The organism is Pseudomonas danubii (genome assembly GCF_042980055.1).
GTDB lineage: Bacteria > Pseudomonadota > Gammaproteobacteria > Pseudomonadales > Pseudomonadaceae > Aquipseudomonas > Aquipseudomonas danubii.
The window spans coordinates 152501-377081 of the sequence record NZ_CP116502.1 but is presented as its reverse complement, the minus strand read 5'-3'; the positions used below and the strand labels follow the sequence as shown (position 1 = coordinate 377081).

The 224581-nt window shown below is 61.5% G+C and carries 206 protein-coding genes, 4 tRNA genes and 3 pseudogenes (2 of these 213 cut by a window edge); 119 read left to right on the top strand and 94 right to left on the bottom strand.

The window, feature by feature from the left end; all coding sequences use genetic code 11:
• Together PFZ56_RS01825 and PFZ56_RS01820 are read right to left on the bottom strand one after the other, a co-directional pair.
• Window positions 1–1377, bottom strand: the 5' portion of a protein-coding gene (locus PFZ56_RS01825; protein WP_170002122.1) for a C13 family peptidase. The gene continues 342 nt to the left of window position 1, outside the view; only the first 1377 of its 1719 coding nucleotides appear in the window; its start codon is at window positions 1375–1377; the stop codon falls past the left edge of the window.
• A gap of 103 nt (window positions 1378–1480) precedes the next feature.
• The gene (locus PFZ56_RS01820) at window positions 1481–1936 is read right to left on the bottom strand and encodes a MaoC family dehydratase (protein WP_102865338.1); all 456 of its coding nucleotides are present in this window, start codon (window positions 1934–1936) and stop codon (window positions 1481–1483) included.
• Window positions 1937–2114: 178 nt separating this feature from the next.
• Here PFZ56_RS01820 and PFZ56_RS01815 point away from each other — a divergent pair, with 178 nt between their 5' ends.
• The 3 genes from PFZ56_RS01815 to PFZ56_RS01805 are packed head-to-tail and all read left to right on the top strand — an operon-like array spanning window position 2115 to window position 3791.
• Complete coding sequence (locus tag PFZ56_RS01815; RefSeq protein WP_110596251.1) at window positions 2115–2477, top strand: CidA/LrgA family protein; 363 nt, start codon at window positions 2115–2117, stop codon at window positions 2475–2477.
• Window positions 2474–3190 (top strand): LrgB family protein, encoded by a 717-nt coding sequence (locus PFZ56_RS01810; RefSeq protein ID WP_170002120.1) that lies wholly within the window; start codon window positions 2474–2476, stop codon window positions 3188–3190. The genes PFZ56_RS01815 and PFZ56_RS01810 overlap by 4 nt, the downstream gene beginning before the upstream one ends.
• A 10-nt stretch (window positions 3191–3200) precedes the next feature.
• Window positions 3201–3791, top strand: coding sequence for an LON peptidase substrate-binding domain-containing protein (locus PFZ56_RS01805; RefSeq protein WP_102865341.1), 591 nt, complete (start codon window positions 3201–3203; stop codon window positions 3789–3791).
• Between the two features lie 43 nt (window positions 3792–3834).
• On the opposite strand, the gene PFZ56_RS01800 is transcribed toward PFZ56_RS01805, so the two are convergent.
• Window positions 3835–5151: a bifunctional DedA family/phosphatase PAP2 family protein gene (locus tag PFZ56_RS01800; RefSeq protein ID WP_170002118.1), complete on the bottom strand. Its 1317-nt coding sequence runs from the start codon at window positions 5149–5151 to the stop codon at window positions 3835–3837.
• A gap of 47 nt (window positions 5152–5198) precedes the next feature.
• Window positions 5199–5885, bottom strand: a complete 687-nt coding sequence (locus tag PFZ56_RS01795) for a DNA-3-methyladenine glycosylase (protein ID WP_110652038.1) — start codon at window positions 5883–5885, stop codon at window positions 5199–5201.
• A gap of 175 nt (window positions 5886–6060) precedes the next feature.
• Between PFZ56_RS01795 and PFZ56_RS01790 the strand changes: the two genes are divergently transcribed.
• From PFZ56_RS01790 to PFZ56_RS01730, 13 genes are all read left to right on the top strand, one after another.
• The gene (locus PFZ56_RS01790) at window positions 6061–7326 is read left to right on the top strand and encodes a glutamate-5-semialdehyde dehydrogenase (RefSeq protein WP_102865344.1); all 1266 of its coding nucleotides are present in this window, start codon (window positions 6061–6063) and stop codon (window positions 7324–7326) included.
• A complete protein-coding gene (gene nadD / locus PFZ56_RS01785; protein WP_102865345.1) occupies window positions 7326–7970 on the top strand; it encodes a nicotinate-nucleotide adenylyltransferase in 645 nt (214 codons plus the stop codon). The genes PFZ56_RS01790 and nadD overlap by 1 nt, the downstream gene beginning before the upstream one ends.
• Before the next feature lie 60 nt (window positions 7971–8030).
• Window positions 8031–8453 (top strand): ribosome silencing factor, encoded by a 423-nt coding sequence (gene rsfS / locus PFZ56_RS01780; protein WP_015637171.1) that lies wholly within the window; start codon window positions 8031–8033, stop codon window positions 8451–8453.
• Between the two features lie 9 nt (window positions 8454–8462).
• A complete protein-coding gene (gene rlmH, locus PFZ56_RS01775; RefSeq protein ID WP_011063671.1) occupies window positions 8463–8930 on the top strand; it encodes a 23S rRNA (pseudouridine(1915)-N(3))-methyltransferase RlmH in 468 nt (155 codons plus the stop codon).
• 12 nt (window positions 8931–8942) lie between these two features.
• Window positions 8943–10838, top strand: a complete 1896-nt coding sequence (gene mrdA, locus PFZ56_RS01770) for a penicillin-binding protein 2 (protein WP_102865346.1) — start codon at window positions 8943–8945, stop codon at window positions 10836–10838.
• Window positions 10839–10869: 31 nt separating this feature from the next.
• A complete protein-coding gene (gene rodA / locus PFZ56_RS01765; RefSeq protein WP_102865347.1) occupies window positions 10870–11973 on the top strand; it encodes a rod shape-determining protein RodA in 1104 nt (367 codons plus the stop codon).
• Between the two features lie 5 nt (window positions 11974–11978).
• Window positions 11979–13001 (top strand): lytic murein transglycosylase B, encoded by a 1023-nt coding sequence (gene mltB, locus PFZ56_RS01760; protein ID WP_371826211.1) that lies wholly within the window; start codon window positions 11979–11981, stop codon window positions 12999–13001.
• Window positions 13001–14002 (top strand): septal ring lytic transglycosylase RlpA family protein, encoded by a 1002-nt coding sequence (locus PFZ56_RS01755; RefSeq protein WP_110596248.1) that lies wholly within the window; start codon window positions 13001–13003, stop codon window positions 14000–14002. The genes mltB and PFZ56_RS01755 overlap by 1 nt, the downstream gene beginning before the upstream one ends.
• 177 nt (window positions 14003–14179) lie before the next feature.
• Window positions 14180–15337 carry a D-alanyl-D-alanine carboxypeptidase family protein gene (locus PFZ56_RS01750; protein WP_110596247.1) on the top strand — a complete coding sequence of 386 codons (1158 nt, stop codon included), beginning with the start codon at window positions 14180–14182 and terminating at the stop codon, window positions 15335–15337.
• 80 nt (window positions 15338–15417) lie between these two features.
• On the top strand, window positions 15418–15693 hold the full coding sequence (locus PFZ56_RS01745; protein ID WP_011063665.1) for a DUF493 domain-containing protein: 276 nt from the start codon (window positions 15418–15420) through the stop codon (window positions 15691–15693).
• A complete protein-coding gene (gene lipB / locus PFZ56_RS01740; protein WP_102865351.1) occupies window positions 15693–16340 on the top strand; it encodes a lipoyl(octanoyl) transferase LipB in 648 nt (215 codons plus the stop codon). The genes PFZ56_RS01745 and lipB overlap by 1 nt, the downstream gene beginning before the upstream one ends.
• 1 nt (window position 16341) lies before the next feature.
• Window positions 16342–17364 (top strand): lipoyl synthase, encoded by a 1023-nt coding sequence (gene lipA / locus PFZ56_RS01735; protein WP_102865352.1) that lies wholly within the window; start codon window positions 16342–16344, stop codon window positions 17362–17364.
• A 162-nt stretch (window positions 17365–17526) separates the two neighbouring features.
• Complete coding sequence (locus PFZ56_RS01730; protein ID WP_102882331.1) at window positions 17527–18474, top strand: LD-carboxypeptidase; 948 nt, start codon at window positions 17527–17529, stop codon at window positions 18472–18474.
• A 42-nt stretch (window positions 18475–18516) separates the two neighbouring features.
• Here the strand turns inward: PFZ56_RS01730 and PFZ56_RS01725 are convergent, their stop codons facing one another.
• The 5 genes from PFZ56_RS01725 to leuS all read right to left on the bottom strand — a co-directional run bounded on the left by PFZ56_RS01725 (window position 18517) and on the right by leuS (window position 24599).
• Window positions 18517–19839, bottom strand: coding sequence for a lytic murein transglycosylase (locus PFZ56_RS01725; RefSeq protein ID WP_170002116.1), 1323 nt, complete (start codon window positions 19837–19839; stop codon window positions 18517–18519).
• 63 nt (window positions 19840–19902) lie between these two features.
• Window positions 19903–20064 carry an alternative ribosome rescue factor ArfA gene (arfA, locus tag PFZ56_RS01720; protein WP_007927093.1) on the bottom strand — a complete coding sequence of 54 codons (162 nt, stop codon included), beginning with the start codon at window positions 20062–20064 and terminating at the stop codon, window positions 19903–19905.
• 156 nt (window positions 20065–20220) lie between these two features.
• Entirely contained in the window at window positions 20221–21258 is a 1038-nt protein-coding gene (gene holA / locus PFZ56_RS01715; RefSeq protein ID WP_102882329.1) for a DNA polymerase III subunit delta, read from the bottom strand.
• A 39-nt stretch (window positions 21259–21297) separates the two neighbouring features.
• Window positions 21298–21903 carry an LPS assembly lipoprotein LptE gene (gene lptE / locus PFZ56_RS01710; RefSeq protein WP_102882328.1) on the bottom strand — a complete coding sequence of 202 codons (606 nt, stop codon included), beginning with the start codon at window positions 21901–21903 and terminating at the stop codon, window positions 21298–21300.
• Between the two features lie 89 nt (window positions 21904–21992).
• Window positions 21993–24599, bottom strand: a complete 2607-nt coding sequence (leuS, locus tag PFZ56_RS01705) for a leucine--tRNA ligase (protein ID WP_170002114.1) — start codon at window positions 24597–24599, stop codon at window positions 21993–21995.
• Between the two features lie 260 nt (window positions 24600–24859).
• Here leuS and PFZ56_RS01700 point away from each other — a divergent pair, with 260 nt between their 5' ends.
• Entirely contained in the window at window positions 24860–25180 is a 321-nt protein-coding gene (locus PFZ56_RS01700; RefSeq protein WP_102865358.1) for a hypothetical protein, read from the top strand.
• A 123-nt stretch (window positions 25181–25303) separates the two neighbouring features.
• Window positions 25304–26065, top strand: coding sequence for a YdcF family protein (locus PFZ56_RS01695; protein ID WP_102865359.1), 762 nt, complete (start codon window positions 25304–25306; stop codon window positions 26063–26065).
• Between the two features lie 45 nt (window positions 26066–26110).
• On the opposite strand, the gene lnt is transcribed toward PFZ56_RS01695, so the two are convergent.
• From lnt to miaB, 5 genes are all read right to left on the bottom strand, one after another.
• Entirely contained in the window at window positions 26111–27634 is a 1524-nt protein-coding gene (gene lnt / locus PFZ56_RS01690) for an apolipoprotein N-acyltransferase (protein ID WP_102882407.1), read from the bottom strand.
• 190 nt (window positions 27635–27824) lie between these two features.
• Window positions 27825–28664: an HlyC/CorC family transporter gene (locus PFZ56_RS01685; RefSeq protein WP_011063653.1), complete on the bottom strand. Its 840-nt coding sequence runs from the start codon at window positions 28662–28664 to the stop codon at window positions 27825–27827.
• A 42-nt stretch (window positions 28665–28706) separates the two neighbouring features.
• Window positions 28707–29165 (bottom strand): rRNA maturation RNase YbeY, encoded by a 459-nt coding sequence (gene ybeY, locus PFZ56_RS01680; protein ID WP_102865360.1) that lies wholly within the window; start codon window positions 29163–29165, stop codon window positions 28707–28709.
• Window positions 29158–30177 (bottom strand): PhoH family protein, encoded by a 1020-nt coding sequence (locus tag PFZ56_RS01675; protein ID WP_102865361.1) that lies wholly within the window; start codon window positions 30175–30177, stop codon window positions 29158–29160. Before PFZ56_RS01675 ends, ybeY begins: the two co-directional genes overlap by 8 nt.
• Before the next feature lie 199 nt (window positions 30178–30376).
• Complete coding sequence (gene miaB, locus PFZ56_RS01670) at window positions 30377–31705, bottom strand: tRNA (N6-isopentenyl adenosine(37)-C2)-methylthiotransferase MiaB (RefSeq protein ID WP_162884095.1); 1329 nt, start codon at window positions 31703–31705, stop codon at window positions 30377–30379.
• Between the two features lie 134 nt (window positions 31706–31839).
• Between miaB and PFZ56_RS01665 the strand changes: the two genes are divergently transcribed.
• Entirely contained in the window at window positions 31840–32166 is a 327-nt protein-coding gene (locus tag PFZ56_RS01665) for a DUF1820 family protein (protein ID WP_007927079.1), read from the top strand.
• 47 nt (window positions 32167–32213) lie between these two features.
• Here the strand turns inward: PFZ56_RS01665 and PFZ56_RS01660 are convergent, their stop codons facing one another.
• From PFZ56_RS01660 to PFZ56_RS01645, 4 genes are all read right to left on the bottom strand, one after another.
• Entirely contained in the window at window positions 32214–32768 is a 555-nt protein-coding gene (locus PFZ56_RS01660) for a tetratricopeptide repeat protein (RefSeq protein WP_102865363.1), read from the bottom strand.
• Between the two features lie 221 nt (window positions 32769–32989).
• Window positions 32990–34273, bottom strand: coding sequence for a glutamate-1-semialdehyde 2,1-aminomutase (gene hemL / locus PFZ56_RS01655; protein ID WP_102865364.1), 1284 nt, complete (start codon window positions 34271–34273; stop codon window positions 32990–32992).
• Between the two features lie 18 nt (window positions 34274–34291).
• Window positions 34292–34915 carry a thiamine phosphate synthase gene (thiE, locus tag PFZ56_RS01650; protein ID WP_102882323.1) on the bottom strand — a complete coding sequence of 208 codons (624 nt, stop codon included), beginning with the start codon at window positions 34913–34915 and terminating at the stop codon, window positions 34292–34294.
• 18 nt (window positions 34916–34933) lie between these two features.
• Window positions 34934–35731 carry a hydroxymethylpyrimidine/phosphomethylpyrimidine kinase gene (locus PFZ56_RS01645; protein WP_170002112.1) on the bottom strand — a complete coding sequence of 266 codons (798 nt, stop codon included), beginning with the start codon at window positions 35729–35731 and terminating at the stop codon, window positions 34934–34936.
• Between the two features lie 291 nt (window positions 35732–36022).
• On the opposite strand from PFZ56_RS01645, the gene PFZ56_RS01640 reads away from it, so the two are divergent.
• From PFZ56_RS01640 to PFZ56_RS01625, 4 genes are all read left to right on the top strand, one after another.
• Entirely contained in the window at window positions 36023–38389 is a 2367-nt protein-coding gene (locus PFZ56_RS01640) for a hybrid sensor histidine kinase/response regulator (protein WP_170002110.1), read from the top strand.
• Window positions 38390–38463: 74 nt separating this feature from the next.
• Window positions 38464–40116 (top strand): acyl-CoA dehydrogenase family protein, encoded by a 1653-nt coding sequence (locus PFZ56_RS01635; protein ID WP_110596243.1) that lies wholly within the window; start codon window positions 38464–38466, stop codon window positions 40114–40116.
• A gap of 137 nt (window positions 40117–40253) precedes the next feature.
• Window positions 40254–41726, top strand: coding sequence for an AMP nucleosidase (gene amn / locus PFZ56_RS01630; protein ID WP_162884094.1), 1473 nt, complete (start codon window positions 40254–40256; stop codon window positions 41724–41726).
• A 146-nt stretch (window positions 41727–41872) separates the two neighbouring features.
• Window positions 41873–42439 carry a pseudouridine synthase gene (locus tag PFZ56_RS01625; protein WP_162884158.1) on the top strand — a complete coding sequence of 189 codons (567 nt, stop codon included), beginning with the start codon at window positions 41873–41875 and terminating at the stop codon, window positions 42437–42439.
• Here the strand turns inward: PFZ56_RS01625 and PFZ56_RS01620 are convergent.
• Window positions 42434–42643: a DUF2788 domain-containing protein gene (locus PFZ56_RS01620; RefSeq protein WP_003228500.1), complete on the bottom strand. Its 210-nt coding sequence runs from the start codon at window positions 42641–42643 to the stop codon at window positions 42434–42436. The two genes, PFZ56_RS01625 and PFZ56_RS01620, sit on opposite strands and share 6 nt — an antisense overlap.
• A gap of 104 nt (window positions 42644–42747) precedes the next feature.
• Window positions 42748–43227 carry an Lrp/AsnC family transcriptional regulator gene (locus PFZ56_RS01615; RefSeq protein WP_102865370.1) on the bottom strand — a complete coding sequence of 160 codons (480 nt, stop codon included), beginning with the start codon at window positions 43225–43227 and terminating at the stop codon, window positions 42748–42750.
• A gap of 413 nt (window positions 43228–43640) precedes the next feature.
• On the opposite strand from PFZ56_RS01615, the gene PFZ56_RS01610 reads away from it, so the two are divergent.
• Complete coding sequence (locus PFZ56_RS01610) at window positions 43641–44720, top strand: DUF6515 family protein (RefSeq protein WP_170002108.1); 1080 nt, start codon at window positions 43641–43643, stop codon at window positions 44718–44720.
• Here PFZ56_RS01610 and PFZ56_RS01605 read toward each other — a convergent pair.
• Entirely contained in the window at window positions 44714–45610 is an 897-nt protein-coding gene (locus tag PFZ56_RS01605) for a cation diffusion facilitator family transporter (protein WP_102882318.1), read from the bottom strand. The two genes, PFZ56_RS01610 and PFZ56_RS01605, sit on opposite strands and share 7 nt — an antisense overlap.
• 26 nt (window positions 45611–45636) lie before the next feature.
• Window positions 45637–46056: a polyribonucleotide nucleotidyltransferase gene (locus PFZ56_RS01600; protein WP_102865373.1), complete on the bottom strand. Its 420-nt coding sequence runs from the start codon at window positions 46054–46056 to the stop codon at window positions 45637–45639.
• A gap of 130 nt (window positions 46057–46186) precedes the next feature.
• On the opposite strand from PFZ56_RS01600, the gene hrpB reads away from it, so the two are divergent.
• Entirely contained in the window at window positions 46187–48706 is a 2520-nt protein-coding gene (hrpB, locus tag PFZ56_RS01595; protein WP_110596238.1) for an ATP-dependent helicase HrpB, read from the top strand.
• A 7-nt stretch (window positions 48707–48713) separates the two neighbouring features.
• On the opposite strand, the gene PFZ56_RS01590 is transcribed toward hrpB, so the two are convergent.
• Together PFZ56_RS01590 and PFZ56_RS01585 are read right to left on the bottom strand one after the other, a co-directional pair.
• Window positions 48714–49790 (bottom strand): endonuclease/exonuclease/phosphatase family protein, encoded by a 1077-nt coding sequence (locus PFZ56_RS01590; RefSeq protein WP_102882316.1) that lies wholly within the window; start codon window positions 49788–49790, stop codon window positions 48714–48716.
• A gap of 87 nt (window positions 49791–49877) precedes the next feature.
• The gene (locus PFZ56_RS01585) at window positions 49878–50540 is read right to left on the bottom strand and encodes a YciC family protein (protein WP_170004923.1); all 663 of its coding nucleotides are present in this window, start codon (window positions 50538–50540) and stop codon (window positions 49878–49880) included.
• Between the two features lie 180 nt (window positions 50541–50720).
• Between PFZ56_RS01585 and PFZ56_RS01580 the strand changes: the two genes are divergently transcribed.
• From PFZ56_RS01580 to PFZ56_RS01570, 3 genes are all read left to right on the top strand, one after another.
• On the top strand, window positions 50721–51485 hold the full coding sequence (locus tag PFZ56_RS01580; protein WP_102882314.1) for a DUF2076 domain-containing protein: 765 nt from the start codon (window positions 50721–50723) through the stop codon (window positions 51483–51485).
• Between the two features lie 137 nt (window positions 51486–51622).
• Window positions 51623–52102 (top strand): NYN domain-containing protein, encoded by a 480-nt coding sequence (locus PFZ56_RS01575; protein WP_102882313.1) that lies wholly within the window; start codon window positions 51623–51625, stop codon window positions 52100–52102.
• A gap of 27 nt (window positions 52103–52129) precedes the next feature.
• A complete protein-coding gene (locus tag PFZ56_RS01570; protein ID WP_110596235.1) occupies window positions 52130–52741 on the top strand; it encodes a PolC-type DNA polymerase III in 612 nt (203 codons plus the stop codon).
• A 14-nt stretch (window positions 52742–52755) separates the two neighbouring features.
• Here PFZ56_RS01570 and PFZ56_RS01565 read toward each other — a convergent pair whose 3' ends face one another.
• Window positions 52756–53208 carry an Lrp/AsnC family transcriptional regulator gene (locus tag PFZ56_RS01565; protein ID WP_016963834.1) on the bottom strand — a complete coding sequence of 151 codons (453 nt, stop codon included), beginning with the start codon at window positions 53206–53208 and terminating at the stop codon, window positions 52756–52758.
• A 160-nt stretch (window positions 53209–53368) separates the two neighbouring features.
• Between PFZ56_RS01565 and yedA the strand changes: the two genes are divergently transcribed.
• Complete coding sequence (gene yedA / locus PFZ56_RS01560; RefSeq protein ID WP_102865379.1) at window positions 53369–54277, top strand: drug/metabolite exporter YedA; 909 nt, start codon at window positions 53369–53371, stop codon at window positions 54275–54277.
• Here the strand turns inward: yedA and PFZ56_RS01555 are convergent, their stop codons facing one another.
• The 3 genes from PFZ56_RS01555 to PFZ56_RS01545 form a co-directional block, all read right to left on the bottom strand.
• Window positions 54278–55333: an alpha/beta fold hydrolase gene (locus PFZ56_RS01555; RefSeq protein ID WP_170004925.1), complete on the bottom strand. Its 1056-nt coding sequence runs from the start codon at window positions 55331–55333 to the stop codon at window positions 54278–54280.
• Between the two features lie 178 nt (window positions 55334–55511).
• Complete coding sequence (locus tag PFZ56_RS01550; RefSeq protein ID WP_170004927.1) at window positions 55512–58721, bottom strand: discoidin domain-containing protein; 3210 nt, start codon at window positions 58719–58721, stop codon at window positions 55512–55514.
• A 337-nt stretch (window positions 58722–59058) separates the two neighbouring features.
• On the bottom strand, window positions 59059–61491 hold the full coding sequence (locus PFZ56_RS01545) for a discoidin domain-containing protein (RefSeq protein WP_170002308.1): 2433 nt from the start codon (window positions 61489–61491) through the stop codon (window positions 59059–59061).
• 274 nt (window positions 61492–61765) lie between these two features.
• Between PFZ56_RS01545 and PFZ56_RS01540 the strand changes: the two genes are divergently transcribed.
• Complete coding sequence (locus PFZ56_RS01540) at window positions 61766–63100, top strand: DEAD/DEAH box helicase (protein ID WP_102882307.1); 1335 nt, start codon at window positions 61766–61768, stop codon at window positions 63098–63100.
• 78 nt (window positions 63101–63178) lie between these two features.
• Here PFZ56_RS01540 and PFZ56_RS01535 read toward each other — a convergent pair whose 3' ends face one another.
• The 4 genes and pseudogenes from PFZ56_RS01535 to PFZ56_RS01520 form a co-directional block, all read right to left on the bottom strand.
• Window positions 63179–64411 carry a TIGR03862 family flavoprotein gene (locus PFZ56_RS01535; RefSeq protein WP_110596230.1) on the bottom strand — a complete coding sequence of 411 codons (1233 nt, stop codon included), beginning with the start codon at window positions 64409–64411 and terminating at the stop codon, window positions 63179–63181.
• Between the two features lie 179 nt (window positions 64412–64590).
• Window positions 64591–65610 (bottom strand): UDP-glucose 4-epimerase GalE, encoded by a 1020-nt coding sequence (galE, locus tag PFZ56_RS01530; protein WP_170002310.1) that lies wholly within the window; start codon window positions 65608–65610, stop codon window positions 64591–64593.
• 206 nt (window positions 65611–65816) lie between these two features.
• A pseudogene (locus PFZ56_RS01525) lies at window positions 65817–66271 on the bottom strand (transposase); the annotation flags it as partial.
• Window positions 66272–66571: 300 nt separating this feature from the next.
• Window positions 66572–67492, bottom strand: coding sequence for a histone deacetylase (locus tag PFZ56_RS01520; protein WP_102882304.1), 921 nt, complete (start codon window positions 67490–67492; stop codon window positions 66572–66574).
• Window positions 67493–67567: 75 nt separating this feature from the next.
• Here PFZ56_RS01520 and PFZ56_RS01515 point away from each other — a divergent pair, with 75 nt between their 5' ends.
• The 3 genes from PFZ56_RS01515 (at window position 67568) to PFZ56_RS01505 (ending at window position 69700) form a co-directional block, all read left to right on the top strand.
• A complete protein-coding gene (locus PFZ56_RS01515; protein WP_102882303.1) occupies window positions 67568–68137 on the top strand; it encodes a GNAT family N-acetyltransferase in 570 nt (189 codons plus the stop codon).
• A 103-nt stretch (window positions 68138–68240) separates the two neighbouring features.
• Window positions 68241–69110, top strand: coding sequence for an acyl-CoA thioesterase II (tesB, locus tag PFZ56_RS01510; protein ID WP_123390371.1), 870 nt, complete (start codon window positions 68241–68243; stop codon window positions 69108–69110).
• Entirely contained in the window at window positions 69107–69700 is a 594-nt protein-coding gene (locus PFZ56_RS01505) for an HAD family hydrolase (RefSeq protein ID WP_170002312.1), read from the top strand. The genes tesB and PFZ56_RS01505 overlap by 4 nt, the downstream gene beginning before the upstream one ends.
• A gap of 86 nt (window positions 69701–69786) precedes the next feature.
• On the opposite strand, the gene PFZ56_RS01500 is transcribed toward PFZ56_RS01505, so the two are convergent.
• Both PFZ56_RS01500 and PFZ56_RS01495 read right to left on the bottom strand, forming a co-directional pair.
• Entirely contained in the window at window positions 69787–70758 is a 972-nt protein-coding gene (locus PFZ56_RS01500) for an alpha/beta hydrolase (protein WP_170002314.1), read from the bottom strand.
• Complete coding sequence (locus tag PFZ56_RS01495) at window positions 70759–71652, bottom strand: neutral zinc metallopeptidase (RefSeq protein ID WP_110596228.1); 894 nt, start codon at window positions 71650–71652, stop codon at window positions 70759–70761. It lies immediately after the preceding gene.
• 140 nt (window positions 71653–71792) lie between these two features.
• Between PFZ56_RS01495 and pcaQ the strand changes: the two genes are divergently transcribed.
• From pcaQ to PFZ56_RS01460, 7 genes are all read left to right on the top strand, one after another.
• Window positions 71793–72722 (top strand): pca operon transcription factor PcaQ, encoded by a 930-nt coding sequence (pcaQ, locus tag PFZ56_RS01490; protein ID WP_102882301.1) that lies wholly within the window; start codon window positions 71793–71795, stop codon window positions 72720–72722.
• Window positions 72723–72825: 103 nt separating this feature from the next.
• Window positions 72826–73545 (top strand): protocatechuate 3,4-dioxygenase subunit beta, encoded by a 720-nt coding sequence (gene pcaH, locus PFZ56_RS01485; RefSeq protein WP_123390378.1) that lies wholly within the window; start codon window positions 72826–72828, stop codon window positions 73543–73545.
• 10 nt (window positions 73546–73555) lie between these two features.
• Complete coding sequence (gene pcaG / locus PFZ56_RS01480) at window positions 73556–74161, top strand: protocatechuate 3,4-dioxygenase subunit alpha (RefSeq protein WP_102865394.1); 606 nt, start codon at window positions 73556–73558, stop codon at window positions 74159–74161.
• Window positions 74162–74377: 216 nt separating this feature from the next.
• Complete coding sequence (locus tag PFZ56_RS01475) at window positions 74378–75157, top strand: IclR family transcriptional regulator (protein ID WP_123390380.1); 780 nt, start codon at window positions 74378–74380, stop codon at window positions 75155–75157.
• A 261-nt stretch (window positions 75158–75418) separates the two neighbouring features.
• The gene (locus PFZ56_RS01470; RefSeq protein WP_170002316.1) at window positions 75419–76471 is read left to right on the top strand and encodes a Gfo/Idh/MocA family protein; all 1053 of its coding nucleotides are present in this window, start codon (window positions 75419–75421) and stop codon (window positions 76469–76471) included.
• Window positions 76472–76478: 7 nt separating this feature from the next.
• Window positions 76479–77294 (top strand): sugar phosphate isomerase/epimerase, encoded by an 816-nt coding sequence (locus PFZ56_RS01465; protein ID WP_170002318.1) that lies wholly within the window; start codon window positions 76479–76481, stop codon window positions 77292–77294.
• 102 nt (window positions 77295–77396) lie between these two features.
• Window positions 77397–78275, top strand: a complete 879-nt coding sequence (locus PFZ56_RS01460; RefSeq protein ID WP_170002320.1) for a DMT family transporter — start codon at window positions 77397–77399, stop codon at window positions 78273–78275.
• 6 nt (window positions 78276–78281) lie between these two features.
• Here the strand turns inward: PFZ56_RS01460 and PFZ56_RS01455 are convergent, their stop codons facing one another.
• A complete protein-coding gene (locus PFZ56_RS01455) occupies window positions 78282–79904 on the bottom strand; it encodes a methyl-accepting chemotaxis protein (RefSeq protein ID WP_170002322.1) in 1623 nt (540 codons plus the stop codon).
• A 90-nt stretch (window positions 79905–79994) separates the two neighbouring features.
• Window positions 79995–81329 (bottom strand): MFS transporter, encoded by a 1335-nt coding sequence (locus tag PFZ56_RS01450; protein WP_102882294.1) that lies wholly within the window; start codon window positions 81327–81329, stop codon window positions 79995–79997.
• Between the two features lie 527 nt (window positions 81330–81856).
• Between PFZ56_RS01450 and quiC the strand changes: the two genes are divergently transcribed.
• From quiC to PFZ56_RS01435, 3 genes are all read left to right on the top strand, one after another.
• A complete protein-coding gene (gene quiC / locus PFZ56_RS01445; protein WP_170002324.1) occupies window positions 81857–83767 on the top strand; it encodes a 3-dehydroshikimate dehydratase QuiC in 1911 nt (636 codons plus the stop codon).
• 104 nt (window positions 83768–83871) lie between these two features.
• Window positions 83872–84549, top strand: coding sequence for a TetR family transcriptional regulator (locus PFZ56_RS01440; RefSeq protein WP_102882292.1), 678 nt, complete (start codon window positions 83872–83874; stop codon window positions 84547–84549).
• A gap of 115 nt (window positions 84550–84664) precedes the next feature.
• A complete protein-coding gene (locus PFZ56_RS01435; protein ID WP_016967259.1) occupies window positions 84665–84889 on the top strand; it encodes a hypothetical protein in 225 nt (74 codons plus the stop codon).
• 121 nt (window positions 84890–85010) lie between these two features.
• On the opposite strand, the gene PFZ56_RS01430 is transcribed toward PFZ56_RS01435, so the two are convergent.
• Together PFZ56_RS01430 and aroQ are read right to left on the bottom strand one after the other, a co-directional pair.
• Entirely contained in the window at window positions 85011–85865 is an 855-nt protein-coding gene (locus PFZ56_RS01430; protein WP_102882291.1) for a shikimate dehydrogenase, read from the bottom strand.
• On the bottom strand, window positions 85862–86311 hold the full coding sequence (aroQ, locus tag PFZ56_RS01425; protein ID WP_102865405.1) for a type II 3-dehydroquinate dehydratase: 450 nt from the start codon (window positions 86309–86311) through the stop codon (window positions 85862–85864). Before aroQ ends, PFZ56_RS01430 begins: the two co-directional genes overlap by 4 nt.
• A gap of 341 nt (window positions 86312–86652) precedes the next feature.
• Here aroQ and PFZ56_RS01420 point away from each other — a divergent pair, with 341 nt between their 5' ends.
• From PFZ56_RS01420 to PFZ56_RS01380, 9 genes are all read left to right on the top strand, one after another.
• Window positions 86653–87075, top strand: a complete 423-nt coding sequence (locus PFZ56_RS01420; RefSeq protein ID WP_102882290.1) for a DUF4160 domain-containing protein — start codon at window positions 86653–86655, stop codon at window positions 87073–87075.
• Window positions 87072–87518: a DUF2442 domain-containing protein gene (locus PFZ56_RS01415; RefSeq protein WP_170002326.1), complete on the top strand. Its 447-nt coding sequence runs from the start codon at window positions 87072–87074 to the stop codon at window positions 87516–87518. Before PFZ56_RS01420 ends, PFZ56_RS01415 begins: the two co-directional genes overlap by 4 nt.
• A gap of 121 nt (window positions 87519–87639) precedes the next feature.
• Window positions 87640–88161 carry an RNA polymerase sigma factor gene (locus tag PFZ56_RS01410; RefSeq protein WP_102882406.1) on the top strand — a complete coding sequence of 174 codons (522 nt, stop codon included), beginning with the start codon at window positions 87640–87642 and terminating at the stop codon, window positions 88159–88161.
• A 63-nt stretch (window positions 88162–88224) separates the two neighbouring features.
• Window positions 88225–89238: a FecR family protein gene (locus PFZ56_RS01405; RefSeq protein ID WP_170002328.1), complete on the top strand. Its 1014-nt coding sequence runs from the start codon at window positions 88225–88227 to the stop codon at window positions 89236–89238.
• A gap of 132 nt (window positions 89239–89370) precedes the next feature.
• On the top strand, window positions 89371–92076 hold the full coding sequence (locus PFZ56_RS01400; RefSeq protein WP_170002330.1) for a TonB-dependent receptor: 2706 nt from the start codon (window positions 89371–89373) through the stop codon (window positions 92074–92076).
• An 83-nt stretch (window positions 92077–92159) separates the two neighbouring features.
• Window positions 92160–92777: a heme acquisition protein HasA gene (locus tag PFZ56_RS01395; protein ID WP_102865410.1), complete on the top strand. Its 618-nt coding sequence runs from the start codon at window positions 92160–92162 to the stop codon at window positions 92775–92777.
• 218 nt (window positions 92778–92995) lie between these two features.
• On the top strand, window positions 92996–94780 hold the full coding sequence (locus PFZ56_RS01390) for a type I secretion system permease/ATPase (protein WP_170002332.1): 1785 nt from the start codon (window positions 92996–92998) through the stop codon (window positions 94778–94780).
• Complete coding sequence (locus tag PFZ56_RS01385; RefSeq protein WP_170002334.1) at window positions 94777–96126, top strand: HlyD family type I secretion periplasmic adaptor subunit; 1350 nt, start codon at window positions 94777–94779, stop codon at window positions 96124–96126. The genes PFZ56_RS01390 and PFZ56_RS01385 overlap by 4 nt, the downstream gene beginning before the upstream one ends.
• Window positions 96123–97460, top strand: a complete 1338-nt coding sequence (locus PFZ56_RS01380) for a TolC family outer membrane protein (RefSeq protein ID WP_102882284.1) — start codon at window positions 96123–96125, stop codon at window positions 97458–97460. Before PFZ56_RS01385 ends, PFZ56_RS01380 begins: the two co-directional genes overlap by 4 nt.
• A gap of 207 nt (window positions 97461–97667) precedes the next feature.
• On the opposite strand, the gene trmA is transcribed toward PFZ56_RS01380, so the two are convergent.
• Together trmA and PFZ56_RS01370 are read right to left on the bottom strand one after the other, a co-directional pair.
• A complete protein-coding gene (gene trmA / locus PFZ56_RS01375) occupies window positions 97668–98747 on the bottom strand; it encodes a tRNA (uridine(54)-C5)-methyltransferase TrmA (RefSeq protein ID WP_102865414.1) in 1080 nt (359 codons plus the stop codon).
• Window positions 98744–100039: an NCS2 family permease gene (locus PFZ56_RS01370; RefSeq protein ID WP_102882282.1), complete on the bottom strand. Its 1296-nt coding sequence runs from the start codon at window positions 100037–100039 to the stop codon at window positions 98744–98746. The genes trmA and PFZ56_RS01370 overlap by 4 nt, the downstream gene beginning before the upstream one ends.
• Window positions 100040–100246: 207 nt before the next feature.
• On the opposite strand from PFZ56_RS01370, the gene PFZ56_RS01365 reads away from it, so the two are divergent.
• Both PFZ56_RS01365 and PFZ56_RS01360 read left to right on the top strand, forming a co-directional pair.
• On the top strand, window positions 100247–100696 hold the full coding sequence (locus PFZ56_RS01365; RefSeq protein WP_102882281.1) for a DUF4879 domain-containing protein: 450 nt from the start codon (window positions 100247–100249) through the stop codon (window positions 100694–100696).
• A 62-nt stretch (window positions 100697–100758) separates the two neighbouring features.
• Entirely contained in the window at window positions 100759–101310 is a 552-nt protein-coding gene (locus tag PFZ56_RS01360; protein ID WP_170002336.1) for a DJ-1 family glyoxalase III, read from the top strand.
• 3 nt (window positions 101311–101313) lie between these two features.
• Here the strand turns inward: PFZ56_RS01360 and PFZ56_RS01355 are convergent, their stop codons facing one another.
• Window positions 101314–101604: a HigA family addiction module antitoxin gene (locus tag PFZ56_RS01355; RefSeq protein ID WP_016966170.1), complete on the bottom strand. Its 291-nt coding sequence runs from the start codon at window positions 101602–101604 to the stop codon at window positions 101314–101316.
• Between the two features lie 15 nt (window positions 101605–101619).
• Entirely contained in the window at window positions 101620–101898 is a 279-nt protein-coding gene (locus PFZ56_RS01350) for a type II toxin-antitoxin system RelE/ParE family toxin (RefSeq protein ID WP_016966171.1), read from the bottom strand.
• Between the two features lie 334 nt (window positions 101899–102232).
• Here PFZ56_RS01350 and PFZ56_RS01345 point away from each other — a divergent pair, with 334 nt between their 5' ends.
• Entirely contained in the window at window positions 102233–102529 is a 297-nt protein-coding gene (locus PFZ56_RS01345) for a hypothetical protein (RefSeq protein ID WP_110596213.1), read from the top strand.
• A gap of 34 nt (window positions 102530–102563) precedes the next feature.
• Here the strand turns inward: PFZ56_RS01345 and PFZ56_RS01340 are convergent, their stop codons facing one another.
• The gene (locus PFZ56_RS01340; RefSeq protein ID WP_110596212.1) at window positions 102564–103802 is read right to left on the bottom strand and encodes an MFS transporter; all 1239 of its coding nucleotides are present in this window, start codon (window positions 103800–103802) and stop codon (window positions 102564–102566) included.
• Window positions 103803–104388: 586 nt separating this feature from the next.
• Between PFZ56_RS01340 and PFZ56_RS01335 the strand changes: the two genes are divergently transcribed.
• The 3 genes from PFZ56_RS01335 (at window position 104389) to PFZ56_RS01325 (ending at window position 107119) form a co-directional block, all read left to right on the top strand.
• Window positions 104389–105828 (top strand): cytochrome ubiquinol oxidase subunit I, encoded by a 1440-nt coding sequence (locus PFZ56_RS01335; RefSeq protein WP_102865419.1) that lies wholly within the window; start codon window positions 104389–104391, stop codon window positions 105826–105828.
• Window positions 105829–105831: 3 nt separating this feature from the next.
• Entirely contained in the window at window positions 105832–106839 is a 1008-nt protein-coding gene (gene cydB, locus PFZ56_RS01330; RefSeq protein ID WP_102882278.1) for a cytochrome d ubiquinol oxidase subunit II, read from the top strand.
• A 112-nt stretch (window positions 106840–106951) separates the two neighbouring features.
• Window positions 106952–107119 (top strand): DUF2474 domain-containing protein, encoded by a 168-nt coding sequence (locus PFZ56_RS01325; RefSeq protein ID WP_102865421.1) that lies wholly within the window; start codon window positions 106952–106954, stop codon window positions 107117–107119.
• 66 nt (window positions 107120–107185) lie between these two features.
• On the opposite strand, the gene PFZ56_RS01320 is transcribed toward PFZ56_RS01325, so the two are convergent.
• Window positions 107186–108310, bottom strand: a complete 1125-nt coding sequence (locus PFZ56_RS01320) for a methyltransferase (RefSeq protein ID WP_170002338.1) — start codon at window positions 108308–108310, stop codon at window positions 107186–107188.
• Between the two features lie 214 nt (window positions 108311–108524).
• Between PFZ56_RS01320 and PFZ56_RS01315 the strand changes: the two genes are divergently transcribed.
• Complete coding sequence (locus tag PFZ56_RS01315; RefSeq protein WP_102865423.1) at window positions 108525–109301, top strand: ferredoxin--NADP reductase; 777 nt, start codon at window positions 108525–108527, stop codon at window positions 109299–109301.
• 47 nt (window positions 109302–109348) lie between these two features.
• On the opposite strand, the gene mscL is transcribed toward PFZ56_RS01315, so the two are convergent.
• On the bottom strand, window positions 109349–109762 hold the full coding sequence (gene mscL, locus PFZ56_RS01310) for a large-conductance mechanosensitive channel protein MscL (protein ID WP_102882276.1): 414 nt from the start codon (window positions 109760–109762) through the stop codon (window positions 109349–109351).
• 287 nt (window positions 109763–110049) lie between these two features.
• Between mscL and katB the strand changes: the two genes are divergently transcribed.
• The 4 genes from katB to PFZ56_RS01290 all read left to right on the top strand — a co-directional run bounded on the left by katB (window position 110050) and on the right by PFZ56_RS01290 (window position 114394).
• A complete protein-coding gene (katB, locus tag PFZ56_RS01305) occupies window positions 110050–111591 on the top strand; it encodes a catalase KatB (RefSeq protein ID WP_170002340.1) in 1542 nt (513 codons plus the stop codon).
• Window positions 111592–111658: 67 nt separating this feature from the next.
• Window positions 111659–112219, top strand: coding sequence for an ankyrin repeat domain-containing protein (locus tag PFZ56_RS01300; RefSeq protein ID WP_102882274.1), 561 nt, complete (start codon window positions 111659–111661; stop codon window positions 112217–112219).
• A 45-nt stretch (window positions 112220–112264) separates the two neighbouring features.
• Window positions 112265–113632, top strand: a complete 1368-nt coding sequence (gene radA, locus PFZ56_RS01295) for a DNA repair protein RadA (RefSeq protein ID WP_170002342.1) — start codon at window positions 112265–112267, stop codon at window positions 113630–113632.
• A gap of 33 nt (window positions 113633–113665) precedes the next feature.
• Window positions 113666–114394, top strand: a complete 729-nt coding sequence (locus PFZ56_RS01290; RefSeq protein ID WP_375538621.1) for a hypothetical protein — start codon at window positions 113666–113668, stop codon at window positions 114392–114394.
• Between the two features lie 16 nt (window positions 114395–114410).
• Here the strand turns inward: PFZ56_RS01290 and PFZ56_RS01285 are convergent, their stop codons facing one another.
• A complete protein-coding gene (locus tag PFZ56_RS01285; protein WP_102882273.1) occupies window positions 114411–114779 on the bottom strand; it encodes a PilZ domain-containing protein in 369 nt (122 codons plus the stop codon).
• A gap of 286 nt (window positions 114780–115065) precedes the next feature.
• On the opposite strand from PFZ56_RS01285, the gene PFZ56_RS01280 reads away from it, so the two are divergent.
• The 3 genes from PFZ56_RS01280 to yjiA all read left to right on the top strand — a co-directional run bounded on the left by PFZ56_RS01280 (window position 115066) and on the right by yjiA (window position 118432).
• The gene (locus tag PFZ56_RS01280; RefSeq protein ID WP_102882272.1) at window positions 115066–117132 is read left to right on the top strand and encodes a carbon starvation CstA family protein; all 2067 of its coding nucleotides are present in this window, start codon (window positions 115066–115068) and stop codon (window positions 117130–117132) included.
• Between the two features lie 16 nt (window positions 117133–117148).
• Window positions 117149–117346 (top strand): YbdD/YjiX family protein, encoded by a 198-nt coding sequence (locus PFZ56_RS01275; RefSeq protein ID WP_007937254.1) that lies wholly within the window; start codon window positions 117149–117151, stop codon window positions 117344–117346.
• A 114-nt stretch (window positions 117347–117460) separates the two neighbouring features.
• Window positions 117461–118432: a GTPase gene (gene yjiA / locus PFZ56_RS01270; RefSeq protein WP_102865429.1), complete on the top strand. Its 972-nt coding sequence runs from the start codon at window positions 117461–117463 to the stop codon at window positions 118430–118432.
• A 23-nt stretch (window positions 118433–118455) separates the two neighbouring features.
• On the opposite strand, the gene PFZ56_RS01265 is transcribed toward yjiA, so the two are convergent.
• The 5 genes from PFZ56_RS01265 to PFZ56_RS01245 all read right to left on the bottom strand — a co-directional run bounded on the left by PFZ56_RS01265 (window position 118456) and on the right by PFZ56_RS01245 (window position 126926).
• Window positions 118456–119163: a GntR family transcriptional regulator gene (locus PFZ56_RS01265; RefSeq protein WP_170002344.1), complete on the bottom strand. Its 708-nt coding sequence runs from the start codon at window positions 119161–119163 to the stop codon at window positions 118456–118458.
• Window positions 119164–119200: 37 nt separating this feature from the next.
• Window positions 119201–119914: a FadR/GntR family transcriptional regulator gene (locus tag PFZ56_RS01260; RefSeq protein WP_102882271.1), complete on the bottom strand. Its 714-nt coding sequence runs from the start codon at window positions 119912–119914 to the stop codon at window positions 119201–119203.
• A gap of 79 nt (window positions 119915–119993) precedes the next feature.
• Window positions 119994–121307, bottom strand: coding sequence for a C4-dicarboxylate transporter DctA (locus PFZ56_RS01255; RefSeq protein ID WP_102882270.1), 1314 nt, complete (start codon window positions 121305–121307; stop codon window positions 119994–119996).
• Window positions 121308–121645: 338 nt separating this feature from the next.
• A complete protein-coding gene (glyA, locus tag PFZ56_RS01250) occupies window positions 121646–122899 on the bottom strand; it encodes a serine hydroxymethyltransferase (RefSeq protein ID WP_102882269.1) in 1254 nt (417 codons plus the stop codon).
• A 178-nt stretch (window positions 122900–123077) separates the two neighbouring features.
• Window positions 123078–126926, bottom strand: a complete 3849-nt coding sequence (locus PFZ56_RS01245) for a bifunctional diguanylate cyclase/phosphodiesterase (protein ID WP_102882268.1) — start codon at window positions 126924–126926, stop codon at window positions 123078–123080.
• Window positions 126927–127208: 282 nt separating this feature from the next.
• Between PFZ56_RS01245 and ettA the strand changes: the two genes are divergently transcribed.
• Window positions 127209–128873, top strand: coding sequence for an energy-dependent translational throttle protein EttA (gene ettA / locus PFZ56_RS01240; protein ID WP_092309880.1), 1665 nt, complete (start codon window positions 127209–127211; stop codon window positions 128871–128873).
• A gap of 322 nt (window positions 128874–129195) precedes the next feature.
• Window positions 129196–130533 (top strand): NADP-specific glutamate dehydrogenase, encoded by a 1338-nt coding sequence (gene gdhA, locus PFZ56_RS01235; RefSeq protein WP_102882267.1) that lies wholly within the window; start codon window positions 129196–129198, stop codon window positions 130531–130533.
• 6 nt (window positions 130534–130539) lie between these two features.
• Here gdhA and PFZ56_RS01230 read toward each other — a convergent pair whose 3' ends face one another.
• From PFZ56_RS01230 to PFZ56_RS01215, 4 genes are all read right to left on the bottom strand, one after another.
• On the bottom strand, window positions 130540–131031 hold the full coding sequence (locus PFZ56_RS01230) for a GreA/GreB family elongation factor (protein ID WP_170002346.1): 492 nt from the start codon (window positions 131029–131031) through the stop codon (window positions 130540–130542).
• Window positions 131032–131103: 72 nt separating this feature from the next.
• Window positions 131104–131454, bottom strand: a complete 351-nt coding sequence (locus PFZ56_RS01225) for a hypothetical protein (RefSeq protein ID WP_170002348.1) — start codon at window positions 131452–131454, stop codon at window positions 131104–131106.
• Window positions 131455–131553: 99 nt separating this feature from the next.
• Complete coding sequence (locus PFZ56_RS01220; protein ID WP_102882264.1) at window positions 131554–133407, bottom strand: DUF4105 domain-containing protein; 1854 nt, start codon at window positions 133405–133407, stop codon at window positions 131554–131556.
• A 92-nt stretch (window positions 133408–133499) separates the two neighbouring features.
• Entirely contained in the window at window positions 133500–133988 is a 489-nt protein-coding gene (locus tag PFZ56_RS01215) for a DUF3015 domain-containing protein (RefSeq protein ID WP_011063564.1), read from the bottom strand.
• A 276-nt stretch (window positions 133989–134264) separates the two neighbouring features.
• On the opposite strand from PFZ56_RS01215, the gene PFZ56_RS01210 reads away from it, so the two are divergent.
• Both PFZ56_RS01210 and PFZ56_RS01205 read left to right on the top strand, forming a co-directional pair.
• Entirely contained in the window at window positions 134265–136703 is a 2439-nt protein-coding gene (locus PFZ56_RS01210) for a Lon protease family protein (protein ID WP_102865439.1), read from the top strand.
• 213 nt (window positions 136704–136916) lie between these two features.
• Window positions 136917–137258: a hypothetical protein gene (locus PFZ56_RS01205; protein WP_102865440.1), complete on the top strand. Its 342-nt coding sequence runs from the start codon at window positions 136917–136919 to the stop codon at window positions 137256–137258.
• Between the two features lie 3 nt (window positions 137259–137261).
• Here PFZ56_RS01205 and PFZ56_RS01200 read toward each other — a convergent pair whose 3' ends face one another.
• Entirely contained in the window at window positions 137262–139091 is a 1830-nt protein-coding gene (locus PFZ56_RS01200; RefSeq protein ID WP_170002350.1) for a hypothetical protein, read from the bottom strand.
• A 161-nt stretch (window positions 139092–139252) separates the two neighbouring features.
• On the opposite strand from PFZ56_RS01200, the gene PFZ56_RS01195 reads away from it, so the two are divergent.
• From PFZ56_RS01195 to PFZ56_RS01185, 3 genes are all read left to right on the top strand, one after another.
• Complete coding sequence (locus PFZ56_RS01195; RefSeq protein ID WP_102882262.1) at window positions 139253–139741, top strand: TIGR00645 family protein; 489 nt, start codon at window positions 139253–139255, stop codon at window positions 139739–139741.
• A 133-nt stretch (window positions 139742–139874) separates the two neighbouring features.
• On the top strand, window positions 139875–140180 hold the full coding sequence (locus tag PFZ56_RS01190) for a DUF6482 family protein (protein ID WP_102882261.1): 306 nt from the start codon (window positions 139875–139877) through the stop codon (window positions 140178–140180).
• 126 nt (window positions 140181–140306) lie between these two features.
• On the top strand, window positions 140307–140924 hold the full coding sequence (locus tag PFZ56_RS01185; RefSeq protein ID WP_044465159.1) for an FKBP-type peptidyl-prolyl cis-trans isomerase: 618 nt from the start codon (window positions 140307–140309) through the stop codon (window positions 140922–140924).
• Between the two features lie 89 nt (window positions 140925–141013).
• Here the strand turns inward: PFZ56_RS01185 and PFZ56_RS01180 are convergent, their stop codons facing one another.
• The 3 genes from PFZ56_RS01180 to PFZ56_RS01170 all read right to left on the bottom strand — a co-directional run bounded on the left by PFZ56_RS01180 (window position 141014) and on the right by PFZ56_RS01170 (window position 142912).
• Window positions 141014–141283: a hypothetical protein gene (locus PFZ56_RS01180; RefSeq protein WP_102865444.1), complete on the bottom strand. Its 270-nt coding sequence runs from the start codon at window positions 141281–141283 to the stop codon at window positions 141014–141016.
• Between the two features lie 204 nt (window positions 141284–141487).
• Window positions 141488–141829, bottom strand: a complete 342-nt coding sequence (locus tag PFZ56_RS01175) for a zinc ribbon domain-containing protein YjdM (protein ID WP_016967028.1) — start codon at window positions 141827–141829, stop codon at window positions 141488–141490.
• 114 nt (window positions 141830–141943) lie between these two features.
• Window positions 141944–142912: a polyprenyl synthetase family protein gene (locus PFZ56_RS01170; protein WP_016967027.1), complete on the bottom strand. Its 969-nt coding sequence runs from the start codon at window positions 142910–142912 to the stop codon at window positions 141944–141946.
• 263 nt (window positions 142913–143175) lie between these two features.
• Here PFZ56_RS01170 and rplU point away from each other — a divergent pair, with 263 nt between their 5' ends.
• The 5 genes from rplU (at window position 143176) to PFZ56_RS01145 (ending at window position 146981) form a co-directional block, all read left to right on the top strand.
• Window positions 143176–143487, top strand: coding sequence for a 50S ribosomal protein L21 (rplU, locus tag PFZ56_RS01165; protein ID WP_007924746.1), 312 nt, complete (start codon window positions 143176–143178; stop codon window positions 143485–143487).
• A gap of 35 nt (window positions 143488–143522) precedes the next feature.
• Window positions 143523–143780, top strand: a complete 258-nt coding sequence (gene rpmA, locus PFZ56_RS01160) for a 50S ribosomal protein L27 (protein WP_003228360.1) — start codon at window positions 143523–143525, stop codon at window positions 143778–143780.
• A gap of 194 nt (window positions 143781–143974) precedes the next feature.
• Entirely contained in the window at window positions 143975–145198 is a 1224-nt protein-coding gene (gene cgtA, locus PFZ56_RS01155) for an Obg family GTPase CgtA (RefSeq protein ID WP_110596205.1), read from the top strand.
• A gap of 183 nt (window positions 145199–145381) precedes the next feature.
• Complete coding sequence (gene proB, locus PFZ56_RS01150; RefSeq protein WP_047289314.1) at window positions 145382–146500, top strand: glutamate 5-kinase; 1119 nt, start codon at window positions 145382–145384, stop codon at window positions 146498–146500.
• 19 nt (window positions 146501–146519) lie between these two features.
• On the top strand, window positions 146520–146981 hold the full coding sequence (locus tag PFZ56_RS01145) for a CreA family protein (RefSeq protein WP_102882259.1): 462 nt from the start codon (window positions 146520–146522) through the stop codon (window positions 146979–146981).
• Between the two features lie 111 nt (window positions 146982–147092).
• Here PFZ56_RS01145 and rpsT read toward each other — a convergent pair whose 3' ends face one another.
• Window positions 147093–147371: a 30S ribosomal protein S20 gene (gene rpsT, locus PFZ56_RS01140; RefSeq protein ID WP_016967023.1), complete on the bottom strand. Its 279-nt coding sequence runs from the start codon at window positions 147369–147371 to the stop codon at window positions 147093–147095.
• 251 nt (window positions 147372–147622) lie between these two features.
• Between rpsT and murJ the strand changes: the two genes are divergently transcribed.
• The 6 genes from murJ to ispH all read left to right on the top strand — a co-directional run bounded on the left by murJ (window position 147623) and on the right by ispH (window position 155081).
• On the top strand, window positions 147623–149161 hold the full coding sequence (murJ, locus tag PFZ56_RS01135; RefSeq protein WP_102882258.1) for a murein biosynthesis integral membrane protein MurJ: 1539 nt from the start codon (window positions 147623–147625) through the stop codon (window positions 149159–149161).
• A gap of 129 nt (window positions 149162–149290) precedes the next feature.
• Complete coding sequence (gene ribF, locus PFZ56_RS01130) at window positions 149291–150235, top strand: bifunctional riboflavin kinase/FAD synthetase (protein ID WP_162884093.1); 945 nt, start codon at window positions 149291–149293, stop codon at window positions 150233–150235.
• A 13-nt stretch (window positions 150236–150248) separates the two neighbouring features.
• Complete coding sequence (ileS, locus tag PFZ56_RS01125; protein ID WP_170002352.1) at window positions 150249–153080, top strand: isoleucine--tRNA ligase; 2832 nt, start codon at window positions 150249–150251, stop codon at window positions 153078–153080.
• Window positions 153073–153585, top strand: coding sequence for a signal peptidase II (gene lspA / locus PFZ56_RS01120; protein WP_110652081.1), 513 nt, complete (start codon window positions 153073–153075; stop codon window positions 153583–153585). The genes ileS and lspA overlap by 8 nt, the downstream gene beginning before the upstream one ends.
• Window positions 153578–154030, top strand: coding sequence for an FKBP-type peptidyl-prolyl cis-trans isomerase (fkpB, locus tag PFZ56_RS01115; RefSeq protein WP_102865451.1), 453 nt, complete (start codon window positions 153578–153580; stop codon window positions 154028–154030). The genes lspA and fkpB overlap by 8 nt, the downstream gene beginning before the upstream one ends.
• 103 nt (window positions 154031–154133) lie before the next feature.
• Window positions 154134–155081, top strand: coding sequence for a 4-hydroxy-3-methylbut-2-enyl diphosphate reductase (ispH, locus tag PFZ56_RS01110; protein ID WP_102865452.1), 948 nt, complete (start codon window positions 154134–154136; stop codon window positions 155079–155081).
• Here the strand turns inward: ispH and PFZ56_RS01105 are convergent, their stop codons facing one another.
• Window positions 155082–155606, bottom strand: a complete 525-nt coding sequence (locus PFZ56_RS01105) for a GspH/FimT family protein (protein ID WP_102882256.1) — start codon at window positions 155604–155606, stop codon at window positions 155082–155084. It lies immediately after the preceding gene.
• A 390-nt stretch (window positions 155607–155996) separates the two neighbouring features.
• Between PFZ56_RS01105 and pilV the strand changes: the two genes are divergently transcribed.
• The 6 genes and pseudogenes from pilV to thiO all read left to right on the top strand — a co-directional run bounded on the left by pilV (window position 155997) and on the right by thiO (window position 159696).
• Window positions 155997–156440, top strand: a complete 444-nt coding sequence (pilV, locus tag PFZ56_RS01100) for a type IV pilus modification protein PilV (RefSeq protein WP_170002354.1) — start codon at window positions 155997–155999, stop codon at window positions 156438–156440.
• Complete coding sequence (locus PFZ56_RS01095; RefSeq protein WP_170002356.1) at window positions 156437–157147, top strand: PilW family protein; 711 nt, start codon at window positions 156437–156439, stop codon at window positions 157145–157147. The genes pilV and PFZ56_RS01095 overlap by 4 nt, the downstream gene beginning before the upstream one ends.
• 41 nt (window positions 157148–157188) lie before the next feature.
• The gene (locus PFZ56_RS01090) at window positions 157189–157629 is read left to right on the top strand and encodes a PilX N-terminal domain-containing pilus assembly protein (protein WP_170002358.1); all 441 of its coding nucleotides are present in this window, start codon (window positions 157189–157191) and stop codon (window positions 157627–157629) included.
• 295 nt (window positions 157630–157924) lie between these two features.
• A pseudogene (locus tag PFZ56_RS01085) lies at window positions 157925–158122 on the top strand (pilus assembly protein PilY); the annotation flags it as partial.
• Window positions 158123–158137: 15 nt separating this feature from the next.
• Window positions 158138–158539: a type IV pilin protein gene (locus PFZ56_RS01080; protein WP_102882252.1), complete on the top strand. Its 402-nt coding sequence runs from the start codon at window positions 158138–158140 to the stop codon at window positions 158537–158539.
• A 56-nt stretch (window positions 158540–158595) separates the two neighbouring features.
• On the top strand, window positions 158596–159696 hold the full coding sequence (thiO, locus tag PFZ56_RS01075) for a glycine oxidase ThiO (protein WP_170002360.1): 1101 nt from the start codon (window positions 158596–158598) through the stop codon (window positions 159694–159696).
• Here the strand turns inward: thiO and PFZ56_RS01070 are convergent.
• The 3 genes from PFZ56_RS01070 to PFZ56_RS01060 all read right to left on the bottom strand — a co-directional run bounded on the left by PFZ56_RS01070 (window position 159693) and on the right by PFZ56_RS01060 (window position 162552).
• Complete coding sequence (locus tag PFZ56_RS01070; RefSeq protein WP_170002394.1) at window positions 159693–161021, bottom strand: sigma-54 dependent transcriptional regulator; 1329 nt, start codon at window positions 161019–161021, stop codon at window positions 159693–159695. The genes thiO and PFZ56_RS01070 overlap by 4 nt on opposite strands.
• A gap of 150 nt (window positions 161022–161171) precedes the next feature.
• On the bottom strand, window positions 161172–161405 hold the full coding sequence (locus PFZ56_RS01065) for a PP0621 family protein (protein WP_102882404.1): 234 nt from the start codon (window positions 161403–161405) through the stop codon (window positions 161172–161174).
• 124 nt (window positions 161406–161529) lie between these two features.
• A complete protein-coding gene (locus tag PFZ56_RS01060; RefSeq protein ID WP_102882249.1) occupies window positions 161530–162552 on the bottom strand; it encodes an outer membrane protein assembly factor BamD in 1023 nt (340 codons plus the stop codon).
• Window positions 162553–162702: 150 nt separating this feature from the next.
• Between PFZ56_RS01060 and rluD the strand changes: the two genes are divergently transcribed.
• From rluD to PFZ56_RS01025, 7 genes are all read left to right on the top strand, one after another.
• Complete coding sequence (rluD, locus tag PFZ56_RS01055) at window positions 162703–163665, top strand: 23S rRNA pseudouridine(1911/1915/1917) synthase RluD (RefSeq protein ID WP_102865461.1); 963 nt, start codon at window positions 162703–162705, stop codon at window positions 163663–163665.
• Window positions 163662–164387 carry a peptidoglycan editing factor PgeF gene (pgeF, locus tag PFZ56_RS01050; RefSeq protein WP_102882248.1) on the top strand — a complete coding sequence of 242 codons (726 nt, stop codon included), beginning with the start codon at window positions 163662–163664 and terminating at the stop codon, window positions 164385–164387. Before rluD ends, pgeF begins: the two co-directional genes overlap by 4 nt.
• A gap of 130 nt (window positions 164388–164517) precedes the next feature.
• The gene (gene clpB, locus PFZ56_RS01045; RefSeq protein ID WP_102865463.1) at window positions 164518–167082 is read left to right on the top strand and encodes an ATP-dependent chaperone ClpB; all 2565 of its coding nucleotides are present in this window, start codon (window positions 164518–164520) and stop codon (window positions 167080–167082) included.
• A 296-nt stretch (window positions 167083–167378) separates the two neighbouring features.
• Window positions 167379–167454: transfer RNA gene (locus tag PFZ56_RS01040), tRNA-Asn, on the top strand.
• 9 nt (window positions 167455–167463) lie between these two features.
• A tRNA-Pro gene (locus tag PFZ56_RS01035) sits at window positions 167464–167540 on the top strand.
• Between the two features lie 5 nt (window positions 167541–167545).
• Window positions 167546–167621: transfer RNA gene (locus tag PFZ56_RS01030), tRNA-Lys, on the top strand.
• Window positions 167622–167714: 93 nt separating this feature from the next.
• Window positions 167715–167791 (top strand) — tRNA-Pro (locus PFZ56_RS01025).
• A gap of 98 nt (window positions 167792–167889) precedes the next feature.
• Here PFZ56_RS01025 and PFZ56_RS01020 read toward each other — a convergent pair.
• Entirely contained in the window at window positions 167890–171537 is a 3648-nt protein-coding gene (locus tag PFZ56_RS01020) for a transporter substrate-binding domain-containing protein (RefSeq protein WP_170002362.1), read from the bottom strand.
• A 121-nt stretch (window positions 171538–171658) separates the two neighbouring features.
• Window positions 171659–172834, bottom strand: a complete 1176-nt coding sequence (locus PFZ56_RS01015; RefSeq protein ID WP_170002364.1) for an EAL domain-containing protein — start codon at window positions 172832–172834, stop codon at window positions 171659–171661.
• Between the two features lie 329 nt (window positions 172835–173163).
• Between PFZ56_RS01015 and PFZ56_RS01010 the strand changes: the two genes are divergently transcribed.
• Window positions 173164–173793, top strand: coding sequence for a response regulator transcription factor (locus PFZ56_RS01010; protein ID WP_170002366.1), 630 nt, complete (start codon window positions 173164–173166; stop codon window positions 173791–173793).
• Between the two features lie 323 nt (window positions 173794–174116).
• On the opposite strand, the gene PFZ56_RS01005 is transcribed toward PFZ56_RS01010, so the two are convergent.
• The gene (locus tag PFZ56_RS01005; protein WP_170002368.1) at window positions 174117–175328 is read right to left on the bottom strand and encodes a M24 family metallopeptidase; all 1212 of its coding nucleotides are present in this window, start codon (window positions 175326–175328) and stop codon (window positions 174117–174119) included.
• A 297-nt stretch (window positions 175329–175625) separates the two neighbouring features.
• Here PFZ56_RS01005 and PFZ56_RS01000 point away from each other — a divergent pair, with 297 nt between their 5' ends.
• Complete coding sequence (locus tag PFZ56_RS01000) at window positions 175626–176384, top strand: LuxR family transcriptional regulator (RefSeq protein WP_102882242.1); 759 nt, start codon at window positions 175626–175628, stop codon at window positions 176382–176384.
• Window positions 176385–176473: 89 nt separating this feature from the next.
• Window positions 176474–177376 (top strand): proline iminopeptidase-family hydrolase, encoded by a 903-nt coding sequence (locus PFZ56_RS00995; protein ID WP_170002370.1) that lies wholly within the window; start codon window positions 176474–176476, stop codon window positions 177374–177376.
• A gap of 61 nt (window positions 177377–177437) precedes the next feature.
• Here PFZ56_RS00995 and PFZ56_RS00990 read toward each other — a convergent pair whose 3' ends face one another.
• The 3 genes from PFZ56_RS00990 to PFZ56_RS00980 all read right to left on the bottom strand — a co-directional run bounded on the left by PFZ56_RS00990 (window position 177438) and on the right by PFZ56_RS00980 (window position 179788).
• Window positions 177438–178736, bottom strand: coding sequence for an NAD(P)/FAD-dependent oxidoreductase (locus tag PFZ56_RS00990; RefSeq protein WP_102865469.1), 1299 nt, complete (start codon window positions 178734–178736; stop codon window positions 177438–177440).
• Between the two features lie 60 nt (window positions 178737–178796).
• A complete protein-coding gene (locus PFZ56_RS00985) occupies window positions 178797–178970 on the bottom strand; it encodes a DUF3094 family protein (protein ID WP_043274580.1) in 174 nt (57 codons plus the stop codon).
• A 188-nt stretch (window positions 178971–179158) separates the two neighbouring features.
• Window positions 179159–179788, bottom strand: a complete 630-nt coding sequence (locus PFZ56_RS00980) for a DUF1780 domain-containing protein (RefSeq protein WP_102882240.1) — start codon at window positions 179786–179788, stop codon at window positions 179159–179161.
• Window positions 179789–179933: 145 nt separating this feature from the next.
• Between PFZ56_RS00980 and PFZ56_RS00975 the strand changes: the two genes are divergently transcribed.
• The 3 genes from PFZ56_RS00975 (at window position 179934) to PFZ56_RS00965 (ending at window position 181366) form a co-directional block, all read left to right on the top strand.
• On the top strand, window positions 179934–180401 hold the full coding sequence (locus PFZ56_RS00975) for an FAD/FMN-containing dehydrogenase (protein ID WP_170002372.1): 468 nt from the start codon (window positions 179934–179936) through the stop codon (window positions 180399–180401).
• Entirely contained in the window at window positions 180398–181087 is a 690-nt protein-coding gene (locus tag PFZ56_RS00970; protein WP_170002374.1) for an energy-coupling factor ABC transporter permease, read from the top strand. Before PFZ56_RS00975 ends, PFZ56_RS00970 begins: the two co-directional genes overlap by 4 nt.
• Before the next feature lie 63 nt (window positions 181088–181150).
• Entirely contained in the window at window positions 181151–181366 is a 216-nt protein-coding gene (locus PFZ56_RS00965) for a hypothetical protein (protein WP_102865473.1), read from the top strand.
• Between the two features lie 19 nt (window positions 181367–181385).
• On the opposite strand, the gene yacG is transcribed toward PFZ56_RS00965, so the two are convergent.
• Genes yacG through PFZ56_RS00945 form a run of 4 tightly spaced genes read right to left on the bottom strand, consistent with a single transcriptional unit; the run spans window position 181386 to window position 184298 of the window.
• The gene (gene yacG, locus PFZ56_RS00960) at window positions 181386–181589 is read right to left on the bottom strand and encodes a DNA gyrase inhibitor YacG (protein ID WP_102865474.1); all 204 of its coding nucleotides are present in this window, start codon (window positions 181587–181589) and stop codon (window positions 181386–181388) included.
• Window positions 181586–182209 carry a dephospho-CoA kinase gene (gene coaE / locus PFZ56_RS00955; RefSeq protein WP_123390443.1) on the bottom strand — a complete coding sequence of 208 codons (624 nt, stop codon included), beginning with the start codon at window positions 182207–182209 and terminating at the stop codon, window positions 181586–181588. Before coaE ends, yacG begins: the two co-directional genes overlap by 4 nt.
• Entirely contained in the window at window positions 182206–183078 is an 873-nt protein-coding gene (locus PFZ56_RS00950) for an A24 family peptidase (RefSeq protein ID WP_123390445.1), read from the bottom strand. The genes coaE and PFZ56_RS00950 overlap by 4 nt, the downstream gene beginning before the upstream one ends.
• A gap of 2 nt (window positions 183079–183080) precedes the next feature.
• Complete coding sequence (locus tag PFZ56_RS00945; RefSeq protein WP_170002376.1) at window positions 183081–184298, bottom strand: type II secretion system F family protein; 1218 nt, start codon at window positions 184296–184298, stop codon at window positions 183081–183083.
• A 225-nt stretch (window positions 184299–184523) separates the two neighbouring features.
• Here PFZ56_RS00945 and PFZ56_RS00940 point away from each other — a divergent pair, with 225 nt between their 5' ends.
• Together PFZ56_RS00940 and PFZ56_RS00935 are read left to right on the top strand one after the other, a co-directional pair.
• Window positions 184524–184940, top strand: a complete 417-nt coding sequence (locus tag PFZ56_RS00940; RefSeq protein WP_102882235.1) for a pilin — start codon at window positions 184524–184526, stop codon at window positions 184938–184940.
• A gap of 239 nt (window positions 184941–185179) precedes the next feature.
• On the top strand, window positions 185180–185536 hold the full coding sequence (locus PFZ56_RS00935) for a BON domain-containing protein (protein ID WP_102865479.1): 357 nt from the start codon (window positions 185180–185182) through the stop codon (window positions 185534–185536).
• Window positions 185537–185721: 185 nt separating this feature from the next.
• Here the strand turns inward: PFZ56_RS00935 and PFZ56_RS00930 are convergent, their stop codons facing one another.
• The 15 genes and pseudogenes from PFZ56_RS00930 to dksA form a co-directional block, all read right to left on the bottom strand.
• Entirely contained in the window at window positions 185722–188640 is a 2919-nt protein-coding gene (locus PFZ56_RS00930; RefSeq protein WP_170002378.1) for a DUF748 domain-containing protein, read from the bottom strand.
• A 105-nt stretch (window positions 188641–188745) separates the two neighbouring features.
• Window positions 188746–189762 (bottom strand): class I SAM-dependent rRNA methyltransferase, encoded by a 1017-nt coding sequence (locus PFZ56_RS00925; RefSeq protein ID WP_170002380.1) that lies wholly within the window; start codon window positions 189760–189762, stop codon window positions 188746–188748.
• A gap of 181 nt (window positions 189763–189943) precedes the next feature.
• Window positions 189944–189988: pseudogene (locus PFZ56_RS00920) on the bottom strand (hypothetical protein); the annotation flags it as partial.
• 62 nt (window positions 189989–190050) lie between these two features.
• Window positions 190051–190917 (bottom strand): oxygenase MpaB family protein, encoded by an 867-nt coding sequence (locus PFZ56_RS00915; RefSeq protein WP_102882231.1) that lies wholly within the window; start codon window positions 190915–190917, stop codon window positions 190051–190053.
• 51 nt (window positions 190918–190968) lie between these two features.
• The gene (acs, locus tag PFZ56_RS00910) at window positions 190969–192906 is read right to left on the bottom strand and encodes an acetate--CoA ligase (RefSeq protein WP_110652093.1); all 1938 of its coding nucleotides are present in this window, start codon (window positions 192904–192906) and stop codon (window positions 190969–190971) included.
• A 127-nt stretch (window positions 192907–193033) separates the two neighbouring features.
• Window positions 193034–194698, bottom strand: a complete 1665-nt coding sequence (gene pgi / locus PFZ56_RS00905; RefSeq protein ID WP_102882229.1) for a glucose-6-phosphate isomerase — start codon at window positions 194696–194698, stop codon at window positions 193034–193036.
• 471 nt (window positions 194699–195169) lie between these two features.
• A complete protein-coding gene (gene panC / locus PFZ56_RS00900) occupies window positions 195170–196030 on the bottom strand; it encodes a pantoate--beta-alanine ligase (RefSeq protein WP_102865485.1) in 861 nt (286 codons plus the stop codon).
• Window positions 196027–196827: a 3-methyl-2-oxobutanoate hydroxymethyltransferase gene (gene panB / locus PFZ56_RS00895; RefSeq protein ID WP_102882227.1), complete on the bottom strand. Its 801-nt coding sequence runs from the start codon at window positions 196825–196827 to the stop codon at window positions 196027–196029. Before panB ends, panC begins: the two co-directional genes overlap by 4 nt.
• Before the next feature lie 395 nt (window positions 196828–197222).
• Window positions 197223–197702: a 2-amino-4-hydroxy-6-hydroxymethyldihydropteridine diphosphokinase gene (gene folK, locus PFZ56_RS00890; RefSeq protein ID WP_102882226.1), complete on the bottom strand. Its 480-nt coding sequence runs from the start codon at window positions 197700–197702 to the stop codon at window positions 197223–197225.
• Between the two features lie 3 nt (window positions 197703–197705).
• Window positions 197706–199103: a polynucleotide adenylyltransferase PcnB gene (locus PFZ56_RS00885; RefSeq protein WP_110597066.1), complete on the bottom strand. Its 1398-nt coding sequence runs from the start codon at window positions 199101–199103 to the stop codon at window positions 197706–197708.
• A gap of 746 nt (window positions 199104–199849) precedes the next feature.
• Window positions 199850–201277, bottom strand: a complete 1428-nt coding sequence (locus tag PFZ56_RS00880) for a sigma-54 dependent transcriptional regulator (protein ID WP_102882225.1) — start codon at window positions 201275–201277, stop codon at window positions 199850–199852.
• Between the two features lie 22 nt (window positions 201278–201299).
• The gene (locus PFZ56_RS00875) at window positions 201300–204254 is read right to left on the bottom strand and encodes a sensor histidine kinase (protein ID WP_162884092.1); all 2955 of its coding nucleotides are present in this window, start codon (window positions 204252–204254) and stop codon (window positions 201300–201302) included.
• Entirely contained in the window at window positions 204238–204414 is a 177-nt protein-coding gene (locus tag PFZ56_RS00870; RefSeq protein ID WP_003176118.1) for a hypothetical protein, read from the bottom strand. The genes PFZ56_RS00875 and PFZ56_RS00870 overlap by 17 nt, the downstream gene beginning before the upstream one ends.
• Before the next feature lie 77 nt (window positions 204415–204491).
• Window positions 204492–205388 carry a tRNA glutamyl-Q(34) synthetase GluQRS gene (gene gluQRS / locus PFZ56_RS00865; protein ID WP_170002382.1) on the bottom strand — a complete coding sequence of 299 codons (897 nt, stop codon included), beginning with the start codon at window positions 205386–205388 and terminating at the stop codon, window positions 204492–204494.
• 140 nt (window positions 205389–205528) lie between these two features.
• Window positions 205529–205969: an RNA polymerase-binding protein DksA gene (gene dksA / locus PFZ56_RS00860; RefSeq protein ID WP_011063504.1), complete on the bottom strand. Its 441-nt coding sequence runs from the start codon at window positions 205967–205969 to the stop codon at window positions 205529–205531.
• Window positions 205970–206308: 339 nt separating this feature from the next.
• On the opposite strand from dksA, the gene PFZ56_RS00855 reads away from it, so the two are divergent.
• Both PFZ56_RS00855 and sfsA read left to right on the top strand, forming a co-directional pair.
• Window positions 206309–207481: a pyridoxal phosphate-dependent aminotransferase gene (locus tag PFZ56_RS00855; RefSeq protein ID WP_102865492.1), complete on the top strand. Its 1173-nt coding sequence runs from the start codon at window positions 206309–206311 to the stop codon at window positions 207479–207481.
• On the top strand, window positions 207481–208188 hold the full coding sequence (gene sfsA / locus PFZ56_RS00850) for a DNA/RNA nuclease SfsA (protein ID WP_110652097.1): 708 nt from the start codon (window positions 207481–207483) through the stop codon (window positions 208186–208188). The genes PFZ56_RS00855 and sfsA overlap by 1 nt, the downstream gene beginning before the upstream one ends.
• A gap of 2 nt (window positions 208189–208190) precedes the next feature.
• Here the strand turns inward: sfsA and PFZ56_RS00845 are convergent, their stop codons facing one another.
• Entirely contained in the window at window positions 208191–208508 is a 318-nt protein-coding gene (locus PFZ56_RS00845; protein ID WP_123390457.1) for a Rieske (2Fe-2S) protein, read from the bottom strand.
• 218 nt (window positions 208509–208726) lie between these two features.
• On the opposite strand from PFZ56_RS00845, the gene PFZ56_RS00840 reads away from it, so the two are divergent.
• From PFZ56_RS00840 to PFZ56_RS00825, 4 genes are read left to right on the top strand one after another with little or no spacing between them, the layout of a single operon-like run.
• Entirely contained in the window at window positions 208727–209602 is an 876-nt protein-coding gene (locus PFZ56_RS00840; protein WP_170002384.1) for a hemin ABC transporter substrate-binding protein, read from the top strand.
• Entirely contained in the window at window positions 209599–210636 is a 1038-nt protein-coding gene (locus PFZ56_RS00835; protein WP_102865496.1) for an iron ABC transporter permease, read from the top strand. The genes PFZ56_RS00840 and PFZ56_RS00835 overlap by 4 nt, the downstream gene beginning before the upstream one ends.
• On the top strand, window positions 210636–211403 hold the full coding sequence (locus tag PFZ56_RS00830; protein WP_102865497.1) for a heme ABC transporter ATP-binding protein: 768 nt from the start codon (window positions 210636–210638) through the stop codon (window positions 211401–211403). Before PFZ56_RS00835 ends, PFZ56_RS00830 begins: the two co-directional genes overlap by 1 nt.
• A 21-nt stretch (window positions 211404–211424) precedes the next feature.
• On the top strand, window positions 211425–212288 hold the full coding sequence (locus PFZ56_RS00825; RefSeq protein ID WP_170002386.1) for a ChaN family lipoprotein: 864 nt from the start codon (window positions 211425–211427) through the stop codon (window positions 212286–212288).
• A 227-nt stretch (window positions 212289–212515) separates the two neighbouring features.
• Here the strand turns inward: PFZ56_RS00825 and PFZ56_RS00820 are convergent, their stop codons facing one another.
• The 4 genes from PFZ56_RS00820 to PFZ56_RS00805 form a co-directional block, all read right to left on the bottom strand.
• Complete coding sequence (locus PFZ56_RS00820; protein ID WP_102882220.1) at window positions 212516–213322, bottom strand: Crp/Fnr family transcriptional regulator; 807 nt, start codon at window positions 213320–213322, stop codon at window positions 212516–212518.
• Between the two features lie 13 nt (window positions 213323–213335).
• A complete protein-coding gene (locus PFZ56_RS00815; protein ID WP_011063495.1) occupies window positions 213336–213608 on the bottom strand; it encodes a TfoX/Sxy family protein in 273 nt (90 codons plus the stop codon).
• A 223-nt stretch (window positions 213609–213831) separates the two neighbouring features.
• Complete coding sequence (locus PFZ56_RS00810) at window positions 213832–214176, bottom strand: pentapeptide repeat-containing protein (RefSeq protein WP_102882219.1); 345 nt, start codon at window positions 214174–214176, stop codon at window positions 213832–213834.
• Between the two features lie 92 nt (window positions 214177–214268).
• On the bottom strand, window positions 214269–215825 hold the full coding sequence (locus PFZ56_RS00805; protein WP_123390465.1) for a bifunctional aminoglycoside phosphotransferase/ATP-binding protein: 1557 nt from the start codon (window positions 215823–215825) through the stop codon (window positions 214269–214271).
• Between the two features lie 115 nt (window positions 215826–215940).
• Between PFZ56_RS00805 and mrcB the strand changes: the two genes are divergently transcribed.
• From mrcB to msrP, 8 genes are all read left to right on the top strand, one after another.
• Complete coding sequence (gene mrcB / locus PFZ56_RS00800; protein ID WP_170002388.1) at window positions 215941–218262, top strand: penicillin-binding protein 1B; 2322 nt, start codon at window positions 215941–215943, stop codon at window positions 218260–218262.
• Between the two features lie 16 nt (window positions 218263–218278).
• Window positions 218279–219010, top strand: coding sequence for a tetratricopeptide repeat protein (locus tag PFZ56_RS00795; protein ID WP_170002390.1), 732 nt, complete (start codon window positions 218279–218281; stop codon window positions 219008–219010).
• Window positions 219010–219345 (top strand): YqcC family protein, encoded by a 336-nt coding sequence (locus PFZ56_RS00790; protein ID WP_102882215.1) that lies wholly within the window; start codon window positions 219010–219012, stop codon window positions 219343–219345. The genes PFZ56_RS00795 and PFZ56_RS00790 overlap by 1 nt, the downstream gene beginning before the upstream one ends.
• A gap of 549 nt (window positions 219346–219894) precedes the next feature.
• A complete protein-coding gene (locus PFZ56_RS00785; protein ID WP_042940970.1) occupies window positions 219895–221619 on the top strand; it encodes an acetolactate synthase 3 large subunit in 1725 nt (574 codons plus the stop codon).
• Between the two features lie 2 nt (window positions 221620–221621).
• A complete protein-coding gene (ilvN, locus tag PFZ56_RS00780; protein ID WP_016964842.1) occupies window positions 221622–222113 on the top strand; it encodes an acetolactate synthase small subunit in 492 nt (163 codons plus the stop codon).
• A gap of 45 nt (window positions 222114–222158) precedes the next feature.
• Complete coding sequence (gene ilvC / locus PFZ56_RS00775) at window positions 222159–223175, top strand: ketol-acid reductoisomerase (protein WP_007959661.1); 1017 nt, start codon at window positions 222159–222161, stop codon at window positions 223173–223175.
• Window positions 223176–223323: 148 nt separating this feature from the next.
• Complete coding sequence (gene pssA / locus PFZ56_RS00770) at window positions 223324–224181, top strand: CDP-diacylglycerol--serine O-phosphatidyltransferase (RefSeq protein WP_102865505.1); 858 nt, start codon at window positions 223324–223326, stop codon at window positions 224179–224181.
• A 63-nt stretch (window positions 224182–224244) separates the two neighbouring features.
• On the top strand, window positions 224245–224581 hold the beginning of the coding sequence (gene msrP, locus PFZ56_RS00765; protein ID WP_102882214.1) for a protein-methionine-sulfoxide reductase catalytic subunit MsrP. It continues 677 nt past the right edge of the window; 337 of the gene's 1014 nt are visible here — the first part of the coding sequence; its start codon is at window positions 224245–224247; its stop codon lies beyond the right edge, outside the window.

The window sequence follows — 224581 nt, the reverse complement described above, 5'->3', positions numbered from 1 at the left end:
CGAGTAGCAGGACGAGATGACAATGATCTTGTCGCGGTTTTTCAGGGGGGCCAAGGCGATGGCCAGTTCATCGGCTGGTAGGTCGGTCAACTCCATGCGCGGCTGATCCAGCACCAGTTCGTGCTCGCTGGTGCCATGGCTGGTGAGGTAGATGAACACCAGGTCTTCGGGGCTGCTGCGTTCGGCCAGGGTCTGTGCGGCGCGGCGCAGGTTCTCACGGGTGGCCATGGGCCGGTTCATCAGGTGGTCCCGGTGGTTGACCAGGCGGATCTGACCGTGGGCGCCGAAGCGGCTCGCGAGCATGTTGCTGACGTAGTCGGCTTCGCGCAGGAAGACACTCTGCTTGCCGTCGCCGGCCAGGGTCAGGCTATAGAGTTCGATGGTTGGGCTGGAGGCAGGCACCGCATCGAGGGCCTCCTTGAGCAGGCGACCCTGGACCAGCAGAGCAGTTTCCAATGGGTCCGGCAGTAGTTTGCCGTCGGCGTCGCGAACCCGCATGCCATTGCTCCAGACACCGCTTTGCACACTGCCATCGCGCAGCACCAGCACACCGTGGCCCTGGTAGTTGTCGCTGTCGAAGCCGCCGATGTAGAAGCTGCCGTCACTGAGGTTCAGTCGTCCTTCGCCGCTGAAGCGCCAGTCGCTGAAGGTGCCGACATAATGGCTGCCATCGGCGCCGATCAGCTCGCCCTTGCCACCCAGGGCACCTTCCTTGAACTGGCCGATCCAGACGTCGCCGTCGGAGTTTTCGTAGCGGCCCTTGCCATTGAGCTGGTTGTGTTTGAAACCACCGACATAAATGTCGCCTTCGGCGCTGTTGAAGGTGCCGTTGCCTTCCAGTTGGCCGTTGACGAAGTTGCCGCTGAACTGGTTGCCGCTGGCATCGCTGCGCTGGCCTTCGCCATTGGGCTTGCCCTTGGCGAATTGCCCCTGGTACTGGCTGCCGTCCTCCAGTTCCAGGCGGCCCAGGCCCGAGTACAGGTCGGCCTTGAACTCGCCGCGATAGGTCATGCCGTCTTCTTTTAGGGTGCCTTCGCCGTCCCGGCGGCCTAGTTTGAAGCCGCCGCTGTAGCTGCTGTCCTTGGTGGTCAAGGTGCCTTGCCCGTGGAACAGCCCTTGCTGGAACTGGCCGCGATAGACCTCGCCATTGCTGCCATGCCATTCGCCCTGGCCATGCCATTGGCCCTTGTCGAACTGGCCGGCGTACCAGCTGCCGTTGGGGTAGTCGATGCGTCCCTGTCCCTGGAGCAGGCCATTGACCAGGTCGCCGCGATAGCGCCCGCCGTCGGGCAGTCGGGCATCGGGCGGCAACAGCGATTCGCCGTCTCCGCAAGCGCTGAGCAAGAGAGTCAAGACCAGGGGTACAAGTGGGCGCATAACGGGTTCCGGATAATTAGGGGACCGAGTATGCCGCAGCGGTGTGACTTATATATAGAGAGGTTGAGCGAAACAGCTTGAGCTGTTTCGCATCAGGGACATTTCAGACGAAGCAGAGCGAAAGAGGCTCAGCGATATAGGCAGGTTTTTCCTCGCCGTCGATTTCCAGGGTGGCCGTGGCCTTGAGCAGCCATTGGCCGGGCTTCTTCTCGGTGACGTCGGTCAGTTCGACCTTGAGACGCACCTTGGAGTCGACTTTCACCGGCTGGATGAAGCGCACGCTGTCCAGGCCATAGTTGACCACCATCTTCAGGCCCTCGGGCAGCACGAGGATGTCTTCCATCAGTTTGGGGATCAGCGACAGGGTCAGGAACCCATGTGCGATGGTGGTGCCGAACGGCGTTTTCGCTGCCTTGACCGGGTCCACGTGAATGAACTGGAAGTCGCCAGTGGCCTCGGCGAACAGGTTGATACGCTCCTGGTCAATGGTGAGCCACGCGGAACGTCCGAGTTCCTTCCCGACATAATCTTTGAGCTCTGCAACAGGAACATAGGGCATTGAGACTCTCCTTGGTTCAACGATTTTTTAGTATTCGACCCAGTGCTTTGTGGTCTGAAGTATCCACTTTAGATCATCATGGCGATCCTTCCCGGTAAACATCCATGCTTTTGGCGAATGCCGGTTCATAGCGCCTGCGTGCTTATAATGCGCCACGGGATCTGGCTGGAGAGGCGGTATGTTGTTACGCGGTTTGACATGGCTGGTGCTGTTCCAATTGCTCGGCACGGCGCTCAATCATCTGCTGTTGCCCGTACTTCCCGGGCCGATCATCGGCCTGTTGTTGCTGCTGGTTTTTCTAGTGGTGCGCGGCGAAGTGGGCGAGCCGTTGAACCTGGCAGCCAGCAGTTTGCTGCGATACCTGCCGCTGTTACTGGTGCCGCCTGCGGTCGGAGTGATGGTCTATGCCCGGGATATCGCCGCGGACTTCTGGGCGATCAGTGGCGCGCTGGTGCTGTCTCTGGTGATCTCCATGGCCTTTGTCGGTGTGCTGATGCAGCGCCTGGTCAAGCGCCAGTCCCGCCGGGAGGACAGTCAATGAATGTTGATTGGCAAGGCGCCTGGGCGGCGGTGATTCACCATCCGCTGTTCGGCATCGGCATCACCCTGGGCGCCTACCAGTTGGTGCTGGCGGCCTTTGAGAAAACTCGCTGGATGTTCCTGCAGCCGGTACTGGTGTCCATGCTGCTGGTGATCGGTGTGCTGCTCGGCTGTGGTTTGAGTTATGCGGAGTACCGCAAGAGCACCGAGATTCTGAGCATTCTGCTGGGCCCTGCCACGGTGGCCCTGGCGGTTCCCCTGTACCTCAACTTGCGGCGCATCCGCCAATTGTTCTGGCCGATATTGACTACGCTGGTGGTGGGCGGGGTGCTGGCCACCAGCCTGGGGGTACTGCTGGGGTGGTGGTTCGGTGCTGAGCACATGATCCTCATGACCATGGCACCCAAGTCGGTGACTTCGCCGATCGCTATGCTGGTGGCCGAGCAGATTGGTGGCGTCGCGGCTCTGGCGGCGGTGTTCGTGCTGATTACCGGGGTGATCGGGGCGATCTTCGGCCCGAGTATCCTCGACCGCCTGGGCGTTCATGGGCCTGAGGCGCGAGGCATGGCCCTGGGCATGACCGCCCATGCGGTGGGCACTTCGGTGGCCTTGCAGGAGAGTGAGGAGTGCGGCGCCTTTGCGGCGCTGGCCATGAGTCTGATGGGCGTGGCCACGGCGGTACTGCTGCCGTTGGCGGTGTCTTTGCTGGTTTAAGGATGGGTGTATGAGCCTGGCGCTGTTTCCTTTGAATACCGTGCTGTTCCCTGACTGCATCCTCGATCTGCAGATTTTCGAGGCGCGCTACCTGGACATGATCGGCCGCTGCATGAAGCAGGGTTGCGGCTTCGGAGTGGTGTGCATCCTGGAGGGCGAGGAGGTCGGTACGGCCGCGCCAGGTTATGCCCTGGTGGGTTGCGAAGCACTGATTACCGACTTTCACCAGCAGGACAATGGACTGCTGGGAATCAGGGTCAAGGGTGGTCGACGCTTCCGCGTGCTGGAGAGCGAAGTGCAGAAAGACCAACTGACGGTGGCCCAGGTCCAGTGGCTGGCGGAGGCTGCGGAGCAACCATTGCAGGATGAGGACGCAGACCTGATCGCGCTGCTCAAGGCTCTGGCCGAGCATCCGATGGTGGAGGCCCTGGACATGGGCAGCGAGGCCCAGGGGCAATTGTCCCTGGCCAATCAACTGGCCTACCTGTTGCCCTTTTCCGAGCAGGACAAGATCGACCTGCTGCAACTGGATGATCCGCAGCAGCGTCTCGATGCCATCCAGCAACTGCTGGATGAACTGCAGGGCGAGCTCTTCGCCTGAGTCCTGAACCTCTAGCGGCGGCTACAGGTTGCCGCTTGCACGTTTAATAGGCGTATCGCAGCAGGGCGTGAGGCAGATGCCGTGTCGCCATGAACCCGCACATCAACAGCATGACTGGCAGTAGCAGCCACCAGACCTTGGCCGACATCGGTTTGAGCGATTCTTGCCATTGAATCAGGGTCAGGCTGGCGGCGCAGACACAGGTCGCGAGCATGGCGCCGGCGAGAATGTCGGTTGGCCAATGGGCCCCCAAGTAGACCCGGGACAAGGCAATGGATGCCGCCGGCAGGCAGCCCAGCAGCAGCCAGGTCAGGCGCATTCGTGGTGGTTGGCCACGGCCAGCCAATACCGCCAGGGTCAGGAACAGCGCGAAGGAGCCAGAAGAGTGCCCGCTGGGCATGCTGAAACTGGTGAGGGGCTCGGTCAGGACCTCGGGACGTACCCGCGCAAAGAACCATTTGCTGCCAGTGTTGGCCAGTGCGGTGCACATCAGGGTGGCGCCGGCGAATACGGCGTGACGCCATTGGCGCAGGGCCAGAAGTAGCAGGGTCAGTACCGCGCTGATGATGAACATGGCGCGAAACTCGCCGATCTGGGTGATCATCACCATGATCTTGTCCAGGGTCGGGTTCCGGTGTTCCTGCACCAGGGCGATCAGCCCCTGGTCGAACTGCGTGAGATAGGGGTAACCGATGAACAGCCCTGCCAGGATCAACAGGCTCAGGCCGGACATCAGCAGAGTAGCCCGACGATGGCGGCGCAGGCTGCTGGCAACGCTCAAGCCGATCAGTATCGCGAGGCTGCCGGCTACGACACCGGCTTGTGGCCAGAAGCCTTCGGGCAGCGGCAGGCGAATCGCCGCACCCGTGGCCCAGCCTGGCAGCAGGTAAGCCACCGACCAGCCCGCGGCTGCCAGCAGGCTGACGGCGAAAAATCGTACAAATGGCATGTCGAACATGCCGGCAACCATTGGCAACATTGGCCGCAGCGGGCCGATGAAGCGTCCTACCAGCAGACTGGCGATGCCGTAACGCTGAAAATAGGCTTCGGCGCTGTTGATCCATTCCGGATGATGGCGCAGTCCCGGCAGGCGCCGGATGCTCTGGTGAAAGTGACGCCCCAGCAGGTAGGACACCACGTCCCCGAGCAAACCGCCGAACAACCCCAGAAGCAGGGTTTCTCCCAGTGACAGCGCGCCGTTGCCCGCCAGCACGGCAATCGCGAACAGCAGCACCGTTCCCGGAACGATCAGGCCGGCAATGGCCAGGCACTCCACGCAGGCCACAATAAATACAGCGGCGGCCAGCCACTGCGGGTTGGTGGTCAGCCAGGCGGTCACGCTGTCGAGCCATGGGCCCATAATTTCAACTCCATTGTCAGTGTCTGGCGGGTACGGGGTTGCGCTAATCAGTCGAGGATCAGGTAGTCGCGACCTTCGACTTGGCCACGGCGCAGCGGGTTCCGTGTGCAGTAGGGCGCATAGGCGGCATCGACGAAGCGGTACATCAGGTGTTCGTCACGACCGCGGGGGATACCCAGGCGGGTGGTCTGGATGATGTGCGGCACTGCGCTGCCGACGTCCTCGACGAAAAGGGTTTCGTGATCGAAGCGCTTTGCATCCCAGACTGGGACTTTCAAGCCCATGGCCTTGCACAGCAGGGTCTGGCCGGCGCAGAGCTTTTGCGAGGGGCGCGGGCGGCCACTGGCGTCCGGGTTGTTCAGCAGCATCTGCGCCAGGCTGGCCGGGCCGGAGACGGCGTCGACCCAGGGATAGGCGGACTTGATCAGTACCGCATTGCCGGGGCCCTGGGCGCTGAAGTTCAGCGAGTCGCCACCGCGTGCGTAATACATATAGATGTGGCCGCCATCGAGAAACAAAGCCTTACGTTTTTCTGTGTAGCCGAGGGAGGCGTGGCTGCCTTTTTCCTCGCAGTAATAGGCTTCGGTTTCGATAATGCGCGCGGATAACCACAGCTCGCCGACTTTATGGCGAATGACTTTGCCCAGTAGTTCACGGGCCAAAAGCTCGGCGTCACGGTCGAAAAAGCCGTCAGGCAAGGCTTTGGGCGGGTTCGCAGAGGTCAGGATGGACATGGTGGCGAGGGTTATGGCGGAAAAAGTGACGTAATGGTAACAACTCCAGGCTTAATTCAGGCTGAACTGCGGGTATTTACACTCCATTTCGACCATCCGCCTGTGACCGCTGTCCGTGAACGGGCGCGACAGCTATAATCAGCCGCTTTCCTCTTTGCCAAGACCACACCAGACCATGACTGAGTCCGTTCTTGACTACATGACCCGTTTGGGTCGCGCTGCCCGCCAAGCTTCCCGGGTGATCGCCCGTGCCACCACTGCGCAGAAGAACCGTGCGCTGTTGGCGGCTGCCGATGCCTTGGACGCTGCGCGACCGGAGCTGACCGCAGCCAACGAGCAGGACCTGGCCAACGGCCGGGCCAATGGTCTGGAACCGGCTCTGCTGGATCGTCTGGCGCTGACTCCGGCGCGTATCGATGAAATGATCGAAGGCCTGCGTCAGGTGGCCAAGCTGCCTGACCCCATCGGTGAAATCCGCGACATGCGCTACCTGCCTTCGGGCATCCAGGTGGGCAAGATGCGTGTGCCCCTGGGCGTGATCGGCATCATCTACGAGTCCCGTCCGAACGTGACCATCGATGCTGCCAGCCTGTGTCTGAAGTCTGGCAACGCCACCATCCTGCGGGGTGGTTCCGAGGCCATTCATTCCAACCGTGCCATTGCCACCTGCATTCAGCAGGGATTGGCGGCTGCCGATTTGCCGCCTCACGTGGTGCAGGTGGTGGAAACCACTGATCGCGCCGCGGTGGGCGCGCTGATCACCATGCCCGAGTTTGTCGACGTAATTGTGCCTCGTGGCGGCAAGAGCCTGATCGAGCGGGTCAGCCGCGATGCCAAAGTGCCGGTGATCAAGCACCTGGATGGCGTCTGCCACGTGTATATCGATGTGGCGGCGGACCTGGATAAGGCGATTCGTATTGCCGATAACGCCAAGACCCAGCGCTACGCGCCGTGCAACACCATGGAAACCCTGCTGGTTCACGCCGCCATTGCCGAGCGCGTATTGCCGCCATTGGCTGCGATCTATCGCGACAAGGGCGTCGAGTTGCGTGGCTGCGAGCAAACCCGAGGAATTCTTGGCGCCGATGTGCTGCAAGCGACCGAAGAAGACTGGCGCACCGAGTACACCGCGCCGATCCTCTCGATCCGGGTGCTGGACAACCTGGAGCAGGCCATCGAGCACATCAACACTTACGGCTCGCACCATACTGACTCCATCGTCACCGAGAACTTCAGTGACGCTCGGCGCTTCCTCAATGAAGTGGACTCCAGTTCGGTCATGGTCAATGCCTCTACGCGCTTTGCCGACGGTTTCGAATATGGCCTGGGCGCTGAGATCGGCATTTCCACCGACAAGCTGCACGCCCGTGGCCCGGTGGGCCTGGAAGGCTTGACCAGCGAGAAGTATGTGGTTTTCGGCGACGGTCACGTGCGCACTTGATGGGCAAACGTATCGGTCTGCTGGGCGGCACCTTCGATCCAGTGCATATCGGCCACTTGCGTGGTGCGCTGGAGGTGGCTGAATCCATGCAACTCGATGAGCTGCGCCTGACACCCAGTGCCAGGCCGCCGCATCGGGATACACCGCAGGTGTCGGCGCTCGATCGTCTGGCGATGGTCGAATATGCGGTGGCGGGCGTTTCACCCCTGGTGGTGGACGACCGTGAGCTGAAACGGGACAAGCCGTCCTACACCATCGACACCCTGGAGCAGATGCGGGCCGAGTTGGCCGCGGATGACCAGTTGTTTCTGTTACTGGGCTGGGACGCGTTTTGCGGCCTGCCCACCTGGCATCGTTGGGAGGAATTACTCCAGCATTGCCACATCCTGGTGCTGCAACGCCCGGATGCCGACAGCGAGCCACCGGATGCCTTGCGCAACCTGTTGGCGGCGCGCTCGGTGAGCGACCCACTGGCCCTGCAAGGGCCGGGGGGACACATTGCATTCGTCTGGCAGACGCCGCTTGCGGTGTCCGCCACCCAGATCCGTCAACTGCTGGCCAGCGGTAAGTCGGTACGTTTCCTGGTGCCTGACGCGGTCCTGGCCTATATCGATGCTCACGGACTTTACCGTGCGCCGAACTGAAGGAACGCTGCCGGCCTGTGCTGAGCGGCGCTCCAAACATACGAGCTGAACGAGTTTTATATGACTAACCAAGTAATGAAAGGCGAAGATCTGGTCAAGGTGGCTGTTGCCGCGCTGGAAGACGTCAAGGCCCAGGATGTCCTGGTGATCGATGTTCGCGACAAGCAAAGCATCACTGACTACATGATCATCGCCACTGGTACCTCCAATCGCCAGATCGGCGCGATGCTGGAAAAGGTCCGCGAAATGGTCAAGGCCCAGGGCGTGCGTCCGCTGGGTGAAGAAGGCAAGGGCGACAGCGACTGGGTGCTGCTGGACCTGGACGATGTGATCGTGCACATGATGACTGCCTCGGCTCGTCAGTTCTATGACCTGGAGCGTCTGTGGCAGGGCGCCGAGCAGAGCCGCGCGGCCGATGGCAAGCACCACAGCCCGGAGCATGGCCACGAGCACTTCACCAAGCTCAACAAAGACCAGCAATAAGGGACAGCTGTGCGCCTGCGTCTGATCGCTGTTGGTTCACGCATGCCCAAGTGGGTGGAAGAGGGTTGGCACGAGTATGCCAAGCGTCTGCCCTCCGAGCTGGCGCTGGAACTGGTGGAAATTCCGCTCAATACCCGGGGCAAGAACGCCGACGTGGCTCGCTTTATCCGTCAGGAAGGCGAAGCCATGCTGGCCAAGGTCGGGCATAACGAGCGCATCGTCACCCTCGAGGTGCACGGCAAACCCTGGAGCACCGAGCAGTTGGCGGTGGAACTGGATCGTTGGCGTCTCGATTCGCGCACCGTGAATTTCATGGTCGGCGGCCCGGAAGGGCTGGCGCCGGAAGTCTGTGCGCGAGCGGATCAGCGTTGGTCGCTGTCGCCGCTGACCTTGCCGCACCCGCTGGTGCGGATTCTCATCGGTGAACAGCTGTATCGCGCCTGGACCGTGTTGTCCGGGCACCCTTACCACAAGTAGCCCGCGCCCCTAATGTCCCAGCCGATCCGCATCAAGGACCACGAAAAAGACGCCCGTCTGGTGCGTAGCCGGGTCGTGTTCGGCGCCATTATGGTGGTCTGCCTGATTGGCGTGCTGATTGCCCGGCTGTATTACCTGCAGGTGATTCAGTACGACTATCACTCCACGCTGTCGGAGAACAATCGGGTGCATGTGCAGCCGATTCCTCCGACTCGCGGACTGATTTTTGACCGCAATGGCGTGGTAGTTGCTGATAACCGGCCCAGTTTCAGCCTGAGCATGACCCGCGAACGTTCCGGCAACTGGCAGCAGGTCCTCGATGTGATTGTCGAGGTGCTGGAACTGACCCCGGAAGACCGGGTGCTGTTCGAAAAGCGCATGAAACAGGGGCGGCGCCCTTTCGAACCGGTGCCTATCCTGTTCGAGTTGACGGAAGAGCAGATAGCCCGCATTGCGGTGAACCAGTTCCGTCTGCCCGGGGTGGAAGTGGTTGCGCAACTGGTCCGGCACTACCCGCAGGGCGCGCACTTTGCGCACTCCGTGGGCTATATGGGACGGATCAACGAGAAAGAGCTGAAGTCCCTGGACCCGGTGAACTACAGCGGCACCCACCATATCGGCAAGACTGGCATCGAACGCTTCTACGAGCCGGAATTGCATGGACAGGTGGGTTACGAGGAAGTTGAAACCAACGCCCGTGGCCGAGTGCTGCGGGTGCTCAAGCGCACCGATCCGATTCCCGGCAAGGACATTGTCCTGAGCCTGGATATCAAGTTGCAGGAGGCCGCGGAGCTGGCTCTGGGCGGCCGCCGCGGTGCGGTGGTGGCGCTGGACCCGAGCACCGGTGAAGTTCTGGCGATGGTCAGCCAGCCAAGTTTCGATCCGAACCTGTTCGTCACCGGTATCAGCTTCAAGGCTTATGCCGAATTGCGTGATTCCATTGATCGGCCGCTGTTCAACCGGGTGCTGCGCGGTCTGTATCCACCGGGTTCGACCATCAAGCCGGCGGTGGCGATTGCCGGGCTGGATGCCGGGGTGGTGACGGCCTCGTCCCGCGTCTACGACCCGGGCTACTACCAACTGCCCAACTACGATCACAAGTACCGCAACTGGAACCGAAGCGGTGACGGCTATGTCGACCTGGACACCGCGATCATGCGGTCCAACGACACCTATTTCTATGACCTGGCCCACAAGCTGGGGATCGATCGGCTCTCGGCCTACATGACCAAGTTCGGCATCGGCCAGAAGGTCTCCCTGGACATGTTCGAGGAATCCCCCGGGCTGATGCCGACCCGCGAGTGGAAGCGCGCCACCCGGCGTCAGGCCTGGTTCCCGGGAGAAACCCTGATTCTCGGGATCGGTCAGGGCTACATGCAGTCGACGCCGTTGCAACTGGCCCAGGCGACCGCTCTGGTTGCCAGCAAGGGCAAGTGGAACCGACCACACCTGGCCAAGAGCATCGAAGGCGAGAAGCCGGTGGATCACAACCCGATGCCGGACATCGTCCTGCGCGACCCGTCGGACTGGATGAGGGTCAATCACGGCATGCAGCAGGTGATGCACGGCGCCCGCGGCACTGCGCGCAAGGCTGCGGTTGGTTCGCAGTACCGGATTGCCGGCAAGAGTGGTACCGCCCAGGTGGTGGCGATCAAGCAGGGCGAGAAATACGACCGCTCCAAGGTTCAGGAGCGCCATCGCGACCACGCCCTGTTTGTCGGCTTCGCCCCGGCGGAAAACCCCAAGATCGTGGTTTCGGTCATGGTCGAGAACGGCGAGTCGGGCTCCGGCGTCGCGGCTCCCGTGGTGCGCCAGGTGATGGATGCCTGGCTTCTCGGCCAGGACGGCCAGCTCAAGCCTGAGTTCGCCAGCCCTATCAGCGCGGAGGCTACGGCCCGTGAAGAGTAATTTTGACCGCATCCTCTCCAGTGAGGATGTGATGCGCCGTCGTGCGACGCTGTTGCAGCGCCTGCATATCGATGGTCCCTTGCTGGTGTTGCTGTTGACGCTGGCCGCCGGCAGCCTGTTCGTGCTGTATTCCGCCAGTGGCAAGAGTTGGGATCTGCTGGCCAAGCAGGCCACGTCCTTCGGTATCGGCTTGGTGTCGATGATTGTCATCGCCCAGTTCGAGCCACGCTTCATGGCGCGCTGGGTGCCTCTGGGCTATGTGTTCGGCGTGGTGTTGCTGGTGGTGGTGGACGTCATGGGTCACAACGCCATGGGCGCGACCCGCTGGATCAACATTCCCGGGGTGATCCGCTTCCAGCCGTCGGAGTTCATGAAGATCATCATGCCGGCGACCATCGCCTGGTACCTGTCCAAGCGCACCTTGCCGCCCCATCTCAAGCATGTGGGGATCAGCCTGATACTGATCGGCATTCCGTTCATCCTGATCGTGCGTCAGCCGGACCTGGGCACCGCCCTGCTGATCCTGGCCGGTGGCGCCTTCGTGCTGTTCATGGGTGGGCTGCGCTGGCGCTGGATTCTGAGTGTGCTGGCGGCCGCGGTGCCGGTGGCCATCGCCATGTGGTTCTTCATCATGCATGACTACCAGAAACAGCGAATCCTGACTTTTCTCGACCCCGAGAGCGACCCCCTGGGCACGGGCTGGAACATTATCCAGTCCAAGGCGGCCATCGGTTCCGGCGGGGTTTTCGGCAAGGGTTGGCTGCTGGGTACGCAGTCGCACCTGGACTTTTTGCCGGAGAGCCACACCGACTTCATTATTGCGGTCATGGGCGAGGAGTTCGGCCTGGTGGGCATTTGTGCGCTGCTGCTGATCTACCTGCTGTTGATCGGGCGCGGGTTGGTGATCACCGCTCAGGCGCAGACGCTGTTCGGCAAGTTGCTCGCAGGCAGCCTGACCATGACGTTTTTTGTTTACGTTTTCGTCAACATCGGTATGGTCAGTGGCTTGTTGCCGGTAGTGGGGGTTCCGTTGCCGTTCATTAGCTACGGAGGAACTTCGCTGGTGACGCTACTGTCAGCGTTTGGGGTTTTGATGTCGATCCATACCCATCGCAAGTGGATCGCGCAGGTTTGATTAAGGTGAAGAATTCAATGCAAGTAATGCGTGGCTGGGCTGCTCGGCATGCGCCGTGGGTCGGCCTGGTAAGCATCCTTGGTGCAGCGCAACCCGCGTTCGCCGGTGATTACGAAGGTTCGCCGCAAGTGGCTGAATTCGTTGGCGAAATGACCCGGGACTATGGTTTTGCCGGGGAACAGCTGATGGGGGTGTTCCGCGAGGCCGAGCGCAAGCAATCGATTCTTGACGCCATTTCCCGGCCGGCCGAGCGGGTCAAGCAGTGGAAAGAATACCGGCCGATGTTCATCACCGACGCGCGCATTGCCCGCGGTGTGGATTTCTGGCGTCAGCATGAGGCGGTTCTGGCTCGCGCCGAGCAGGAATATGGCGTACCGGCCCAGGTCATAGTGTCGATTATCGGTGTTGAGACCTTTTTTGGGCGTAATACTGGCAATTACCGGGTGATCGATGCGTTATCTACCCTGGGCTTCGATTATCCGCCCCGTGCCGAATTCTTCCGTAAGGAACTGCGCGAGTTCCTGCTGCTGGTCCGTGAAGAGCAACTTGATCCCTTGAGCCTCAAGGGCTCCTACGCGGGAGCCATGGGGCTGCCGCAGTTCATGCCGAGCAGTTTTCGCGCCTATGCGGTGGACTTCGACGGTGATGGCCACATCAATATCTGGACCAACCCGGACGATGCCATCGGCAGCGTTGCCAGCTACTTCAAGCGTCATGGCTGGGTGGCCGGCGAGCCGGTGGTGAGTCGCGCCGACGTGCGTGGCGATCGCGTGGACGAAGGCTTGACCACAGGGATAGAGCCGACCAAGACGGTCGGGGAGTTGCGGGCCCTGGGCTGGTCGAGTCATGATGCGCTGCGCGATGATCTGCCGGTCACCGCTTTCCGTCTGGAAGGTGACAGTGGCCCGGAATACTGGATGGGCCTGAAGAACTTTTACGCGATCACTCGCTATAACCGCAGCGTGATGTATGCCATGGCCGTACATCAGTTGTCTGAACAACTGGTCCAAGCACGGGGCGTCAAGTAATGCTGGCAATGCCAATCCGCAAACCCCTGAAGCTGGTGGCTTTTGCCGCGTTGTCCTTGTTGTTGGTCAGTTGCTCGACGAGCCGCTCGCCGCAGCAGAAGTCCACGAGTGGCGTGCGCGCCATGCCGGGCCTGGACGTCAACCGTGCGCACAAGGATGGCGCGCCCTGGTGGGACGTCGACGTCTCGCGCATTCCCGATGCGACCCCGACCCTGCACACCGGCCCGTACAAGGCCAACCCCTATACGGTACTGGGCAAAACCTATTTCCCCATCCAGGAGTCCAAGAACTACGTGGCCTCCGGTACGGCGTCCTGGTACGGCACCAAGTTCCATGGTCAAAACACCGCCAATGGCGAGGTCTATGACCTGTACGGTATGAGTGCCGCACACAAGACCCTGCCCTTGCCCAGTTACGTGAAGGTCACCAACCTGGACAACAATCGCAGCGTGATCCTGCGGGTCAACGATCGTGGTCCGTTCTACTCTGACCGCATCATCGACCTGTCCTACGCGGCTGCAAAGAAGCTCGGTTATGCCGAGACCGGCACCGCTCGGGTCAAGGTCGAAGGCATCGATCCGCAGCAGTGGTGGGCCCAGCGTGGCCGTCCGGCGCCGTTGATGCTCAATGAGCCGCAAGTGGCGCAAAATAGCGCGCCGGTGATCACGGCTTCGGCCGGTACTGTCGAGCAATGGACGCCGCCGCCCCAGCAACACGCTGCCGCAGTGGTTCCCGTACAAGTTAAAAACACTCCTGCAGCCGCCTCAGGCCAGTATCTGCAGGTGGGGGCCTTCGCCAACCCGGACGCTGCGGAGCTGTTGAGGTCTAAATTGAGCAGCATGGTGAGCGCCCCGGTGTTCATCAGTTCGATCGTACGTAATCAGCAGACGCTGCATCGGGTACGCCTGGGGCCATTCGGCACGCCGGGTGAGGCTCAGCAAGCGCAGAACAGTGTGCGCTTGGCTAACCTTGGCCAGCCCAGCGTGGTCACTGCCGAGTAAGAAGATTGAAGGTCCGCTTGCGGTATTGGGGGGCGGACCCTGGTTGTTGGCTCGTCGAACAACAAAAGCCCGGCAAGGGTCAGTGAGTGAACAACTGAACACGCGACAGCCCTTTAGAAGGCTGTCTGAAATAGTTTTGCCCTCGGGCAAGTTTCCATTAGCAACTTCGAGAGACGGATGAACATCACCACCTTTGCCAAACGCCTGTGCCTGCTTGTCCCGCTGATCATCACGCCCGCCGCCTGGGCGGTCGAAGCGATGCCGTCGCCACCGCAACTGGCCGCCAAATCCTATGTGCTCATGGACGCCAGCAGCGGTAACGTGCTGGTGGAGAACAATGGTGACCAGCGCCTGCCACCAGCCAGTCTGACCAAGCTGATGACCGCCTACATCGCGACCCTGGAAATCCGTCGCGGCCAGATCGGCGAGAACGATCCGGTAACCGTCAGCGAGAATGCCTGGCGTACCGGCGGGTCGCGGATGTTCATCAAGGTGGGTTCGCAAGTCACCGTCAGCGACTTGCTGCACGGCATCATCATTCAGTCGGGCAACGACGCCAGCGTTGCGGTTTCCGAGCACATTGCCGGCAGCGAAGACGCTTTTGCCGACATGATGAACAAGACGGCTGCCGATCTGGGCATGAGCAACAGCCACTTCATGAACCCGACCGGTCTGCCGAACCCTGAGCACTACTCGTCGGCCCACGATATGGCGGTGCTGGCTCGCGCGATCATCCATGAAGACCCTGCCCACTATGCGATCTACTCGCAGAAGGAGTTCTTCTGGAACGGCATCAAGCAACCTAACCGTAACCTGCTGCTGTGGCGCGACAAGACCGTCGATGGTCTGAAAACCGGCCACACCGATGAAGCCGGCTACTGCATGGTGTCTTCGGCAGTACGCGATGGCATGCGTCTGATCGCCGTGGTGTTCGGCACCAACAGCGAGCAGGCCCGCGCCGCCGAAACCCAGAAGCTGCTGACCTACGGTTTCCGCTTCTTCGAAACCCAGACCTTCTACCAGAAAGGCACCGAGCTGGCTCAGGCGCCGGTGTGGAAGGGCACCACTCATCAGGTCAAGGCCGGTCTGGCTGAAGATCTGACCATGACCATGCCTAAAGGCCAGTTGAAAAAGCTCGCCGCCAGCATGACCATGAACCCGCAACTGGTTGCGCCGATCGCCAAGGGCGACGTGATTGGTAAAGTCGAAGTGAAACTGGACGACAAGGTGGTGCACAGCGCTGACCTGATCGCCCTGGAAGCGGTCGACGAAGGTGGTATCTTCCGCCGCATGTGGGATAGCATCCGTCTATTCTTCTACGGCTTGTTCAACTGATATTGTCGACCTGCATGGCCCTCGCTCCGAAGTGGAGCGGGGGCCATGTCCGTCGTCCGGCTTACGAGGCCGTTACTGCCATGACAGACACTGACGTTAAGTCGCACAAGATTGAATTCCCCGTCGATGACTACCCGATCAAGGTGATCGGTGACACGGTTGTCGGCTTCAAGGACACCGTGATCGAGATCCTCGCCAAGTACGCCAAGCTGGACATCAAGTCCCTGGCCGAGCGTCAGAGCAGCAACGGCAAGTACACCACGGTACAACTGCACATCACCGCCACCGGTGAAGACCAACTGCGTGATATCAATAGTGCCCTGCGTGCTACCGGTGTCGTCCACATGGTGCTGTGATGCCACAGACGCTGGGCTTTCGTGAGCTTGGCCTGATGGCTTACGAGCCGGTCTGGCAGGCCATGCAGCGCTTTACCAATGAACGTGGCACCAGCGCCCCAGACGAAATCTGGCTGGTGCAGCATCCGCCGGTGTTTACCCAGGGCCAGGCGGGCAAGGCCGAGCATCTGCTGCTGCCGGGAGATATACCGGTGGTGCAGGCCGATCGCGGCGGACAGGTGACTTATCACGGTCCCGGCCAGCTGGTGGCTTACTTGCTGCTGGATGTACGCAGGCTGGGGTTCGGCGTGCGTGACCTGGTCAGTCGCATGGAGCAATGCCTGGTGGAGTTGTTGGCCAGCTACGGCGTGCCGGCGGCGGCCAAGCCCGATGCACCGGGTGTCTACGTCGAAGGGGCGAAAATCGCCTCCCTGGGCCTGCGTATCCGCCATGGATGTTCCTTTCATGGCCTGGCCTTGAACGTGGACATGGATTTGCAGCCGTTTCGACGGATTAACCCCTGTGGTTATGCCGGGTTGGCGATGACCCAGCTGAGCGACCATGCAGGGCCGATTGAATTTGCCGAGGTAAGTGCCCGGCTGCGTGCGCAGCTCGTCAAACACCTCGACTATGCTGAGCAGACGACCCTAACGGGCGGAATCGACTGATATGACTACTGCGCAAGACGCTGTTCAAACCCTGATCCCGACGGTGGATGTCTCCGAGCGGGCGCCACGTCCGAAAGTTGAAGCCGGCGTCAAATTGCGCGGTGCGGAAAAGGTTGCGCGCATTCCGGTGAAGATCATTCCGACCACCGAACTGCCGAAGAAACCGGACTGGATCCGGGTACGTATTCCGGTATCCCCGGAAGTCGACCGGATCAAGCAACTGCTGCGCAAGCACAAGTTGCACAGCGTCTGCGAAGAAGCATCCTGCCCGAACCTGGGCGAATGCTTCTCCGGCGGTACCGCAACCTTCATGATCATGGGCGACATCTGCACCCGTCGCTGCCCATTCTGTGACGTTGGCCATGGCCGTCCAAAACCTCTGGATGTCGACGAGCCGATGAACCTGGCGGTGGCCATTGCCGACCTGCGCCTGAAGTATGTGGTGATCACTTCGGTGGACCGCGACGACCTGCGTGACGGCGGTGCCCAGCACTTTGCCGACTGCATTCGCGAGATCCGCAAGCTGTCGCCGAACGTACAGTTGGAAACCCTGGTGCCCGACTACCGCGGTCGCATGGATGTAGCCCTGGAAATCACCGCTGCCACGCCACCGGATGTGTTCAACCACAACCTGGAAACCGTGCCGCGCCTGTACAAGGCTGCGCGTCCGGGTTCGGATTACCAGTGGTCGCTGACCTTGCTGCAGAAGTTCAAGCAACTGGTGCCCCATGTACCGACCAAGTCCGGCTTGATGCTGGGCCTGGGCGAAACCGACGACGAAGTCATCGAAGTCATGAAGCGCATGCGTGAGCACGACATCGATATGCTGACCCTTGGTCAGTACCTGCAGCCGTCCCGCAACCACTTGCCGGTTCAGCGTTTCGTGCATCCGGATACCTTCGCCTGGTTCGCCGAGGAAGGTTACAAGATGGGCTTCAAGAATGTCGCTTCGGGCCCGCTGGTACGTTCCTCGTATCACGCCGACGAACAAGCGAAACTGGCCAGAGAAGGCCTGGTTTCCTGATTTGCCTGCCCGCAAGGCTTGGGTCTTGCGGGCAGTTTCCCGGCTCTTTCGAGCACCTCTGCAGTCTCGGTTGTTTTTCGCCCCTCCGGTCGCGTCCTCCTCTTCTGTTTAACGAGATTCATGGCTACTGTGCTTGAGTGAATTCACACAGGGAGAATCTGCATGCCCATCCAACCGACTGCTGCCCTTCATGCTCACCTGCCGGTGCCGGCACTGGCTGCGGAAGGCGTCATCGGCCTTATTGCCCCCGCCGGTCCCGCAGTGCTGGATACCGAAAAAGCTTTTCAATGGATGCGTTCCCGTGGCTATACGCTGCGGATCTTTCCCGGCGTCGGGCAGCAGGAGGGATATCTGGCTGGCAGCGACGAGGTGCGCCTCGATGACTTGCACAGCGCCTTTGCCGATAGCCAAGTCGACGCCATTGTGTGCCTGCGCGGGGGCTATGGCAGTCCGCGTTTGCTGGACAAGATCGACTTTGAGTTACTGCGGCGCAACCCCAAGCCCTTTGTCGGCTACAGCGATATCACCGCCCTGCACCTGGCGATCAACCGCTATGCCGGGTTTGTGAGTTTTCACGGACCGATGCTCAATGCCGACCTGCTGGGTGACAAGCAACCGCCAACCGAGGCGTCCTTTTTCAACCTGCTCCGGGGCCAGGTAAAGGCGGGTAGTCTGCTGTCTCATCCCGTGGCTTTCCCATTGACCACTGTGGAGCCGGGCATTGCGTTGGGTGCGCTGTTGGGGGGGAATCTGTCGATGATTGCCTGCACGCTGGGCACGCCTTACGAAATCAATACCGACGGCGTCATCCTGTTTATCGAGGACGTCAACGAGCCGTTGTACCGTATTGACCGCTTGCTCAATCACCTGCGGCTGGCCGGCAAACTGGACAACCTGCGGGGCGTCTTGGTGGGGGATGTGGCCGGTGTGGACTTCAGCGCATTGTGCCGCCTGCTCAAGCAGACCTTCGAGCCGCTGCGGATTCCAGTGCTGGCAGGATGGCGCAGTGGCCATTGTGACCCGAACCTGACTTTGCCCATGGGCGCTCTGGTCAGGCTGGACGCAGGGGCGAGGGAGTTGACCCTGGCACAGGACGTGGTGTTCAAGTAGGACTGGCCCTGGCGAAGGGGGAACCCTTCGCCAGCTCCGGGCTTAGCGGTTGCGCAGGCTGTCCAGCAACTTGTGAGTAGGGTAGCCGTCTGCGGGCCAACCCAATGCTTGCTGGGCGCTACGAATGGCTTTGCGGGTGTTGGCTCCGATGATGCCGTCGGGGTTGCCGGCGTCATACTGGTTGGCGTTGAGCAGGGTCTGCAATTCGATGCGCTCGGAGCGGCTCAGAGGCAGGTCGTCCTTGGGCCAGTCGCCACTGATCAGGCCGGCGCCGCCGAAGCGTTCGGACAGCAGGTTGACTGCCAGCGCGTAGGACGATGAGTTGTTGTACCTGAGCACCGCTCGGAAGTTATCCAGGATCAGGAACGCCGGCCCCCGATAACCCGCAGGCAGCAGCAACGAGGCGGACAATTGCTCTGATCCGTAAGGCAACGCCTTGCCATTGGCGGTTGTCATCCCCAGGCGCATCCACTCGGCCACGGTCTTGCGGGTGGAAGCATCGGCCAGGGCATAGTCGAAGCCGCTGTTGAGCTGGACTTCAACACCCCAGGGCTGGCCCTTTTGCCATCCTGAACTTTGCAGATAGTGAGCGGTGGAGGCCAGGGCGTCGGCCGGGCTGTTCCAGATATCGCGACGACCATCGCCGTCGAAGTCCACAGCGTGGGTGTTGTAGGTGGTTGGAATGAATTGGGTCTGGCCCATGGCCCCGGCCCAGGAACCCAGCATCTTCTCTGGCTGGATGTCGCCGTGTTGAATGATCTGCAAGGCGGCAATCAGCTGGCTGTTGGCAAAGGCCGGGCGCCGTCCCTCATATGCCAGGGTTGCCAGGGAGCGAATCACCGACTTGTTGCCCTGGAAGTCACCGAAATTGCTCTCCATGCCCCAAACGGCCACCAAGGTCTGGCGATCAACGCCATAGCGCTGTTCGATCCGTTGCAGGATGTCGCTGTACTGGACCAGCAGTGCCTTGCCCTTGCGTACCCGTACCGGGGACAGCGCGCCATCCAGGTATTCCCAGACGGGGCGGGTGAATTCCGGTTGGCTGCGGTCGGCCTTGATCACGCTCATATCCGGGGTGACCCCGGCGAAGGCGCGGTCGAATACATCGGCGCGAATCCCGGCGCCCAAGGCTTCGGTGCGGAACGCGTTCATCCATTCATCGAAGGTCTGAGTGGGCTGGATGTCCAGATTGTCGACGGCCAGTGGTGCGACGGTGGCAGGTGCGGCAAGGGGGGCTGTCTGGAGGTCGGGTAGCGGCTGGGCGTCGGCGGCAGTGGGTTTCTCCGCGCAGGCGACGAGTAGAACAAGGCTGGAGGCAGCGATCAGTTGGCGCATGTGCCAACGACGAGAAAGACAAAAGGGCATGCACGGGTCCAGAGAGAATAACAATCAGGTGCAGACCTTATCATGCCAACGGGGTTCAGGGCTTTAGGCGGCCAGAAAGTAAGAAGCCTCCCAGCTTTTAGACTGGAAGGCTTCGCGGCGGTAGCTGCCTTTGCCCTTGGCCGGGCGTTCCTGACGGCTGCGGAACAGTGGCTGGGCGATGATGGATTTGGCCTTGTTGGGGCCATGCTTGGATGGCTTGCTCATGGTGAGTGCTCGCTGTTTCAGGATGAGAAGTGTTGCGGTGCGAATCATCGGCCAGAGTGGCGTTGCTGTCTAGGGTCTGTTCCCGTTTGGTGACGAGCCGCGTTGCTGGGCCAAACGAGAACAGACCCTAGTGCAAGCAAAAGATAAGTAGCGCGATTATTCGGCAGGCAGGGCTAGGCGTTGGCCGGCCATCAGCAGCGACAGGCGGCTCAGGCTGCTCCAGGGCGAACCACTGGCTTGGCCCTTGATCTGGGCATCGATGCGCTGGGCATCCAGTAGCAATTGGCCCCAACGTTGCGCCGAATAGCGCTGCAAGGCTTTGCTCATCAGGGGTTTGCGCTTGTCCCAGACGGGAGGGCGAGCCTGACTGAACACCTTGTCCAGAGGCACACCCTGGCTGAATTGCAGTGCCAGGTTGGCCAGCAGTCGCAGTTCCCGGGACAGGGCCCAGAGAATGACCGGCGGTTCGACGCCTTCGCCTCTCAGTCCTTCAAGCATGCGCAAGGCATGGGCGGCCTCGCCGTTGAGAATCGCATCCACCAGCCCAAACACGTCGAAGCGAGCACTATCGGCCACGGCGGCCTGTACCGTTTCGACGGTGATCTGCCCACCTTCGGCCATCAGCTTGAGCTTTTCGATTTCCTGTGCGGCCGCCAGCAGGTTGCCTTCTACCCGGGCGGCGATCAGCTCGACGGCGTCCTGGCTGGCGGACAGGCCGGCCTGTGACAGGCGCTGGCGAATCCACTGTGGAAGCTGGTTGGCGTCCACCGGCCAGATCTGCACGAACTGAGTCTGGGCACCTTCGACCAGGGCCTTGCCCCACTTGGTCTTCTGTGCGCTGCCGTCGAGCTTGGGCAGGCTGATCAACAGCACCGTGTCTTCGGCCGGACGCGAACAGTATTCGATCAGTGCTGCTGCACCCTTGTCCCCAGGCTTGCCCGAAGGCAGGCGCAACTCCAGCAGGCGCTTTTCTGCGAACAGCGACATGCTGGCCCCTGCTTGCAGCAGGGTGCCCCAGTCGAAGTTGGCATCGGCGCTGAAGACCTGGCGCTCGTCGAATCCCTGCTGGCGCACGGCAGAGCGAATGGCGTCGGCGGCTTCCTGGCACAGCAGGGGATCGTCGCCGCTGATCACGTAGACCGGCGCTAGTGTGCCTTGCAGGTGTTTGCCGAGTTGGGCGGGGGCGAGTTTCATAGGCGGGGGCCAGAGGGGCGCCTGAGCGCCCCGCAAGGCTTACTGGTTCGGCAGTTCCAAGGGAGACTGTTGCGGAGTTTCCGCCTCAGCCTTGCGCGCGGCTTCCAGGGCGTCGGCTTCTGCCTTGGCTTTGGCCTCGGCGGTAGCCTGCAACTGAGCAAGCTGTTCCGGGGTCAGCAGTTGCAGACGGATCAGCATGCGCTGGATCAGGTCGCGACGCATTTCCTTGCGGGTTTCCGACGATTCCTGATCCGAACCGGTGATGTTGTTGCCGTCGTGCAGGAAGACTTTCTGCACTTCCAGCTTGTCGTTGAGCAGGTGCAGGTTGTCGTGAGTCAGGATCTCGTACCTGAGGGTTGTGCTGATCTCGTATTCGGCCGAGCTGCCACCGCCGGTGTAGCTGAGCGTGCGCTGGGAGTTTTCCTCATTCAGCAGCACCAGCTTGTAGGGCGCGCCGGCATGGACCCGTACGCCACTGTTTTCCAGTTGCTGCTGGAGCATTTTCACGGTGGTGCCGTAGGCGTCCCGAGCACTCAGGTCGAGCTCCTTGATGGTCAGCTCCTGGGTTCCCGTGCCGCGCAACTGGAAGCCACAGGCGCTCAGCAGAACAGCCAGGCCCATCACCAGCAGGTTACGTTTGATCATGTATTGCTCCCCTTGAAACCATATGGGCCAACCTTGTGGCCCTGAAGGTTTTGTTCGGCACCCGGTCCCGGACCGGGCGCCTGATCCAATTAGCTGGCGACGATGTTGACCAGTTTGCCAGGCACCACGATGACCTTGCGGATGGTCAGGCCTTCGGTGAAGCGCAGCACGTTCTCGTTGCTGCGCGCCGCGGCTTCGACTTCTTCACGGCTGGCGCTGGCCGGCATTTCGATCTGGCCGCGCAGCTTGCCGTTGACCTGGATGACCAGTTGCAGGTTGTCCTGAACCAGGGCGCTTTCGTCCAATACCGGCCAGCCTGCGTCGATCACCGGGTCGGCGTGACCCAGGCGATTCCACAGTTCGTGGCTGATGTGCGGGGTGATCGGCGCCAGCAGCAAGGTTACGGTTTCCAGACCTTCCTGAACCAGTGCGCGATCCTGCTCGGTACCTTGCGGGGCTTTTTCCAACACGTTCATCAGCGTCATCACCTGGGCGATTGCGGTGTTGAATTTGTGGTTCTGGCCCACGTCGTGGCTGGCCTGCTTGATGGCTTGGTGGATCGAGCGGCGAATGGCTTTCTGCTCGTCGTTCAGGCTGGCGATATCCAGTGTGCCCGGCAGGCCCTGGGTGACATGGGCTTGAGCCAGACGCCAGACGCGCTTGAGGAAACGGTGCGAGCCTTCAACGCCGGAGTCCGACCATTCGGCACTCATGTCAGGTGGCGAGGCGAACATCATGAACAGGCGGCAGGTGTCTGCGCCGAACTGGTCAATCATCGACTGTGGGTCGACGCCGTTGTTCTTCGACTTGGCCATCTTCTCGGTGCCGCCGATTTCCACCGGCAGGCCGTCCGCGATCAGCTTGGCGCTGATGACCTTGGCCTTGCTGTCGCGTTCGAGCTCGACGTCCGCCGGGTTGAACCAGGTGTAGGCACCGTTGGCTTCACGACGGTAGTAGGTCTCGGCGATCACCATGCCTTGGGTCAGCAGGTTCTTGAATGGCTCGTTGGAGCTCACCAGGCCTTCGTCACGCATCAGCTTGTGGAAGAAGCGCGCGTAGAGCAGGTGCAGGATGGCGTGTTCGATACCGCCGATGTACTGGTCCACCGGCAGCCAATGGTCGGCTGCCGATTTTTCCACCAGGCCGCCTTCATAGTGCGGCGAGGCGTAGCGGGCGTAGTACCACGACGATTCGACGAAGGTGTCCATGGTGTCGGTTTCACGCTTGGCCGGTGCGCCGCATTTCGGGCAACTGCACTCGTAGAACTCAGGCATGCGTGCCAGGGGCGAACCGGCGCCGTCCGGCACCACATCTTCCGGCAACACGACCGGCAATTGGTCTTCCGGCACCGGCACATCGCCGCAGCTGTCGCAGTGGATGATCGGGATCGGGCAGCCCCAGTAACGCTGGCGGCTGATGCCCCAGTCCCGCAGGCGGAACTGGGTACGCGATTGGCCGAGGTTCTTCTTCAGCAGGGCCACTTCGATGGCGTCGAACGCGCCGGGGAAGTCCAGGCCGTTGAATTCGCCGGAGTTGATCAGTTCGCCGTGCTCGCCGTAAGCGTCCTGCCAAGGGGCAGGCGTCTCATCGCCGGCGCTGGTGCGCACCACGGCCTTGATCGGCAGGCCGTACTTGCTGGCGAATTCGAAGTCGCGCTCATCGTGGGCCGGCACTGCCATTACTGCGCCATCGCCATAGTGCATCAGCACGTAGTTGGCGACCCAGACCGGAAGCTTCTCGCCAGTCAGTGGGTGCTCGACGAACAGCGAGGTTGGCAGGCCCTTTTTCTCCTGGGTCGCCATGTCGGCTTCGGCAACGCTGCCGCCTTTGCATTCGGCAATGAACGCCTGCAGCTCGGGGTTGTTCTGTGCGGCCAGGGTGGCCAGCGGGTGTTCGGCCGCGACGGCGACGTAAGTCGCGCCCATCAGGGTGTCGGGACGGGTGGTAAAGACTTTCAGGGTGCCGGTTTCGCCGATCGACGCCTGATCGTAAGGGAACTGCACTTCCATGCCACGGGACTTGCCGATCCAGTTGCGTTGCATGGTCTTGACCTGCTCGGGCCAGCCCGGCAGCTCGTCGAGACTCTCCAGCAGCTCATCCGCGTAGGCGGTGATCTTGAAGTAGTACATCGGGATTTCGCGCTTTTCGATCAGCGCGCCGGAGCGCCAGCCGCGGCCATCGATCACCTGTTCGTTGGCCAGGACGGTCTGGTCGACCGGGTCCCAGTTCACGGTGCCATTCTTACGGTAGATCACGCCTTTTTCGAACAGGCGGGTGAACAGCCACTGTTCCCAGCGGTAGTAGTCCGGCTTGCAGGTGGTGACCTCACGAGACCAGTCCACCGCCAGGCCCAGGCTGCGCAGTTGGGTCTTCATGTAGGCGATGTTTTCGTAGGTCCACTTGGCCGGTGCGACGTTATTCTTCATCGCGGCGTTTTCCGCCGGCATGCCGAAGGCGTCCCAACCCATGGGTTGCAGGACGTTCTTGCCTTGCATGCGCTGGTAGCGGGAAATCACGTCGCCGATGGTGTAGTTGCGCACGTGCCCCATGTGTAGCTTGCCGCTGGGGTAAGGGAACATCGATAGGCAGTAGTAAGTTTCCTTGCCTGGCTGTTCTCTGACTTCAAAGGACTTTTGCTCATCCCAGAACGACTGGGCGGCGGCTTCGATTTCACGGGGCTGATAGTGTTCGTGCATGGCTACTTTTGTACTGAATAGGGGTGGCCTAATCCTCTTCAACGCAACCTCGGGTAGTGATGGCGCCAAATACGGCGTTTTTCAGGGCCCGGTGGAGCTGGAAGTGGAGTTACAGGAAGCGCCGTAGCATACATGACCGCACTCTGCCGAGGGAAACCCTGATTGCTCGCGCGGGCCGTTGGTCGCGGCGGCGCGTCGCTTCCAGCTGTCCGACTAAGCTCAAAAAGGGGAGTGATTCTTATCTTCGATGAGGTGAACGGATGCTTGAGTCGCAGCGAAAAGTAACAGAACCGGAGGTGTATGAAAGGCTGCTGAATCGACTGGCTCTGGCCCTGGATGCGGCAAGAACTGCGGATCGACTGCGCAATGAACGGCCGGTCGAGTTGGAGCTGCGGGGGTTGAGCCCTGCTGAGTTCGAGTTGATCAGGGCCTACCTGGCCCGCAGTCAGCATGAAATGCAGGTCAATGTATCGGGCAGTCCGCAACACCAGGAAAGGCCCCGTTCGGCCAAGGTCATTTGGTTGAAGGATCAGGCGCCCCTCAGGGATTCGGTAAGCGTCCGGTCCCAGCAGTTCAAGTAGGTCCCGAGCCCTTCATTGGGTTGAGAGGTCGTTGCCAAGGACCTCGAAAGCGAAAGTGCCTGGCAGCGGTTGTTGCCGCATGGGTATCCCCTTTAGGCTTCGAGCATCTTTTGGAGATGCTCGATGCCTTTTCGTTATTTCATCAAACAATTACTGCTGCCGCCCGGCATTCTCTTGCTGTTGCTTCTACTGGCCTGGAGTCTGCGTCGGTCCAGGCCTCGGCTGGCGCGATGGTGCTTTGTCCTGGGGTTGGGCGGCTTCTGGTTGATGAGCCTGCCGGTAATGGTGGAGTGGGGTGCCCGTGGGCTTGAACGGTTGCCGCCCTTGCCACAGAGCCAATGGGCCAGCCTGGCAGAGCAGGCGGACGCGATCGTGGTCCTGGGTTCCGGCCGTGAGCGGGGTGATCCGGCTTGGGGTTCTGATCAGCCCACGGGCGTGGGGTTGGAGCGCGAGCGTTATGCCGCGCGGCTGGCCAAGGCTTCCGGGCTGCCCCTATTGACCAGCGGCGGCCTGCATTACGGTACGCCGCCCACCGAAGCTGCGCTGATGGCCGAATCGCTGCTCAATGACTTTGGCGTGAGCGTGCGCTGGCAGGAAGGTCGTAGCCGCACCACCTGGGAAAACGCCCAGTTCAGCGCCGAAGTCTTGCAGCCACTGGGTATCAAGCGCGTGGTGGTCGTGACCCAGGCCTGGCACATGCCACGTTCGGTCTGGAGTTTTGAGCGCGCAGGGTTTGTTGTGGTGCCAGCACCGGTAGGTTTTCTGGGCGTGGACAACGCCCGGCCGTTGGGAGGCTGGATGCCGGAGTTCAAGTCAATCTGGCAGAGCGGCCAGTTGCTGAACGAGGCGGTGGGCCAGTTAGGTTATCGCCTCTTTTATCGCTGATCACAGGGCCGACTCCAGTCGGAGCCGGCTTGCGGGCGAAGGTTTCTAAACGGTCTTGGCGATGCGGCTGGCCAACAAGGCCCAGCCAAACAGCAGGGCGCAGAGCACTGCCAGTGGCCATGAGCGCCACTGCAAGTACGGTGTCAGGTTATGCATGGGCACCACTTCGCCATAGAGAATGCCCCGTTCGAACTGTGGAATCTGCACGGTGATCTTGCCGAACGGATCAATCAGCCCGGTGACTCCGTTGTTGGTGGCGCGGATCATCCAGCGTCCGGCTTCCAGAGCGCGCATCTGCGCCATCTGCAAATGCTGAAGAGGGCCGATGGAGGTGCCGAACCAGGTGTCGTTGCTGATGGTCAGCAGCAGGTCGCTGCGGGCCGAAAGACCGGCGGCGAACTCAGGGTAGACCACTTCGTAACAGATGAACGGCGCAATCTGATACCCCTTGGCTTGCAGTAACGGCTGGTCGGCCGGGCCGCGGGCAAAATCCGACATTGGCAGGTTGAAGAAGTCGATCAGGCCACGCAGCAGCTCCTGCAGGGGCACATACTCGCCAAAGGGCACCAGTTTTTGTTTCAGGTAGGTGCCATCGCCTTCGCCGGTCACGGTGATGCCGTTGAAGTAGCGTTTTTCATGGTGCACCAGTTGGCGCACCGGAACGCCGGTAATCAGTGCGGAATGACGGTCGGCGGCAAAGTTGCCCATCATCGTCAGGTAGCCCTCGGCGGACTCCTTGAGCACCGGAACCGCGGTTTCCGGCCAGACCAGCAGGTCTACCCGCTTGCTGCTGAAACTCATGTCGCGGTACAGAGCCAGTTGGGCATTGAGCTCGGCCGGGTCCCATTTCATGCTTTGTTCGATATTGCCCTGAATGGCGGCGACCGAAAGCGGATCACCCGAAGGGCTGGTCCAGGCGTGACCTTTGAGTGCCAGGCCAACTGCCCAGGGCGCAGCCAGCAGCAACAGGCCGGCGGCAATAAACCCCTTGCGTCCGGCCTTGATCAGGCGCGGCAGGTTGTAGAGCAATGCAGCGGTCAACGCCAGGGAGAAGGAAATCAGCCAGATGCCGCCCACAGGCGCGAGTCCGGCCAGGGGGCCGTCAAGCTGGCTGTAGCCAGAGTAGAGCCAGGGGAAACCGGTAAGGAACCAGCCGCGAAACGCTTCCTGCCCCAGCCACAAGGCAGCGAAAGCCAGAGCATCAGCCAGCGGTGCTTCGTTGCGCCGCAGCCAGCGGGCCCAGAGCCAGGCGGGCAGGGCAAAGAACCAGGCAATGGCGGCGATGAAGGCCAGCATCAGCACGCCGGCGAGCAAAGCCGACGCGCCGCCGTAGGTGTGGATGCTGACGTAGATCCAGCTGGTACCGGCGCCGAACAGGCCGAAGCCGAAGCACCAGCCACGGCCCAGGGCCTGGCGGGGCGTGAGCTCCCGCAGACCGGCATAGAACAGTCCTACCGCCAGCAGCGCCAGCGGCCAGATGTCATAGGGCGCCAAGGCCAGGGTGGTAATGGCGCCGGCTGCAACGGCCAGCAGGTTGCCGGGCCAGCCGGGTCGGGTTGAGCGCTGCAAGAGGCGTTTCATCAGCTCTTTCCTGTTTCGCGCCGGGCGGGGCACGAGGAGATGGGGTGGGTGGATTCAGATGAGCGGCGAATCCTGCAGCGCTGTTTGACAGTCCGCCCCCGAGATCTGTCGTCCCCAGGCCAGGTCGTTGGCCTGGGGACGATGATTCTGTGCGGGGGAGGGCTGATGCCCCTTGTCCCTAGCGGGAGATGGGGGTCAGGCGCAGCAGATGAATCCGCCGGCTGTCGGCGTTGAGCACGCGGAAGCGATAGGCGCCGATTTCAGTGATTTCGTTGCGTTTTGGCAAGTGGCCGAAAGCACTCATCACCAGGCCGCCCACGGTATCGAACTCGTCATCGGAGAAGTCGCTGTCGAAAAACTCGTTGAAGTTCTCGATCGGCGTCAGCGCCTTGATCAGGAAGTCGCCGCTGGGAAGCGGTTTGATGTAGCTGTCTTCCTCGACGTCATGCTCGTCCTCAATGTCGCCGACGATCTGTTCCAGCACGTCTTCGATGGTCACCAGGCCCGCCACACCGCCGTATTCGTCGATGACGATAGCCATGTGGTTGTGGTTGGCGCGGAACTCGCGCAGCAGCACATTCAGGCGCTTGGACTCGGGGACGAAGGTCGCCGGGCGCAGCAGGTCCTTGATGTTGAAGCTGTCGCCGTTCTCCTTGAGGATCAGCGGCAGCAGGTCCTTGGCCAGCAGGACGCCCATCACGTCGTCATGGCTTTCGCCGATCACCGGGTAGCGCGAGTGCGCCGAATCGATGACTGCAGGCAGGAACTCCCGGGGTGTCTGGGTCGCCTTGATGCTGATCATCTGCGAGCGCGGAACCATGATGTCCCGGACTTGCAGGTCAGCTACCTGGATGGCGCCTTCGACGATGGCCAGCGCTTCGCTGTCCAGCAATTTGTTCTGATGGGCTTCGCGCAGCAGCTCCAGCAGCTCCTGGCGGTTTTTCGGCTCATGGGCAAAAGCCTGGGTCAGTTTGCCCAGCCATGACTTTTGCCCGTTGCTCGATCGATCTTCGCTCATAGCGATTGCTCTGAATCCTTGGTTGTTACAGGTGGTTGTTGATCAGCTTTCGTCGTCTGCATACGGGTCGGGGTGACCCAGCTCAGCAAGCAACGTTCGTTCCAGTGCTTCCATTTCTTCGGCTTCGTCATCATCTATATGGTCGTAACCCAACAGATGCAAGCAGCCGTGAATGACCAGATGGGCCCAGTGGGCCTTAAGTTCCTTGCCTTGTTCGGCGGCCTCGCGTTCGACCACCGCAATGCAGATCACCAGGTCCCCCAGCAAGGGGATATCCAGCAGTTCATCCGGCACGTCGGCAGGAAATGACAGCACATTGGTTGCGTAATCTTTGTGACGCCAGGTGTGATTCAGCTCACGGCCTTCGTCTTCGTCCACCAGGCGGATGGTCAGTTCCGAATCGGCGGTGCGCTGGCGCAGAGCCAGCTCGCACCACTGGCGGAACTCTTCATCGCTGGGGGCCGGCTGCTGGCTGGCGCGTTGCAGGTCAAGCTCAAGCATCGCGGCGGTTGCCTCTGTCGGCTGAAGCCTTGGCGGCCTCGTCCTCGGCTCGCAGCTCGAAGCGTTCATAGGCTTCGACAATGCGTTGCACCAGTGGATGGCGCACCACGTCCTTGGGCATGAAGTGAGTGAAGCTGATGCCGGGTACATCCTTGAGCACGTTGATCACTTGGGCCAGGCCCGACTTGGTGCCTTTGGGCAGGTCGACCTGGGTGATGTCGCCGGTGATCACTGCGGTGGAGCCGAAACCGATTCGGGTGAGGAACATTTTCATCTGTTCCACGGTGGTGTTCTGGCTTTCGTCGAGGATGATGAAGCTGTTGTTCAGGGTCCGGCCGCGCATGTAGGCCAGGGGCGCGATCTCGATGACCTGGCGCTCGATCAGCTTGGCTACTTGTTCGAAACCGAGCATTTCATACAGCGCGTCATACAGCGGGCGCAGGTACGGGTCGATTTTTTGTGCCAGATCGCCGGGCAGGAAACCGAGCTTCTCGCCCGCTTCCACGGCTGGCCGCACCAACAGGATGCGCCGCACTTGCTCGCGCTCCAGGGCATCTACGGCGCAAGCCACCGCGAGGTAGGTCTTGCCGGTACCGGCCGGGCCAATACCGAAGTTGATGTCATTGCCGAGGATTTCTTTGACATAGCGCTGCTGATTCAGGCCGCGAGGGCGAATCATGCCTTTCTTGGTGCGCAGGGCTATGGCGGCATCGGCCACCGATGGGTTGTCCAACTCTTCCACGGCGGATTCCTGGAGGAACAGGTGTACCAGGTCCGGCGATAGCTCGGTGCCCTTGGTTTCCCGGTAGAGACGGCGCAGAAGATTTTCCGCGGAGGTGGTGTGCTTGGGTTCGCCAATCAGCTCGAACTGATTGCCGCGGTTGCGGATCTCGATCATCAGGCGCTGTTCGATCAAGCGCAAATGCTCGTCGAATTGCCCGCACAGATTGGCGAAGCGGCGAGCCTCGAAGGGCTCGAGGATGAAACGATGAGGTTCTATGGGTGCGTTCAAGGTCGTTTTTTAGCCGCCCAACGGCAATTAAGATGAATTCAAGGATAACGCCAGCGGCCTGGGTGCGAAAGCTCTTATGCGGTGCAATGGCCGGTGATGCTTTCTTTGTAGGAGCCGGCTTGCCGGCGAAGGTGCTCTTGAAGGTTTCTTCGCCGGCAAGCCCGCTCCTGCACAAGCCCGCTCCTACACAAGTCAGTGCTTACGATAACAGCGAGCCGCGCAGCGAATGGGGCTGAGCCGAATCGATGTGCACGTCGGCGAACTGGCCGATCAGTGTGGGATTGTCGCAACGGAAGTTGACGATTCGGTTGTTCTCGGTACGGCCCTGCAATTCGCCAGGGTCTTTCTTGGAGTAATCGGTGACCAGAATGCGTTGGGTCGAGCCGACCATTTGTCGGCTGATCTCGAATCCTTGCTGGTTCAGGCGATGCTGCAGTGCGTTCAGGCGCTCCTTCTTCAGCGCTTCGGGTGTGTCGTCGGCGAGGTCTGCAGCCGGGGTACCTGGGCGCTGGCTGTAGATAAAGGAGTAGGAGAAGTCGAAGCCTACGTCCTCGATCAGCTTCATGGTCTGCTGGAAGTCTTTCTCCGTCTCGCCGGGGAAACCGACGATAAAGTCCGAGCTGATGCAGATTCCCGGGACTGCCGCCCGTAGCTTGCGCAGCTTGGACTTGTATTCCAAAGCTGTGTGGTTGCGTTTCATCGCCGCCAGAATGCGGTCCGAGCCCGATTGCACCGGCAGGTGCAGGTGTTTCACCAGCTCTGGTACTTCGGCATGAGCCTGGATCAGGCTGTCGGAGAACTCCAGAGGGTGCGAGGTGGTGTAGCGAATTCGTTCGATACCATCGACAGCGGCCACTACGCGGATCAACTCGGCCAGGTCCGCCATGCGTCCGTCGTGGGTCTGACCCCGGTAGCCGTTGACGTTCTGGCCCAGCAAGGTGACTTCACGCACACCGTTTTCCGCCAAGTGGATGATCTCGGCGATCACGTCGTCAAATGGCCGGCTGACTTCTTCGCCGCGGGTGTAAGGCACTACGCAGAACGTGCAGTACTTGCTGCAGCCTTCCATCACCGACACATAGGCGCTGGGGCCGTCGATGCGCGGCTCGGGCAGGTGGTCGAACTTTTCGATTTCCGGGAACGAGACATCCACTTGCGGCAGTTTGGTGGCGCGAGCGACGTCGATCATTTCCGGCAGGCGGTGCAGCGTCTGCGGGCCGAAGACCACGTCCACGTAGGGCGCTCGATCACGGATGGCCGCGCCTTCCTGACTGGCCACGCAGCCACCGACGGCGATCACCATGTCCGGGTTGGCCAGCTTCAGCTCGCGCCAGCGACCCAGTTGCGAGTACACCCGGTCCTGGGCGCGCTCGCGAATGGAGCAGGTGTTGAGCAGGATGACGTCAGCGTCTTCGGCGCGGGCGGTGACTTCCAGGGCCTGATGTTCACCCAGTAGGTCCACCATGCGCGAGCTGTCGTACTCGTTCATCTGGCAACCGTGGGTTTCGATGTAAAGCTTCTTGGCCATGGACCTCGGTCTCACGTGATTCAAAGAACCGCGCATTATAGGGGCCATACCTACAGGTTCCTAGCGTTGTGCATCGGGTAGCTATGCTATAGTTCGCGCCCTATTTTTATCCCCCGATGTGTTGCCCGCCCACCATGACCAAACGTGAAGCCCCAATCTATAAGGTGATTTTTCTCAACCAGGGCCAGGTGTTCGAAATGTACGCCAAGCAGATCTACCAAAGTGATCTGTGGGGTTTTCTGGAAGTGGAAGAGTTCGTCTTTGGCGAGCGCACGCAAGTGGTCGTCGATCCGAGCGAAGAAAAACTCAAGGCTCAGTTCGAAGGCGTTGTGCGCAGTTTTGTGCCGATGCATTCGATTGTGCGCATCGACGAAGTGGAGCGCCTGGGCACACCTAAGATCAGCGAGGCCCGTGGCGTAAGCAACGTCATGCCGTTTCCCATGCCAATGCCCGAAAAGTAAGCCTGGTTTGCGTAGGCGCCAGTTTGCCGGTGAGTGGCGCGAAGGTGTTACGGCAGGGGCGAGAAAGGCGAACGCCCATCGGCGCTTTGCAGTTCCATCAGGTATTTACGGAAGATCTGCCCCAGCACTTGGGTCGCAACTTCCAGTTCGTCACGCTGCATGTGCTCGGCGACTTCGTCGGCGGTGTCCAGGGCGTCTTCGGCACCGTTGACCGCAGCCATCTTCAGCACGATGTAGGCTTGAACGTTGTTGGCCGGCACGCCTTCGCCGTGGAAGAACATGGTGCCGAGCTTGAACTGCGCCTGGGCATGGCCTTGCAACGAGGCCTTTTCGAAATAGCTCAGGGCTTGATTGAGGTCCTGCGGCGCGCCTTTACCCTCGTAGTAGAACTCACCCAACTCGTATTGCGCCTGTGCGTCCCCTTCATCGGCGGCTTTCTGGCACGCGGCTAGCGCCTCGGCCTGTTCCTGTGCCTGGGGATCGAGGGTGCAGCGACCCATCGCTGGGATCAACAACGAGTTGCCGCCTGCTTGTGCGTGCGCGAGCAGGGGCTGAAGGAGCAACAGGCAGCCCAATGTCAGGGCGCGGCCGGTGCGGTTCATGGGAATCGACTTACCTCTGAGGGGCGCGCGGACCCGGCGAGGGGGTCCAATAAGCGCGCATTATGAAATAAGCAGGGCCAACCTTACAAAGTCTTTACTCGTTTTTCTGCTGCGTGGCCGCGATATCCGCTGGTTTGCCGCGTATTTCCCCCTTTGCCAAGGGAAAGTTCGAGTAAAGCACGAAGCTGGCATGGTTGATCACCATGCCAGCCATGTAGCGCTTATTTCAGGGCGGCAAATGCGCGCTCTGCGGCATCCAGGGTCAGTTGCAGCTCAGTCTCTCCGTGGGCGATCGAGGTGAAACCGGCCTCAAAGGCACTTGGCGCCAGGTACACGCCGCCTTCCAGCATCAGGTGGAAGAAGCGCTTGAACAGGTTGGCATCGCTGGCCATCACATCGTCAAAGGTGACGATATCGTCGGCGCCACTGAAGTACAGGCCGAACATGCCGCCCGCCTGAGTGGTGACGAACGGAATGCCCGCGGCATCGGCGCGTTGCTGCAAGCCTTCGAGCAGGCGGCTGGTGTAGTCGCTCAGTTCGGCGTGGAAGCCCGGGCGGCTGATCAGGCGCAGGGTGGTCAGGCCGGCAGCCATGGCCAGCGGGTTACCGGACAGGGTGCCGGCCTGGTAGACCGGGCCCAGGGGCGCAATGTGTTCCATGATCTTGCGTTTGCCGCCGAAGCAGCCCACTGGCATGCCGCCGCCGATGATCTTGCCGAAGGTGGACAGGTCTGGAGTCACGCCGTAATGGGCCTGTGCGCCGCCTAAAGCGACACGAAAGCCGGTCATCACTTCGTCGAAGATCAGCACTACGCCGTGTTGGTCGCAAAGAGTGCGCAGCCCCTCGAGGAAGCCCGGTGCCGGCGGCACACAGTTCATGTTACCGGCCACAGGCTCGACGATGATGCAGGCCACTTCCTGGCCCACTTCCGCCAGCATTTTTTCCACTGCAGCGATGTCGTTGAAGGGCAGGGTCAGCGTGTGTTTGGCGAAAGCTGCAGGTACACCGGCAGAGCTGGGTACGCCTTGAGTCAGGGCGCCGGAACCGGCCTTGACCAGCAGACTGTCGGAATGCCCGTGGTAGCAGCCTTCGAACTTGATGATGCTGTCGCGGCCGGTAAAGCCACGGGCCAGGCGAATCGCGCTCATGGTGGCTTCAGTGCCGGAGCTGACCATGCGCACCATTTCCATGGAGGGAACGATGGAGCACACCAGATCGGCCATTTCGGTTTCCATGGCAGTCGGGGCGCCGTAGGACAGGCCATGCTCCAGCTGCTTGCGTACCGCGTCCAGCACGTCCGGGTGACTGTGGCCGAGAATCATCGGGCCCCAGGACCCGACATAGTCGACATAGCGCTTGTCGTCTTCGTCAGTGACGTAGGCACCTTCGGCGTGCTTGAAGAACAGCGGGGTGCCGCCCACGCTCTTGAAGGCGCGGACCGGCGAGTTGACGCCACCAGGGATGTGTTTCTGGGCGTCGGCAAACAGGGTTTCGGAACGGGACATGATCGGGCTCTCAAAAAATCAGCTGTTGAATAGGGCGTTGAAGGCGCGGGCGCGACGGGTCACTTCGTCGGCGCTATCGGCGCCGAACAAGCCGTGAACCACCGCCAGCAGGTCGGCGCCGTGGTTCACCAGGGGGGCGGCGTTTTCCAGGGTGATGCCGCCAATCACGCAGATCGGCAGATGCAGGCTGGCCCGGGCCTGATCCAGCAACTCCAGGCTGGCCGTGGGCGCGCCGGGTTTGGTGGTGGAATTGAAAAAGCGGCCGAAGGCGACATAGCTGGCGCCCTCCTTGGCCGCTTGCTCGGCCAGTGGCAATTGGTCGTGGCAGGTCGAACCGATAATGGCCTGGCGCCCCAGCAGGGCGCGGGCCGGCGTCAGGGGACCGTCGCTCTGGCCCAGATGCACGCCGGCACCGATGCGTGCCGCCAGCTCGGCGTCATCGTTGATGATCAGGCGGGTCTTGTAGCGCTCGCACAGGGTCAGTAGGGTTTCGGCTTCCCGCAGGCGGCGGGCCTGGTCATCGCTTTTATCGCGGTACTGCAACAGGGTGACGCCGCCTTCCAGCGCCGCCTCCACGTACTTCAGGAACTTGCCGGCCAACAGCTGGCTGTCGGTGATGGCGTACAGACCACGTAGTTTCATTGAGCGGGCCTCATGACATTACGAGCAGAAATCCAACGGCAAGCGGCGCGGGACAAACTGGCCGTGGCCCAGTTGCTCGGCGTCGCGCAGGGTGCGCCAGGTGTAGTCCAGGGCCGACTTTACAGCGCTGGCCAGATGTTCGCCTTGGGCCAGACGTCCGGCCAGGGCACTGGCCAGGGTGCAGCCGGAGCCGTGGTAGCTGCCCGGCAGGCGCTGGCAGGTGTAGGTCTCGCGCAGGCCGTCACGGCTGTACAGGCGATTGTGCACTTCGTGTTCATCGCCATGGCCGCCAGTGATCAGCAGGTGCTTGACGAACGGCAGGAGTTTTTCGGCGCATTGGTCGGCGCTGCCTTCGGGCAGTTCCGCAAGAATTCGGGCTTCGGGAAGGTTGGGAGTGGCAATGGTGGCCAGGGGCAGCAGGCGTTCGCGCATGGCGTGGCCCACTTCATCCTTGCCCAGACGGCCACCGCCGCCGGCGCGCAGCACCGGGTCGCACACCAGGGGCAGGTGTGGGTGCGCCTGCAGCAGTTCGACCACGGTGTCGACCATCTCCAGGGAGCCCAGCATGCCCAGCTTGACCGCGGCGACAGTGGAGTCGTTGAGCACGGCATTGGCCTGGGCCAATACCCACTCGCGATCCAGAACGCGGAAATCGCTGACGTTGACCGTGTCTTGCACGGTCAGGGCGGTGACAGCCGGAGCTGCGTGACAACCCTGAGCCAGCAGGGCTTCGATATCTGCCTGCAAGCCGGCGCCACCACTGGGGTCGTGGCCGGAGAGACAGAGGACAACGGGGCGAGAGCTGTAGATATTCATGGGCGGCGAGCTTACCACCAAACGCTTTTTTTCGCGGCGCCTGGTGCGCAATGGAAGTTGTCGCTTTGCCGTGTTCGATCTTCTTGACCGATGCAACAGCTCTAGCTCGCTGGATTGCGCTGAAAGGCCCGTTCTAGAGCCTTTAGACTAAAATTTTCAATGGTGTTCATTGGCCATCAACGGCTATGCTAGAGTGCATTCAAACCAATAACAGGTCATGCCGGTCTTGCGTCTGCTCAAGGGAAATGGGGGACTTCCTGACACCACCGGACAAGCCACGCTGGGGCTTTAATGCGCTATTTGCTGATGTTGCTGTTGAGCTTGCCGATGCTGGCTGGCGCCGTCGAGTTCGACGAGTTCACTCAACGCTTGCCTTTGGGCCGAGTGATGCAAGTATTCGAAGACGCGGGTAGCGAAGCAACAATTGCCGATGTCAGTTCGGGGCCCTTGGCTGAGCACTTCAAACCCCACGATAAAGATACCCTCAATGCCGGTTACTCACGTTCGGCCTTCTGGCTGAAGATCGACCTTCAATACCGCCCCGGCAATCCCACGGCGCAGCGCAACTGGTTGCTGGAACTGGCCTATCCGCCCCTGGATCACCTGGATCTGTACGTCCCCGATGAAGCCGGTGGCTTTCGTCTGGCGGAGCGCACCGGCGATGCCTTGCCATTCGACAGCCGACAGATTCGCCAGAACAATTACCTGTTCAACCTGAATTTCTCCCCCCATGAGCACAAGACTGTCTATTTGCGCCTGGCCAGTGAAGGTTCGATCCAGGCGCCGCTGAGCCTCTGGTCCAACACGGCCTACCTCGAGGCGCAGCCAGTGCGGCTCTACGTGCTGGGGCTGATCTACGGGGTGTTGCTGGGCATGCTGGTGTACAACCTGTTCATCTATCTCAGCGTGCGTGACACCAGCTACCTCTACTACATCGTCTACATCGCTTCGTTCGGTCTTTATCAACTGTCGGTCAACGGTGCCGCAGTGGAGTACTTCTGGCCCAACAGTCCTTGGTGGGCCAATGCGGCGACGCCATTCTTCATCGGCGCCGCGGGGCTGTTCGGCAGTCAGTTCGCCCGCAGTTTCCTGCAGACCTCCCGGCACAGTCCCTGGGTTGACCGGGTATTACTGGCGCTGATGGCGTTCGGCGCAGTGGTCATGGCCTTGTCACTGATGACCAGCTACGCTCTGGCCTTGCGCCTGGCAACCACCTTGGCGCTGCTGTTTACCGTGGTGATTTATGTGGCGGGGATCGTCGCCTGGTGTCGCGGATTGCGGGTGGCGCGTTATTTCATCATTGCCTGGTCGGCCTTTCTGTTCGGTGGGGTGATCAACACCTTGATGGTGCTGGGTTACCTGCCGAACGTATTCCTGACCATGTACGCCAGCCAGATCGGCTCGGCGATCGAGGTGGCGCTGCTATCCCTGGCCCTGGCCGACCGGATCAACTCGATGCGTGAGCAACAAGCCCAGACGCTGCTTGAGGCCGGGCAGAAGCTTGAAGTGCTGAACCAGCAACTGGCTCACAGTAACCGTCTCAAGGATGAGTTCCTGGCGACCCTGACCCACGAGTTGCGTACGCCGATGAACGGTGTCATCGGCTCGCTTGAGCTGATGCAGACCCTGGAACTGGACCCGGAGATGGAGCAGTACCAGCAGACCGCCGCCGGCTCGGCACGGGACATGATGCGCATGGTCAACGGCATCCTCACGTTGACCGAACTGCAAGCCGGCAAGCTCAGCGCCCAGCGCCAGCCGTTCAGCCTGCGTTCGATGCTCAGCGCACTGCAAACCCAGTTCGGCGCCAGCGCGGCGGCCAAGTCCCTGTCCTTTCAGGTCGACCTCAGTGCCGGGCTGCCCGACCGCTTGCAGGGAGATCGCTGCAAGCTCAGCCATTGCCTGGAGTGCCTGCTGGAGAATGCCGTCAAGTTCACCCATTCCGGTGGCGTGGTGTTGCGGGTGGTCACCCGGTCTGTTTCGGCCGAGCGGGTGAGCCTGAGCTTTGAGGTGATCGACAGCGGGATAGGTTTTGTCAATCTGGACGAGGCGACGCTGTACCAGCGTTTCTTCCAGCTCGACGGTTCCATGACGCGTGAATACGGCGGATTGGGCATCGGCCTGGCGATCTGCCGGCAATTGGTGGACTTGCTGGGCGGGCAGTTGACCCATGAGTCCACGCCTGGACAGGGCAGTTGTTTCCGCTTGCTGGTGGAGTTCGATGTCCAGGAACCCACTCCTCGGGCGCCGACAGCCCTTCATCGGCGTGCGCCCCAGGACTGTACCGTGCTGCTGATGGATGATAACGACGTCGATCAACTGGTGGTGCGGGGCATGTTGCTCAAGCTGGGGTACCGAGTTCGCACCGTCGGCAGTCCCACCGATGCGCTGCAACTGCTGGGGCGTGAACTTGTCAGCGCGGTGCTGATCGATGGCCAGATCACTGCAGCGCAACTGGGGGCATTTCGTCTTCAGGCCCAGGCAATGCCCGGATACGCCCACCTGCCCATCTTGCTGGCCTGCGCTCCTGGTACTGAAGGTTGTGCAGCGACAGCAGGGGCCGACTGCCTGGGCAAACCGGTGAAATTCGAGGCACTGCAAGCGGTGCTGTTGAAGCGGGTACTTTGTGTTGAGCAAGGCGAAAGTGCCGATATTTAGGCTGATATGCCACTTTGTTCGGGGTAGAGCGGGTGCTTAACTGGGGTCTTGGCACACCCTGAAGGAGTCCCGCAATGAACCTCCACCAGTTCGCTGAAACTCACGAAGTCACCAACCAGCCGCCCGCCCTGGACGGCGCCAACCTCTATCGGATCGACCTGCCGTTGCAGCAGTGGATGCGGCGCTTCGATGCCGGCTGGGCCGAATCCCGGGTCGATGCCTATGGCGCCCTGGCGGGTGGTCCGCTGATGGAGGCGGGGTTCCTGGCCAATCAGAACAAACCGGTTTTTTCCAGTCACGACCGCTTTGGTCACCGGATCGACCTGGTGGAGTTTCATCCGGCGTATCACCAGTTGATGCAGGCGGCCATCGAGGGCGGGCTGACCTCACTGCCCTGGACCGACCCACAAGCGGGGGCTCATGTAGCCCGCGCCGCCATGACCTATCTGCACAGTCAGGCCGAGGCGGGCAGCGGTTGCCCGTTGACCATGACGTTTGCCTGCGTGCCGGCGCTGAAACTGCAGCCGGACATCGCCGAGCAGTGGCTGCCGAAGATCCTCGCCACTCAATACGACCCGCGTAATGTTGGCATGCAGCACAAGACCGGGCTGACGATTGGCATGGCCATGACCGAGAAGCAGGGCGGGACCGATGTTCGTGCCAATACCACCCGAGCCTATCCGGTGGGAGCCCCGGGACCGGGGCAGGCTTATGAACTGGTGGGGCACAAGTGGTTCTGCTCGGCGCCGATGTGCGATGCCTTCCTGACCCTGGCCCAGACCGACAAGGGCCTGACTTGTTTCCTCCTGCCCCGTCATCGTCCGGATGACAGCCGCAACCAGTTCTATATCCAGCGCTTGAAGAACAAGCTGGGCAACCTCTCCAATGCTTCCAGCGAAGTGGAGTTCCGCGGCGCTCTGGCCTGGATGATCGGTGACGAGGGGCGCGGCGTACCCACCATTATCGAAATGGTCGCCATGACTCGCTTTGACTGCATGGTCGGCTCCAGCTCGCTGATGCGCCAGGCCTTGACCCAGGCCAGCCATCATTGTGCTCATCGCCGCGTCGGCGGGCGGGTGCTCAGTGAGCAGCCGCTGATGCAGAACGTGCTGGCCGACCTGGCCTTGGAAAGCGAAGCGGCCCTGGCCTTGAGCATGCGCATGGGACGAGCCCTGGATCATCAGGACGATGCCCAGGAAGCGAAGTTCTCTCGGCTAGTGACGGCAGTGGGCAAGTATTGGATCTGCAAGCGCGCCCCGGCCATGATCAACGAGGCCGCCGAATGCATGGGAGGCGCCGGATATGTCGAAGACAGCATCCTGCCGCGGCTGTACCGCGAGGCGCCGGTGAACTCCACCTGGGAAGGCTCAGGCAACGTGCAATGCCTGGACGTGCTGCGGGCCTTGTCGAAAGAGCCCGGGGTACTCGATGTATTGTTTGCCGAGCTGGGGGACGGGCATGGCGAGCAGCGTCTGGCGGCGCATATTGCGGCGCTCAAGGACAGCTTCAGGGACACCGGCGACATCCAGTACCGCGCCCGCCAACTGACCGAGGACATTGCCTTGGGCCTGCAGGCCAAGCTGCTGCTGGAGGCCGGTAACGAGGTGGTCAGCGATGCCTTTATCGCCAGTCGTCTTGGAGGGCAGAGCGGTCGGGTCTACGGTACCTTGCCACGCGGGCTGGACGTAGCCGCCATTGTTGCCCGCTCCACGCCTCAAGGCTTCTGACCTTTCGTAGCAGCCGGCTTGTCGGCGAAGAGGCGTTGTCGCCATGGTCAGCGCCGACACGCCGGCTCCTATAACTCCGCTGTTCCCGTGGGGCGGTGTTGCAGGCAAGATGAACGCCTGCAAGATCAGAACACAGGATGCTTACCGTGACCGAAGCTTTTATTGTCGTTCAAACCGCCGAGCAAGCCGTGGATCGGCTTGCTGCTTTGCATGAGCGGGCCACTACGGCGCTGAGCCAGGCGCTCAAGCGTTACCTCAAGGACCGGGTCGAGCCGGATGCTGAGCAAAGAGCGCTGTTTCGCTATCCCGAATTGCGCCTGACCTACCACTGCCATGGCGAAGTTCCGCAGACCACCCGGGCTTATGCCAAGGTGCAACTGCCGGGCACCTACAGCGTCACCGTCACTCATCCCGCGGCCTTCCGCAATTACCTGCTCGAGCAACTGGTGCCTTTGATGCATGACTTCACCGTCACGGTGGAAGTGGGTGTCAGCGAGCAGAACATTCCTTATCCCTATGTGGTGGAACAGGGCGACGAACTGGCCGGTTCCGGCGTAACCGCGGCGGCCCTGGCCCGGGTATTCCCCAGCACCGACCTGTCGGCTGCCACCGACGGTATCGCCGACGGTCTCTACGACTGGGAAAACACTCACCCGCTGCCTTTGGCGCTGTTTGATGCGGCGCGGGTCGATTTCTCTTTGCGGCGCCTGGTGCATTACACCGGTAGCGACTGGCGTCATGTGCAGCCGTGGATCCTGCTGACCAACTATCACCGTTACGTCGACCAGTTCATCGTCCATGGTCTGGAGCAACTGCGCAGTGATCCGCGTTTTGTGCGCATGGTCCTGCCGGGCAATGTGATCATTGAAAAAAGCATGGATCACGGCGAGGCTTCGGCAATCGCCGCCGGTGTTGTCTGGCATCGCTACCAGATGCCGGCCTATCACCTGCAGGCCAGCGATGGCCACGGTGTGACCCTGGTGAATATCGGCGTCGGCCCCTCCAATGCCAAGAACATCACCGACCACTTGGCGGTGCTGCGCCCTCATTGCTGGTTGATGATTGGCCACTGCGGTGGACTGCGGCAGTCCCAGACCATCGGCGATTACGTCCTGGCTCACGCCTACATGCGGCGTGACGGCATTCTTGATCGCGTGGTGCCGCCGAACATTCCGATTCCGGCCTTGGCCGAGGTCCAGCTGGCGTTGCAGCAAGCGGCGGCCAATGTCACCGGGGAGAAGGGCGAGCAACTGAAGAAGCGTCTGCGCACCGGCACCGTCCTGACTTACGACGACCGCAACTGGGAACTGCGCTGGGCCGAGGAACGTCCGTTCATCAACCTGTCCCGGGCCGTGGCGGTGGACATGGAAAGCGGCACTATCGCGGCCCAGGGCTATCGCCTGCGGGTGCCTTACGGCACCTTGCTGTGTGTCTCGGACAAACCCCTGCACAGTGAGATCAAGTTGCCGGGGGCGGCCAATGCCTTCTACGAGCGGGCGGTCAGCCAGCATTTGAAGATCGGTATCGAAGCCGTGGACCTGATGCGCAGTGAGCTCAACTCCCTGCACTCGCGCAAACTGCGCAGCTTCGACGAGCCGCCTTTCCGCTAAGCGTTTAATCCATGGTCATTTGGCGATCAGGCCACTAGCATTGTCGGTCCTGATCGCTGAATGTTCCTGATCCCATGTCCCGTCCGTCCCGTCCTGCTTCCCGTCGCCCTGGCGCGAAGCCGTTTTCCGTTTCTCCCTCCAAGCGCGTGGCCAAGGCGCCACCGGCCGAGCCGAAGCTGATCCTGTTCAACAAGCCTTTCGACGTGCTGACCCAGTTCAGCGATGGCGAGGGACGGGCGACGCTCAAGGATTTCATCGCCATTCCCGGGGTCTACCCGGCCGGGCGCCTGGACCGCGACAGCGAAGGGTTGCTGCTGTTGACCAATGACGGGCAGTTGCAGGCGCGGATCGCCGATCCCAAGCACAAGTTGGCCAAGACCTATTGGGTACAGGTCGAAGGCGAACCCAGCGCTGAGCAGTTACAGCGCTTGCGTGACGGCGTGGAGTTGAACGACGGCATGACCTTGCCGGCCGAGGCGCGACGGCTGGAAGAGCCAGAGCTGTGGCCGCGCAATCCGCCAGTGCGCTTTCGCAAGAGCGTGCCTACCCATTGGCTGGAATTGGTGATTCGTGAGGGGCGCAATCGCCAGGTACGGCGCATGACCGCCGCCGTCGGCTTGCCGACCTTGCGGCTGGTGCGGGTCAGGATTGGCGACTGGACCCTGGATGGCCTGGATCAGGGCCAGTGGAAGGAAGTGCCGGCGCGCTTATAGAGCGCCGGATTCGATCAGGCCGATCACCACGCTCTTGATGATGAAGGCGGCCACGCCCAGGCCCAGCACGAAGAACAAGATAAAGGAGCCGAAGCGTCCGGCCTTGGACTTCTTGGCCAGGTCCCAGACGATGAAACCCATGAATATGATCAGGATGCTGACCAGACCGGTCATCATCCACTCTTCGAATACTGCTGGGTCCATCGATCATCTCCATTGCAGGCAGGGCAAAAAATGCCGGGCGAGTATACGCCAAGGGACACTTGCCGAGCATTGATCTGCCTGCGTTACGTCGCCACAGCCGCTATTCAACTGCGCAGGTGGGTCAGGGGCAGTTCGGTGCTGTTGAGTACCTGATTGAGCACGAAACTGGAGCGCACACTGGTCACGCCGTCGATACGGGTCAGGTGGCCGAGCAGCAACTTCTGATAGTGATCCATGTCCGGCACCACCACCTTGAGCTGGTAGTCGGCGTCCACACCGGTCACCAGGCTGCATTCCAGTACCTGGGGCAGGCTGCGGATGGCCGCTTCGAAGTTCTCGAAGCGTTCCGGCGTGTGCCGGTCCATGCCGATCAATACGTAGGCGGTCAGGCTCAGGCCGAGCATCTTGCGGTCCAGCAGGGCGACCTGGCGGGAAATATAACCGTCGTCTTCCAGTTGCTTGACCCGGCGCGAGCAGGGCGAGGGCGACAGACCGATGCGCTCGGCCAGTTCCTGGTTGGAGATGCGGGCATCGCGTTGCAATTCCGCCAAAATACTCAGGTCATAGCGGTCGAGTTTGCTCATCAATCAGGCCTTTGTCATAAGTATTGCGTTGAATTATCTATCTTGAGTTAAAAATTGCGCAAGAGGTGTTTTTGCAAGCAATCTTCGCAATCCGCTGTCGCCGGCCCAGGCCTATTCTTATCACCAGAATCACTGCCCGGACATAGAGTCCACTGCGGCCCGCCGAATCAGGCCTGCCGCGGCCGCCAACCCCATAGGGTTGATCCGGCCCCCGGGCTACACCCTGTCCAGAAGACGGAGTGAGGTGAGCCGGCGCCACAAGCGTCGAGCACGGACAAAATCTCAAAGGGTGGCCGACGGGCCGCCCTTTTTTATTGCCTGCGAAATAAGTCTCGTGACTGATAATCTGCTGCAGAACCGCCCCAGGCTTTTTCAGTCTTAGGTACAGGCCCCAATCCGCAGTGAGGAATAGCATGAAGTCGCGCATCTGGCGTTTGGCAGGTGTTGGTGTGTTGTGCGTGAGCGTCAGCGCGCAAGTGCTCGCCGATGAGCGGGACGAGAGACTGCAGGGAACGCCTTCCGGCGGGCAGCGTGAGCATGCCCCCGAAGGGCGTGGCGAGGGCCATCAGGGCCGTCCGGCGAACTCGCCTGAACGTGCGCAACCTGCCCCGCAGCAGCCGCGTCCGCAGAATGAGATCATTCGTGGCGATAACAGCCGGCAGTTCGAACACAACGGCCAGAATCCGGGTGGGCAGTGGCAGAACCGTCCCCAGCATGATCCCAATCAGCAGGGGCGACCGGCTCCTCAGCAGCCGCAGCCGGCGCCAGGGCTGCCCATCCAGAGCCGGCCCGATACCGTGCGCCAGACCCAGGAGCCCCAGCGCGGCTATTACCAGGACATTCCCCGGCGCAACGATTACAACCCGCATTGGCAGGCCGGTGGTCCAGGCTCGCGTCCCGACCATGGCCGCCCCAACGACTATCGCTGGCCGGGCCGTCCCGACGGGCATGGCAACGGCTGGGGGCCAGGTCCGCAGTATCGCCCGGGCTACGTGATTGACCGTTTCCCCGAGCGCAATTACCGGGTGCCTTACCGTGGTCAGGATTACTTTTTCTCGGGGGGCTACTGGTATCGTCCACAAGGTCCGCGGTATGTGGTGGTGCGCCCGCCTTATGGGATTCGAGTGGCCTACCTGCCTGACTACGCACGGGAAGTGTGGATCGGCAGCGCGCTGTTTTTCCTCGCCGCCGGAGCCTATTACACCTATGAAGCCAACACCCAGCAGTATGTCGTGGTCGAACCACCCGTGGGTGTGCCGCCGCCGGACCAGCAGCCGGCTGGCAATGGCTATGACGTGCTGGCGTACCCGGTCAACGGCCAGTCGCCACAGCAGATCGATCAGGATCGCTACGACTGCTATCGCTGGGCGGTGCAACAGAGTGGCTTCGATCCGGCCAGCGCGACCTATCAGCCGGCCCCGCAAGTGGTGCAGGCCTACCGTCAGGCCCAGGGCAACTGCCTGAGCTCGCGGGGTTACCAAGTCACTTACTGAGCCCTGGCGGCCTCGACCACTTCCTGCGGATCGGCGTGTACCAGCACCTCGGCCCGTGGATAGGCCTGGTGGATCGCGTCGGCGGCCTGATCGCTGATGGCGTGGGCCACCGACAGGCTCAGGTCGCCGGGCAGTTCCAGATGCAGTTGGACGAACCAATGGCTGCCGGAAATCCGCGTGCGCAAGTCATGGGCGCCCAGCACGCCGGGCACACTGCAGGCCAGTTCCAGCATGTGTTGGCTGACATCGGCGGGCAATTCCTCGTCCATCAGCACCGAGAAGCTTTCCCGGGCGATCTGGATCGCGCTCCAGAGAATGTAGACGGCGATCCCCAGGCCGAACCAGGCATCCACCTGATGCCAGCCGAAGGCCGCTAGTACCAGGGCCAGGAGGATGCTGCCATTGAGCAGCAGGTCGGAGCGGTAGTGCAGGGAGTCGGCCCGTACCGCGTTGGAGCCGGTTTCGCGGATCACCCGATGTTGCAGGATCAATAGCGCCACGGTCAGCACCAACGACAGCCCGATCACCCCGATGCTCAGCCAGGGCGCACCTACCGGTTCCGGGTGCTGCAGGCGTTCGAACGCCTGAAAGGCAATCAGCACCGCACTGCCGGCGATGAACAGCGCCTGGGCCATGCCCGCCAGGGACTCCGCCTTGCCGTGGCCGTAGCGGTGATCATCATCGGCCGGGCGCAGGGCGTAATGCACCGCCAACAGATTGAGCAGCGAGGTGAAGCCGTCGAGCACCGAGTCGGTCAGCCCCGCCAGCATGCTCACCGAGCCACTGAGCCACCAGGCGATGGCCTTGGTCACAATCAGGATGCCTGCCACCGTAACCGAGGCGCGGGTGGCCAGGCGCAGGAGGCGAGCGTGTTCCGGGTTGCCAATCATCGGCGGCGGGTTCCTTGAAGGTGGAGTCAGGCTGCAGGCTGCAGACCGTACAAGGCCAATTGCTGCACGCTGCCCTTGTGCTGGATCAGGCGCGGGTCATCCAGAGGGAAGCTGCCCCCCAGTTCGCTTTCCAGAATGGCCTGCAGTTTGCGGTTGTCGACTTTACCGTCGGCGCCAATGGCCTGCTGGAGTTTTTCCGGAGCGATTTGCGCGGTCTTGCCCGGCTCCAGGTAGATCGCCCCGGTGGCGAAGTCGACGCCAAAGGCGATCAGCCCCGGAATGACATAGAACAGCAGGCCCACGGCATCGAGCACCACCACCACTGGATCGATCTTGCCGTCGATCTGGCCGCGGCGGTCGGGAAAGAAGATCGAGCCACAGGCTGTGAGTTGGGTCAGCAGAGTGGTCACCAGAACGCCGCCAATGACACGGTGGGGAATACGCATGGATATCTCCTGGTAAATATGCAGACAAAGCGAAATGGAGCGGGGCATTGAGTCTTGTCGATCAGCACTCAGACCATGATTAACCCCAGGCAGTTCGCCGTTATACTCGCGCCTCTGTTTTGGAGCCAGCATGAATTCTTTGCCAATTGATGAAGTTTTGCCTGCATTGCGCGAGGCCCTGGCGGCGCGCCATGAAGCGGTGCTCGAAGCCCCGCCCGGTGCCGGCAAGACCACCCGTGTGCCCCTGGCGCTTCTGGATCAGGACTGGCTGGCCGGACAGACCATCCTCATGCTCGAACCCCGGCGCCTGGCGGCCCGGGCTGCGGCGGAGCGCCTGGCCAGCGAACTGGGGGAGAAAGTCGGTGAAACCGTGGGCTACCGCATCCGCCTGGAGAGCAAGGTCGGCCCGCGGACCCGTATCGAAGTGGTCACCGAAGGCATCCTCACCCGACGCCTGCAGGACGACCCTGCCCTGGAAGGGGTTGGCCTGCTGATCTTCGATGAGTTTCACGAGCGCAGCCTGGATGCCGACCTGGCCCTGGCCTTGAGCCTCAATGGCCGGGAGCTGTTTCGTGACGAGCAGCCCCTGAAGATTCTGTTGATGTCGGCGACCCTGGAGGGCGAACGTCTTTCCACGCTGCTGGGCGATGCGCCGATCCTGCGCAGTGAGGGGCGCATGTTCCCGGTGACCCAGCGCTGGGGGCGGCCGTTCCAGCCCGGCGAGTTCATCGAACCGCGGGTGGTGCAGACCGTGCTTGAAGCCATCAACGATGAAAGCGGCAGCCTGCTGGTGTTTCTCCCAGGCCAGGCCGAGATTCGTCGAGTGCATCAGCAGTTGGCCGAGTCCTTGGGACAACGCAGTGAGATTCTGCTCTGTCCACTGCATGGCGAGCTGGACCTGGCCGCCCAGCGCGCGGCCATCGATCCGGCCCCGGCGGGGCGGCGCAAAGTGGTATTGGCCACCAACATCGCCGAAACCAGCCTGACCATCAACGGCGTGCGGGTAGTGGTGGACGCCGGGCTGGCCCGAGTGCCGCGCTTCGATCCCGGCAGCGGCATGACCCGCCTCGACACCCAGCGCATCTCCCGGGCCAGCGCCACCCAGCGCGCCGGCCGGGCCGGGCGCCTGGAGCCTGGCGTGTGCTATCGCTTGTGGTCGGCGGATCAGCAGGAACAACTGGCGGCCTATGCCGGCGCGGAGATCCTTCAGGCCGACCTGGCCGGTCTGGCCCTGCAACTGGCGCGCTGGGGCGTGACCCCGAATCAGCTGGCCTGGCTGGACCCGCCTCCCAGCGCCGCTTATGCACAGGCTCAAGACCTGTTGCAGCGCCTGGGAGCGCTCAACGATGACGGCACATTGACCCGCCACGGTCAGGCCATGGCCGAGTTGCCGGCCCATCCGCGCATTGCCCACTTGCTGTTGCGCGGCCAGTCCCTGGGGCTGGCGCAGATGGCCTGCGACGTCGCGGCCCTGCTGGGGGAACGGGACATTTTGCGCGGTGCCGGCGCCGACCTGCACAGTCGCCTGGTGCTGCTTTCCGGGGAGGAGCGCGCGGCCCGTGGTGCCCAGGGTGGTGTCCAGCGTGCGCGGCAACTGGCGCGGCAGTACCGTGGCTACCTGCGAGGGCAGCCCGAGGCAGCCGTCGCCGATCCCGAGCATCCGCGCTGGCTTGGTGCCTTGCTGGCCCTGGCCTATCCCGATCGGGTGGCCCAGCAGCGCCGTCCCGGTGGTGCCGAGTATCGACTGGCCAACGGCCGCGCGGCGCTGTTCAGCGAAACCGACAACCTGATGAAGCAGCCCTGGCTGGTGATCGCCGACCTGGGCAGCCGCCAGGGCCAGCGTGAGGAGCGCATCTACCTGGCCGCGGATTTTGATCCGACCCTGTTCGATACCGTGCTGGCAGAGCAGGTGCGCAACGTCGACCAGCTGGATTGGGACGAGCGTGAAGGCGTGCTGCGGGCCGAGCGTCAACGCAAGGTTGGTGAGCTGGTACTCAGCCGTGAACCGCTCACCGGCCTGGACGAGTCAGCCCGTAGCCAGGCCCTGGTCAATCTGGTGCGGCGCAAGGGCCTGGAGCTGCTGCCCTGGACCCCGGAGCTGCGCCAGTGGCAGGCTCGGGTGACCTTGCTGCGGCAGCTGGATCTGGCGGACAAGGGCGAGAGCCAATGGCCGGATGTCAGTGATGGCGCCTTGCTCGCAGGGCTGGAGCAGTGGCTACAGCCCTACCTGGGCAAGGTGTCGCGACTGAGTCACTTTGCCAACCTGGAGCTGGCCAGCATCGTCCACAACCTGTTGCCCTGGCCGCTGCCCCAGCGCCTGGACGAGCTGGCTCCGCATCATCTGACAGTGCCCTCGGGCTCCTCGATCCGACTGGACTACAGCGAGCAGCCGCCGATTCTGGCGGTGCGCCTGCAGGAGCTGTTTGGGCTGTCGGACACGCCGCGGATTGCCGGTGGCCGCCAAGTGGTCAAGTTGCACTTGCTGTCGCCGGCGCGGCGTCCGGTGCAGGTCACCCAGGATCTGGCGAACTTCTGGCGCAGCACTTACGCTGAGGTGAAGAAGGATCTCAAGGGCCGTTATCCCAAGCATTACTGGCCGGACGATCCACTGATTGCCGAGGCTACGGCGCGGATCAAACCCCGCAAGTAAAGCGGGGTTACAACGCCGGCAACAGGAACCGGGCAAGCACCGGCAGGTGGTCGGAGATGCGCTGGGTGTCGTCCTGGCGTACTCGGGATTCAACCCGCTTCAGTCGTGGGCTGTAGAACAGGTAGTCCACCGTACGATCCGGGCCGTCGAGGCTCGGGTCGTTGGGGTAGTGGGTCAGCCAACGAGCACGGTCGACGCCACTGGCCTGAGTGTTGCTGGGGATCATCGGGTACTTGTCCCACAGCAGGTGCAGCGGGCTGTCAGCGTTGTAGGGCGCGCGCTGTTCTTCGCTCAGGCGTTGGTACTGGCTCAGGGGCAGCAGGTTGAAATCGCCGCCAATCAGCCAGGGGGTGCCGCGGCTCTCCAGTTTGTCCAGAACCTTGGCAATGGCCGTCACCTGCTTGTGCTGAGTGTCGTCGGCGCGCTGCGCACGCTCCAGATGGGTGTTCAGCACCACCAGTTGGCCGCCATCGCTCAGGGGCAGGTAGCTCAGCAGCAGGGCGTCCTTGGGCTGGAATTGCCGGCTGATGAGCGAGTGCGGGGCAACCGGCAGTTGCAAGCGTTCGGCGTGATCGATGCGGTAGCGGCTGAGGGTCGCCAGTTGTCGGCCGACGCTGCCGAAAATGTGCGGCGAGGGCACGAAGTCCGCCTTCCAGTCGTAAGCCTGGGTGCTGCAGGGGTAGAGGTCGGCGAGCCGCTCCTGCAGGAGTTTGAGTTGATCCTGGTAGGCGCTGGCCTTGGCGCCGTTGTCCACTTCCTGCAGCAGCACCAGGTCCGGCTGTTCGTCACGAATGACCCGGGCCACTTCGTCGAGGCTGAAAGCCATGTCTTCCAGGGTCGGACGTTCGTCCTCGCCCCGAGCCTGGTCGTTCCAGAACACGTAGCGCTTGCCCGCCAGGTACTGCAGGTTCCAGGTCATCACCTTGAGTGCCTGGCCCGGCACCAGCGGCGTGGCCTGGGCGCTGCAGCTGACCGTCAGGGTTTCCTTGGGCAGAGGGCGCCAGGTCAGGCTGTAGATCAGGCCGGTCAGTACCAGGCCGATCAGGAGCAGGCTCAACAGGGTGATGCGCAGTAGACGGGTCATCGGCTCGGCTTATGGCGTTGCAGGATGGGCCGGAGCATAACCGAGTGCGCGGCCGTCACCCAAGGGGTAGAGCGGCCGCAAGGTGAATCAGCGGCTGTCCGTTGGCTCGTTGATGAGCATGAACAGGCGGAACAGCACCACGCTGGTGAACAGCTGCAGGAAGCTGTAAGCGCTGTCGATGGCCAGGGACAGGATCGGGTTGTGCGGATCGGGATAGGCGGCTTCGCTCGCCCCCTTGAGCAGCCACAACGGGGCCATGACCGCCAGGATGCACAACAGGATGCGCAGGAAGTGCCCGCGGCTCAGGCGCAGGCTTTCCTTGATGGCCGCCAGGGGCGCCAGGCCCTTGAGCACCAGCAGGTACTCGGCGAAGGCCAGCACCACCATCAGCCACAGCCCCGGCAGCAAATACAGCGACAGCCCGAGCAGAATCAGCAGCGTGCTGACCGCCGTCAGCACGGCGAAGCGCGGCCACAGGCTCAGGGCCATGGCCCAAAGGTCACGGTTGCGGGGCGATTCCCCCCGGGTGCGGGCGTCGAGAAACAGGATCAGCGCGCCGGTGTACAGCGGATAGAGCAAGAGCCCCACCACCACGCTGGAGCCGGGAAAGGCATTCTCGCCCAGGGCGCTGCTGACGCCTTGTTGCAGCAGCGCTTCGAGAATCACCAGGGGCAGGCACAGTTGGGCGATGCGGCCGAAGTTGCTTTGGAAAAAATAGAAAGAGTCGCGCAGAACATCTAACGGAGTCATTGATGGGGATCGCAGTTGACCAAGCGGTTGAACACTTTAACCGAAGCAGGCCCTTCGGGAGCAAACGTAAACCTTGAGTAAAGACCATTGAAAGTCGTCGCCCCAACCCCATAACTGGTGCGTACCGCGGCCCTGTGGGGGCACGGACCAGATTTTTACCGGCAATCTAAAGAGGTCGCCATGAACAGCGAAGAGCAAACCCTGATCGATGGACTGTTTTCACGGTTGCAACAAGCCGAGACGGACTCAGCTCCACGTGACGCCCAGGCCGAAGCACGGATCAAGGAACACCTGACCCGCCAGCCTGCGGCCGGGTATTTCATGACCCAGGCGATCCTGGTGCAGGAGGCTGCCCTGAAAAGCCTCGATGAGCAGAACAAACAATTGAGCCAGCAAGTGCAGCAGTTGCAGGCCGAACTGCAACAGGCTCGCTCCCAGGCCCGCGCTGCGGCTCCGGCGGCGAGTGGCGGCTTTCTGTCGAGCATCTTCGGCGGTTCCCGCGAGCCGCAACCGGCTCCCGCGCAGGCCCCGAGTGTGGCGCCATCCTCCGGCGGTGGCTGGCGTGAGCCGTCCCGTTCTTCCTTCGGCGCGCCTGCGCAGCAGAATTTCGGCGCCCCGCAGCAGAACTATGCGCCGCAACCGGCACCGGCGGCCGGTAGCAGCTTCCTCGGCGGGGCTTTGAAAACCGCTGCCGGCGTGGCCGGCGGGGTGATGCTGGCCCAGGGCATCAGCAGCCTGTTCCACAGCAACCAGCAGCCTCAGGAAGTCGTCGAAGTCATCAAGGAAGAACCGGCACCGGCCAGCGACAACAGTGGCTGGGGCAATGACGATCAGCGGCTGGCCAACAACGACTCCTGGGGCAACAGCGACCAGGGCGGCTTCAGCAACGCCGATTACGGCAACGACGACAGTTCGTTCTTCTCCGACGACGATTCCTTCGTCTGAGGCTCCGTCGGTCCGGGGCAGGCACCTGCCCCGGACCGATTATTCGCGGAACATTCCTTGTGACTGGCATACTGGGCGACTTTTCGGGTCTTGAGCCCCGTTCCAGCCCCTGCGCTGCTGCGCCATGAGGATTAGCGGTGAAGAAAATCGCGGTGTTCGCCGACGTCCAGAACCTCTATTACACCGTCCGCCAGGCCTATGGTTGTCACTTCAACTACGCGGCGCTATGGGCGGATATCAGTAAGGAAGGGCAGATCGTCGAAGCCTATGCCTATGCCATCGATCGCGGTGACAGCAAGCAGCAGCAGTTTCAGCAGATCCTGCGCAACCTGGGCTTCACGGTAAAACTCAAACCCTATATTCAGCGCAGCGACGGCTCGGCCAAGGGCGACTGGGACGTGGGCATCACCATCGACATCATGGACGCCGCCGCCCAGGTCGACGAAGTGGTGCTGGCCTCCGGCGACGGCGACTTCGACCTGCTGCTCGAGCGCATCATCCACAAGCATGGGGTCAGCGCGGTGGCTTATGGCGTGCCGGGTCTGACTGCCAATTCGCTGATTCGCGCCGCCACCCGCTATGTGCCGATCGAAGGCGCCTTGCTGCTGAAAAGCTGATCATTTTTTATACGGAGCTGCACAGGTTTGGAACGTATTGCCGTCATCGACTTTGAAACCACCGGGATCTCCCCGAGCAGCAGTTGCCGGGCCACGGAAATCGCCGTGGTGATTCTTGAGCAGGGGCGCATCGTCGAGCGTTACCAGAGCCTGATGAATGCCGGCGTGCGGGTGCCGGGTTTTATCGAACAACTGACCGGCATCAGCAACGCCATGCTGCGCAGCGCCCCGCCAGCGGAGCAGGTGATGAACGAGGTCAACGAGTTTGTCGGCACCACGCCGTTGCTGGCCCACAACGCGGCCTTCGACCAGAAGTTCTGGGATTTCGAGCTGGGGCGGATCAAGCGCACCCGCTTGCAGAATTTCGCCTGTTCCCTGCTGCTGGCCCGGCGCCTGATGCCGGCGGCGCCGAACCACAAGCTGGGCACCCTGACCTCATTTGCCGGCTTGCCCCACACCGGTCAGGCGCACCGGGCCATGGCCGACGCGGAAATGGCCGCCAACCTGGTGGCGCACCTGGCCGGCGAGCTACGCCACAAGCATGGCTTGCGTGAACTGTCCCACGACTTCCTCTGCAAGTTGCAGAAGGTCCCGGCTGCCAAGATCCCCGAGCACCTCAAGCGCCAGCGCGGTTTCTGAGGCAGAGCTGCGGCTCACTTGCCGTTGTTTTCCAGTTGCCCCAGGGGGACACGCCGTTCGATGGCGCTGGAAAGCACGATGGAGGTCTTGCTGAAACCGAACTGGGCCACGCGGTTGATCAGTTCCTCCAGCTCCGGCATCGAGCCCACGGCAGCCTGCATGATCACGCAAGGATCTCCCGTCACCCGATGACACTCGGTGAGCTGGGGGATCTTGATCAGTTCGTCATAGTTCTTCTGGTTGCCATGCTGGGCCAGGCGCAGTTCGATCACGCACTGGATCGGCAACCCCACCTTGGCCATGTCGACCTTGGCCTGATAACCGGTGATCACGCCGCTGGCCTCCAGCTTGGCCACGCGCTCGGCCACTGCCGGCGCCGAGAGGTTGACCTTGCGCGCCAGCTCGGCATAACTCGCCCGGCCGTTTTCCAGCAGGCTGGCCAGGAGCAAGCGATCGTATTTGTCCATGGAAGGCCTCTAATAGGTACGACTTTCGAAAGCACGGCATATAGCCCTGAACTCCATGCTTTGGAAAGTGTACTGCCGTTATAAACAGGTTTTGTAACTTAAGTTCCCCGGGTCGCCTTTCTAGAATAGTTCTCCCCCTGCCTGCTCCGAGCTGCCCCCCATGCCTGGCCAAAGCCGTTTTCCCTTGCCGTTGATCGCCGCCTTTTTTGCCCTGTACGTGATCTGGGGGTCGACCTATTTGGTGATCCGCATCGGCGTCGAGTACTGGCCGCCGCTGATGCTCGGCGGTGTGCGTTTCATCATCGCCGGCAGCTTGATGTACGCCTTCCTGCGCTGGCGCGGGGTTCCGGCGCCGACCTGGGCGCAATGGAAGGCCGCGGGGATCATCGGCGTGTTGCTGCTCAGTTGCGGTAACGGTGCGGTGACGCTGGCCGAACACTCCGGGGTGACCTCTGGAGTGGCGGCCCTGGCGGTGGCCACGGTGCCTTTGTTCACCTTGCTCTGCGGCTATTTCTGGGGGGCACGCAACACGCGTCTGGAGTGGGCCGGGATCATCCTCGGGATGATCGGTATCGGCATGCTCAACCTGGGTTCCAACCTGCAATCGAGTCCGCTGGGTGCGGCCTTGTTGCTGTTCGCGGCGGCGGCCTGGGCCTTCGGTTCAGTGTGGAGCAGGCACCTGCCGCTGCCCCAGGGGGCCATGGCCAGCGCTGCGGAAATGCTCGTCGGTGGCGTGGTGCTGATGATCGGCAGCGTCTTGAGCGGCGAGCATCTGGACGCCATGCCGCCCCTGGAAGGCTGGTTGGCCCTGGCCTATCTGGCCGGCTTCGGGTCGATCATCGCCTTCAACGCCTACATGTACCTGCTCAAGCACGTACGGCCGGCCGCGGCCACCAGCTATGCCTACGTCAATCCGGCGGTGGCGGTGCTGCTGGGGATCGTCTTTGTCGGTGAAACCATCGGCATCGAGGAGGGCCTGGCCATGCTGGTGATCATCAGCGCGGTGGTGCTGATCGGCCTGCCCCAGTGGCGTAAGCCGAAAGCCGCTCCTCAGCAAGAGGTTGTCTGATCAGCCTGCCGGTGGTTGGCCGGCAAGCTTCTGATCCAGAAAGTCGCCGATCAGCTTTGCCACCTGCCGGTGGATATCCTGGCGATCACCGGCATCGCCATCGCGGCAGATAATCTCGTCCCCAGGCGCCTCTTCCTTGAGCAGGGCCACGGCGCCTGGCTTGCAGACTTGCATGAAACTGAAGTGGCTGGCATTGGCCAGGACCTCATAGCGCGAAGGCGGGGACGCCAGATGGGCGTTCAGATAGCCCGACTCTTCTTCCACGGGCATGTCCGCGATGTTCACTCCGGCCCCCAGGACCAGGACCGGTGTGTGCAGCGTCGACAAACTCTCGGGGGTAAAGCCGCGGGCGAACCCCAGGTCCAGCGCAACGACGGCCTTGACTCGCGGGTCCCGCAGATCGGCGCTCAGCGGGCCTTGATTGTGCGCGGTGATTCCCAGTTCCGGTGCTATTTGGCAAAGGCGTGGATTGGGATGCAGCCGGCACTCCTCCAGGTAGCGTTGCGGGCTGTAGCGGGCGCCGGCCAGCGCGGTGACCGTCCAGCCGCCCAGGGAGTGGCCGATGGCGGCGATGCGCTGCGGGTCGACCGAGCCGGCCAGGGTGTTATCGAGGGTGAGCTTGTCGATGACCCGGCTCAGGTCGCGCGGGCGTTCCCAGAGCTTCGCCGCTTCTGCAGGGCGCTGGTCGAATGTGGTGGTGCCCGGATGGTCGGGGGCCGCGACTATATAGCCTTGGTCCACCAGGCTCGATACCAGCCAGCTGAGATTGCGCCAGTTGCCGCGATAGCCATGGGACAGCACCACCAGCGGATGGGCAGAACCGCTAGGGGCGGCATCCTTGATGGTCGCTACACCCTGGAAAATCGGGTTTGCAGCCGATGGCAGGAGGGGGGCGGTGGTCGTGGTGGGGTACCAGAGGGCGACATGCAGGGGGCGCTGCTGACTGGCGTCCGCCAGCGTCACTTCACGAAAGCCGATGAGTTCGGCGGCATGCACCAGGGGCAGGTGCAGGCAAAGGCCCGCTAGCATCCATGCGGACAGGGCAAATTTGCGCATTCAGATCTCCATTGGCAAAGCATCGGTGTTCTGCCAGTGGGGGCGCGCTTTGGAGGAATCAACGGCGTTCAGCGGCAGAGGGTTGACGACGACTGATGGCAGTCGCCGTCCACCCTTTTACCTGAAGTGGCCGGGAAAGGGTGACCGGATTGCGGAGCAAGCGGTCACGCCTCTGGCATCAGTTACAGGCGCCGGCGTCGCGCCAGACCTTGCCACTGCCTTCACCGCCGACGGTGGCAGCAGACGGCTCGTTGCCTTTGGTCCACCAGCGGGCGATGTAGTAGCGGCCGTTGTGGCTGACCTTGTCATTGGCCAGGTAGGTGCCTTGACGGCTCCAGGCGCCCAGGCAACCGGCCGGCGTTTCCACGATGTCGGCCAGCACGGTCACACTATGGTCACGGCTGACCGTATGGCTGCCGTTGCCCAGGTTCAGGGTGAAGCGGTAGCTGATGTCCTTGTCGCTCTTGGGCGCGACAAAGGTCAGTTTCGAACCCGAGACCTGGAAGGCGACGCTGGGCGTCACTGTCCATTGGTAGCTCAGCGCCAGACCGGCCGGGTCGCTGGAACCGGCGGCGTCCAGGGTCACTGTTTCACCGCCCTTGGCCTGACTGGCCCCGGCGATGCTCGCCAGCGGCGGCTTGACCGGTGCCGGCTTCTCGGCCAGGACCTTGACCTGATGGGTGCGGGTGGCGCTGTGCTTGCCGTTGTTCACCGTAAGGCTGACGTTGTAGGTGACATCCTGCTCGGCCTTCGGGGCGACGAACTTCATCAGGTGGCCTGCGGCGTCAAAGGCGACGTTGGGGCTGATGCTCCAGCTGTAGCTGAGCTTCAGGCCTGCCGGGTCGCTGGACCCCGTGGCGTCGAGGTACACGGTTTCTCCGGACTTGGCCTCGCTCGCGCCGCCGATGACCGCTACCGGCGGTTTGACCTCTTCCACCGGTGGCTCGACCGGTTTCTCGCCCTCGCTCTGGCACGGGCCCAGGTCACGCCAGACCTTGCCGGCGCCGTCCGGGCCGGTGGTGCTGGCCAGGCCCGGCTCGGTGCCGGAGGTCCACCAGCGAGCCTGGTACTGACGACCTTTCCACTGCACCACATCGTTGCCGACGTAAGTGCCTCTGAGCGTCCATTCTGGTTTGCAGCTGGCATCGGCGGCCTTGCCCTTGATCAGCACCTCGTGGGTCCGGGTGCTGCTCTGCTTGCCGTTGCTCAGGGTCAGGGTGAAACGGTAGCGGGTGTCGCTCTGCAGTTCCGGCGCGGTGAAGCTGATGCGCGCGCCGTCGAAGTCGAAGTCCAGGCGCGGCGAGGCTTCCCAGGCGAAGTTCAGGGCATTGCCCTGGGGATCGCTGGAGGCCGAGGCATCGAGGACGATCTTGTCCCCGGCATTGGCTTCGGTCTTGCCGCTGATCACCGCCACCGGAGGTTGACCGGCATTCACAGGCTTGAGGGACGCGGCCTTGATGTCGTTGTCGGCGCTGAATTCGCCGTCGGCCAGCAGGGTCCAGGCGCCGTTTGCACTGTTGCTGCCATAGACCTGATAACCCTTGATGTTGCCGCTCAGGCCGGCGTCCTGGCGCGGCAGGTAGTGCAGTTGCGAGAAGCGGCTGTCGGCCCCAAGGTCGATCAGTATTTCATGGGGGTAGCGTGCACCCGCCGCCGTGCTCCAGTAGGAGTTGGGGTTGCCGTCGATGGCGTGGTTGCCGACCGCTGCGCCAGGCACTGCGCTGCTGGTGGACATGACCTTCCAGCTATCGCGGGGCAGGGCCTTGCCCTTGGCATCCACCAGCAGCAGTTCGGCGACGCTGGCGTTGTCCTTGCCGTCCACCGCGGAGGTGGCGACGAATTTCAGGTAGCGGCCCTGGGCCGTGTCCTGGGTCAGACCGTAGGCATGGCCTTCAAGCACCTGATCCTGAGTGGCCCGGTTGTCGGTGTTGATCGCCAGGTACCAGCGTCCCGGCTGCGGGTCGTTCACCCCCAGGGACACGTTATGGTTGCGTGCCGAACGGTAGTCGTAGCTTGAGCCGCTGGGCTGGGCGCCGCGCTTGAGCAGCAACTGGATCTGGCCGGCCTTCTCGGTGAGTTCGCCGTCCACCACGGTGAATACCAGGCGCCGGGTGCCTTCGGGGACATCCACCGGGAAGTAGCGCGTCTGGCCGCTGGCCAGGCTGACTTTCTGGCTGAGGATCGAGGTACCTTGTTCCTGCTCGAGCGGGACCACGGAAGGGCTATAGGCCGACATCCGCGCCGCGTTTTCCCGCCAGACCCGGGCCATGTTGGCGGTGTCCGCGTTACCCAGCGGCACGCCCCGGCTGTCCTTGACGTCCGGGTTGGAGAAATAGCCCACATGGTTGCCGCAGAGGATGGTGCCGACCCGGCCGTTGTTGTAGCCGAAGCGGTAGCTCTTGCCATCGGAACAGTGGTTGCCGCCGATGTTGTGGCCCAGTTCATGACGGAAGACGGTGGCCGACTTGATGGAGTTGATGGTGTAGCGCCCAGGCATGTTCCCCCACCCCACGGCGGTGTCCTGGCCGGGGGTGCCCATGACGAAACTGGCCACCACGTCGGGGCTGTAGCGACGCATGCCTTCGGCGAAGACGTTGCGCACCTGGCTCAGGCTGGTTCTGGTGATGGGCGCATCCTGCGTCACCACCTGAGTGCCCACCAGGCGCAGGCGCACGCCCTGGACCTTGGACTGTTGCAAGGCGCGGTTGACCGAGGCCACCTGGACCAGGGCGTAGGCTTCGTGGTCACCGATATAGTCGGCGGCGGCCTGGGAGAACCCGGCCAGCAGGTCGATCACGGTTTCGCCCTGGACGTTGCGGTTGACCTGGAAACTGCGCAGGCCGCTCTGCGACTCCTTCAGGGCTGGGGTTTCGCTGCCGTCATCGGCGATGTAGTCGACGCTCGACGGGTCAAAGGCGGCTCCAGCGTCGAAGTGGATCATCGACTGCTGGCCGTTGGCGTCGCCGCGAATGATGGCATTGGCGTCCGGCAACAGGGCGATGAAGCTGCCGTCGGGGCGCGCGGCGAGGGTCATCTCTCCGGGGGCGCTGAGGGTACGGGCGCGACCCTCCAACTGGCCGGTCATGACCCGCAGATCCTTGAAGGTATCGTCCTGTTGCGCGATCAGGCTGCGGATGCGCATCCCGGTGACCTGTTGCAGCTGTTCGGTGCCGGTTTCGGCGGCGCCGAATGGCATCGCCCTGGCGCCGGGCAACTGCAGGTTGATGAAGTGACCCTGGATCACCGTTGCGCCGAGAGCGGCATCGGGGCTGTGCTGGACGACATCGGCCTGCGCCATGCCGCCAAGCGGCAAGAGCAGGGCAGCGCCCAGGCTGGCGCCCCAAAGGCGGGTAGCGCGGGACAAGGCGGTCAATCTGAAGCTCGACATAACTATTCCTGGATAGTCTCAGCGCGGTGCGAAACCTGGCGAACAGGACCGCTAAAGCGTCCGCGCTGAGGAGGTGGATAAGGAGTTTTGCCGGCGGAGGGCATCATAGGCAGGGGCGCTGCGGGCGTACATCGAACAGGGGGCTTTTCGTACCGGTCCTAGGTGCCGGGCAGGATCGCCGGAGCGGGTGAGGCGGAGCGTCCAGGCCGCTAAACAACAGCATGGGTGCGGTGTCACAGAGAGGCTGGCGAGGTCACGCAGGCAGCGGCCACAGGGGCCGACGCCTGCGCTGGGGGAAGGGGGCTGGTTGCCGGGGGCGTGAAGCCCCCGGCGGCTGTCAGTGACAGGGGCCGAGGTCGTTCCAGACCTTGCCGCTGAAGTCCGGCCCGGTGAACGCCGGATTGCCCGGCTCCTGGCCTTGGGTCCACCAGCGAGCGAGGAAGAAGCGCCCGTTGTGGCTGACTTTCTGACCGCCCAGGTAGGCCGTGCTGCGCGTCCAGGCAGCTGTGCAGCCAGGCGCCGTTTGCGGTGGGGGGGCGAGGACCGTGACGCTGTGCTCGGCGGTCGCGGTTTTCTGGCCGTTGTCCACGCTCAGGGTGAAGCGGTAGCGGGTGTCTTGCTTGAGCTGCGGGGCGTTGAAGCTGACGCTTGCGCCGTCATAGCTGAAGTCCAGTGCCGGCGTGACTTGCCAGGCAAAGCTCAAGGCTTTGCCTTGCGGGTCGCTGGAGCCCGAGGCATCCAGCAGCACCCGTTCACCGGCGTTGGCCTGGCTGCGACCGCTGATCACGGCGACAGGTGGCAGGCTGGCCTCGACTGGCTTGAGGGCAACGGACTTGACCTCGTTGTCGGCACTGAACTCGCCTTTGGCCAGCAGCGCCCAGGCGCTGGTCGGGCTGTCACCGCCATACACTTCGTAGCCCTTGATGTTGCCGGCGGCATCGTTGTTTTGCCGCGGCAGGTAATTCAAGGAAGAGAAGCCCCGCTCTGCTCCGAGGTCGATGATGATCTCGTGGGGATAGCTGGCACTGCCCGAACTCCAGTACGAGTTCGGTTTGCCATCGACGAACCACAGGCTGTTGTCGATGCCGGAGGTCTTGCCGTTGACCGAGTGGACGCGCCAGCCGTTTCTCGGCAGCGGCTTGCCCTTGGCGTCGGCCAGCAGCAGTTCGGCGATGCTGGCGACTTTGCTGCCGTTGATCGACGACGTGGCGACAAAACGCAGGTAGCGAGCCTGGCTGGTTTCCTGGGTCTTGGCGAAGACATGGCCTTCAAGCAACTGGTCGCTGGCGCTCTTGTTCTTCTCGGCTCGTACCCCGACGTACCAGCGTCCGGGCTTGGGATGGCTCACCCCCAGGGCGACGCCATGGTTTTCCAGGGAGCGGTAGTCATAGTCGCTGGCGGTGGGGCGGGCGCCGTGCTTGAGCAGCAGTTGCACCTTGCCCGCGCGTTCATGGCGCGGGCCATGGTTGATCGACAACGCCAGGCGCTCGGTGCCCTCGGGAATATCCAGGGCCTCGTAGTGGATGACATTCTGTTTCAGGTCGATGGACTTGCTCAGCAGCGGTGTGACCTGTTCGTGGTCCATGGGGATCACCGCCGGGCTGTAGGCGGACATGCGCTGGGCGCCTTCACGCCACAGGCGAGCCATGTTGGCGGTGCCCAGTTGGCCCAGGGGCACGCCCAGGTTGTCCCTGACATCAGGGTTGGAGTAGTAGCCCACGTGGTTGCCACACAGGATCGTGCCCACCCGGCCGTTGTGGTAGCCGAAACGGTCGCTGCTGCCGTCCGAGCAATGATCGCCACCGATGTTGTGCCCCACCTCGTGGCGAAAGGTGGTGGGCGACTTGATGTTGTTGATCGAGTAACGGCCATTGATATTGCCCCAGCCGAGCATGGTGTCGACCCCCGGGGTGCCGACAAAGAACCCGGTCACCAGATCGGGGCTGTATTGCCGCATGCCTTCGGCGAACAGGGTGCTGACCTTGCGCATGGTTCCGTCGGGGCCGGAGGTGATCGGGTGATCCTCGGCAATGACCTGGGTGCCCACCAGGCGCAGGCGTACCCCTTCGATCTGTGACTGGCGCAAGGCATGGTTGACCGAGGCGACCTGGGCCAGGGCGTAGGCTTCGTGGTCGCCGATGTAGTCGGCGGCGGCCTGGGAGAAACCGGCCAGCAGGTCGATCACGGTTTCGCCCTGGGCGTTGCGGTCGACCTGAAAGCTGCGCTGGCCGTTGCGGGTCTGCAGCAGGTTGGGCTCCTGGGCTTGCTCGGACTGCACATAGTCGATGTTGCCGGGCGCATGGGAGTGTCTGGTTTCGGCGGGGATCAGCGTCTGCTGACCATTGGCGTCGCCGCGAATGGTGGCATTGGGCAGCAGGGCAATGAAGCTGCCATCGCTGCGGGCAGTGACGATGACATTGCTTTCACCGAATGCCAGGCGAGCGGGGCCCTGGGCCCGGCCCACCAGGACCTTGATGTCCTTGAAGCGATCGTCCTGATCCAGGCGCAGGGCGCCGATGCTCAGTCCGGTGGCCTGGGTCAGGCGCTCGGTGCTGGCGGCAGGCGCGTTGCGCAGCCTGGGATCGGGGTTCAAGGCCTGGATGTCGATGAACGGGCCGCTGATCACAGCGGTGCTGGCAACGGCAGGTGGGGCGGGTGATGTCTCGTCGGCCAGGGCCGGGTTGGCCAAGGGCATGAGCAGGACGGCACCCAGGCTAGCGGCGCGGATGGCGTCGGCCAGGGAAAGGTAAGGCAGTTGGCGGTGGGGCATAACCACTCCAGGACAAGCACAGCGCAGCGCGAAACCGGTTTTGGGAATCGCTGAATGACGGGCGCTGATGAGATGGATTCGGGAGGTTTGCCGGCGCGGTGAATCTTATGAATCGACCTGTTGCTTGTACATGTCCGCCAGGCCTTTTCGGTCATGTACGAAGCAGCGGATGCGCGGGGATGCCAAGCGGCGGTAGGGAAAGCAAGCGCTTAAAAGTGCGGTAAACTGCCGCCCATTGCCTCTTCAGTGCTGACTTTTTCCTACGGTACCCCCCATGACATTCGCCACTCTTGGCCTGATCGAACCTCTGCTGCGCGCCCTCGAAACCCTCGGCTACCAGACCCCGACCCCGGTGCAGGCGCAAGCCATTCCGGCGGTGCTGGGCGGTCGTGACCTGATGGCGGCGGCCCAGACCGGCACCGGCAAGACTGCCGGTTTTGCCTTGCCGCTGCTGCAGTTGCTGACCATGGAAGGGCCGAAGGTCGACAGCAACTCGGTGCGCGCGCTGATCCTGGTGCCGACCCGCGAGCTGGCCGAACAGGTCCACGAAAGCGTGCGTCAGTACGCCGAGCACCTGCCGCTGCGCACCTACGCGGTGTACGGTGGGGTCAGCATCAACCCGCAGATGATGAAGCTGCGCAAAGGTATCGATCTGCTGGTGGCGACCCCGGGGCGTCTGCTGGACCTGTTCCGCCAGAACGCGGTGAAGTTCAGCCAGTTGCAGACCCTGGTGCTGGATGAGGCCGACCGCATGCTGGATCTGGGCTTCTCCGAGGAGCTCAAGAGCATCTATGCCGCGCTGCCGAAGAAGCGCCAGACCCTGCTGTTCTCCGCCACGTTCTCCGACGCCATCCGCCAACTGGCCGGGCAGATGCTCAACGACCCGCTGAGCATCGAGGTCAGCCCGCGCAACGTGGCCGCCAACACGGTCAAGCAATGGGTGGTGCCGGTGGACAAGAAGCGCAAGCCGGAACTGTTCAGCCACCTGCTGCGCAAGAACCGCTGGAAGCAGGTGCTGGTGTTCGCCAAGACCCGCAACGGCGTGGATGCGCTGGTGGAAAAGCTTCAGGGCCAGGGCGTGAACGCCGACGGCATCCATGGCGACAAGCCCCAGGCCACGCGCCAGCGCGCCCTGGACCGGTTCAAGGCCAGCGAGATCCAGATCCTGGTGGCCACCGACGTGGCGGCCCGTGGCCTGGACATCGAAGACCTGCCGCTGGTGGTCAACTTCGACCTGCCGATCGTCGCTGAGGACTACATCCACCGCATCGGTCGTACCGGCCGTGCCGGCTCCACCGGTGAGGCGATCTCCCTGGTGTGTGCCGACGAAGTCAACCTGCTGTCGGCGATCGAGATGCTCACTCGCCAGACTTTGAAGCGCCATGAAGAGCAGGACTTCGAGCCCGAGCACCGGGTGCCGGAAACCGACGCCAGTGGCCAGGTGGTGAAAAAACCGAAGAAGCCCAAGAAACCGAAAACTTCCGGCGGTGGCGGCAAGCGCAACCTGGGCAAGTGGGTGGACAGTGGTGAAGTGGCCGAAGCGCCAGCGGTGAAACCGGTACGCAAGGTCCCGGCGTTCAACACCGGGCCACGCAAGCGCAAGCCTTGATCTGAATTGTGCTGACCTCTTCGCCGGCCAGTCGGCTCCTACAATCCCCCGTAGGAGCCGGCTGGCCGGCGAAGCTATTTATGGCCGGTGTTGCAGCCACTCCAGCATTCCCAGCCCGGCCCGACGGCCGCTGGCAAAGCAGGCGGTCAGCAGATAACCGCCGGTGGGGGCTTCCCAGTCGAGCATTTCCCCGGCGCAGAACACCCCGGGTAGTTGCTCCAGCATCAGTCGTTCATCCAGCGCTTCGAAGGCGACGCCGCCGGCGCTGCTAATGGCCTCGTCCAATGGGCGGGTCTTCACCAGCGTCAAGGGCAGAGCCTTGATCGCCGCCGCCAGGCGCGTCGGATCGTTGAAGGTGTCGGCGCCCGTCAGCTCCCGCAGCAACCCCGCTTTCACCCCCTCGATCCCCAACTGACTCTGCAGGTGCTTGGCCATGGAGCGCGAGCCACGCGGCTTGGCCAGGGCGGCCTGGACCTTGTCCCGAGGCTTGCCCGGCAGCAGGTCGATATGAACGGTGGCTTGCCCGTGCTGGTGGATGCTGTCGCGGATCGGCGCCGACAGGGCATAGATCAGACTGCCTTCGATGCCGCTGGCAGTGATCACGCATTCCCCCAGCCGGGGGATGTCGTCATTGAGGCCGATGGCCACGTTCTTCAGCGGCGCCCCGGCGAATTTGCTGCGCAGCAACTCGCTCCAGGCACTGACCTCGAACCCGCAATTGCTTGGTTGCAAGGGGGCTACCTGCACTCCGCGCTGTTGCAGCAGGGGCAGCCACGCTCCATCGGAACCCAGGCGCGACCAACTGCCACCGCCCAGTGCCAGCAGGGTTGCATCGGCCTCTACCGCGCGCTCGCCTTCGGGGTACTGGATGCGCAGGCTGCCGTCGGCATTCCAGCCCAGCCAGCGGTGCCGGGTGTGGATAACCACCCCGGCGTCGCGCAGGCGCTTGAGCCAGGCGCGCAGCAGCGGCGCGGCTTTCATGTCGGTGGGGAACACCCGTCCCGAGCTGCCGACGAAGGTGTCGATACCCAGGCCGTGAATCCATTGGCACAAGGCCTCGGCGCCGAACTCGCGCAGCAGCGGGGCGATGTGCGGGGCTCGCTCGGCATAGCGCGAGAGGAAGGCCGGGTAGGCTTCGGAGTGGGTGATGTTCATGCCACCGACCCCGGCCAGGAGGAACTTGCGGCCCACCGATGGCATGCCGTCGTACAGATCGACCCGAACGCCGGCCTGGCTCAGTACCTCGGCAGCCATCAGGCCGGCGGGACCGCCGCCGATGATCGCGACGTGGGAAGTAGGGGAGGGGGACATCAAAAAGCCTAGAAAATGGGAGGGGTGGTTATTGTAAGCAATGCTCGGGAACAGCACCTGCTGGATGAGTTGCCGGCCATTGGTACAACGTCATGACCGGCAGTAACCAAGTCCTTGATTAAATCTGCACGAACCCCGTAAACGCATGAAACAGTCGCGCCGGCCAGTGCAGTCTTCATTTAAGACGACCGGTACCCATCTGGGTTATTCGACTGCCAACGCCACGTATCCTCCATCATCTCCTTCAACCCGAGCTCCGCCTTCCAGCCCAGATCCTGAAGTGCCTTGGACGGGTCTGACCAGCATTGCGCAATGTCGCCCTGGCGACGTGGGGAGAAAGTGTGGGGAATGCTGCAGCCAGAGGCGTCCTCGAAGGCTTGGATCATCTCCAGTACTGAGTAACCCACCCCAGTCCCGAGGTTCCAGGCATTTATACCGGTGTGCTGGGAAATGTAGTTCACGGCTGCTACGTGCCCTTTGGCAAGATCAACTACATGAATGTAGTCCCGAACACCGGTGCCATCGGGGGTCGGATAGTCGTTGCCATAGATGGAAAGTCTTTCGAGTTTTCCCACTGCGACACGGCTTATGTAGGGCAGTAGATTTTCCGGCAGGCCGTTGGGGTCCTCGCCCAGAAGTCCACTCTGATGTGCGCCCACCGGATTGAAGTAGCGCAGCAGGGCAACTGACCAGCGTGGATCGGCTGCTGCCATATCCTGCAGCATCTTTTCTACCATTAACTTGGAGGTGCCATAGGGGTTGGTAGGTGTTCCCAGCGGGCAGCTCTCGACAATCGGTATCTGCACCGGGTCGCCGTACACTGTGGCGGAGGAACTGAACACCAGGCGGTAGACGCCTGCGGTGGCCATGGCCTGGCACAAGGTGATGCTGCCACTCACGTTGTTCTGATAGTAGGACAAGGGTTGCTTTACGCTCTCACCGACGGCTTTCAGGCCAGCGAAGTGCAATACCACGTCAATCTCGTGCTGGGTAAAAATACGGTCAAGGATGGCGCGGTCGCAAACATCACCTTGAACGAATACAGGGGTGCGACCGGTAATTTGTTGCACGCGCTGTAGCGAGAGCATGGAACTATTGCACAGGTTATCCAGAACCACCGCCTCGTGGCCTGCTTGAAGCAATTCCAGCAATGTGTGTGAACCAATATACCCTGCACCGCCAGTTATTAAGAACCGCATAGTTATGAGCCTGTTTCAAGTGAGTGCTGATAGTCCGGCCGCAGTATTATCTGGATCTGATGGTGGATTTTGAAAAATGATACAGCACTGCCAATAGGTTTTTAACGCTTTCATTCGGACAACATAATAAAATTTTCTCGCGTCAAGCCCGATGTCCAGTGCGCTTGTCAGATCGCAGGATCTTGCTTTTGATCACTCGCAAACGTGGTCCCTTCACACAAATACACGGTGATGTACCGGAAAAAGCGCTCGACCATGTTCATCCAAGAGCTGAACGTCGGGGGGAAATGCACTTGGAAGTGTTTATGTTTTTCCAGCAACGCTTTCATATTGGGATGCTTGTGGGGGGTGTAGTTGTCGGTCATCAAATGCAGTTGTAGATGCTTGGGTATTTCTCGATTGATCTTCTTGAGAAACTTCCAGCCACTGTTGATGCCGATGTTGATATTCAATATTCCTAATCAAATGCCCCTGTAGTTAGTTCAGGCCGTGAACAGCGTGGCGGTGCCATGACGCACACAATCGTGCGACTGCATCATGCTTCGGCAGCTCCATCGAGCTTTACCGATGCGTGGTTGAGTGACTGGCTCAAGGACGCGACGCACAGCTTCGCGGGGCAGAAAAGGTTTACGGCCCCACCTGGCTTATCGAGCAAACCGTTATCTGGCAACGAGTGTGGGCGTCGAAAAAACCCAGGGAGGTGTGTCGCTACCCTGATCAAAAAACAGACACCGCTCTGCAAGCCTTGCAGAGCAAGGGATCTAGCGCCTTTCACTCAGGTTATCCACAGGCAGCTCCACAGGTATTGGGGGTAAGCGATCCACAACAACATGACCGTCTGGTGACATTGATCAAAAAACAGGCGATTGCCTTGAGGCCCCGTAGAGCAAGGGCTGTAGAGGCTTTCTCCCAGGTTATCCACAAGCGGCTCCACAGTGCATGTGGGTAAGGCCGCAAGGGCTCAGTAGCAGCCTGACGACTCCCAGACGCGTTGTGCGCTGTGATGGAGGATGCCGTGGCGTCGGGCCAGGGCCTGGCGATCCTTGCTGTAGCCGCCGCCGATCACGCCGACCACCGGGATGTCGCGGCCCAGGCAGTGGCGCATGACTCGCTCGTCACGCTCGGCCAGGCCGGCATCGGTGAGCTTGAGGTAGCCCAGGGCATCGTCCTGGTGCACGTCGACCCCGGCGTCGTAGAGCACCAGATCCGGCTGGTACAGGGGCAGCAGGTAGTTGAGAGCGTCGTCCACCACCTTGAGGTAGTCGGCGTCGCCCATGCCCATGGGCAGCGGGATATCCCAGTCACTCTGGGCCTTGCGTGCGGGGAAGTTCTTTTCACAGTGCAACGAGACGGTCACCGCGTCGGGGGTATGTTGCAGGATCCGAGCGGTGCCATCGCCCTGATGCACGTCGCAGTCGAAGATCAGCACCCGTCCCACGCGCCCGCTTTGCAGCAGGTAATGGCTGATCACCGCCAGGTCGTTGAAGATGCAGAACCCCGCCGGGTAGTCGTAGTGGGCGTGGTGGGTGCCGCCGGCCAGGTGGCAGGCCAGGCCATGTTGCAGCGCCTTTTCGGCCGTGAGCAGGGAGCCGCCGACAGCGCGTACCGTGCGCCGGGCCAGGGCTTCGCTCCAGGGCAGGCCGAGGCGCCGCTGGTCTTCCCGGGACAACTCGCCGCTCATGTAGCGTTCGATATAGCCAGGGTCGTGGGCCAGGGCGAGGATGTCGGCCGGGCACAGCTCGGGGCGCAGCAAATCGGCATCGTGGGTCAGGCCACTGTCCACCAGGTGGTCGCGCAGCAGGCGGAACTTGTCCATGGGAAAGCGGTGCTCCGCCGGGAACTCGGGGCTGTAGTCGTCGTGATAGATCAGTGGCAATGACATGGCATTTTCTTAGAGGAACCCGTGAAGGATCCTACCAGCGATGTAGACTTGCACCCACGGAAACGGAGGGGCCTGATGGAGCCAATACTGCAACTCGAAAGCGCGCGTCTGCTGCTGCGCCAGTGGCGTGACGATGATTTGCCGGCATTTGCCGCGATGTGTGCCGATCCGCAGGTCATGCGCTACTTTCCCGCGCCCCTGAGTCGTCTGGAAAGTGCCGCGCTGATCGGGCGCATACGCGGGCATTTCGCCGAACATGGCTTTGGCCTCTGGGCGCTTGAACGTAAGGATAACGGTGCCTTTATCGGCTTTACCGGGCTGCTGGAGGTGGGCTTCGAAGCGCCCTTTACCCCTGCGGTGGAGATCGGCTGGCGCCTGGCCCGGGAACACTGGGGCCTGGGGTATGCCAGCGAAGCGGCCTGGACTGCCTTGCGTTGCGCTTTCGATCGACTGGCCCTGGACGAAGTCGTGGCCTTCACCACCCGCAATAACCTGCCGTCGCAGAAAGTCATGCAGGCCATTGGCATGCATCACGCGGCCCAGGAGGATTTCGAACACCCGAAACTCGCCGACGATCATCCGTTGCGCGAGCATGTGCTGTACCGCATTACCCGCGAACAATGGCTGGAAACCTTGCATGGATAGCAGGCGCGCACGTTTAGAATGTGCCGACGAGATACCTGGCCCCAATTGATATCACCGCCGCAGCCGAGATTGCGCGGTGTTGCCCTGTGTGAGGAGAGTCTGAATGAGTCATGTGCTGGATGATCTGGTCGATCTGTTGACCCTGGAAGCCATTGAAGAAAACCTGTTTCGCGGTCGCAGCCAGGACCTGGGTTTTCGCCAGCTGTTTGGCGGCCAGGTGCTCGGCCAGTCGTTGTCCGCGGCCAGTCAGACGGTAGAGGAAGCACGTCACGTGCATTCCATGCACGGCTATTTCCTGCGTCCCGGCGACGCCGCCTTGCCGGTGGTCTACCAGGTGGATCGGGTGCGCGACGGCGGCAGCTTCAGCACCCGGCGGGTGACGGCGATCCAGAAGGGCAACCCGATCTTCACCTGCAGTGCTTCCTTCCAGTACGACGAAGAAGGCTTCGAGCACCAGAACAGCATGCCCCTGGTGGTCGGGCCGGAGAACCTGCCGTCGGAGCTGGAAATCACCACCCAGCGCGCGCACCTGATTCCCGAGCACATGCGCGAGAAGCTGCTGTGCCCCAAGCCCATCGAAGTGCGCCCGGTGACCGAGAAGGACCCCTACAACCCGCAGCCGATGGATCCTGTGAAGTACGTCTGGTTCCGCGCCGACGGTGCTCTGGCGGACATCCCGGCGCTGCACAAATACCTGCTGGCCTACGCGTCGGACTTCGGCCTGCTGACCACTTCGATGCTGCCTCATGGCAAGTCGGTGTGGCAGAAGGACATGCAGGTCGCCAGCCTCGATCACGCCCTGTGGTTCCACGCCGACCTGCGGGCCGACGACTGGCTGCTGTACGCCATGGACAGCCCTTGGGCCGGTAACTCCCGGGGCTTCTCCCGGGGCAGCGTGTTCAACCGTGCCGGTCAACTGGTAGCCTCGGTGACTCAGGAAGGGTTGATCCGTCATCGCAAGGATTGGGCATGAGTCTTTCAGACATAGAACATTGGGTGTTCGACATGGACGGCACCCTGACCATCGCCGTGCATGATTTCGCGGCGATCCGCCAGGCGCTGTCGATTCCTCCGGAGGACGACATCCTCACTCACCTGGCGGCCTTGCCGGCAGAGGAGTCTGCGGCCAAGCACGCCTGGCTGCTGGAGCACGAGCGCGACCTGGCCCTGGGTTCGCGCCCGGCGCCGGGGGCGGTGGAACTGGTGCGGGAACTGGCCGGACGCGGTTATCGCCTGGGCATTCTCACCCGCAATGCCCGGGAGCTGGCCCACGTGACCCTGGAAGCCATCGGCCTGGCGGACTGCTTTGCCAAGGCGGATGTGCTAGGGCGCGACGAGGCCCCGCCCAAACCCCATCCCGGTGGTTTGCTGAAACTGGCCGAGGCATGGGATGTGGCGCCGCAGCGCATGGTCATGGTCGGTGACTACCGCTTCGACCTGGACTGTGGACGGGCAGCGGGGACGCGCACGGTGCTGGTGAACCTGCCGGACAACCCCTGGCCGGAGCTGACCGACTGGCATGCCCGGGATTGCGCGCAGTTGCGCGAACTGCTGTCGGCCTGAGGGCCTGTTCGCTGGTAAGTCGGTTCTTACCCGTCCCGTAGGAACCGCCTTGCCGGCGAAAGCGTCATTTCAGACAGCGCCTTTCTCTATTTGAACAGCGCCGCCTGCCCTGCGGGGGAGGTGAACATCTTGTCGCCGTCATGCCCGACCCCGGGCACTTCCACCAGCCGTTGTGGCAAGCCTTGCGGGTGACGCCGCATCAGGTAGTCGAAGTAGTTGTGCCCGCGAATCAGCCGGTAGGCGCCCTGGGTCTCGGCCGCGCAGCTCTTGTCCAGGGCCGGGTGGTTGGGGTCGATGTCCTGCTGGCCCAGCAGGTAGGTGATATGGCGTGTGACGTAGCCTTGTTCGAGCTGCGCCGGGGATGGAGCGCTGGCATAGGCCGGGAGCCGGTTCAGGCCATATTTCCAGTCGTTGAACCCCGGGCAACTGGCCGGCTCGAAAGCCACCGGGCGCGTTGCATCGAAGTAGGCGTAGGACGACGGATTGGCGATCACGTAGCGCAGTTCGATTCCGGACTGCTTCAACTCGGCATGTTGCCCTGTGGTCAGGGCATAGCGCTGCACCACCTGGGCGCCGCCGGAGTGGCCGGCAATCACCACTTCCTTGAGTGCAGGAAAGAACTGGCGGTCCTGCAGACGCTGGAGGACGGCATCCAGTACCGCGTAGGAGCTGATGGCCACGGGGCCGGCAGCAGGTTCGCCGGCCATCCAGTCATTACCTTTCCAGCGCAGTAGCGCGTCCGGTAGCTGATGGCGGGCGATGTCACTCTGGTTGAGAAACTGGGGGGCGATCACCAGGGTTGCGGCGCTTTGCCCTGCTTGTCGTGAAGCTCTTTCGCCGCTCTTCAGGTAAGTCTGGGCGTTGCGCAGCCGACCATGAACCATGATCAGCGCGCGCTGCACCCCGGGCAGTGGCTGGCGCCAGTCCTGGCTCAGGCCCAGGGCCAGTTGCCCGCCCTCCAGGGGCAGGCGTTCGGGGCTGACGACCTTGACTGTGTGTTCCGCGGCCTGGGCACCCAGGCAGCCCAGGCACAGTAATGCCGCCAGCAGTCGGCCCATCTACAGGCTCTTGGCGGCGAAGGTATCGCACTGGCCAACCTGGCCCTGGCTGAAGCCGGTCTTGAACCAGCGCACCCGTTGCGCCGAGGTGCCGTGGGTGAAGGAATCCGGTACGACCCGGCCCTGGCCTTGTTGCTGCAGTCGGTCGTCACCGATGGCATTGGCAGCGTTCAGGGCTTCTTCCACATCCCCGGGCTCCAGCCAGTTCAGGCGCTTCTGCCCATGGTAGGCCCAGACCCCAGCCAGACAGTCGGCCTGCAATTCCTGGCGCACCAGTAGACCGCCGTCACCTTCCATTTGCCGGCCTTGCTGGCGTGCGGCCTGCATTTTCGCCGAGACCCCCAGCAGGGTCTGTACGTGGTGCCCGACTTCATGGGCAATCACGTAAGCCTGGGCGAAGTCGCCGGCAGCGGAAAAGCGCTGGGCCATCTCGCGGAAGAAGTCCATGTCCAGATACACCTGCTGATCGGCAGGGCAATAAAAGGGGCCGCTGGCAGAGGTGGCGGAGCCGCAGGCGGAGTTGACCCGGCCACGGAACAGAATCAGCTTGGGCGCCTGATACTGGCGGCCGGCCTGCTGGAAGATCTGGCCCCAGGTGTCTTCGGTGTCGCCGAGGATGGCGCGGACGAACTCCGCCTGCTCGTCATTGGCCGGTGGGCTCTTGCGCGCCTGGGTGGTAGCCGGGGCCGAAGTCTGGCCGCTCTGGCCCACCAGTTGACCGAGGATCTGCAGCGGGTCCTGGCCGGTGGCCCAGCCGATACCGACGATCAGGATGATCGCCGTCAGGCTCAGCCCCTTGCCACCGCCAAAACGCAGGCCGCCACCACCGCCGCCACCGCTGTCATTTCGCGCATCCACGACGTTGTCGCTGCGCCGGCCTTTTTTCCAAAGCATGGGGGAGTCCTCGTTTTTTTCTGCTGGTCAGTGTTGCTGCTGGCATGAAGCGGCGCCAGTCCGGTCGTCAGGGATTTTTGCGCACGCTACCATGGCCCGATTGCGGATCTCTCCGCTCCTGGCGCATTCGGGGCTCCCTATTGAACATCGATACCCGCATCAAATTCCGTCACTTGGTGTGTTTTCTTGAAATGGCCCGCCAAGGCAGCCTGGCGCGGGCCGCCGACGTGCTGTCGGTGAGCCAGCCGGCAATGTCGAAAACCCTCAAGGAACTGGAGGAGTTGCTGGACACTCGGCTGTTTGCCAGGAGCAAGGCCGGGCTCAGCCTGACCGAAGCCGGGCGAGCCTTCCTGCGCTATGCCGGGCCTTCGGTGCAGGCCCTGCGCGAAGGCGTCAGCAGTTTGCGCGGCGGCGAATACGCTGCCGGGCTGGTGCGTATCGGCGTGTTGTCCACCGTGGAAAGCCTGCTGCTGCCGGAGGTGATGCGGCGCCTGCACCAGCGGCATTCGGCGTTGACCGTGAGTGTGCTGACCGGCCCCAGCGCCCATCTGCTTTCGCAACTGCGAGTCGGTGACCTGGATCTGGTGGTCGGCCGCATGACCGAGAGTCCGGAGATCCACGGCCTGAGCTTCGAGCACCTGTACAGCGAATCCATGACCCTGGTGGCCCGCCCCGAGCATCCCCTGGCGACCGGGCCCCTGGATCGCGACGCGCTCAGCGCCTATCCGCTGGTACTGCCCCTGGCTGGCACCAGCATTCGCAAGCACGCCGACAGCCTGTTCATTCAGTGCGGTATCGCCCAGTCGCAACAACGCCTGGAAACCCTGTCGGTGGCCCTGAGCCGGCGCTACACCCTGTCCAGCGATGCATTGTGGATAGCGCCGCTGGATGCGGTGCGTCTGGACCTGGCCAACGGCGAGTTGCAGGAGCTGGATCTGGGCCTGCGCGAGCCCGGCGGTTCGGTGGGTATCTCCAGCAATGCCAGCCTGCCGCTGTCCCTGGCGGCGCAATGGGCGGTGGATGTGCTCAGGGAAGTGGGGCGGGCCTATCACGAGGGCAGTTATCCATAACCTTTTGGTTATGGATGGCGGGCGGCTTTTCAATTTTCCCCGCTCCTGGTTTGTTTGAAACTGCGCCGGCTGCGCTCCATAAATCAAACAACAGGAGATCGACATGTCTGATGCAGACAGCAGTCGCTTCGTGATTCGTGACCGTAATTGGCACCCCAAGGCCCTGACCCCCGACTACAAGACCTCCGTCGCCCGCTCGCCGCGCCAGGCACTGGTGAGCATTCCGCAATCGGCCAGCGAAACCAGCGGCCCGGACTTCTCCCACTTGCGCACCGGGCGTTTCGATAACGACTTGCTGCTCAACTTCAACCACGGCGGCTTGCCGATCGGGGAGCGGATCATCGTTTCCGGGCGGGTCTGCGATCAATATGGCAAGCCGATCCCCCACACCCTGGTGGAAATGTGGCAGGCCAACGCCGGTGGCCGTTACCGGCACAAGAACGACCGCTACCTGGCGCCCCTCGATCCGAACTTCGGCGGCGTCGGCCGAGCCCTCACCGACCGTGACGGCTACTACAGCTTCCGCACCATCAAGCCCGGGCCTTACCCCTGGCGCAACGGTCCCAACGACTGGCGCCCGGCGCATATCCACTTCTCCATCAGCGGCCCGTCGATTGCCACGCGGCTGATCACCCAGCTGTATTTCGAAGGCGACCCGTTGATCCCGCTGTGCCCGATCGTCAAGTCCATCGCCAACCCGGACGCGGTGCAGAGCCTGATCGCGCGCCTGGACATGGGCAACGCCAACCCCATGGATTGCCTGGCCTACCGCTTCGACATCGTGCTGCGCGGCCAGCGCAAGACCCACTTCGAAAACTGCTGAGGAGCCTGCCATGCCTGTTCAACTGCTGCCTGAAACCCCCTCGCAAACGGCCGGCCCCTATGTGCACATCGGCCTGGCCCTGGCGGCGGCGGGAAATCCGACCCGTCCCGAGGAGATCTGGAACCAGATGGCCAAGCCTGATGCGCCGGGCGAGCGGATTCTGCTGATCGGCCATGTCTACGACGGCAACGGCCACCTGGTGCGCGACTCCTTCCTGGAGTTCTGGCAGGCCGATTCTGCCGGGGTCTACGACCCGGTGTTCGACACGGAAAAGCCCTTCAACTGCTTTGGCCGCACCGCCACCACCTTCGATGCCGGGGAATGGACCCTCCATACCGTCAAGCCCGGGGTGGTGAACAACGCCGCCGGCGTGCCGATGGCGCCGCACATCAACCTGTCGCTGTTTGCCCGGGGGATCAACATCCACCTGCATACCCGGTTGTACTTTGCCGACGAGCCGGAGGCTAACGCCCAGTGCCCGGTGTTGAACCTGATCGAGCAGCCGCAACGTCGGGAAACCCTGCTGGCTCACCCCTGTGAAGTGAACGGCCAGCGCGCCTACCGCTTCGATATCCGCATTCAGGGTGAGGGCGAGACGGTGTTCTTCGATTTTTGACCCCGCGTCCCGCCACGGATGGCAAGCTTCGGTCCTGACTGGTTTATGGAAGGTTGTTCCAAAAAATAGCCGGGCTCGGCTAATCTGCGCACAAGACGTTGTGCCGGGCCCCAAGGTCCGGCCTCGTCGCTTCTGGGCGGTCATCGAACCCTGCCGCGCAGTTCCCCAACCGGCCCGTTGTCACTAGAATCGGCCAAATTTTGTCGGGACCCGACCATGGCTGGCAGTCAAATCGAACGCGTCTTCAGCGTTCTCGAACGTCTTACCGGTGATCCCCGCGGCCTGCCGTTGCAGACCCTGGCGGAACAACTGGAGATCCCCAAAAGTGCAACCCATCGCCTGCTGGCGGAGTTGATTCGCCTGGGCTACGTGCGCCAGAACCCGGACAACCTGCGTTACCAGCTGTCCACCCGGCTGGTGGCCATGGGCTTTCGCTACCTTTCGGTCAGCGGCGCCGACATTGTCCAGCCGGTGCTCGATCGTCTGGCCCAGGAGTCCGGCGAGCTGGTGCGCCTGGGGGTGATCGAGGGCGAGCGCCAGACCTGGATCGCCAAGTCCCAGGGCGCCCGTTCCGGGCTGCGTTACGACCCGGACATGGGCCGCGAGGCGCCGCTGTTCTACACCGCTTCCGGGCATGCCTGGCTGGCCACGCTGAGTGACGCCGAGGCGTTGTCGCTGGTGGAGCGCCAGGGTGTGGAGCCCCCGGCGGACCTGGGGCCCAATGCACCGCGCTCGAACATCGAGTTGCTGGAGCGCCTGCGCCTGGCCCGCGAGCAGGGCTATGCCTGGGTCGAAGAAAGCTCGGCGGTCGGCACCTCGGCGATTGCCGCGGTGGTGCGCCATCCCATCGATGGCCGGGTGGTGGGGGTGCTCAGCATCGCCGGTCCCAGCGCGCGCCTGCCGTTGGCGCGGCTGCATGAACTGGCGCCGTTGCTGCTGCGATTTGCCGAAGAGCTGTCGGCCGCCAGCCAGGCTTCCGAACTGTTCAACCTGTAGCCGCTGCCGAGCCTGCGAGGCTGCGCAAAGGCCCGCAGGGCCTTGCTTGTCGATCTACCGTCGGGCGGGTGGTGGCCTTGATATCGCCGCGTCTGTTGCACAACCGTTCGCAGCCTGCGGCAGCGGCTACATAGGCTTCGGCTCGGCACAAAGCCGTTCGATAATCGGACGGTATTTTTTATCCCTCTTGTATGAAAATGGAACTGAGTTCTAAATATTTGGAATTCATTGTCCCTATAACAATCACAAGAGGACCTTCCATTGAATCCGCCACTGCGCATTGCCCTGATCGGCGTCGGCAATATGGGGCAGCAGCATTACCAGCACCTCAAGACCCTGGCCGATGCCCGACTGTGCGCCGTGGCCGATCCCGGGCCCCAGGCGCAAGCCATTGCCGGGCAGTGGCAGGTGCCGCATTTTAGCGATCACCGGACCTTGCTCAAGGACGTGCGCCCGGACGCGGTGATCGTCGCCAACCCCAATAACCTCCACGTCAGCACGGCCCTGGATTGCCTGGCCGCAGGCGTGCCGGTGCTGCTGGAAAAACCCGTGGGCGTGCACCTGGATGAAGTGCGCGAGCTGGTGGCGGCATCGCGCAACACTGGAGTGCCGGTGCTGGTGGGGCACCATCGACGACACAACCCGTTGATCGCCCGCGCCCATGAACTGGTGCACAGCGGCGCTCTGGGCCGGCTAACCACGGTCACTGCACTCTGGCAGTTGCAAAAAACCGAGAGCTACTTCGACATCCCCTGGCGTCGTGAGCCCGGCGCCGGCATGTTGCTGACCAACCTGATCCACGACCTCGATCTGTTGCGGCACCTGTGCGGCGAAGTGCGACAAGTGCAGGCCATCACCAGCAATCACGTGCGTGGTTACGCCAATGAGGATTGCGCCGCGGTGCTGTTGCAGTTCGACAGCGGCGCCCTGGGCAGCCTCACCGGTTCCGACGCGGTGGCCGCGCCCTGGAGCTGGGAGCTGGATTCCGGGGAGAACCCGGTGTACCCGCGCCAGGCCGATCAGCCTTGCTACCTGCTGGCCGGCACCGAGGGCGCGCTGAGCATTCCCCAGCTCAAGCGCTGGCATTACGCCCAAGCCGGGGCCGGCTGGTATCAGCCCTTGCTGATGCAGCAGGAAGCCTTTGATCCGGGTGAGGCCCTGCGCTTGCAATTGCAGCACTTCGTCCAAGTCGCCCGCGGCGAAGTCGCGCCGCTGGTCAGCGCCGCCGATGCCGCGCGCACCCTGGCGCTGATTGAAGCCATTCGCCAGGCCGCCGCCACGGGCCGCGCCTGCACCCCCACCCCTATTGAGTAAACGACTGATGAGTGAGCGGATTTTTTCCCTGGCCAGCCTGACCGTACTGGAGCTGTCGCCGCCAGAGATGGTGGACGTGGCGGCCCGTGCCGGCTACAGCCATGTGGGCCTGCGGCTGGTGCCGGCGACCCCGGAGGAACATCACTTCCCGCTGGTGGCCGATGCCGGCTTGCGGCGGCAAACCCGTGATCGCCTGCGCGATACCGGCGTGCGGGTGCTGGATGTGGAGATCCTGCGGCTCAAGCCACAGACCCGGGTCCGCGACTTTGAGGCGGTGCTGGCGGTGGGCGCCGAGTTTGCCGCCAGCGAGTTGCTGGTGGCGGGCAATGATCCCGATGAGGCGCGCATGACCGACAACTTCGCCGCCTTGTGCGATCTGGCGCGGCAGTACGGCCTGCATCCCCATCTGGAGTTCATGCCCTGGACCGATGCACGCAACCTGGAGCAGGCGCTGCGGGTGGTGGAAAACGCCGGCCGTGACAATGGCTGCGTGCTGGTGGACGCCTTCCATTTCGACCGTTCGGGTTCACGCCTGGAGGACCTGGCCAAGGTTGATCCGGCGCGCCTGCGTTATGCACAGTTGTGCGACGTTGCCGGGCCACGGCCGGACGATATGCAGGAGATCCTGCGTCAGGCCCGTAACGAGCGGCGCTTTCCAGGGGAGGGCGATTGTGATCTGGCGGGGCTGCTCAAGTGCCTGCCGGAGAACCTGCCCCTGAGTCTGGAAATTCCAACGGTGCAGTTGCTCGAACAGGGCGTGAGTGCCTTGCAGCGGGCACAGATGGCGCTGGATGCAACTCGCGCGCTGCTGGCCAGGACCTGAGACGGCGGGAGGGCTTTCGCCAGCAAGCCGGCTCCTACAAATACCCGCTAGGAGCCGGCTTGCCGGCGAAGCTGTGTCTTCAATCACCTTCAAGGAATGCCCATGACCCGCAGCACGCCCCTTTCCGGGACCAACCACCCCTTCAAGGGCATCCTGCTGATCGTCCTGGCGACCTTTCTGTTCGCCAGCCACGATGCCCTGTCCAAATACCTCTCGGGGTTTTTCCCGGTGATCATGGTGGTCTGGGCCCGTTACCTGATCCATACCTTGCTGATGGCCGGGATCTTCCTGCCGCAATCGGGCCTGCGGGTGCTGCGCAGCAAGCGACCATTGCTGCAATTGCTGCGGGCCTTGTGCCTGCTGAGCACCAGTTTGCTGTTCACCTCGGCACTGCTGTTCATTCCCCTGGCCGAGGCCACGGCGGTCAACTTTCTCGCCCCGGTGCTGGTCACCGCGTTGTCGGTGCCCTTGCTCGGCGAACAGGTGACCCGCGGCCAATGGCTGGCGGTGATCTGCGGTTTCATCGGGGTGCTGATCATCGTGCATCCGGGGGGCGAGCTGTTCACGCCGGCGGTGTTGCTGCCGTTCTGCTCGGCGCTGTTCTTCTGTTTCTATCAACTGCTGACCCGCAAGCTGGCCGAGCATGACAGCCCCACCACCAGCAACTTCTTCGCCGGGCTGTGCAACACCCTGGTGATGAGTGCGCTGGTGCCGTTCTTCTGGCAGACCCCGGGTTTTGTTCATGGCCTGTTGATGCTGGCGCTGGGGGCTTGCGGCATGAGTGCCCATCTGTTCCTGACCCAGGCCTTTCGTCACGCGGCGCCGGCGCTGCTGGCGCCGTTCGGCTATTGCCAGATTGTCTTTGCCGGGCTGCTGGGCTGGCTGCTGTTCAACCACACACCGGATGCGATTACCCAGGTGGGCATCGCCGTGATCTGCCTCAGCGGGCTGGCGGCGGCGTGGCAGCAACGCCGCCGCTGAGACGACTCAGAACCGGAAGCGCACCACCAGGTTCTGCAGGCCGGCCGCCAAGTGCGACAGCTCCTGGCTGGTGGCGTTGGTGCGCGTGGCGGCGTCGGCGCTTTCCAGGGACAGGTCGCGGATGTTCAGCAGGTTGCGGTCCACTTCACGGGCCACCTGGGCCTGTTCTTCCGAGGCACTGGCGATCACCAGGTTGCGCTCGTGGATCTGCTCCATGGCCCGGGTGATTTCCCCCAGGGCCAGCCCGGCCTGTTCGGCGATGGACAGGGTCTGGGCCACCCGCTGATTGTTGCCGTGCATGGACTGCACCACGCTGTCGGTGTCGCCCTGGACTCGGCCGATCATCTGTTCGATTTCCTGGGTCGACTGCTGGGTGCGATGGGCCAGGGCCCGCACTTCATCTGCCACCACGGCAAAGCCGCGGCCGGCTTCTCCAGCTCGCGCGGCCTCGATGGCGGCGTTCAGGGCCAGCAGGTTGGTCTGTTCGGCAATGGCGCGGATCACGTCCAGCACCTTGCCGATTTCCCGTGACTGCTCGGCCAGGGTCTGCACTTGCTGCAAGGCGGTGCCGACATCGCTGCTCATGGCCTGGATCGAGTCCAGGGTCTGGATCACCCGGGCCTGCCCCTGGGTCGCCTGGGTGGTGGACTGGCGGGTGGTGTCGGAGGTGGACACCGCGTTGCGCGCCACTTCCTCGACGGCCACGGTCATCTCGTTGACGGCTGTGGCGGCTTGCTCGATTTCGTTGTGTTGCTGCTGCAGGCGGCTGGAGTCCTGGTGGGTGCTCTGGCTCATCTGTTGCGCGGCGGCGGCCAGCTGGGTCGAGGTGCTGCTGATCAGTTGCAGGGTTTCACGCAGGCTGGCCTGCATGCTGGCCAGGGCCTTGAGCAGGCGCGCGGTTTCATCGCTGCCCTCGCTGTGGATCGGTCGGCTGAGATCGCCGGCGGCCACTTGCTCGGCCACGCCCACGGCCTGGCGGATGGGCACGACGATGCTGCGAATCAACAGCCAGGCCAGGCACAGGGTCAGCAGGGCGACGGCGATCAGGGCGCCGATCACCGTGATTTTTACCTGGGTGTACAGCGCGTCTGCATGCTGGGCCGACTGGCTGACTTCCTCGGCAGTGAGGTTCATCAGTTCGGCGAACTGGTCGCCGGTCTGGGTCGAGTAATCCTGGATCTTGCCGTTGAGCAGGGCCGTCATCTCGCTGCTGCGATTGTCCTGGGACAGGGCTTCGTACTGGGCCAGGGCCTGTTGGTAGCTTTTTACCGTGGCGAGGAATGTCTCGTATTGCACCCGGTTGTGATCGCCCACCAGCGGCGCGAACCTGGCCAGGGCCTGGTCGAGCCAGGTTTGTACCTGATGCAGGCGGGCAATGGTGCTTTCCAGCACTTTGGGTTCACGGTTGAGGGCCATGCGCAGGCTCAGCACGCGGATGCTCAACACGTAGTCGCGCACTTCTCCCAGGTAGCGGGTGCTGGGCAGGGAAATGTTTTCGGTGTGCTGGCCGGTGGCGCGGACTTCGGCCACTTGCTTGAGGGCGAACAGCCCCTGCAGCAGGACCAGCAGGGCAATCACGCCGAAGCTGATCACGGCGCGTTTGGCGATGCTCAGGTTACCCAGCGTCATGGGACGATCTCCGAGTGTGGAAAAACAAAAGGGGGGAGGGGGAGCCGATAAAAAAACGCAGGCCCTGAGCGGGCCTGCGTGAAAGGAGCATCAGTCTTCTACGTGAGGAATCTTGCGCGGGGCCATGAAGTACATCCAGGTCAGGGCGATGAAGTACATGGCCGGGATCAGGGTGAACAGCAGGGTGTAGTTGTTGTTGGTGACGGTCAGGATGTGGCCGACGATCTGGGTCATGAACATGCCGCCGATGGCCGCGCACATGCCGCCAAAGCCGAACACGGTGCTCATCATGTGCTTGGGCGTGTAGTCCATCACCAGGCTCCAGATGTTGGCGGTCCAGGCCTGGTGGGCACCGATCCCCAGGGAGATGGCGAACACGGCCAGCCACAGGTTGGCGGTGCCGGCGGCCATGATCACGCCGATGATGCAGCAGGCGAACAGGAACATCGACAGCAGCCGCGCCTTGATCGGATTCATGCCGCGTCCGATGAGGAACGAGGAGAGGATGCCGCCACCGACGCTGCCGAAGTCGGCGGTCAGGTAGATGATGATCAGCGGGATGCCCATCTGGGTGACGTTGATCCCCAGGTTGTACTGCTGGTTGAGGAACGGCGGCAGCCAGTACAGGTAGAACCAGAACACCGGCGCGGTCAGCGAGTAGGCCAGGGCGAAGGCCCAGGTGCCACGCATGCGCAGGATGCGGCTGAAGGGCACGCGGGTCGGCTCGGGTTCTACTTGTTGCTGGATGTAGGCCAGTTCCGAGGCTTTGACGCTGGGGTGATCTTCCGGGTTGAAGTACTTCAGGCCCCAGAACAGCAGCCAGACGCCGCCCAGTGCCGCCATGCACAGGAACGCCGCTTGCCAGCCCCAGGCGTGGAGGATCAACGGCAGCAGCATGGGGGTGAACATAGCGCCGACGTTGGTCCCGGCGTTGAAGATGCCGGTGGCTACCGCGCGTTCGCCGGCCGGGAACCACAGGCGCGTGGTCTTCACGCAGGCCGGGTAGTTGGCGGCTTCAGTGAGCCCGAGAATGAAGCGGCAAACCATGAAGCCTGCCGCCGAAGTGGCCAGGCCATGAGCGCCGGTGGCCAGGCTCCACAGCAGCACGGCGAAGAAGAACACCCGTTTCACGCCGACTCGGTCGATCAGTCGCCCTTGCAGCACGAAGCCCACGGCGTAACCGACCTGGAACCAGAAGTTGATGTTGGCGTAGTCCATCGCCGTCCAGTTCATTTCCTTGGCCAGGATTGGCTGCATCACGCCCAGTGCGGCGCGATCGATGTAGTTCAGGGTGGTGGCGAAGAACACCAGGGCGAGCATGCCCCAGCGGGTCTTGCCGACGGCCATGGCGCCGCGGATCTTGTCGCCGATGCCGCCGGCAACACTGAGGCTCGGGGCGATGCGAGAGCTTTGGGAAGGAATCATATAGGCCATCCGTTCAGTGACTGACGAGCCAGGGCTCGTCGGAACTCAAGGGCGCGTGATCAATCGTCAGCGAGGGCATGAGCGCCAGGGACTGGGTGATTGATCGGCTGGTTTGGTTCGTCGAGCCGTTGATTGCGGACCGGCGAACGCCATCGGTACGACGCTCCGCTCAGGGCAGTAGCGGGTCGTGATCCAGGGTGCCGATTGAGGCCGTTCCAGGCGCGAGCCAAAGGGATGAGCAGCAGGGCGGGGCGTTGAGTGCAAGCATGAGGATGTACCCGATTTTTAAAATTTTTATGGTGTGTTCTGGGTCTGGGTGATTGAAGCCACGGTTTCTTGGGGCGGCTCAATGTGCTGTCGATGGTGCGCAGTGGCTGAAAAATCGTCAATTCGCCAAGCGGCTTTTTGTTCGATAATCGAACACAAAACTAACTGGTTCGTACACTTTAAATCATGCTGTGGAATAATCCGCAACATCGAATAAAAGGCTCGGGTGCCACCGGCCGTCATCCCCCGGGAGTTCAATCATGCAGCGTTCCATTGCCACCGTTTCCTTGAGCGGCACCCTGCCGGAAAAACTCGAAGCCATCGCCGCCGCCGGCTTCGATGGGGTGGAGATTTTCGAGAACGACCTTCTCTATTATGACGGTAGCCCTCGGGAAATCAGGCAGATGTGCGCCGACCTGGGGATCGCCATCACCCTGTTCCAGCCGTTTCGGGATTTCGAGGGCTGCCGCCGCGATCGCCTGGCACGCAACCTGGAACGTGCCGAACGCAAGTTCGACTTGATGCAGGAGCTGGGCACCGACCTGGTGCTGGTGTGCAGTAACGCCCAGGCCGACAGCCTCGGGGACCGGCAGATTCTCATCGATGATTTGCACCTGTTGGCCGAGCGGGCCGCGCTGCGCGGCTTGCGCATCGGCTACGAAGCCCTGGCCTGGGGCCGTCACGTGAATACCTATCAACAGGTCTGGGACATCGTGCGCAGCGCCGATCACCCCAACCTTGGGGTGTTGCTGGACAGCTTCCATACCCTGTCGCTCAAGGGCGACCCGGCGGCGATTGCCGAGATTCCCGGGGACAAGATCTTCTTCGTGCAGATGGCCGATGCGCCGATCCTGGCCATGGATGTACTGGAGTGGAGCCGGCATTTCCGCTGTTTTCCGGGCCAGGGCGAGTTCGATCTGCCGGGCTTTCTGGCGCCGATCATCAAGAGCGGCTACACCGGGCCGCTGTCCCTGGAAATCTTCAACGACGGCTTTCGCGCCGCGCCGCCGCGGGCCAATGCCGCCGACGGCTTGCGCTCCTTGCTGTACCTGGAAGAGAAGACCCGCGAGCGCCTGCTACAAGAGGCGCAACCGGTGGCCAACCTGGACATTCTGTTCGCCCCGCCAGCGGTTGAAGCCTATGGCGGCACCGAGTTCCTTGAGTTCGCGGTGGACGATGCCCTGGGCGCCAAGCTGGGGAGCTGGCTGGAGCGCCTGGGTTTTGCCAAGGCCGGACAGCATCGTTCCAAGAACGTGAGCCTGATGCGTCAGGGCGATATCAACCTGATCCTCAACTCCGAGCCCTATTCCTTCGCCCACAGCTTCTTCGAGGCCCATGGCCCTTCGGTGTGTGCCACGGCCATCCGGGTCAAGGACAGCGCCAAGGCCCTGGAGCGGGCGGTGGCCTACAAGGGCCAGCCTTATCGCGGCCTGGTGGGCCCCAACGAGCTGGAACTGGCGGCGGTGCGCGAGCCCGATGGCAGCCTGATCTATCTGGTGGACCCGCAGCAGGGAGGTCAGCACCTGTACGACACCGACTTCAACATGCATGACGATGTGCAGGCCAAGGGCGGCCTCAAGCGTATCGACCACATGGCCATGGCCCTGCCGGCGGACAGCCTCGACAGCTGGGCGCTGTTCTACAAGAGCCTGCTGGATTTCGAGGCCGATGATGAAGTGGTGCTGCCCGATCCTTATGGCCTGGTGAAAAGCCGCGCCCTGCGCAGCCGTTGCAGCTCGATCCGCTTGCCGCTGAACATCTCGGAGAACCGCAACACCGCGATTTCCCACGCGCTGTCCAGTTATCGTGGCAGCGGGGTGCATCACATTGCCTTCGACTGCGACGACCTTTTCGCCGAGGTCAGCCGGGCCAAGCAGGCCGGAGTGCCGCTGCTGGATATTCCGCTCAATTACTACGACGACCTGGCGGCGCGTTTTGATTTCGACGACGAGTTTCTCAGCGAACTGGCCTACTACAACGTCCTGTATGACCGCGATGCCCAGGGCGGCGAGCTGTTTCACGTCTACACCGAACCGTTCGAGGGGCGGTTCTTCTTCGAGATCATCCAGCGCAAGAACGGCTACGCCGGCTATGGTGCGGCCAACGTTGCGGTGCGCCTGGCGGCCATGGCCAAGTCTCGCAGTGGCGCGGTGCGCCAGGCCAAGTTGTAGCGCATTGGTAACCGGAGGCGGTAATCCACCGCCTCTGTGCTTTCTTTCGCGACAGGACGCGGCTCATAATCGCCCGCGTGTTCAGTGATGGCCGTGAGCCCAGAATGACAATGACCAGTGAACGCTCGATTGCGTCCGATGAGCCTGCTCTCGAACCGCGCAAGAGTCGCAAGAACAACCCGGAAAAAACCCGCGAGAACATCCTTCAAGAAGCTATTGTCGAGTTCGTCCAGCAGGGACTTTCCGGTGCGCGGGTGGATGCGATCGCCGAGCGCATCCATACCTCCAAGCGCATGATCTATTACTACTTCGGCAGCAAGGAGCAGCTGTACGTCGAAGTCCTGGAAAAACTCTACGGCGATATCCGCAGCACCGAGAGCCGCCTGCATCTGGCCGAGCTGGCACCGCGGGAGGCGATTCGCCGGCTGGTGGAGTTCACCTTCGATCACCACGACCGCAATGTCGATTTCGTGCGCATCGTCAGCATCGAGAATATCCACAAGGCCGAGTACGTGAAGCAGTCCGGCGTAATCAAGGCAATGAACAACACCATCCTCCATGCCTTGGGCGAGATCCTTGAGCGCGGCGCGCAGGAAGGCGTGTTCCGCAGTGGCCTGGACCCGCTGGACGTGCACTTGCTGATCAGCTCGTTCTGCTTCTATCGGGTGTCGAACCGTCACACCTTTGGCGAGATCTTCCAGATCGACCTGCCGGACGAAAGCATCAAGCAGCGGCACCGGGAAATGATCTGCGAATCGGTGCTGCGCTACCTGCAGGCCTGACCCGGAGCTTTAGGGCCGGGTTGGCTTGTCAGGCGCTGGCTTGCTGGCCAAAGCGTCCGTAAGATCGCCTCGCCACCCCGGCTCTCGCATCATCCCCCACGACAAGGAAGGCACCATGGGTAACCCCGTCCCAACGCTTAAAATCATCCTGATCCTGATGATCGTCGTTGACTCGTTCTGGTTCGGTGAGCGCCTGCTGTCCCTGACCGGTTTCAGCGTATTCGACTGGCTGCCGAGCTCGGTGATCAATCTGGTGGGCCTGTTCGGCAGTCTGCTGATGATTCTCTTCAACGTGCTGTTGATCGGCCTGCTTGCGCGCCTGCAGCTCAAGCCCGAGTAAACGCAGGACCTGTAGCCGCTGCCGAAGGCTGCGAACGAGCCGCAGGCTCGTCAGCGTCCTGACGGATGCCGAGGCCCCTGCGGGGCCTGTCGCAGCCTGCGGCAGCGGCCACAGGCGTATTTCAGCCATTCATGCTGTGGAAGTGCGCCAGCATGCGTTGCGGGTCGGCGCTCTGGCCGCTGAACAGCTCGAACGCCTTGACCGCCTGGAACACCGCCATGGTGCCGCCGTCCAGGGTTCGGCAACCCAGGGCGCGGGCATTGCGCAGCAGCTCGGTTTCCAGCGGGAAGTAGACGATCTCGGCCACCCACAGCTCCGCCCGCAGCAGTTCCACCGGCACCGGCGTGCCCGGCAGCTTGGCCATGCCCATGGGCGTGGTGTTCACCAGGCCGTCGGCGCTCGCCAGGGTGCTGGGCAGGTCGCCACCGGCCTTGGCCCGAGCGGCGCCGAAATGCTGGTTGAGGTTGTCCGCCAGGCTCTGCGCCCGCTGGTTTTCCACATCGAAAATGCTCAGTTGCTCCACACCCTCACTGAGCAGGGCGTGGGCCACTGCCGCTCCGGCGCCGCCGGCCCCCATCTGCACCACGTGCCGTCTGGCCACGCCTTGCAGACCGCGCCGGAACCCTTCGGCAAACCCCAGGCAGTCGGTGTTGTGGCCGACCCGTTTGCCGTCCTTGAGGACCACGGTGTTGACCGCGCCAATGCCGCGAGCTTCCGGGGACAGTTCGTCCAGTAGCGGCAAGATGCTCTGCTTGCAGGGAAAGGTGATGTTCAGGCCGGTGAAGTTCATCCGTTCGGCGGCGCTGAGCAGGTCGGGCAGGGCGCTGCTGTCGAGCCCCAGCTGGTCCAGATCGATCAACCGGTACAGGTAGCGCAGGTTTTGCGCGTCGCCTTCGTGTTCATGCAGGGCCGGGGTGCGTGAAGCCTGGATGCCGGCGCCGATCAGTCCGGCGAGTACGCCTGTATGGCCTGTCATAGACCTTGCTCCTTGAACCGCAGGCTGAAGTGTTCCAGCGCCAGGCGATAGCCGTGGCTGCCAAAGCCGCACATCACCGCCAGGGCAATACCCGAGACAAAGGAGTGATGGCGGAAGGGTTCGCGGGCGTGGACGTTGGACAGGTGCACTTCGATCACCGGCAGTTCACTGGCCACCAGCGCATCGCGGATCGCCACCGAGGTGTGGGTCCAGGCGGCGGGGTTGATCACGATGCCGGCGCAGCGCCCGCGGGCGGCGTGGATCCAGTCCAGCAATTCGCCTTCGTGGTTGGTCTGGCGAAACTCCACGGCCAGGCCCAATTCCTCGGCGGCACGGCCGCACAAGGCCGAGACATCGGCCAGGGTTTCGTGGCCGTAAGTGGCAGGTTCACGGCTGCCGAGCAGGTTCAGGTTCGGGCCGTTAAGCACCAGAACGATAGGACGCATGGGGGTAGATCTCCGTTGTTATTGTCAGCCTCGGGAGAGGGTACGAGGCACTGGGGAGGTAAATTGTACTAACTGGTTAATTTGGTCAATTGATCGCCGAGAGCGGAACCCGGGAAGGCTGATTAAGTGTTCGATAACCGAACGCTGTTATTGGCGATGGCCGTGGCGAGGCCTTGCCCGGCAATAAATGCTGACGACTTTGCGGCTGCCCGGAGGCCTTCCTGACCTTCTCCGGGACTAACCTCAAGCAGGTCACCTCACTGCTGCCCTTTCAGGCCGGTGGTCGGATTAATCATGGAAACACGAGTCTTTGGACTCGATAACCTAACGGATGGGTTAGCATGAAAGTGTTCGTTTACAAGGGCTATGCGGTCGTCGTCATGTTGCGTGACGAACATTGCCCACCCCATGTGCATGTGGATGGCGGTCGTTGGAGTGCCCGTTTTCGCTTCAGCTTCTGGCACAACGGCGTCGAGCTCTGGGACGTTGTCCCCCATGGCCGTCGCCCAGCACTGGCAGTCCTTGAAGGCTTGCGCCAGGCCTTGAAGCAACGGGTGCATCTGGCTCGGCGTATCTGGTGGAGCAAACTGCGCACCTTGTGCCTTGAGCAGCAGTTGTGGGATTGGCAAGCGAACGCTGTGGTGGAAGGTTCAAGCGCCGGCTGCAGGGTGTACCTGATCGAGTCAGCGCACTACGAGGAACAACGAAACCTGACTCGCCTGACCCTGGTGGGGGCGGCGCAAGGAGTGGAGATCGAACTATGAAAGTCGTCAAGGCAGCGGTGCCTGTCGATGTGCCCTTGACCCAGGAGCAGCTGGATCAAGCGGTCGAACGCGGTGAGGCGCGTCACGACGCGGGTTTGCAAGTCAGTACCTTGAGCTATGCGGCCGGGTGCCTGTGCCTGGGCTTTGCCGATGGCAGCTCGATTCATTTGCCTGTGGAAAACTATCCGGAGCTGGCGGCGCTGAGCGACACCCATTTGCAGCAACTGCAGTTGGGCTTTTCCGCCACGGCGGTGTGTCATGAGGCCGTGGATCTGCAGCTGTCGATTGTCGGGCTGCTGTCGGCCAGCGAGCCGCTGATGAAACTGGCGACCCAGTTGGTCGCCTCCCGTAACGGTCGGCAAAGCAGCGCGGCCAAGGCTCGGGCGGCGCGCCTGAATGGCAAGAAGGGCGGCCGGCCGCGCAAGGTCGAGGTGCCAGCCTAGGTCCTGGAAAGCGGCTGGCAGCTGGTGTAAGCGATCGCTAATGAATACTGATATCAATTGAAAATCATTCTCGACTGACCGTAAGATGCCGGCAATTTCCTTCATGTTCCAGGGAGTCGGTTTGTCGGACGTGGATCTCAAGGGACTGTTTCTCAAGCATGCCGCGACCTTGCGTGGGTACCTGGCGCGCAAGGTACGGGACCCGCAGTTGGCCGCAGATCTGGTGCAGGAGAGTTTTCTGCGGCTGGCCGAGCAAGCGCGCGGTGAGCGGATCGACAACTCCCAGGGCTATCTCTACCGCACGGCGAACAACCTGCTGATCGACCATGTACGTCAGGAGGCGCGGCGCAAGACCGAGACCGTGCCCCATGAAGTACTGGCCGACATCGAGGATGAGGCGGCCGGGTTGGAGGCTCAGGCGATGGCGCAACAACAGCGCAAGGCACTGAAACAGGCGATCACGGAGCTGCCTGCGCGCACTCAGGAAATCTTCCGCCTGAACCGTATCGAAGGCATGACCCACGCCGAGGTGGCCCGGCACCTGAATATCTCCGACAGCTCGGTGCAAAAGCACCTGTCCCGGGCGCTGGCTTATGTGATGCAACGCCTGCAGGCTACCGACGGTCGGCCGGTTGACCAGTGAGTTACGGTAAAAGTCGGGGTCAGACGTCACTGCTTATATATAACGAGAAATCGAGATTCACACGTGAATAGCCAGGGTCCGCAAGAGCGCAGTATCACCGAGGTCGCCGCCGATTGGGCGGTGCGTTTGCACGCGGGAGGCCTGAGCGCCACCGAGCAGGCGCAGCTTGCCCAATGGCAGGCCGAGGACCCGCGTCATCCCCAGGCTCTGGTGTTTGCCCGGCAGACCTGGGAGGCCCTGGGCGAGCTGCGCCTGGACCCCGAGCTGGCGGCCACTGCCCCACCAAGACGCCAGGTGGAACGGCCTGCGGCGACAATACAGCGCCCGCGCCGTCGACGCCGGCTGGTGCGGGTCGCCAGTGCGGCCATGCTGGTTCTGGCGGTGGCCCTGGGCTGGCTGCAAGGGCCGCAGGCTCTGCTGTACCTGCAGGCCGACTACCAGACCGGCAAGGGCGAGGTGCGCACCGTGCAACTGGCCGATGGCAGCCAAGTGGAGCTGGACTCGAGCAGCGCCATTCGCCTGGATTACAGCGGCGACAAGCGTCAGATCCAATTGCTGGCCGGCTCCGCAGTGTTTGATGTGGCGCCCATGGTCGGTGAGGAGCAACGACCTTTCATCGTGCACAGCGCCAGCGGCCAGACCCGGGCCCTGGGCACCCGTTTTGTGGTCGGGCGCGAGAGCGATCAACAAGCCTGGGTTGGGGTGTTGCAGCACAGTGTCGCCGTGAGCCTGGATGCCCCGGCGCAACGCGGCGTTTCCGAGCGGGTTCTGCAAGAGGGACAGAGCGTGCGCTATGACTCGCAGTCGGGGGTGGTGGCACTTGATGGGCTCGACCTGCAGCGCGCCACCAGTTGGCGACGTGGAGTCCTGGTGTTCGATCGCCAGCCCTTGAGCGTGGTGGTGGAGCGCCTCAATCGCTATCGACCCGGGCGGGTGGTGCTGACCAACAGTGCCCTGGCCCAGCGTCAGGTCAGCGGTGTGTTCCGTCTGGATATGCTCGACGCGGCCCTGGTCACCCTCACCCAGGAGTTGCAGGTGCAGCGTTTCGACCTGGCCGGCGTCAGCCTTATTTATTGAGGCCTGCGGGCCTTTTTTCACCTTCGGCGAAAAATAACTGAAAAAACCTTACTGAGTTTTCCTGCCTGGCACGTCTAGCTAATTGAGATGCATTCGCATGCACTAAAAGTAGCCAGCGCAGGAATCAGGAACATGAGGGTAGGCAGTCGCACTGGAATTCACGCCGCAAGTCGTCTGGCCCTGGCCATTCACTTGGGCGTAGCAGGGCTGTTGGCAGGAGGCGGTTTGTTGCACGCGGCAGAGCCCGTAGGCGTAGCCCCGCAGAGTGCTCAGCAACCACGCGAACTGGATTTCGATATCCCTGCCCAGGCCCTCGGCAGTGCGGTGCTGGCTTTTGCCGAGCAGGCCGGGGTGCAGGTGCTGTTCGACAGCCTGCGCCTGCATGGCTTGCACAGCTCACCGCTCAAGGGCCGCTACGGCGCCGAGGAAGGACTGGCCCGGCTGCTGGGCAATGCGCCGGTGGAGTACCGCTTTAGCGGCGAGCGCCAGGTGACCCTGAGTCGGGTGGAAACTGGACGTGATGGCGCCCTGGCCTTGGCCCCCACCACGATTTCCGGTGACCTCGAAGGCCGGCAGAGCGATTGGGTATACAACGCGCCACGCTCGGTGAGCGTGGTCGGGCGCGAGCAACTTGATCGCAATCCACCGCGGCATGCCGCCGAAATGCTGGAGGAAACGTCCGGCGTGTATTCGGCGCTCAGCCAGCAGGACCCGGGCGTGTCGGTGAACATCCGCGGTATCCAGGACTATGGTCGGGTCAACATGTCGGTGGACGGCATGCGCCAGAACTATCAGCAGAGCGGCCACCAGCAGCGCAACGGAACGCTCTATGTCGACCCCGAGCTGCTCTCCGAAGTGGTGGTGGAGAAGGGCGCCACCTCCACCATGGGCGGGGCTGGAGTGATTGGCGGGGTCGCCAACTTTCGCACCATCGAGGCCCGCGACCTGCTCAAGCCCGGCCAGGAGATCGGTGGCCGAATTCGCCTGACCACCGGCTTGGGCGGCCGCAGCAACGGCACTCACTTCATCGGCAGTTCCGCCTTCGCCATCGGCACCGAAGTCTGGGACATGCTACTGGCCGCCAGTGAACGGCACCTTGGGGACTACAACCCGGGGACCCGTGGCGGCATCGGCGAATTGCGCACCGGCAGCTGGATGGACCCGTCGATCAATGATCGAGTGAAGCATTCCAAGGTGGCCTATTCCGCTTCGGTGATGCGCTCGCGCCTGGTCAAGCTGGGGCTCAACCTGCCCCAGGACCAGCGTCTGCAGCTGAGCTACCTGACCACTGAGGTGTCCTACGACGACGCCAACATGATGAACACCGAGAACAAGGATCAGCTCTGGGAAAAGCTCGGCAGCAGCGATGTGCATTCGCAGAACTTCGGCCTCGACTACAGCTACACCCCGGACAACCCGTTGATCGACTTCAAGGCCAAGCTCTATTACGTCGACAACAGCAATGACCAGAGCACCCTGACCCGCCGCAGCAGCCCTGGCTACTCGATCACCTACCAGACCGATACCTATGGCGCCCAGGCGCAGAATACGTCGACCTTTGCCCTGGGCGGGCTGTCCACGCTGAAGGCCAACTACGGCCTGGAGTTCTTCTACGACAAGGTCCGTCCCGACTCCAGCCAGCCGGTGCCCAAGGGCTCGGCGGTCAGTGCCTCGCCTGCGGCGAGCATGACCCCCGAGGGCGATCGAGCCCTGGGTAGCCTGTTCACCCGCCTGGACTTCGACTACGACGGTTGGCTGAACCTCAATGCCGGCTTGCGTTACGACCGCTACCGCCTGCGCGGCGAAACCGGAATCAACACCCGCACCTTCGTGATCGGCAAGACGCCCCAGCAAATCTCGGTGCCGGTGGCCTATGACATCGACAACCAGGAAGGGCGCTTCTCGCCGACCTTCGGCCTGTCGGTCAAGCCCGGGGTCGAATGGCTGCAACTGTTCGCCAGCTATGGCAAGGGCTGGCGGCCACCGGCGGTGACCGAAACCATGATCACCGGACGCCCCCATGGTGGAGGTTCTGAGAGCACCTTTCCCAACCCCTTCCTCAAGCCAGAGCGCTCCACCACCTGGGAAGCAGGGGTCAACGTCTTCAAGGAAAACCTCTGGTTCAACGATGACCGCCTGGGTATCAAGGTGGCCTACTTCGATACCCGGGTCGATGACTTCATCTATATGGCCATGGGCGTGCAGCCCCCGGGCTATGGCTCCCCCGGCATCGGCAACAGCGCCTACGTCAACGATCTCAGCAGCACCCGCTTCAAGGGCGTCGAGTACCAGCTCGACTATGACGCCGGTCGCGCCTACGGCCAGCTCAATTACACCCACATGATCGGCGACAACGATTTCTGCATGAAGACCGCCTGGCTGGGAGGGGTGACCCAGCCGGTGAAGAACGGCACAGGGCGGGGCGCGATTGTCACCGGCATGCGTCCCGATGATGCGGCCAACAATGCCAGCCGCTGCAACGCCGCGATCCTCGGTTCGGCCGAACACATGCCCATGGACCGCGGCACCCTGACCCTGGGCGCGCGCTTTTTCGAACGCAAACTGGATATCGGTGCCCGGGCCCGCTACAGCGCCGGCTACTCGATCGCCGGCTCGGCGACCGGGACCGTGAGCCAGACCGGTGTCTACCCGGCCGACTGGAAGCCCTACACCGTCTACGACCTGTATGGCAGCTACCGGGCCACTGAAGAACTGACCCTGCGCCTGGCCATGGAAAACGTCACCGACCGCGCCTACCTGGTGCCCCTCGGCGATGTCCTGGCCTTCACCCTCGGCCGTGGCCGCACCTTGCAGGGCACCGTGGAATATCAGTTCTGACCGCTTTTGCCCATTGAAGGGCAAAACCGCAGCAGGCACTGGCGTGCTGCGGACCTGACCCACCTAATGTATTGGAGTTTTGCATGAGCATTTCGATCTCTTACAGCGCTACCTACGGCGGTAACACTGTTGCGCAATACCTGACTGACTGGTCGGCCTATTTCGGCGACGTCAACCACCGCCCAGGCGAAGTGGTTGATGGCACCAATACCGGTGGTTTCAACCCGGGCCCGTTCGACGGCACCCAGTACGCCATCAAGAGCACCGCCAGCGACGCCGCCTTCGTGGCCGACGGCAACCTGCATTACACCCTGTTCAGCAACCCGAGCCACACCCTGTGGGGCTCGCTGGACAGCGTTTCCCTGGGCGACACCCTCGCCGGTGGTTCGGGCAGCAACTACCACCTGGTCAGCCAGGAAGTCAGCTTCAGCAACCTGGGCCTCAACAGCCTGAAAGATGAAGGCCGTGCCGGTGAAGTGCACAAGGTGGTCTACGGCCTGATGAGCGGCGACAGCTCGGCGCTGGCCGGCGAGATCGATGCCCTGCTCAAGGCGATCGACCCAAGCCTGTCGGTGAACTCCACTTTCGACGACCTGGCCGCCGCCGGTGTTGCCCACGTCACCCCGGCTGCCGCCGCCGCAGCCGATGTCGGCCTGGTGGGTGTGCAGGACGTGGCCCAGGACTGGGCACTGGCCGCCTGAGTGCCGGCTTGAGGCATAAAAAAGCGAATGCAGGATCGCTCCTCCATTCGCTGGTTTGACTCACCTCCGTCGCCCGAGTTTTCGAAGGCCAGGGCGGCGGCGGTGGCAAATTCTGGGGAGCGCCGTGGTGCCTGTCAACGCACCGGGCGCGCCTCTTGTCGTTCCGCTCTGCCTGAGCGGAAGGCCCTGTATCCCTAAACTCTGCACAGGACACCTTGATGAGCAGGCCGAATCCACTTGCCGCTTCCGAGACGCTGGCGGCCCTGACGGCCTACAAGGGCGGCTTCTTCAACATCGGCCTGTTCTCGGCGGTGATCAATCTGCTGATGCTGGCCCCGGCCCTTTACATGCTGCAGGTCTATGACCGGGTGCTGGCCTCGGGCAATCAGATGACCCTGTTGATGCTGACGCTGATGATCCTCGGCCTGTTCGGCCTGATGGGGGCGTTGGAGTGGGTGCGCAGCCAGGTGGTGATCCACCTCGGCACCCAGATGGACATGCGCCTGAACCAGCGGGTGTATGACGCGGCGTTCGAGGCCCAGCTCAAGGGCAGCCCCCAGGCCGCCGGCCAGGCCTTGAATGACCTGACCGCGCTGCGCCAGTTCGCCACCGGCAATGCCTTGTTCGCCTTCTTCGATGCGCCCTGGTTTCCGGTCTACCTGCTGGTGATCTTCCTCTTTCACCCCTGGCTCGGTCTGTTGGCCCTGGGCGGAGCGCTGCTGTTGGTGGCGCTGGCCTGGATCAATCAGCATATCTGCCAGGCGCCGCTGGCCCAGGCCAGCCAGTTGTCGATCATCACCAGCCAGCAGGCCACGGCCAACCTGCGCAACGCCGACGCCATCGAAGCCATGGGCATGCTCGGCGCGCTGCGCGAGCGCTGGTTCGTCGGTCACCAGGGCTTTCTCGCTCAGCAGAACCTGGCCAGTGAAAAGACCGCCACTATCAGCGCCTGGTCCAAGGGCGTGCGCATGGCCTTGCAGTCCCTGGTATTGGGCCTGGGCGCGTGGCTGGCGGTGCAGGGGCAGATCACTCCGGGGATGATGATCGCCGGCTCGATTCTCATGGGCCGTGTGCTCAGCCCCATCGACCAGTTGATCGCGGTCTGGAAGCAATGGAGCTCGGCGCGCCTGGCCTACGAGCGCTTGTCCGAGCTGTTGCAGGCCAATCCGCCACGGCCGGTGCGCATGAGCCTGCCGACGCCCAAGGGCAAGTTGAGTGTCGAGCAATTGAGTGCCTGTGCCCCGGGAAGTCGCCGTCCGGCCCTGAGCAACCTCGGCTTCACCCTGGAGGCCGGCCAGGTCCTGGGGGTGATCGGCCCTTCCGGTTGCGGCAAGTCCACCCTGGCTCGGCTGTTGGTCGGTGCCTGGACGCCCCTGACGGGAAAGGTGCGCCTGGATGGCGCGGACCTGGCCCAGTGGGACAAGCAGCAACTGGGCCCGCATATCGGCTACCTGCCCCAGGACATCCAATTGTTCGCCGGCAGCATTGCCGAGAACATCGCGCGTTTCGGCGCGCTGGACTCCGATCAGGTCCTGCAGGCTGCGCAAATGGCCGGGGTGCATGAGTTGATCCTGCAACTGCCCCAGGGCTATGACACGCGCCTGGGTGAGGGCGGTGCCGGGCTGTCCGGCGGGCAGCGCCAGCGCATCGGCCTGGCCCGCGCGTTGTACGGCTTGCCGGCGCTGATCGTGCTCGACGAACCCAACTCCAACCTTGATGAAGCTGGCGAACAGGCGCTGCTGCAGGCCATCAGCCAACTCAAGCTACGGCAGCGGACCCTGGTGCTGATCACTCACAAGCCCAATGTGCTGAGCCTGACCGACCAGCTGATGATCCTGCGCGAAGGCCAGCTGCAAGCCTTCGGCCCGACGGCGCGGGTGCTGGAGGCGAACCAGAAGGCCAAGGCCGCGCCGCCGCCCGCGGTACCGGTGAGTAATCCGGTGACCAGCCTGAACATGAATTACCGACTGGGCGTGGCCGGCGGCGAAGGGAAAAAAGCATGAAGGCGAATGTATCCACAGGCTCGGTTGCGCCGGTCGCGGGGCCCGCCGCCAGCAATGTGTTGTCCCTGGACGACAGGAAGTATTCACGCCTCGGCTGGCTCCTGGTGCTGGGAGGCTTTGCCGGGTTTATCGGCTGGGCCGCCCTGGCGCCGCTGGACAAGGGCGTGGCGGTATCGGGCAAGGTCATGGTCTCGGGCCATCGCAAGACGGTGCAGCACCAGAGCGGCGGCATCGTCGAGCGGATCGAGGTCAAGGAGGGCGACCGGGTCAGCGCCGGGCAGGTGCTGTTACGGCTCAACGAGACCCCGCTGCGCACCCAGATGCAGTCCTTGCGCAGTCAGTACCTGGGGTCCCTGGCCAGCGAAGCGCGACTCAATGCCGAGCGCGATGGTGCCAGCGAGATCGTCTTTGATCCTCAGCTCCAGGCCTTGGCGAGCGAACCTGAGGTGGCGGCCAGCCTGGCCCTGCAACGGCAGCTGTTCAGCAGCCGGCGCCAGGCCCTGAGCATGGAGCAACAGGGCATTGCCGAAACCATTGCCGGCTCCGAAGCGCAGTTGCGCGGTAGCCGGGATTCCCAGGCCAGCAAGCGGCAACAGCGCAGTGCCTTGAACGAACAGTTGCAGGGCCTGCGGGAGCTGGCCCGGGACGGCTACATCCCGCGCAATCGCCTGCTGGACAGCGAACGCCTGTACGCGCAGATCGACGGCTCGATCGCCGAGGACTTCGGCCGCATCGGCCAGTTGCAGCGGCAGATCCTCGAACTGCGCCTGCGCATCCGCCAGTCCACCGAGGACTTCCAGAAAGACCTGCGCAGCCAGTTGGCCGACACCCGGATTCGCACCGAAGACCTGCGCAATCGCCTGGCCTCCGCCGAGTTCGAATTGGCCAACAGCCAGGTGCGCGCCCCGGCTGCCGGGGTGGTGGTGGGCCTGGAGGTGTACACCGAGGGCGGAGTGATCAAGCCGGGCCAGCCGCTGATGGACATCGTGCCCCAGGACGAGCCGCTGCTGGTGGAGGCGCGGGTGCCGGTGCAACTGGTGGACAAAGTGCACCCGGGGCTGCCCGTGGAACTGATGTTCTCGGCCTTCAACCAGAGCACCACGCCGAGGGTGCCGGGGGAGGTGACCCTGGTGTCTGCCGATCGCCAGGTCGACGAACGTACTGAAGAACCCTATTACACCTTGCGCGCCACGGTCAGCGCCGAAGGCATGCAGCAGTTGCAGGGGTTGCAGATCCGGCCGGGAATGCCGGTGGAGGCCTTTGTCCGTACCGGCGAGCGCTCGATGCTCAACTACCTGTTCAAGCCCCTGCTGGACCGGACTCATATGGCGTTGGTGGAAGAATGACTCGCGCCTTTTGCTTCCTCGCGCTGCTGTGCCTGCTGAGCAGCCCGTCGGCCCTGGCCCTGGGTTTGCTCGATGCCTACGATCTGGCTCTGCGTAATGACCCGACCTTCCAGGCGGCGATCAAGGAGCGCGATGCCGGTGAAGAGAACCGGGCCATCGGCCGTGCCGGGCTGTTGCCGAACCTGTCCTGGAGCTACAACAATTCGCGCAACCAGTCCGAGGTGACCCAGGACACGGTTCGTGGCGATGTCACCACCGATCGTGACTACCGCAGCTATGCCTCGACCCTGACCCTGCAACAGCCACTGCTGGACTACGAGGCCTATGCGCGCTATCGCCAGGGCTCGGCCCAGGCGCTGTTTTCCGACGAGCGTTTTCGCGGCAAGAGCCAGGAACTGGCGGTGCGCCTGCTCAGTGCCTACAGCCAGGCGCTGCTGGCCCAGGAGCGCATCGAACTGAGCCGGGCACAGAAACGCGCCTACGCCGAACGCTTGCAGCTCAATGAGCGCTTGCTCAAGGGCGGCGAGGGCACCCGCACCGATGTGCTGGAGACCCAGGCCCGTTTGAGCCTGGCCCTGGCGCAAGAGATCGAGGCCCAGGACCAGCAGGATGCGGCCCTGCGCGAGCTGCAAGCCATAGTCGGCGAGCCGTTGCAGATCGACGAGCTGGACCCGCTGACCCGGCAGTTCGAGATCCAGCCGCTGCAGCCCAACCGCTTCGACAGTTGGCGCGACCTAGCCATGGCCAACAACCCTGAACTGGCTTCCCAGCAGCAGGCCCTGCGGGCGGCGGAATACGAAGTGGAGCGCAAGCGCGCCGGGCACCTGCCCAAGATCAGCCTGTACGCCAGCAGCCGGCAGACCCGCTCTGATTCGGAGAGCACCTACAACCAGCAGTACGACACCAACACCGTGGGTATCCAGGTCAGCCTGCCTCTGTTTGCCGGTGGTTCGGTCTCGGCCTCGACCCGCCAGGCGGCCAGTCAGCTGTCCCAGGCGCAATATGAACTGGATGCGCAAACCGCCAATACCCTCAACCAGCTGCGCAAGCAGTTCAACCTCAACACCAGTGCCGCGGCCAAGGTCCGCGCCTATGAAATGGCCGTCAGCTCAGCCGAGGCCCTGGTGACCGCGACCCGCAAAAGCGTGCAGGGTGGCGAGCGGGTCAACCTCGATGTGCTGGACGCCGAGCAGCAACTGTTCACTGCCCGTCGTGACCTGGCGGATGCCCGGCATGCCTACCTGCTGGCACGGATTGAGCTCAAGTACTACGCCGGCCTGCTCAATGAACAGGACCTGCAGCAACTGGCCGGGTACTTTCAACCCGCGGGCTGACCTTGTAGCCGCTGCCGCAGGCTGCGACCGGGGCGCAGCCCCGCACACCCGGCGACGCAGACGTGCCTGATGCACCGCGGTGTCAGGTTTGCGCCTGCTTCGCAGTCGATCGCAGCCTGCGGCAGCGGCTACAGGAAGCGGTAGGGGGATCGGAGGCCCAGAATGACAACGGCCGTCTCGAGGACGGCCGTTGGGGAGCGGGGCAAATCAGCGGCGGGTCAGCAGGACCCCGGATTCCATGTGGTGAGTCCAGGGGAACTGGTCGAACAGCGCGCAGCGGGTGATGCGGTGAGTGTCGTGCAACTGGGCGATGTTGGCCGCCAGGGTTTCCGGGTTGCAGGAGATGTACAGGATGTTGTCGAAGCGCCGGGTCAGTTCGCAGGTGTCCGGGTCCATGCCGGCCCGGGGCGGGTCGACGAACACGCTGCCGAATTCGTAGCTCTTCAAGTCCACGCCCTGCAGGCGGCGGAACGGACGCACTTCGTTCAGGGCTTCGGTCAGCTCTTCGGCGGACAGGCGCACCAGGGTGACGTTATCCACAGCGTTTTCGCTGAGGTTGCTCAAGGCGGCGTTGACCGAGGTCTTGCTGATCTCGGTGGCCAGTACCTTGCGCACCCGGGTGGCCAGGGGCAGGGTGAAGTTGCCGTTGCCGCAGTACAGTTCCAGCAGGTCGTCCTGGCGCTCGCCCAGGGCTTCATAGGCCCAGTTGAGCATCTTCTGGTTCACCGTGCCGTTGGGCTGGGTGAAGGCGCCCTCGGGTTGGCGGTAGCTGAAGGTACGCCCGCCGACTTCGAGCTTTTCCACCACGTAGTCCTGGCCGATGACTTCGCGTTTGCCCTTGGAACGGCCGATCACACTGACATTGAGGTCGGCGGCCAGTTGGCTCGCGGCCTTGTGCCAGTGCTCGTCCAGCGGGCGGTGGTAGCACAGGGTGATCATCGCATCGCCGGCCAGGGTGGTGAGGAACTCCACCTGGAACAGCTTGTGGCTCAAAGGCGCGCTGGCCTGCCAGGCGGCCTTGAGCCGGGGCATCAACTGGTTGATGCGCTGGCTGGCGATGGGGAACTCTTCAATGAGGATCGGCGTGCGTTTGTCGTCCTGGGAGAACATCGCGTAGTGGCGTTCACCGGCCTCGCGCCACAGGCGGAACTCGGCCCGCAGGCGGAAGTTCTGCAGGGGCGAGTCGAAGACCTGGGGCTCGGGCGCAGCGAAGGGCGCCAGCAGGTCACGCAGGCGCGTGACCTTGTCGTTCAATTGGGTGCTGTAGCTTGCGGCGTCAAAAGTCATGCGGCGAACCAACCCAGCTTGATCACGAACAATATCGACAGGATCACCAGCGGTGCGTTCAGCTCGCGGGCGCGGCCCGACAGCAGCTTGATCGCGGTCCAGGCAATGAAGCCGAAGGCGATGCCGTTGGCGATCGAATAGGTGAACGGCATGGCCAGGGCAGTGACCACCACCGGCGCGGCGACGGTGATGTCGTCCCAGTCGATTTCCGCCAGGCCCGAGGTCATCAGCACGGCCACGAACAGCAGTGCCGGCGCGGTGGCGAACGGTGGCACGCTGGCCGCCAGCGGCGAGAAGAACAGTGCCAGCAGGAACAGAATCGCCACCACGATGGCGGTCAGGCCGGTGCGGCCACCGGCGCTCACGCCCGCAGCGGATTCGATGTAGCTGGTGGTGGTCGAGGTGCCCAGCAGGGAGCCGGCCATGGCGGCGGTGCTGTCAGCGATCAGCGCGCGGCCCATTTTCGGCATGTGGCCGTCCTTGCCCATCAGGCCGGCGCGCTTGGCGACGCCGATCAGGGTGCCGGAGTTGTCGAACAGATCAACGAACAGGAAGGCGAAGATCACGCTCACCAGACCAATGTCCAGGGCGCCCTTGATGTCCAGTTGCAGGAAAGTCGGGGCCAGGGACGGAGGCATCGAGGTCACGCCGGCGAACGGGGTGAAGCCCATGATGATCGAGGCAATGGTCACCGCGAGGATGCCGATCAGCACCGCCCCGCGCACTTTCAGCGCTTCCAGGGCGACGATCAGGGCAAAGCCCAGGGTGGCGAGGATCGGCGCCGGCTTTTTCAGATCACCCAGGCCGACCATGGTGGCCTGGTTGCTGACCACGATGCCGGCGTTGTGCAGGGCGATCAGCGCCAGGAACAGGCCGATACCGGCAGCAATCGCCGAGCGCAGCGGCAGGGGGATGCTGTTGATGATCCATTCGCGGATCTTGAAGATCGACAGCAGGAAGAACAGCACCGCCGAGATGAACACCGCACCCAGCGCCACTTGCCAGGTGTGGCCCATGTGCAGGACCACGGTGTAGGTGAAGAAGGCGTTCAGCCCCATGCCCGGGGCCAGGGCGATCGGGTAGTTGGCGATCAGGCCCATGATGGTGGAGCCGATGGCGGCAGCCAGACAGGTGGCAACGAACAGGGCGCCCTTGTCCATGCCCGTCTCGCCGAGAATGCTCGGGTTGACGAAGAGAATGTAGGCCATGGCCAGGAAGGTGGTGACGCCCGCAAGAATCTCGGTGCGCACGTTGGTGTTGTGTGCCTTGAGTTGAAACAGCCTTTCCAGCATGTCTGCTCCCCGTGGCGCCGCCGGGCGCCGTGAATGTATCGACTCCAACAGCAAAGCACAGACTTTATAAGGTGCCTGTGGATTTGCCCTGGGTCGGAAAAAGCCGCGCATCATACCAGCAGCGTGGGCCAATGGCTGCGATCGTCGGCGATGTTTTGCACTGCTGGCAAGTAGCGCATACTGCGCCCTGCTTTTAAGGGGGGATTTATGCGCAGCACAGTGAAAATGACAGCATTGACGCTGCTGGGGGCAGCGGCCTGCTGGTTGGCGGCTCCGGCCCTGGCGCGTTCGGCGCCGCCGTTGAGCCAGGTGGAGATTCTCAAGGTGCTGTCACCTTCCTGCGGCCTGGAAGATGTCTCCGATGGGCGTGAACGCACCCAGTGCGACCACAACGGCCCGAACATCAAGGTCTACGTGCTGGAGATCGGCTACGGCCGCGAGCCCCATGTGAACCTGGACGGTTTCGAGGTCGACGGCACTCGCTCGCCGGTGTGCGAGGACGGCTCCGCCTATGTGCCCTGCGGCAACTCGGGAATCACCGTGGGCTACATCTATGTCTTCGACCTGGCGGGCAAGCAGGAAGGCACCTTCAGCTTCAGCAACACCTCGATCAACGCACCGGGCAATACCCTGAGTGCGCAGATCTACATCAGGTAGCCCCGAACGGCGTTCGGCAAAGCTGACTAAGCTCTAAAGACCTTCCTTGTGGAGTCATCCCCATGACCTTCAGAGCCTTGGTCACCCTTGCCGAAGGCATTGATGACCTGCAAAGCGTGACCCTGATCGACGTACTGCGCCGTGCCGAAATCGAGGTGTTGGCGGCCAGTGTCGAAAACCGGCGCATGCTCACCTGCGCCCGCGGCACTCGACTGACCGCCGACGCCATGCTGGTGGATGTGCTGGCCCAGCGCTTCGACCTGATTGTGTTGCCCGGCGGCGCGGTAGGTGCCCAGCATTTGGCGGGCCATCAACCCCTGATGCAATTGGTCAAGGATCAGGCGGCCGCCGGCAGGTTCTTCGCCGGCATCGCCGAAGCACCGGCCCTGGCCTTGCAGGCCTATGGCGTGCTGCGCCAGCGGCGCATGACCTGCCTGCCCAGCGCCAGCCATCAGCTGTTGGGCTGTACCTTTGTCGACCAGCCGGTGGTGGTGGATGGCAACTGCATCACCGCCCAGGGTTCCGGCGCGGCCCTGACATTTGCCCTGGCCCTGGTGGAGGCGCTGTGCGGTCGCGGCAAGCGCGCCCAGGTGGCAGCAGAGTTGTCGGTATAGGGCTCAGCCGACATGGGCCGCGATAGGCTCGATCACCGGTTGCAACTCCTGCTCGGTGTGCCAGATGTCGTAATCGGCCTGCACCGCCAGCCAGACCTTGGCCTTGCCGATTCCGGCACGTTCCAGGCGGACCGCCAGTTCCGCGCGGATCGGCGCATGGCCGTTCAACACCTTGGACAGATGCGGGCGGGCATAGCCGATATGCCGGGCCAGTTCCGTCACGCTGATGCCCAGCTCAGGCAAGACATCCAGGCGCAGGGTGTCACCGGGGTGGGGCGGGTTGTGGATGGGCATGATCCTGCCTCCTGTTCAGTGGTAGTCCAGATAATCGACCAGTTCGATATCCGAACCTACGAAACGAAAGATCACTCGCCAGTTGCCGGACACCACCAAAGACCAATAGCCGTGCAGGTCGCCCTTGAGTGGGTGCAGCCGCCAACCCGGCAGGTTGAGGTCTGCCGGTTCGCTGGCGTGATCCATGAACGACAGCTGGCGGGCCAGCCGGCGTGCATGCTCAGCCCGTATTCCACGAGTCGATCCGGTTTCATAGAAGGCGCGCAGGCCTTTGTGCTGAAAGGACTTGATCATGGGGAGCGAGTGTAAGGCGATACCTTACACGCTTCGTAGCGGTTTTGTATTGCAGAGAATGATCAACACGCTGTTACGAGGCGGTTGCGTGCATTGATTCTTGTTGGAGAGGGCCGGCTACAGCGGCCTGACGGTGGGGCTCGAAAGCGGGTAACAAAGGTTAACAGGCCACTCATTGCACCGTTCGCTCCAGCACTTCTATAGTTCGCGCCGTCGCTGCCAATTCAGCGAACGGGTTTGGTCACCCGAAATTAGAAGGCGCTTTGCATTCAAGTTCGGCGGGCGCTGGGTTGTTATTCAGCCCAGTGCATTCATGACCAAAAAGGATTTCTCGATGAATATTTCAATTGATACTCCTCGCTACCTCCCGCTTAAATCCAGCGCTGGCCTTCCAGGTGTTCTCTTCATCAACGCCAATGCGTCCCCTGAGGCGCTTTACGAGGCGGCCGAGCAACGTATGCGTACCGCTGCCAACCTGCTGGAAACCCTCTGTTGTCTGAACTTCAGCCACGGCGATGTGAAGGACATCCCGCACATCATCGATGTGCTCTATGTACTGACCCAGGATGGTTGCGACCTGCTGGAGGCGGCGAAATGGCGTGTAGCCGCTGAGGCTCAGCCCAGTCACTGATACCTGAATCTAGCCGCGCCCGTCCGGCGCGGCTTCAGGCCTTGGCCTCTTCCACTCGCTCGATCATCCGATCGCGCTTGGCCAGGGTCGGGAACAGCTTGATCCAGACCCCGGTCACGACCAGCGTGCCGACCCCGCCCAGCACCACCGCCGGCACGGTGCCGAACCAGTGGGCGGTCAGCCCGGATTCAAATTCCCCCAGCTGGTTCGAAGCGCCGATGAACAGGCCGTTTACCGCGCTGACCCGGCCGCGCATTTCGTCCGGGGTTTCCAGCTGCACGAAGGACGCGCGGATCACCATGCTGATCATGTCCGCCGCCCCCAGCACCACCAGCACCACCAGGGAAAACCAGAACGAGGTCGAGAGGCCGAAGGCGATGGTGGCCACGCCGAATACGCCGACGGCGGTGAACATCACCCGCCCGACCTTGCGCTCGACGCTAAAGCGCGCCAGCCACAGCGACATCAGCAAGGCGCCCACCGCTGGCGCCGAACGCAGCAGGCCCAGGCCCCAGGGACCGGTGAGCAGGATGTCCTTGGCGAACACCGGCAAGAGTGCTGTGGCGCCGCCCAGCAGCACGGCGAACAGGTCCAGGGAGATGGCGCCGAGGATGTCCGGGCGGCTGCGGATGAAGCGAATCCCCGCCAGCAGCGAATCGAGGGTGGCCTTGCCCTTGTTCAGCGGCGTCTGCCGGGCCGGCAGGTTGAGCATCAGCAGGCAGGCGATCAGGTACAGGACCACGGTGGGGCCGTAGACCCAGACGCTGCCGAAGGCATACAGCAACCCGCCCAGGGCCGGGGCGACGATGGTCGCCGACTGTTGCGCCGATTGCGCGGCGGCCACCGCCCGGGGAAACAGCGCCGCGGGCACGATGCTCGGCAGCAGGGCCTGGGTGGTGGGCATCTCGAAGGAACGGGCGCCGCCGAGGAGGAAGGCCAGGATGAAGATCATTTCCCGGGTCACGCTGTCGGTCAGGCTGCCGACGGCCAGGGCCAGGGCGATCAAGGCTTGCAGCGACTGACAGATAGCCGCCACTCGGCGCCGGTCGTAGCGGTCGGCCACGTGCCCGGTGTGCAGCATGAACAGCACTCTTGGGGCAAACTCCACCAGCCCCACCAGGCCCAGGTCGAGCACATTGCCGGTCAGCTGGTAGAGGTTCCAGCCGATGGCCACAGTGAGCATCTGGAAACCACTGGCGGTGAAGATCCGGGCCAGCCAGAACGCAATGAACGGACGATGGTGACGGAGCAGCAGAGGGTCTTGGCTGGGCATCGGGCGGTCGATCTGAGCGGGGAGTGCGACGAGGTTATCACCAAGATGTAACCAATAGTTGCGGGGCGGGGGAAATCGTTAGCCACGCATCTATCTCGTTTTTCGCTCGAACACCGGGTCGCGAACCCTGTAGCCGCTGCCGCAGGCTGCGAACGCTTTGGGCGGCACTCCGTCGCAGGAGACGCCAGGATCTTGAATACGCCGCAGGTTCGCCGGGAAATGGCCAGGCAAGACCCTGCGTACCGAACGCGGCCCGGCCTTTCGCAGCTTCGCAGGCTCAGCAGCGGCTACAGGCGTTTTGTGTGGGGAAAAGCCGGGAAAACCCCGGGTTTGGCGGGGTGAGGCAAGCTGTCACGCGGCAAATAACCACAGAGTTGCGCGCTGAAAATAGGACTACTCTTTTAACGTTGCTTGACCCAGATCAAAACCTTTTCCAGTGGTTTGATGTGGCGGCCCAAGGGCCAGAATCCCTACGTTGCGATGGTTTAAAAAAGAACGAATCCGAATTCGCCGAACTCCATATCCGTGGGGGCAGTAGGCGCTGGCCTTTGGCCCGCAGCCGGTTTTACCTGATAGAGGAAAGCTTATGTTCGGTTTAGAGGCGCTTGATCTCGCCCGAATTCAGTTCGCATTCACCGTTTCGTTCCACATCCTGTTCCCGGCCATCACCATTGGTCTGGCGAGTTATCTGGCGGTACTCGAAGGCCTGTGGCTCAAGACCCGCGACGATACCTATCGTGATCTTTACCACTTCTGGTCGAAGATCTTCGCTGTCAACTTCGGCATGGGGGTGGTTTCCGGTCTGGTGATGTCCTACCAGTTCGGCACCAACTGGAGCCGTTTCTCCGATTTTGCTGGTGCTGTCACTGGCCCCTTGCTCACCTATGAAGTGCTCACCGCGTTCTTCCTCGAGGCTGGTTTCCTCGGGGTGATGCTGTTCGGCTGGAACAAGGTCGGACGCAAGCTGCACTTCTTCTCCACGGTGATGGTGGCCATTGGCACCCTGATTTCGACCTTCTGGATTCTGTCCTCCAACAGTTGGATGCAGACCCCGCAAGGCTTCGAAATCGTTGACGGCCGAGTGATTCCGGTGGACTGGCTGGCGGTGATCTTCAACCCGTCATTCCCCTATCGCCTGGCGCACATGGCGGTGGCGGCGTTCGTCGCCACAGCGTTCTTCGTCGGCTCGTCCGCAGCCTGGCACTTGCTGCGGGGCCGCGACAACCCGGCCATTCGTCGCATGCTGTCGATGGCCATGTGGATGGCCTTGATCGTGGCGCCGGTGCAGGCGGTGATCGGCGACTTCCACGGTCTGAATACCCTCAAGCACCAGCCGGCGAAAATCGCCGCCATCGAAGGTCACTGGGAAAACGTCGGTAATGAGCCGACCCCGCTGATCCTCTTCGGCTGGCCGGACATGAAGGCTGAGAAAACCAAATACGCAGTGGAAATCCCTTACCTGGGCAGCCTGATCCTCACCCACTCGCTGGACAAGCAGGTGCCGGCGCTCAAGGAGTTCCCGCCTGAAGACCGTCCCAACTCGACCATTGTGTTCTGGTCGTTCCGGGTCATGGTGGGCCTGGGCATGCTGATGATCTTCACCGGCCTGTGGAGTGTCTGGCTGCGCAAGCGCGGCACCCTCTACACCTCGCGTCCGTTCCTGTACCTGACGTTGTGGATGGGGCCGTCCGGCCTGATCGCGATCCTGGCGGGCTGGTTCACCACCGAGATCGGCCGTCAGCCTTGGGTGGTCTATGGCCTGATGCGCACGGCGGATGCTTCGTCCGCACACAGTTTTGTGCAGATGAGCATCACCCTGGCGTTGTTCGTGGTGGTGTATTTCTCGCTGTTCGGCGTGGGTCTGGGCTACATGATGCGTCTGGTGCGCAAAGGCCCGGTCACCAACGAAGGTGCCGAAACCAGCCACGGTGGTCCCGGGCAGAAACGTACCCCGGCCCGTCCGCTGTCCGCAGCCGACGATGACCACGACGCCGACCACGGCACCCGCCTGAACAAGGGGAACTGAGTCATGGGTATTGATCTTCCGCTGTTGTGGGCCGTGATTATCATCTTCGGCATCATGATGTATGTGGTCATGGACGGCTTCGACCTGGGGATCGGGATTCTCTTCCCGTTCGTCAAGGACGACCGCGACCGTGACGTGATGATGAACACCGTCGCCCCGGTCTGGGACGGCAACGAGACCTGGCTGGTGCTGGGGGGCGCGGCCTTGTTTGGCGCCTTCCCGCTGGCCTACTCGGTGGTGCTCTCGGCGCTGTACCTGCCGCTGATCCTGATGCTGATCGGCCTGATCTTCCGCGGGGTGGCCTTTGAGTTCCGCTTCAAGGCCAAGGAAGACAAGCGTCATATCTGGGACAAGGCGTTTATCGGCGGCTCGGCGGCGGCGACCTTCTTCCAGGGCGTGGCTTTGGGCGCATTCATCGACGGTTTGCCGGTGGTGGACCGCCAGTTTGCCGGTGGCTCCCTGGACTGGCTGACGCCCTTCACCCTGTTCTGCGGCCTGGCGCTGGTGGTGGCCTATGCCTTGCTTGGCTGCACCTGGCTGATCATGAAGACCGAAGGCAAGCTGCAGCAGCAGATGCATGACCTGGCCCGGCCCCTGGCCTATGTGGTGCTGGCGGTGATCGGCATCGTCAGTATCTGGACGCCCTTGGCCCATGCCGATATCGCGGCGCGCTGGTTCACCCTGCCCAATCTGTTCTGGTTCCTGCCGGTGCCGATCCTGGTGCTGGTGACCATGTACGGCCTGCTCCGTGCTGTGGCCCGCAACGCGCATTACACGCCGTTCCTGCTGACCCTGGTGCTGATCTTCCTCGGCTACAGCGGCCTGGGTATCAGCCTGTGGCCGAACATCGTGCCGCCGTCGATCTCCATCTGGGACGCCGCGGCGCCGCCGCAAAGCCAGGGCTTCATGCTGGTGGGCACCTTGTTCATCATCCCGTTCATCCTGGGTTACACCTTCTGGAGCTACTACGTGTTCCGCGGCAAGGTCACCCACGAAGACGGTTACCACTAGGTAGGAGCCGGCTTGCCGGCGAACAGGCCCTTGCACCTTGTGCCTGGCTGGCCGGCGCTTTCACTGGCCAGCCAGCTCCGACGAGGGTTTGGGTCAAGCAGGAGTTGAAATCATGAGCGATAAACACTCTTTGCAGGAAATCGAACAGGCGGAAAAACAGCCCCTGTGGCGGCGCCTGGGTTGGCTGGCGATGATCTGGGGTGGCAGTGTGCTGGCCCTGTTCGTGGTGGCCAGCCTGATGCGCATGTTCATGAGCGCCGCGGGCCTGACTACCCACTGATCATCCCATCCCGTTGCCTTGCGGCACGGTTTCAACCCTCCGCTTGCGGAGGGTTTTTTTTGCCTGTTACTTGCGCGCTTTGAGGATCACGAACTTGGGCGTGGCCGCCACTTGTTCGACGCCGCGGAACAGCCGCGCCAGCTTGCTGTGATAACCCAGGTGACGGTTGCCGACGATATACAGCGCACCGCCCACCACCAGGGCTTCCCGGGCCTGTTGGAACATGCGCCAGGCGAGGAAGTCGCCCACCACCTGCTGCTGGTGGAACGGCGGGTTGCACAGCACCACGTCCAGGGACTGTGGCGCTTGCCCGGCCAGGCCATCGCCGGCGCGCATTTCGGCTTCGCGCTCGCCCAGCACGGCCTGCCAGTTCTCCCGTGCCGACTGCACGGCCATGAAGGATTCGTCCACCAGGGTGTAGTGGGCCTGGGGGTTGTCCAGGGCGCTGGCGATGGCCAGCACGCCATTGCCGCAGCCCAGGTCCGCGACCCGGGCGTTGCCGAGGTTCTGTGGCAAGTGCGGGAGGAAGGCGCGGGTGCCGATGTCCAGGCCTTCGCGGCAGAACACGTTGGCGTGGTTGAGCAGTTCGATGGCCGGCTGCTCCAGGCGATAGCGGGTCGGGTAGGGCGACACGACCGGCGGTTTGGCTTCTGGCGTGGCGACCAGCAGGCGGGCCTTTTTCACCGCCAGGGAGGCCTGCACCGGGCCGATGTAGCGCTCCAGCAAGTCACCGGCGGCGCGGGGCAGGTGCTTGACCATGGCCGCCGCCACGACCTGGGCGCCAGGGGCCAGTTGTCCCTGCAGGCGGATCAGCTGTTCTTCCAGCAGGGCCAGGGTCTTGGGGACGCGAATCAGCACCCGGTCGAAGGAACCGTGCAACGGCTCGCTGGCCGGTATCACCCGCAGGGCGTCAAAGGGCAGGCCGTTGCGCACCAGGTTCTTTTCCAGGGCCAGGGCGCCCAGGTACGAATCGCTGCTGCTGCTGACCTGGACCTTGCCCAGCAGGCTTGCAGCCAGGGCGCCGAAGCTGTCGTTGAGGATCAGCACCCGGGTATCGCTGGTCGGTTGCTGCTCGGCCAGATGGTTGAGCAGGTATTCGTCCGCTGCGTCGAAGGCTTGCAGCGGCTCGTTTTGCTGTTCGGGCTGGCGGATCAGGTCGAGCTGGGCGAAGGGGCTTGCAAGCAGGGGCATGGGGCGGACTCTAGGTAATCGGTGAATGTCCCGGCGGTGGGGGCTGTCGAGCGCACGGGAACCCTCGAACAGCGCAGGCGCGGGCCGTTCGAAGCGGGGCTAAATGGTACGTTTTTTTGCCGGGGATTGCCCGTGCTCTATGCCACTACAAACCGCCGGTGTTTCTGTCCGGCGCTTTGCGGGACACTAGCGCATCGCTTTTGTGGAGCCCGTCATGACCGCCAGTGAAGAAAAGTACACTCGCCAGACCCTGCTCGAGGTCCAGCCGCTGACCTCCAGCCTGTTCACCCTGCGCACCACCCGGGATGCGGGTTTTCGCTTTCGCGCCGGGCAGTTCGCTCGTCTCGGGGTGACCAAGGCCGATGGCAGCACGGTGTGGCGCGCCTATTCCATGGTGTCGTCGCCGTTCGATGAGTTTCTCGAATTCTTCTCCATCGTGGTGCCCGGTGGCGAGTTCACCAGCGAGCTGAGCCGCCTGGAAGTGGGGGACAGCCTGTTGGTGGATCGTCAGGCCTTTGGCTACCTGACCCTGGATCGTTTCGTCGACGGTCGCGATCTCTGGTTGTTATCCACAGGCACCGGGATTGCGCCGTTCCTGTCGATCCTCCAGGACTTCGAGGTCTGGGAGAAATTCGAACGCATCATCCTGGTCTACAGCGTGCGCGAGGCCAGGGAGCTGGCTTATCAGCAGTTGCTTGCCGAGTTGCCGCAACGTGAGTACCTGGCCGAGTTCGCGCATAAGTTGCAATTCATCAGCACCGTGACCCGCGAGCAGCACCCGGGCAGCCTCAATGGGCGCATCACCCAACTGATCGAGAACGGCGAGCTGGAACGCGCCGCTGGCGTGGAACTGACCCCCGAGCATTCCCGGGTGATGCTCTGCGGCAACCCACAGATGATTGACGACACCCGTGCCCTGCTCAAGCAGCGAGGGATGAACCTGAGCCTGAGTCGACGGCCGGGGCAGGTGGCGGTGGAGACTTACTGGTAACCAAAACGGCGCCTTGAGGGCGCCGTTGATGTATTGCAGGACTCGCCTCAGGGCTTGTTGTTCTGCGCCTTGAGCAGATCGCGGATCTCTCCCAGCAGCTCTTCTTCCTTGGTCGGTACCGGTGGCAGGGTAGGGGCCACGGCTTCTTCGCGTTTCAGGCGGTTGATGACCTTGACGCCCATGAAGATGGCGAAGGCGATGATGATGAAGTCGATGATGCTCTGGATGAACTTGCCATAGGCCAGAACCACCGCGGGTGCATCCCCAGCCGCCGCTTTCAGCGTGACCGCCAGGTCCCCGAAGTTCACCCCACCGACCAACACGCCGATGGGCGGCATGACCACGTCGCCGACAAAGGACGAGACGATCTTGCCGAACGCGGCGCCGATGATGATACCCACGGCCATATCGACCACGTTACCTTTGACCGCGAAGGCCTTGAACTCACTTAGCACGCCCATAGGTTATTCCTTGTTACAGATGAGGTTGGTTACGGCAGTGTAATTCAGCAAAAAGCATTTTGCCGACACAACTTTTAACAGCACGCGGGGTTATTGACCGATAAACAGGCAAAGAGTTTTTTCAAAGTGCCATCGGATCGCGCGCGATATACCCCGCATTTGACGAGATAACCAGAACATTCTGTCAATCGATGGGTTATGGCCTTTCTATTTATCTTTCAAATGTTTAGTCACTAGCCTCTAGCAGGCGCACCGAGATGCGCCTTATATAACTAGAGGAATTCAACATGACCGCTTCTCTTGGCCTTGGGAGTTTTTCCCAGCGACGCGTACTGGGCGTGCTTGCCGCCAGTCTGCTTTCCCTTTCCGTACAGGCCGCCACGCTGACCCGCGACAATGGCGCGGCAGTGGGCGATAACCAGAATTCACAGACCGCAGGCGCCACCGGCCCGGTGTTGCTGCAAGATGTGCAACTGATCCAGAAGCTTCAGCGTTTTGATCGCGAGCGCATTCCAGAGCGCGTGGTACACGCCCGTGGCACTGGCGCCCACGGCACCTTCACCGTCACCGACAACCTCAGCGACCTGACCCGTGCCAAGGTGTTTGCCGCCGGCGAGGTGACCCCGGTATTCGTGCGTTTCTCGTCGGTGGTGCATGGCAACCACTCCCCGGAAACCTTGCGTGATCCACGGGGTTTCGCCACCAAGTTCTATACCGCAGAGGGGAACTGGGACCTGGTCGGCAACAACTTCCCGACCTTCTTCATTCGCGATGCCATCAAGTTCCCGGATATGGTGCACGCGTTCAAACCCGATCCGCGTACCAATCTGGATGATGACTCGCGACGTTTTGATTTCTTCTCTCATGTTCCCGAAGCCACTCGCACATTGACCGAGCTGTATTCCAACTCCGGAACTCCGGCCAGTTACCGGGAAATGGATGGTAATGGGGTGCACGCCTACAAGTTGATCAACGCCAAGGGTGAAGTGCACTACGTGAAGTTTCACTGGAAGAGTCTGCAAGGTCTGAAGAATCTCGATCCGAAACAGGTGGTCGAGGTACAAGGGCGTGATTACAGCCATATGACCCATGACTTGGTAACCCACATTAATAAAGGGGACTTTCCCAAGTGGGACTTGTATGTCCAGGTATTGAAACCCGAAGACTTGGCCAAGTTTGATTTCGACCCGCTGGACGCCACCAAGATCTGGCCGGATGTGCCCGAGCGCAAAGTGGGACAGATGGTGTTGAACCGTAACCCGGCCAACGTCTTCCAAGAGACTGAGCAAGTGGCCATGGCCCCGTCCAACCTGGTACCGGGGATCGAGCCTTCGGAAGACCGCTTGCTGCAAGGCCGGGTGTTCTCCTACGCCGATACCCAGATGTACCGCATCGGCGCCAACGCTCTGCAACTGCCGATCAACGCACCGAAGAACCCGGTGAACAACGGCAACCAGGACGGCGCGATGAACCTGGGTCACACCAGCACGGGGGTCAACTACCAGCCGAGCCGGCTGATGCCCCGCGAAGAGCCGCAAACCGCGCGCTACAGCCAGCTGGCACTGTCGGGCAGCACTCAGCAGGCGAAGATCCAGCGCGAGCAGAACTTCAAGCAGGCCGGTGATCTGTACCGTTCCTTCAGCAAGAAGGAACGTCAGGACCTGATCGATAGCTTCGGCGGCTCCCTGGCCACCACCGATGATGAGAGCAAGCACATCATCCTGTCGTTCCTGTATAAGGCCGACCCGGAGTACGGCACCGGCGTGACCCGCGTGGCCAAGGGCGACCTGACTCGGGTCAAGGCGCTGGCGGCCAAGCTGAGCGATTGATCGAGCGCGTTTCACTCCGTCACGCCCGCCCGGGCGTGACGACTTTTTCCGACAGAGGAGTCGCGCCATGCGTCTTTTTACAGCGCTGCTGTCAGTGGCCTGTTCGTTTGCCGCCTACGCGCAGCCGGCGGCCGAAGCCGCGACCGCCGCCGACCCGGTGGCGGTCAAGGTGCAGCTGGAACACTACTATTTCGATGCCGCCCGCCGGGGCGATGTGGAAATGCTCGACACCTTTATCGAGGCCGGTTACTCCCTCGATACCCAGGATGAAAAGGGCTACACCGCGTTGATCCTCGCCGCTTATCACGGCCAGGGTCCGGCAGTGGAGCGCCTGCTGGACGCCGGCGCCAATGCCTGTGCCCAGGACAAACGCGGCAACACGGCGTTGATGGGGGCGATCTTCAAGGGCGAGGTGCAGATCGCTCGGCGTTTGCTGGCGACCGATTGCAGTCCCGATCAGCGCAATGGCGCCGGGCAGACGGCGGCCATGTACGCCGGGTTGTTCAAGCGGGTCGAACTGTTGGACGCCTTGGCCGCCAAGGGCGCTGACCTGAATGCCGAAGACCCGCTGGGCAATAGCGCCACGCGGCTGGCCAGCGGGCAGATACGCACCACGGCGCCGCGCTGATCGGTTCCAGCTGAGCTATCATCGCGGTTTTTGCCGGGGGTTCAGATGGCCAAGGCCAAGCGCATGTACGGCTGCACCGAGTGCGGCTCCACCTTTCCCAAATGGGCCGGGCAATGTGGCGAGTGCGGGGCCTGGAACACCCTGACCGAGACCATGATCGAAAGCGGTGGTGCCGTGGCGCCTGCCGGGCGCACTGGCTGGGCCGGGCAACAGGCGCAGATCAAGACCCTGGCAGAAGTCAGCGTCGAGGAAATTCCACGTTTCTCCACCGCTTCCGGCGAGCTCGACCGAGTGCTGGGCGGCGGCCTGGTGGACGGCTCGGTGGTGCTGATCGGTGGTGATCCGGGGATCGGCAAGTCGACCATCCTGCTGCAGACCCTGTGCAACATCGCCACGCGCATGCCGGCCTTGTACGTCACCGGCGAGGAGTCTCAGCAGCAGGTGGCGATGCGCGCCCGGCGCCTGGGCCTGCCCCAGGATCAGTTGCGGGTGATGACCGAGACCTGCATCGAAACCATCATCGCCACCGCTCGGGTGGAAAAACCCAAGGTCATGGTGATCGACTCGATCCAGACCATCTTCACCGAACAGCTGCAATCGGCTCCGGGCGGCGTGTCCCAGGTGCGCGAGAGCGCCGCCTTGCTGGTGCGTTACGCCAAGCAGAGCGGCACGGCGATTTTCCTGGTGGGCCACGTGACCAAGGAAGGCGCCCTGGCCGGGCCGCGGGTGCTGGAGCACATGGTCGACACCGTGCTGTATTTCGAGGGCGAGTCTGACGGTCGCCTGCGGTTGCTGCGGGCGGTGAAGAACCGTTTTGGTGCAGTCAATGAGCTGGGTGTGTTCGGCATGACCGACCGCGGTCTGAAGGAAGTCTCCAACCCTTCGGCGATTTTCCTCACTCGGGCCCAGGAAGAAGTGCCCGGCAGCGTGGTGATGGCCACCTGGGAAGGCACCCGGCCGATGCTGGTGGAAGTCCAGGCGCTGGTGGATGACAGCCACCTGGCCAATCCGCGCCGGGTCACCCTGGGCCTGGATCAGAACCGCCTGGCCATGCTGCTGGCGGTGCTGCATCGCCACGGCGGGATTCCGACCCATGACCAGGACGTGTTCCTCAACGTGGTGGGTGGGGTCAAGGTGCTGGAAACCGCCTCCGACCTGGCGTTGATGGCCGCCGTGATGTCGAGCTTGCGCAATCGTCCGCTGCCCCATGACTTGCTGGTGTTCGGTGAAGTCGGCCTGTCCGGTGAAGTGCGTCCGGTGCCCAGCGGCCAGGAGCGTTTGAAAGAGGCCGCCAAGCACGGCTTCAAACGGGCCATCGTGCCCAAGGGCAATGCGCCGAAAGAGTCGCCGCCGGGCTTGAAGATCATTGCCGTGACCCGCCTGGAACAGGCGTTGGATGCGCTCTTCGAATAAATCGAGCTGGGCTCTCATGGAAGGAAGCAGGTAATGGGCATGACAAAGTTGAAGGGCTGGTGGCTGGGCCTCAGCCTGCTGTGTGGCAGTGGCTTTGCCGTGGCGCAGCCGAGCGAGGTGCCCGAGGGCTATCGCGTGGCCCAGCAAGTGCTGGTGGGCGATGGCTCGCTGCTGGAGGTGCTGGAGGATGTGCGCATCACGCCGCAACTGCACGCCGACAGCTGGGGCAATGGCCTGGACGCCGACAGCTTTGCCCAATCCGAGGACGATCACCCGACCACGCCCTTGGGCGCTCAGGTGCGCCTGGTTTCCGACGGTGGCGAGGTGCTTGCGCAGAGGTCCTTGGGCTATCCCCTGGCCACGGTGGAAAAGGCGCCGCTCAACGGCCTGCCATCGCCGGCGTTTTTCCTCACCGTCGACCAGACCGCCCCCATGGGCAGCTACAGCGGTCCGGCCACGCAAGTGCTGATGCCGCAGCAGAGTCAGCTGGACTCGGTGCTCTATCTGGGTGAAGAAGGGGAAAGGCAGCCGCTGGTGTTTGCCCAGACTGGCAAGGCGGCGTGGCGGATCGTGCCGTCCCGGGAAGGGGGCACCGAAAGCATCCAGCAGGTGTCATCGGCGTCGTCGATGGAGAACGAAGAGTTCATCACCACCTATCGCACCTTCCGTTATGTCGACGGCCAATGGACAGTATCGTCACGGCAGCAAGCGGGTTACTGGGACATGGAAAGCGACTTTCCCGAACCCGCGCTGTTCCCCTGAATCCTGGTGCCTTTGATCAAATACTGATCAGCGCACCCAGTTCCCGCTCCAACTCCTCGGGGTCCCCCAGGTTCAGCTCGATCAACCTCCTGAGGTGTTCGATGGACTCCAGGCCGATGTGCAGGCAGACGAAGCCCAACTGACCGTTATGGTCGTGGGCCAGTTGCACATTCATACGCACATCGGCATCGAGGCCCAGGTGAATATCGGCTTCGAAGGGGCGGTTGGGATCTCCGAGCCAGGGGTCGGGGCGTTCGATCAACAGTCCCTTGAGGGACAGGTCCAGCAACCGCACCGGCCAGCGGTGGGTGCCTTGACTCAGTTCAGTCGTGGCATCGAAGGCGATGCGTTTGAAGCGTCGGCGTTCGGCGTGTTGCTCGCTCATGGGCTGGCCCTCTGCGTGGTGCACTGACTATAGACCCCGGTTTATTACTGTCGCTACAAAGCCATCGGACCGCAAAAAAAATGCAATGCCGCCGTGCTCGCGGCTTGCCGGACGAATGGGCCTGATTCAGGGTTTTGTGTCGGTGCGCCTTGAGCAGAAAAATTTCCAAAAAAATGCCGCTCATAAGATAAAAGAAGGCTCTAGACCAACGTGGGGGGTGGTCTTTGAGAACAGTAGCGCTACACTCGAAATGCTGTTTTTCTATCCCCCTGGCCGGAATAAAAAAATGAAAAATAATAATAGCCTGCTGCGCCATGTCCCTTGGCTGCTGCTGGCAATCGTAGGAGCGTGCGCCCTCGGCGTAGTTGCATTGCGTCGCGGCGAGGCGATCAACGCCTTGTGGATTGTGGTGGCCGCGGTGGCCATCTATCTGGTGGCGTACCGGTACTACAGTCTGTTCATTGCCAATAATGTGATGCAGCTGGACCCGCGTCGGGCCACTCCCGCCGTGCTCAACAATGACGGTCTGGACTATGTGCCGACCAACAAACACATTCTCTTCGGTCACCACTTCGCGGCCATTGCCGGCGCCGGCCCTTTGGTGGGCCCGGTCCTGGCGGCGCAGATGGGCTACCTGCCCGGCACCCTGTGGCTGATTGCCGGGGTGGTCCTGGCCGGTGCGGTTCAGGACTTCATGGTGCTGTTCCTGTCCACCCGGCGTAACGGCCGTTCCCTGGGCGACATGGTCCGTGAGGAAATGGGGCGTATTCCCGGCACCATTGCGCTGTTCGGCTGCTTCCTGATCATGATCATCATCCTCGCGGTGCTGGCGCTGATCGTGGTCAAGGCCCTGGCCGAGAGCCCGTGGGGCATCTTCACGGTGATGGCGACCATTCCGATCGCGGTGTTCATGGGCGTGTACATGCGCTACATCCGCCCGGGCCGCATCGGCGAGATTTCGTTGATCGGCGTTCTATTGCTGCTGGGTTCCATCTGGCTGGGGGGGCAGGTGGCCGCCGATCCGGTCTGGGGCAAGATGTTTACCTTCACCGGCATCCAGATCACCTGGATGCTGATCGGCTACGGTTTTGTCGCCGCGGTGCTGCCGGTGTGGCTGATCCTGGCGCCCCGTGACTATCTGTCGACCTTCCTCAAGATCGGTACCATCATCGCCCTGGCGATTGGCATCCTGATCACCATGCCCGAGCTGAAAATGCCGGCCCTGACCCAGTTCACCGATGGCACTGGCCCGGTATGGAAAGGCGGCCTGTTCCCGTTCCTGTTCATCACCATCGCTTGTGGCGCGGTGTCGGGCTTTCATGCGTTGATCTCCTCGGGGACCACGCCCAAGCTGCTGGATAACGAAACCAACGCCCGCTACATCGGCTACGGCGGCATGCTCATGGAGTCCTTCGTGGCGATCATGGCCATGGTCGCGGCTTCGGTGATCGAGCCTGGCGTTTACTTCGCCATGAACAGCCCGGCGGCCATCGTCGGCGGTGATGTGGTGGCCGTGGCGCAGACTGTCAGCAGTTGGGGCTTTGTCATCAGCCCGGAACAATTGCAGGCGGTGGCCAAGGACATCGGTGAAAACACCATCCTGGCCCGTGCCGGTGGGGCACCGACCCTGGCGGTGGGTATCGCGCAGATCCTCCACCAAGTACTGCCGGGTGAGAACACCATGGCGTTCTGGTACCACTTCGCGATCCTGTTCGAAGCCCTGTTCATTCTGACCGCTGTGGATGCCGGTACCCGTGCCGGTCGTTTCATGCTCCAGGATTTGCTGGGGTCTTTCGTTCCAGCGCTCAAACGCACTGAATCCTGGACCGCCAACCTGATTGCTACCGCCGGTTGCGTGTCCCTGTGGGGCTACCTGCTGTACCAGGGCGTGATCGATCCGCTGGGCGGCATCAACACCTTGTGGCCGCTGTTCGGCATCTCCAACCAGATGCTGGCCGGTATTGCCCTGATGCTGGGCACCGTGGTCCTGATCAAGATGAAGCGCCAGCGCTACATCTGGGTCACCCTGCTGCCGGCTGTCTGGCTGCTGATCTGCACCACGACTGCGGGCTTCATCAAGCTGTTCGACGCCAACCCGGCGATCGGCTTCCTGTCGCTGGCGAAGAAATACAGCGATGCGATGGCCAATGGTCAGATCCTCGCTCCGGCCAAGGACATCACGCAGATGCAGCACGTGATCTTCAACGCCTACACCAACGCGACCCTGACCGCCTTGTTCCTGCTGGTGGTGTTCAGCATCCTGTTCTACGCGCTCAAGGTCGGTATCGCGGCTTGGGGCAGCAAGGAGCGTACGGATAAAGAATCGCCCTACCAGGCTGTGCCTGACGCGTAACCCGAGGATTGCAACCATGTTCAATGACCTGAGTCGCCTCGGTAAATACCTCGGTCAGGCCGCGCGCCTGATGGTCGGCATGCCCGACTACGACAACTACGTCGAGCATATGCAAACCAAGCACCCGGACAAGCCGGTCATGTCGTACGAGGCGTTCTTCCGTGAACGCCAGGAAGCCCGGTACGGCGGCAAGGGCGGTCCGAAGTGCTGTTGAAGTACAGCGTGTAAGCCACACCCATGTAGGAGCCGGCTGCTCGGCGATAGCGCTCTGATTGACGCCATCGTCGGCCAGCCGGCTCCTACGTTTTTATGCGTGGGAGATCCTGTTTTGCAAAATCCTATTCCCGTCACCGTGCTCAGCGGTTTCCTCGGCGCCGGCAAGACCACTTTGCTGCGTCATCTGCTCAAGGCCGAGCACGGTTTGAAGATCGCCGTGATCGAGAATGAGTTCAGTGATGCCGGTATCGACACCCAGCTGCTGGGGGACGAGCCGGTCCAGGTCATGACCCTGTCCAATGGCTGTGTCTGCTGCACCATCCACACCGACCTGACCAAGGCCCTGTATCTGCTGCTGGAGCGCCTGGACAGTGGCGAGATCGCCTTTGATCGACTGGTGATCGAGTGCACCGGATTGGCCGACCCGGCTCCGGTGGCGCAGACCTTTTTCATTGATGAAGAGTTGCGTGAGCGCTACATCCTCGACGGCATCATTACCCTGGTGGATGCCAAGCACGCCGAGTTCCACCTGACCCAGACCATCGCCCAGGCGCAGATCGGCTTTGCCGACCGGCTGCTGGTGAGTAAGCGCGACCTGGTGGATGAGCAGACCTTCGAGGCCCTCAGCCAGCGCCTGACGCGGATCAACCGCCGGGCGCCGATTCGCCTGGTGGAGCACGGCCGGATCGATCTGGCGGAACTGCTGGATGTGCGGGGCTTCAACTTGAATGCTGATCTGGGCGGCGGCATCAGCCTGCGTCCGGTGAGCCCGGCACCCTCGGTGGATCGGATTTCCAGCCTGGTGCTGCGCACTGAACAGGCCCTGGACCTGGATCGCCTCAGCGAGTTCATGAATGAGCTGCTGGAGGATCATGGCAAGCAATTGTTGCGTTACAAGGGCGTGCTGAACGTGATCGACGAGCCACGGCGCATGGTGTTCCAGGGCGTGCTCAAGCTTTACGGCTTTGACTGGGATACCGAATGGGCTGAGGGCGAGGCGCGGGAGAGTGTGATGGTGTTCATTGCCGACGATCTGCCGGAAGAGAAGATCCGGCAGGGCTTCGAGAAGATGCTGGGGGGCTGAAGTCTTCGCTGGCCAGCCGACTCCTACAGGTCGGCGGGCGCTGTGCCGAGCAGGCGTTGTTCCAGGTGATCCAGGTGGCGGTTCATCAGGGCTTCGGCCTTTTCGACGTCAGCCGCCTGTAGCGCATCGATGATCGTCGCGTGCTCTTGCCAGGCGCAGCAGTGGTGGGCGCGGCCTTCAAACTGGGCGATGGCCAGGGAGGTCAGCGGCACCAGGCTGCCGAGAAACTGCGCCAGTGGGGCGTTGCCGGCCACTTCAGCCAGTTGCAGGTGGAACTCCCCGGACAGGCGGATGGCCGGGCCGCGTTGGTCGCGCTCAATGGCTTCACGTTCCCGGGCGATCAACTGTCGCAGGGACTGCAACTGGCGTCGGGGTTGCTGGCAGGCCAGGCGCACCAGGGTGATTTCCGTCAGGCGCCGGGCGTGCAGGATCTGCCGGGTCTGTTCCAGGTCAGGAGCCGCGACCTGGGGGCGGTAATTGGGCCGCAGGATCACCACTTGCTGGTGGGACAAGCGCGCCAGAACCTGGCGGATGATGCTGCGGCTGACGCCGAAGGCCTGCCCGAGGCTGTCTTCGGTGAAGCGGCTGCCGGGGGCGATGCGCTGCTCGAGAATGGCGTCGAAGATCTGCGGATAGACATCATCGACCAGCAGTTTTTTTTCGCCGCACTGACGCCGAGGCAGGCTGGCCACCAGGGTGAAGGGGTTGTTTTTCAGGGCGTAGCTGACCATGGCCTGTCTCCAGTCCAGTTGCTGACTCGGGGGTTGATTACAGGGCGTTGGAGCCCAGGTGATCGTCCGGAATATTCAGTTCGATGCCCATGCGCTGGCCTTCCTGGAGGATGTGCCGACGCATCTCGGCGCTGGCCAGGGCGCTGTTCTTGTTGCGGATCGCCCGCACCACGGCTTCATTCTCTTCCAGGCGTTCGGCCAGGTGCTCTGGCGAATTACGCAGGATCTGCGCACTTTGCTTGAGGGCATTGCTGGTCTGTTGCACCACGTTCTGGAAGATCGGGTTGCTGGTCAGGGTGAACAGTTCCTCGTGGAAGGCGATGTAGGCATTGACCCCGGCTTCGCTGTCATTGGCCTCCAGGGCTTCGCGCATGTCCATCAGGGTCAGGCGCAGCTGGCCGACTTCCTTGCTGCTGATGGATTGCGCCACCAGCCCGACGATGAAGGGCTCCAGGGTGTAGCGCAGTTGCAGCACGTCCTCGAGGCTGGCGCCGGCCACGCTGCGCTCGGCACCCTGGGCTTCGCCCTGGGGCGCATCCAGCACCACCACGCCCTTGCCAGGCATGGAGCGCACCAGGCCCAGGGTTTCCAGGACGATCACCGCTTCACGCAGGCTGGGGCGGCTGATGCCCAGTTGCTCGGCCAATTCACGTTGCCCGGGCAGCATGTCGCCGGAGCGCCACTGGCCTCGGGCAAGGGCCGCCCGGAGCTTTTCTACCACTGAATTCACAACCGTTGACGAGCTGATCACTGTTGACTCCATGAGCTATCGGTAGCGCGCTGTTGCCGCGCTGATTGTTGTGCCTGCCGTCGGCAGGCACAAGGTTGGATCAAAATTCCTGCTGGTGGGCACCGGCCACCGGTTTTCGCGCCTGGAAGGTATAGCCCTGTTGACCACTGAGCACCTTGTTGGCCCGTTGCACGTCGATGTCCTTTTCCCAGCGGGCGATGGCCACGGTGGCCACGCAGTTGCCGATCAGGTTGGTCAGGGCGCGACCGATGCCCATGAACCAGTCCACTGCCAGCACCAGCACCAGGCCCACCACCGGAATTGCCGGGATCGCGGTCAGGGTCGCGGCCAGGATCACCAGGGCCGAACCGGGAATGCCATGGGCGCCCTTGGAGGTGATCAGCGACACCAGGAGGATGGTCAACAGGTCCGACATGGACAACGGCGTGCCGGTGGCATTGGCGATGAAGACGATGGCCAGGGTCAGGTAGATGGAGAAACCATCCAGGTTGAACGAGTAGCCGGTGGGAATCACCAGGCCTACGGTGGAGCTGCCAATGCCCAGGTGCTCCAGCTTGCGCATGATCTGCGGCAGGACGGCGTCGGAGGAGGCGGTGCCGAGAACGATCAGCAACTCTTCGCGCAGGTATTTGAGGAAGGGCAGCATGCGCAGGCCCGACAGGCGCATGACCAGGCCGAGGATCAGCGCGACGAAGGCGACGCAGGTCAGGTAGAACAGGCCCACCAGGCTGCCCAGGTGCTGCAGCGAATCCAGACCGTATTTGCTGGTGGTGAAGGCGATGGCGCCGAACACGCCGATGGGCGCCAGGCGCACGATCATGCCCATGATGCGGAAGATCACGTGGCTCAGTTCATTGATCAGCCGGGAAATGCCCGAGGCCGCTTCGCCTACCAGGTTCAGGGCACTGCCGAACAGCACCGAGAACAGCAGCACCTGGAGGATATTGTTCTCGGCAAAGGCACCGATCACCGATGTGGGGATCAGGTCCATCAGGAACTGGGTGGTGGTGTGCATGTGCTGGCCGCGCTGGGCGATATCGCCCATGTCGGCGGTGGACAGCTGCTCCAGGTGAATATTGGCGCCGCTGCCGATGCCGGTGCTGAAGGCCATGACCAGGCCGATCACCAGGGCGATGGTGGTGAGTATTTCGAAGTAGATCACTGATTTGAGGCCGATGCGGCCGACCTTCTTCAGGTCGCCGGCGCCGGAGATGCCGCTGACCACCACGCAGAACACGATCAGGCCGATGAGCATCTTGATCAGCTTGATGAAGCCGTCGCCCAGTGGTTTGAGTTGTGAGGAGTATTCGGGGAGGGTGAGTCCGCACACGATGCCGAGCATCAGTCCGAGCACAACCTGGAGGAAAATCGAACGCGAGCACCATCTGAGCATGGGGAGGAATCCTGGTCGGTGTCCTGTCTGCCGTGCGCGGGGGAGCGCAGCGGATGGAGGACTTAATTATTGTGGTCTTACCGGTATGTCCAGTGCAGGCGCAGTCTACGCTCGGGTTTTATGGGTTTACAAGATGCTGAACGAAAATTGGCTTTACCGGTCTGACCAGTGGTTTTTCCTCCCCTGGCCACTGTAGCCGCTGCCGTAGGCTGCGATCGCCGAGTATCTTGCGTTCGCAAGACCTCGCAGGCTCCTTTCAGCGCCTGGTGCGGCGGTCATCCAGGCACAAAAAAGCCCGGCGCTGGGCCGGGCTTTTTCTGTTGCGGTCTGCGGGCTGATTAAGCGCCGTATACCGGCAGCTTCTTGCAGATGGCCTTGACCTTCTCACGCACGGCGTCGATCACCGCTTCGTTGTTCAGGTCCGCCAGGATGTCGCAGATCCAGCCGGCCAGTTCCTTGCACTCGGCTTCCTTGAAGCCACGGGTGGTCACAGCCGGAGTACCGAAGCGCAGGCCGGAGGTGACGAACGGGGAACGTGGATCGTTAGGCACGGAGTTCTTGTTCACGGTGATGAACGCTTTGCCCAGAGCGGCGTCGGCGTCTTTACCGGAGATGTCCTGCTTGATCAGCGACAGCAGGAACAGGTGGTTCTTGGTACCACCGGAAACCACGTCGAAACCGCGGGCGATGAACACTTCGGCCATGGCTTGGGCGTTCTTCACCACTTGTTCCTGGTAGGCCTTGAACTCAGGCTGCAGCGCTTCCTTGAAGCAGATCGCTTTAGCGGCGATCACGTGCTCCAGCGGGCCACCCTGGGCGCCCGGGAATACCGCGGAGTTCAGCTTCTTCTCGATGTCGGCGTTGGCGCGAGCCAGGATCAGGCCGCCACGTGGACCGCGCAGGGTCTTGTGGGTGGTGGTGGTGACCACGTCGGCGAATGGCACTGGGTTCGGGTAGACGCCAGCGGCGACCAGACCGGCCACGTGGGCCATGTCGACGAACAGGTAGGCACCGACCTTGTCAGCGATTTCGCGGAAACGCGGGAAGTCGAGGATCTGCGAGTAGGCGGAGAAACCGGCCACGATCATTTTCGGCTTGTGCTCGACGGCCAGGCGCTCGACTTCGTCGTAGTCGATCAGGCCGTTGGCGTCGATGCCGTACTGAACAGCGTTGTACAGCTTGCCGGAGGAGGAAACGGCAGCACCGTGGGTCAGGTGACCACCGTGGGCCAGGCTCATGCCCAGGATGGTGTCGCCGCCTTGCAGCAGGGCCAGGTAGACCGCTGCGTTGGCTTGGGAGCCGGCGTGTGGCTGGACGTTGGCGTAGTCGGCGCCGAACAGCTCCTTGGCGCGATCAATGGCCAGCTGCTCAACCACGTCGACGTATTCGCAACCGCCGTAGTAGCGCTTGCCTGGGTAGCCTTCGGCGTATTTGTTGGTCAGTACCGAGCCTTGAGCTTCCATCACCGCTGGGCTGGTGTAGTTTTCCGAAGCGATCAGCTCAATGTGCTCTTCCTGACGCTGAGCTTCTTGCTCCATGGCGGCAAAGAGATCGGCGTCGTACTTGGCAATAGTCAAATCACGGCTGAACATGGCGGTCCTCAAGGATCGGGGGGCAGAAAGGGGAGGCATTCTAACCCAATGGGTTTTAGATGGCATATGAAAGGACATCATGTCGCATAGAAGCAGCGTTCAAGTGACGAGCAGCAAGCCGCAAGCAGAAAACCGCCATGCTTTCTTGCCGCTGGTCGCTTGAAGCTTGCCACCGCTTCTAGTCGAACATGAACAGGGCGTCGTTGCTGAACTGCGCTTCGAAGCGGTTGGCTGGCATCGGCCGGCCGAACAGGTAGCCCTGGACCTCGTCGCAGCCGTGTTCGCGCAGGAACTCCAGCTGCTCGTGGGTTTCCACGCCCTCGGCGATTACCGCCAGGTTCAGGCTGTGGGCCATGGCGATAATGGCACGGGCGATCTGCGCATCCTGCTCGCCGGACGGCAGGCCGTCGACGAAGGTGCGGTCGATCTTCAGCACGTCGATGGGGAACTGCTTGAGGTAGTTCAGCGATGAATAGCCGGTGCCGAAGTCGTCCACCGCGATGCTCAGGCCTAGATTCTTCAGGCCGTCGAGAATCTGCATCGCCTCGCTGACTTCGCGCATCAGGATACTTTCGGTGAGCTCCAGCTCCAGGCACGCCGGCGGCAGGCCGGTGTCCTTGAGGATGGTGGCGATGCGCATGCCCAGTTGGCCGTCGGAGAACTGCCGCGCGGAAATGTTCACCGAGACCTTCGGCACCCGCACCTTGGCCTGGTGCCAGGACTTGAGCTGGCGGCAGGCTTCGCTGATTACCCAGTCGCCCACATCCACCACCAGGCCCAGTTCTTCCAGGACCGGAATGAAGTCGCCCGGCGGCACCAGCCCGCGGCGCGGATGACGCCAGCGCAGCAGCGCCTCGGCACCGGTCAGGCGTTTGCCGTCGCCGCTGAACTGCGGCTGGTAATAGAGCACGAACTCTTCCTGTTCCAGGGCGTGGCGCAGGTCGCTTTCCAGCTCCAGGCGCTCCAGGGCACTGGCGTTCATGTCGGCCTGGTAGAACTGGAAGTTGTTCTTGCCGCGCTCCTTGGCGTGGTACATCGCGGTGTCGGCGTTCTTCATCAGCTGGCTCAGTTCTTTGCCGTCCTGAGGGCTCAGGGCGATGCCGATACTGGCGGTGACGAAGAACTCCCGACCTTCGAGGACGAAGGGCTTGACCAGGCTGGCGAGGATCTTCTCGGCCACATTGATGGCCCGGTTCAGGGCGATCTCGCGGCTGGCGCGCGGTTGCAGGAGCAGGGTGAATTCGTCGCCACCCATGCGCGCCACGGTGTCGTCATCGTCGACGCAACCCAACAGGCGGGTGGCCATTTCCTTGAGCATGCGATCGCCCGCCGCGTGGCCCAGGGAGTCGTTGATCGGCTTGAAACGGTCCAGATCGAGGAACATCAGCACCACCCAGGACTTCTGCCGCTCCGCCGATTGCAGCGCGGTGTGCAGACGGTCCTGGAACAGGGTGCGGTTGGGCAGGTGGGTCAGGGCGTCGTAGTAGGCCAGGCGGTGAATCCGCTGTTCACTGGCCTTGCGCTCGCTGATGTCGCTGAAGAAGCATACGTAGCTGGCCAGGTCGCCTTCATCGTCGAGCACCGCAGTGATGCCGACCCAGGCCGGGTAGTGCTCGCCATTGCGGCGCTTGAGCCAGACTTCGCCTTCCCAACTGCTGTGCTGGTGCAACTGCTTGAGCACATAGCGCAGGTGGGCTTCCTGCTGGTCGTCGACGGTGAGCATGTTCGGCAACTGGTCAAGCACCTGGGACACCGCGTAGCCGCTGACCCGGCTGAAGGCTTCGTTGGCCTGGACGATGTAGCCGGCGGGGTCGGTGATCAGGATCGCCGAGGTCGAGTGCTCGAATACCGTGGCCGCCATGCGCAGGTCTTTTTCCGCCCGGCGTTGCTGGCTGATATCGCGGCCAACCCCGAGCACGCCCTCGAAGGCGCCGTGTTCGTCCCACACCAGGACCAGGCGCAGTTCGATGGGGATCTTGCGCCCATCGGCTCGCAGGCAGTCGAACAGGAACAGCTGGGTCTGCACCTGGCTGCGCAACTGCGCCAGTTGCTCGGGTTTGTCCAGGGCCTTGCTGACCCGGTCCATCAGGGTGTAGATGCCGGCCAGTTGCTGTGGGTTGGCGATGGTGGACTGCCAGCCATTCTGGAAGATCCACTCCACGTCGTAGCCGAGCACCGCATGCACCGAGGGGCTGACGTAGTTCAGCGACAGCTTGTTGTCAGTGGAGAAGATCACGTCGCTGATGCTTTCGGCGAGCATGCGGTAGCGCTGTTCGCTGTCACGCAGCGACTCGCTGGCCTCGATCTGGTCGGTGATGTCCTTGGCCACGCCGATGATTCGCGTCACCTGGTCGTAGCGATCCCGGGCCAGGGCCTGTTCGCGGATCTCGAAGCGCCGCCACTGGCCGCTGCGGTGGCGGAAGCGCAGTTGGCATTGCAGGAGCTGGGCGTAGGCCGAGTGGCGCTGTTCCTGGCGCAGGCGGTGATAGAGGTCAGCGTCTTCCGGGTGCAGGAGGATTTCCCAGAAGTACTCGCCCATCTGGTGCAGTTCGGTCTTGTTGTAGCCGAGGGTCTGGCCCAGGTGGTGGTTGCTGAAGATCATCCGTTGGCTGATCACGTCCTGCACATACAGGTGATCGGGCACGGTGCGCACCACGTCCGACCAGAAACCTTCGCGCTCCAGCAGCGACAGCTCGATCAGCTTGCGGCTGGTGATGTCGCTGATGCTGAGGATCACGGCGCTGTAATCCTCAGTCGCTTCCGGCAGGCGCAGCACCAGCCATAGATGCTGGTCATTGCCCTGGGCGTCGCTGAGCTTGATCTCCAGTTCCAACTGTTTCTGCTGGTTGACCACGGCTTCCAGTAACTGGCCGCCGATGGCGTTGCCGTTCTTCGGGCAGCCTTCGATCAGTAGCTGCCAGGCCTGGTCGCTGGATTCGACATTGAGCAGGCGCAGCGCCACCTGATTGACTTCGGTGATGCGCAATTCTTTCAGCAACTGGCGACGGTGGTCCGGATGGCTGGATTGCCAGCGCTTGAGCTGCTCGCTGTTGTGTAAATGGTGTTGGCCGAGCAGGTCCGGGAGCCCGGAGATATCCAGGACGCAGAGGGCGACCCCTGTGCCCTCGAAAATATCCTGATAGCGTCGCCGGCCCTCGTGGAGCTGGCGTTGGCGCCGACGCATGTTGAGCAGGGCAATCACCGGCAGTAGGGAGAACGCCAGGCCCAGCAGGCACTTGCCGATAAAGGCCGGCAGCAGTTCCTCGATCACCGCCCGTTGGTCGAACAGCCCGCGCAGCTGCCAGTCGCTATTGTTCAAAGGCACCAGCAGCACACTGCTGGCCATCTCGTCGGGGTCCAGCATGCCTGGGGTCGGGGCGCTGCGTTCGTCGCGCTTGATCACCTGTCGGCTCAGGCGATTCTCGATCACCCAGGTCGGCTTGAAACTTTCCTCGCTTTGCCGCACCAGGGTCTGCAGGAAACTGGGGGACATGCGCAGTATCCAGAAACTGCGAGTCGAGCCACTGGCCTGGTGCAGCAAGACATGCACCACTGAACCGTCGGCAGGATTGCTGTAGTAATAGCGCTGGGAACGGCTGCGCTGGACCAGTTCGGCGAGCCAGAGAGCATCCTGACTGTCGGTGGCGCTGTCGCTGAGGATCTGCCCCTGGCTGTCCAGCAGGGCGAAACTGCGGACGTCCGGCAGGGAGCGCTTGAGCTTTTGCAGCAGTTGCTGTTGTTGCTGGCTGTCTTGGGGGGCTTCGACGGTCGGTAGCAGATTGAGGGCGATCTGGGCATTGAGCGCCAGGTTCAGGCTCAGGTGGTCGGCCAGATCGGCGCTGTAGTCGATGGCGTGCTGGCGCTGGTCCTTGCGGGTTTGCTGCAGTTGATCGAGCAGTTGCCAGAACAACAGGGCCAGGAGCAATAGCACCAGCGTCGCCAGTGCGCCTTTGAGTGTGCCCCGCAAAGGAAGGGCCGACGCGGAGGCTTTAGCGCGCGCGGGCTGTGGCGAAATGACGTTGGACAAGCTGTGATCCTGCGGTTTGGCTGGGCTGGCGCGACGTGCACTATAAGCCGGACGCCCGAAGGGCGGCTAGCATGCCTTGAGTTGTGGCAAAGTGCCAGTCCCGCTTGGCTGGACCTGGATCGTGCATTGAGGTAGTTTTGCCGGTTACGCGGGAGCGTTCCAGCTCCAAACAATCAGGCTTTTTCCGCCCGTCGGTATTGATCATGGTCAATGCCGGTGCCGCGCATGGCCTGGCCCGGGCCCGGCCCGTTCTATTCATCTGTCACTGACGCTAGGTTCACCATGGCTCAATACGTCTTCACCATGCATCGGCTGGGCAAAGTTGTTCCGCCGAAGCGGGAAATCCTGAAAAACATCTCCCTGTCTTTTTTCCCTGGCGCCAAGATCGGCGTACTGGGCCTCAACGGTTCGGGTAAGTCCACGCTGCTGAAAATCATGGCCGGCGTCGATACCGAGTTCGAAGGTGAAGCCCGTCCGATGCCGGACCTGAATATCGGCTACCTGCCTCAGGAACCACAACTGGATCCAACCAAGACTGTGCGTGAAGTGGTCGAGGAAGCGGTGAGCGTGATCAAGGACGCCCAGGCACGCCTGGACGAAGTCTACGCCGCCTACGCCGAGCCGGATGCCGATTTCGACAAGCTGGCCGCCGAGCAGGCCAAGCTGGAAGCCATCCTGCAAGCCAGCGACGGTCATAACCTGGAGCGCCAGCTGGAAGTGGCCGCCGACGCCCTGCGCCTGCCGGCCTGGGACGCCAAGGTCGAGCACCTGTCCGGTGGTGAAAAGCGTCGTGTGGCCCTGTGCCGCCTGCTGCTGTCCGCCCCCGACATGCTGCTGCTCGACGAGCCAACCAACCACCTGGATGCCGATTCCGTGGCCTGGCTGGAACACTTCCTCCACGACTTCCCAGGCACCGTGGTCGCGATTACGCACGACCGTTACTTCCTGGACAACGTCGCCGGTTGGATTCTCGAACTCGACCGCGGCGCCGGTATTCCTTACGAGGGCAACTATTCGGGTTGGCTGGAAGCCAAGTCTGCGCGTCTGGCCCAGGAATCCAAACAGCAGTCGGCCCATGAAAAGGCCATGAAGGAAGAGCTGGAGTGGGTGCGCAAAGGCGCCAAGGCCCGCCAGTCGAAATCCAAGGCTCGTCTGCAACGCTTCGAGGAAATGCAGTCCCAGGAATTCCAGAAGCGCAGCGAAACCAACGAGATCTATATCCCGGCCGGTCCGCGCCTGGGTGACAAGGTCATCGAGTTCAAGAACGTCACCAAGGGCTACGGCGACCGCGTGCTGATCGACAACCTGTCGTTCTCCATGCCCAAAGGCGCCATTGTCGGCGTGATCGGTGGTAACGGTGCCGGTAAATCGACCCTGTTCCGCATGCTCATGGGCAAGGAAACCCCGGATTCGGGCAGCATCGAGATCGGTGAGACCGTGCAGCTTGCCTGCGTGGATCAGAGCCGTGAGGACCTGGACGGCAGCAAGACCGTGTTCCAGCAGATTTCCGACGGTTCCGACCAGATCCGCATTGGTAACTACGAGATCCCGTCGCGTACCTACGTCGGTCGCTTCAACTTCAAGGGTGGCGACCAGCAGAAGTTCGTCAAGGACCTGTCCGGTGGTGAGCGTGGCCGTCTGCACCTGGCCCTGACCCTGAAAGAGGGCGGCAACGTCCTGCTGCTCGACGAACCGTCCAACGACCTCGACGTCGAAACCTTGCGTTCCCTGGAAGAGGCCCTGCTGGACTTCCCGGGCGCCGCCATCGTGATTTCCCACGATCGGTGGTTCCTGGACCGGGTGGCCACTCACATCCTGGCGTACGAAGACGATTCGCAAGCGGTGTTCTTCGAAGGCAACTACACCGAGTACGAAGCCGATCGCAAGAAGCGCCTGGGCGAAGCCGCAGCGCAACCGCACCGTGTGCGGCACAAGAAGCTGGCCTGATCGGCTCGCTGCTTGAAACAAACGGAGCCTTCGGGCTCCGTTTTTTTTGTTCGCCGGTAAGCCGGCGCCTACAAAAATACTGCCGTTGCGGTAGGCGTCGGCTGACCGGCGAAGGGTTTTCTGCGACTCCCCAAAAACGTGCAGGCCATGCAATTTGTACCACCAAATCCGTGCACAAAATCCCTGAAAATCGTCGTCATTTATATCTAATGCACCATTTAAATTCATATCTGCGACATTTTGCGCTGTCGCGGTGCGAGTTGAATTGATAAAGTCCCGGGCAAATCTCCCCTTAACGACAATAAATTTGCCGAGACTTCCCATGATCGAATCCGTCGAAGATTTCCTCGCCCGCCTGAAAAAGCGCGATCCGGACCAACCTGAGTTTCATCAGGCGGTGGAAGAGGTCCTGCGCAGCCTTTGGCCATTTCTCGAGGCCAATCCGCACTATCTGAGCTCCGGTATTCTCGAGCGAATCTGCGAACCGGAACGCACTGTGGTGTTTCGCGTGTCCTGGGTCGACGATCAGGGCAAGGTCCGGGTCAATCGCGGTTTCCGCATCCAGATGAACAGCGCCATCGGTCCCTACAAGGGCGGCTTGCGCTTCCATCCGTCGGTCAACATGGGCGTGCTGAAATTCCTCGCCTTCGAGCAGACCTTCAAGAACTCCCTGACGTCCCTGCCCATGGGCGGCGGCAAGGGTGGCTCCGACTTCAATCCCAAAGGCAAGAGCGATGCTGAAGTGATGCGCTTCTGCCAAGCCTTCATGACCGAGCTGTACCGGCATATCGGTGCCGATGTGGACGTGCCTGCGGGCGATATCGGCGTCGGAGCCCGGGAAATTGGCTTCCTGTTCGGTCAGTACAAGCGCTTGAGCAACCAGTTCACCTCGGTATTCACCGGCAAGGGCATCAGCTACGGCGGCAGCCTGATCCGTCCGGAAGCCACGGGGTTCGGTTGTGTGTACTTCGCCGAAGAAATGCTCAAGCGTCGTGGTGCCCGGGTTGAAGGTCAGCGAGTGGCGATTTCCGGTTCCGGTAACGTGGCGCAATACGCGGCCCGCAAGGTCATGGACTTGGGCGGCAAGGTGATCTCCCTGTCGGACTCCGAAGGCACCCTGTACTGCGAGTCCGGCCTGAGCGAAGAACAATGGCTGGCGGTGCTGGAACTGAAGAACGTCAAGCGTGGACGCATCAGCGAACTGGCGACTCAATTCGGCCTGGAGTTCCGCGCCGGGAAAACCCCATGGGACTTGCCCTGCAATATCGCCCTGCCATGCGCCACACAGAACGAACTGGATGCCGAGGCTGCGCGTACCCTGCTGCGCAACGGCTGCATCTGCGTCGCCGAAGGCGCCAACATGCCGACCACTCTGGAGGCTGTGGATATCTTTATCGAGGCCGACATCCTGTTCGCCCCGGGCAAGGCATCCAATGCCGGCGGAGTGGCGGTGAGCGGGCTGGAGATGTCGCAGAACGCCATGCGCCTGCTCTGGACTGCCGGTGAAGTGGACAGCAAGCTGCACGCCATCATGCAGTCGATCCACCATGCCTGCGTGCACTACGGCGAAGAGAACGGTCGGATCAACTACGTCAAAGGGGCGAACATCGCCGGCTTCGTCAAGGTTGCCGATGCCATGCTGGCCCAGGGCGTGGTCTGAGCCGTCTCAGGCCAGTTCGATTCGGATGATTTCGATCAACTGATCCCCAGCCGGCCGTTGCCACAGGACTTCGTCACCGGGTTGTGCCCCCATCAGGGCACGGCCCAGGGGCGAGGCCCAATTGATCAGGCCTCTGGCGACATCGGCCTGATCCTCACCGACCAACTGCACGCTCTGCTGCTGATCCTGTTCATCGGCAAAGGTCACGCGGCTGCCGATCTGCACCTTGTCGCAGGTGCTTGCATTGACCACCTGGGCGCTGTGCAGGCGTGACGAGAAATAGCGCAGGTCCCGCTCCAGTTCCGCCACCTGCTGCTGGTCTGCGGCGTCCCCCAAGTCGGTTTGTGCCGAGTGCTGGCTGTGCAGTTCTGCCACCTTGGCCTGCAACTCGGCAAAACCCAGGGGCGTGACGTAGTTGGGCAGGGTGCTGATCTGACGTTCCACGGGTTGCTCGACCTGGGCTGCGGCCAGATCTTCATTGACGAAAGCGCGGCTCATGGTTGTTCTCCTTAAAGGGAGCGATGGACCATGGTTGCAGGCTTTTGACCCGGGCGGTTAGCTGAAAACGACTTATTGCGAGCGATAAGTCCGAGCCGCGTCACGGTCCTTCTCCTGCTGCCAGGCACGTTCCCGTTCGTCCCAGTGACGTTCCCGGTACTCATTGCGGTCCTGGTTCTCCAGCATGCCCTGGCACTGGCGGAAACCATCGCTCCAGCCCTCGGCATACTGCGGGTCCTTGAGGTAGCGCGGAACGTCCTTGCGATACTCACCGCTGATCGATCCTGCCGCCTGACGGCCGCTGACGCAGCCAGCGTCGAAGCCGTCGACAAAGGCCGGCGGATAGCCTTGCTTGAGCAAATACTCGTGGTTCGACTCACAACCACCGATCAGTGCCAGCACTGCCCAACCATAACGCCACATCGAGTCACTCCCAGGCTTCACCTGAGTGAAGTCTAGAAGGGCGATTGTCGGCGACGCGTGAAAACCTTGTCGCTGGCAACTTGAGGCTTGCAGCTGTTCTTAATAGTGATACCACTTGAGTTCGAGCATGACTTCGTTGACCGGGCTAGCCAATTGGCTGAACTCGCGCTGCGCGCTCAGGCGCAGGCCCAGGTTGCGGGACAGTTCCCATTGCTGGTTGAGGCTCAGGCTGCGGCGGACTTCGCCGTTGGTGAAGTAGTCGCCCTTGGCTTCGAGGCTGAAGTTGCCCAGTGGGTTCTTCCACAGCAGCCCGGAGTTGAAGCCTGCCGCCGGGGCGATAAACCCGGCGAAGTCGGCGTTGTGTTCTACCCGCACGGTACCCAGGACAAAACCCAGGGTGTCCTCGCCCAACTGCCAGGTACCGCCGGCGCCGCCGTTGACGTGGCTGACCAGGGTTTCATCGTCGTGCTTGCCAGGCACCCGCTCCAGGCCGCCAGTGACCTGCCAGGACCAGGGTTGCAGCAGTTCGTTGCGTGGAGTCAGGGAGCGGATGGTCGCCAGGTCCAGTTGTTGCAACTGCCAGCGGTTGCCTTCGTACTGGCGCAGTTTCATCTGCAGGATTTCGATCTGCGCCCCTAATGGGAAACCCTCGGCGTTGTCATTGAGGTCGTGGTAGGCCATGCGCAGGCCGTATTCGGCAAAGGCCTTGTCGTCCCGGGTTCCGAGCCCCAGTTGCCAGGTACGGGACTGGTGACCATCTTCCGGCAGGCCAGGGCGTTCGATCTGCAGTTCCGGCGCGGGGTTCTGGTTGATTGCCCGCAACAGTTCGAAGCTGCGCTGGGAACGCTCGGTATCGCGCTCCAGCCCGTTGGCCCGGTAACGCTCAAGGCGGTAGGCAGCGTCGACGATCAAGGCCTGGCGAGCCCGCGGCAGGGCCTTGAACTCGGCGCCCTGCAGTTGTTTCTGATCGGCGCTGACCTTGAGCACCCATTGCTGTTCGTCGTGGCTCAGGGGCTGGGCGCGGCTGAGCAGCTCCCGCTCCCGGGACGGGCGATAGTCGATGCGCTCCACCAGCCCGGCGTCCTTGACCGCCTTCACCGTGTCGGTGGGAATGGCGGTCAAGGGGAATTGTCCGGTCAGGCGCAGGCTGGGCCTGGCGACTTGTAGCAACTCCAGCAGGCGGTAGGAGCAGTTCTCATCGAAGAAGAAGTAGTCGAACTTGATCTGCTTGAGCTCCCAGACGTGCTCCACCATGCGCTCGGTTTCAACTGGCGTCAGGTTCAGGCGGTACTCCCACAGGTCGCGGTTTTCCAGGCTGCGGTACTCCGAAAGCTTCTCCTGGTAGGGCACCAGGGCAAACAGTCCGGGGTAGCCGCCCATCAGGCCTTTCCACGCGTAGAGGATGCTGTTGTCCGAACCTTCGATATAGGCACCGAAGTTGATCGCGTAGCTGAGCAGGGCCGTGTTGTTGCTTTGTACGTCGGCCTGGTCGATGCGTAGCAGGGTATGGCCAAACATCGATGAGGGGCTGTTGAGGTAGGCCGCGGGGAAAATCATCACGGTGCTGTGGGGCGAGACATCCTTGAACCATTGTTTGAATTCGCTGCACTCGACTTGGGGCAAGTCATTCAGCCCCAGTTGTGCCTTGAGCCAGCGGGTGCGGGACGGATAGACGCACTGCGCATGCCGGTCACCGGCGTCTGGGGCAGCGTAGAGGGCGTTCAGCGTCGCGCTCAGCTCGGCGTCGGGATGGTGGGCGCCATCGGTTGCGAGGAAGAACTTCGGATCACTGACATAACTGCGCCAGCCGCCCAGCTTGGCGGTTTCATAGTGTCCGATGGAAATCCAGAACGGGTCATTGGCCAGTTGCTGCAAACGTTGGGGATCGATGTGGGGCGCGGCATACAGCGGGGCGCAGACAAAGAGCGCCAGGTAGGCAAGGCGTTTGAGCATGGTGGGCAACTTAAGTCGGAAATACAAAGACCCAAGATGGGCAAGGTCAAGAAGACAAAACCCGCTCCCCGGGGGGAGCGGGCGGGTCGAGCTTAAGCTGGAGTGGCGTATTTCGCCAGGCGCGCATCGTTCTTCAACACGGCCAGGGTATTGGTGTGCACATCTTCCGCGGTCACGTCAGCCTTGCTGAAGATCTGTTGGAAGTGTTCGTGGGTGACCGCAGCAAAGTGCGCACGGTCTTCAGGGGCGACACCGAGTACCACGGCGTAGGTGGTCAAGGCTTCGCCTTGGCCCTTGGCCATGTCTTCGGAGAGCTCGTTCATCATGCCGTTCATGGCGAACCAGGATTTACCACCGTAAGTCAGTGATGCATTGGTGGAGCAGCCGTTGGTGCCGGAAGTCATGCCGAAGGTCGCGTTACCGGAGGTGCCGTTGGTGGTGGAAGCCAGGAAGTGCGCTGGAGTACCACGCTGACCTTCGAACAGCATGTTGCCCCAGCCGCAATCCGGACCGCCTGGCGCCTGAGCCATGGCGTTGAGGGATACAGCGGTGAAAAGAGTACCGAGAAGAATCCGTTTCATAGCGTTGTTCTCTTTGTGTGCATACCAATGGACAGGGAGACTGGCGCTGATTGGCGCCAGTGGGCCGGTTATCTATCCAGCCGCGCAGTTTGGAGTTTAGGCAGGTTCCATGGGTTCCGTAGATTTTTACAAAACAATGCCTGAAATAGCTGGTTTTACATGGGGCGGGTAGCTGTATCCGCCTTGTCTATGCTTTCCCCTGAGGCGCGCCTTGCCAGCCGGGCATACCCGGCGCCAGAATGCCGCCATCTGCCCCGCCTGATGTAAGGAAGCCCGATGCCTGATCCTGTTGCTGCCAGCCTGCGTCTTGCGCCTGAAGCGCTGACCCGTCCTTTCTCTGCTGAACAGTTCAGCTTCTCGACCACCAATGATTTGGAGCCCTTTCGCGGCGTGCTTGGCCAGGAACGTGCGGTCGAAGCCTTGCAGTTCGGCGTGGCCATGCCACGCCCCGGTTACAACGTGTTTGTCATGGGGGAACCCGGCACGGGGCGCTTTTCTTTCGTAAAGCGCTACCTGAAGGCTGAAGGCAAGCGCCTGCAGACCCCGTCTGACTGGGTCTATGTCAACAATTTCGACGAGCCCCGGGAGCCTCGGGCGCTGGAACTGCCGGCCGGTGCCGCGGGCAGTTTCATCAGCGACATCAACGGTTTGATCGATAACCTGCTGGCGACGTTCCCGGCAGTCTTCGAGCATCCGTCCTATCAGCAGAAGAAGAGCGCCATCGACCGCGCGTTCAACCAGCGTTACGACCGCGCCCTGGACGTGATCGAGCGCCTGGCCCTGGAAAAGGACGTGGCGCTGTACCGCGACAGCAGCAATATCGCCTTTACCCCGATGCTCGATGGCAAGGCCCTGGACGAAGCCGAGTTCGCCCAACTGCCGGAGGCTGATCGCGAGCGTTTCCACGAGGACATTTCCGCTCTGGAAGAGCGCCTTAATGAAGAGCTGGCGAGCTTGCCGCAGTGGAAGCGCGAGTCGAGCAACCAGTTGCGTCAGCTCAATGAAGAAACCATCACCCTGGCCCTGCAGCCGTTGTTGGCGCCACTGTCCGAGAAGTACGCGGAAAACGCTGCGGTCTGCGGTTACTTGCAAGCCATGCAGGTCTATCTATTGAAGACCGTGGTCGAGCAACTGGTGGACGACAGCAAGACCGATGCGGTGGCACGCAAGCTGTTGGAAGAACAGTACTGCCCAAGCCTGGTGGTGGGCCACCCGGCCAGTGGCGGCGCGCCGGTGGTGTTCGAGCCGCATCCGACCTACGACAACCTGTTCGGCCGGATCGAGTACAGCACCGACCAGGGCGCGCTCTACACCACGTACCGGCAGTTGCGTCCCGGTGCACTGCATCGAGCCAATGGTGGTTTCCTGATTCTGGAAGCCGAGAAGATGCTCAGCGAACCCTTTGTCTGGGACGCCCTGAAGCGTGCCCTGCAATCGCGCAAGCTGAAGATGGAATCGCCTCTGGGCGAGATGGGGCGTCTGGCTACCGTGACCCTGACGCCGCAGATGATTCCGCTGCAGGTCAAGGTCATCATCATTGGTGCTCGCCAGTTGTATTACACGCTGCAGGACCTGGATCCGGACTTCCAGGAAATGTTCCGGGTACTGGTGGACTTCGACGAAGACATCCCGATGGTGGATGAAAGCCTGGAGCAGTTTGCCCAGTTGCTGAAAACCCGCACCTCGGAGGAGGGCATGGCCCCGCTGACCGCCGATGCGGTGGCGCGCCTGGCCACCTACAGCGCGCGTCTGGCGGAGCACCAGGGGCGTCTGTCGGCGCGGATCGGCGACCTGTTCCAATTGGTCAGCGAGGCCGACTTTATCCGCCACCTGGCTTCCGACGAAATGACTGACGCTGGACATATCGAAAGGGCGCTGAAGGCCAAGGCGACGCGTACCGGTCGGGTATCGGCACGGATTCTCGATGACATGCTCGCCGGCATCATTCTCATCGACACTGATGGTGCGGCCGTGGGCAAGTGCAACGGCCTGACGGTACTGGAGGTGGGGGATTCGGCGTTCGGCGTGCCAGCGCGGATTTCCGCCACGGTCTACCCCGGTGGCAGTGGCATCGTCGACATCGAGCGCGAGGTCAATCTTGGCCAGCCCATCCACTCCAAGGGGGTGATGATCCTGACCGGTTACCTGGGCAGTCGCTATGCCCAGGAGTTCCCCCTGGCGATTTCCGCGAGCATTGCCCTGGAGCAGTCCTACGGCTACGTGGATGGCGACAGTGCTTCGCTGGGGGAGGCCTGCACGTTGATTTCGGCGTTGTCGAAAACTCCACTCAAACAGTGTTTCGCCATCACCGGCTCGATCAACCAGTTCGGCGAGGTGCAGGCTGTGGGCGGAGTCAACGAGAAGATCGAAGGCTTCTTCCGCCTGTGCGAAGCCCGCGGCTTGACGGGAGAGCAGGGTGCGATCATTCCTCAGGCCAACGTGGCCACTTTGATGCTCGATGAGAAGGTGCTGCAGGCCGTACGTGCTGGACAGTTCCATGTGTATGCGGTGCGTCAGGCTGATGAAGCCCTGAGCCTGCTGGTGGGCGAGCCGGCTGGTGAACCGGATGCCGAAGGTCAGTTCCCCGAAGGCAGCGTCAACGCGCGGGTGGTGGAGCGCCTGCGGGTCATTGCCGAGATGATCAGCGAAGAAGACCTGAAAGAAGCGGAAAAGGAACTGGCGCAAGAGGCGCTGACAGAGGCCAAGCCGGCGTGACAGTGGCCGCTGGCGAGGGCTTTGTCCCTCGCCAGCGGCGTCAGTGGGCTGACGCCAATTTCTCAAAATAGACCATTCGGCGCCTGTTGGATCGGTCAACTTTGTTTATCAGGCTTTTCTTCTATTCTCAGGGCAAGGAGAACGACAGTCGTCGCTGGATCGAAACAGTCCTCTACTGAAGGCTGAACAGTGGTTCTACCGAGGGTCGCCGCCATGTCGCGCAACCTTTGCCTCACCCGCCAATGCCTTGGCTTGGTCACCCGTATCGAATGCAGCGTCCGCCCACTGGCGGGGGACAACGGTATGTGGACCCTTCTCTTCGCCGCCGGAATGGCGGGTGAACAACCCTCAGCGATCAAGTCCCAAGGCCCGTTCTGTGGACCTGTGGTGGCGGAGTCCATCCTTGATTCGATTGTTGAAAGCCTGACCACCCATGGCTATCAGCTGGCCGATGATCCACAGATCTGGTGCCTGCATCTGCAGGCCCAGTTACGTCAGATCAATGGTGAGCGGGGACGCCATGCCGGTGATTTCCAGTTCCATCCCGAACACTGACCCCTAGGGGGCCGGGGGCGCCGACTCGGCTTTGTCGAGCTTGACCTCAAAGCCGTATTGCACCGTGTCGAGTGTGCTGCGGGTGTAGCTTTCCAACTGGCTGGGCTCGCCGTAGAAGTAGTGCACATCGAATAACGCCGTACCGTCGGCCGAGGCACTGTGGCTGCTTGCAAGAATCTCCTTCAGGTATTGGCCGCTGGCGTCCTTGGCAAAGAAGCGCCAGGCGTCTGCAGGAAAGAGTTTCTGGTCGACGATCAAGGCGTTGCCCCTGAGTTCTAGGCCTTTGGGCAGCTGTTGAGCGTTGATGCTGCTCTTCTCGATGGTGGCCAGGAACAGAGGAATGGAGCCTACGGCGTAGGCGGGGGTTTCCGGGAAAAGGTTGAGGTCGTAGGTGATGACGCCCCGCAACGGGTCGATGTCGAAGGCCTCGTCCGGCAGTTCGATCGGTTCACCCCGTTGGCCCTTCTCGTTCTGGGTGAAGAAAGTCAGCGGGGTATCGTTGGTGCTGAACTCTGAGCCCAGCAACTCATCATTGAAGGTCCGCGGGTGGCTGAACTCGATGCGCGCTGCGCTGGCATCTTCCACCGACTGGCTGATGGTCACGGATTTTTTCAGTGACTCTTCGTCCAGCTGTGCGCCCTTGAGGTAGTGGGGGGCTTGATCGTCATAAACCACCACCGGCATTGGCAGCGGTTGGATGTTCCTGTCGGTGGTATTGCTGTCGAAACGATGTACCGGCAGGTCCAGGTCCTTGCGCGTGACGCTGGCCTGGGAGAAATCCAGTACCGCGACTTCCAGCCGATCCACCAGGCCATTGAAATACACCTTGGCGTAATGATTGGTGTGTTGCTGGTCGAAGGCCTTTTGCTCGTCCTCCAGTTGTTTCTCGAATGCCTCGCTCCACGCCTTCTGCTTTTGCATCTCGGCCAATTGCTGTTGGTAGAAGGCGATCTGTTGGGCACTTTCGTTGATCGAGCCTGCGCGGGACAGAATCTGCCCCTTGCTGTCACGGGCCTGGGCCAGCAAGGGATTGAGGGAGGCATCATTGGCTTCTTCGGGCAGGGGGGCGCTATTACTCAGCTCGATCTCGGCAACGTTCCTGTCCAGCGTCAACAGAGTCAGGCGGATATTGCCGTCCTGACGCGGTTTACCGATGTCGGCCTTGGTCAGTTCAAAAGCGAGCACCCGACCTGGGGCTATCACCTCCAGCTTGCCTTGTAGGGAAACCGGCTGCGGCTGATTCTTGTTGTCCACCTCCAGGCCCTCGATAAAGGGGTAGGTGATGGTCAAGTCATCCGGATTGGTCAGGTTGGAGCTGGAGGGGCTGAGCTGGATGCCCGGATCGGTCTCCGACCATTCGGCTTGGAAGGGAATGACTTTTTTGTTGCTGAGGGTGACCGACTGCCATTCCAACCCGTGGGGAAACGGGAACTGTGTGGGCATGTTGAAGCTGAAGGGGAAGACGGGCTGCAGATCGGTCAGGTAGTCGGAATTGGAGGATTTGCGCAGTACGAACAGGCCGTTGACGTAGGTGTCCACCAAGGCTTGGGCAGTGGGATAGTGCTTGAGCAGGGCCAGGCTGTCGTCGCCGTATTCGGTTTCCAGCGGCTTGCTGTCAAGTTTGAGCTGTGCTCGTTCCAGCAGCAGGAGGGAGCCACCAAGATTGGCAATGGCGTCCTTGAGCTTCGGATCCTGGATGGCGTCCAGCGACTGTTCAAACTGTAAGGTTTTTTCTTCGAGGCTCGCCTGTTTCTTTTCGTCGCTGGGGGAACAGCCGCTGATCAGCAGCGCCAGACCAAGGCCGACACTGGCCAAAGGCAATCGCACATCCATTTCCAGTCTTCCTGTCCAATGTCGGTGAGCGTGAGCAATGGCTTCGACACTAGCAGAAAATACGCCCGGAAAAACCCGTGGATCAGGTGATTGTCTGTGGTTTATGGGGGTTTCGGGCGCTGATATACTCGCCGCCGTTTTTACACCGGGTGCGAGATTCAATGGAACGTTTTATCGAGAATGCAATGTATGCCTCACGCTGGCTGCTGGCGCCGATCTACTTCGGTTTGTCTCTGGGCTTGCTGGCACTGGCATTGAAGTTCTTCCAGGAAGTCTTCCACGTCATTCCCAATGTGTTTTCCATGGCCGAGTCCGACCTGATCCTGGTGCTGTTGTCGTTGATCGACATGGCGCTGGTAGGTGGCCTGCTGGTGATGGTGATGATCTCCGGTTATGAGAACTTCGTGTCGCAACTGGACATCGACGAAGACAAGGAGAAGCTCAGCTGGTTGGGCAAGATGGATTCTTCGTCGTTGAAGATGAAAGTGGCCGCGTCCATCGTAGCGATTTCGTCGATCCACCTGCTGCGAGTGTTCATGGATGCCAAGAACATCCCTACCGAGTACCTGTTGTGGTACGTGGTGATTCACATGACGTTCGTGATTTCGGCGTTTGCCATGGGTTACCTGGACAAGCTGACCAAGCACTGACAGGTTTCGCTGCGTGAATGAATGCCGCCCGGCCGTTGCGAAACGGACGGGCGGCGTTGTTTGTGGCTTGTGCTTTTCCTGGCTGGGGCATATGCCTGTAGCTGTCAGGGCTGTAAAAGCACGAGGTGCTCTCATGAATCTGCAAGAAATGAATGCCTACGCCATTGCCGGAAAAGTCGACGAATTGAATCTGATCTCCCTGGAGGGCGGAATCTATCTGCTTGAGGCGCGCATGCACGGGGCGGCTTATCCACTGAGCGATGCCCAGGGCCAGATGTTTCATCTGCGCTCCGTGGAGCATGCTCGCGAGGTCCTGCAGTCCTTTCCCAAGTTGCCGTTCAATCTGATTCACACGTCAGTGCATGACGAGATGTGCGGCTTGTCCGCGGGTGTCGAGGAAAGCTTGAAAGTGCCCATCACTTTGCACTCGGGTGGCTGAGGCCTGCACGGCGATGATCCGTGCCGGGCTTCTGTGCTAGTCTGCTCGCCCTTTTGATTCCGGGCGCTCCGGGAGGCGCTGTGTTCCTGCGGCCTTTCCGAGCCGTCCGCACAGCGGAGCAGTGTCATGTCCGAAGTAAATCTGTCCACCGACGAAACCCGCGTTAGCTACGGCATTGGCCGTCAGTTGGGCGACCAACTGCGCGACAACCCTCCACCGGGCGTTAGCCTGGACGCGATCCTGGCGGGTCTGACCGACGCTTTCGCCGGTAAGCCAAGCCGTGTGGGTCAGGAAGAAATGTCCGCGAGCTTCAAGGTCATCCGCGAAATCATGCAAGCTGAAGCCGCTGCTAAAGCCGAAGCTGCTGCGGGTGCCGGTCTGGCTTTCCTGGCGGAAAACGCCAAGCGTGAAGGCATCACCACTCTGGCTTCCGGTCTGCAATTCGAAGTGCTGACCCAGGGTGACGGCGCCAAGCCATCCCGTGAAGACAGCGTGCGTACTCACTACCACGGCACCCTGATCGACGGCACTGTGTTCGACAGCTCCTACGAGCGTGGCCAACCTGCTGAGTTCCCGGTAGGCGGCGTGATTGCCGGCTGGACCGAAGCGCTGCAATTGATGAACGCCGGTAGCAAATGGCGTCTGTACGTGCCGAGCGAGCTGGCTTACGGCGCACAAGGCGTGGGCAGCATCCCGCCGCACAGCGTTCTGGTGTTCGACGTCGAGCTGCTGGACGTTCTGTAACCCGGTAGGGGCCAGATGGCTGGCGATGACGGCCGCGCACGCGCGGTCAGTTCATCCTCGGCCAACTTGCCCCTTTCGCGGTTTTGGTTTCATAGACGAATTTTTGCGCCCAGGCTGTGGCCATCGGCGCCGGTTGGCCGCAAGGCTCTGGCGTAGCAGAACAAAAACAGGTTGCGCACCAATTCCTTGAGAACCAGCGGTTCGCTGGAGCTCAAGCCGATCAGGTCCAGATCTCCCTGGTCCTGCAGCTCGCTCAGGGCTTCCTCTTCCAGCACAGCACAGACTTCCCCGGTTTCCCGATGCAGGATGCGCAGGTAAGGGTGTGGGCGGTCCAGCCAGGCATCAATCAAATAAGTCATGGGTGTCATCTCCTTGAATGGGGTTCAATGAGAATAATTCTTATTCAATGAATAGCAAGTACCTATTGGCGGTTTCTGCTTTTTTCTGTGTGGAAATTGTTTTCGATCAAATCGGCTGGCTTTTCGCTAGCAGGTGTGTGGATCAAGCAGGGCGGGGGGATAGGCGGGATACCCTCTCGCGGCAGGCGCGAGAGGGTGCAGGCGTCAGACCTTGCGGACGAACTCGGATTTGAGCTTCATCGGGCCGATGCCGTCGATCTTGCAGTCGATGTCGTGGTCGCCATCGCACAGGCGGATGTTCTTGACCTTGGTGCCGACCTTGACCACCAGGGAGGTGCCCTTGACCTTGAGGTCCTTGATCACGGTGATGGTGTCGCCGTCTTGCAGCACGTTGCCCACCGAATCTTTCTTCACGGCTTCATCGGATGCGGCTTCGGCTTCGCCGCTGGCGGACCACTCGTGGGCGCACTCGGGGCAGATCAGCTGGGTGCCGTCCTCGTAGGTGTATTCGGAATTGCATTTTGGGCAGGGTGGCAAAGTGCTCACTTAAGCTCCTCAAAGTCAGGATGGCTAAAAAGCGCACATTGTATAGGGTTTTTTCGGGGAGGGGGCGCTGGGGAGTTGCGCCGGCTCCTGCCGATCAGCAGGAGCCGGTGCGGTTTAGTGGGTGCGAGCGACGGCGAATTCGCTCAACTCCACCAGAGCGTCGCGGTATTCGCTGGGTGGCAGGGCTTCCAGGCAGGTAATGGCGCGAGCCACGTAGTCGCGGGCCAATTGCGCGGTGTAGTCCAGGGAGCCCGAAGCCTCAACGGCGGCGCGGATGCTTTCCAGGTCTTCGATACCGCCTTTCTGGATGGCCTGGCGAACCAGGGCTGCCTGCTCTGGGGTGCCTTCGCGCATGGTGTAGATCAGCGGCAGGGTGGGTTTGCCTTCCGCGAGGTCGTCACCCACGTTCTTGCCCAGGGTTTCGGCGTCGCCACGGTAGTCCAGCAGGTCGTCCACCAGTTGGAAGGCCACGCCCAGGTGATCGCCGAAGGTGCGCAGGGCTTCGGCCTGTTCCGGTGTGGCGCCGGCCAGGGCGGCTGCGCTGTGGGTCGAGGCTTCGAAGAGCATCGCGGTCTTGCCGCGGATGACTTCCATATAGGTTTCTTCGGTGGTACTGGCGTCGCGCACCTTGGACAGTTGCAGGACTTCGCCTTCGGCGATGATCCGCGTGGCCTGGGACAGGATGCGCATGACCGGCATCGAGCCCAGTTCAACCATCATTTCGAACGAACGGGAGTACAGGAAGTCTCCCACCAGTACGCTGGGCGCATTGCCCCACATAGCGTTGGCGGTCGAACGGCCACGGCGCATGCCGGACATGTCGACCACGTCGTCATGCAGCAGGGTGGCGGTGTGCAGGAACTCGATGGTGGCGGCCAGCAGGCGCAAATCGTCGCCTTCGCGCCCCAGCGCCTTGCCACACAGCAGCACTAATAAAGGACGCAGGCGCTTGCCTCCGGCCGAAGTGATGTAGTCGCCGATTTTTGAAACCAGCGGCACTCGGGAAGTCAGCTGTTTCTTGATGATGCCGTCGACGGCGCTAAAATCGTCCGCCACCGCGCGGTAGAAAGCTTGGGGTTGCATCAGCGACAGGTGCTCCAGAAGGGTTGCGCGGCATGCTAGGACCCGCGTCCGCAGGTGTCAAGGCGCGCTCCGGGCAGGACTCCGCGCCGCCTGAACGGCACTTGCATCGCTATTGTGCCTTGCGTACAATCGCGCACCCTGAACTTCCTGGGCAGCACCTGCCTTACGCAATTGCACTTGGGCCGTTCCAGCCCCATGCAGCCATGCCAGCCAATACCTCTTCTTATAAAGAGCTGGGTGAGCAGGATTATCGGAGAAATACCATGTACGCAGTAATCGTTACCGGCGGTAAGCAATACAAGGTCGCTGAAGGTGAATACCTGAAGATCGAAAAACTGGAAATCGCCACTGGCGAGTCCGTGACTTTTGACCGCGTTCTGTTGGTTGCCAATGGCGACGACGTGAACATCGGCGCACCTGTTGTTGCTGGCGCAACCGTCAAGGCTGAAGTGATCTCCCAAGGTCGTCACGATAAAGTCCGCATCATCAAGTTCCGTCGCCGTAAGCACCACATGAAGCGTATGGGCCACCGCCAGTGGTTCACCGAGATCAAAATCACCGGTATTCAGGCTTAATTTCAGCCTAATTCCTCACTAGGAGAATTGAACTCATGGCACACAAAAAAGCTGGTGGTAGTACCCGTAACGGTCGCGACTCAGAAGCCAAACGCCTTGGCGTGAAGATGTATGGCGGCCAGGTCATCAAGGCCGGCAACATCATCGTGCGTCAGCGCGGCACCCAATTCCACGCTGGCTACGGCGTTGGCATGGGTAAAGATCACACCCTGTTCGCGAAAATCGAAGGCGTGATCAAGTTTGAAGTAAAAGGCGCCTTCGGTCGTCGTTACGTGAGCGTCGTCGCGGCTTAATTGCGCGATCGCTGGAAAAGCCCTGTCTCGCGACGGGGCTTTTTCGTTTGTGGGATGAGTCTCTTGCAAAACTGTTTGTACGAGCTGGCAGCGTTGGATGTTTCGGTCGTTGATTGAGGTCGCTGCGCTCATTTTTGCAAGAGTCTTATGTCTTGGTTTCTTCAGCTCGCCCGTGCGGTGAGAGGCGTTTGATCATGAAGTTTGTTGATGAAGTTTCGATTCGAGTAAAAGCTGGCGACGGCGGCAATGGCTGCATGAGTTTCCGTCGGGAAAAATTCATCGAGAACGGTGGTCCCAACGGCGGTGATGGTGGTGATGGTGGCTCGATCTACATGGTCGCTGACGAAAACCTCAACACCTTGGTGGACTACCGTTATACCCGGCACTTCGATGCTGAGCGCGGCTCCAATGGTGGCAGCACCGACTGCACCGGCAAGAAAGGCGAGGATCTGGAGCTGCGGGTTCCGGTCGGTACCACCATCATTGATGCCGGTACTCAGGAAGTCATCGGCGACCTGACCAAGGCTGGTCAGCGCCTGATGGTGGTGCAGGGTGGCTGGCACGGCCTGGGTAACACCCGGTTCAAGTCCAGTACCAACCGTGCGCCGCGACAGACCACTCCGGGCAAGCCGGGTGAGCAGCGTGATCTCAAGCTGGAATTGAAGGTGTTGGCGGACGTCGGCCTCCTGGGTTTGCCGAATGCCGGTAAAAGTACCTTCATTCGCTCGGTTTCCGCCGCCAAGCCGAAAGTGGCTGACTACCCCTTCACCACGCTGGTGCCCAACCTGGGCGTGGTCAGTGTTGACCGCTGGAAGAGCTTCGTAATCGCCGATATTCCAGGTTTGATCGAAGGGGCTTCCGATGGCGCTGGCCTGGGGATTCGCTTCCTCAAGCACTTGGCGCGTACGCGCATCCTGCTGCATCTGGTGGACATGGCTCCGCTGGATGAAACCAATCCGGCGGATGCCGCAGAAGTGATTGTCAACGAGTTGGTCAAGTTCAGTCCGTCCCTGGCTGAGCGTGAGCGCTGGCTGGTGCTGAACAAGAGCGATCAGATTCTTGAGGAGGAGCGTGAGGAGCGCGTCAAGGAGATCGTTGATCGCCTGGAGTGGACTGGTCCGGTGTACGTGATCTCGGCCATCTCCAAGGATGGTACCGAGCGTCTGAGTCGCGACATCATGCGTTATCTGGAAGATCGTGCCGATCGCCTGGCGGCCGACCCGGCCTATGCCGATGAGCTGGCCGAGCTGGATCAGCGCATCGAAGATGAGGCGCGTGCCCAGTTGCAGGCGCTGGACGATCAGCGTGCCTTGCGCCGTAGCGGCGTCAAGAGTGTCCATGACATTGGCGACGATGACTGGGATGAAGAGGATGTGGATGACGAGGACGGCCCGGAAATCATCTACGTCCGCGACTGATCCTGTGGTGCGGGCTTGCCCGCGAACACGGTTTATCTGGGCGGGCGCGGTGTTATCATCGCTGCCAGCCAGCTCTCAAGGCGCCGCTCATTCGAGCGGCGTTTTGGTATCTGCAAGGCTTAAATACGAATAACCCCATGAGTGGCGCTCGGTCGCGCTGCTCGCTGGCAAAGGTTGAATAAGATGCGGAGCAAGGTGACGGGTGCGCAGCGCTGGGTCGTGAAGATCGGCAGTGCACTGCTGACGGCGGACGGCAAGGGACTGGATCGCGCGGCAATGGGCGTGTGGGTCGAGCAGATGGTGGCCTTGCATGAGGCGGGGGTTGAATTGGTACTGGTCTCTTCGGGTGCTGTGGCGGCCGGAATGAGTCGCCTTGGCTGGACCGCACGACCGAGTGCGATGCATGAGCTGCAGGCGGCTGCGGCCATTGGCCAGATGGGCTTGGTGCAGGCCTGGGAGTCGAGCTTTGCTGAGCATGGCCGGCATACGGCGCAGATTCTCCTGACTCACGACGATCTGTCGGACCGTAAGCGTTACCTCAATGCTCGCAGTACTTTGCGGGCACTGGTGGAGCTCAAGGTGATTCCGGTGATCAATGAAAACGACACCGTGGTGACCGATGAAATCCGCTTCGGCGATAACGACACCCTGGCGGCGCTGGTGGCCAATCTAGTGGAGGCTGACCTGCTGGTTATCCTCACTGATCGCGATGGCATGTTCGATGCTGATCCGCGCAACAATCCCGATGCGCAGTTGATTTACGAGGCGCGGGCCGATGATCCGGCGCTGGATGCCGTGGCTGGCGGTACTGGCGGGGCGTTGGGGCGTGGTGGTATGCAGACCAAGTTGCGAGCGGCGCGCCTGGCGGCGCGCTCCGGTGCGCATACCATCATTGTTGGTGGGCGTTTGGAGCGGGTGCTGGATCGCCTGAAGGCGGGGGAGCGCATTGGTACCTTGCTGTCGCCGGAGCGTGGCATGTTGGCGGCACGCAAGCAGTGGCTTGCTGGACATCTGCAAACCCGCGGTACCCTGGTGCTGGATGAGGGTGCTGTATCGGCCCTGTCTCAGGGCAACAAGAGTCTGTTGCCAGTGGGGGTCAAGCAGGTCCAGGGTGGTTTCCGTCGCGGTGAAATGGTGGTGTGCGTGGCGCCTGATGGGCGTGAAATTGCCCGCGGCCTGGCCAACTACAGTGCCCTTGAGGCGCAGAAAATCATCGGTCAGCCCTCTGATGCGATTGTCGGTGTCCTGGGTTACATGGCTGAGCCGGAATTGGTTCACCGCGATAACCTGATTCTGGTGTAAGTGACCTAAGGAAAAGCGAATGCGCGTAGCAAAAGGATTGTTGGGGCTGCTCTTGGCGATGCCGTTCATGGTGTCGGCCGAGGAGATTGGCCAGGTGTCCACGGTGTTCAAATTTGTCGGGCCTAACGACCGGATCGTGGTCGAGGCCTTTGATGATCCCAAGGTGGATGGCGTGACTTGTTATCTGTCGCGAGCCAAGACAGGTGGTCTCAAGGGTGGCTTGGGTTTGGCTGAGGATCGTGCCGAGGCGTCCATTGCCTGTCGCCAGGTGGGGCCGATCGCCTTCAAGGGCGAGCTCAAGGATGGTGACGAGGTCTTCAAGGAGCGCACCTCGCTAGTGTTCAAGACCATGCAGGTGGTGCGCTTCCTCGACAAGAAGCGCAACACCCTGGTGTATCTGGTCTATAGCGATCGTGTGATCGAGGGTAGTCCGCAGAATGCGGTAACGGCGATCCCTATTCTGCCTTGGCCTCATCAATGACCTGTTGAGAATTGCCGGGCCGGCCCCTGATGGGGCTGGCTTGTTGCGGGCGGGTAAATTGCAGGCAATAAAAAACCGACCCTTGGGTCGGTTTTTTAACAAGCGTGTCGCTTAGGCTGCAGCAGCAAGGTTCAGAGCCTTGATGTGGCCATTCAGACGACCTTTATGACGAGCAGCTTTGTTCTTGTGGATGATGCCTTTATCGGCCATGCGGTCGATAACTGGCACGGCCAGAACATAAGCGGCTTGCGCTTTAGCAGCGTCTTTGGCGTCGATGGCCTTAACTACGTTCTTGATGTAGGTACGAACCATGGAACGCAGGCTGGCGTTGTGGCTGCGACGCTTCTCAGCCTGTTTTGCACGTTTTTTGGCGGAAGGTGTGTTGGCCACCGTCGAGCTCCTCGAAAGACTTTTTGGGAAATAGCAAACAAAATAGGCCGCGAATCATGCCGATGAGTTGAAGTCTTGTCAAGGGCAGCTGATGCGTTCCGCTGAGTGGTCGATCTGAAGAGGCGGGATATTTATTTCCGGCGCTTGACCTGTAAACTCGCGAGCTTTGGCTCTGTGCTGTTGCGGCGCGGAGTATCGCATAAGTGGGCGTCTTTTCGCCTGCTGTTTATCTACAGGCAAACAACCTTTTCATGAACCTGCTCAAGTCATTGGCCGCGGTCAGCTCTATCACGATGCTTTCCCGGGTACTGGGGTTTGTCCGCGATACCATCATCGCGCGCACGTTCGGCGCCGGGATGGCTACGGATGCCTTCTTCATTGCCTTCAAGTTGCCCAACCTGTTGCGGCGAATCTTTGCCGAGGGAGCCTTCTCTCAAGCCTTCGTGCCGATTCTGGCGGAGTACAAGAGTCAGCAGGGGGAGGAGGCGACTCGGACCTTCATTGCCTATGTCTCGGGCTTGCTGACCCTGGTTCTGGCCCTGGTCACTGCCCTGGGGATCATCGCTGCACCCTGGGTGATCTGGGCTACGGCACCGGGTTTTGTCGACTCCCCGGAAAAATTCGCCCTGACTTCCGATCTGCTCCGGGTGACCTTTCCTTATATATTGCTGATCTCGCTGTCCTCCCTGGCCGGGGCCATTCTCAATACCTGGAACCGCTTCTCGGTGCCGGCGTTCGTGCCGACTCTGCTCAACGTCAGCATGATCATCTTCGCGCTGTTCCTTACGCCCTACTTCGATCCTCCAGTGATGGCCCTGGGCTGGGCAGTGCTGGCAGGGGGCTTGGCGCAATTGCTCTATCAGCTGCCGCATTTGAAGAAGATCGGCATGTTGGTGCTGCCTCGACTGAATGTGCGTGACACCGGTGTCTGGCGGGTGATGAAGCAGATGCTGCCGGCGATCCTCGGGGTGTCCGTCAGTCAGATCTCGCTGATCATCAACACCATCTTTGCTTCCTTCCTGGTCGCGGGCTCTGTGTCCTGGATGTATTACGCCGACCGGCTTATGGAGCTGCCTTCCGGTGTGCTGGGCGTGGCCCTGGGCACTATTTTGCTACCGACCCTGGCCAAGACCTACGCCAACAAGGATCGCCATGAGTACTCGCGGATTCTCGATTGGGGGCTGCGTCTGTGCTTCATTCTGGTGCTGCCATGTTCCCTGGCGCTGGGGATACTTGCTGAGCCGTTGACGGTGTCGCTGTTCCAGTACGGTGAGTTCAGCGCTTTTGACGCCTCTATGACTCAGCGTGCATTGGTGGCTTACGCCGTGGGCTTGCTGGGGATCATCGTGATCAAGGTGCTGGCGCCGGGTTTCTACGCACAGCAGAACATACGCACACCGGTGAAGATCGCCATCTTCACGCTGATCGTCACCCAACTGCTCAACCTGGCCTTTATCGGTCCCTTGAAGCACGCAGGCCTGGCTTTGGCCATCAGCGCTGGGGCCTGTATCAACGCTGGGCTGTTGTTCTACCAGTTGCGCAAGCAGCAGATGTTTCAGCCGCAGCCGGGCTGGGGGCTGTTTGCCTTGAAGCTGATCGTGGCTGTGACGGTGATGTCGGCGGTATTGCTGGGGCTGCTGCACTTTATGCCGGCCTGGGACCAGGGGCACATGCTCCAGCGTTTCCTGCGCTTGGGCGTGCTGGTGGTGGCTGGGGTGGTGGCGTATTTCGGCATGTTGGCCCTGCTGGGCTTCCGTTTGCGCGACTTCAATCGCAAGGCCTTGAACTGACGGCTGTTTAGTCGTTGGTGCGAGGCAACTACCGGTTTTGTCGGTTCGATCAATTTGGGTGACGGTGCTGCCTGTCGTCGGCCGTCGGGTGTGGTTATAATCGACCACTTTATGAGCAAGAAGCGCGTTATGCAGCTGGTTCGAGGCCTCCACAATCTGCGCCCCCAGCATCGGGGCTGCGTCGCCACTATTGGCAACTTTGACGGTGTTCACCGTGGTCACCAGGCCATCCTGGGCCGGCTGCGTGAGCGTGCGCTCGAGTTGGGCGTGCCCAGCTGTGTGGTGATTTTCGAGCCCCAGCCACGGGAATTCTTTGCCCCCGAGACGGCGCCGGCGCGCCTGGCCCGCCTGCGTGACAAGCTGCAACTGCTGGCCCAGGCCGGTGTCGATCGGGTGTTGTGCCTGGCGTTCAACCAGCGCCTGAGCAAACTCAGCGCCAATGAATTTGTCGAGCGGATCCTGGTGGATGGCCTGGGCGTGCAGCATCTGGAAGTCGGCGACGATTTCCGTTTTGGTTGCGACCGGGTCGGCGATTTCGAGTTTTTGCAGCAGGCTGGCGCCAACCACGGCTTTACCGTCGAAGCGGCGCAGACCGTAGAACTGGATGGTTTGCGTGTGAGCAGCACCCAGGTCCGTAATGCCTTGGCCGCAGCAGATTTTGAACTGGCCGAGCGTCTGCTTGGTCGGCCGTACCGGATTGCCGGGCGGGTGCTGCACGGGCAGAAACTGGCGCGCCAGTTGGGTACGCCCACTGCCAACGTGCAATTGAAGCGCCGGCGTGTGCCGCTTTCCGGGGTTTACCTGGTGAGTGTCGACATTGCCGGCAAGACCTGGCCGGGGGTCGCCAATATCGGCGTCCGGCCCACAGTCGCAGGTGATGGCAAGGCCCACCTGGAAGTTCATCTTTTAGATTTTGCCGGCGATCTGTATGACCGGCGTTTGACGGTGGTTTTCCACCACAAGCTGCGTGAAGAGCAGCGTTTCGCCTCCCTGGAGGCGTTGAAGACGGCGATCAATGCGGATGTTGCCGCCGCCCGTGCCCAAGTGGCACGTATCCATAGCGCCAATCGCTAATGAAGAGCCTTAAATGACCGACTATAAAGCCACGTTAAACCTTCCGGACACCGCCTTCCCAATGAAGGCCGGCCTGCCTCAGCGCGAACCACAGATTCTGCAGCGTTGGGACAGCATTGGCCTGTACGGAAAGTTGCGCGAGATTGGCAAGGATCGTCCGAAGTTCGTTCTGCACGACGGTCCTCCTTATGCCAACGGCACTATTCACATCGGTCATGCACTGAACAAAATTCTCAAGGACATGATCCTGCGCTCGAAAACCCTGTCGGGGTTCGACGCACCTTATGTTCCGGGCTGGGACTGCCACGGCCTGCCGATTGAGCACAAAGTCGAAGTGACCTACGGCAAGAACCTGGGCGCAGATAAAACCCGCGAACTGTGCCGCGCCTACGCCACCGAGCAGATCGAAGGGCAGAAGTCCGAATTCATCCGTCTGGGCGTTCTGGGCGAATGGGACAACCCGTACAAGACCATGAACTTCAAGAACGAGGCCGGAGAAATCCGCGCCTTGGCCGAAATCGTCAAAGGCGGCTTCGTGTTCAAGGGCCTCAAGCCTGTGAACTGGTGCTTCGACTGCGGTTCGGCCCTGGCCGAAGCGGAAGTCGAGTACGAAGACAAGAAGTCCTCGACCATCGACGTGGCCTTCCCGGTCGCCGATGAAGACAAGTTGGCCACCGCCTTCGGCCTGGCCAAACTGGCCAAGCCCGCGGCTATCGTGATCTGGACCACCACCCCGTGGACCATCCCGGCCAACCAGGCGCTGAACGTCCATCCGGAGTTCAACTACGCCCTGGTGGATGCCGGCGAGCGCCTGCTGGTGCTGGCCGAAGAGCTGGTTGAGTCCTGCCTGGCTCGCTACAACCTGGAAGGTTCGGTGATCGCTACCGCCCCGGGTTCTGCCCTGGAACTGATCAATTTCCGTCATCCGTTCTACGATCGTCTGTCGCCGGTGTACCTGGCCGAGTACGTGGAACTGGGGGCTGGCACTGGCGTGGTTCACTCGGCCCCGGCCTACGGTGAAGACGACTTCGTGACCTGCAAGCGCTACGGCATGGTCAACGACGACATCCTCAACCCGGTACAGAGCAACGGCGTCTACGCGCCATCGCTGGAGTTCTTCGGCGGCCAGTTCATCTGGAAGGCCAATCCGCTCATTGTCGATAAGCTGAGTGAAGTGGGTGCGTTGCTGCACACCGAAGTCATCAGCCACAGCTACATGCACTGCTGGCGCCACAAGAGCCCGTTGATCTACCGTGCCACCGCGCAATGGTTCATCGGCATGGACAAAGAGCCGGTCAGCGGTGACACCCTGCGTGCGCGCTCGCTCAAAGCGATCGAAGACACCAAGTTCGTCCCCGCCTGGGGCCAGGCGCGCCTGCATTCGATGATCGCCAACCGTCCGGACTGGTGCATCTCCCGCCAGCGCAACTGGGGCGTGCCGATCCCGTTCTTCCTGAACAAGGAAAGCGGCGAACTGCACCCACGCACCGTCGAGCTGATGGAAGAAGTGGCGCAGCGTGTTGAGCAGGAAGGCATCGAGGCCTGGTTCAAGCTGGACGCCGCCGAGCTGCTGGGCGACGAAGCGCCGCTGTACGACAAGATCAGCGACACCCTCGACGTGTGGTTCGACTCCGGCACCACTCACTGGCACGTACTGCGTGGTTCGCACCCAATGGGCCACGTGAACGGCCCACGTGCCGACCTGTACCTGGAAGGCTCGGACCAACACCGTGGCTGGTTCCACTCGTCGTTGCTGACCGGTTGCGCCATCGACAACCACGCGCCGTACCGCGAACTGCTGACCCACGGTTTCACCGTCGACGAGACGGGCCGCAAGATGTCCAAGTCGCTGAAGAACGTGATCGAGCCGAAGAAGATCAACGACACCTTGGGTGCCGACATCATGCGTCTGTGGGTAGCGTCGACCGATTACTCGGGCGAAATCGCCGTGTCGGACCAGATCCTGGCCCGCAGTGCCGATGCCTACCGCCGTATCCGCAATACTGCACGCTTCCTGCTGTCGAACCTGAGCGGTTTCAACCCGGCCACCGACATCCTGCCGGCCGAGGACATGCTCGCCCTGGATCGTTGGGCCGTGGACCGTACCCTGTTGCTGCAGCGCGAGTTGCAGGAACACTACGGCGAATACCGCTTCTGGAACGTGTACTCGAAGATCCACAACTTCTGCGTGCAGGAGTTGGGTGGTTTCTACCTCGACATCATCAAGGATCGCCAGTACACCACCGGCGCCAACAGCAAGGCACGTCGTTCGGCGCAGACCGCGCTGTACCACATCTCTGAAGCGTTGGTGCGCTGGATCGCGCCGATCCTGGCCTTCACCGCTGATGAACTGTGGGAATACCTGCCGGGCGAGCGTAACGAATCCGTGATGCTCAACACCTGGTACGAAGGCCTGAGCGAATTGCCCGCTGACTTCGAACTGGGCCGCGAGTACTGGGAGGGCGTGATGGCGGTCAAGGTTGCAGTGAACAAGGAGCTGGAAGTTCAGCGTGCGGCCAAGGCCGTCGGTGGCAACCTGCAAGCCGAAGTCACCCTGTTTGCCGAGGACGGCCTGAGCGCCGACCTGGCCAAGCTGAGCAACGAACTGCGTTTCGTGCTGATCACCTCGACCGCCAGCCTGGCACCGTTTGCCCAGGCGCCAGCGGATGCCGTGGCTACCGAAGTACCGGGCCTCAAGCTCAAAGTCGTCAAGTCGGCCTTCCCTAAGTGCGCCCGCTGCTGGCACTGCCGTGAAGACGTCGGCGTGAACCCTGAGCACCCGGAAATCTGCGGTCGTTGTGTGGATAACATCAGCGGCGCGGGCGAGGTTCGTCACTATGCCTAACGCCGCAGGCCGTTTCGGCCGTCTGGGCTGGCTGTGGTTGAGCTTGCTGGTCCTGGTCATCGACCAGGCCAGCAAGATGCACTTTGAAAGCTCGCTGACCATGTACCAGCAGATCGTAGTGATCCCCGAGTACTTCAGTTGGACCCTGGCTTATAACACCGGCGCAGCCTTCAGCTTCCTCGCGGACAGCTCTGGCTGGCAGCGCTGGCTGTTCGCCCTGATCGCGATTGTGGTCAGCGCCGTGCTGGTGGTCTGGCTCAAGCGCCTGGGGCGTAACGAAACTTGGCTGGCCATCGCTCTGGCCCTGGTACTGGGCGGTGCCTTGGGCAACCTGTATGACCGCATTGCCCTGGGCCATGTGATCGATTTCATCCTGGTGCACTGGCAGAACCGCTGGTACTTCCCGGCATTCAACTTCGCCGACAGTGCTATCACCGTTGGCGCGGTGATGCTGGCCCTGGATATGTTCAAGAGCAAGAAAACCGGAGAAGCCGTTCATGACTGAACAGGTATTGACTGAGCAACGCATCGGTCAGAACACGGAAGTCACTTTGCACTTCGCATTGCGCCTGGAGAACGGCGATACCGTAGATAGCACTTTCGACAAGGCCCCGGCGACCTTCAAGGTCGGTGACGGCAACCTGCTCCCCGGGTTCGAGGCCGCGCTGTTCGGCTTCAAGGCCGGTGACAAGCGTAGCCTGACGATTGAGCCGGAAAACGCCTTTGGCCAGCCGAACCCGCAGAACGTGCAGGTCATCCCGCGTTCGCAGTTCCAGGACATGGAGTTGTCGGAAGGTTTGCTGGTGATCTTCAATGACGCGGCCAATACTGAGCTGCCGGGTGTGGTCAAAGCCTTCGATGATGCTCAAGTCACCGTCGACTTCAACCACCCGCTGGCCGGCAAGACCTTGACCTTCGACGTGGAAATCATCGACGTCAAAGCGCTTTAACAGCATCGCCGGCATGCCGTGCCCTATTCTGTAGGGGCTGGTTTGCTGGCGATCCGCTGTCTATAACGATCTAACTTCTTGCGCGCAAGACACGAGGCACAGCATGCAAATCAAACTCGCCAATCCCCGTGGCTTCTGCGCCGGTGTGGACCGGGCGATTGAAATCGTCAATCGCGCCCTGGAAGTCTTCGGGCCGCCGATCTACGTCCGGCATGAAGTGGTGCACAACAAATTTGTCGTCGAAGACCTGCGCAATCGTGGCGCGATCTTCGTCGAAGAGCTGGAGCAGGTGCCGGACGACGTCATCGTTATCTTCAGCGCCCACGGTGTCTCCCAGGCTGTACGCAGTGAAGCGGCCGGTCGCGGTCTCAAAGTGTTCGATGCCACTTGCCCGCTGGTGACCAAGGTGCATATCGAAGTGGCGCGCTACAGCCGTGATGGTCGTGAGTGCATCCTCATCGGACACGCCGGCCACCCTGAAGTCGAAGGCACCATGGGTCAGTACGACGCCAGCAACGGCGGCGCCATATACCTGGTGGAAGATGAAAAGGATGTAGCCGAGCTGCAGGTACAGAACCCTGAACGCCTGGCGTTCGTGACCCAGACCACCTTGTCCATGGACGATACCAGCCGGGTGATCGATGCCTTGCGCACGCGTTTCCCGGCCATTGGCGGACCGCGCAAGGACGATATCTGCTACGCCACGCAAAACCGCCAGGACGCGGTCAAGCAACTGGCTGACGAGTGCGATGTAGTGCTGGTGGTGGGCAGTCCCAACAGCTCGAACTCCAACCGCCTGCGCGAGCTGGCCGAGCGCATGGCCACTCCCGCCTACCTGATCGACGGTGCCGAGGACCTGCAGCGCAGCTGGTTCGACGGTGTCGAGCGCATCGGCATTACCGCCGGCGCTTCGGCTCCGGAAGTGCTGGTGCGTGGGGTGATCCAGCAGTTGCAGGCCTGGGGCGCCACCGGTGCCGACGAGTTGGCCGGCCGCGAAGAGAACATCACCTTCTCCATGCCCAAAGAGTTGCGGGTTCGCTCCCTGCTCTGATCAGTCCACTCCCACGCAAAGGGCCTGCTCGGCGGTTTCGCTGCGCAGGCTGACCCGCCCGCTGCGCGACAGCACCACCTGGTGGCGGCTGTGTTCCTGGTCGGCCTGGCAAATATGCAAGGTGCCGGCCTGGAAGGCGCCACTGGGCAGCAACGGATTGCCCTGGGCACTGAAGCGCACGAAGTGCTGGACCGGACGATTACCCACAATCAGCACTTGCCCACCGCTCTGACGCTCGATCAGCAGCGGATTCTCTGGATCCTCCCAACCCTTGCCACTGACATCCAGAATGATGCGCCAGCCCTGGCTCCAGTCGTCGTTCAGACTATGTATCAGCGCGGTGCGCTGGTGCAGGATGGCCGCCGCCCGTGCATTGCGCAGGCCGCTGGCGAGCATCTGCGCAGCTTCCTGCTGTCGATTGGTGCGCAATAGTTCACTGAGCGCAGCCGTGGACAGCGGCAGCAAAAGTGCCAGCAAGGCCAGCGCGATCAGCAGTTCAATCAGGCTGAAGCCCTTTTCATGCATGGTGTCTCCTCCCTGGAGATGAGGCGTTCACGCTATCCGTATGCAGGCGCTGAGCAGATGACCAACTTGCCGGTCTGGGATGGGGCGAGTCGCCGCCCGTTATAGCCGATGCCTGTTCCAGGATGGGTGGTGTATTTGGGTACAAAGGGTTTCACCCGATTGGAACGACCCGGCGCCTGGGCCCTTGCGGCTCGGCCTCAAGGGAGAGGTAAGGGGGCTGTGAGCAATGTATTGCGGGTTGTTCCGCGAGGCGGCCCGGGGCTGACTCTGGCACTAACCTTTGAAGTCGAGAGCAGTGGTTTCCATCGTTTCTGTGGGCTCACACGAGCCTGCTTCATCGGAGATCGGTGGTTGTCTGCATGGGCTTGGGAGCGTGACGGAGATTGGAACATGAGGGAGCAGCATGCACAGGACGGCATGACCCTGATCGAGGTGCTGGTGGCCCTGTTGATTCTTGCGGTGGGGCTGCTGGGGGCCGCGGCGGTCCAGATCAAGGCCTTGCAGTACACCGACAGTTCACGGATGAGCACCCAGGCCAGCTTTATTGCCTACGACATGCTTGACCGGATCCGTGCCAATACGGCGGCCGACTATGGTGTTGCCACGCCCGCCGCAGGCAGCCCGGGCAATGTGCGGGATCAGGACCTGCATGATTTCGCCAATAACGTGGCGAACTTCGGGGGGGCCAGCGCCAAGGGCAGTATCAGTGTCAATCAGCAGGTCTATACCATCCGCATCACGTGGGACGATTCCCGGGCCGAGGGGCATTCGCGCAGTCAGCGCGCTCTGGTGCTCAGCAGCCGCGTGGCCGTGGATTCGAGAGGGGCGCGATGAGGCAGGGCAGTCATGGCTTCGGGCTGGTAGAGATAATGCTGGCACTGGCTTTGAGCCTGGTGCTGGTGTTGGGTGCGGCTCAGGTGTTTATCGCGGCGAAGGCTACTTACCTTAGCCAGAACGCCTCGGCCTACCTGCTGGAGGATGCGCGTTTTGTTCTGAGCAAGATGCTCCAGGAAATTCGCATGGCAGGGCTTTCCGGTTGCCTGCGCACCGTCAATGATCGCAGTACGGCTAAGGAGTTTTCCCGCTACGCGGCCACCCCGATTCAGTGGAGCAATGTCGAGCGCAAGCTGACCTTGATCACCGCCGACATCGGTGATTATGGCGGGACGCCGACCTGGAGCCTGGTCACCGACTGTCGGCGCAGCGCCGTGGTCTATTCGGGTGCTCATCAAGGGGAGCACGGGCAGCAGGTCCTGGCCTTGCGCCGGCTGTTCTATAGCTTCCAGGACCACCAATTGATGCTGGGCAGCGGCTTGGGCAAGCAGCAGGCGGTGCTGCTGGATAATGTCGAGACCTTCGACGTGAGTTTCGGCATGGCCCGTACCGCAACGGATAGTGCCGCTTCCAGCTACAGCCGCAACCCGGGAGATCCGGCACGTATTCGCAGCGTGCGGTTGCAGCTGACATTGGCCGATCCCCAGCAGCGTGTGCGCCCGCAGCGCTTTACGCTAGTGGCGGCCTTGCGTAACAGGTTGCCCTGATGCCTGGCATCAATCGCGCAGGGCCCACCAGGGAGAGAGGCATGGCGCTGTTGATGAGCCTGGTGTTCTTGTTGCTGCTGACCATGATCGGCCTGTCATCGCTGCAGAACGCCATCCTCCAGGAAAAGATGAGCGCCAGCCTGACCTTGAACAACCGCGCATTCCAGGCTGCAGAAGCGGCCTTGCGCCTCGGGGAAAACGCGGTGCGCATGGATGACTATCGTTTGTCGGTATGCGCCAATCCTTCTGAATGTGCCCCTCCCGCTGAGTCTGCAGCGGTCAGCAGCTCGGGCTTCAACAGTGTTTCCGCCGTAACCTGGATCGCCACCGGAGAGGGTTTCTATGGGGTGCAGAACCTGGGGGCTTCTACGGATGCGGTCAACCTGCCGATCAATACCGTCGCCACCTTGTATCGAGTGACTGCCGTGGGTTTGGCCGGTCATTCGCGCAGCGTCTTGGAGAGCATTTATGCCAAATACTGAACCTGATTCGAAAGGTAGCCGGCTTTTGCTCGTCGTTGCCGCTACGTTGCTGGGCAGTTTGTGGCAAGGGGGCCCGGCCCAGGCGCGCGGTCCCGCCAACAGCCTACTCCCAGGCGCTGTTGCAGCAGTGCCTGAAGTGATAACCGGCACTCCTTATGTTCTGCCCTTTGTACGCGGACAGGTCTTGCCTTGTGCAACGATGGGCAGTGCCGGCCAGCCCATGGGTGTGGTTCCGTGGCGGCCGGTGCATGTTCGTGACGCTAGGCGGGTGTCCTGCAACCTTCTGCCGTTCAAGATCGATGGCTCCGACTCAAACACTGGTAGTGGGAAATTGATCGAGCTGCAAGCGTTCAGCGGTAAGATGCTCGACGCTGCGGTTGCGCACACCCATGGCACTGGCAAGATCATCCGCGATTCCAATGGCGGCATCGGCACCCGGGTGGACAAAAACGACGGTGGCAGCCGGCGCATCCTGTGGCGACAAATTCAGTAAGCGAGATTCTTGACCATGCGCAGATCCAACCAAGGGTTCACCCTGATCGAAATCATGATCGTGATTGCGATCATCGGTCTGGTCCTTACCTTGAGCCTTCCCAGCATCACCGAATACATGAAGAAGCCCCATCGCAGTGAAATCGCCGTGCTGCTCACCGAACAGGCGCAGCAACTTGAGCGCCACTTCTCCAAGACCGGTGCCTACAGCAACGCCCCGGATCTGAGCACCGGCAATGAGTACTACAGCATCACCCCGACTCTGAGCGACAGCGGGTTCTCGCTGACCGCGACGCCAAAAGCCGATGGGATGATGGCGGGGGACAAATGCGGCAGCTTCAGCATCGATCAGACAGGTGCCACCAGCATCAGCGGCCAAGCCGACGGGCTGGCGGCTAAGGATTGCTGGGGACGCTGAGTCTCTGTATCAGGGAGCTGCGGCGCCCACTGTCTTTCTCATGATTGGATCGAATTATGGTCAAGCAACAGCAAGTGCTGGTGGTGGGCGGCGGAGTGATCGGCCTGCTCACGGCTTTCAATCTGGCGTCCCGGGGCCAGCAGGTGCGGCTTGTAGAGCGTTCGGAACTGGGGAGTGAGTCGTCGTGGGCTGGTGGAGGCATCGTCTCGCCGCTGTACCCTTGGCGCTACAGCCCGGCAGTCACGGCGCTGGCCCATTGGTCCCAGGACTTTTATCCACAGCTGGCGGAGCAACTGCTGAGTGCTACCGGGGTTGATCCCGAAGTGCATACCACCGGGCTCTACTGGCTGGACCTGGAGGATGAGGCCCAGGCCCTGCAATGGGCGCGGCGCGAGGGTCGGCCCCTGAGCGCTGTGGATATCTCGGCGGTACATGATGGGGTGCCGGTGCTGGGAAGCGGCTACCAGCGGGCGATCTACATGGCCAATGTGGCCAATGTGCGTAATCCGCGGCTGGTCAAATCCCTCAAGGCCGCTTTGCAGGCTTTGCCCAACGTGCACATCGACGAGCAGTGCAGCGTCAGCGGCTTTATTTGTGAAGGCCGGCAGGTGGCAGGCGTGCACAGTTCGCTGGGTGAGATCCGCGCCGATCAGGTGGTGCTCTGCGCCGGGGCCTGGAGTGGCGAGTTACTGGGCAGCCTGGGGCTTGTACTGCCGGTGGAACCGGTCAAAGGGCAGATGATCCTGTACAAATGCGCTGCCGACTTCCTGTCCTGCATGGTCCTGGCCAAGGGCCGTTATGCGATTCCCCGGCGTGACGGACACATCCTGGTGGGCAGTACCCTGGAGCACGAAGGGTTCGACAAGACGCCTACTGCATCCGCTCTGGAAAGCCTCAAGGCTTCTGCTGTCGAGCTGATCCCGGCACTGGCGGACGCTGAGGTCGTGGGGCATTGGGCTGGGCTGCGCCCGGGGTCGCCGGAGGGCATTCCCTACATCGGGCCAGTTCCCGGCTTTGCCGGTTTGTGGCTCAACTGCGGGCATTACCGTAACGGCCTGGTGCTGGCGCCTGCTTCCTGCCAGCTTTTTTGCGACCTGCTGCTGGGACAAGCGCCGATCATCGATCCGGCGCCTTATGCGCCCGAAGGTCGAATTTAATTCAGGCCAAGCTTCTTCATGCGGTAACGCATCGAACGCAAGGACAGACTCAGCCGTCGGGCCGCCACCGTGCGGTTCCAGCGGCTTTCCTCCAGGGCCTGGAGCAGTAAATGGCGCTCCACCTGTTGCAGGTGCAGCGCGAGGTCCAGGTTGGGAGGGAGCGAGGGGGACGGGACGTCCTGGTGTTCACTGACAGGCAGATGCAGGTCGCTCAGCTCGATCCACGGACCCTCGCAAAGGGTCTGGGCCCGCTCCAGCAGGTTTTCCAGTTCACGTACGTTGCCGGGAAAGTCGTAGCGCTCCAGGGCTTGCAGTGCTTGCGGGCTTAGTTGGGTGGCAGGCTTGTCGCTGGATTTGGCCAGGCGTTGCAGAATATGCCGCGCCAGTATCTCGATATCTCCTGGGCGCTCGCGCAGCGCGGGGACTCGCAGTTCGATCACATTCAAGCGGTAGTAGAGATCCTGGCGAAAGCGGCCGGACTCTACCTCACACTTCAGATCCTTGTGAGTGGCACAGAGAATCCGCACATCGACGGCTCTTTCCTCCTGGCTGCCCACCGGGCGCACAGACCTTTCCTGCAGTGCACGCAGTAGCTTCACCTGCATGGCTAGAGGCAGGTCGGCGACCTCGTCGAGGAACAGGGTTCCTCCCTCAGCGGCCTGGAACAGTCCAGGCTGATCAGCCAGGGCGCCACTGAAGCTGCCTTTGCGGTGACCGAAAAACTCACTCTCCATCAGTTCGCCAGGAATGGCGCCACAGTTGACCGGAATGAAGGGCGCCCTGGCCCTGGGACCCAACTGGTGGATCAAACGCGCCACTCGCTCCTTGCCACTGCCGGATTCGCCGCTGATGTAGACCGCTGCCAGGCTGGGGGCCAACTTGTCGATGTGTTGGCGCAGGTTGTCCATGGGCGGTGAGTGCCCCAACAACTGATGGTCGGGTAGGTTTTTTGTGGTGGTGGGCAGCCGCTTCAGTCTGCTGCTTATCCATTCTCGAAGGCGCATGGGGTGTAGAGGCTTGTGCAGCAGGTCGCAAGCCCCGACTTCCAGGGCGCTGGCCTGCGTGCCTGGGTCATTGCTTAGAAGTGCGACCGGCAATTGAGGGTGGCATTGGCGAATATGCAGCAGCAGGTCCAGTCCGCTGCCATCCGGCAAATGCAGGTCTGTCAGGCACAGGTCGAAGCGCTCCCGGGCCAGGTGAGTCCGAGCTTCCTGCAAGGTACGGGCACTTTGGGTGTGCAGGCGCATGCGGCCGAGGGTGATTTCCACGAGGGCACGGACTTCCATGGCCTCATCGACCACCAGCACCCTGGGCATTGGGTTCATGGCGGCTGCCGTTTTCATGGGTCAGTCAACAGCGGGCAATAGCGCCCGTGTTGGGGGGCGAGAGCTCAGTCTAGGCCCTTGGGATGGGCGGCGCAGGGTGCCGGGGGCGGGTTATTTTGTCGCCAATTGTGCGGACGATGGGTGTAGGGCTCAGCGATCCTGGCTGCCCGGGCCCTGCTCCAGATGGGCCTGGCTGCAGTACCACTGTTGTGACAGGCTCAACGCCCGGTCCTGAGGCAGGTGTACGCCGCAGTGAGCGCAGCGCACCATTGGCGTACTCGCCGGCTCCTGGGGTGTGCGGGGAGTTGCAGCGGGGCGCTTGAATTTGCGCCAGAACCATACCGCAGCGGCAATCAGAGCGATCCAGAACAGTAGACGAACCATGGTGACCAGCTTTATGGGGAAAAGAGGGAGCAGTTTATCCAAGCGTCCGGCGGGCGCACAGGCCCATAAAGCTGCGGGCATGAAAAAGGGAGACTTGAAGTCTCCCTTTTTTACTGCGGCACTATCAGTCGAACACGCCGAAGGTCATGTAGCTGAACCAGGAGCGGTCACTGTTGTTGCCAGTGGCCTCGTGCTCTTCTTCCTCGACCACGTCGCCGTTGCTGTCTTTAGGCTTGAGCTCCGACGGGATCGCGTCCTTGGCATCCTGATACTGCTTCATCACGTCCTGATTGGCGCGGGTTTCTCCCGGCGGCAGCGGTGGACGGGACTCGATAAGGCCCAGGGTGGCCTTGCTCAGCCAGGAGCGGTTGTCGGCTTCGGCCACCCGTGGCACGAACTGACCATCAACCAGGCTTGGGTGGTCAGGGTAGTTGAGCTTCAGGGTTTCCAGGCTGGTGGCAGCCAGTTCGTCCAGGTGCAGACGCTGGTAGGCCTCGGTCATCACCGCCAGGCCGTCACCCACGGAAGGGGTTTCCTGGAAGTTTTCCACCACGTAGCGGCCACGGTTGGCGGCGGCGACATAGGCCTGACGGGTCAGGTAATAGTCGGCCACGTGGATTTCGTAGGCGGCCAGCAGGTTGCGCAGGTAAATCATGCGCTGCTTGGCGTCCGGGGCGTAGCGGCTGTTGGGGAAGCGGCTGGTGAGCTGGGCGAACTCGTTGTAGGAGTCGCGGGCGGCACCCGGGTCACGCTTGGTCATGTCCAGTGGCAGGAAGCGCGCCAGCAGGCCGACGTCCTGATCGAAGGAGGTCAGGCCCTTGAGGTAGTAGGCGTAGTCGACGTTCGGGTGTTGTGGGTGCAGGCGAATGAAGCGCTCGGCGGCGGATTTCGCAGCCTCTGGCTCGGCATTCTTGTAGTTGGCGTAGATCAGCTCGAGCTGTGCCTGATCGGCGTAGCGACCAAAGGGATAGCGCGATTCCAGGGCCTTGAGCTTGGCGGTGGCGCTGGTGTAGCTGTGGTTGTCCAGGTCGGTCTGCGCCTGCTGGTACAACTCGACTTCGCTCAGGTTTTCGTCAACGACTTCCTTCGATGAGCAAGCAGCGGTCAGTGCGAGGATGGCGATCAGCAGCAGGTGTTTCACTTGCATGGCGGCTTGCGTCCCTATGACGGCCGCTGTCTTGGGCGGGGCCGTCCTGTTATGATGAGCGCCCCGTTGAAAGCCTCGGGGCAAAAGACGCCGTATTTAACCACAAGCGCGCAGCCGAAACCAAAGGCTGTGCCGACGCCCAGTCCGAGCATGTCCGATAAAATTGAACTTCGCGCAGAGGTGCCGTCCGAACTGGGCGGTCAACGCCTCGATCAAGTCGCCGCACAACTATTCGCTGAGCATTCGCGCTCGCGCCTTTCCGCCTGGATCAAAGACGGCCGCCTGACTGTTGACGGAGCGGTGATCCGCCCTCGGGACATCGTGCACGGCGGTGCCGTTCTCGAACTGACCGCCGAGCAGGAGGCTCAGGGTGAGTGGATCGCCCAGGACATCGAGCTGGACATCGTCTATGAAGACGATGACATCCTGGTGATCAACAAGCCTGCGGGCCTGGTGGTGCACCCGGCTGCCGGCCATGCTGATGGCACGCTGCTCAATGCCCTGCTGCATCACATCCCCGACATTATCAATGTGCCGCGTGCGGGTATCGTCCACCGTCTGGACAAGGACACCACCGGTCTGATGGTGGTGGCCAAGACCATTCAAGCGCAGACCCAGTTGGTGGCTCAGTTGCAGAGCCGCAGCGTCAGCCGCATCTATGAATGCATCGTGATCGGTGTAGTGACTGCGGGTGGCAAGATCAATGCTCCCATTGGTCGCCACGGCCAGCAGCGCCAGCGCATGGCGGTGATGGAGGGGGGCAAGCAGGCTGTCAGCCACTACCGTGTTCTGGAGCGTTTCCGTTCCCACACCCATGTACGGGTCAAGCTGGAAACCGGTCGTACTCACCAGATTCGGGTGCACATGGCCCACATCAACTTCCCGCTGGTGGGCGATCCGGCTTACGGCGGTCGCTTCCGCATTCCGCCGGCGGCCAGCCAGACCATGGTCGAGTCGCTGAAAAACTTCCCGCGCCAGGCCTTGCATGCGCGTTTCCTGGAGTTGGACCATCCGACCACTGGTCAACGCATGAGCTGGGAATCGCCGCTGCCGGATGACTTCGTCTGGTTGTTGTCGCTGCTCAAGCAGGACCGTGAGGCGTTCATCGGATGAGTGGCTGGCTGATTCCTGACTGGCCCGCGCCGGCTGGGGTCAAAGCCTGTGTTACTACCCGCGATGGCGGCGTCAGCCTGGCGCCGTTTGACAGCCTCAATCTGGGCGACCACGTTGAGGATCGGCCTCAAGCGGTGGCCGAGAATCGCCGGCGCCTGACCGAGCACTTCGATATTGCCCCGGCCTGGTTGCAACAGGTGCACGGGATTGCTGTGGCTCACGCCGATCCTGGCGTCGTGGTCAGCGCCGATGCCAGTTGGTCCGCCACGCCAGGCATTGCCTGTGCGGTGATGACCGCCGACTGCCTGCCTGCGTTGTTCTGCAACCGAGCCGGAACCCGGGTCGCGGCAGCCCATGCCGGTTGGCGCGGGCTGGCAGCTGGAGTGCTGGAAGCCACTCTCGACAGCCTGGATGTACCCGCCGCTGAGGTCTTGGTATGGCTGGGGCCCGCTATAGGTCCACAGAGTTTCGAAGTGGGTGCGGAGGTCCGTGAAGCTTTCGTTGCCCAATTAGCGGCCGCGGAGCAAGCCTTTGTCCCTAGCGTCAATGCCGGGCGCTTCATGGCTGACATCTACCAGTTGGCGCGCCTGCGTCTGGCCACCCGGGGTGTGACGGCGGTCTATGGTGGTGGCTACTGCACCGTGACCGATCCACGCTTCTTCTCTTATCGGCGCAGCCCACGTACCGGGCGTTTTGCCTCCCTTATCTGGCTTGAACGCTAGACTAATCTGACTTGCGTCAAGCAGCTGACGCTTGAATCTCCCAGAATCGACCGCATCTAGAGAATCATCTGGCAGGTTTCTCTATTTAGGTGTGTCCATCGCTCCGGCCTGCTCAAAAGGAAGGTGACTAATGCGTATAGACCGATTAACCAGCAAATTGCAGCTGGCCTTATCCGATTCTCAATCCTTGGCCGTTGGCCTCGATCATCCGGCCATTGAACCTGCACACCTGATGCAGGCGCTGCTGGAACAGCAAGGCGGCTCGATCAAGCCACTGCTGATGCAGGTGGGCTTCGACGTCAACAGCCTGCGCAAGGAACTGAGCAAAGAGCTCGACCAACTGCCAAAAATCCAGAACCCCACTGGCGACGTCAACATGTCCCAGGATCTGGCGCGCCTGCTCAACCAGGCCGATCGCCTGGCTCAGCAGAAAGGCGACCAGTTCATTTCCAGCGAGCTGGTACTGCTGGCCGCCATGGATGAAAACAGCAAGCTCGGCAAGTTGTTGCTGGGTCAGGGCGTGAGCAAGAAAGCCCTGGAAAACGCCATCAATAACCTGCGCGGCGGCGAGGCGGTGAATGACGCCAACGTCGAGGAGTCGCGCCAGGCCCTGGACAAGTACACCGTCGACCTGACCAAGCGCGCCGAGGAGGGCAAGCTTGACCCGGTGATCGGGCGTGACGATGAAATTCGCCGGACCATCCAGGTGCTGCAACGCCGGACCAAGAACAACCCGGTGCTGATCGGTGAACCTGGCGTGGGTAAAACCGCCATCGCCGAAGGCCTGGCCCAGCGGATCATTAATGGCGAAGTGCCTGATGGCCTGAAAGGCAAGCGCCTGCTGTCCTTGGACATGGGCGCGCTGATTGCCGGTGCCAAGTACCGTGGCGAGTTCGAGGAACGCCTGAAATCCCTGCTCAACGAGCTGTCGAAGCAGGAAGGTCAGATCATCCTGTTCATCGACGAGTTGCACACCATGGTCGGCGCCGGTAAAGGCGAAGGCTCGATGGATGCGGGCAACATGCTCAAGCCGGCCCTGGCCCGTGGCGAGCTGCATTGCGTCGGTGCCACCACGCTCAACGAGTACCGCCAATATATAGAGAAGGATGCAGCCCTTGAGCGGCGCTTCCAGAAAGTGTTGGTGGACGAGCCGAGCGAGGAAGACACCATCGCTATCCTGCGCGGCCTGAAGGAGCGCTATGAGGTGCACCACAAGGTAGCCATCACTGACGGTGCGATCATTGCCGCGGCCAAGCTCAGCCATCGTTACATCACTGATCGGCAACTGCCGGACAAGGCCATTGACCTGATCGACGAAGCTGCCAGCCGCATCCGCATGGAGATCGACTCCAAGCCGGAAGTGCTGGACCGTCTGGAGCGGCGCCTGATTCAACTGAAGGTTGAATCCCAGGCGCTGAAGAAGGAAGACGACGAGGCAGCGATCAAGCGCCTGGAAAAACTCCAGGAAGAGATTGTTCGTCTGGAGCGTGAGTACGCTGACCTGGAGGAGGTCTGGACCTCGGAGAAAGCCGAAGTGCAGGGCTCTGCGCAGATCCAGCAGAAGATCGAGCAGTCGCGTCAGGAGCTGGAAGCGGCGCGGCGTAAAGGCGACCTGAACCGCATGGCCGAGCTGCAGTACGGGGTGATCCCGGATCTGGAGCGTAGCCTGCAGATGGTCGACCAGCACGGCCACAGCGAGAACCAGTTGCTGCGCAGCAAGGTCACCGAGGAAGAAATTGCCGAAGTGGTGTCCAAGTGGACCGGCATCCCGGTGTCGAAAATGCTCGAAGGCGAGCGCGACAAGCTGTTGAAGATGGAAAGCCTGCTGCATCAACGGGTGATCGGCCAGAACGAAGCCGTGGTGGCGGTATCCAACGCAGTGCGCCGCTCCCGGGCTGGCTTGTCCGATCCGAACCGGCCAAGTGGCTCGTTCATGTTCCTCGGCCCAACTGGGGTGGGTAAGACTGAGTTGTGCAAGGCCTTGGCGGAGTTCCTCTTCGATACCGAGGAAGCCATGGTGCGGATCGACATGTCCGAGTTCATGGAGAAACACTCCGTGGCTCGCCTGATCGGTGCGCCGCCAGGCTATGTCGGTTATGAAGAAGGTGGCTACCTGACCGAAGCCGTGCGTCGCAAGCCGTACTCGGTCATCCTCCTGGACGAAGTCGAGAAGGCGCACCCGGATGTGTTCAATATCCTGCTGCAGGTTCTGGAAGATGGTCGCCTGACGGACAGCCACGGACGCACCGTGGACTTCCGCAACACGGTGATCGTCATGACCTCCAACCTGGGCTCGGCACAGATCCAGGAATTGGTAGGGGATCGCGAGGCACAGCGGGCAGCGGTGATGGATGCGGTGTCCACCCACTTCCGGCCGGAGTTCATCAACCGGGTCGACGAAGTGGTGATCTTCGAGCCTCTGGCACGGGATCAGATCGCTGGCATCACGCAGATCCAGTTGGGGCGCCTGCGCAGCCGTCTGGCGGAGCGCGAGCTGAGCCTGGAACTGAGCGACGAGGCCTTGGACAAGCTGATCGCCGTGGGTTACGACCCGGTGTATGGCGCACGGCCGCTGAAGCGTGCGATCCAGCGCTGGATCGAGAACCCGTTGGCCCAGTTGATCCTGTCCGGTGGCTTCCTGCCAGGAGCAACAGTCACTGCATCGGTGCGGGACGATGAAATCGTCTTTGCCTGATCGCACAGTGGCGTATTGATGAAAAGGCCTCGCATGGCGAGGCCTTTTTTTTCACTAGGGCGTTGAACTGAAAGGAAAAGGCTTGTAAAGTGCGCCCCGCAGTCAGTCACCCCCTAGGTTTTTTCTGATGTAGAAGAAACCGGCAATGAAGTCGCAAATCATTGTCTTAAAAGCAATTTAAGGGGTTGACAGGTAGTTTGAAGATTGTAAAATAGCGCGCCTCAGAGGCATGAACGTAGCGATACGGGAAAGCCGAAGAGGATGAAGTAAAAACGTTGTAACTTGAAATATGTAGTTCCGTGATAGCTCAGTCGGTAGAGCAAATGACTGTTAATCATTGGGTCCCAGGTTCGAGTCCTGGTCACGGAGCCAATTTCAAACCGGGGTATAGCGCAGTCCGGTAGCGCGCCTGCTTTGGGAGCAGGATGTCAGGAGTTCGAATCCCCTTACCCCGACCATTTTTGGGTCGTTAGCTCAGTTGGTAGAGCAGTTGGCTTTTAACCAATTGGTCGTAGGTTCGAATCCCACACGACCCACCATTTTTGAGACCAGTTCGCTGGAATCGAATCTTAAGATCAGACGCCAAAAGCTCTGTTCGCAGAAGGCGCCTTTTAAAGGTGCCTTTTTTTTACCGGGGTATAGCGCAGTCCGGTAGCGCGCCTGCTTTGGGAGCAGGATGTCAGGAGTTCGAATCCCCTTACCCCGACCATATTCACGATAAAAGGCACCTCTAGAGGTGCCTTTTATCGTTTGTCTGTAAAAAAGCGCTGAGGTCGAGGGGCAGCCCGGGAGGCGAGCCTCTTGTTGTCAGTCGATAGGCAGTTCTTCCCAGACCTTACGTTGTTCAAACAGGCGCTGTTCGAGGGTGATGATGGCCTGTTTCACCTGTTCCACGCATTCCTTGATCATGTTCAGGGACAGGTCGGGGCTCAGGCAGGCATCTTCCAGCTGACGACAACTCTCTACCAATTCTTCGCCTTTGACCACGCGCGCAGCGCCCTTGATACGATGCGCCAACTCTGCCAACTCAGCTGTTGCCTGCTCTTGAAGCAAGGTGTCGAGGCTCTGCATGTCCATGCGATTGTTACTGAGCAACTCACTCAAGATGTGATGCAACATCGTCGGCTCGCTGCCCACCAGGGTATGCAATGACTCCAGGTCGAATACCCGGGGAGAGCGGGGGCTGGTGGGCTTCGTGGGGATGAGGTTCTCACGTTCGCTCTCATCGGCCTGTCCCATGGCCAGCAGACGTTCTTCCAACTCATCCAGGCTGATGGGTTTGATCAGGCAATCATTCATTCCCGCCTGGATGCAACGTTCCACTTCTTCCTGCTGGGCGTCGGCGGTCAGGCCGATGATCATCATTGGTTCGCAGGCCTTGTCCCGCTCATCCTGGCGGATCGCCCGGCTCATCTCGGCGCCGTTCATGATGGGCATGTGGCAGTCGGTGATGATCACGTCAAAGTCCTGCTCGCGCCAGAGATGCAGTGCTTCCAGGCCGTTCTCCGCTTCGAACACGTCATGTCCGAGAAAGCACAGCTGCTGCTGCAGGACCTGGCGGTTCACCGGATGATCGTCTACCACCAGAATCTGCAAACGGTGCGTGTAGCGCCTCTTGACCTGAGGCGGACGCTCAGAGGTGGCCGTGCGCTCCAGTACTTGCAAACGCAGCGCCACATCCACCCGGGTGCCATGCCCCAGGGTGCTGCTCATCGACACCTGGCCACCCATCATTTCGCACAGGGAACGACAAATCACCAGGCCCAGCCCCGTGCCTTCGATGTTCTGCACGTTGCGCTCTACCTGGGCGAAGGGTTGGAACAGGCGTTGCTGGTTACTGGGGGAAATACCAATTCCCGAGTCTTCGACACTGAGCTCGACCCGCAGCACAGCGTTTTCCACTAGCTCGCCGGAAATGGTCACCTTGATAAAACCGGCTTCGGTGAACTTGATGGCATTGCTCACCAGATTGGACAGGATCTGCTTGAAACGCATCCCGTCCACCAGTACATCGCCGTTGATGCTGGAGTCGATCTCGAGGATCAGGCTCAGGCATTTCTGCCGGGCCAGCCCCTCGAACACTCTAGCCACTGATTCCACCAGTTCGCGCAGGTTGGCGCGTTTGGGCGAGAGGCTCAGGCGTCCGGACTCGATGCGGGCAATGTCGAGGATATCGCCGATCAGCTCCAGCAGGCTCTTGGCCGAACTGTAGGCGATTTCAATGCTGGAGCGCTCGATCCGATCGCTGTCGGCGCGTTTGAGCGCCAGTTCCAGAATGCCGATGATGGCGTTCATTGGCGTGCGTATTTCATGGCTCATGGTGGCCAGGAAGGTGGTCTTGGCCCGGCTGGCCTCATCGGCGAGATTCTTCGCCTCCTTCAGTTCCTGAACCAGATGACGGTGCTTGGTTATGTCCAGCCAGCCGCAGATCACGCCCTTTGTGACACCGGTGGCGTCCTGGAATGGCTGAATCCAGTGCTCGATCCAGACGTCCTTGCCCTGCAATTGCACGGCATATACCGAGGTAATGGTCTTGCCGTCATTGATCGCTTGCAGGTAGTTCTGGTGCAGGTCGGGTCCTGCCGCAAAGTGCTCATCAGGCAGTTCCTGCACGGTCTTGTCCAGGACGTCCTCGGCACTCAGACCGACGCTCTGCAGATAGCTGCGGTTGCAGGACAGCATGTTGCCCTCAATGTCCCGGAGATAGAGGGCCGGGGGCATGTTCTCTGCCAGGGTCTCGATAAAGCGCAATTGCTCATTGAGCGTTTTCTCGGCCTTGACCCGGCGTTGCAGATAGAAGACCCAGAGCAGCGACAGCAGGAGCAGCAACGAAGCGCCAGCTATGATTTCGGCGATCATCAACGCGTAATCGCGCCAGGTTTCGCTGCTCATGCCCGGCGGTGAGCGCCAGTGGTTGGCGATGGCGTTCAAATCGTCCGTCGGGAGGCTGATCAGGGCTTTGTCGAGGATGGATTGCAGTTCCGAATCGCTTCGCCTCAGGGCAAAGCTGGCGGTCGCCTGCCGGGTGTGAATCAGATCGGCAACAGCCAGGCGATTCTGGAACAGGCGGACAATGTAGTAACGCGAGGCCGGCAATGAAACCACCGCGGCATCGGCGCCGCCGGTATAGACCATGTTCATGGCGTCCAGCGAGGTGCCGACTTCAATGACTTTGGCTTTCGGGTAGCGCTCGCGCACATGCTGCAGTGTCACGTGTCCGGAAGGGATGGCCAGGCGCTTGTTTGCCAGGTCTCCAGGCCGCTGTGCCATGCCTTTCTTGTCGGTCTGGGTCACGAGGACGAAGGGACTGGTCAGGAAGGAGCGAGTGAAGCGCAGGTTGTCTTCGCGTTGTTCACTGGCAGTCATGATGGCCAGGTCGGCCTCTGATCGGCGCAAGGCTTCAATCTGTTCCGGGTAGCCGCCGTTGCGAGCGGTGACCTGGAAGTCGAGTCCGGTGCGCTGTGATAGCACGTCCAGCAGTTCAGCGGTGACACCCGAGAAAACGCCATTGGCGTCGAAGAAGGCAATGGGCGCCAGATCGTCATTGATCACCAGGCGTATGACTGGGTTGCGGGCTATCCAGCGCGACTCTTCCGGCGTCAGTGCCATCCTTTGGTCCGACGCAATGAAGCCGCTACCCACCCAGCGCCGACTCAGATTGAGGAGTTTTTCCTTACCGATCGCGTCGATGCTCTGGTTGATAATCCGCAGCAGGCGCTGGTTATCCTCTTGGAGCGCATAACCGTAGCCGCCTTGGGAAAAGTCGGCGAAGCGCTCGAACTTGAGAAAGCCGTAGTAGGAACGATTGATGCGGAAGTAGGCGCTCAGAACATCGTCCACGTACATGTCGGTATGGCCAAAGGCTGCCGCGGCTATGGCCTCGTCATGGGTGGGATAGACCATCAAGTGGGCCAAGGGAAAGCGCGACTGCAGTTGCGCGCTGTGTTCCTGGGCCACAGAAACTCGTAATCCGGCCAGGTTGGAGGGCGATTTGCGCAATTCATCCTTGCGTTTGAACAGTGCCAGTCGGGCTTCGGCGAAGGGGCGAGTAAACCTGACGGCCTCGGCAGGCTGCTCGGAGCTGTAGCTACCTAGCAAGTCGATATTGGCAGCCTGTAAGGCTTGCATGGCCTCTGCCCGGGTGGCAAAGGACACGATCTTGATGCGAACCCCGAGTATCTGCCCAATCAGAGCGCTGACGTCAGCGGTAATGCCCTCGTAGTGATTGTCGTTGTAGCTGACATTGAAGGGGGACGATTCTGTAGCCACGGCACCGATTTTCAGTTCCGACCTGTGGCGCAGCCAACGCCAGTCTTCATCGTCAAGGGCAAGGTCGTGGTGATCGAGGCGTGCCGTGCTGTACAGCGTATTGGGCAAACTCGGAAGCTGGGCCGCTGCCGGTTGAACAGCCAATATCGCCAAGCAGATAAAAAGCCAGAAAAGTCGTGAATGCATGATCGCTTCAGATAGTGGGGGGCCAGATGGCTCGATCAACGAGTCACAACGCAATGAGCGCCGGGCGGGCGGTACAGAACCTGAGCAACGGGTCGCCTCTTTGATCGGCTCTCCCAAGGGACTAACGAATGCAGTAGGCAATGAAATGGCTTTCCGGCATCGGGCGTGCAAACACGAAGCCCTGGGCTATGTCGCATCCCAGTTCCAGTAGGCGTTCCTGCTGCTCGCGGGTTTCCACTCCTTCGATAATCAGCGACATACCCAATGAACGGGCGAGCGCCACCGTGTAGCTAATGATGGCGCTGCTTCTGGGGTGATGCCCCATCTTGCGCACGAAAGTGCCGTCGAGCTTGATCTGACTGAAGGGCAACTCGCAGAGGCGATCCAGGGAGGAGTAGCCCGCACCGAAGTCATCCATGGCCAAGCCGCAGCCCATTACCCGCAGGCGTACCAGATTTTCCAGGCTACTGGCGGGAGCGCTGATCAGACTGGTTTCGGTGATTTCAAAGGTGATGCTGCTGGATGGAACCTGAAACAGCACGAGCAGGGTGGCAATGGATTCGGTCAGGGTCTGGGACGCCAGCTGTGATGGGTGCAGATTGAACGAGAAACTCAGGGGAATGCCTTTTTGCGCCAGTTTGCGGCGTAAGGCCAGGCCCTGGTCGAACAGTTGCCAGAACAGGCGGTCCAGCAAGCTGTGGTGTTCCATGATGTGCAGGAAGTGCGAAGGCGGCAGTACTCCCAGCTGTGGATGATTCCAGCGGGCTAGCGCTTCCGCCCCTTGGAGCGACGCGTTGTCGAGTGCCACCTTGGGTTGGTAGTAGGGTTCGAATTCGCCGTTGTCCAGGCCGCGAATCACGTCCGCCAGGGTGGGTAGTTCGGACTTTTTCAGAGCAGTGACCAGACCGTGGCGCTGGTTCTGATAACGAGTCAGCAGGGTGGTCAGGCGCTCCAGATTGAAGGGCTTGCCCAGATCACCCAGGAAGTTCAAGCCCAGGCGCCTGATCATCGAGGCGGTAGTTTGGCGCAGAATCGGCTCGATCTGGCTGCACAGGATCACGGAGTGCAGTTTGCCGCTTTGGCTGGCGTGGCGTAGGAAGGCCAAACCGTCCATTCCGGGCATTTTCAGGTCACAGATGGCAATGTCCATCCTTTCGCAGTGCTCCAGCAGTGCCAGGGCTTCACTACCGCTGGCCGCTTCATGCACCTGCCCAGGCATCACTTTTTTCAATGCAGTGACGGTAACCAGGCGTTGCAGCGGTTCATCTTCCAGGACCAGAACGTTCAAATTTTGCATTGCCGGCTCATGTCATTATTTGCCGGTCATAGTGCTAAGGCTCTAGAGTTGCAACCATTAGGCAAATCCTTATGTGCAGTAGGAAATTTCTCATTGAAAAATCAGACTGTCTGATTCCTTAAGGAGGAGTCATTAACCCCTTGTATCCTCTGTTATTTGCCGGGAATCTGAGATTTCTGGACGACATCAAGGTGCTGTGCACGAAATTTCTACATGACATCAGCGTCTTTATACGGATACGTAAGTTGCAGCATACAGGGTGCGGTTACGTATATTTTCCGGTCGGTCCGGCTCAACCGAAGGCCGGGTTTTTAAGGTGAAGTGACAATATGCACAGCGTATTGATAGTTGACGATCATCCTGTTGTTCGGCTCGCCGTTAAGGTCTTGCTGGAAAAGAACAACATGCGGGTGGTGGCCGAAACAGACAATGGATTGGATGCGCTGGAGTTGGTGCGCGAGCATGGGCCGGATGTGGTAATCCTCGATATCGGTATTCCCAAGCTGGATGGCCTCAAGGTGCTTTCACGTATCAAGGCTCTGGGCTTGCCCACTGAAGTGCTGGTGCTGACCTCGCAGTCGATTGAAAGCTTCTGCAGACGCTGTATTCAGCTGGGAGCTCGGGGTTTCGTCAACAAGGAGGAGGATCTGGGCAATCTGGTGGTGGCTCTGAATGCAGTGTTGGCCGGCTACACTTTTTATCCGTCGATGGCTTTGGATGTTTCCATGCCCACGGCGGAACAACAGTCCGAGGCCGAGCAGATAGGCCTGCTGACTGATCGGGAAATGATCGTGTTGCAGTATCTAGCACAGGGACATTCCAACAAGGCCATTGGTGAAAAACTGTTCTTGAGCAACAAGACAGTCAGCACCTACAAGACCCGACTGTTGCAGAAACTGGGGTTGGGGTCGCAAGTAAGCCTGGCGGAGTTTGCCAAGCGCAATGCTTTGATTCCATAAAGTGAACATGGTCGGTTACTTGTAATGTCGAGTTTTCACTTAGTTGTGTCTGGATCGCTACCGAACGATGGGGCATGCCGTGTTTGCTCGTTGTGCATGACTTCGAAAGTATCCGGGCAGACGCCTGAGTGAAATGCATGGCATCTGTTTCTATTGGGTTTCAGGGCTCATCCTGGATAAGCCCTGAAAGCTCTTGTTGCTTAAGCTTTTTCTCGTTGGGTTTCAGAGGTAATCGCTGCAATCTTCACGGCTTGTTGGCTTTGTAGATGCCTGTTGATCAAGAGCGCGTTGAGCATCCCGGTCGAGTGGTCCTGATTGTTTCTTCAGCGGTCGATGATGTTGTGCTGTGGTCCGTAGGGCAGCCGGGTGATGTTTTCCGCGCCTTGGGAGTGGACGATCAGAATGTCGTGCTCACGATAACCACCGGCACCTGGACTGCCTTCGGGTAGCCTGATCATCGGCTCCATGGACACCACCATGCCGGGCTCCAGCACAGTGTCTACGTCCTCGCGAAACTCCAGCCCGGTCTCGCGCCCGTAGTAGTGATTGAGGATGCCGAACGAGTGGCCGTAGCCGAAGGTCCGGTATTGCAGCAAGTCGTGTTCCAGGTAGATTTCGTTCAACTGTCGGGCAATGTCGCTGCAGCGGGCTCCGGGCTTGATCAGTTGCAATCCGGCCTCATGCACCTTGAGGTTGATTTCCCACAGCCGCAGATAAGCGTCGGGACAATGCCCAAGGAACAGTGTGCGCTCCAGCGCGGTGTAGTAACCGGCGATCATCGGGAAACAGTTGAGGCTGAGTATCTCTCCCGGGCTGATGCGCCGCGAGGTCAGCGGATTGTGTGCGCCGTCGGTATTGATCCCTGATTGAAACCAGGTCCAGGTGTCCATCAATTCGGCTGCGGGAAAGGTCCGGGCGATTTCCCGCACCATGGCCTGTGTGGCGTGCAGGGCCACATCGTATTCCGATACCTGATCCTGCAGGGCATCGATGGCGGCGGCCCCGCCGATGTCGGCGATGCGTGCACCCTGGCGGATCAGTGCCTGTTCTTCGACTGACTTGAGCATGCGCATGCTCATGCACGGGGCAGCGATATCCAGGAGTTGCGCCCGAGGATAGAGCTCGGCGAAGGCCTGGTGGCTGGGCAGGGTCAGTTGATCGAACTCCAGGCCCAGCCGTGCTGCCTGCGGCAAGGCCTGTTTGACCGCGACGAAGAAGTTGCCCCGGTGCCAGTCGGTGTACACCACCTGATCATCGCAGACCGCCCGACGCCCGGGCTGCCCGCCGTCGATATTGGCGCTGATCAGCACGCTACGTTCCCGGGTCACCACCAGGGCGTACTGACGGCCGAAAGAGCAATACAGGAAGTCGGCGTAGTAGTTGATGTTGTGGTAGGAGGTGAACAGCGCCGCGTCGATATCCTGCTGGGCCATGTAGGCTCGCAGCGTGCTCAGGCGCTGGGCGTATTCTTCAAGGGAGAAGGTTGAAGGGACTTTTTCACCGTTGTGGATCTGAAGGGTCTTGGGCATCTGCATGGCACGGGTCCTTGTCTGCAATGAGCGATGCGCGGCGCCACACTCGGGTGGGCCATGAAGCGGCATTGCAGCAGACTGGGGAGGTGTGGGCATGCGTGATACCGACCTTGATGTGGTTGTCAGCGCGGCGGTTCAAAGGGGCAGGAGAGGTTGAAACATGGGCTTCTTTCATGAAGTGCACCGCTAAACCGGGTAGCACAACCTAGTAGTTCTTATAGGTTTTGCCTGGTCGGCTCCTATCGAGCGTGGCATTCTAGGCCCTGCTGTTAAGGATCAGACAGTAAGGAGACTGAACGGATGCAAAGCAGGCTCGCGGAAGTTAACTCTCGTCTTTTGCTCGGAAACACATTGCATGAGCGGATGGCGGGGACCATGGAAGTGGCCTCGGGGTTGGGGTTCGATGCCCTGGTTTACGACTACAGTCCGGTGCCTTTTGATCAGCAGGGCGAACTGATCATTCCCAGTGCAATGGTCTGCAATACCCCAAAGGACTGGCTGGAGCTCTGGTGCGACGAGGGGTATTACCATATCGACCCGGTCCAGCAGGTGGCGCTGGACAGCATTTCTCCCTTTATCTGGTCCTACAGACCCGAAGCGGAAACCGTCTTGCGCCAGGCTATGGGGCAGCAGCACGCGCCGGTATCGAGTTACCTGCAGCATCATCAAATGTCCCATGGCATGACTGTTCCCATTCACTTGCCTGGTGGTGGTTTCGCCAGCCTGACCGGTTTGCGCTCGGGCAGTACCCAGGTGGCCTTGCATGATCTGCAACAGGTCTTGAGGGATTTCACGCTTCTTTCTCATGCTCTGCAGGAACACCTCTACCCACCGCTCAGTAAAAGCATTCGCAGCTATCCGGTTCAACTGACCAAGCGCGAGCGCGAGTGCCTGAAATGGGCGGCCGAGGGCATGACCTCTGGTGAAATTGCTGAACGCCTGCAGCGTTCCGTGGCCACCATCAACCTGCATCTGACCTCGGCGATGCACAAGTTGGGCGCCAAGAATCGGGTTCAGGCTGTGGTTCGAGCCGTTCACTATCGCTTGCTGGAAAACTAAAGCGAGCACAACCGGCCCGGTCTTATCGCTGATACGGGGGGCGAGGCCGAAAATGACACAGGGTGATCGTCATCAGGGAGTGATGCGCAATGAAAGCAAGTAAACCACCACAGGAAGGTTATGCCTCCTTTGGCTCCTGGCAGACCTGGTATCGGGTGACGGGGGATCTGCAGAATGGTCTGACGCCCCTGGTGATATTGCACGGCGGCCCGGGCTGCACTTATGACACTGTTGATGCCTTCAGGGATGTGGCGGCCAGTGGCCGGGCGATCGTTCAGTTCGATCATCTCGGCAGTGGATTTTCCACTCGCCTGGAGGACAAGCCTTCTTCATTCTGGAGCGTCGAGCTGTATCTGGAAGAGCTGAACAATCTTCTGGATCACCTGCGCATCAGTGAGGACTACGCCTTGCTCGGACATTCCTGGGGTGGGGCGCTGGCCAGCGAGCATGCCGTCTTGACCCCTGCGGGCCTGCGGGCCCTGATCATCGCCAATGCCCCGGCCGACATGCTGACCTGGCAGGCTGAAACCCTGGGTTTGCGTGAGGCCTTGCCAGAGGGGGTCTTGCAGACGCTGATCGGCCACGAGCAGGCTGGAACCCTCCATAGCGCCGAATATGTGCAGGCGTCGCAAGTGTATTTTGAACGGCACGTGTGCCGGCTTCGGCCTTGGCCGGAAGAGGTGGTACGCATTTTTTCCAGGGGATGTTGCGCTACCACGATGGAAAGTGTGCCGCAGCGGGCTAGGAATTTCCCTCTCCTGAGCAACCTGCAGGACTGGAGCGTTGTCGAGCGCCTGCCGCGAATCAAGGTGCCGAGCCTGCTGATCTCAGGGCGTTACGACGAAGCAACCCCCGTAGTGGTCAAACCCTATCTGGACAACGTTCCAAACATTCGCTGGGCACTGTTCGAGAACTCCAGCCACATGCCCCATATCGAGGAGCGGGTTGCCTGTATGGGAACGGTGGTGAGCTTTCTGGATGAGTGTCTGTAGCACACGCTTCGCCCGCCCGTGCACCCCACTACCTTGCGTAGCGGGGCGTACTTTCAGGCGCTTAGTGCAACTTCAAGCGTGGGTCGGTGCCTCGTCCAATCCGGCTGCCGAGCATCAGCATCGCCGTGCGGAACACTCCGTACAGGGCCATTTGGTGCATGCGATACAGCGAGATGTAGAACATCCTTGCCAGCCAGCCTTCGAGCATCACGCTGCCGGTGAGATTGCCCATCAGGTTGCCCACCGCCGAGAAGCGCGAGAGCGAGATCAGCGAACCGTAGTCGGTGTACTTGTAGGTCGGTAGGTCTTTGCCTTCGATACGCAGTTTCAGCGATTTTGCCAGCAGTGAGGCTTGTTGGTGCGCAGCCTGGGCCCGTGGCGGTACGTTGCGGTCGCTGCCCGGTTGAGGGCAGGCGGCGCAGTCGCCGAAGGCAAAGATGTTCTCGTCACGGGTGGTCTGCAGGGTTGGCAGCACCTGGAGCTGGTTGATGCGGTTGGTTTCCAGGCCGTCGATGTCCTTGAGGAAACCCGGCGCGCGGATGCCGGCAGCCCACACCTTGAGGCTGGCGGGAATGGTCTGGCCATCAGCGGTGATCAGACTGTCGGCGGTCACCTCACTGACTGAAGCGTTGGTCAGCACTTTGACCCCGAGTTTCTCCAGGGTCTTGTGCACCGGCCCGCTGATGCGCTCGGGCAGGGCCGGCAGCACCCGTGGCCCGGCTTCGATCAGGGTGATGTGCATGTTTTCCGGGAGGATCCGATCCAGGCCGTAGGCGGCCAGTTCATGGGCGGCGTTGTGCAGTTCCGCTGCCAGTTCCACACCGGTGGCACCGGCGCCGACGATGGCCACGCTGATCTGTTCCACGGCATCTGTCTGCCCGGCGTGGGCCCGCAGGTAGTGATTGAGCAGTTGCTGGTGGAAGCGTTCGGCCTGTTTGCGGGTGTCGAGGAACAGGCAATGCTGGGCGGCGCCCTGGGTGCCGAAGTCGTTGGTGGTACTGCCCACGGCGATCACCAGGGTGTCGTAGCCCAGTTCACGGGCCGGCAACAGTTCTGTGCCTTCCTCGTCATAGGTGGCAGCCAACTGGATCTTTTTCTGTTGACGATCGAGCCCGCTCATACGGCCCAGCTGGAACTCGAAGTGGTTCCATTTTGCTTGGGCAACGTAGTTGAGTTCGTCTTCGGAGGAGTTCAGTGAGCCGGCGGCCACTTCGTGCAGCAGGGGTTTCCAGATATGGGTCAGGTTGGCGTCCACCAGCATCACACTGGCGGTGCCGCGCTTGCCCAGGGTTTTACCCAGGCGGGTCGCCAACTCCAGGCCGCCGGCGCCGCCGCCAACGATGACAATACGATGAGTCATGGGGATATCTCGCAAGGCTAAAAGAAATCGGTGCAGTCAACCGAGCGAGCGCGATGCAGCTCATAGCGTCAGGTAACTGATAAAACGGCTCAACAGGCCCAGGGCGACCGTCACCACGACCACCACCACAAGGAGCATCCACGGCCGAAAGGGCCGGCGCTCGACTCGGTGCTGGGGCAGTTGCAGGTATTCTTCGACATGGCGTTGGTCGTCGGGGTTCAGGCGGCTGCTCATAAAGGGCCTCGTCAGGTAGACGTCGCAACACAGGGGAATGTTACAGCGCGATGCAATCGAGCATTTACCGAGCATAGCCGCTGCGCGTGGGGGCTCGATGACGAAGTCCCGGCGTTGGCAGGCAAGAGCGCTTTTTTACCATTGCCCGGGATATTGCGCCATGCCCAGGCGAGGCGGATTGACGGACTTTACAAACTGATGCCGACGTCGAAAACGATACTGCGGCCCAGGTTGCTACGCAGGAACTCCGGCGCATCCGGATGGGCGAACAGCACCCGGGCGAAGGTCGGTCCCACCAGGGACAGCGAGCGCCAGCCCTGGCGCAGGTACTCGGTGGGGGGCGGGAAGTGGCTGTTCAGATCCAGCACTTCACGTTTCAGGGCGGCGAAGGCGATGATGTCCAGCTCCCCGAGGTTCATCCCACGCTCCTTGTAGTTGTGGGCCTTCTTGCGCAGGGTCGGCCCGAGGCGCAGCAACAGTTCGTTAGCCGGGATGCGCTTGGGCTTGGCTTCGCGTCGTACCAGTTGGCTCAGGGAAAATGCGCTGCGCCGGCGTTGCAGTTCGTCGCGCCATTCATCATTGAGTCGGCGGCCTTCATCAAGGACGAAGAACACCTCGAAACTGGCCTCGCGAAACAGCACATCCGGCGGTTCCTGCCCGGCGGCGCTGAATTCGTCGTTGCGATAGGGAATATTCAGGCCTTGCAGCAGGCGCTGGCAGACCCAACGCTCACGCTCCCATTTGCGGGCATTGGACAGAAACGCGTTGGCTTGTTCGGCCTGAATGGTGAGCAGGCGCAAAAAATCTGAGTCATCCATATCCCCAAGCTTAGCGCTCAAATATGACCTTAAAAACCACGTTTCTCGAAAAACCTCTGCACCCGGTGCCTGGCGGTGCTTGCTCGAGCCTGCCCAGGGGCGGTGTAGACTGTTTCCCGTCCTACCCCTCGATAAGGAGTGTGCAGTGAAACGCTGGTCAATTCTGTTGCTGGGCCTGTTGCCCCTGTGGACCCAGGCCCTTGAAATCGGTGAGCGTCTGGCACCCTGGACCTTGCTGGATCAGTTCGATCAAGCCTACAGCCTCGATTCACAGGCGCAGATCCTGCTGGTGGCGCGCGGTATGGACGCGGCCAAGGTGGTGAACGGGGCGCTCAAGGACAAGCCCAAGGATTATCTGCAGGCGCGTCACGGGGTGTTTGTCGCGGATATCCAGCGCATGCCGGCGCTGATCGCCAAGATGTTCGCAGTTCCGGCCATGCGTGATTATCCCTACCGGGTGATGCTCGACCGCGAAGGGCGTGTGGCCTCTCGTTACCCTGCCGCCGAGGACAAGGTCTTGTGGCTGCAGTTGCAGGACGGCCAATTGGTGTCTCGGCAGGAATTCACCACCGTCGAGCAACTGAAGACTGCGCTGGAGAAAGCCCGGCCATGATCAGCGCGGCGCTGCTGTCACCGGCAAGCCTGAGCATCGGCTGGCTGCTGTATGTGCCGGTTCTGATCTGGGCGGTGTGGCGGGCGCCCTGGGTCGAGCTGTTCACCGACAGTCGCCGTCAGCATCTACTGTTCGGAACGGTGTTTGCGTTGTTTCTGCTGTGGTTGGTGCGCCGGGATTTCGATACTGGAGTGTCTTATCACTTCATCGGCATGACGGCGGTGACCTTACTGCTGGATTGGCCACTGGCGATTGTCGGTGGCCTGATTGCGCAGCTGGGCTTGCTGGCACTGGGGCGGCAGGAGCTGGCGGCACTGGGGGTCAATGGCGTCTTGCTGATCCTGTTGCCGGTGGCGGTAACCGAGGCCTGTGCCGGTCTGGTGGAGCGGGCTCAACCGCGCAATCCCTTCGTCTATATCTTCTGCTCCGGATTCTTCGCCGCGGCCCTGTCGGCGCTGTTGTGCCTGCTTTGTGGCCTGGGGCTCTTGTGGCTTGATGGGCGTTTCGCCATGCCCGAATGGCTGGAGGATTTTGTCGGCTACCTGTGGCTGATCATCTTTCCCGAGGCATTCATCAACGGCATGGTGATCAGCGCCCTGGTGGTGTTCTGCCCGGAATGGCTGGAAACCTTCAATCGCACCCGCTACCTCAGTGCGCCCTGGAAGGATGAGGACCCGCGCCCTTGATCCATATCAACTCCGAGCCTGGGGCCGCGCTGCATGCTCGGCAAAAATCTCAGGAGTGCGGTCATGAGCGTCTATCAGTGGGCCCGGCAAGAAGTGCGCGACAGTCTGCACAGTGCCCAGCAGGAAGGGTTTGAACCGGGTTTGAGCCTGCGGGCGCTGCTCAGCGCGGTGGTGCAGCAGAGCAAGGGCGTACGTAGCATCGAGGATCTGGCTGACGAGCTGCAGTTCCTCGCGGAGAACCTCGACGACGATCAGGACTACAGCTTCATGCGGCCCTGATCGGCGTCGGTTCGAGCACTCAGTGAGCGCGGGGCGGCAGTTCTTCCGAGAACAGTTCGTCCTCGGCATCCGGGCTCACTGGAATCTTGTGTTCCTCGGCGGCCCAGGCCCCCAGGTCGATCAATTTGCAACGGTCGGAACAGAACGGCCGGTTGGTGTTGGTCGCGGTCCATTCCACGGGGGCGCCACAGGTTGGGCATTCGACGGTCAGGGGTTGGCTCATGACTGGCCTCCACGCAAAGTTAGGTAAAAGTGATGCAGGCGTTCGACCTCGCTGCGCAACCAGGCGTGATCGCGGTCGTTGACCAGCACATCGTCGGCGTGACGCAGGCGCTCCTCGCGGCTGGCCTGGGCCTGGAGAATCGCCTGGACCTGCTGTTCGCTGATCTGGTCGCGCTGCAAGGTGCGTTCGATCTGCAATTGTTGCGGCACATCGATCACCAGAATCCGTTGGGTCATCCGGAACTGGCCTGACTCGATCAGCAGTGGCGACACCAGGATCGCGTAAGGCGATTCTGCACGGGCCAGATGGCTGACGATCTCCTCGGCAATCAGCGGGTGCAATAGCGCCTCCAGCCAGCGACGCTGTTCGGGGACTTCGAAGATCAGCTTGCGCAGTGCCGCGCGATCCAGTTGGCCGTCGGCCTGCAGCACGCCGTCACCAAAGTGCTGGGCAATCTGTTCCAAGGCCGGGCGGCCCGGTTCCACCACCCAGCGAGCGGCGTGATCGGCATCGATCACATGCACTCCCAGGTCGATGAAGTGCTGGGCGGCAGCGCTTTTGCCGCTGCCGATGCCGCCGGTGAGGCCGAGGGTCCAGGGTGTGTTTACGGAGCGAGTCATTGGAAACCGACAAACTGCAAATAGAAGTCGGTCATTTGACCACCCCAGAGCAAGGCAATCCAGCCGGCAATGGCCAGAAAGGGGCCGAAGGGGATGGGCGTCGAGGTCTTGGCCCGGTTCAGGCGCAGCATGACAGTGCCGAGAATCGCTCCCACCAGCGAGGACAGGAGCAAGGTCAGCGGCAGGATCTGCCAGCCGCCCCAGGCGCCAAGCATCGCTAGCAGCTTGAAGTCGCCGTGGCCCATGCCGTCCTTGCCGGTCAGCAATTTGAACAGCCAGAACACTGACCACAGGCACAGATAGCCGAGTACCGCGCCCCACAGGGCATCCTCCAGGCTCGCCAGTACCTCGAAGCTATTGGCAATCAGTCCCAGCCACAGCAGTGGCAACACCAGCACGTCTGGCAGCAGTTGGTGATCGGCATCGATCAGGCTCATGGCCAGTAACCCCCAACTGAGGATCAGCAGCAGGCCCGCGGGCCAGCCAAAACCGAAGTGCCAGGCGACGTACGCCGAGATCAGCCCGCAAGCCAGTTCGGTTAGTGGGTAGCGCGGGCTGATGGCGGTCCTGCAGTGGGCGCAACGGCCCCGCAGCCACAGATAGCTGAGCAGGGGAATGTTTTGCCAGGGGCGGATCGGTTGTGCGCAATGGGGGCATTGGGAGTGGGGCAGCAGCAGGTTGTAGGGCGCCGCTACAGGCTCCGGGGGCAGTCCCAGCACTTCGTGGGCTTGAGCCCGCCAATCGCGTTCAAGCATTTTCGGCAGGCGCCACACCAGCACGTTCAGAAAGCTGCCTACGAGCAGCCCCAGTACCAGGGCCGCAGTCACGAAGGCCAGGGGGTAAAGGGTCATGGCTTCAGTCAAGGACATGTTCAGATCGCTGTGCCGAGTTGAAAGATGGGCAGGTACATGGCAACCACCAGGGCGCCGACGATACTGCCCAGGATGACCATGATCAACGGCTCCATGAGGCTGGTCAGGCTGTCGACCAGGTGGTCCACCTCGACCTCATAATGCGCTGCGACTTTTTCCAGCAGATGATCCAGCATTCCGGACTCTTCACCGATGGCGGTCATCTGGATCGCCATAGTAGGGAAGACGCCGCTGGCACGCATGGCAAAGTTCAGTTGCATGCCACTGGCCACCTGTTGGCGGATGCGTTCCACCGCTTGCCTGAAGACCTTGTTGCCGCTGGCTCCGGCCACTGAATCCAGGGCCTGGACCAGAGGCACGCCAGCCGCGAAGGTGGTGGCCAGCGTACGGGCGTAGCGGGCCACTGCGGCCTTGTACAGCAGCGGGCCGGCCAAGGGCAGGCGTAGCAGTCCCTGATCCACACTGTCCCGCAGGCGCTCCGAGCGCCGATAAGCCTGCCTGATCCCTACCCCCATCAGCAGGCCGGCGCTGAGCAACCATCCGCCGTGGTTCTGGATGACATGGGAAAGGGTGATGACCCATTGGGTCAGTAGCGGCAATTGGGCGTTGAACCCGGCGAACAGGCTCTGGAACTGGGGAACCACCTTGGTCAGCAGGATGCTGCTGACCAGGACGGCCACGCCGATCACCGCCACGGGATAGACCATGGCCTTTTTTACCCGGGCCTTGAGGTTCTCGCTTTTTTCCCTATGGGTGGCGACCCGTTCCAGCAGGGTATCCAGGGCGCCGGACTGTTCGCCGGCCTCCACCAGATTGCAGTACAGCTCGTCAAAGTGGCGCGGATGTCGGCGCAGCGCCGTGGCCAGGCTGGAGCCAGCCTCGATGTCGCGTTTGAGGCTGGCCAGCAGTTGGCGCATCAATGGCTGGACGAAGCTCTCGGCAATGATTTCGAAGGCTTGCAGCAGTGGCACTCCGGCCTGCATCAGGGTTGCCAGTTGCCGGGTGAACAGGGCGATCTCCCGTGCCTTGATTCGTTGGCCCGATCGGAGCCAGGCCCTGGGCTTGCGGCGTACCCGGGTTGGAGTGATGCCTTGCCTGCGCAGCTGAGCTCGGATCAGCGCCGGGTTTGCAGCGCTCAGCTCGCCGGCCAACTTGTGGCCCTGGCCGTCGGTGCCTTGCCAGAGATAGACGCTGGCCACAGGTGCTTTTACCGCCATGGTTCAATCCTTGATGCAGGGGTGAGCTTCTTGAAGCCTAGCCGCCGGGCACCTGACGCATAGGGGCGCTAGATGACGAAATTTGTCAGTTTGTGCAACTCCTCGTACTCAAGGCCATGGGCTATCAGCGCTGCAGGCCTTGAATTCCGTGGGGCTAACCTTGGCACAGGGCGTGCTTCAAGCCTTGCTGATTACCCACGGAGCATTCTTGCCAGGAGGCAACTCATGAAACATCAATCCGCTTTTACCCTGATCGAATTGCTGGTGGTGGTGGCCATCATCGGCATTCTCGCCACAGTGGCGATGCCGCTGTATTCCAAGTACCAGGTGCGGGCCAAGATGATGGCCGCGTTGGCCGAGGCGTCGGCGCTGAAGGTCAATATCGAGGACCTGCTTAATCAGGGAATCGACCCGACTCTGGCCCTCGCCGGTGGCACGCCCTTGACGTTGAACTGCCGAATGAGCGCCGAGGGCACTGCCGCCACCGGTGAAGGCAGTATCGGCTGTACCCTCCTCAATGCTCCGGGGGCGGTGTTGAACAAGACTCTGGTACTGAGCCGTTCGCCAGCTTCGGGATGGACGTGCAACACCACAGTGGAGGCCGACTATGCGCCCAAGGGCTGTGCCGCGCACGACACCTGAGTCCTGGCAGGCTGTTGGGGGTGGGCTTGATGAGCTGCGTCGAAAAAAGCCGCAACTTGCATGCAGATTGTTGGGTGGTCATGCATTTTGCATGATGCTGATTCTTTGCGTTATCTATAACTTATTGTTTTTTATGGGTTTTTTATGTGGTCTGGACTTGGCACAGCACCTGCAACATCCCTCATAACCCTGTTGCCAGGACACGGCGCAGGCTTTCTAAAAGAACAGGAGTTACTCGTATGAAGAAGTTCGCTATCGCTGCTGCAACTGCTACCGCTCTGACCCTGACCATGTCCAACGCAGCATTTGCGCAGACCACTCAAAGCACCCAGTCGCCTATGGTCGTGGCTGCCGGTGAAGTGACCAAGGCCAAAGAGGCCACCTCCGATACCTGGATCACCACCAAAGTGAAAAGCGATCTGGTAACCGAGAAAGGCATTCCTGGCACCGACATCAAGGTTGAAACCAACAAGGGCGTCGTCTCGCTGTCGTCCACTGTTGCCATTACCGAGGCGCAGAAAGCCACAGCAGTGGCAATCACCAAGAAAATCAAAGGCGTTCAAGCGGTCTCTGCCGACGGCCTGAAAGCCGAGTAAGACCCCAAGCTTCTCGCCTGGACAGGGAGAGGGGGCGGTAGACGAGCCAAGCGATACGTCTGCCGCTTCTTTCAAAGGTTCATGCGGAAGATCACAAGGATGTGATCATTACAGGCCCCGGCACTTTGTGTCGGGGCCTGTTCTATTGGGCGGGGAAGTGGCGCTGCTTGAGGCCGGCGCGGGCCTTACTCGCTGTCCAGGTGCAGCGGAGTGATCACCTTGCCGTCGCTTTCGGCCTGGCCGAGGTTGGCATCGATGAAGTAGACCCGGTCATCGGCCAATTGGCCCTTGTCCACCAGGAAGTCCTTGATGCTGCTGGCCCGTTCCTGGCCCAGTTGGCGCAGCAACACGTCGCTGCCGCTCCAGAACTTGATCAGCCCCTCACGCAGTTTGGCACTGCGCTCGTCGCGGCTGAGCTGGGTCCATTCGGCCGGAGGTTGCTGTTTCAGGCGGGTGCGGTAGATGCCTTCCAGCAATGGCGCTTTCTCGCCCTCGGGAACCTGCAGTAAGGACGCCTGGGCCGGCACCTTGTCGCCGCGCCGTTGCAGGATCTTGTAGTAGTTGTACTGGTACTCGCGCTCCAGACGCTGTTCGGCGATCAGCGGACCATCGCTGCTCTGGGCGCTGGTGCCTTCGATCTCCAGGCGCAAGGTCGGACGCTCCTTGAGGGCCTTGGCCAGGGTGGTGAGGGCTGACTCGGACTCTTTGCTCAGTTCGCTGGAGCCAGGAGCGAAAGACACACTGCTCAGGTCTTCAGAGTCGCCGCCGGTGACCAGGCCGCCAATGAACTTGAAGGGGGCCTGGGCGGCTCGCAGCACCAGGTTGCGCAGGGTCTGCCAGACGATTGGCATCACGCTGAACTGTGGGTTGTTGAGGTCGCCGGAAATTGGCAACTCGATGGAAATCTTGCCGTCGGTGTCTTTCAGCAGGGCTACGGCCAGGCGAATTGGCAGGTCCACGGCGTCTGGGCTGTCGACCTTTTCACCCAGTTGCAGTTGTTCGACCACCAGTTTGTTCTCGGCCTTGAGCTGGCCCTTGGTGATCATGTAGTGCAAGTCGAGGTTGAGTCGGCCCTTGCGAATACGAAAACCGGCGAACTTTCCGGAATAGGGCGTCAGGGTGGTCAACTCCACTCGCTTGAAGCTGGTGGCGATGTCCAGTGCGGCCATTGGATCGAAGGGGTTGACGCTGCCCTTGATGGTCACTGGAGCGTAGCGGTCGACCTTGCCCTTGACGTCGACTTCCGCCGGCTTGGCCTGGCGGCTGTCGATGGTGCCGATATGCCCGTTGAGTTGCTGGACTGCCGTGGCGAAGTTTGGTGTCAGGCTCAGGTCGGCGAAGTTGGCCGAACCATCGTTGATGGCGATTTTACCAATGTGAATACCCAGTGGCTTGCTGGAACTTGGGGCGGGTTTGCCCGAGGATTTGCTGCCGCCGCCTGCGGGTTGTGGAATCAGCAGGTCGTCGATATTGGTGGTGCGGTCATCGTTGATGATGAAGCGCGCATAAGGCTGCATCAGGTTGACCTGGCTGATGGTCAGGCTGTCACCGTGCTGATAGTTCAGGCCCTCCACCACCACTTGTTTCCACTTCACGAAGTCGCGGGTCTTGAGGGTGTCCAGGGTGTGCAACTGATCCACTTCGGCCCGGCCGGTGATGCTGAAGGTCAACGGTTCGACTTTCTTCAGGTCCACTGCCAGGTCGCTGCCGAGCATGCCGCTGCGCAGTTCCAGGCGAATGAACGGGCTGATGTAGGACTGGGCGACCCGCAGGTCGATGTCCTTGGTCTGCACCTTGAGCTTGGCGGTGATGGGGTTGAGGTTGACTTCGCCGGTGGCGCTGACCTTGCCTTGTTTACCCAGGCCGGTATCGAGCTTTAGGGTGAAAGGCGACTGGTTGAGGCTGTCGAAGTTTTTCAGATCCAGGTTCAGCGGGCCAACGTCCAGCGCCACGGCCGGTTTGGCTTGGCGGTCGGCCAGGTGCACCTGATAGTTGCGCAGTTCCACATCCTTGAGCAGTACCTGCCAGGGCTTGCTGGGGACTGCGGGTTCCTTGGTGGTATCGGCTGTGGCTGGCTGAGGCTTGGCTGCCGGCTTGGCGGGTTGGCTGGCGAAGAGCTTTTGCCAGTCCAGTTGGCCATCGGCTTCAAGGGCGGCCCAGGTCTCCAGTTTCTGGCTGCGGATCTTGCCGACTATGACGTGCTGCTTGGCCAGGTCCACCGTCGCTTCGCTGATGTCCAGGCGCTCCAGGCGCGCCAGCGGGCGACCGTCCGGGGCTTTGATGGCGAATGGCGCAACGCTGATGGAGGTGTTGTCCAGCAGCAGTTCGGTTTCCTTGGTCAGGCTGAATTTATAGTGGGTGCTGAGGTTGACCACGCCGTCTTCCAGCACCAGCGGCACGGCGTCACGTACATAGGGCCACCAGGCTTTCATCTTGCCGTCGGTGACTTTCAAGGTGCCTTCGGAAGCCAGCGGGGTCACGCTGAAGTTGCCGCTCCAGTCGATCTGTCCGCCTTCCGGGCCGGTGGCCACCAGGGTCATGTCGGCGCTGTCATCCGGCAGGGTGCTGAGGTTCTTCAGTTCAAAGTCGAGCTTGTTGTAGAGAAATTCGATGGGCTCGCTGGGGCGCAGGTCCTTGAAGTGCAGATAGCCGCCCGCCAGCTTGATGCGTTCAATGCGAACGGGAAACGGCTTGGCGTCGGGATCGCTCGGGGTCGGTTCGCTGGCAGGCAGCTTGAACAGGGCCAGGAGGTTGAGCTTGCCTTCCTTGTCGAAGAGGATCTCGGTCTTGGGCTGGTCCAGTTCGACGTCCGCCAGATGCAGAGCGCGTTTCCACAGACTGTCCAATTGCAGATTGGCGTAGAGGCGCTGGAAGGCAATCTGTTCCTTGCCCGGTTCGCCGACGCTCAGGCCCCAGAGGGTCAGTTCCAGGCTGAAGGGGTTGAGTTCGATACGCTGGATATGGGCCGGGGTCGTGGCGTAGTTGGCCAGTTGCTGGTTGGCCACCCGCAAGGCGATGCCCGGCAAAATCAGAAAGCCCAGCAGACTGTAAAGGGCGAGAGCGGTCAACAAGGCGCAGAGAGCGCGAATCAATCCTTTGGTCATGCGAGGCTTCATCTATCTGGATCGGAAGTGCCTTGGAGTATGGCACGCGTTTACGGTTCCGAAACCATCACAGTCTTCAGGATTGTTCAGATTTTTTGCCCCTGATCAAAGTTGCAGGATCAGTGTTTTCAGCGGCGGTTGTCCGTCCTGGGAAGGGAAGTCCGCAGCAGGGGCAAGGACCTGGCAATCGCGTACTGGCCGCCCGGCTTTCTCGGCGCAGCGCAGCACTTGTTCTCGCCATTCCTGCAACGACACCTTGGCCAGGTTGTTACAGCAGATCAGCACACCCTCTTCGGCAGTGGCCAGCAGCGCCGGCTTCAGCAGGCTCTGATAATCGCGCAGCAGGTCGACGGTGCCGAAGGCACTCTTGGCCCAGGCCGGAGGGTCCAGCAAGACCAGATCGTATTGGCGTTGTTCAAGACGTGGGTAGCTGGGGAGCTTCTGTCCGCGTCGCTGACTGATGGGCAGGCCCGCCAGTTGGCGGATCGCAGGGAAGTAGTCCGACTGCACGAACTGCATGCCGGGTAGCTGCGGGTTGAGTTGGCCGTTTTCCCGACCTACCGCCAGATTGCCTTCGGCGAAGTCCAGGTTGAGGACCTCCCGGGCGCCTCCGGCCGCAGCGCAGAGGCCGACACCGCAGGTATAGGCGAAGAGATTGAGCACGCTTTTCCCGGCGCTGTGCTGCTTGACCCAGCCGCGAGCGTTGCGCAGGTCGAGAAACAGCAACGGGTCCTGCCCGGCATGACGGCCACGGACACGATAATTCAACCCCCATTCATGGCCGACCAGATCCTCCAGGGCACTGTCGTCGGCGCGGTATACCGAGTCTTCACGGTCGATACGCGAGTTGCCGCGGGAGCGATCGTTGTAGACCAGCAGGGTCGACTGGTTCAGCTGTTGATTAATGGTTTCGTGCAATTGCAGCAGGGCATCGCGTTCCAGCGTTTGGTGAAAGCTCTGTACCAGCAACTGCGGCCCATAACGGTCGACGGTCAGGCCACCGGCGCCTTCCTGGCTGCCGTGGAACAGGCGATAGCAGTCGGTGCCTTGCTGGTGCAGTTCGGCGAGCAGGTCTTGACGGTGATCGAGGGCGGCGCGCAGCGCCTGATTCAAGGAAGACATGCAGGGCGCCTTGGAGAAGAGGAATAAGGCGCCGCAGTTTACCAGCCTCCTGCCCGTTGTAGGAGCCAAGTGCTGGCGAAGGCGATCTCACGGACTCTATGGCCAAGGCCACGCCCTGACTGCCGCCGATGATCACTTTGGCATCGCCGCAGCCAATGGCCTGGGCGCTCAGGTGCAAGACCTTGAGGCCGGAGCCGCAGACTTTGCTCAGGGTCGTGGTGGGCACGGCGTGGTGCTGGCCGGCCAATTGCGAACTGTCTGGGCGTGTTGTGCATGAGCGGTCGTCTTCTACAGACCCATGCGTCGTTTCGCTCGATGCACCGAACTGTCACGCACCGCCCAGCGCAGCATCGGCGTACTGCGTTTGACGCTGGCTCGAATCAGCTGGCGTTGCAGCGGGTTCTGATTGACGTCAAGCATGGCGCTGGCCCAGTCCGGCAGCAGGTCGATACCGGCCTGCATCATCAATGAGCCAAAAGGTTTGGCCAGGCGACTGGGAGCTGGAGCCGCCTGTAGCAGGCGCAGAACCTCGCGACTGCGATCGTCGCACAGCAGTTGCGGACGCATGGCCTGCAGGTAGTCGGCCACCGCCCGCCGCGAGCGGGGCACATCCCGGGCGCCGAGACGTTCGGCGATCAGCGCGATCTCGTTGTAGTAGCGGTCCTGGTCTGCCCCTGACAGGCGAGGGTTGAGGTAACGCAGGTGGGCGGCGAGAAAGTTGCTGACTTCCGCCACATGCACCCAGGTCAGCAGGTCTGGATCGCTGGCGGCGTAAGGACGGCCGTCAGGAGCGGTGCCCACGATATGCAGGTGAATAGTGCGTACTTTTTCGATCAGCCATTCGGCGTCCTGACGGGAGCCGAAGGTGGTGCCGGAAATGAACTGGCCGGTGCGGCGCAGGCGGCCGATCATGTCCTGGCGAAAGTTCGAGTGGTCCCAGACCCCGGCCAGGGCCAGGGGGTGCAGGGCTTGCATCAGCAAGGCACTGATGCCGCCGATCAGCATGCTGCTGAAGTCGGCGTGTACCTGCCAACTGACCGAGCCCGGCCCGAACAGGCCGGGGTCGCCCTTGGGATGCTCCAGGTCGAGTTGCCCCAGGGAGAGGCCAGACAAGCTCATGACCTGGCTTTCGATACGGCTGCGAATGAATTCCATGACAGCTCGGTGCGGGTAGTGAAAAAAGGCGCGGCCGTGGCCGCGCCGGTTTCAAGCGTTCAGGCGCTTGTCGATCAGGCCTTCCACCACACTGGGGTCCGCCAGGGTCGAGGTATCCCCCAAGGTCTCCAGTTCGTTGCAGGCGATCTTGCGCAGGATACGCCGCATGATCTTGCCCGAGCGAGTTTTCGGCAGGGCCGGGGCCCACTGGATCAGCTCCGGTTTGGCAAAGCTGCCGATTTCACGGCTGACCAGGGCCAGCAGTTGCTTTTTCAGTTCCTCGTCGGGTTCGATGCCTTGCATGGGCGTGACAAAGGCATAGATCCCCTGGCCCTTGAGGTCGTGGGGGTAACCGACCACGGCGGCCTCGGCGATGTCGTCGTGAAGCACCAGGGCGCTTTCCACTTCGGCAGTGCCGATGCGGTGCCCGGAGACGTTGATCACGTCGTCGATGCGTCCGGTGATCCAGTAGCTGCCGTCCTCGTCCCGGCGCGCGCCGTCACCGGTGAAGTAGTAGCCGGGGTAAGGCGCGAAGTAGGTTTCGATCATGCGCTTGGGGTCGCCGTAGACGCTGCGTATCTGTGCCGGCCAACTGGCCTTGATCGCCAGGATACCGCTGCCGGCACCTTGGATTTCCTTGCCCTGGTCGTCCAGCAACACCGGTTGTACACCGAACATCGGCGTCGAGGCGCAGCCGGGTTTGACCTGCCGGGCGCTGACCAGGGGGCTGAGCATGATGCCGCCGGTCTCGGTCTGCCACCAGGTATCGACAATCGGGCAGCGCTGCTCGCCCACGACATTGAAATACCACTCCCAGGCTTCCGGGTTGATCGGTTCGCCAACACTGCCCAGGAGCCGCAGGCTGCTGCGGGAGGTGCGCTGCACGGGGTCGTTGCCTTCGCGCATCAGGGCCCGCAGGGCGGTGGGGGCGGTGTAGAAGATGTTCACCTGGTGCTTGTCCACCACCTCCCAGAAACGCGAGGTGCTGGGGTAGTTGGGCACGCCTTCGAAGATCAGCGTGGTGGCACCGTTGGCCAGCGGACCGTAGAGGATGTAGCTGTGGCCGGTGACCCAGCCGACGTCGGCGGTGCACCAGAAGACCTCGCCGTCGCGGTAGTCCAGTACGTACTTGAAGGTCATGGCGGCCTGTAGCAGGTAGCCGCCGGTGGTATGCAGAACGCCTTTGGGTTTGCCGGTGCTGCCGGAGGTATAGAGGATGAACAGCGGGTCTTCGGCGTCCATCGGCTCGGGGGCGCACTGGTCGCTGGCCGCGGCTACGGCCTGCTGGTAGTGAATGTCGCGGCCCTCTACCCAGTTCACCGGGTTACGGGTGCGCTCGACCACCACCACGCTGCTGACGTCCGGGCAACTGAGCAGGGCCTTGTCGACGTTGCTCTTGAGGGGAATCTGTTTGCCGCCGCGCACGCCTTCGTCGGCGGTGATCAGGGTGCGGCAGTCAGCGTTGAGAATCCGGTCGCGCAGGGCCTCCGGGGAGAAGCCGCCGAACACCACCGAATGCACGGCACCGATTCGGGTGCAGGCGAGCATGGCGTAGGCCACTTCGGGAATCATCGGCATGTAGATGCACACCCGGTCGCCTTTTTTCACGCCACGGCTTTTCAGCACGTTGGCCAGGCGGCAGACATGCCCGTGAAGTTCTTTGTAGGTGATGCGCTGTGAGTCGGCGGGGTTATCGCCTTCCCAGATGATGGCTGCCTGATCGCCGCGTTTTTCCAGATGACGATCAATGCAGTTGTAGCTGACGTTGAGTTGGCCGCCACGGAACCAGCTGGCCTCGCCGGTGCGCATGTCATGGCTGTGCACGCTGTCCCAGGGGCTGCTCCAGTGCAGGAAACGCTTGGCCTGCTCGGCCCAGAACACATCTGGCTGCTCAATGGATTGGCGGTAGAGGTGGTGGTAGTCGTCCTGACTCATTTGCGCCGCCCGGCGGACGGCATCGGCTTTCGGAAAAGTGCTGATATCGAACATGACGGTTCCTTATTCTTGTTTTGCGACAAGCCATAAGGGTGCGCACAAGTGTCAGGAAGGTTCAAGGGGGGAGGGCCGGGGCCCGGACGGGAGCCGACGTGGCGGCTCCCGGGACAGAGAAGGTTGATCAGCCGCGGTGACGGCCGCGGAAGTAGTTGATCAGGCCTTGGGTCGAAGCATCGTCGGCCAGGGTTTCGTCGCTACCGACCAGACGGTTGTAGACGCCTTTGCCCAGTTCCTTGCCCAGCTCCACGCCCCACTGGTCGAAGGCGTTGATGCCCCAGACCACGCTTTGCACGAAGACCTTGTGTTCGTACAGCGCTACCAGGGCGCCCAGGCGCCGCGGGCTGATGCGTTCCACCACCAGGGTGTTGCTCGGACGGTTGCCGGGAATCACCTTGTGCGGCGCGAGTTTTGCCACATCGGCTTCGCTCATGCCTTTCTCGCGCAGTTCGCTCTCGGCTTCGGCGCGGGTCTTGCCCAGCATCAGCGCCTGGCTCTGGGACAGGCAGTTGGCGTACAGCCACTGGTGGTGGTCAGCCACCGGGTTGAAGCTGACGATAGGCACGATGAAGTCGGCCGGAATCAGTTGGGTGCCCTGGTGCAGCAACTGGTGATAGGCGTGCTGACCGTTGCAGCCTACGCCGCCCCAGATCACCGGGCCGGTATCGGTGGCCACCGGGGTACCGTCCTGGCGCACGCTCTTGCCGTTGGATTCCATGTCCAACTGCTGCAAGTGCTTGGTGATGTTGCGCAGGTAGTGGTCGTACGGCAGGATCGCGTGACTTTGCGCTCCCCAGAAGTTGCCGTACCACACTCCCAGCAGGGCCAGCAGTACCGGCATGTTCTGCTCGAACGGAGCGCTCTGGAAGTGCTGGTCCATGGTGTAGGCACCGGACAGCAGTTCCTTGAAGTTGGACATGCCGATGGCCAGCGCGATTGGCAAGCCGATGGCGGACCACAGCGAGTAGCGTCCACCGACCCAGTCCCACATTGGGAAAATGTTCTCTTCACGAATGCCGAAGGCCACGGCGGCCGCGTTGTTGCTCGATACGGCGATGAAGTGGCGGTGCAATTCGGCTTCGGAGCCGCCCTGGGCCAGGTACCAGGCCCGCGCCGCCTGGGCGTTCTTCAGGGTTTCGAGGGTGTTGAATGACTTGGAAGAAACGATGAATAGCGTGGTTTCTGCACGGATTTTCGCCGAAAGCTCATGGAACTCGCTACCGTCGATATTGGCCAGGTAGTGACAGCGCACGCCTTTCTGGGCATAGGACAACAGCGCCTCGGACACCAGCTCCGGGCCGAGGAACGAGCCACCGATACCGATGTTGACCACGTCGGTGATGGGTTTCTCGGTGTAGCCGCGCCACAGGCCGTCGTGGATGCGCCCGACCAGTTCGGTGATCTGGTTCAGTACCTTGTGTACTTCCGGCATCACGTTGACGCCATTGACCGACAGCTTGTCGCCCACTGGACGGCGTAGTGCAGTGTGCAGCGCCGGACGGCCTTCGGAGGCGTTGACCAGCTCACCGGTCACCATGGACTTGATGGCATCGGCCAGACCGACTTCCTTGGCCAGATTGACCAGCAGATCGCGGGTCTGGCTGGTGATCAGGTTTTTCGAGTAGTCGAGAAACAGTCCGCAGCTGCTCAGGGTAAATTGGTTGAAGCGCTGTGGATCGGTATTGAACGCCTCGCGCATGCTGAAATCCTGCATGGCTTGGCGGTGGTCTTTCAACGCTTGCCAGGCGGGCAGAGCGGTAACGTCGTGAGGAGTGCGGTAGTACGCCATCGCTGCGGTTTTCCTTTTGCTTGAACTGCCTTTTTGGACACTGAGAAGCCCGGAACGTCCTGCGCGGTCTCAAGGACCTCGTTCCTTCAGTCCTGTGCTGATTCGATTAATCACCCAGGGCGATAACAGTAACTCCAGCGTGCTGTTCTGTCTTGGCTTTGTGCGCCTTGTGGCCGGTACTATTTTGTACTGGCGGGGCCAATCAGGGCTGCATGGGGGGCTTTCAGCGGGAATAAACGGGGTTGGAATCGGCTGGCTTCAACGGGGACCCCAAGGTTTCGTGGTTCCGCTCGTTGCCGGGGGCATCTACCGCCTGCGTGGTCTGGCACTGAGCAGATCGCTTTCACCCTGGGCAAGATGGCACGCATGGGAAATTCCTGGGTCGGATCCTCGAACAGGACCTGCAGTATCAGCTGCAGGCCCCAGCCGGCGGCAGTTTGCCCGAAGGTTGGCGTTCGGGCAATCAGGCGTTCATGCCGGCGTGTCGAGGTCCAGATGCAGGTTGTCGATCAAGCGTGTTGCGCCCAGATAAGCCGCCACCAGAATCACCAGGTCACGGTCTTCGGCAGTGGCGGGACGCAGGTTTTTCGCGTGACGGATTTCCAGGTAGTCCCGTCGCAGGCCGGCCGCCTCGAGCTGCTGCTGTTGCTCGGCCAGTAGCCTCGGATAGTCACGCTCGCCATCCCGAATGGCCTGAGCGATTTGGCTCAGACTGCGGTACAGCACTGGGGCGATGGCGCGCTGCTCTGCGCTCAAGTAGCCATTGCGCGAGGACAGGGCCAGGCCGTCGGTGGCCCTCACCGTTGGCTCGCCGATGATCTGGATCGGCATGTTCAGGTCATGCACCAGGGCACGAATGACCGCCAACTGCTGGTAGTCCTTCTGGCCGAACACGGCAAGGTCCGGCTGGACCATGTTGAACAGCTTGCTGACCACCGTGGCCACGCCTTCGAAATGACCGGGGCGGCTGGCGCCGCACAGGCCTTCGGAGAGCTGTGGCACGCTGACCCGGGTCTGTCCAGCCATGCCGTCGGGGTACATCTCTTCGACACTGGGAGCGAACAGCAGATGGCAGCCGGCTTCGAGCAGTTTCTCCTGGTCGGCGGCCAGGGTGCGCGGATACTTGTCCAGGTCTTCGCCGGCGCCGAACTGCAGCGGGTTGACGAAGATACTGGCCACCACGAAATCCACTCGCTGGGCGGCCTTGGCCACCAGGGCGGCGTGACCGCTGTGCAGGTTGCCCATGGTGGGGACGAAGCCGATCCGCTTGCCTTCGCTGCGGGCGCGGGCGACCGCAGCGCGCAACTCGCGCACGGTTTTGACTGTATTCATGCAGAGAACCCGTGTTCGACGCCTGGGAAGGTAACGGCCTTGACCGCTTCGACATAGGCACTCAACGCCGCCTGGATGCTGTCTTTGCCGGCCATGAAGTTCTTCACGAACTTGGGCGAGCGACCGCTCAGGGACAGGCCCAGCATGTCGTGGAGCACCAACACCTGGCCGTCGGTGGCGCTGCCGGCACCGATGCCAATCACTGGGATCTTCACTGCCTGGGTGATTTCCGCCGCGAGTTCGCTGGGGACGCACTCCAGCAGCAACATGGCGGCACCGGCCTGCTCCAGGGCAATGGCATCGGCCCGCATCTGCCGCGCCTGGTTCTCGTTGCGCCCCTGGACCTTGTAGCCGCCCAGCACATTCACTGTTTGTGGGGTCAGCCCCATGTGTACGCAGACCGGGACGCCGCGCTCGTTCAGCAGGCGAACCGATTCGGCCAGCCAGGCGGCACCTTCGATCTTGACCATGTGCGCCCCGGCCTGCATCAACTGGGCCGAGCTGCTCAGGGCCTGTTCGGGGGTGGCATAGGACATGAAGGGCAGGTCGGCGAGGATCAAAGCGCCATTGTTGCCGCGTTTGACCGCCGCGACGTGATAGGCCATATCGGCGTTGCTCACGGGCAGTGTGCTGTCGTGCCCTTGCAACACCATGCCCAGGGAGTCGCCTACCAGCAGGACTTCGACGCCGGCTTCACAGCAGGTGTGGGCGAAGGTGGCGTCATAGCAGGTCAGCATGGTGATCTTTTCACCTTTCTGCTTGAGGCTTTGCAGGGTGGTCAGAGTGATGTCTGGCATGAAAAGGGGTCCTCATTTCAGGCGCTTTGGAAACTACTGCGAGTAACGCGCGTGATTCTTCGTTATTCAGGCGCACGGTCTTTTGTCGTGCTTATACAGCCTGGTTCCAAGCGATTTGAAAGCGGTACCGGGATTCGCGCTGGTGGCGTTGGACGCCTTATTCTGTGCCCAGAAGGGGCTGTGTACCAGCGGGTGCCACCGCCGTTGCACAAGCGCCTTGGCCTAGCGTTTCCTGGGGTCGCCGCGAACAAGCCTCGCTTGAATTGCGCCCTTTAACGCCGGGATGGCGGCAACGGGACGCCTATAGTCGTGATGAGGACTCTGGAAGTCAATTAGATGTGTTACCGCCTTGTTACGCCGGGAGTGTTACCGCCGTTACTGATGCGTTTCAGCGGTTATTTCAGCCGTTCCAGGCCGACAAATGGACAGGCGTCGAGCAGCTCCTGCAGGGTACGTCCGTCGGCCAGTCGCAATTCAGCGGGGGCCAGTTCTGCCAGGGGATAGAGGACAAAGGGGCGGGCGTGCATATGGTAATGAGGGACTTTGAGGCGCGGTTCGTCAATCAGGCGATCGCCGAACAGGAGGATGTCCAGGTCCAGGGTGCGAGGGCCCCAGCGTTCATGACGTTCTCGGCCTTGCTGGTTTTCGATGGCCTGCAGCGCATCAAGCAGTGCCAAGGGCTCCAGGTCACTGTCCAGCGCCGCCACGGCATTGGTGTAGCGCGGTTGGCCGGGCAGCAGGGAATCGCTTTGATAGAAGGCCGACACGCCGTGGAAGTGGCTTGCGGGCAACTGCGCCAAGGCCTCGAGTGCGCTGCGCAGTTGCTCTTCAGGGGCAGCCAGATTGCTGCCCATGCCAATGTAGATGCGTTCCATCCATTACTCGCCTGAAGCGCTGGAGCTGCCTGCACGCTTGCGTTTGGCACCGCTGCTGCGCCGACGTTTGCGTGGCGCGCCGCTGGTGTCTTCCTTACCGCTCAGGTCGCGGATCATGTCGCGGCGTTCGGAGTCGTTGGCGTCCTGGTAGTCGGTCCACCATTCACCCAGGCCGTCGGTCTGCTCGCCTGCGCTTTCACGCAGCAGCAGGAAGTCGTAGCCGGCACGGAAGCGCGGGTTGTCCAGCAACTGGTCGGCGCGCTTGCCGCTGCGCCGTGGCAGCCGTTCCTGCATATCCCAAATTTCGCGGATCGGCATGGTGAAGCGCTTGGGAATGGCAATGCGTTGGCACTGTTCGGCGATCAGTTCGTGGGCAGCTTCCTGCATGGCCGGGATTGGCGGCATGCCGCGCTCCTGCAGGCGCAGGACCCGGGCGGGCAGGGCCGGCCAGAGCAGGGCGGCGAACAGGAAGGCCGGAGTCACGGGCTTGTTCTGCTTGATTCGCAAATCAGTGTTGATCAAGGCTTCACTGATCAATGTATGGGTGTAAGTCGGGTTGTATTCCAGGGCTTCGGCGCTGGCCGGGAACAATGGATCGAAGAGTTGCAGGTCCACCAGCATTTCGAAGGTGTCGGCCGCGTAGCCGGAGAGGAACAGCTTGAGCACTTCTTCGAACAGACGTGCGGAAGGGATTTCCCGCAGCATGGGAGCCAGTTCGCGGATCGGCGTTGCGGTGTGTTTTTCGATACCGAAGTTGAGTTTTGCCGCGAATCGCACGGCACGCAGCATCCGCACCGGGTCTTCCTGGTAGCGCTGCCGAGGGTCGCCGATGAGGCGGATCAGATTGTTGCGAATGTCGTGTACGCCATTGGCGTAATCGAGGATGCGTTCGCTGACCGGGTCGTAATACAGGGCGTTGATGGTGAAGTCGCGGCGTTGCGCGTCTTCTTCAAGGGTGCCGTAGACGTTATCCCGCAAAATTCGCCCGCTTTCGTTACGGGAGGATTGATTGCTGTCTTCCTCGTCGTCGTTCTGCGGGTGGTTGGCGCGGAAAGTCGCGACCTCGATGATTTCGCGACCGAAGTGGATATGCACCAGTTTGAAACGACGGCCAATGATCCGTGCGTTACGAAACTCGGCCTTGACCTGCTCCGGTGTAGCGCTGGTGGCGACGTCGAAATCCTTGGGGGTGATGTTGAGCAGCATGTCGCGCACGCAGCCACCCACCAGATACGCCTGGTAGCCGGCGTTCTGCAGGCGTTCGACGATATTTACCGCATACCGGCTGAACTGGGCACGTTGCAGCGAATGTTGGCTGCTATTGAGCACTTCAGGGGTGCTGCGTTTATGTTGCGTACGACGCAAGGGAGAACGGAATGACTGGAACAGCTTCTTCAGCATGGGATGCACTGTTTGAAGGAATGTTCGGCCAAAACGAAGAATGACCGCATGATGGGCGGGGATTCTAGCATTTAGTCGAAGGATGGTGTAGGAAGCTGCCGCGACTTGTGCAGGTCTGCGCAAAGGTGCGATCTAGCAGGGCTGGCGTAGGTTTTTTTGGGGGAAATGCGAATTCTGGAAACCACAAGGGGAGCCGAAGCTCCCCCAGAATAGTTGTGCGTGCTCTATTTTTATTATTGGTTTCGGGCTTCTTGTTTTTGTTAAACGCCCTTGTCACTAAGGTTATCCAGAGTGACCCTCCCAATCGGGAGCCAAGAGCAAACGGATTGCTTTGATCGCTGAGTTGCAATGACCTTTCGATCCAACCAGTTCAGGCTCTGCCTTAGGGCAGTTTTTGTTGTTCTCGGCCTGGTTGTGGGGCATGCCCCAAATACAACGCCTCTCCAAAAGAATCAGTTAGCTGCGCCTCCGCCGTGTTGTTTTTATTATGCGTGAGTCGATTCGTCTTATTTTTATTGTCTTGTGCATTGCTTGTTATTGTTCTTGTACTAAACATATAGCAGATGCCGTGCCAACTTTTGCGATCCCCAGTAAAACAAGGGGTTAGGCGTGCCTGGTGGTGTTTTTCAGGCCAAAAAAAACCGGGGCTTCGTTACCTTTAGCCCCGGCTTTTGTTACGTCCAATTACACAGGTAACAGTTTTTTTCACAAAGTCGAGCGTTACCCACACTCGGGTCAGCCTGGGTTCAGCTTTCGCTGGCTACCCCGCTTTTGCGCCGCGGGATGCCCAGGCGCTGGCGACGTTCCCAAAGGCATTTGCGGCTGACGCCCAGTTTGCGTGCCAATTCGGTCTCGGTCATGTGGTCCTGGTGTTCGAGGACAAAGTGCTGGAAGTAGTCTTCCAGGGACAGGTCCTCGGTGGGCTCGTGACTGGTGTTGCCCTGTTGCGCTGGCAGTCCGACGAAGTCATCGTCTTCGAGGTCGCTCAGCTCGATATCAATCCCCAGCAGGTCAGCGGAGATTTCCGGGCTTTCGCACAGGATTACCGCGCGCTCTACAGCGTTTTCCAGTTCACGCACGTTTCCTGGCCAGGAATAATGGCGAATAGCCTGTTCGGCGTCGGCGGCGAACTTCAGGTCCGAGCGGCCGATGCGTGCGCTCTGGCGTGCGAGGAAGGCATTGGCGATTTCAATGACGTCGGCGCCGCGCTCGCGCAAGGCGGGCAGTTTCAGGGCAATCACGTGCAGACGGTAATACAGGTCTTCACGGAACTGGCCGATTTTCGAGAGGCTTTTCAAGTCGCGGTGAGTCGCTGCAATCAGGCGGACATCGACTTTTTGCGACTGCACGGACCCCACGCGACGGATCTCGCCTTCCTGCAGAACCCGCAGCAGGCGCGCCTGGGCCTCCAGTGGCAGCTCCCCGATTTCGTCGAGGAACAGTGTTCCGCCGTCCGCTGCTTCCACCAAGCCTGCACGCCCGGCGCTGGCGCCGGTGAACGCGCCTTTCTCATGGCCGAACAATTCGGACTCGATCAAGGTTTCCGGAATGGCCGCGCAGTTCACCGAGATCATGGGGGCCTTGGCCCGCTTGGAGAGGTTGTGCAGTGCCCGGGCCACCAGTTCCTTGCCGGTACCGGACTCGCCCTGGATCAGGACATTCGAATCTGTTGGCGCCACCTTGCGGATCTTGCTGTACATATCCTGCATGGGCGGGCAGGAACCGATGATGCCGATTTCGCCGTTGTTGTTGCTGGCGCCGGCCTTGTCCGCAACGCTCCCCGTCTTGGTGGCTGGACGATCTGCCGGTGCGTTCTCGGCGCTTTGTCGGTCGCGGAGAATCCGGGCCACGGCCTGGAGCATTTCATCGTGGTCGAAAGGTTTGGCGATGTAGTCCACCGCACCCATTTTCATTGAGTCCACAGCCGAGCGCAGGCTGGCGTAACTGGTCATGATCAGTACAGGAGTGCCCTGGCCGAGCTTGATCAGTTCGGTGCCGGGGGCGCCAGGCAAGCGCAGGTCGCTGACAATCAGGTCGAATGTGGGAATGCTGAAGCGTTCCTGGGCTTCCTGCACCGAGCCGGCTTCGCTGACCTGGTACTGGTTGCGTTCCAGCAGGCGGCGAAGGGCGGAGCGGATAATGGTTTCGTCTTCGACGATCAGAATATGCGGCATTGATTCAATTCTCTCGACGGTCTCAGTTCACAGCGGACGTCGCTTCGACATGACGCGGTAAGGTCACCCGAATACGGGTGCCGCGTTGGCTTTGTGGATCGGCCGGGCTGTCGATGGTGATTTGTCCATAATGCTCTTCAACGATGGAATAGACCAGTGCAAGGCCCAGTCCGGTACCTTCCCCAGGGTCCTTGGTGGTGAAAAACGGTTCGAACAATCGGTCCATGATGTTCTTGGGAATGCCGCTGCCTTCGTCTTCCACGATCAGATCGACCGTGTGTTCGAAAGCCTCGCTCTTGACGCGTACCGCGCTGCCGGGAGGAGAGGCGTCGCGGGCGTTGGACAGGAGGTTGATCAATACCTGCGCCAGTCGCTGCGGATCACCATCGACCCAGTGGTCGGGATCGCACAGATTGAAGAACTGCACTTCGAAATTACGCCGGTTCAAGGCCAGGAGACCAATGGCGTCCTGGGCAACTTCGGCCAGGCAGACGGCTTCGTCGTTGTGCTGATGGCTACCGGCGTGGGCAAAGCTCATCAGTGACTGGACGATGCGCGAAATGCGCTTGGTCTGTTCGAGGATCTGCTCACTGATTTCCGTCAGCTCACCGTCTTCCTCGCGCTCCTCCCGCAGATTCTGCGCCAGACAGGCGATGCCGGTGATCGGATTGCCGATCTCATGAGCCACCCCGGCAGCGAGGCGTCCGATACTGGCCAGGCGTTCGGAGTGCACCAGCTTGTCTTCCAGGGTCTGGGTTTCGGTCAGGTCTTCCACCAGTAACACCAGGCCGCTGTTACCCGGAGCCAACGGCTCGTCGATGGCTGCCTTGTGCAGGTTCAGCCAGCGAGTCTGGCCATCGAGGGCCAGATGCTGCTTGTGCAAGTGCTCGTCCGGCAAGTTGATAAAGCCCTGCAGCAGGTCTTTCCATGGATTGGTGATGGTGCTCAGGCGCGATCCCACCACATGCTGAGCGGGAATGCCGGTCAACTCCTCCATGGCCTTGTTCCACATGAGGATTTCCTGATCCTTGGCCAGGGAGCAGACGCCCATGGGCAGTTCCTGCAGGGTTTGTCGGTGGTAACGGCGCAGGGCATCGAGCTCGGCGGCCAGGCCGGTCAGGCGTGAGTGGTAGTCCTCTAGGCGGCTTTCGATGAAATGGATGTCTTCGGTGACATAGTTTTCTCCGCCGGCCTTGTAGGGCAAGAAGGTTTCCACCATGTCCTGGGCGACACTCGGTCCCATCAGGCCTGACAGGTTGGCCTCGATACGGTCACGCAGACGTCGCAAGGCATAGGGGCGGCGTTCGTCAAAAGGCAGATACAGGTCGCGCAAGGCTTGCTCCACTTCCTTTTGCGCGGCCTTGGCTCCCAGCGGCTTGGCCAGTTGGGTGGCGAACTCCTGAGGTGAGGCGGCATGCAGTTCCCGGCGCTGCGGTCGGCGCACGTTGTCCACTGCACAGGCTTCGGCGGCGCTGGTTTCCTCGGTACTGGCGTTGGTGAACAGCGAAATCAGGGTGAACATCAGTACGTTGGCTGCCAGCGAGGCGATGGCTGCCATGTGCCAGCTCGTGTCGTCGAGGACGTAGATCATGTTCAGCAGCGGGATATAGAAACCCTGCAGGTTGCCGATCAGAGGCAGCAGCATGGTCACCAGCCAGACCAGGATCCCGGCCAGCAGCCCGGCAATGAAGCCCCGACGGTTGGCGGTCGGCCAGTACAAGACCGAAAGCACGCCGGGAAGAAATTGCAGGGTAGCGACGAAGGCGACAATTCCCAGGTTGGCCAGGTCCTGTTCGGCTCCCAGCAGCAGGTAGAAGGCGTAGCCGGCCATGATGATGGCGACGATCAGGGCGCGACGGGTCCACTTCAGCCAGCGATAGATGTTGCCTTCTGCGGGGGGCTGGTAAAGCGGCAGCACCAGATGGTTCAGGGCCATCCCCGACAGGGCCAGCGTGGTGACGATGATCAGACCGCTGGCGGCCGAGAGTCCGCCGACATAGGCCAGTAGCGCCAGGGCTGGGCTGTTGGCGGCGATACCTATGCCCAGGGTGAAGTATTCCGGGTTGGTGGTGGCGCCGAGCTTGAGTCCGGCCCAGAGAATCAGCGGCACCGCCAGGCTCATCAGCAGCAGGAACAGCGGCAGCCCCCAGCTGGCGCTGACCAGGGCTCGGGGGTTGAGGTTTTCGGTAAAGGTCATGTGGTACATGTGCGGCATGACGATCGCCGAGGCGAAGAACACCAGCAGCAAGGTGCGCCACGGGCCCTCTTGCAGTGGGGTGTGCAGCGCGGCGAGGGCGGTCTGGTTCTGCAGCAGCCAGAGTTCCAGCTGTTGCGGACCATCGAAGACCCCGTACAGCGCATACAGGCCGACGCCGCCGATGGCGATCAGCTTGATCACCGATTCGAAGGCAATGGCGAACACCAGGCCTTCATGTTTCTCCCGGGTAGCGATGTGCCGTGAACCGAAGAAAATCGTGAACAGGGTGATCAGCGCGCAGAAGCTCAGCGCTACTCGATGTTGCACCGGTTCATGGGTGAGGATGCCGATCGAGTCGGCCACTGCCTGGATTTGCAGGGCCAGCAAGGGCAGGACTCCTACCAGCATGAAGATGGTGGTCAGGGCGCCGGCCCAGGTGCTGCGGAAACGGAAGGCGAACAGGTCCGCCAGGGATGACAGTTGATAGGTGCGGGTGATCTTCAGGATCGGATAGAGCAGCACCGGCGCCAGCAGGAAGGCCCCGGAGACCCCCAGGTAGCTGGAGAGGAACCCGTAGCCGTACTGATAGGCCAGGCCCACCGTGCCGTAGAAGGCCCAGGCGCTGGCATAGACCCCCAGCGACAGGGTGTAGGTCAGTGGGTGGCGAATGATCGAGCGCGGAATCATGCCGCGCTCACTGATCCAGGCCACCCCGAACAGCACCAGCAAGTAGGCGGCGCTGATCAGGATCATCTGGGTCAGGCTAAAGCTCATCGGCATCTTTTTGGCTCTGCAGGATGAAGGTCACGACGATCAGAATCAGCCAGAGCAGATACGGGCGATACCAGGCGCCAGTAGCATCGATCCACCAATCCATGATGGCGGGGGAGAACAGATAGATCCCCACTACCAGGAGCAGGACCAAGCGATAGATGTACATCTCGGCCTCTCTTTATTGTGTGCGTGCCCGAAAACGTGCGGCGATGGTAACGGATGGGCGCCAAGCTGCAAGGGGCGTCAGCTCAATTGGGCTTCCGGCACGCTCAGTGTGCGTGGAATCAAGCTTGCATCCCAGTGCGCAGTACCCCAGCGCATGATCTCTGCCACGCTGGCATCGGCCAGTTCGCTTGGCGCTGCCTGCCCCAGGGCCCGCAGCGCTCGCAATAGCAAGGGCGGCGCCTGATCTTCGCTCAGTGGTGGCGAGCGGTAGGACTTGCCCAGTTTGTGGCCGTCCGGCTGAGTGATCAGCGGCACATGCAGGTAACGCGGCTGAGGCAGCCCCAGCAATTCCTGCAAGTACAACTGACGCGGTGTGGAGTCCAGCAGGTCAGAACCACGGACGATGTCGGTGATGCCTTGCCACGCGTCATCCAGCACCACGGCCAGTTGATAAGCATAGAGGCCATCCCGGCGCTGGATCACGAAGTCCCCCACGTCCCGGCCCAGGTGCTGGCGGTACTCGCCCTGGACCCGGTCGGTGAAGCGGTACTCCAGATCCGGCACGCGCAGGCGGATCGCTGCATGCTCTCGGGCATGGCCGAGGTTGCGGCACAGGCCCGGGTAGATGCCGTGGTAGGGCTCCAGCTGTTTGCGTGAACAGGTACAGGCATAGGCCAGGCCCTGGTTGAACAAGCGGTTGAGCACCTCGGCATAGGCAGTGTGGCGTTCGCTCTGACGGACCATGTCACCGTCCCATTCGAAACCGTAGCATTCCAGGGCCTTGAGGATCGCTGCCTGGGCGCCGGGTTCTTCCCGGGGCGGATCGAGGTCTTCCATGCGCACCAGCCAGCGGCCGCCGACAGCTCGGGCATCCAGATAGGAGGCAAGGGCTGCAACCAGCGAGCCGAAATGCAGGTAGCCGCTGGGGGTGGGGGCGAAGCGTCCGATGTATGAAGGAGATGTGGAGGCAGTCATGGGCAGGATGCTATCGGGGCTGGCCCCGGAGTGATGACAGGAACGGGGGGATTGCTTTCGCGAGTGAGCTCGCTTCTACAGCGCAAGGCGGAAACGAAAACGGAGCGTGTATACGCTCCGTTTCAGGTTCAGGCCGGCGATTACTTGCCGACTTGTTTTTCCTTGATTTCCGCCAGGGTCTTGCAATCAACGCACATATCGGCGGTTGGGCGGGCTTCCAGCCGGCGGATGCCGATCTCGACACCACAGGACTCACACCAGCCGTATTCTTCGTCTTCGATCAGTTGCAGGGTCTTGTCGATCTTCTTGATCAACTTGCGCTCACGATCACGGGCGCGCAGTTCAAGGCTGAACTCTTCTTCCTGGCTGGCACGGTCGGCCGGATCAGGGAAGTTGGCCGCTTCATCTTTCATGTGATCAACAGTGCGGTCGACTTCCTGCATCAAGTCCTGTTTCCACTTGTTCAGGATCTTGGTGAAGTGCTCACGCATGGGCTTGCCCATGTACTCTTCGCCCGCAGTTTCAACATAAGGTTCAAAACCGCTGATCGATTGAATCTGTTGCTTTGCTTGGGTGGGCATGAATGGACCGCCTCTACTCTTGTAATCCATTGCGCAGGATTGCTCCATCTCCGACACTTGCCGGCCCTGCGGCTGCAAGCGGGCGAACTTACCAGATCAAACCAGAGCGCGCTACTCCCGGTTGTCGAGCCTGCGTCCAGTCGCAGTCCGTAGACACGGGAAAACTCTGGCATGGCTTGCAGATCGGTCCGCTCAATCGTTGATTTTAGTCAAATCTGCGGTTTCTGTTTGCACCAGTTGGCGCAAGGCAACAGACCGCATGGATGGGGTTGGGTTCTCCCGAGCTTCACTGGATGGGTAGAATCGGACTTTTGCTCCCCCTCGAATAAAGGAAGGCTAATGGCTCTGCCCTACAGTGCGCGCAGTCGCGCTATCGAACCTTTCCATGTCATGGCCCTGCTGGCCCGCGCCAATGAGTTGCAGGCCGCCGGACATGATGTGATTCACCTGGAGATCGGCGAGCCGGACTTCACCACCGCCGAGCCGATCATCAAGGCCGGGCAGGCGGCCTTGAGCGCCGGCAAGACTCGTTACACCGCGGCGCGAGGTATCCCGGAGCTGCGTGGGGCAATCTCCGGTTTCTACCAGCAGCGTTATGGCCTGGATATCGACCCCGAGCGGATCATGATCACTCCCGGAGGTTCTGGTGCGTTGCTGCTGACCAGCAGCCTGCTGGTGGACCCGGGCAAGCACTGGCTGCTGGCTGACCCGGGCTATCCGTGCAACCGGCATTTTCTGCGTCTGGTGGAAGGCGCTGCGCAGTTGGTGCCGGTAGGGCCGGATGTGCGTTATCAACTGACTCCTGACTTGGTGGAGCGTTACTGGGATCAGGACAGCGTCGGCGCCCTGGTTGCTTCCCCGGCGAACCCTACCGGGACTGTGCTCAGTCGTGATGAACTGGCGGGCCTGTCCGCTGCGATCAAGGCTCGCAACGGACACCTGGTGGTGGACGAGATCTACCACGGCCTGACCTATGGCACTGATGCCGCCAGCGTGCTGGAAGTGGATGACAGCGCTTTCGTCCTGAATAGTTTTTCCAAGTATTTCGGCATGACCGGCTGGCGCCTGGGGTGGCTGGTGGCACCGCCTGCGGCTGTGGGTGAGCTGGAGAAACTGGCGCAGAACCTCTACATCAGTGCGCCGAGCATGGCCCAGTACGCTGCTCTGGCCTGTTTCGAGCCGCAAACCATCAGCATGCTTGAGGAGCGTCGTGCCGAATTCGGGCGCCGCCGGGATTTCCTGCTCCCGGCCTTGCGCGAGTTGGGCTTTGGTATCGCCGTGGAGCCTGAAGGAGCCTTCTATCTGTACGCCGATATCAGCGCTTTTGGTGGTGATGCCTTTGCTTTCTGCCGGCACTTCCTGGAGACCGAGCACTTGGCCTTCACTCCCGGCCTGGACTTCGGTCGTCACCAGGCGGGACACCATGTGCGTTTCGCCTACACCCAGAGCCTGGAGCGCCTCCAGGAAGCGGTGCAGCGTATCTCCCGTGGCCTGCAGAGCTGGCAAGGCTGATGCGCTTCGATCCTCCCTTGGAAGAAGGGCGTCTGCTGCGTCGCTACAAGCGTTTCCTGGCAGACATCGAAACCGCTGCGGGCGAACAGATGACGATTCACTGTCCCAATACCGGCTCAATGTTCAATTGCATGGTTGAAGGCGGGCAGGTGTGGTTCAGCCGTTCCAACGACCCCAAGCGCAAGCTGCCGGGCACCTGGGAAATCAGTGAAACGCCTCAAGGTCGTCTGGCCTGCGTCAATACCGGGCGGGCCAACAGCCTGGTTGAAGAGGCGTTGAGGGCGGGGCTGATCAATGAATTGAACGGCTTCACCGGGTTGAAGCGCGAGGTGCCTTATGGGCAGGAGAACAGTCGCATCGATTTTCGCCTGGATTACCCGGGCGGTCCGGCCTATGTCGAGGTCAAGAGTGTCACTCTGGGGTTCGATGGTTGCGCAGTGGCGGCGTTCCCCGATGCGGTGACCCAGCGCGGCGCCAAGCACTTGCGTGAACTGGCAAGCCTGGCCCGGGAGGGGGTACGTGCGGTTCAGCTGTATTGCGTCAATCTCTCGGGTATAGAAGCAGTGCGTCCGGCAGAGGAGATTGATCCGGGGTATGCCGTAGCCCTGAGGGAGGCGGTAGCGGCCGGTGTCGAGGTGCTGGCTTATGGCGTTCGCCTGACTGCACAGGAAGTCTCTATCGATCGGCGCCTAGAGGTGCTGTTTTAGGGTTAAAGATCGACCCAGATGCCCTGACTGTCTTCCCTGCAGTCGATAGCCCTCAGGAACTGCCCGGCGCATGGCCCTGCCACACATTCGCCACTCTCGATCAGAAACAGTGCGCCATGGGTGGCGCACTGGATCAGGCTGGCGCTGGGATCGAGGAACTGATCAGGTTGCCATTCCAGAGGCACTCCTCGGTGCGGGCACTGATTGGCATACACGTAGGCCTGCCCCTCGCGGCGCACGGCAAAGAGCTTCAAGCCCGCAAGCTGGAAACCCCGGCTACCGGTCTCGGGAAGGTCACTCCCGGCGCAAAGAAATTTCATGTCTATCCTCTTGGTCCGAAGGCTCTGCGCTAAGGCTGTCACAGTTTTTCCGTGGCGGCAGGATGAAACATGTCGACGCTTGACTGCTAAATGAAAACAATTATCAAATGGCCGTCTCGCCCGACACGGGGTGCTTGCTCATTTCGATGCCTGCTCTGCCTGGCATGTCACATGGACAGCTGCTTCGCGGGCCCCACGTCTATAAAGGAAATGTACTTATGCGCCTGAGTGCCAGCGCCATTGCGTTCTGTGCCGGAATGCTGGTGAGCCAGTGGGCCACCGCCGATGAATTGCCGCAGCGTTGGGTCAGTGCGGGTGGGGCCTTGTCTGAGTGGGTAACAGCTCTGGGCGCGGAGTCGAAGCTGGTGGGGGTCGACACCACCAGCCAGCATCCGGCATCACTCAAGGCGCTGCCCAGCATTGGCTATCAACGACAGCTATCGGCGGAAGGAATCCTGAGCCTGCGGCCGCAGATTCTGGTGGGTACAGAGGAAATGGGCCCGCCGCCGGTGCTGTCGCAGATTCGTAGCGCCGGGGTCAGGGTCGAGCTGTTTTCTGCCCAGGCTGATCTTCCTACCTTGCAGCACACTTTGCGGCATCTGGGGCAACTACTGGGCCGCGATGCGCAAGCCGCAGAGCTGTTTCAGGACTATCAAAAGCAGCTTGAACAGCAACACGCCTGGGTCAGTGAGGCACAGAAGGCCCAGGCGGCGCCGGGAGTATTGCTGCTGCTGGGGCATGCTGGCGGTAAACCGCTGATTGCCGGCAAGGACACTGCGGCGGACTGGCTCCTGCAGCAGGCCGGTGGGCACAACTTGGCGACCCATACCGGCTACAAGCCGTTTTCGGTGGAGTCCTTGGCCGGCTTGAGTCCGCAAGTCCTGGTGTTTTCCGATCGCAGTCTGAGCGGCGACGCGGCCCGTGCTGCGCTGTTCAAGGAAAACCCGGTGCTGGCGTCTACTGCGGCGGTCAAGGCTGGGCGGGTGGTCGAACTGGATCCGACCTTGCTGGTGGGGGGCTTGGGGCCTCGGTTGCCGGATAGCCTGAAGCGCTTGGCGGCAGTGTTCTACCCCCAGGCCAAGTCGGCCCAATGAGCCGTCTGGTCAAACCTAGAACGCTGTTTCTCGGGTTGGGAGCCCTGTGCCTCCTGGCTATTTGGCTGTCACTGGCCTTGGGGCCGGTCAGCCTGCCCCTGTTCGATACCTTGCGCGCCGCCCTGCGCTTGCTTGGAATACCGATCAATGGGCAGGGGCTGGAGCAGGCGGAGCTGATCCTCGGGCAGATCCGCCTGCCGCGGACCTTGCTTGGCCTTGCGGTGGGTGGAGTGCTGGCACTGTCCGGCGTGGCCATGCAGGGACTGTTTCGCAATCCCCTGGCGGATCCGGGGCTGGTGGGGGTGTCCAGTGGAGCAGCGTTGGGCGCGGCGATCGCCATTGTTGGCGGCTCGATGTTCGGCGGTGTACCGGAAGCCATTGGCCCCTACCTGCTCTCACTCTGTGCCTTTCTGGGTGGCCTGGGAGTGACAGCGCTGGTCTATCGTCTTGGCCGGCGCAATGGCCAGACTCATGTAGCAACCATGTTGCTGGCGGGAATAGCCTTGACGGCTCTGGCCAGCTCGGCTGTGGGCTTGTTCACCTACCTGGCGGATGATGCCACCTTGCGAACCTTGACCTTCTGGAACCTGGGCAGTCTGAACGGTGCCAGTTACCAGCGGTTGTGGCCGCTGCTGCTGGTGACGGCTGCGGTAGCTCTGTGGTTGCCTCGTCGGGCCACGGCATTGAATGCGCTGCTACTGGGCGAGTCCGAGGCCAAGCATTTGGGGATCGATGTCGAAGGACTCAAGCGCGAGCTGGTGTTCTGTACTGCCCTGGGCGTGGGAGCTGCCGTGGCTGCAGCGGGGATGATAGGTTTTGTCGGACTGGTGGTGCCCCATCTGGTGCGCCTGCTGTCGGGGCCGGATCATCGCACCTTGCTTCCGGCATCGATCCTGGCGGGGGCCAGCTTGTTGCTGTTGGCTGACCTGGTGGCGCGCCTGGCGCTGGCACCAGCCGAATTGCCCATCGGTATCGTCACCGCTTTTATCGGCGCGCCGTTCTTTTTGTACCTGTTGTTGCGAGGGCGCGCCTGATGCTGCGAGTCGAGAATCTGCATGTCCGCCGTGGTGGTAAAGATGTTCTGTCCGGCGTGGACCTGCAATTGTTGCCGGGCCAGGTATTGGGGGTGCTTGGACCCAATGGCGCCGGTAAAAGCAGCCTGCTCGGAGCCATGAGTGGAGAGTTGGCGGCCCACCAGGGCCGAGTGTCGCTGGATGGGCAAGAGTTGGCGCAGTGGCAGGGTACATTGCGGGCGCAACGTCTGGCGGTGTTGCCTCAGGCGTCGAGTCTGGACTTCGCTTTTCGGGTTGAGGAAGTGGTGGGGCTTGGGCGCTTGCCCCATCAGAGTGGTCGCGTGCGTGACGCACAGATAGTCAGTGCTGCGCTGGAGGCGGCCGATGTGATGCATCTGTCGGGGCGCAGCTACCTGGCGTTATCGGGTGGAGAGCGGCAGCGGGTGCATCTGGCGCGGGTCCTGGCGCAATTGTGGCCAGGACAGAGTGGACACAACCTGTTGCTGGATGAGCCCACGTCTGCCCTCGATCCGTTGCATCAACACATCACCTTGCAGGCCGTCCGGGAGTTTGCCGATCGCGGCGCGGCGGTGCTGATTATCCTCCATGACCTGAATCTGGCGGCGCGCTACTGTGATCGGGTATTGCTGCTTGAAGGCGGACGCCCACATTCGTTGGGTACGCCAGCCGAGGTGCTGCGTTCCGAGCCGTTGCAAGCGGTGTTCGGTCTGGAGGTTCTGGTGCAGCAGCACCCTGAACGCGGGCATCCGTTGATCATTGCCCGTTGATCTGACACACGGAGAGACCTGATGCGTGCACTCTCGCTACTGCTGGCCCTGTTGCTGGCGGCCTGTCACAGCATGCCGGAAACGCTGCCGCCGCCGGTTGCGCAGGAGCCAGGCAGCATTATTGATCTGCACAATGGTGAGGCGCTGAGCCCTGGCGAGCTGGTTGAACGCCTGGCACAGGCGCCCAGGCTGATAGTCGGTGAGCAGCATGACAACGCCGATCATCACGCGTTGCAGCTCTGGCTCTTGCGCTCTATGTCCGCGGCGCGGCAACAGGGCAGTCTGTTGTTGGAAATGCTCAATCCGGATCAGCAATCAAAAGTCGATCAGGTCAAGCGGTCCCTGGATGGGCGGCGCTTGCCTGATGGACTACCCGCTACGCTGGCCTGGCAACCGGGTTGGGACTGGAGTCTCTACGGTCCGCTGGTGGGTTATGCGTTGAAGCAGCCCTATCCATTGCTGGCAGCCAATCTGAACACTCAGGACGTGCGCAGGATTTATGCACAGGCGCCTGTTCTGTCAGGGGCGCGGAGCAATGCCCGCCCGGTGACTCAGCTATTGTCCGCGCAAATTCGCGAGTCCCACTGCGGCCTACTGCGCGAAAGCCAGGTGCCGTCCATGCTGGCGGTGCAGCAACAGCGGGATCGGCGCATGGCCGAGCGGCTGCTGGCAGCACCGACTCCAGCCTTGCTGTTTGCCGGATCTTTTCATGGGCGCCGGGATCTTGGGGTGCCCTTGCATATGGCTGATCTGGATCAGGGGCAGGAAGTTGTGGTGCTGATTCTGGCGGAGCAGGGAAGTGAGGTTTCCCCGGCATCGGCCGATTACGTCTGGTACACGCCACCCCAGCCACCCAAGGATTACTGCGCGCAATTGAAACCTTGAGTGGCTCACTTTTTCACGGGCAAAAAAAGACCCGGCAAGAGCCGGGTCAAATAACCGTGATTAGCCTGATGAGGAGATAATCTGAGAGTCCGAACCACTGGTCTTCCAGGTTATCGACTGATCTCGCGACCAGTTGTGATAATCATAACGATTCTCATTTCGAAGTCAACAAGGCTTTTTCAGTTTTCGCATATTTCGCTAAACGCTTGTTTGGATCCTCTGCTCGTTCAATCTTGGCTCGGGCTGTTCAAGGCCATGAGACGGGTCACTTCCTTGTTCAGCAGGTCGATGCGCCTTGCCATGCTCTCGATCAAGCTGTGGGCGATGCGTGGATTGCTCTGGGTCAGGCTGAGGAACTGCTCCTTGGGAATCAGCATGATCGTGCTCGGCTCGCTGGCGATCACACTGGCGCTGCGTTTCTCTCCGGTGAAGACCGCCATGGCGCCAAAAATCTCATCCTTGGGTACATCGCCAACTTTGTGGCCATCGACAAAGGCTTGGGCGTGCCCTTCGAGAATCACGAACACATGATCCGCCTCATCCCCTTGAGCAATCAGTACTTCGCCGGAAGCTACCCGTTTGAAGCCGTTGCTGCTGCGTAATTCCGGAGGTTTCAAGCGTGCTACTGCATCAGAGAGTAGGGCGGTCTGGCCAATCAGGTATTGCAGCAACAGTTCCGAGCGCTGTTCGTCAGCGTAGATATGCCGGAACACGTCGGTCCGCAAATAGGGGGTCAATATCAGTGGTGTGTCGCTGCTCAAGTGCCACTGTGGTTGCTCGATACCTCGACGCAACCCCACCAGATCGCCTTCATGCAGGTAAAAAAGTGGTCGTTCGTCAACGCTGGCCTGGATCACGCCGCTGTCGAGGAGGAACAGTTGGTGACCGGGCAGTGCGCTGGACAGGTCTGCTACAGCTTCAAATTCCAGGGCTGAACCGCTGGGTGAAAGTCCCGCCAGTAGCTGCGTCGGGATACTTTGCAGACGATTGATCAAGGCATCGGCGTAGGCCGGTTGCTCCCCCATCAGGTACATAAGGTTCTGCCAGTCAGTTTTTGTGGCGAGAGGAAATGGCGTCCAGCTGTTTGTTCAACGCCTCTTTGCGTTCAGCAGGAAGGTCGTTCCAGTGCATGTCCATCAAGGCTCCTTCAATGGCGTATAGCAGGACTTTAGAGGCGCGAAAGCCGCGGGTGCGCACCGCCCGATAGGCGTCTACCGCGCCCAGGCGGCGCAAGTCCGAAGCACTATGGATGCCCACTGCATGCAGCCATTGTGCGGAGGTCTTGCCAAGGTTCTTCAAATGTTGCAGTTCATCATTCATTAAGCCTCCTGGCGATGGCCGAATGGTGAGTGGGCAGCCTCAAAGGAGTGTAGCGCTCAGTAGAAAACGCGCTGTTCTTTGGTCGGGTTTGGCGCAAATGCTTCTAAGGAGGGGGTATCAGGACGAGGCAGCGAGAGCGCTCGGGCCTTGCAGGGTAAGGGAGCAATGGGATGTCACGGGTCCGGCGCGCAGTTGGGCGCCGGACAGAGCAGTGCAGGGGCTTTCAGCGGGTGTTGTAACGCAGGCGGGTACCGAAGTTGACCGACATGAGGATTTCGTCGGCAGTCAGTTCTACCGGGAAGTAGGCGCCAGAGATTTGCGCATGGGCCAGGCTGGCGCCTTCCATGGTGGCATTGCGCAGGTCCAGGCCACGCAGATCGGCGGAACGGAAGTAGGCGTCAGTAAAGTCGATGCCCTGAGCGTTCAACTGTCGCAGGTCGAGGCCGCGGAAGTCACCGCCACGCATGTCGATGGGTTGATCCTTTGGACGTTCGCGGTTGAAACCGACGATGTCGTCTTTGTGCAGCAGGGCGTAAAGCGGAGTATCCAGAAGTTTCGGTTGGCTCATGGCGACGTCACCAGTGTTGGATTTATGACGCCAGTATAGTGCCACTATTTTTCAGCCGTGAAGTCTTTGCACTTCACGGCTGAAATTACTGCTTACAGGCCTGGGAGGCGCTGACGAATGTTGGCAACCAGGGCATCCAGGCTACCGCTTTCGTTGGTTTCGATGCGCTTGCTGCGTAGCAGCTCTTCGTCGGTCAGGGCCTCACGCGTGGCTTGCTGGGTGGCGATCACTTCCAGAGTGGCATCGGAAGGATCGTTCTGATCGGCTTGACGTTGAGCCAACCAGCTGGCGACCACGGCCTCGGGTGCGTTGCAGTCGATGATCAGGCAAGGGGTGCCGGTGGATTCGGCCACCTTGGCTGCGGCATCCCGCTGCGCGCGCTTGAGGTAGGTAGCGTCGATCACGACTGGGAAACCAGCGCGCAGAATAGTTTCGGCAATTTCATGCAGGCGGGTGTAGGTGGCGCTGCTGGCTTCGCTGCTGTAGATACCGGCGTGAGGGTCGTTCGGCACTTGTTGCTCGCCGAACAGACGCTTGCGTTCCACATCGGAGCGCAGGCGAACGGCGCCCAGTGCCTCCACCAGACGCATGGCTACGCGGCTTTTGCCAACGGCCGAGACGCCCGAGGTGATCGCCAGGAAGCGTGATGGAATGGTGCTGTAGCTTTCCGCCAGGTTGGCGTAGTTGCGGTATTGGCGCAGGGTGGTGGCGCGCTGCACCGGAGTGGCATCGGCCGGCATGCTGAACAGGCTGACTTTGGCGCGTACCAGAGCACGGTAGGCTTTGTAGAAGTTCAGCAGTTCCAGGCCCTGATAGTCACCGGTCAGTTCCAGGTACTGGCTGATGAAACGCCGCGCCAGGCTTTTCAGGCCGCGATCTTCCAGGTCCATGGCGAGGAAACCGGTGTCGGCATAGACGTCAGTGAAACGGAAGGGTTCGTTGAATTCGATGCAGTCGAAAATCACCACCTTGCCGTCGATAAGGGTGGCGTTGCCCAGGTGGATATCACCGTGGCACTCACGGATAAAGCCTTCGCTCTTGCGTTGGGCCAGCAGTGGCTTGAGGCGTTCGAAACTAGCCTCGGCCCAGGCCTCCAGGGCTTCGAGCTGCTGCAGGTCGGCCTTATCGCTGAGGAAGGGGCGTATCTGCTCGAAGTTCTGGCGTACTGGCGCCATTACGCTTTCCGGTGTACCGGCTTCGTGGGCGGCCGGGACCTTGGGGGCGCTGAGGTGGAACTCGGCGATCTGCTTGGCCAGCTCGTCGATGTGCGCGGTGGTCAGTTCGCTATTGGCTTGCAAGGTGCTGAGCAATTGGCTCTGGGGGAACTGGCGCATTTTCAGCGCGTATTCGATGACCGGGCCGTTGCCGCCCAGCTCTGGTGCTTCGGCGCTACCGGTGATCGGCAGGACTTCCAGGTACAGGTCCTGGGTCAGGCGCTGGTTCAGGCGCAGCTCTTCACCGCAGAAATGCTCCCGGGCATCCAGGCTGGTGAAATCGAGGAACCCGAAATTCACCGGCTTCTTCACTTTATAAGCAAAGGGACCGGTGAGCAGTACCCAGGAGATGTGGGTTTCGATGACCTGAAACCCTTCTACGGGATGAGGATACAAAGCGGGGTTTTGCAGGGCGGCGATCAGTGACTGGCTCACGGGTGATCCTTTAGAGTCGGGAAAATCGAGGGCGTCATTATGGCCGTTGGGAGGGGTAACGCAAACCTCGGGTGGCGCATGTTGAGGATGAATAAAGTGCGTATAATCCGCCGCCATGACTCGTACCCGATCCCCTCGTTCCGCTAAAAAAACTCCCTCTGGTGGCCTGCGCCCCTGGCTGGGCTGGGCGCTCAAGCTCAGTTTGGTCGGCTTGGTAGTGCTCGCTGGCTTTGCGGTTTACCTCGATGCTGTGGTCCAGGAAAAATTCTCCGGCAAGCGCTGGACTATCCCGGCCAAGGTCTATGCCCGTCCGCTGGAGCTGTTCGTCGGACAAAAGCTCAGCAAGGAGGACTTCCTGACGGAGCTCGATGCCCTGGGCTATCGCCGCGAAAGTGTCGCCAACGGTCCCGGTGCTGCTGCGGTCAGCGGCAACACTGTCGATCTGAATACCCGTGGCTTCCAGTTCTATGAAGGATTGGAGCAGGCGCAGCCGGTTCGCGTGCGTTTCTCCGGTGACTATGTGGCGGAGCTGTCCGGCAGTAAGGGCGCCAAGCTTGCGGTCGTGCGGCTGGAGCCGCTGCTGATCGGTGGCCTGTACCCGAAAAACCTGGAGGACCGGATCCTGATCAAGATCGATCAGGTTCCCCCCTACCTGCTGGAAACCCTGGTGGCGGTGGAAGACCGTGATTTCTATTCGCACTTCGGGGTGTCACCGAAGTCGATTGCCCGGGCGATCTGGGTCAACACTTCGTCGGGCCAGATGCGCCAGGGTGGCAGCACCCTGACCCAGCAGTTGGTGAAGAACTTCTTCCTGACCAATGAACGCAGCCTGTCGCGAAAGCTCAATGAAGCCATGATGGCGCTGCTGCTGGAGCTGCATTACGACAAGCGCGAGATTCTCGAGGCCTATCTCAACGAGGTTTTTGTCGGCCAGGACGGTCAGCGAGCGGTGCACGGTTTCGGTTTGGCCAGCCAGTTCTTCTTCAGCCAGCCGCTGTCCGAACTCAAATTGCATCAGGTAGCGCTGCTGGTGGGGATGGTCAAAGGTCCTTCCTATTACAATCCGCGGCGTTATCCGGAGCGTGCTCTGGAACGGCGCAACCTGGTGCTCGACCTGCTTGAGCAACAGGGTGTGGCCACTGCCGAGCAGGTTGAAACGGCGAAAAAAATGCCATTGGGTGTGACCAAGCGCGGCAGCCTGGCTGACAGCTCGTTCCCAGGCTTCCTCGACCTGGTTAAGCGCCAGTTGCGAGAAGATTATCGCGACGAAGACTTGACTGAAGAAGGGCTGCGAATCTTCACCAGTTTCGATCCCATCCTGCAGATGAAGGCTGAGGCTTCGGTCAACGATACCTTCAAACGCCTGGCGGGACGCAAGGGCTCGGAAGACGTTGAAGCGGCCATGGTGGTGACCAATCCGGAAACCGGTGAAGTCCAGGCCATGATCGGCAGTCGTCAGGCCAGCTTCGCCGGTTTCAATCGGGCATTGGACGCAGTGCGCCCAATTGGCTCGCTGATCAAGCCTGCGGTCTACCTGACGGCTCTGGAAAAGCCCAGCCAGTACACCCTGACCAGTTGGCTTTCCGATGAGGCTTTCTCGGTGAAGGGGGCTGACGGCCAGGTGTGGAAGCCGCAGAACTACGACCGTCGTTCCCATGGCACCGTTTTCCTGTACCAGGGCCTGGCCCATTCCTACAACTTGTCCACCGCGCGACTTGGCTTGGAAGTGGGCGTACCCAACGTCCTGAAAACCCTGGGGCGCCTGGGCGTTACCCGGGAGTTCCCGGCGTTCCCCTCGATGCTGCTGGGAGCCGGTGGCATGAGCCCGATCGAAGTGGCGACCATGTACCAGACCCTGGCCAATGGCGGTTTCAATACGCCAATGCGCGGGATTCGCAGCGTATTGACGGCCGAAGGCGAACCACTCAAGCGTTATCCGTTCCAGATTCAGCAGCGATTCGATGCTGGGTCTATCTACCTGATCCAGAGTGCGATGCAGCGTGTGATGCGCGAAGGCACGGGTAGCTCGGTTTACAACGTATTGCCCAAGACCCTGGCGCTTGCGGGCAAGACCGGCACCAGTAACGACTCCCGTGACAGCTGGTTCGCCGGCTTCAGCCAGGACCTGCTGGCGGTGGTCTGGCTGGGCCGTGACGATAATGGCAAGACGCCGTTTACCGGCGCCACGGGTGCCTTGCAGGTGTGGACCAGTTTCATGCGCAAGGCCGATCCGCTGCCGCTGGATATGCCGCAGCCGGACAACGTGGTTCAAGCCTGGGTCGATTCGCGTACCGGACAGGGCTCCGATGCCAACTGTCCGGGGGCTGTACAGATGCCGTATATTCGCGGCAGCGAACCGCCTCCCGGCGCCTCCTGCGGTGGTGAAACCCCGGCAGGTAGCGATGTGATGGATTGGGTCAAGGGCTGGATGAACTAAGCGATGAGGGTTTGACGTGAACAAGTGGTGGGTTCCAGCTATTACAGCTCTGGCGTTGCTCAACGGTTGCGCCAGTGTGCAGCGCGGCTCCATTCCCGTCGTGGACTCCGGCACGGCCGTGTCCAACAGTGAGCGGATTTCTGCCTCCGGAGGCTTTCGACAGACGACGATCAAGCGTCCGGCGCAAGCTCAAGCACAGGCGATTCCGGAGGACTCCGGGGTGGTGGTGATGGTTCCGGGTGGTGGCGCAACGGCTTCGGCGCCGATCAGCAGCTCACCGATTACTCCGGGGCCTATTACCCCGGGTCCGGTGGACGGCTCTGGCTATCAGCCGGCGCCGATCAACCAGGGCACCTACAACATGCCTTCCACGCCCAGTGGCATCCCTTCGGCACGTGCCGGTGGCCTGTCTGCTGATGAGCAACTGGACGGTCCGGTGCTAGCGTTGCTAACCACTGCGCAACAGCAGCAGTCCAGTGGTGACCTGAACGGTGCTTCTTCCAGCCTCGAGCGGGCGCAGCGTGTTGCTCCACGTGAGCCGCAGGTGCTGTACCGCTTGGCTCAGGTGCGCATGGCCCAGGGCGATGCGCCGCAAGCCGAACAGTTTGCTCGTCGCGGTCTGAGTTTTGCCAATGGTCGTCCCGATCTTCAGGCGAGTTTGTGGGAGTTGATCGCCCAGACACGGGAGAAACAGGGTGATGCAGCTGGTGCCGCCCAGGCACGGCAGAAAGCCCGAGTCTCGCTGTGATGGATGTGCGTTTTCCCAAGATCGCCGAGCAGTTGCTGCTGATCGAGCGTGAGTTGCGCGTGCAGGGGCTGTGGGACGAGATAGCACCCAGTGCCGAGGCTCTGGCCAGTACTCAGCCTTTTGCCGTGGATACGCTGGATTTCGAGCAGTGGCTGCAGTGGATCTTTCTGCCGCGCATGAAGGTGATCCTGGAGCAGGACCTGCCGCTGCCCAATGCCTCCGGTATCCAGGAGATGGCCGAAATGGTGTTCTCCACCCGGCCGATGCAGGGGCGCGATCTGCAGTTGCGAATGTTGCTCAAAGAGTTCGATCAACTCATCGCGGCCACCCGCTGAATCCGAGACTGCCGGGTGTGCCTGGCAGTCGCCTTCGGATGCCAGGCACCGTCCTCCTCACCTCTTCCTAGCGCTCTTCTTGCCGTTCTGCCGGCAGCCTTGACCAGTCCCTGTCTATAGGCCGATGACCAAAGTCAAGGTGCGCATTTCTGAGTTGCTTGTCGAATATTGCGCAATCGAAGTGCAGGCAGTGGTTGTTTTTGGGTTTTTTCTTGCGTTCTCATGCGCTTAGTTCGAATTAACTACATAGACGACTTGACTTGAAGGGGACGAAACAGAAGAATCCAAAGTCCGCTGTAGAGGGACTGCCAGAAGCAGACCCACTCAGCAGATCATGAGGCGCACATCCGCGCCGAAGTGCTACACCCGCAACGCGTTACCTCGCGCTGGGTGGGAAAACCCCGCAACACTTTGGGGCGCTCCCAATACTTGCTCAGTCAGTGCTGACGTAGTCGGCGACCACCGTCGCTCATGCTCTGCTGAGAAGTAAACCTATTAAGACCCGCTCCCTTTTGAGGGCGGTATTCTGGCGTTTTAGAGGTGAACAACGTGGAGCTTTTATCTGGCGGTGAGATGCTCGTCCGCTTTTTGCGTGACGAAGGCGTCAAATATATCTACGGGTACCCAGGTGGTGCTCTCCTTCATGTTTACGATGCCCTGTTCAAAGAGCCGGAAGTGACTCACATCCTGGTTCGTCACGAACAAGCGGCAACCCATATGGCTGACGGCTATGCCCGTGCCACCGGCAAAGCCGGCGTGGTACTGGTGACTTCCGGCCCGGGCGCGACCAATGCCATTACCGGTATTGCCACCGCCTACATGGACTCGATTCCAATGGTGATCATTTCCGGTCAGGTGCCTAGCACCATGGTCGGTACCGATGCGTTCCAGGAAACCGACATGATCGGTATCTCCCGGCCGATCGTGAAGCACAGCTTCATGATCAAGCACGCTTCGGAAATCCCGGAAGTCATGAAGAAAGCCTTCTACCTGGCGCAGTCCGGTCGTCCCGGTCCGGTAGTGGTCGATATCCCGAAGGACATGACCAACCCGGCTGAAAAGTTCGAATACGTTTTCCCCAAGAAAGCCAAGCTGCGCTCCTACAGCCCAGCTGTCCGTGGTCATTCCGGGCAAATCCGCAAGGCGGCAGAGATGCTCCTGGCGGCCAAGCGACCTGTGCTTTATGCAGGCGGCGGCGTGATCCTTGGTGGCGGCTCCGCACCGCTCACCGAGCTGGCCAAGATGCTCAATCTGCCAGTGACCAATACCTTGATGGGCTTGGGCGCCTATCCAGGTACTGACCGACAGTTCGTCGGCATGCTCGGCATGCACGGCAGCTACACGGCCAACCTGACCATGCACCACGCTGACGTGATTCTTGCAGTAGGCGCGCGCTTCGATGACCGGGTTATCAACGGTGCACCGAAGTTCTGCCCGAACGCCAAGATCATTCATGTGGACATCGACCCTGCTTCCATCTCCAAGACCATCAAGGCTGACGTGCCTATCGTGGGGCCTGTGGAAAGTGTCCTGACCGAAATGGTCGCGGCGCTCAAGGAAATCGGCGAGACCCCGAACAAGGACACGGTCGCCAGCTGGTGGAAGCAGATCGACGAGTGGCGTGGTGATCGCGGCCTGTTCCCTTACGACAAGGGCGACGGCAGCATCATCAAGCCGCAAACGGTGATCGAGACCCTGTGCGAAGTGACCAAGGGCGATGCCTTTGTCACCTCCGACGTGGGCCAGCACCAGATGTTCGCGGCGCAGTATTACAAGTTCAACAAGCCCAATCGCTGGATCAACTCCGGCGGCCTGGGCACCATGGGCTTCGGTTTCCCGGCAGCCATGGGCGTCAAGTTGAGCTTTCCGGATAATGATGTCGCCTGCGTCACCGGCGAGGGCAGTATCCAGATGAATATCCAGGAGCTGTCCACCTGCCTGCAGTACGGTCTGCCGGTCAAGATCGTTAACCTGAACAACGGTGTGCTGGGCATGGTTCGCCAATGGCAGGACATGAGCTACGGCAGCCGTCACTCGCACTCCTACATGGAGTCGCTGCCTGACTTCGTCAAGCTGGTTGAGGCCTATGGGCACGTGGGCATGCGTATCACGGATCTGAAGGATCTGAAGCCGAAGATGGAAGAAGCGTTCGCCATGAAGGATCGCCTGGTATTCCTCGATATCCAGGTCGACACCAGCGAGCACGTCTATCCGATGCAGATCAAAGACGGCTCTATGCGCGATATGTGGCTGAGCAAGACGGAGCGTACTTAATCATGCGGCACATCATTTCCTTGCTTTTGGAAAACGAACCGGGCGCTTTGTCTCGCGTAGTTGGTCTGTTCTCTCAGCGTAACTACAACATTGAAAGCTTGACTGTGGCACCGACCGAAGACCCGACCCTGTCGCGTCTGACCCTCACCACGGTTGGTCATGATGAGATCATCGAGCAGATCACCAAGAACCTGAACAAGTTGATCGAGGTGGTGAAGCTGGTGGACCTTTCGGAAAGTGCTCACATCGAGCGCGAACTGATGTTGGTCAAGATCAAGGCCACTGGTGCACAGCGCGCCGAGGTCAAGCGCACTACCGATATTTACCGTGGGCAGATCGTTGATGTCAGCGCCAGCGTGTATACCGTTCAATTGACCGGTACCAGCGACAAGCTCGACAGTTTCATTCAATCGATCGGCACCGCGTCGATTCTAGAAACCGTACGCAGTGGTGTCACCGGGATTGCCCGTGGCGACAAAGTACTGAGCATCTAACTCAAATTAGCGAATGGCCGGAACGGCCTGATATAGGGGAAATTCATGAAAGTTTTCTACGATAAAGACTGCGACCTGTCGATCATCCAGGGCAAGAAAGTTGCCATCATCGGTTACGGTTCCCAGGGCCACGCTCAAGCTTGCAACCTGAAAGACTCCGGTGTTGACGTGACTGTAGGCCTGCGCAAAGGCTCGGCCACTGTTGCCAAGGCTGAGGCTCATGGCCTGAAAGTGACCGACGTTGCTGCAGCCGTTGCCGGCGCCGACCTGGTCATGATCCTGACCCCGGACGAGTTCCAGTCCCAGCTGTACAAGAATGAAATCGAGCCGAACATCAAGAAGGGTGCCACCCTGGCCTTCTCCCACGGCTTCGCGATCCACTACAACCAGGTTGTTCCACGTGCTGACCTCGACGTGATCATGATCGCGCCGAAGGCTCCAGGCCACACCGTGCGTTCCGAGTTCGTCAAGGGCGGCGGTATTCCTGACCTGATCGCTATCTATCAGGACGCTTCCGGCAATGCCAAGAACGTAGCCTTGTCTTATGCAGCTGGCGTAGGCGGTGGTCGTACCGGCATCATCGAAACCACCTTCAAGGACGAGACTGAAACCGACCTGTTCGGCGAGCAGGCTGTTCTGTGTGGCGGTACCGTTGAGCTGGTCAAAGCCGGTTTCGAAACCCTGGTTGAAGCTGGCTACGCGCCGGAAATGGCCTACTTCGAATGCTTGCACGAACTGAAGTTGATCGTTGACCTCATGTACGAAGGCGGTATCGCCAACATGAACTACTCGATCTCCAACAACGCCGAATACGGCGAGTACGTGACTGGTCCAGAAGTTATCAACGCCGAATCCCGTCAGGCCATGCGCAACGCTCTGAAGCGCATCCAGGACGGTGAGTACGCGAAAATGTTCATCAGCGAGGGTGCTACCGGTTACCCATCGATGACCGCCAAGCGTCGTAACAACGCTGCTCACGGTATCGAAATCATCGGTGAGCAACTTCGTTCGATGATGCCGTGGATCGGTGCTAACAAAATCGTCGACAAAGCCAAGAACTAAGTTCGAGCCTTGTCAGAGAAAACGCGGCCTAGGCCGCGTTTTTTCGTTTGGACGGGTAGGTTCTGGTATAAAGCTGGATCCTTTGTGGCCGAATCACGGCCCTGGGGTATCTGTCGAAACTTTTCACACCGTTGCAAGGTATTTGTCCATGAGCGAACGTCCCGAAGAGCCAAACCAGGCCTCTGACGCCGAAAGCCTGCTACCGATCGATGAGCATGTCGAAGAAGGGCATGACGCTGAAGGCCGTAAAGTCCGGCATCGTGGTATCTATCTTCTGCCGAATCTGTTCACCACTGCGAACCTGTTCGCGGGGTTCTATTCCATTATCAGTTCCATGAGTGCCCAGAGTGCGCTGAGTGCTGGGGACACGGCGGGGGCAAGCAAGTACTTTGCCTTTGCCGCTATTGCGATCTTTGTCGCTATGGTCCTTGACGGTTTGGATGGGCGTGTAGCTCGTATGACCAATACCCAAAGTGCTTTCGGCGCCGAGTACGATTCACTGTCGGATATGGTTGCATTTGGCGTAGCGCCGGCATTGCTTGCCTTCGGTTGGGCTCTTGGCGATATGGGTAAGGTCGGCTGGATGGTCGCCTTTATCTATGTGGCGGGTGCTGCACTGCGCCTGGCACGTTTCAACACTCAGGTGGGAACTGCTGATAAGCGTTACTTCATTGGCCTGGCCAGCCCTGCGGCGGCGGGTGTGGTGGCGGGTATTGTCTGGGCTTTCAGTGACTACGGTATCCAGGGTTCGAAGATGTCGTTTCTGGTGGCGCTGATGGTGGCGGCGGCAGGCATGTTGATGGTCAGCAATATCAAGTACAACAGCTTCAAGGACCTGGATCTGAAAGGGCGGGTACCCTTTGTAGCGATTCTGGCAGTAGTGCTGGTGTTTGCCGTGGTGTTCAGCGATCCGCCACGTATTCTGTTGCTGGTGTTCCTGGCTTATGCAGCTTCGGGTCCTATCCAGTACCTGTTGCACCTGCGTCGTCGCAAAAGCGCCGAGTGATGTAATTTCCTCCATACTCCGCAGTCTATTGGTACATCTGTCCTCCAATACTGCGGAGTTGCCATGTTGTTCAAATTCCCCAAAGCGTCCGACTGCAATGAGTCGGATGTCACGCCTGAATCTCTTTATCTCTCTCGACGCAGCTTGCTGGGTGGTGCGGTTGCAGGCATGGCTTTTGCCGGTTTGCCGCGTTGGGCAGTTGCGCAGGATATGGCGCGTTACGCCGACGTGGAGCCTGGCCGTGCGCCTGCGTGGTTTTCTGACAAGCTGACCAACACCCGGTGGCAAGCCGTAACAGTCAAGGGAGAGGCGATCACGCCTTTCAAGGATGCGACCCACTACAACAACTTCTATGAGTTCGGTACGGACAAGGGGGATCCGGCGGCCAACGCGGGTGCGC

Excerpts from the sequence above, each read along its gene's own strand:
- gluQRS (WP_170002382.1), bottom strand. The coding sequence starts at position 205,388 with ATGACTGCCTCCACATCTCCTTCATACATCGGACGCTTCGCCCCCACC.
- PFZ56_RS01475 (WP_123390380.1), top strand. The coding sequence starts at position 74,378 with ATGGCTGGCAGTCAAATCGAACGCGTCTTCAGCGTTCTCGAACGTCTT.
- PFZ56_RS01370 (WP_102882282.1), bottom strand. The coding sequence starts at position 100,039 with ATGCTGGAAAGGCTGTTTCAACTCAAGGCACACAACACCAACGTGCGC.
- PFZ56_RS01070 (WP_170002394.1), bottom strand. The coding sequence starts at position 161,021 with ATGAACCCAATGCCCAGGGTGCTGGTGGTCGATGAGGCCATGGAAGTC.
- PFZ56_RS01505 (WP_170002312.1), top strand. The coding sequence starts at position 69,107 with ATGAGTCTTTCAGACATAGAACATTGGGTGTTCGACATGGACGGCACC.
- PFZ56_RS01335 (WP_102865419.1), top strand. The coding sequence starts at position 104,389 with ATGTTCGGTTTAGAGGCGCTTGATCTCGCCCGAATTCAGTTCGCATTC.
- PFZ56_RS01610 (WP_170002108.1), top strand. The coding sequence starts at position 43,641 with ATGAAGTCGCGCATCTGGCGTTTGGCAGGTGTTGGTGTGTTGTGCGTG.
- sfsA (WP_110652097.1), top strand. The coding sequence starts at position 207,481 with ATGCGCTTCGATCCTCCCTTGGAAGAAGGGCGTCTGCTGCGTCGCTAC.
- galE (WP_170002310.1), bottom strand. The coding sequence starts at position 65,610 with ATGCGGTTCTTAATAACTGGCGGTGCAGGGTATATTGGTTCACACACA.
- rpmA (WP_003228360.1), top strand. The coding sequence starts at position 143,523 with ATGGCACACAAAAAAGCTGGTGGTAGTACCCGTAACGGTCGCGACTCA.
- PFZ56_RS01315 (WP_102865423.1), top strand. The coding sequence starts at position 108,525 with ATGACCGCCAGTGAAGAAAAGTACACTCGCCAGACCCTGCTCGAGGTC.
- pssA (WP_102865505.1), top strand. The coding sequence starts at position 223,324 with ATGAGCGAACGTCCCGAAGAGCCAAACCAGGCCTCTGACGCCGAAAGC.
- ilvN (WP_016964842.1), top strand. The coding sequence starts at position 221,622 with ATGCGGCACATCATTTCCTTGCTTTTGGAAAACGAACCGGGCGCTTTG.
- PFZ56_RS00815 (WP_011063495.1), bottom strand. The coding sequence starts at position 213,608 with ATGAATGATGAACTGCAACATTTGAAGAACCTTGGCAAGACCTCCGCA.
- PFZ56_RS01515 (WP_102882303.1), top strand. The coding sequence starts at position 67,568 with ATGGAGCCAATACTGCAACTCGAAAGCGCGCGTCTGCTGCTGCGCCAG.
- PFZ56_RS01685 (WP_011063653.1), bottom strand. The coding sequence starts at position 28,664 with ATGAGCGAAGATCGATCGAGCAACGGGCAAAAGTCATGGCTGGGCAAA.
- PFZ56_RS01645 (WP_170002112.1), bottom strand. The coding sequence starts at position 35,731 with ATGAATATCTACAGCTCTCGCCCCGTTGTCCTCTGTCTCTCCGGCCAC.
- PFZ56_RS01460 (WP_170002320.1), top strand. The coding sequence starts at position 77,397 with ATGACCCGCAGCACGCCCCTTTCCGGGACCAACCACCCCTTCAAGGGC.
- PFZ56_RS01170 (WP_016967027.1), bottom strand. The coding sequence starts at position 142,912 with ATGCAACCCCAAGCTTTCTACCGCGCGGTGGCGGACGATTTTAGCGCC.
- radA (WP_170002342.1), top strand. The coding sequence starts at position 112,265 with ATGGCCAAGGCCAAGCGCATGTACGGCTGCACCGAGTGCGGCTCCACC.
- PFZ56_RS01750 (WP_110596247.1), top strand. The coding sequence starts at position 14,180 with ATGAACATCACCACCTTTGCCAAACGCCTGTGCCTGCTTGTCCCGCTG.
- quiC (WP_170002324.1), top strand. The coding sequence starts at position 81,857 with ATGCAGCGTTCCATTGCCACCGTTTCCTTGAGCGGCACCCTGCCGGAA.
- PFZ56_RS01145 (WP_102882259.1), top strand. The coding sequence starts at position 146,520 with ATGCGCGTAGCAAAAGGATTGTTGGGGCTGCTCTTGGCGATGCCGTTC.
- PFZ56_RS00980 (WP_102882240.1), bottom strand. The coding sequence starts at position 179,788 with ATGGATGACTCAGATTTTTTGCGCCTGCTCACCATTCAGGCCGAACAA.
- PFZ56_RS01065 (WP_102882404.1), bottom strand. The coding sequence starts at position 161,405 with ATGGTTCGTCTACTGTTCTGGATCGCTCTGATTGCCGCTGCGGTATGG.
- PFZ56_RS00870 (WP_003176118.1), bottom strand. The coding sequence starts at position 204,414 with ATGTACATCTATCGCTTGGTCCTGCTCCTGGTAGTGGGGATCTATCTG.
- PFZ56_RS01225 (WP_170002348.1), bottom strand. The coding sequence starts at position 131,454 with ATGTGGCGTTATGGTTGGGCAGTGCTGGCACTGATCGGTGGTTGTGAG.
- lspA (WP_110652081.1), top strand. The coding sequence starts at position 153,073 with ATGCCTAACGCCGCAGGCCGTTTCGGCCGTCTGGGCTGGCTGTGGTTG.
- PFZ56_RS00915 (WP_102882231.1), bottom strand. The coding sequence starts at position 190,917 with ATGGAATTCATTCGCAGCCGTATCGAAAGCCAGGTCATGAGCTTGTCT.
- PFZ56_RS01390 (WP_170002332.1), top strand. The coding sequence starts at position 92,996 with ATGAGCAGGCCGAATCCACTTGCCGCTTCCGAGACGCTGGCGGCCCTG.
- PFZ56_RS01795 (WP_110652038.1), bottom strand. The coding sequence starts at position 5,885 with ATGTCCATCCTGACCTCTGCGAACCCGCCCAAAGCCTTGCCTGACGGC.
- PFZ56_RS00965 (WP_102865473.1), top strand. The coding sequence starts at position 181,151 with ATGAGCGTCTATCAGTGGGCCCGGCAAGAAGTGCGCGACAGTCTGCAC.
- PFZ56_RS01320 (WP_170002338.1), bottom strand. The coding sequence starts at position 108,310 with ATGCCCCTGCTTGCAAGCCCCTTCGCCCAGCTCGACCTGATCCGCCAG.
- lptE (WP_102882328.1), bottom strand. The coding sequence starts at position 21,903 with ATGATCAAACGTAACCTGCTGGTGATGGGCCTGGCTGTTCTGCTGAGC.
- PFZ56_RS01350 (WP_016966171.1), bottom strand. The coding sequence starts at position 101,898 with ATGATCAAGTCCTTTCAGCACAAAGGCCTGCGCGCCTTCTATGAAACC.
- cgtA (WP_110596205.1), top strand. The coding sequence starts at position 143,975 with ATGAAGTTTGTTGATGAAGTTTCGATTCGAGTAAAAGCTGGCGACGGC.
- PFZ56_RS01500 (WP_170002314.1), bottom strand. The coding sequence starts at position 70,758 with ATGGGCCGACTGCTGGCGGCATTACTGTGCCTGGGCTGCCTGGGTGCC.
- PFZ56_RS00970 (WP_170002374.1), top strand. The coding sequence starts at position 180,398 with ATGATCAGCGCGGCGCTGCTGTCACCGGCAAGCCTGAGCATCGGCTGG.
- PFZ56_RS00830 (WP_102865497.1), top strand. The coding sequence starts at position 210,636 with ATGCTGCGAGTCGAGAATCTGCATGTCCGCCGTGGTGGTAAAGATGTT.
- hemL (WP_102865364.1), bottom strand. The coding sequence starts at position 34,273 with ATGTCCCGTTCCGAAACCCTGTTTGCCGACGCCCAGAAACACATCCCT.
- PFZ56_RS01600 (WP_102865373.1), bottom strand. The coding sequence starts at position 46,056 with ATGCGTATTCCCCACCGTGTCATTGGCGGCGTTCTGGTGACCACTCTG.
- rsfS (WP_015637171.1), top strand. The coding sequence starts at position 8,031 with ATGACTAACCAAGTAATGAAAGGCGAAGATCTGGTCAAGGTGGCTGTT.
- glyA (WP_102882269.1), bottom strand. The coding sequence starts at position 122,899 with ATGTTCAGCCGTGATTTGACTATTGCCAAGTACGACGCCGATCTCTTT.
- PFZ56_RS01005 (WP_170002368.1), bottom strand. The coding sequence starts at position 175,328 with ATGCAGATGCCCAAGACCCTTCAGATCCACAACGGTGAAAAAGTCCCT.
- PFZ56_RS01080 (WP_102882252.1), top strand. The coding sequence starts at position 158,138 with ATGCGCAGATCCAACCAAGGGTTCACCCTGATCGAAATCATGATCGTG.
- ispH (WP_102865452.1), top strand. The coding sequence starts at position 154,134 with ATGCAAATCAAACTCGCCAATCCCCGTGGCTTCTGCGCCGGTGTGGAC.
- PFZ56_RS00945 (WP_170002376.1), bottom strand. The coding sequence starts at position 184,298 with ATGGCGGTAAAAGCACCTGTGGCCAGCGTCTATCTCTGGCAAGGCACC.
- proB (WP_047289314.1), top strand. The coding sequence starts at position 145,382 with ATGCGGAGCAAGGTGACGGGTGCGCAGCGCTGGGTCGTGAAGATCGGC.
- PFZ56_RS01635 (WP_110596243.1), top strand. The coding sequence starts at position 38,464 with ATGAACCTCCACCAGTTCGCTGAAACTCACGAAGTCACCAACCAGCCG.
- PFZ56_RS01805 (WP_102865341.1), top strand. The coding sequence starts at position 3,201 with ATGAGCCTGGCGCTGTTTCCTTTGAATACCGTGCTGTTCCCTGACTGC.
- PFZ56_RS01230 (WP_170002346.1), bottom strand. The coding sequence starts at position 131,031 with ATGAGCCGCGCTTTCGTCAATGAAGATCTGGCCGCAGCCCAGGTCGAG.
- PFZ56_RS01660 (WP_102865363.1), bottom strand. The coding sequence starts at position 32,768 with ATGAACCGCACCGGCCGCGCCCTGACATTGGGCTGCCTGTTGCTCCTT.
- PFZ56_RS01820 (WP_102865338.1), bottom strand. The coding sequence starts at position 1,936 with ATGCCCTATGTTCCTGTTGCAGAGCTCAAAGATTATGTCGGGAAGGAA.
- PFZ56_RS01580 (WP_102882314.1), top strand. The coding sequence starts at position 50,721 with ATGAACAGCGAAGAGCAAACCCTGATCGATGGACTGTTTTCACGGTTG.
- ileS (WP_170002352.1), top strand. The coding sequence starts at position 150,249 with ATGACCGACTATAAAGCCACGTTAAACCTTCCGGACACCGCCTTCCCA.
- PFZ56_RS01590 (WP_102882316.1), bottom strand. The coding sequence starts at position 49,790 with ATGACCCGTCTACTGCGCATCACCCTGTTGAGCCTGCTCCTGATCGGC.
- PFZ56_RS01450 (WP_102882294.1), bottom strand. The coding sequence starts at position 81,329 with ATGATTCCTTCCCAAAGCTCTCGCATCGCCCCGAGCCTCAGTGTTGCC.
- PFZ56_RS01755 (WP_110596248.1), top strand. The coding sequence starts at position 13,001 with ATGCTGGCAATGCCAATCCGCAAACCCCTGAAGCTGGTGGCTTTTGCC.
- PFZ56_RS00995 (WP_170002370.1), top strand. The coding sequence starts at position 176,474 with ATGAAAGCAAGTAAACCACCACAGGAAGGTTATGCCTCCTTTGGCTCC.
- thiO (WP_170002360.1), top strand. The coding sequence starts at position 158,596 with ATGGTCAAGCAACAGCAAGTGCTGGTGGTGGGCGGCGGAGTGATCGGC.
- PFZ56_RS01220 (WP_102882264.1), bottom strand. The coding sequence starts at position 133,407 with ATGCTCAAACGCCTTGCCTACCTGGCGCTCTTTGTCTGCGCCCCGCTG.
- PFZ56_RS01640 (WP_170002110.1), top strand. The coding sequence starts at position 36,023 with ATGCGCTATTTGCTGATGTTGCTGTTGAGCTTGCCGATGCTGGCTGGC.
- PFZ56_RS00990 (WP_102865469.1), bottom strand. The coding sequence starts at position 178,736 with ATGACTCATCGTATTGTCATCGTTGGCGGCGGCGCCGGCGGCCTGGAG.
- tesB (WP_123390371.1), top strand. The coding sequence starts at position 68,241 with ATGAGTCATGTGCTGGATGATCTGGTCGATCTGTTGACCCTGGAAGCC.
- PFZ56_RS01105 (WP_102882256.1), bottom strand. The coding sequence starts at position 155,606 with ATGCATGAAAAGGGCTTCAGCCTGATTGAACTGCTGATCGCGCTGGCC.
- ribF (WP_162884093.1), top strand. The coding sequence starts at position 149,291 with ATGCAGCTGGTTCGAGGCCTCCACAATCTGCGCCCCCAGCATCGGGGC.
- panC (WP_102865485.1), bottom strand. The coding sequence starts at position 196,030 with ATGAATACAGTCAAAACCGTGCGCGAGTTGCGCGCTGCGGTCGCCCGC.
- PFZ56_RS01395 (WP_102865410.1), top strand. The coding sequence starts at position 92,160 with ATGAGCATTTCGATCTCTTACAGCGCTACCTACGGCGGTAACACTGTT.
- yacG (WP_102865474.1), bottom strand. The coding sequence starts at position 181,589 with ATGAGCCAACCCCTGACCGTCGAATGCCCAACCTGTGGCGCCCCCGTG.
- mscL (WP_102882276.1), bottom strand. The coding sequence starts at position 109,762 with ATGGGCGTGCTAAGTGAGTTCAAGGCCTTCGCGGTCAAAGGTAACGTG.
- trmA (WP_102865414.1), bottom strand. The coding sequence starts at position 98,747 with ATGACTTTTGACGCCGCAAGCTACAGCACCCAATTGAACGACAAGGTC.
- PFZ56_RS01290 (WP_375538621.1), top strand. The coding sequence starts at position 113,666 with ATGGGCATGACAAAGTTGAAGGGCTGGTGGCTGGGCCTCAGCCTGCTG.
- rplU (WP_007924746.1), top strand. The coding sequence starts at position 143,176 with ATGTACGCAGTAATCGTTACCGGCGGTAAGCAATACAAGGTCGCTGAA.
- PFZ56_RS00925 (WP_170002380.1), bottom strand. The coding sequence starts at position 189,762 with ATGTCTTCCTTGAATCAGGCGCTGCGCGCCGCCCTCGATCACCGTCAA.
- PFZ56_RS00825 (WP_170002386.1), top strand. The coding sequence starts at position 211,425 with ATGCGTGCACTCTCGCTACTGCTGGCCCTGTTGCTGGCGGCCTGTCAC.
- panB (WP_102882227.1), bottom strand. The coding sequence starts at position 196,827 with ATGCCAGACATCACTCTGACCACCCTGCAAAGCCTCAAGCAGAAAGGT.
- PFZ56_RS01605 (WP_102882318.1), bottom strand. The coding sequence starts at position 45,610 with ATGATTGGCAACCCGGAACACGCTCGCCTCCTGCGCCTGGCCACCCGC.
- PFZ56_RS01725 (WP_170002116.1), bottom strand. The coding sequence starts at position 19,839 with ATGCCCTTTTGTCTTTCTCGTCGTTGGCACATGCGCCAACTGATCGCT.
- aroQ (WP_102865405.1), bottom strand. The coding sequence starts at position 86,311 with ATGCGTCCTATCGTTCTGGTGCTTAACGGCCCGAACCTGAACCTGCTC.
- holA (WP_102882329.1), bottom strand. The coding sequence starts at position 21,258 with ATGAAACTCGCCCCCGCCCAACTCGGCAAACACCTGCAAGGCACACTA.
- miaB (WP_162884095.1), bottom strand. The coding sequence starts at position 31,705 with ATGGCCAAGAAGCTTTACATCGAAACCCACGGTTGCCAGATGAACGAG.
- PFZ56_RS01495 (WP_110596228.1), bottom strand. The coding sequence starts at position 71,652 with ATGCTTTGGAAAAAAGGCCGGCGCAGCGACAACGTCGTGGATGCGCGA.
- hrpB (WP_110596238.1), top strand. The coding sequence starts at position 46,187 with ATGAATTCTTTGCCAATTGATGAAGTTTTGCCTGCATTGCGCGAGGCC.
- PFZ56_RS01535 (WP_110596230.1), bottom strand. The coding sequence starts at position 64,411 with ATGTCCCCCTCCCCTACTTCCCACGTCGCGATCATCGGCGGCGGTCCC.
- PFZ56_RS01435 (WP_016967259.1), top strand. The coding sequence starts at position 84,665 with ATGGGTAACCCCGTCCCAACGCTTAAAATCATCCTGATCCTGATGATC.
- PFZ56_RS01730 (WP_102882331.1), top strand. The coding sequence starts at position 17,527 with ATGCCCATCCAACCGACTGCTGCCCTTCATGCTCACCTGCCGGTGCCG.
- PFZ56_RS01565 (WP_016963834.1), bottom strand. The coding sequence starts at position 53,208 with ATGGACAAATACGATCGCTTGCTCCTGGCCAGCCTGCTGGAAAACGGC.
- PFZ56_RS01185 (WP_044465159.1), top strand. The coding sequence starts at position 140,307 with ATGTCCGAAGTAAATCTGTCCACCGACGAAACCCGCGTTAGCTACGGC.
- PFZ56_RS01255 (WP_102882270.1), bottom strand. The coding sequence starts at position 121,307 with ATGCTCAGATGGTGCTCGCGTTCGATTTTCCTCCAGGTTGTGCTCGGA.
- PFZ56_RS01300 (WP_102882274.1), top strand. The coding sequence starts at position 111,659 with ATGCGTCTTTTTACAGCGCTGCTGTCAGTGGCCTGTTCGTTTGCCGCC.
- PFZ56_RS00930 (WP_170002378.1), bottom strand. The coding sequence starts at position 188,640 with ATGACCAAAGGATTGATTCGCGCTCTCTGCGCCTTGTTGACCGCTCTC.
- ilvC (WP_007959661.1), top strand. The coding sequence starts at position 222,159 with ATGAAAGTTTTCTACGATAAAGACTGCGACCTGTCGATCATCCAGGGC.
- cydB (WP_102882278.1), top strand. The coding sequence starts at position 105,832 with ATGGGTATTGATCTTCCGCTGTTGTGGGCCGTGATTATCATCTTCGGC.
- pcaG (WP_102865394.1), top strand. The coding sequence starts at position 73,556 with ATGCCTGTTCAACTGCTGCCTGAAACCCCCTCGCAAACGGCCGGCCCC.
- PFZ56_RS00880 (WP_102882225.1), bottom strand. The coding sequence starts at position 201,277 with ATGCCGCATATTCTGATCGTCGAAGACGAAACCATTATCCGCTCCGCC.
- PFZ56_RS00790 (WP_102882215.1), top strand. The coding sequence starts at position 219,010 with ATGGATGTGCGTTTTCCCAAGATCGCCGAGCAGTTGCTGCTGATCGAG.
- PFZ56_RS01520 (WP_102882304.1), bottom strand. The coding sequence starts at position 67,492 with ATGTCATTGCCACTGATCTATCACGACGACTACAGCCCCGAGTTCCCG.
- PFZ56_RS01420 (WP_102882290.1), top strand. The coding sequence starts at position 86,653 with ATGAAAGTGTTCGTTTACAAGGGCTATGCGGTCGTCGTCATGTTGCGT.
- PFZ56_RS01285 (WP_102882273.1), bottom strand. The coding sequence starts at position 114,779 with ATGAGCGAGCAACACGCCGAACGCCGACGCTTCAAACGCATCGCCTTC.
- mrcB (WP_170002388.1), top strand. The coding sequence starts at position 215,941 with ATGACTCGTACCCGATCCCCTCGTTCCGCTAAAAAAACTCCCTCTGGT.
- PFZ56_RS01455 (WP_170002322.1), bottom strand. The coding sequence starts at position 79,904 with ATGACGCTGGGTAACCTGAGCATCGCCAAACGCGCCGTGATCAGCTTC.
- leuS (WP_170002114.1), bottom strand. The coding sequence starts at position 24,599 with ATGCACGAACACTATCAGCCCCGTGAAATCGAAGCCGCCGCCCAGTCG.
- PFZ56_RS00875 (WP_162884092.1), bottom strand. The coding sequence starts at position 204,254 with ATGCCGATGAGCTTTAGCCTGACCCAGATGATCCTGATCAGCGCCGCC.
- PFZ56_RS00840 (WP_170002384.1), top strand. The coding sequence starts at position 208,727 with ATGCGCCTGAGTGCCAGCGCCATTGCGTTCTGTGCCGGAATGCTGGTG.
- PFZ56_RS00855 (WP_102865492.1), top strand. The coding sequence starts at position 206,309 with ATGGCTCTGCCCTACAGTGCGCGCAGTCGCGCTATCGAACCTTTCCAT.
- PFZ56_RS01745 (WP_011063665.1), top strand. The coding sequence starts at position 15,418 with ATGACAGACACTGACGTTAAGTCGCACAAGATTGAATTCCCCGTCGAT.
- lipA (WP_102865352.1), top strand. The coding sequence starts at position 16,342 with ATGACTACTGCGCAAGACGCTGTTCAAACCCTGATCCCGACGGTGGAT.
- amn (WP_162884094.1), top strand. The coding sequence starts at position 40,254 with ATGCTTACCGTGACCGAAGCTTTTATTGTCGTTCAAACCGCCGAGCAA.
- PFZ56_RS01200 (WP_170002350.1), bottom strand. The coding sequence starts at position 139,091 with ATGGATGTGCGATTGCCTTTGGCCAGTGTCGGCCTTGGTCTGGCGCTG.
- PFZ56_RS01540 (WP_102882307.1), top strand. The coding sequence starts at position 61,766 with ATGACATTCGCCACTCTTGGCCTGATCGAACCTCTGCTGCGCGCCCTC.
- PFZ56_RS01265 (WP_170002344.1), bottom strand. The coding sequence starts at position 119,163 with ATGGTCAGCTACGCCCTGAAAAACAACCCCTTCACCCTGGTGGCCAGC.
- PFZ56_RS01345 (WP_110596213.1), top strand. The coding sequence starts at position 102,233 with ATGAATATTTCAATTGATACTCCTCGCTACCTCCCGCTTAAATCCAGC.
- PFZ56_RS00820 (WP_102882220.1), bottom strand. The coding sequence starts at position 213,322 with ATGTACCTGATGGGGGAGCAACCGGCCTACGCCGATGCCTTGATCAAT.
- PFZ56_RS01365 (WP_102882281.1), top strand. The coding sequence starts at position 100,247 with ATGCGCAGCACAGTGAAAATGACAGCATTGACGCTGCTGGGGGCAGCG.
- clpB (WP_102865463.1), top strand. The coding sequence starts at position 164,518 with ATGCGTATAGACCGATTAACCAGCAAATTGCAGCTGGCCTTATCCGAT.
- PFZ56_RS00935 (WP_102865479.1), top strand. The coding sequence starts at position 185,180 with ATGAAGAAGTTCGCTATCGCTGCTGCAACTGCTACCGCTCTGACCCTG.
- PFZ56_RS01810 (WP_170002120.1), top strand. The coding sequence starts at position 2,474 with ATGAATGTTGATTGGCAAGGCGCCTGGGCGGCGGTGATTCACCATCCG.
- PFZ56_RS01385 (WP_170002334.1), top strand. The coding sequence starts at position 94,777 with ATGAAGGCGAATGTATCCACAGGCTCGGTTGCGCCGGTCGCGGGGCCC.
- ybeY (WP_102865360.1), bottom strand. The coding sequence starts at position 29,165 with ATGCTTGAGCTTGACCTGCAACGCGCCAGCCAGCAGCCGGCCCCCAGC.
- PFZ56_RS01095 (WP_170002356.1), top strand. The coding sequence starts at position 156,437 with ATGAGGCAGGGCAGTCATGGCTTCGGGCTGGTAGAGATAATGCTGGCA.
- mrdA (WP_102865346.1), top strand. The coding sequence starts at position 8,943 with ATGTCCCAGCCGATCCGCATCAAGGACCACGAAAAAGACGCCCGTCTG.
- acs (WP_110652093.1), bottom strand. The coding sequence starts at position 192,906 with ATGTTCGATATCAGCACTTTTCCGAAAGCCGATGCCGTCCGCCGGGCG.
- PFZ56_RS01400 (WP_170002330.1), top strand. The coding sequence starts at position 89,371 with ATGAGGGTAGGCAGTCGCACTGGAATTCACGCCGCAAGTCGTCTGGCC.
- PFZ56_RS00885 (WP_110597066.1), bottom strand. The coding sequence starts at position 199,103 with ATGCTGAAGAAGCTGTTCCAGTCATTCCGTTCTCCCTTGCGTCGTACG.
- PFZ56_RS01700 (WP_102865358.1), top strand. The coding sequence starts at position 24,860 with ATGCTTGAGTCGCAGCGAAAAGTAACAGAACCGGAGGTGTATGAAAGG.
- coaE (WP_123390443.1), bottom strand. The coding sequence starts at position 182,209 with ATGACTCGCTCCGTAAACACACCCTGGACCCTCGGCCTCACCGGCGGC.
- PFZ56_RS01190 (WP_102882261.1), top strand. The coding sequence starts at position 139,875 with ATGAATCTGCAAGAAATGAATGCCTACGCCATTGCCGGAAAAGTCGAC.
- nadD (WP_102865345.1), top strand. The coding sequence starts at position 7,326 with ATGGGCAAACGTATCGGTCTGCTGGGCGGCACCTTCGATCCAGTGCAT.
- PFZ56_RS01815 (WP_110596251.1), top strand. The coding sequence starts at position 2,115 with ATGTTGTTACGCGGTTTGACATGGCTGGTGCTGTTCCAATTGCTCGGC.
- murJ (WP_102882258.1), top strand. The coding sequence starts at position 147,623 with ATGAACCTGCTCAAGTCATTGGCCGCGGTCAGCTCTATCACGATGCTT.
- PFZ56_RS01020 (WP_170002362.1), bottom strand. The coding sequence starts at position 171,537 with ATGCATTCACGACTTTTCTGGCTTTTTATCTGCTTGGCGATATTGGCT.
- PFZ56_RS01340 (WP_110596212.1), bottom strand. The coding sequence starts at position 103,802 with ATGCCCAGCCAAGACCCTCTGCTGCTCCGTCACCATCGTCCGTTCATT.
- PFZ56_RS01015 (WP_170002364.1), bottom strand. The coding sequence starts at position 172,834 with ATGCAAAATTTGAACGTTCTGGTCCTGGAAGATGAACCGCTGCAACGC.
- gdhA (WP_102882267.1), top strand. The coding sequence starts at position 129,196 with ATGATCGAATCCGTCGAAGATTTCCTCGCCCGCCTGAAAAAGCGCGAT.
- PFZ56_RS01355 (WP_016966170.1), bottom strand. The coding sequence starts at position 101,604 with ATGCCCATCCACAACCCGCCCCACCCCGGTGACACCCTGCGCCTGGAT.
- PFZ56_RS01615 (WP_102865370.1), bottom strand. The coding sequence starts at position 43,227 with ATGAGCAAACTCGACCGCTATGACCTGAGTATTTTGGCGGAATTGCAA.
- PFZ56_RS01430 (WP_102882291.1), bottom strand. The coding sequence starts at position 85,865 with ATGACAGGCCATACAGGCGTACTCGCCGGACTGATCGGCGCCGGCATC.
- PFZ56_RS00940 (WP_102882235.1), top strand. The coding sequence starts at position 184,524 with ATGAAACATCAATCCGCTTTTACCCTGATCGAATTGCTGGTGGTGGTG.
- pgeF (WP_102882248.1), top strand. The coding sequence starts at position 163,662 with ATGAGTGGCTGGCTGATTCCTGACTGGCCCGCGCCGGCTGGGGTCAAA.
- PFZ56_RS01545 (WP_170002308.1), bottom strand. The coding sequence starts at position 61,491 with ATGCCCCACCGCCAACTGCCTTACCTTTCCCTGGCCGACGCCATCCGC.
- PFZ56_RS01360 (WP_170002336.1), top strand. The coding sequence starts at position 100,759 with ATGACCTTCAGAGCCTTGGTCACCCTTGCCGAAGGCATTGATGACCTG.
- PFZ56_RS01215 (WP_011063564.1), bottom strand. The coding sequence starts at position 133,988 with ATGAAACGGATTCTTCTCGGTACTCTTTTCACCGCTGTATCCCTCAAC.
- PFZ56_RS01275 (WP_007937254.1), top strand. The coding sequence starts at position 117,149 with ATGTTCAATGACCTGAGTCGCCTCGGTAAATACCTCGGTCAGGCCGCG.
- dksA (WP_011063504.1), bottom strand. The coding sequence starts at position 205,969 with ATGCCCACCCAAGCAAAGCAACAGATTCAATCGATCAGCGGTTTTGAA.
- PFZ56_RS01465 (WP_170002318.1), top strand. The coding sequence starts at position 76,479 with ATGAGTGAGCGGATTTTTTCCCTGGCCAGCCTGACCGTACTGGAGCTG.
- PFZ56_RS01415 (WP_170002326.1), top strand. The coding sequence starts at position 87,072 with ATGAAAGTCGTCAAGGCAGCGGTGCCTGTCGATGTGCCCTTGACCCAG.
- PFZ56_RS01325 (WP_102865421.1), top strand. The coding sequence starts at position 106,952 with ATGAGCGATAAACACTCTTTGCAGGAAATCGAACAGGCGGAAAAACAG.
- folK (WP_102882226.1), bottom strand. The coding sequence starts at position 197,702 with ATGGAACGCATCTACATTGGCATGGGCAGCAATCTGGCTGCCCCTGAA.
- PFZ56_RS01695 (WP_102865359.1), top strand. The coding sequence starts at position 25,304 with ATGCCTTTTCGTTATTTCATCAAACAATTACTGCTGCCGCCCGGCATT.
- PFZ56_RS01665 (WP_007927079.1), top strand. The coding sequence starts at position 31,840 with ATGACCAAACGTGAAGCCCCAATCTATAAGGTGATTTTTCTCAACCAG.
- PFZ56_RS00950 (WP_123390445.1), bottom strand. The coding sequence starts at position 183,078 with ATGTCCTTGACTGAAGCCATGACCCTTTACCCCCTGGCCTTCGTGACT.
- PFZ56_RS01010 (WP_170002366.1), top strand. The coding sequence starts at position 173,164 with ATGCACAGCGTATTGATAGTTGACGATCATCCTGTTGTTCGGCTCGCC.
- PFZ56_RS01620 (WP_003228500.1), bottom strand. The coding sequence starts at position 42,643 with ATGGACCCAGCAGTATTCGAAGAGTGGATGATGACCGGTCTGGTCAGC.
- PFZ56_RS01205 (WP_102865440.1), top strand. The coding sequence starts at position 136,917 with ATGTCGCGCAACCTTTGCCTCACCCGCCAATGCCTTGGCTTGGTCACC.
- ettA (WP_092309880.1), top strand. The coding sequence starts at position 127,209 with ATGGCTCAATACGTCTTCACCATGCATCGGCTGGGCAAAGTTGTTCCG.
- katB (WP_170002340.1), top strand. The coding sequence starts at position 110,050 with ATGACCGCTTCTCTTGGCCTTGGGAGTTTTTCCCAGCGACGCGTACTG.
- PFZ56_RS01180 (WP_102865444.1), bottom strand. The coding sequence starts at position 141,283 with ATGACTTATTTGATTGATGCCTGGCTGGACCGCCCACACCCTTACCTG.
- fkpB (WP_102865451.1), top strand. The coding sequence starts at position 153,578 with ATGACTGAACAGGTATTGACTGAGCAACGCATCGGTCAGAACACGGAA.
- PFZ56_RS01585 (WP_170004923.1), bottom strand. The coding sequence starts at position 50,540 with ATGACTCCGTTAGATGTTCTGCGCGACTCTTTCTATTTTTTCCAAAGC.
- PFZ56_RS01280 (WP_102882272.1), top strand. The coding sequence starts at position 115,066 with ATGAAAAATAATAATAGCCTGCTGCGCCATGTCCCTTGGCTGCTGCTG.
- PFZ56_RS00845 (WP_123390457.1), bottom strand. The coding sequence starts at position 208,508 with ATGAAATTTCTTTGCGCCGGGAGTGACCTTCCCGAGACCGGTAGCCGG.
- rluD (WP_102865461.1), top strand. The coding sequence starts at position 162,703 with ATGTCCGATAAAATTGAACTTCGCGCAGAGGTGCCGTCCGAACTGGGC.
- pilV (WP_170002354.1), top strand. The coding sequence starts at position 155,997 with ATGAGGGAGCAGCATGCACAGGACGGCATGACCCTGATCGAGGTGCTG.
- pgi (WP_102882229.1), bottom strand. The coding sequence starts at position 194,698 with ATGGCGTACTACCGCACTCCTCACGACGTTACCGCTCTGCCCGCCTGG.
- PFZ56_RS01790 (WP_102865344.1), top strand. The coding sequence starts at position 6,061 with ATGACTGAGTCCGTTCTTGACTACATGACCCGTTTGGGTCGCGCTGCC.
- thiE (WP_102882323.1), bottom strand. The coding sequence starts at position 34,915 with ATGAAACTACGTGGTCTGTACGCCATCACCGACAGCCAGCTGTTGGCC.
- PFZ56_RS01090 (WP_170002358.1), top strand. The coding sequence starts at position 157,189 with ATGGCGCTGTTGATGAGCCTGGTGTTCTTGTTGCTGCTGACCATGATC.
- PFZ56_RS00810 (WP_102882219.1), bottom strand. The coding sequence starts at position 214,176 with ATGAGCCAACCGAAACTTCTGGATACTCCGCTTTACGCCCTGCTGCAC.
- PFZ56_RS01000 (WP_102882242.1), top strand. The coding sequence starts at position 175,626 with ATGCAAAGCAGGCTCGCGGAAGTTAACTCTCGTCTTTTGCTCGGAAAC.
- PFZ56_RS01380 (WP_102882284.1), top strand. The coding sequence starts at position 96,123 with ATGACTCGCGCCTTTTGCTTCCTCGCGCTGCTGTGCCTGCTGAGCAGC.
- PFZ56_RS01550 (WP_170004927.1), bottom strand. The coding sequence starts at position 58,721 with ATGTCGAGCTTCAGATTGACCGCCTTGTCCCGCGCTACCCGCCTTTGG.
- pcaH (WP_123390378.1), top strand. The coding sequence starts at position 72,826 with ATGTCTGATGCAGACAGCAGTCGCTTCGTGATTCGTGACCGTAATTGG.
- yedA (WP_102865379.1), top strand. The coding sequence starts at position 53,369 with ATGCCTGGCCAAAGCCGTTTTCCCTTGCCGTTGATCGCCGCCTTTTTT.
- lipB (WP_102865351.1), top strand. The coding sequence starts at position 15,693 with ATGCCACAGACGCTGGGCTTTCGTGAGCTTGGCCTGATGGCTTACGAG.
- arfA (WP_007927093.1), bottom strand. The coding sequence starts at position 20,064 with ATGAGCAAGCCATCCAAGCATGGCCCCAACAAGGCCAAATCCATCATC.
- PFZ56_RS01210 (WP_102865439.1), top strand. The coding sequence starts at position 134,265 with ATGCCTGATCCTGTTGCTGCCAGCCTGCGTCTTGCGCCTGAAGCGCTG.
- PFZ56_RS00985 (WP_043274580.1), bottom strand. The coding sequence starts at position 178,970 with ATGAGCAGCCGCCTGAACCCCGACGACCAACGCCATGTCGAAGAATAC.
- PFZ56_RS01800 (WP_170002118.1), bottom strand. The coding sequence starts at position 5,151 with ATGGGCCCATGGCTCGACAGCGTGACCGCCTGGCTGACCACCAACCCG.
- rodA (WP_102865347.1), top strand. The coding sequence starts at position 10,870 with ATGCGCCGTCGTGCGACGCTGTTGCAGCGCCTGCATATCGATGGTCCC.
- PFZ56_RS01440 (WP_102882292.1), top strand. The coding sequence starts at position 83,872 with ATGACAATGACCAGTGAACGCTCGATTGCGTCCGATGAGCCTGCTCTC.
- PFZ56_RS01555 (WP_170004925.1), bottom strand. The coding sequence starts at position 55,333 with ATGCGCAAATTTGCCCTGTCCGCATGGATGCTAGCGGGCCTTTGCCTG.
- PFZ56_RS00835 (WP_102865496.1), top strand. The coding sequence starts at position 209,599 with ATGAGCCGTCTGGTCAAACCTAGAACGCTGTTTCTCGGGTTGGGAGCC.
- PFZ56_RS01195 (WP_102882262.1), top strand. The coding sequence starts at position 139,253 with ATGGAACGTTTTATCGAGAATGCAATGTATGCCTCACGCTGGCTGCTG.
- PFZ56_RS01060 (WP_102882249.1), bottom strand. The coding sequence starts at position 162,552 with ATGCAAGTGAAACACCTGCTGCTGATCGCCATCCTCGCACTGACCGCT.